The following is a 230,686-nucleotide window of genomic DNA, read 5'->3' on the forward strand; positions in this document are numbered from 1 at the left end:
GGAAAATGGCGGAACGTTCTGGGTGTTGCGCCGCATAATCACGCAATTGATAAAAGCGATCGACGAGGATGTCACTTTCCGTTTGAAATGACCATAAACTGTACATCATCAAACACACGGCAATACCTGCCGCTTCGCAACTGACGTTGGCTTCGTTACCGTTATGTGGGTTGAACAGCGTCAGTGTCTCTTGAGGTAAATCTGGATAAATAAAAGCGCCACCATTGGATAAGGTGCAATATTCCCAATATCCACCTTGATAGTCATCACAAAACTGCCCCATAGTGGTAAAAATGACCACTTCAAAGGTGGTCCAGCCTTTCACGCTCCCGAAGTGGTTGAGCCAAAAATCAAGTCGTTGTTCATTGGGGACGAGTGTCATTGTAATTGCACATTCAGTTGAATTATTCATCAGTTGAGACTCCAAGAAAAAGAAATAAAAAAGCGCCAATCCTGTTAAGGACTGACGCTGAGAGTGATAATTAATGGTTTAATGTAAGAGGTTAAAAGAACATTCTCCACAGGGATTTAGCGACGGAGACGATACTGTTTTTAACGATGCTAACCGTACTTCTTATCAATGGCGGCAAGGGAATGATATTGATTAAGGTATCCACAATATCACTGACACATTGACCAAAATCGTTACGTGCAGCGTTCTCCACCGATTGCGTCCGGTAAGGGATGTTCAGTTGCCTAGCTACTCCGCTACTGGCTTGCGCCGGTAACGCCTGTATGAGTTGCTCTGCTAATTCAGTTAGTTGATAGTTTTCGACCGCAGAAACTGTTATCACAGGATGATGCGGCTTAAAGGCGGTTATGACGGCTTGTTGCTTTAATTTTAAGTTATAGGTCTGCTCTGAGGATGGCTGATGCTTGTATTCATCCCACTGGCGACAAGGCTCTATTTTATCGGCTTGGTTCAAGACAAATAGAAATTGATTAGGTTGGTAACCGCATTTCTTCGTGAGAAAGCGATAACACTGTTCATCAGAAGACCATGCTCGGTCATCGGCCTTGAGTACCCAAATGATTAAATCGAATTCTGGTAATAAGTTGCGATAGAGCTGGTGGTACTTTTTATCCCGCTCAAGGCTTTCCCCCACGCCGGGTAAATCTACAAAAGTGAGAGTATGGTTGTTCATCGTCATGCTGAAGCGTTGGGCTTGGCGTGTGCAGCCTGAAACATCACTCACAGGTGATAATGACGATTGGAATAGTGCGTTGATAAGACTGGATTTTCCCGCTCCCGTTTTACCCATCAAACCGATGGTGGGGGAGTAATTGATGAGCTGACTGAGTTGGTTAAAAAATGATGTTTTAAATGAAAAGGGAAAGACTGCGAGAGCCTTCTCCAGTTCAATATGTTGATTCATACAAACTCCTTGAAAATAAAATTATCATTATTCAAGGTGATAATATGTATTTGAAATTATTTTAAATTTTTCTTTTTAACTAGCAGTATGAGTTCTTCAATGGAATCCCGTGGTAGAACAATTTGATCAATCATCGCCTCGATAATTTCGTTAATATTTTTATTATGATTTTTGGCTATTTTTTTTAATTTTACCATTGATGATTTGGAAATATACGTATTCAGTACAGCCTTATCTTTAACACCATCACGATATTTTTTTTGGCTCCAAGCTTTTCTTGTTTGAGATAGAAAAAGCTTGACTGCTTCTACACTTGAAATAATAGCCCAATAATCAAAACAGGAAATAATCAATTTCCATTTTTCATTTTGAATAAGAACATTAACATCATCATCAACAGCAATATTTGCGCGGATCATCCTCTCGGCTATCCATTTTAATGCTTCATTTTTTCTGGGTAAAAATAAAAAAGGATCGGGGTACTCTTTAGAAACAGACGAAGCTTTATCTTTCATGCAAAAGACTGAATCATTAAAATCTTTAGGGTTTATAAACAAAACTAAAAAGTCTAAAAAACAAACAATATAATGAAAAGAGATATTCCTGCCCATGATAGGGTTCAAGTTCAAGGGAGAGTAATTATACACGCCCCCCATAATTGATGGGTAATCATTTTCTATAAGATGTTTATTATACGACTTCATGAGAAAGTTTAAGATAACAAATGATATTCTTTCATCCGTTAAAAAAGATAATTGTTCTATTGGGATAATCTTTTGCTCTATCGTTCTGAGATAATAATCAACATTTTTAAATCTACTCCCGACATGCTGATTTAACTCACTAAGTAATGTACACACATTCTTATTCTTTGCTTCGGATATCATTTTATAAAGCTCATTAGGCGACAGTGTTTTTTCTGAAAACATATAGAACAAAACAGCATAATATTGTCTGCACTCCAAATAATTATCATTGACATTTATATTTATCATTTATTCTCCACGTAGTATTTTTTGCATATGTTTACATAGTATTTTACGTAGTGTTTAAGGTGTCATTGTACTACATAAAAACCCCTATTTATGTGCTAAAACTCACGATAACTGCACTAATTATTATTAGAGTAAAGGCTAATCTTTAGATAAGTTAATATCAGAGTTGACTCTCCTCAAAAAGAAGCGGCTCATTGTGGTTCAAAAACGCGCTGTCACGGGCATTGATGATAAGATAAAAAAAGGCTTTATCGTGTTGGTATAGTATTATTTTAATAAAGATAACCAGCATCATAACCACACCTAAAAGATTAAACATTACCCTGTCACTGACTCACCTATCCATATATTCATCATCTTGGTTAAATGATGAATGCCTGTTTTTAACAACATCCATTCTAGATATGAAATAAAACCAACCACAGGTATTAATCATGTCTAGTTACACCTACAATGAGCATTACATTCAAAAGATAAACCACACTATCCGTAAAGCACTTTTAATTCACAATCGTGTTACTGCTATTCGGGTTGACTTGCGTTTCCCATCTGAAAATATATTTCACTTTAACGATTCGAGGGTCATCACTCGATTCTTTGAATCGTTAAAAGCCAAAATAAATGCTGACCTAAAACGTAAGAATAAAATATGGAAGCGTAACCACATATGCCCGTTATCTTATGTCTGGGTCAGAGAGTTCGGTGAGATAAATAATAAAAAACACTATCATGTTCTTTTGCTGTTAAATAAAGATGTTTATTGGGGGTTAGGTGACTTTGTTAAAACTGAAGGGACGCTCTATGCATTAATACAGCAAGCATGGTGTAGTGCTATTGGTGTGAACTACCCTGCGGAGCGTTATTTAATTCATATTCCAGATAATGCCATAACGTGGCTAGATAATAATAAACCTAATAATGAAAGCACGATATTCGAATTAAACCAGCGCTGTCGTTACTTAGCCAAAGAACATACAAAATATTATGGTGATGGTGAGCGTTCTTTTGGGTGCAGCCGTTAATCTACCAATAAAAAACATGAGGGGGATATCTTTTGGAAGAGAGATATCCCTAAACACTTATCGATATCCCTTCTGCCTTTTAACTTTAAAGACAGGAGTTCAATAATGAGTTCTCAAGCTATTCCCTTACTAGATGACCAATTCGTTGATATGAAATTTATAACTCGCCTAACCGGTTTGACGGATAAATGGTTTTACAAATTAATCCAAGAGGGGGAGTTTCCTAAACCCATCAAACTGGGGCGTAGCTCTCGCTGGTTAAAGAGTGAAGTAGAGCAATGGCTGCAAGCGCGTCTTGTGGCTTCTCGGGGTTAATCCTTTCAAAGTCAACGTATTCAATTTAACCCAATTAGTTCTACGAATTAATGTATGGAGTACCGAGAGTATGAAAAAGCTGCCCGCTCGTTATGAAGAGTTATTGAGTTATTATCAACGTTGGTTAAATGGGTATACGAAGTTGTCCATTTGCCAGGGGATGTGTCATTCACTCATTCAAAACAGTCACTATTTGATGATGTCGTACATTCGTTTTTCGAGTCATGAAGCCTGCCAGGTGGCGGTTATTCCAGCTTGTCTCTATCGACTGATGTATGGCAAAGCCTGCCCTGATAAACTCACCGAAGAAGAGGATTTAAACCTGAGTTTTCATATCGATGAACGGTTATTACGCTATCACCCGATGTTGGAAGGTATACTGCTCAGTGAATGTGTGCGTCTTAACCAGCATGCCTTTGCGAACAAATTAATCAGTTTATTTCAGCAATTTAATGATCCGGAAATACGCCCGAAATTGGTCTGGTTATGTTGGTATGATTTGCTGTTGGGGTCACCGTTAGACGATTGGAACCATACACTTAAGTTGAAATCCAAAGAACAACTCGTAGAATGGGTGATTGATAGGCAAGCCGAAAATTGGGGATTAACAGCTATCATGGATGAATATGTATTGTTCAGCCGGTCGAGTATTCAATGAGTTGATAATGGGGTAAACTGAGCTTTTCTGTTGAGGCTTAGTATGGCTACCATTTCAGTAAAATGCCGATTCTGTGGATTAACCGACCCTGTTAAAAAACATGGCACCGGCAATGGAGGTCATCCCCGTTATCGCTGTCAGGCCTGTTGCCGCACTTTTCAACTCGATTATACCTACAACGCTTGTCAGCCCGGCATCAAAGAGCAAGTGGTTGAGCTTGCCATGAATAATGCGGGTATTCGTGACACCGCTAGGGCATTACATATTAGTATCAATGCCGTCGTCCGCACTTTAAAAAACTCTCGCCACGGAATGTAACAACACTGCCCCTAGATAACCTACAAATTCAGCTCATTTGTGAGGTCGATGAGATGTGGTCATTTATCGGTAACAAAAAACGTCAGCGTTGGTTGTGGTATGCATGGGAGCCTCGCTTAAAGCGGATTATCGCTCATGTATTTGGTTCCCGAAGCAAGAAAACACTGGGGAAATTGTTAAAACTGCTGTCTGGGTTCCGTATCGCTTTTTGGTGTACGGATGGTTACAGGGCGTACAAAGAGACACTCCCTAGCGAAAAACCTATTTTAGGAAAGCTATACACACAGCGAATTGAGCGTGAAAATCTGACGTTGCGTAACCGATTGAAACGACTTAATCGCAAGACGTTAGGGTATTCAAAATCATCCAGCATGCATGACAAGATCATTGGGACTTTCATTGAGCGAGAGTATTACGTTTGAAATGCCATCAGCCCTTTGGATACGTGACCTGTTCAGCCGATAAAATACGGATGCACAATATGGAGAGCAACATGAACTGATCTGCTTTAATCAAACAGGACACTTTAATAATGGAATATAATCCAATTATTGAGGTGTTAAATGAAAAAACGAACAAATAGATTTTATACCACTGAGTTTAAGCAAGAAGCTGTTACTGGCAGTGTAAAAATGACCCCATATTGGCAATTGAATCCTGACCCCTGACGTAATATAGCGGTTTTACTTGTGAGGCCGCTTTCAATGTTAACTCAGGAGTGGATTGTGACGATAAAAGTTCTCAAACAACAGGGCAAATCGATCAAAAGGATTGCCCGTGAAACAGGTCTAGCACGCAATACAGTTAAAAAGTATTTGCAACGTACCGATACAAAACCTGTTTATCAGCGTAAAGCACCCCGGGCAAGTAAATTGGATCCATTTAAAGACTACATACAGTCTCGGATTGATACTGCTCATCCTGATTGGATACCTGCATCCGTTCTTTATGAAGAACTTCTTGCTTTGGGGTATCAAGGAAAACGTCGAATATTGAGTGGGTATCTTGCGCTTTGAAACAGAGCCAGGAAAGCAATTACAGGTGGACTTTGCCATCATTCGACGAGGTAAACAGGCATTAAAAGCGTTTGTTACAACGCTGGGCTATTCTCAGGTCAGTTATGTTCATTTTTATGACAATGAACGAACCGATGCATGGGTTGATGGATTAGTCCGTAGCTTCGAGTTTTTTGGCGGTGTTCCTCATGAGATTCTTTTTGATAACGCAAAGGCGATCATCCTTGAGCGTGATGCTTACCGAGTAGGAGAGCATCGTTGGAATCCTAAGCTTTTATCTCTTGCTCAGGATTATGGTTTTAACCTGACCGTTTGTCGCCCCTATCGAGCCAAAACAAAGGGGAAAGTTGAACGTTTTAACCGTTACCTAAAATCAAGCTTTGTTGTGCCATTACAAGCAACATTAAGGATGTCAGAGTTACAACTGGGTGTCCAAACTGCAAATGGTTATGTCGGTTACTGGTTAACTCAAGTTGCCAATGCAAGAGTCCACGGTACGACAGGTGAAATACCGAACCAACGCTTAATCACAGAGCAGAATGCCTTACTGCCATTGCCGATAAAGTTTGGCAATATTGATAGCTATCAGAAGATAAATATGACACCGATGCCATTTGAAAGCCTACAGCATCCGCTTAGCGTCTATGATCAACTTTTGCAGGGAACATTATGAATTTACAATCTGAACGTATTGCTGATGCTTGTCGCCAACTAGGACTCTACGCATTAACTGAAAGCTGGCCTAGGATTGCTGAAAAACACCTTGAACAAGAAGGGTCGTATGCTGACTTTATTGAAAAACTTCTGATTGAGGAAATCAATGCTAAGATGCAGCGTACTAAGGCGACACTCTTGCAGTTTGCAGGGTTACCTAACATCAAAACGCTTGAGGAATATGACTTTAACTTTGCTAGCGGTGTTCCTAAATCCCAACTAATTGAATTATCGGGTCTCAGTTTTATTGAACGTCATGAGAACGTTGTTATGCTGGGTCCGAGCGGTGTTGGAAAAACCCATTTAGCGATAGCTCTCGGCTATAAAGCGATTATGTCGAATATAAAAACGCGATTTATTACCGCAGCAGATTTAATATTACAACTGGGAACCTCACATAATCAAGGTAAATTAAAATCCTACTTACAACGGGTTGTGATAAGTCCCAAGCTCCTAATTATTGATGAAATTGGTTATTTACCTTTTGGGCGAGAAGAAGCTAACCTCTTTTTCAATGTAATAGCAAAACGGTATGAGAAAGGGAGTACATTATTAACCAGTAATTTGCCCTTTAGTCAATGGGCTGGAGCGTTTGCCAATGATACAACATTAACAGCCGCGATGTTAGATAGGTTATTACACCATTGTCATGTTATTCAAATTAGCGGTGAAAGTTATCGTTTAAAAGATAAGCGTAAAATAGGTATTGCGCCAATAGTGTCTGAAATGTAATCAATGGGGTCAATTTTAAATTGCCAATCGGATCCTTAAAGGGGTCATAATTAAACTGCCATTGACAAAGCGGTCGCATTAGTCACCGAGCAAAGTTATAGCGTGCCAAAAGCGGCAGCTTCTTTAGGGATCACCGATAAATTACTTTATAACTGGAAAGCAAAATTCGACGCTGAGCAATCTGGTAGCAGCTTGAATTCCGATGAGAGAGCTGAGCTATTAAGACTTCGAAAGGAAAATAAAGAACTTAGGATGGAGAAAGAGATTTTAAAAAACTGCCTACATTTCGCGATATCCCCCATCTGACTAGAAACATAGAAAGATCTATACTCTAAATTAACCGGATAGTGGTCGTACGCCTTTTGGAGACATAAATCCCCGTCAAAAAACCTGACCCAGGGAAATCTGCGGACCCGATATTGGTGGCATAGACCCCGTTTAGGAAAGTGATTAATCCGAGTTCCCCATCCGGTATTCACAATTGAGCCGAGGTTACTATGTCAAAATTAAAACCAAAATCCCAATCACTTCCTGTCATCAATCCTAATACTGCGGGTATAGATATAGGTGGCCGTTTTCATGTTGTCGCCGTTCCTCCTGATCGCAGTGACAAATCCGTCCAAACGTTTAAAGCTTTTACTGGCGATATCCATAACATGGCACGTTGGTTAACTAAATGTAGAATAACGAATGTCGCTATGGAGTCGACCGGTGTATACTGGGTACCTGTGTATGAAATTTTGGAAGAACATGGTTTTGAGGTTGTCCTTTCCAACGCACGTGATACCCGAGCAGTACCAGGTAGGAAAACTGATGTGGGAGATGCACAATGGATCCAGCGGCTTCATGCATGTGGTTTGCTAAAAGCCAGTTTTAGACCCGATGCTACAATAGCTGAACTTCGGACATATATGCGAGTCAGAGAACGTATGTTGGATTATGCAGCAGCGCATATTCAACATATGCAAAAAGCACTCACATTCATGAACGTTCAATTGCATATAGTCGTTTCTGATATCACAGGCGTAACGGGGATGAAGATTGTAAGAGCCATCGTTGCTGGCGAGCACGACCCAGCTATATTAGCAAAATTCAGAGATCCACGTTGTAAAGCGGATGAACAAACAATTTGTGCGGCCCTAAAAGGTAACTATCAGCCAGAACATCTATTTGCTCTACGTCAAGCTATTATTTTGTATGATGTGTACCAGCGACAAGTAAATGAATGTGATGTACAAATTGAAGCTGCACTCGATAGGCTTTGCATAAATTCGAGCGAACCCGATGAGCCTATCCCCAAACCAAAGCACAGAGCAAAGCAGGCAAACGCAATGACATTTGATGTGCGAGAAAAGCTTTATCGTTTAATAGGGGCTGATCTCACGCAAATTCATGGCATAGGCCCTTTTCTTGCGTTACGACTGATATCTGAGTGTGGTACAGATATGAATAAATGGCCGACTGAAAAGCATTTTACATCGTGGTTAACATTATGCCCAGGGTCAAAAATTAGTGGTGGTAAAGTCATGTCTTCTCACTCCCGAAAGAGTAATAATCGAGTTGTCGCTCATCTCAGGCTAGCAGCAACGACCGTTGGTCGTTCAGATACAGCCCTTGGTGCATTTTATCGAAGGCTCTCATCTAGGATTGGTAAAGCAAAAGCGGTAACTGCCACTGCAAGAAAGATAGCTATACTGTTTTACAATGCAATGAAATATGGCACAAAGTATAAAGATCCTGGCGCTGAATATTACGAAGAGCGGTACAAAGAAAGGGTACTAAAAAATCTCAAACGCCAAGCCGAGAGAATGGGTATGACTTTACAGGCAAAAGAAGAATGTGTTTCTTAGGAAAGCCAGCGCCCTCCTGCTAAAGGAAACCAAGTAGCGTTTAAAACGATTCAGCAATTATCTTACAGTTTCCCGTGCTGAAGCTCTGCAACTTAATGAAAATAAGCCGTTCTGCCTACTATGCGTGGCTTAAACGCCCAGCAAAATTGATCACCGCTGAACAACTTAGTCTGTACCGTAGAGCCAAAGCCATCTTTGAACAGAGGCGAAATAGCTTAGGTTACAGAACGTTACGTAAACGGTTATGCAAAGAGGGCTTTAGCGTAAGTGCTTATGGCGTTCAGAAGCTAATGGTTCAGCTTGGCCTAGTTGTCACTCAGCGCATTGCTTACAAAGTCACCACAAAACGCAAACACAGTGATGCCGTAGCCGATAATTTGCTCAATCAAAATTTTAATCCTCACGCACCTAACGAAGTGTGGGCGGGTGATGTGACCTATTTAAAAACAGGGGAAGGCTGGATGTATTTAGCCATCGTGATGGACTTATATTCACGCCGTATTGTGGGGTGGCACATCAATAAACGAATGACGGCAGATTTAGTCAGTAAAGCCTTGATGAAAGCGTATAACTTACGCCAGCCAGAAAAAGGCCTAGTCTTTCATAGTGATAGAGGCTCTCAATATACAAGTAAGCACTATCGTAACTTACTGACAAGCTATGGTATTAGGGCAAGCATAGGCGATGTAGGAGCCTGTTGGGATAACGCCGTTGTTGAACGATTTTTTGGTAGCTTAAAGCACGATTGGGTACTGAAAATCCCACAGCCGACTCGGAAACAGACGAAAGAAGATGTTACCGCGTATATGCGCTATTACAACCAAGAAAGACTTCATACTGCCAACGGTGATCGATCCCCATTGAGTATGAACAAAATTCTTTAAGAAAAATGTCCTGATTTAGTTGTGCAGAACACCATACTCTGAGTCGTTGTTCAAAACAATAAAGTATTGTCCTTCATGGTCAATGGATGGGTTTTCTTCTATTGAAGACGATCGGTGTTGGATTGGTAATTTTGTTGATTGGTATAACAATGAGTATAAACACAGTGGCATAAAGTATGTAACACCTCAGCAGAGGCAATGCGGCTTAGTTATAGAAGCGTCTGTGATGCATCCCCTGAGGATGGTGAGTTTTATGCTCTGGAATTAGCGGAGCCATTTTATTCCAGAGTTCACCGCTAATCTGCTATTTGCTACCTTCCATACGTCACCCCAAGAAATTATCGTAATTCTTTATATCATACGATAATTTCTTTTGGGATAGTATCTAATAGTATGATATATGGTCATTTTATTATGTAAAAATTGGTGAGTGTAAGATAAAAAATCACATATAAAATATGTTAGGGGGCTGTCCTAGATAAGGTTTAAATTTTACCTTTAACTATCTGTTTTAGCATAGTTAATTGTTGTTTTGCACTAGGTGTGTTAAATCGCCATTCACACTCTTTTAAATACAGCTCAAAATGAGCCTTCGGAATACCGTTAAATTTACGCATGTGACGCTTCGCTTGGTTCCAAAAATTCTCTATGCCATTGATGTGATTTTGCCGGTCTTTTTTGTCGACAAACTGGGTGCTGTGATTGATCCTGTAATGCTTAAAATCGCTCACATCCAGTACGTCATAACTGGCAAAATTATCTGTGTAGACGATGCTGTCAGGGTAAATTTTTGACTCAATTATTGGCAGTAATGTCCGCGATTTAGCATCGGGTATGACCTTGGTATAAACCTTGCCACCACGCTTGAGAAGCCCGAAAACAGGCACTTTTCCGGCAGCACCTCTGCCACGTTGACCTTTACGACGACCACCAAAATAACTTTCGTCCAATTCAATCTCGCCATCAAACCAAGTGTGCTTATCAACGTGCTCAGCTATCAGCACTCTGAGGCGATGAAAATAGTAAGCGGCTGTATTTCTGTGGACACCAACTAACTCTGCGGCAATACGGGCTGTGGAGCCAGCAATAAACAGCTCAAGTAACCGTGCTCATTTATACTGACTGAGTCTACTTTTTCTCATAGAACTATCCTAGATGATCTTAGTTATCTAGGACAGCCCCTATGTTAGATAATATTTCATTTTAACTCGTTTTGTGGGTTGTTAATAATGGCTTGATAATTAATGATTATTTTTTTATTTTTCAGATTTTTGCTTTTTTTTAAACGCTTAAGAGGCGTAAACAATGGTTGTTTTTCATTTGTTTGTTACAAATTAATATAAAGTATTAATAAGTATTAATTTCAGGTTAAAAAAATTTTTTTTGTTTATGTATTGAATTATAACACTATGGTCATGTTATCAAATTGTGATTAATTGAAATTTAAACAAATAAGTTTTATTTTTTAATTGCATGATATTTAAGTGAATTTATTAATTATTAAAACTGTAACATTTAAATATTTAAGTAAATGTGCGAGGAGAGGGGAGTTGCTTTTAAAAGCTTACTCTATATAATTGTATTCATTCGGCTAAGTCTCGGCTAAGTCCGTTTCGGAAATTATATTTAATTACTAATTTTAAATTGGTAATTATTTTCATTTATTGGAAAGATTACTAATATGCACTTTAAAGAGAGTAAAATTAATAGCCAGTGCGACAATCAAAATAATCAAGTTTCAACTTACTGTGGAGCTGTTATTAAACAGATAAGAAGAGAGTGCGGAATGACTGGCGCTGAATTGGCAAAGAAACTAAATGTTTCACAGCAACAGATGTCTCGATATGAACGAGGTATTAATAAAATTTCAGTAGATATGTTATTTAATTTATCAATAGCATTAAATGTTCCATTTGAGAAAGTAATTAAACATGTTTTACTTGAGATGGAAAAATCAAATTCTGATGACGCATTAATGTTGAAAAAATCAATAGCGGCTTCTGATACTGTCTACTTTTATTAATTATAGTAGACAAATATTCTATAGAAATAAGTTAAGTTGTTTATTTGTAATTCATTGAGGAATATATGAAAAAGTTATTTTTATTAGCATTAGTTTCTAGCGCTATGAGCACTTCTGTACTTGCTGCAGATATGGGGCACGGAAAAGTGAATTTTAAAGGCTCTATTATTGATGCACCATGCTCTATTTCACCAGATTCAATTGATCAAACTGTTGAGCTGGGTCAAATATCAAATGTAGCGTTAGTTGGTGGCGGTAAATCTAGTCCACGTACTTTTGATATTGCTTTAGAAAATTGTGATATGACTGGGTTTGATAAAGGTGTTCAATTAACATTTAGTGGCGCAGCGGCTTCATTTGATGATAAGAATCAAACGTTAGGTATCGTTGGTACTGGTGCAGGAGCAGGCGTACAAATTACTAATGGTAGCGGGAATATTATTACGTTAGGTACACCAACACCATTCCAAAATATTCAAGATGGCAAGAATACTCTGCGTTTTTCTGCGTATTTAGTTGGTAATGGTGGTGATATTAAAACTATTACCCCAGGTGAATTTAGCTCTGTAGCTGACTTTACACTGTCATACGAATAATTGTTGTTTAGTAGCCAGCAAAAAAGGACATTTTGCTGGTTTATTTCAAAGGGAAGCCTGTGTAGAAGAGGAAGCAATGAAATATTTAACGCTCAGTAAACTGCTTTCATTGAGTCTCAGTATCTGTGCCCTCATCGATATTTCCCCTGCCAATGCGTTAGGCTCAGTAAAGATGAGTGGCAGTATCATTGAAACGGCCTGCGCTATTGATGTAGGGAGCCGTGATCAGACTATTAATATGGGCAGCCTCTCTCTCAGTGATATCCGTCGAGATGGACAAGGACCTGCACATCCGTTTGTTATTAAGTTAGTTAATTGTGTTCTTGAACGTCAAAACCCAAATAAACCCAATTGGCAATACTTTCGAGTCACCTTTGATGGTGCACATCAACGCGGATTATTTAGTGTAAATGGACAAGCAAATGGTGTCGGATTGCAAATTAAGCGCAATGACGACGGAGCAATTATTGTTCCAGGGCAGGCTCTGTCTGCTCAAACATTGACACAGGGCTCCCATGATTTAGCTTACGAATTAAGATTAGTGGCTAATCATGCTCCATTAGTTTCAGGACAGTATTACAGCCAATTACGTTTTAAATTGGATTATGAATAATTCATTAATTGATTTTAGATGCAAAAATTCACACTTGGTTTTGCATGAAAATTAAAAGCTTAATGATTTTATTAATAAAAAAAGAAATAAGAAGGTCGAGATGATGGCCCTAGGTTATATTCATATGCCGTTGTTACGGATAAGCCGTCCTCGGTTGATGGGAGTGCTTGTTGCTCTGTCCCTAAGTTGTAATAGCTACGCTGAGCAGATTGAATTTAATACGGATATTCTGGATGTCAATGACCGCGCCAATATTGATTTAGCCCAGTTTTCACGTCCGGGCTATTTAATGCCGGGTGAATATCGTTTTTCTATTTTTATAAATAAACATCAATTACCGGAACAAACCGTATTTTATTACGTACCCGACGGCCAGCCAGATGAGAGCGTTGCCTGTTTAAGCCCTGCGTTAGTTGAGCAACTAGCGCTTAAACCTGATTTATTGCCAACATTAAAATGGTGGCATGATGGTCAGTGTTTATCTCTCGATAGCTTACCGGGTACGGAAGTCAAAGGGGATTTAGCCGCTTCTGCTTTATATATCAGTTTACCCCAAGCCTATTTGGAGTATACAGCCGAAAACTGGGATCCACCTGCTCGCTGGGAGGATGGATTACCCGGCGCTCTTTTTGATTATAACCTCAATGCTCAGGTTGGTCAGCAAACTCGGGGCGGACAACGAACAAATGCTAATGTTAGCGGCAATGGTGTTGCGGGTGTGAACTTAGGTGTGTGGCGTATGCGTGCAGATTGGCAACTACGTTTAGACAAGCAGCAAGGTCAAGGTACTTCCCGTTCATTAGATTGGACGCGGTATTATGTCTATCGTGCAATTAAATCTCTCGGAGCAAAACTCACCTTAGGTGAAGATTATTTAGTTTCCGATATTTTTGACAGCTTTCGATTTACGGGGCTGAGTTTGATCACTGACATCAATATGTTACCGCCCAATCTACGGGGATATGCTCCCGAAATAACGGGGGTAGCCAAAAGTAATGCTACTGTTATCGTGAGTCAGCAAGGCCGTATTATTTATCAAACGCAAGTTGCTGCAGGTCCTTTTCGTATTCAAGACTTAAATGATGCGCTATCCGGTGAGATTAATGTTGAAGTTAAAGAACAAGATGGAACGATTCAAACGTTTACGGTGAATACAGCCAGTGTTCCTTACCTTACTCGCCCGGGACAATTGCGTTATAAGCTTGCCGCTGGACGCCCAACTGATTGGCGCCACCACGTTAGTGGTGAAACATTTGCGAGCGGCGAGTTTTCATGGGGAGTCAATAACGGCTGGTCATTGTATGGTGGCGGTGTTGCTGCGGAGAATTACGCTTCTGCAGCGGTCGGTATCGGTCGAGATCTAATGATGTTTGGCGCGCTGTCTTTTGATATCACCCATGCGCGTTCACGGTTAAAAGGGTTAACTGAAATCGGCGATAAAACGTATCACGGTAATTCATATCGCTTGAGCTATTCAAAACGATTTGATGCCTACAATAGCCAAGTGACATTTGCGGGATATCGCTTTGCTGAACAAGGTTTTATGAGTATGTCTGAGTACTTAAATGCACAGTCTACGGGGGTCCGCCAGTATAGCAGTAAGGAAATGTATACGGTTTCCTATAACCAACAATTTCCGGAGTTGGGGCTCAGTGCTTATATAAATTATTACCATCAAACCTACTGGGATCAGCCTGATAATGACCGTTATAGTCTGTCTTTAGCGCGCTATTTTGATATCGGTAAATGGAAAAATTTAAGTGTTAACTTGACGGCTTATCGAAATCGGTATCGGCAGACTAATGATGATGGCGCCTACCTTTCCCTTTCATTGCCTTGGGGGGAGAGTGGTTCGCTTAGCATGAACAGCAGTTGGGATGAGCGTGATAATTCTCAACGAGTTAGTTATTACGACCGATTAGATGAACGGACTAATTACCAATTAAGTACCGGATGGTCTCGTTCTGGTGGGTTAGTGAGTGGTTATTACACGCATCAAGCGGATTTAGCTCAAATCAATGCAAATGCCACTTATCAGCAAGATAGATATCGTTCTGCTGGCTTATCACTTCAAGGTGGTTTTACGGCGATTAAGCAAGGTGTGGTGATGCATCGTGGTAATCAGCTTGGGGGGACTCGAATTTTTGTTGATACGGATGGGGTTCCTGATATCCCATTACGAGGTTATGGCTCAACCATCCGAACAAACTATTTTGGTCAGGCGGTATTAACAGACGTGAACAGTTATTACCGTAATCAAGTCAGTGTCGATTTAAATACATTACCTGAAGATGCTCAGGTATCACAATCGATTAAGCAAGGTACTTTTACAGAAGGTGCTATTGGCTACCGCCAGTTCGATGTTGTGGCTGGGCACAGTGCAATGGCCTTATTGCGTTTATCTGATAATAGTGTTCCCCCATTTGGGGCACAAGTTTTCAATGTGAAAGGCCAACAAGTGGGAATGGTAGGGGATGATGGGAGTACGTATTTAACGGGGCTCAACCCTAACGATAAGTTACAAGTTCGTTGGGATGATAAAGCACAATGTGAAATCACCTTACCTAAAATATTGCCGAAGAGCGACACATTGTTAACGAATTGGTTATTACCGTGCCATGCGACTGACATCTTACCTCTTGAGCAGACTGAGACGGTTGTTGAATCGGATGCGGTAAGTTTACCGTCATTCTCTACGCCTCATTTATTAACTTCTGGGGCATCGAATAAGCCAGATTTGGTCAGCTCAAAGAGCTGGTTAAGAAAATAAAAATGACATGATTGAAGAGGTCTATCTCTTCTTCATACTAAGGTAAAAGAATATGTTACAGAGCAATAAAATCAATAAAAGAAATCATCATCCTATTGCCACTTTTTTGGTTGGAGCGATGTTGATATCTACGACACTGTCTTCCGCACAAGCTGCAATCGCTTTAGATCGCACTCGTGCAATTATGACGGGTGAAGATAAATCCATTAGCTTAAATATCAGTAATGAAAATAAGCAATTACCTTATTTAGCACAAGGTTGGATTGAAAATGCCCAAGGTGAAAAAATCACGGAGCCCTTTACAGTATTACCTCCCGTTCAGCGTGTTGAGCCTGGCGCTAAAAGCCAAGTAAAAATTCAAGCACTGCCGAGTGTCGCGTCACTGCCGCAAGACAGGGAGTCCGTTTATTATTTCAATTTACGTGAAATCCCACCTAAGAGTGATAAACCCAACACACTTCAGTTGGCGTTACAAACGCGAATTAAGTTGTTTTATCGCCCAAAAGCGATTATTCCAACTCGCCAACAGATGGAAAATCCATGGCAAGAAAAAATCACACTTACTCGTCAAGGTGATCAATACAGTGTAGAGAATCCAACGCCATATTTTGTAACGCTTGTTGATGCCGCTTCAGTGAAAGACGGAAAAACAGTTGCGGGATTTGAACCGTTGATGGTTGCTCCTAAAAGCAGTTTGCTCATGGGCGGAAGTGCAAAAGCTTTAGGCAGTAAGCCTGTACTCACATATATCAATGACTACGGTGGGCGACCAACGTTGACATTTACTTGTCAAGATAATCGCTGTCATGTGGTATCAGATAAACAGTAACTTCAAACAAGATGACGTTAAAGCAGATTTCAACGCAGGAGAGCATCATGAAAGAAGCCAATAAGATACCTCATTATATGATGGCGTACGGTTTAGGATTGTGCTTATTCAGTAGCACAGCCCTCAGTACTGAACTTGACAAAGTGGATAACTGGGATGTCGATGGGGCTAATGGCACATTGTATGTACACGGGGCTTTAACGGAAAGTGCTTGCCGATTAGCGATGTCCTCCGCATATCAAACGATTGAACTGGGGACATTAGGCACGGGGCAATTACAGAAAGTCGGTCAAACAGGTACTCCTGTCGCGGTACAACTGCGTTTAGAAGATTGTTTAAGTGGTGAAAGTCGTAATCGTAATAAACTCGGCAACTTATTGTGGAGTCCTGATATGCCTGCGATGAAAATTCGTTTTTTGGCTGCGGCAGACAATCAAAACCCACAATTAGCGGCCGTTACGGGGGCGAAAGGAATTGCATTACAATTGAGTAATGCTTCTTATCATCCTCTTGCAATAGGGCAATACAGTACTCCTGAGCTTGTTTCTCCGGGACAGAATCAATTGACTTATTATGTTACCCCGATCCGCACTACAGCAGGTTTAAGTTCGGGAGCTTATCAGGCAATTATTCGCTTTCAGGTAAGTTATGATTAGGAGTCAACGATGTTATTGATACAGCATGTGACCGTAGGAATTAAAGGCCTTATTGTGTTCAGCGTTCTTTTTTTTAGCACGCTATTGTTTGGAAGTTTATTCTATGTCGTACATGCCGATACTGCAAATCTGAATTTAACGTTGACCATTACGATGCCCCCACAGTGTACGTTTAGTAATAACAGTTCAATACAAATTGTGCGTTTTGGAGAAGTGCAACAAGGATTAATTGATGGGGTGAGTTATAAGCGAACACCGATTGATACCGGATTATCTTGCAGTGCATTAGAAAAAAATGCGTTGAAGATGGGGGTATCATGGGATAATGAGGTAACCTTTAATGGTATTTCTGCTGTCAGTACAAGCCGAACAAATTTAGGTATTGCCATTTATCGGGATTCAACTCCATTAAGAAATGGAGCATCAATTAACTTTACTTACGGTAATCCGCCGAACTTGTATGCGGTACCGATAAAACCTAGCGGTATGATGCTCAGTGATGCGGGATCTTTCACTGGCACAATGACCGTGACGTTAAATTATCAATAAACGCGGGACTATTTCATGAATAATACTCTCTTTGTTAGGTATTTTATCGGCCTACTTTGTTTATTGAGTCCGGTATTATCACGAGCATTGGATGTCTATTTTACAGGAACGCTGGTTGTCACGCCGCCAGAATGTACCGTGAATAGTGGTACGGTGGCAGATGTCAATTTTGGCGATATCCATGAAACACTGATTGACAATAGCAGCTATAAACGTACTCGGATTGATTACACCTTAAATTGTACGAATGTCTATAGCAATGCATTAAAAATGACGGTCAGTTGGATCCCGATTACGCTCAATGGACAAAATGTTATTCGTACTGATCGGACGAATCTCGGGATAGCGGTTTATCAGGATTCGACTCGATTAAGTAATGGTGATGTTGTGAATTTCACTTATGGTAGCAATCAGCCCGCGCTTTATGCGGTGCCAGTAAAACCCTCGGGAACGGTATTAACTGATGGTGGAAATTTTAATGGGACATTAACTTTTGTGGTGGATTACCGTTAAGGAGAACAAGATGAAATTTATTCACCGACAACAAGTGGCGCTCTGCTTTTTTTGTGTCATAAGCTCTCCATTTGCATGGGGGTTAGGGGCAAATCTTTACGGTAATTTAATCGTGACGCCACCTGAATGCATTCTAAATAACAATAATCAAGCGGCGATCCATTTTGGTGATATTTTATTAACGCGCATTGACGGTAATAACTACTTACAAACATTGCCATTGAGTCTATCGTGTACCGGATTAGCAAAAAATAATCTGACATTGACCTTAGAAGGCGACCCTACATTGTTTAATAGCAATGGCGCATTAAAAACAAGCAATGATAAATTAGGCGTTATTTTTTATGTGAACAATATCCAACAACCAATTAATCAGCCGGTGAATATTAATTATACCTCTTTGCCTTCTTTAAAAGCTGCGCCGATTAAAAATATGACGGCAGGCTTTAATGATACAGATGGCGGTAGCTTTACTGCGTTGGCGACATTAAAGGTGAACTATCAATGAAAAAGTTACTGATAAGCGCAAGTCAACGTTATTGCTATTTATGCAGTTTAGGGGGGCTCCTTATGATGATGCCCTTAGCGGTAGAAGCTAATTGGCATTTTGATGGCACGCTAGTACTGCCCCCTGTTTGTGAGTTAGGACAAACTAACCCTATACGTGTTTCTTTTGGAAAGGTGGGGGTGCGTAAAGTGGATGGGAATCTATTTAAACAAGACATTCCGTATCAATTGAATTGTCAAGGTGACTTAAATCAACCATGGAATGTGACATTGACGTTCAGTGGAACTCTGGCGGGTACGGGATTTGATAATGCGACATTACTAACAAGTAGCCCGATGAATAACGGAAAATTAGGCATTCAAATTCAAAAGGACGGGATACCGTTAGAGCTGAATAAGGCGTTTGCCATTGATAGTTCAAATCCACCGAGATTATCGGCGGTTCCGGTTAAGCGTGCTGGAACGGAACTGGTTGGTGATAATTTTTCTGCGACCGGGACATTGACCATCGATTTTCAATGACACGATAAAAAGGAAATGAAAAAAATGCAAATACCATTACATCAATTATGGCCTTTAGTCTTGTCACTGAGTTTAGTGGTTGTGCCGCTTTGTGCGCAGTCGGAAACCGTACAATTTGATGGAACGTTGGTTGAGGACGCTTGCGAAGTATATCCTGGTGATGAAAATATCGAATTAGATTTTGGCACTATTGTAGATAAATATTTGTATTTGAATACTCGAACACACAGTCAGCCATTTACAATTCGGTTAATTAATTGTGATTTAGTGTTGGGGAAAGAAGTTCAAGTGACCTTCAAGGGAACTGAAAGCTTGGCATTACCGGGATTGTTAGCGCTTAATGGTGGGAGTCAAGCGAGTGGCATTGCCATAGGATTAGAAGCTGAAAATGGGACACCAATTTTATTGAATAAAGCTAAAAACTATACTCAGAAATTGCATTCTGGCAACGGTAATAATCTTAATCTGAAAGCTTATGTACAAGGTGAGCCGAATGCCTTATATACTAAAACAGTAGGGCGAGGCGCCTTTGAGGCAACAACAACCTTTATGTTGGAATATGAATAAAACGAATAGGTATGAAACCAAAATTATTTATAGTTTCTTATCCATTTTTTATATTGCTAATGAATTAATGTTTCTTTGGTATATATTTTTAATTTTCTAAGTTAGATAAATAATCTTAACAATGTGAAATGAAAAATTTAATAATGATTTTTAATCATATAAGGAAAAAATCACTAAAACTTATGAAGTTTAAACTTTTGAATCAATATTTTGACTGTTATGAATTAATTGGAATTGCTAGATAAATTGCTATCTATAAAAAATTACATTTAATATGGAGGCTGTAATATGAAGAATGTTTATATTAAATTATTATATGGACTTTTGTTGTTTGCTTGGGGGGGGGGGGCAATGAGTACAAGCCTATATTATCAAAATGGCGGAGGAGGAGGTAGTCGGCCTTATATTATCCCCCATGGCTCTATTTCTTACTCTGATATTGATTGGGGAAGAACTTTACTCAATAGCTCAACATATCAGGGAGGATATACAATATCAGCAGCGGCCCTAGCTAATGGGAACTTTTTTTGGTATTACTCAACTTCTATGAGAAATCAATGGTGTCCTGTAGGAACAAATTTTTCATGTGTGGGAACATCTTCATCTTGTTCTGCAGGTGAGCGCTTAACAGCACAAAATCAAGCTATTGATTGGATAAACTCTATTATGTCACAACAACCAAAACTCGAACAGGATATATATTACGACCATCCTGCGGAGGAAGTAACAAAGACTAGTTGGGAGTGTCGTGATCGTACAAGTCCTAATAATTGGGTCTTTATTGAAATGCCAATATCTGTTGAGGTTTTACCTGAAACACCTGTAGATAAATCTGTCTGTAGTTTAAATAGTCAAAATTTAAATTTAAATTATTCATCAACGAATTTAAATATTGATGGATTAACACAAAATACGAATTTAAATATCTCGTGTACTGCAGGTAATGCCCAAAATTACCAATTAAAATTAACAGGAAGTAATGTTGTAAATGGACTGTTAAATTTTGGTAATAACGTTTCAGCACAAGTTTCTTTGAATGGAACTCCAGTTCTAGCTAATGGCCAGGGAATTCAATTAAATAGCTTAACTAGCCAAACTATTTCCGTAAGTGCTACGTTAAGTGGTAATGCATCAGTATCTGGTGTTAGTAAAGCGACAGGAATATTAGTATTAGAAGCGTTATAAGAACCTATCCCAAAAGGAATTGTCAGATAATACATAATGATAATTTCTGAGGGCGAAGTGTGGTGGGCAACAAGTGGCAGATCAGTGATGGACTCTGGGAGAAAATGGCTCCTCTCATCCCGGAGCATAGAACTCAACACCCGCTGGGTACGCATCGCAAGTGGGTTGATAATCGCGCTGCAGTGGATGCCATTTTCTTCGTACTCAGGACGGGTTGCCAGTGGAATGCGCTAAATGCCACCGGTATATGCTCGTCAAGCTCTGCTCATCGCCGATTTCAGGAGTGGCGGGATGCTGGGTTGTAGAGAGAACATACAGTTGGATGAATCGCTATCGTCGTGTCCTGACTTGTTGGGAGAAGAAGGTCGAGAATTGGCTACGCCGTGATAAAGAAGGGCAGGACAAAGATAAGTCAACAGTAGACTGGGGCTATGTCGTTTTTGAAGTTGATTTGCTTAAATCTCAAGAAATAAATCTCGATTACATTCTTGAACTGATTTTTGAACATAATAAGAAGAACAAGAGTAAAGAAGGTTTGATTGAAGATGTCCGCCGTATGATCCGCGGTAGCCTGGGCAATAGAGCGAAAGAGAGCTTAGTGGTTGATTTTATTCATCAGACAAATCTAGATGAGTTCAATGACAAAGCTAGCATTATTGATGCCTTCTTTAAGTTCGCTCAGGCGGAGCAGAAGCGCGAAGCCGATGCCATTATTGTCTCTGAAAAGCTCAATGAAGAAGCAGCCAAACGTTATATGACCTCATCACTCAAGCGAGAGTATGCCTCTGAAAATGGCACTGCGCTTAATGAAGCATTACCTAAGCTCATCCCTTTGAATCCACAGTACCGAACGCAGAAGCAAACAGTTTTTCAGAAAATCGCCGCTTTTGTTGAAAAATTCAAAGGTGTGGGTGGTCAATTATAAGCTGAACTCCATGGTATAATTAGTGCCAATTATCTGTAAGCGTTGATGATTTTAATGTGATTGTTTGTGGATAATCAACGTCGTGGTTGACAACATATTGCGTTATTCAATGTACAACGCTGATTATAAGGTCATCTAATTTAGAGAGCTTTCTTTTTTAAAAAATCAGTTATACTAAAACGGATACTTGAGAGATTCTACTATAGATGAGGTGACATTTATGAATAAAGCTCTATTTGCCGGTATTATTACAATGTCTTTAATGGCAACTTCCGCTTTCGCAACAACGGACACTAAACCTGTATCGCAATGGAAGTGTGAAGACTTTTTGGTCATCGATGACAACTTTTATCCAACCGCCATTGGTGCTGCAGAGATTGTGACACAAAAAGGAAAAGTAGAAGACTCCACTTTAAATATTAGTGGTATCGAAACGGCAACTCCCCTGATTGTCGATGCGTGTAAAAAAGCCCCTAAAGAGTCATTTATTCAAAAAGTCGAAGAATATTTGAAAAAATGGTGAGGTAAAAAGCGCTGGGGTAATCAGACAGTAAAAATAAATAATTAGATGATATAAGTGAATTATTTTTCAAGGATTGAGCTTTGTTTTAGGCTTAATCCTTTTATTTTATAGCAATAAGAGTCCAATAAGGGCAAAAAACGATTATCCTATCGATTAAAAAATCTGTCAATTATCCTAAAATAATGCTAACAGACAATTACCAATCAGTAATAAATCTTGAAATAAGCAAAATGAACTCATAAAGGAAGTGATATATGGAAAAACAGCGTGAGCTAGATATACAATTTATGGCACAGGCACTTGAGTTAGCCGCTGAGGCAACAAAGAAAGGTAATGAGCCCTTTGGTGCCGTACTCGTTAAAGACAATCAAGTCGTAATGACAGGTGAAAATCACATACACACTGAAAGTGACCCAACCTATCATGCAGAGCTAGGCCTTATTCGCCAGTATTGTTCTGAGCATAAAATCATGAATTTATCTGAGTACACGCTGTATACCAGTTGTGAGCCCTGTTGTATGTGCTCCGGTGCGATGGTATGGAGTCAATTAGGTCGGATGGTTTATAGCCTTTCTCATGATGAGCTAGCTGAGATTGCGGGGTTTAACATCATGTTAGGCAGTGGTGAGATTTTCGCTAAAAGCCCTTTTAAGCCAGAGGTGACTCACGGTGTTTTAAAAGAGAAGGCAATGTTAATTTATACGCAATATTTTCAACCGACGACTTAACATCAAACGTCGTTCAACAATGAAAATATCGGTTAAGTTGACTAATAAGATAACGAGTCACGATGACATGGTTAGCAGGTAACTAATGACATTAATTAAATTACCTGAAAAAACGGGCTTTGCTCTGCGTCATGCGCCGCCGGAACAATAAGCCCCTATAAAAGAGTTGGTGACCAACCAAAAGGTTTCCGGGTCTAAATCTAGTTTTTGGTTAGGTATAAGTGTTGCGTTATCTACCGTATTAGTTGGAGTTATCTTTCTGTGGACAAAATCTGAAGTGCCAGATTTCAATGAATTGAAGCAGCCCATAGATGACCGTTGAGCTGCTATAAGCATTATGAATGCTTCCGGTGAGTCAATGATAGAAATTGACAACTTAACAGGCTCTAATGGTAATGATGCCAAAACCGATGATAAAAAAAGTATTCATGAATGGGTAGAAGTTAACGTTGATGAAGCGGTACCAACTCGGGCGGGGGGTTACACAAGCAAGGGGCTATTGCAACCAGCCAAGCAAAAAGCTTGGTTGGGACATATCAGGTCGTGTGCGGAGTTGTCAAAGAGGTTAAAGCCTTTTCTAAAGGGACTTACCTTAATTTTGAATACCCATCCCCGAACACAACGTTTAGGGCTGTTGTTTGAGACTCAGACGCAGACAATGTATTAAGATACGGTGAGCAGTTCCAACACTTTTTAAATCAAAGACTCTGTATCTCAGGTGATATCACTTCATTTAATGGCCAGCCTCAGATAATCGTAAAATACAATAATCAAATTGAGATATTCTAAAATGAAAAACTTAGCATTAGTCGGAACCTTATGTCTTTCTTTAATGGCACTACCAACTCAAGTCAGGGCCAATGAACAAAGGATTGAATCATACCGTGCCGCTTTGCATGTTGGTGAGACAGTAATGGCTTGTGGAGTCGTGGCCCAAGTGCACAAGGGTAGAAAGGCGACTTACCTAAATCTAGATAAGCCATACCCGAACCAATCGTTAGCAATTTTAATTTGGGATGATAACCTGAAAGGCTTTGAGAACCGCTTTGGTCAACTGACTAGATTTAATGAGCAAAAAGTCTGTGTGCGAGGAAAAATCACGGAATACAAAAATAGCTTGCAGATGCAGGTTTCTAATCCTCAATTTCTTCGTTTAATGAAGTAACATGTAAAAATACACACTCCAGTCAGAATGCCGTTTCAAACTGGCAGCGAATGTTGCCAGTCTCTTTCTACTTGTCGACTAAGTGGATCACAATTCGAGTTTAAAACTAAGGCGCTTTTATCCCAAGAATAGTCGGCGCTCCTTGTTATATTACTCAAGGTGCATTAACTCAGCAACGGTCTTTATCAGTAACAAGTAGTGTTACCATAATCGTCCGTATATGACGAGATACCATCACTGTAAGTAGTGTTTCCATAATCGTCGTTATATGCTGACAATCCATTTGAGCATGATGTATTACCGTAATCATCACTGTAACAGGAAGTCGCATTGACCTGCATAGACGCTGCTAGAAATGAGAGTACAATTATTTTCTTCATTGTTGATGCCTTTCTGACTGATTAGTTAATGTACTTATACTAAGAACCTATCTCAATAGGAATTTATTCCAGACAATGGTACCAATATTGCAACGCCCAGGAAAAACTAATTGGTATTGGCCTATAAATACAACAATCTTAAAATGATAATTGTAATTAACTTGTAGATGTGAACTGTATTTCATCTAAAATATTCTACAGTTAGGGCTTAAAGCCATAACTAAGTGAGTTATAAGCAATTAAACTGTATTCGTGTGAATAATCATAAAAAGGGTGAAGCATTGTGGGCATATTTAAATCGATTTGGGATTTTTTTGGTCTTTATCAGACTAAAAGAATAAGAATTTTACATATGTTAATTCTACTCTTAGTGATATCGCAAATCATTGTTAGTAATTGGATGACGGGTACTAAGTCAGCAGTTATTCCATTTTTTGAAGAGACTTATTTATTTACTTGGATTCATATCGTTTCAGGCTTTGTGCTTTTTTTCTTAACGTTATTTTTAGTCGTGTTATGTTTTCACCAGAGAGGGTTTAGATATTTTTATCCCTATCTCTGGGGGGATTTTAAGCAAATCAAAGAAGATATAAACTCTCTTTTAGCTAAAAAGCTACCAGACAGCTCACCTAAAGGGCTTGCCGCGACAGTTCAAGGGCTAGGGTTAGGTGCTTTATCAATTGTTATTTTGTCTGGTATTGCATGGTTTTTTCTATGGTTACAGCAGTCTCCATTTGCTTTAGAGGCTAGAAGTATTCATAAATCACTCACAATTTTAATTGAGATTTATATTTATGGTCACGGTGGTTTAGGGATTATTCATTTTATAATTTGGAAAAAAAGTAAAAATAAATAGGTTTGCTTGATACCTCATTGGCAATATGGGTGATTAGAACCTATCCCAAAAGGAATTGTCAGATAATACATAATGATAATTTATGAGGGCAAAGCATGGTGGGGAACAAGTGGCAAATCAGTGATGAACTCTGGGAGAAAATGGCTCCACTGATTCCGGAGCATAAAACTCAACACCCGCTGGGTACGCACCGCAAGCGGGTTGATAATCGCGCTGCAATGAACGCCATTTTCTTCGTACTCAGGACGGGTTGCCAGTGGAATGCGCTAAATGCCACCGGTATATGCTCGTCAAGCTCTGCTCATCGCCGATTTCAGGAGTGGCGGGATGCTGGCGTATTTGAACGCTTCTGGCAAAACGGGTTGCTTACTTGCGATAGATAATTTCGGCAACTACATTTGCTTTAACAAGGAAAATGATACGGTCGTCTTTCTGGATTTTGAGACAGGAGAAACAGAGCTGATCGACAATACGTTTTCTGATTTCTTACTCAAAATCAATAGGTAATATAAAAGAAACTTAAAGCGAGAATATTAGTAGAAATAAAGGGCCAAACTGGTCACTTAATTGGCTTATTAAAGCGACCAGTTTGCAATATTTTTCTACTTCTTATAGGAGCAATCAGTTATTCCCCGAAATTTCTTCCGTCGCCTCCTGACGCAGTTTCTGGGCATCCATTCCGTTTAGCCGTTCAATGGCTCTGTCTGCGGCACTTTGACGGTTTCCATCCACGTTTAGCGTACTTCCTGAGCCAGTGACGGTACTTCGGGTAGGTTGCCCGTGATCGACAAAATAGGTATCCATTCATCCAGATTGACTTGGCTCCAATCTACCTGATTTAACTGACTCGCGGTCAAACCTTCACAGTTTGGTGACTTCACACTGCCCCAACCAAGACCCAATTGCGGACGCACTTGAATGATCCGTGAAAGTGGCGAAGTAAAGCAGCAATATGACTGCCGTTTTTCAACACAGGCACCTAAGAACTTAGACTTGCGGTTAGAGCCTACATAATGGCAACTCTTCAATACCCGCTTAGCGTTCATTTCAAACTCACTCAGCTCACATTTCCAGATAAGTTGAATGAGGATCATGGTGACTGAATAAATCATGTAGGCCGTCAGATAAGTATCCATTTAATAGTTTGAATTAAATAAAAAAAGAATACCATAATAGCCATCTTTACGGATATCCGTAAAGATGGCTTAAAATAGAGTTTAGTTTGATTAATGTTCTAGCTTATGGATGTCATTGGGGTACCACGACATTCTTTATTTCCCGCCTTAAGGGATGAAAGCGGTTTGACTCTCATGTTGTTGTCCTATCTATCCCCCCGTATGATAAACATATCCTCCACTGTGAAAAATCCCCCCTTGTTCAAGACAAACATCACGTCCATAGCGTTCATAGTCAAAGTAATGGGATAAATGCCCCAGTTGTGCTAAATCATAACAACCACTTTCTTCTATCCAGTAATAACCTAAATCATATTCATTATTGACCCCCGCTAATTGCTGGAAAGAATCTAAATTATCCGCTAAATGAATTAAATCATGGATTGAACTCGTTGAAGAACCGATTTCAATAGCTGCCTGATAAAGGTCAACTTCATCAGGCGATAACATGGCTAATTGCGTGGCTAACTCGTTCAACTCATCTAAAAGACTGTATTCTGAAATGTAAGAAGAAAGGCCATCAATTGAAGATTCATAGTCCGTCAAGAAATACTCTTCATACTGAATACCATCAATGCCAATCCGCATTAAACAGTGTTCGATCTCTTTTGAGGTTGCTGGAAGCTCAAGCCACTCACCAATCAGCTCTCCTTCGTTATATTTACCTAAATTTGTAATAAAAACAGAAATCATCCCCGATTTTCGGCATGGGGAAGCCGTCGCAGTTATATGCATATTCGTGTCCTATTATTGATGTATTGTGATTTAATTAATGGCGATATTTTGATAAAGGGAGCTATTTCCCTTTAGAAGATGATATTGATATAAAAAGCCAATCAGCTGAAAAACAGGCAACTCGCTTTAAAAATGATTAATGACGGTTTAGAGCAGGATAATGAGTTGCCTTACAATCCCGATAACATGTTATGCTTTCTATCATGATCTCAATTTGCGCGGGTTAAAACGAAAAAAGCCCCTGTCCAATAAACTAGGGGCAGTTCAGACTCACAGACTCCTAAGAGATGAAACCCCATCAGGGGTTTCCGTTAACTTATGGCTATCAATCAAACGTGTATTCACACTCGATACATTCATAACGATCAAATACCACGCCATCTAAAGCTGAACCACTCACAGCCCCAGCAGTAGCTCCAGCTACTAAACGTCCAAATAGAGCGCCTACCGCAGCACCAGCAATCGTCCCTACAACAGGAACAGCAGAGCCGATAGACGCTCCAGCTAGTACGCCTGATACGCCACCAGCAACAGCTCCGGTCTTTTTCCCGATATGACGTTCACGAATGCGAGTTGAATCGCAGGCCGGGCAACGAATGTAATTTTCCATGATAATTTCCTTTTATTTTGATTAAAAAGCAAAAAAGCCCCTGTCCGCGAGGACAGAGGCTTTCAGTGATAAAGCTTCTTTATTGAATGAGATGTATTACGATAAATCGTGGTGAGTTATCATGCGTTTTGACGATGAAAATTCCCATGAAGAATATTTCCCCCATTTCTCAATGAATCGATATAGTCGGCATACTACCGTAGTATTCGACTCCTCGTATTGAAAATGGATCTCCTATATGACATGGCTAAAGTTTTAGTGATTCATTGGATTATTCAACTTTGCAAAGTCGAATGGCGAAATAGTTTGTTCCAGATTAGCATCCAAATAATCCGCCCACCATTGCACCATTAATCGGCGTTCATCAATATGTTCTGCCTTATGAATATAAGCAGCCCTCACTGAGTTACGCTCTTGGTGGCTCATTTGCCTTTCTACTGCATCTTTCGACCACAGCCCTGACTCAATCAACGAACTACATGCCATCGTTCTGAAACCATGACCACACACTTCTGTCTTAGTATCATAACCCATCACACGTAATGCGTTGTTAACCGTGTTTTCACTCATTGGCTTTCTTGGATTATGATCACCGATAAAGATCAGTTCATTGTTACCGCTGAATTGGTAGATCTGTTTTAAGATCTCAATGGCTTGTCGGCTTAAAGGGACTAAATGAGTAGTACGCATTTTTGATCCACGATGAGAGTATTTAACCCCTTCGATCGCTTCTCGTTCAGCAGGGATCGTCCACATGGCATTGTCAAAATCGATTTCATCCCAACGGGCGAAACGCAATTCACTGGAACGAATAAAAACTAACAAGGTGAGTTTGACTGCAAGTTTAGTTAAAGGTCTTCCCTTATAATCATCGATACGTTGTAATAACTCGGGTAGACGTTTGAGCTCTAAAGCGGCTCTATGGACTCGTTTACCAGTGGCAACTGCACCTGCCATATCTTGAGCTGGGTTATAGTCGATTAAACCGCTTTGTACTGCGTAACGCATTATCGCCGTCACACGTTGTTGTAAACGAGCTGCCACCTCAAGACGTCCAGACACCTCTACGGCTTTAATCGGTTCGAGGAGATCGCGAGTTTTCAGTTCGACAATATTGCGTTTACCAAGAGTTGCAAAGATATTGTCCTCAAGGCTTTTGAGGACTCGGTTACTATGACCTTCTGACCATTTCTTATTGGTCGCGTGCCAATCACGAGCAACCTTTTCGAAGGTATTAAATTCTTTTTGTTGCTCTTCTTTAACTTCCTTACGCTTTTCACTGGGATCAAAACCATTAGCAATTAACTTTCTGGCGGCATCTCTTTTCTCTCTGGCTTCTGCGAGTGAAATATCAGGATAAACACCCAGCGCTAACATTTTTTGCTTACCGCCAAAGCGATACTGTAAACGCCAATATTTTGAGCCGTTGGTATGTACCATCAAGTGCATACCATCACCATCGGTCAATTTATACGATTTATCCAAAGGCTTGGCAGCCCTGACTTTAGCATCAGTAAGAGCCATGATTTATCTCCTTCTGTTGGTACAAACTATTATCGAATCGAGAGATACCAACACATATACCAACAGCTGGTACTTGATGTGGGTTGACCTTAGTATACTTGAGAAGACTGAAAAGTGGGGAAAAGCCTTGTAAAACTGGGATTTCAGATACAAAAAAAGACGTCAGTTGACGTCCATTGATGTTCTTATGGTGCCGAAGGCCGGACTCGAACCGGCACACCCGAAGGCGGTTGATTTTGAATCAACTGCGTCTACCAATTCCGCCACTCCGGCACGAAGTGATGTGTTTCTTGGAAAACGTGGCTATTATACTTGCCTTGTCTCGACTAGCAACATTTATCTTGATTATTCAGTTTGTTCGATTAAAAAAAAAGCATGTTGCTTAATATCTCCCTGATTGATATACCGTCCTGCTTTCTAAAATTGAATAACTACTCTCTCTATTAGCCATTTAATGCTTTTTGCTTAATGATCAGCCTAGACATATGTTACTTTAGTCAAATATTTGATTTAATCATTTGCTTCATCAAGGCTGCTGGCGACTTCATACGATTTTTGCTAGCGTATGCACATTGTTGAATTAGTAAAGGTATTTATACATGGGTTTTATAGGCTGGATAGCGACTGGCGTAGTTATTGGCATCCTAATAGGTGCATTAATGAAGGTCTTCGCTAAGAAAAAATAACCTTGGTCTGCTCGACCATCTGCAAAATTACCTATCGGCTGGCTCCTAAACATGAAGAGATCGTTTCTAAAAATTCTGTCAGTGTCTGCATTGTCTCTCGCATTAGCAGCTTGCTCAACGACGACAGAAAAACAACCTAAGTTTTTACAAGGCAATAATGACGCTGAGTCGAATGACTGGCGAGTGTTTGAAGGCGATAGAAGAACCTATGAGCGGGTTGCGAAGATTGTCGATCTGTATGCAAATCGCATTTTTAACGAAAGCGATGCTCGGGGCATGGCAATCATTGTTATTGATAATAACCAAACACTATCACGCTATTATGGGGAAACCGCCCCCGGAAATGGTAAAAAACCGGGCCCTCATTCGCTAGTTAGGATTGCCTCTATCACTAAGTTAATGACCAGTGAAATCTTAATTAAGCTGGAGCAGGATAAAAAATTACTGATAACGGATCCTCTACAACAATACAGTTATCATGGCGTCACTGTACCTGATAATAGTAGTGGCCACCCTATCCGTTTATACCATTTAGCAAGCCATACCAGCGGATTACCACGTGAGCAGCCGGGGGGGAAATGGGGTAGACCTGTTTTTATTTGGCCAACGCAGGATAATCGTTGGAACTGGCTAAAAAATGGTAAACTCGATGCGACACCGGGAACCGAAGCTGCTTACTCAAACCTTGCTTATGATCTGCTTGCTGATGCAATGGTTAAAGCATCGGGGCAGTCCTATCCACAGTTGTTCAGTCGTTATGTAACTTCTCCAGCCAAAATGACCGAAACAACCTATACGCCTAACGCCTCTCAATGCGCAAGGTTGATGGAAGGCACTAAGCCAAGCCCATGCCATAACACGTTAGCGGCGGCAGGAAGCGGTGGTGTCTATTCTACGCCTGCGGATATGCAAAAGTGGATGCAGCAATTTTTATCGACGGATAAAAACCTAAGAAAAGCCACAGCAGCACGTGAGCAAGGTATTTACTTCCCAAGAGAAAAATTACTTGATGTCAAAGGCATGGATGTTGCAGGTCATGCGGATGGTATTGGCCTTGGCTGGGTTTATATGAAGCCACAAAATGGTCGGCCGGGGATTTATCAGAAAACGGGTGGTGGAGGTGGGTTTAATAGCTATATGGCGATGATCCCACAACAAAATATCGGCGTTTTTGTGGTGATGACCCGCAAAGACAGCAGTAAGTTTAGTAAGTTAACCGAGGGGGTTAATGATATGGTGGCCGCTCTATCGGCTAACCATGCGTATGGAAAACATTGAAAGCGTACCGCCGACGCAATGAATGCACTGGCGAGTTATGCCCCAACCCTAAGACACTATTTTATTCAACTTGTTGCCCTTAAATTAGCAATGGGTTGATAAATAACCATTTGTTGTCATTGCTAAACAGCAAATTTTCTCAACTGTTACCGAGCGATTTTGGTCGGTAACAGTCCTTGCAGCGCTAAAAAAGCCAGATGCGCTTAACTTTTATCCTTTGTTATCGCCAACCATAATGTATTGAATGCACGGCGAGTGATACTAACTCTAAATGCCCTTAAATTAGCAATAGGTTGATAAATAACTGCGTGTTGTCATTGCCAAACAGCAAATTTTCTCGACTATTACCGAGCGATTTTGGTCGGTAACAGTGCTTACCCGCTTAATTTTTATCCTTTGTGATCACGATAATAACCAGTAAGAACCTATTTAATAGAGTGACAGCACGCATCACGGCACAAATCTTTTTATATTATATTGATGGCTTATTAATACTGTTCTTACTGTATAACTATCAATCATTGGTTTTTGCAAGCACCAAGACATATTCATCGCAATACTAGTGACATAAACAATTCAAGGAGAGAATTTTATGTCATCAATTATTATTAAAACGCATGGTGAGAAAGGGTTGCTGCAAATGCGAGATGGCACTTTTGCGAAAGTGACTAACGCCAATTGCCATGCGCTGCTAGCGGATAAAATTAAAGGCATAAAACAGAGCCCTTCGCTTATAAAACTATGTAGTTGTCATAGTGCTGAAGGGGGGCGATTCTCAAATGCACAAGTCATGGCCAATCAATTAAAACTCCCTGTAATGGGGTTTTATGGCATCACGCACGAGAATATCGTGAAAGCAGCTACTGGCAATAAAAAAGCACACCCTATTTTCCATCCTCAAGAAAATAAATTAAATGCCAAAATAAGTGAGCTAGGTAATCGATTTATTGGTAACTTACTCAAAATTAGAATTTTTATTACTCATCCAACTCTCCCTGAGCCTTTCAAGTATTGATTGGTTTAATACAAATAAATAAGCCACCGCATTATTCAATACGATGGCTTATTGGAATATTATCGATTTTAAAATTGGCTTACTTACGTTTCACCAGCAAGACAATACTGACCCCAAGGAATAGGACGCTTGGTAGTAACGCCGCAATAATAGGCGGTATGGAGTAGACCAAACTCCACTTACCAAACCCTTCATTTAGGACATAAAACAGGAAGCCACCAACAATCCCAGAGACGACACGTACCCCCATCGGTACAGTACGTAATGGACCGAAGATAAATGAAACGGCCATAAACATCATCACTGCTGCGGATAGAGGCGCTAAGATCTTTTTCCACATACTCAATTCATAGACTGCGGCTACCTGCCCACTCTCTTTTAAGTAAGCGATATATTGATAAAGCCCGCGAATCGAAAGGGAGTCTGCACTCAAGGAAACGATACCGAGTTTTTCGGGTGTCAGGTTCGTTTTCCACTCATAAGTTAAGCGCTGGGAGCCCGTAATTTTTTTCTCACTACTTAAAATAGACTCATCAACTTGAGACAACACCCACAATTGATTGTCTTTGTCATAAGCGCCGCTTGAAGCAAACATCACCGATGTTAACTTATGCTGCTCATTAAAGCGGTAGATAGACACTTCTTGAATCGATGTGGTATCAGAGACGCGTTGAATATGAATAAAATCAGGGCCATCTTTCGCCCACATCCCTTCATCTGTCACAACTAATGAGTTACCCACAATTTTTTCTGCGCGATAATTTCTCGCCCATTGATCTGCGCTTGGGGCAACCCATTCGCCAATCAACATCGCCACAATAACCAGAGGGATCGCTGTTTTCATCACGGACAGTGCAATTTGCAAGCGTGTAAAGCCAGAAGCTTGCATAACCACCAGCTCACTACGTGATGCTAAAGCACCTAACCCTAGTAACGCTCCGAGCAGCGCCGCCATCGGAAAGAAAATATCGATATCTTTTGGGATCGTTAATAACGTAAATACCCCAGCGCCTAGGGTCGTATATTCACCATCACCAACTTTACGTAGTTGCTCGACAAATTTGATGATCCCTGAAAGGGACACCAACATAAACAAGGTCATTAAAATAGAGTTGAGGATGGTTCGTCCAATGTACCTGTCTAAAACACCAAACATCAGGCAGCCCCTCTATTAAATTTGACGCGTAAACGGCGCATTGGCACGGTATTCCATACGTTTAGGATAATCGCTAAAGCCAGATACCCTAAGTTAACTGCCCACATTGCATATTTCGGATCGACATCCCCTTTTTCTGCGCTATTACGCAATGTACTTTGTAATAGGAAGAAAATAAGATACAGCAACATGGCTGGCAGCATGCTCAATACCCGCCCTTGACGAGGGTTCACTTCACTCAGCGGCACTACCATTAATGCCATCACCACCACCGAGAAGACAATCGTCAAACGCCAATGGAATTCTGCATTGGAATCAAAGTCATTCGCCTTCCATAACTGAAGCATATTTTTTTGTTCGACTCTATCATTGCGGGCATCACTTGGTTTGTGATCAATAACCGCCTGATAATTTTTAAAGTCGGTGATGCGGAAATCACGTAATAATGCCGTTCCTTCGTAGCGAGTTCCTTCATCCAATACCACAATTTGTCGGCCATCGGCATCTTCTCGCATATAGCCACTATCGGCGACCACTACCGATGGGCGCTGTTCATTAGTGGCGCGCAATTGTGCTAAGAAGACATTTTTAAAGTCATTACCTTTGACGTCGCCAATATACAATACGATGTTTCTATCTTTGGTGGTTTTGAATTGCCCTTCCACCATGGCAGCTAGCCCAGGGTTAGCTTTAGCGTCTGCCAGCACCTGTTCTTGATATTGCGACGACCAAGGAAGCATCCACGCAATATTGCCTATTGCGACCAATGCGGTCAACGTTGCAAGCACCAGAGCGGCCTTAACCAGAACGCTTTTCCCGAGTCCGCATGCATGCATCACCGTAATTTCACTTTCGGTGTACAGTTTGCTGTATGTCATCAGTAGCCCAAGAAATAGGCTTAAAGGGAGGATCAATTGCGCCATTTCAGGCACGCCCAATCCCAGTAACGGTAATACTAAATCTGAAGGAATATTTCCCTGAACAGCAGCCCCGAGAATATCGATGGACTTCTGACTAAAAAAAATCAACATTAGCACAAAAAGGATAGCTAGCTGACTTTTCAGGGTCTCCCGTACCAAATATCTAATAATGATCACGCTTATACGCCTGTGAAAACTTGTCTTTTGGGTGGAAAATGGCTAAGTTCGTTCAATATCTACCATTTGTTAACATATACTCTGGCTCATTGTATGACTAGAATGATATAAAAGCATTCTCTATACTGATTACCCAATCAGAACATGCTTAATATTATTGAAATACCAGATATCTGCTCAGTTTAACATAAAGAGTTCATTCTCTATGAGGTAGATTATGCTGTAACGCTAATTTTAGCGGGAGCATGGGCCTTTGTCTTTAAGATTCAGGAGAACGCATGGAGTTTAGTGTAAAAAGTGGTAGCCCGGAAAAACAACGTAGCGCATGTATCGTTGTCGGAGTCTTTGAACCACGCCGTCTGTCCCCTATAGCTGAACAGCTGGACAAAATAAGTGACGGATATATCAGCGCCCTGCTGCGCCGCGGGGAACTTGAAGGTAAAGTAGGGCAATCCCTACTACTCCATCATGTACCAAATATCCTGTCTGAACGTATTCTACTCATCGGCTGTGGTAAAGAACGTGAGCTAGATGAGCGTCAATTCAAACAGATTATTCAGAAAACAATCAGCACATTGAATGAAACTGGTTCAATGGAAGCCGTCTGTTTTTTAACTGAGTTACACGTTAAAGGCCGTAATAATTATTGGAAAGTACGTCAAGCTGTTGAAACGGCAAAAGAGTCGCTCTACGTCTTTGATCAATTGAAAAGCAATAAAACGGAACATCGCCGTCCACTGCGTAAGTTGGTTTTCAATGTGCCAACACGCCGTGAATTAACGAGCGGTGAGCGTGCTATCGCCCATGGACTCGCCATTGCGTCCGGTGTTAAGGCAGCGAAAGATCTCAGCAACATGCCACCAAACATTTGTAATGCGGCATATTTAGCATCACAAGCACGTCAATTAGCTGACATTTCTGAAAATAGGCTGACAACACGTGTTATCGGTGAAGAGCAGATGAAAGAGCTAGGCATGAATGCTTACCTCGCTGTTGGTCAAGGCTCACAAAATGAATCGCTGATGTCTATCATGGAGTACAAAGGTAACCCTGATCCTGAAGCGAAACCTATTGTATTAGTCGGTAAAGGCCTCACATTTGACTCAGGTGGTATTTCTATCAAGCCAGCAGATAGCATGGATGAAATGAAATATGACATGTGCGGTGCTGCAACGGTTTACGGTGTGATGCGTTTTATCACCGAATTGCAGTTGCCAATCAACGTGGTCGGTGTGCTGGCTGGCTGTGAAAATATGCCAGGAGGACGAGCCTATCGTCCAGGTGATATCCTCACCACGATGTCAGGGCAAACGGTTGAAGTACTTAATACTGACGCCGAAGGTCGTTTAGTGCTATGTGATACCCTCACCTATGTCGAGCGTTTTGAGCCGGAATTGGTTATCGATATCGCCACATTGACAGGGGCTTGTGTAATTGCGTTAGGTAGCCATTACACTGGCTTAATGTCAAACCACAACCCTCTGGCTCATGAGTTATTAAACGCTTCTGAGCAAGCGGGTGACCGTGCATGGCGCTTACCGTTAGCTGATGAATACTATGAGCAAATCAGCTCTAATTTTGCTGACTTAGCCAATACAGGTGGTCGTCCTGCGGGTGCAATTACTGCGGGCTGCTTCCTCGCTCGTTTTGCGACCAAATACAATTGGGCGCACTTGGATATTGCTGGTACAGCATGGCGTTCAGGTAAAGCAAAAGGCGCAACAGGCCGTCCTGTGTCATTGTTGTCACAGTTCTTACTGAACCGCGCTGGCCTGAACGGCGACGATTAGTCTTAATTGATGTCCTATAATGACGCGAGTTACAGACCATTGCGTTGTAACTCGTGTCATGGGTCTAGACGCTAAATAGCTCAAGGTGTAGCGAGTCAAATTGGCGTTGCAACTTGAACTATGACGAGTATATAGCACTCAAGAGTGCGATACGCTAAAATAGCCCCATCTTCATTTCAGGGTATTGCCTGTCGCAATACCCTTTTTGCATAACATTTTTCTATTCCATAAAGAAAGAGATGAAAAACGCCACCTTTTATTTGCTTGAACAACCATCGCCGCAAGTAGAGTTAGAAGCCCATGAATGGCTTGCTTGCGAACTTGCGGCGCAAATGTGGCGTGATGGTAAGCGTGTTTTAGTCGCGTGTGAAACCGCTGAGCAAGCAGAAAAACTGGATGAGTCACTTTGGCAAAGAGATCCTCATCAGTTCGTGCCTCATAACCTTGCTGGTGAAGGGCCTCGTTATGGCGCACCGATTGAAATTTGCTGGCCGGGGAAACGTGGAAATGCCCAACGCGATATTCTGATCAATCTTCAGAGCCAGTTTGCAGACTTTGCCACTGCATTCCATGAAGTGATAGACTTTGTGCCTATTGATGAAACTTTAAAACAGTTGGCGCGTGAACGGTATAAAATTTACCGCAGCGTCGGCTTCAATTTGACTATGGCGACGCCGCCAACTAACTGAATACGATATAAAAATGGATAAGAAACCAGATAATGCGATTGCCGAGCCTTCGCTCGATAAAACTTATAATCCCGCTGAAATAGAGCAAGCACGCTATGCTCACTGGGAAAAAAGCGGTTATTTCAAACCAAACGGGGATACTAGCAAAGAGAGTTTCTGTGTCGTTATTCCACCACCAAACGTCACAGGTAGCCTGCATATGGGGCATGCTTTCCAGCAAACGATTATGGATACCATGATCCGTTACCAACGCATGCAAGGTAAAAATACGCTGTGGCAAACAGGTACTGACCATGCTGGTATCGCAACCCAAATGGTTGTTGAACGTAAGATCGCGGCTGAAGAGAACAAAACTCGTCACGATTACGGCCGCGATGCGTTTATTGACAAAATTTGGCAATGGAAAGCAGAGTCTGGTGGCACCATTTCACAACAAATGCGCCGTTTAGGTGACTCTGTTGATTGGGAGCGCGAGCGCTTCACAATGGATGAAGGCCTATCAAAAGCCGTTAAAGAAGCCTTCGTTCGTCTTTATAAAGATAACTTAATTTATCGTGGTAAACGCCTCGTTAACTGGGATCCTAAACTCCACACTGCGATTTCTGATTTGGAAGTCGAAAACCGTGAAATCAAAGGCTCCATGTGGCATTTACGCTATCCACTTGCAGATGGTGCAAAAACAGCCGAAGGTAAAGATTATCTGGTTGTCGCAACCACACGCCCAGAAACTATGCTGGGTGATACTGGTGTGGCGGTTAACCCAGAAGATCCCCGTTATAAAGATTTAATTGGTAAAGAAATTATTCTTCCAATCGTCAATCGCCGTATTCCAATTGTCGGTGACGAACACGCCGACATGGAAAAAGGCACTGGCTGCGTGAAAATTACCCCTGCTCATGACTTTAATGACTATGAAGTCGGTAAACGTCATCAGCTCATTATGATCAACATGATGGATTTAGATGGTAATGTCCGTAGTGAAGCAGAAGTCTTTGATACTCACGGTAACCCATCAACCGCATATAGCAGTGAAATCCCAGAAGCTTACCGTGGTATGGAGCGTTTTGCCGCACGTAAAGCGATTGTCGCGGAATTTGAGCAGTTAGGTTTATTGGTTGAAGTTAAGCCGCATGACTTAACAGTGCCTTATGGTGACCGCGGTGGCGTCGTTATCGAGCCAATGCTAACTGACCAATGGTATGTTCGTACTAAGCCGCTAGCAGAAGATGCCATTAAAGCGGTTGAAGATGGTCGTATTCAATTCGTACCTCGCCAATACGAAAATATGTATTACTCTTGGATGCGTGATATCCAAGATTGGTGTATCTCTCGCCAATTGTGGTGGGGTCATCGTATTCCTGCATGGTATGACGACAAAGGTAATGTCTATGTGGGTCGCGATGAAGATGAAGTTCGTCGTGAAAACAACTTGGGGGCAGAGATTGCACTGCGCCAAGACGAAGACGTATTGGATACTTGGTTCTCTTCCGGTTTATGGACCTTCTCAACATTAGGCTGGCCTGAAAATACCGAAGCACTGAAAACGTTCCATCCTACCGATGTGTTGGTCAGTGGTTTCGACATTATTTTCTTCTGGATAGCCCGCATGATCATGATGACCATGCACTTCATTAAAGATGAGAACGGCGTACCGCAAGTACCGTTCAAAACCGTTTATATGACGGGTTTGATCCGTGATGAAGAAGGCCAAAAAATGTCTAAATCCAAAGGGAACGTTATCGACCCTCTGGACATGATCGACGGTATTTCGTTAGAAGATCTGCTTGAGAAACGTACTGGCAATATGATGCAGCCACAATTGGCTGAAAAAATTGCCAAGCGTACTCGCAAAGAGTATCCAAACGGTATTGAAGCACATGGTACTGACGCACTACGCTTTACCTTAGCGGCGCTTGCCTCAACAGGCCGAGATATCAACTGGGATATGAAACGTCTGTCTGGCTACCGCAACTTCTGTAATAAATTATGGAACGCAAGCCGCTTTGTCCTAATGAACACAGAAAATCAAGACTGTGGTCAGAACGGTGGTGAAATGAGCTTCTCTTTGGCTGATCGCTGGATCATGGCTCAGTTCAACCAAACCATCAAAGCGTACCGTGAAGCCCTCGATACCCATCGTTATGATATTGCCGCGGGTATTTTGTATGATTTCACTTGGAACGAATTCTGTGACTGGTACTTGGAGCTATCAAAACCTGCTGTTCACAAAGGTAATGAAGCGCAAGCTCGTGCAGCACGTTTCACGCTGATCGAAGTATTAGAAGCGCTATTACGTTTAGCACACCCTATTATTCCATTTATCACGGAAACTATCTGGCAACGTGTGAAAGTCGTCAAAGGGATTGATGCAGATACCATCATGCTACAACCATTCCCTGAATTTGATGCAGCTAAAGTGGACGAGCAAGCACTAAGTGATTTGGAATGGATCAAAGAAGCTATCATTGCTGTCCGTAATATTCGTGCCGAAATGAATATTTCGCCGGGTAAACCACTAGATGTATTACTGCGTGGTGCTTCTGAAGATGCGAAACGTCGCGTTGCAGAAAACCAAAACTTTATTAAATCCATGGCACGCCTTGCAAGTATCACGGTACTGGCAGACGGTGAAGAAGCGCCAGTTTCTGTGACAAAACTGGTTAGCGGTACTGAGCTATTGATCCCAATGGCAGGCCTGATTGATAAAGATGCCGAGTTAGCGCGTTTGGATAAAGAGTTAGAGAAAGTACTCAAAGAGATTGAGTCTATTGAAAGCAAACTCGCTAATGAAGGTTTTGTCAGCCGTGCACCTGCTGCCGTTGTTGAGAAAGAGCGCGAGCGCCTAGCGGCTAACATTGAAGCTAAAGGTAAGTTAGAAGCACAAAAAGTGACCATTGCGTCGCTATAATCTGCCTCTTTCACACTGACTTAAAACCCTTATTGGTTCGCCAATAGGGGTTTTTTATTAGAACACCTATCTAAATAAGTAAATAAATCCCGAACCCTATACCCACGTTAATTAATCGATTATTATGATACGACTGCGTTCGCAGATCTCAGATTGAAGTTCCCTTCTGGTTCTCTCTCACTGAGTAGTACAAAACAATAAATAAAGAGAGTTTCTCATGACAACAAATACAACAACCCACACTATTCGTTTAATCGAACAAAAAGATAATGCGGGGATTGCCGCGGTTATCCGTGAAGTTTCAGCAGAACATGGCTTAACGGCTGATAAAGGTTTTGCGGTAGCCGATCCTATTTTAGATACGCTCTATGAAGTCTATAGCAAGCCTCGTAGTGCTTACTGGGTCGTTGAAATGGACGGTAAAATTGTCGGTGGTGGTGGCATATCACAATTAGCTGGCGGTGATAATGAAACAGCCGAGCTACAAAAAATGTATCTCTCTTCGGTATTAAGAGGTAAAGGGGTCGCTAAGCAGATTGTACTAATGTCATTAGAGTTTGCTAAAGCACAAGGTTATACACGCTGCTACCTAGAAACAACCGCAGATTTACAAGCAGCCATTAAACTGTATGAGAAATTAGGCTTTGAATTTATCGATGAGCCACTCGGCAATACAGGCCACAGCGATTGTGAAATCCGTATGCTAAAAGCACTGTAATCACAGTCTCCATAAGGATAGCCAAGCTGCTATCCTTATTACCTATATAGATAGAAAATCGTATAACGTTAAAGATCAAATCTCTTTAGATAATAAGTTTTTTATTATCCCACACTTATGATTGCTATTCATTTCATTGCTATGATCTTGTAAGATAATCAATTCTCTTTCGAGCTTTTTCAGCTTTTCGATATTTTCTCTAATATTAAATAGATGTGAGTTAATCACGCCCTCAACGAGCTCACAATCATCACTATTATTATCCACCAGATCTAATAGTTTTTTTATTTCACGATGAGACATATTAAGACTACGGCAATTTTTTATAAAACGGAGTCGTTCAATATGGTTTTCACTGTAACTGCGATAGTTATTATCATTTCTATTCGGAGGAACGATTAGGCCCTCTTTTTCATAAAACCGTATTGTCTCTCTTGGAATATTGAATAATTTTGATACTTCACCTATTTTCATATTCTTCCACCTAAAAACAGAGATAGGTTATTTTAAATTTTCAATAATGCTAATCCTTACCATTATTGTAAGGTCAAGAAAAACGATGATTTGATTATTTTTCTTATTTAATTTTTTTATTTCAACAAATTAAAAGTAAAACCATCAAAGGTTAACCTATTCAGCTAGCCGCTAGACCAACAATTTTTAGTTTATTGCATTATCTAGCTGGCTAGCTAGGCTTAATACTTTATGACACGATTGTTATCAAAATACGCTATACTACGCATGGTACCTGAGTGCGGTTTCTCTCCTATATTTAGCAGGGGTTACTTTCAATTTACGCTTAAAAGCTCTTGTTAACCCTTGCTGTCCATCAAAACCGTATCTAAAAGCAATATCAATAATCTTGTCATTTGTCTGTTTCAAATCAGATGACACCTTTAATAGCCTATTAATTAAAAGATATTGCCCTAAGCTGACGCCCACGGTATTTTTAAAAATACGTTGAAAATACCATTTTGAATAGCCAGCCCTATGAGAGATTTCCGCAATATTCAGTGGCTTATCCACATTCATATCAATCCATAAAAGAATATCTTGTATCACATTTTCTCTAATGGTGTGATGACTCATCGCTCATCTCCTTATAAAATCAAAGGATTTTATTGATAAAATATAACATGTCCTCGGAGTTTAGTTTCGCCACTTGCTCCAACAATTTTATAACTACTCGCCCCTATCTTTTTTGCCGTTTCCTGAGCTTGCGTTTCTATTGATGATAAACTCGCATCACCAATAAATGTGGCTGAGCTGAGTATTTTTTTATGCGTATCTACAGATAAATAATTCTCAGTAACCTTACTTGATGCCTGTTGAGAATATGTTTGATTATTTGCAGCGACGCCTTGATAACTAACTAGGCTTAATACAAATAAAGCGATAATCTTTTTCATCATTAATCCTTATTTATGTCCGTGTTTTAATTAATGATGAATATTAAAAACCTTAAAGTAGATACAAGGTCAATAACTTATTTGGCTTTTGCAAACTTATTTTTATATCTATCTCTAAGATAACCTTATTGAGAGTATTCAATTTATTTAATTAAAAATAAACGTAAACACTGTCCTTCAATATATTCCCACACCTGCTTGCATTAAAACTGTTGACCTTACAACTACTGTAACCTTTACCCTTACACAACATTGGTTATTCAACATTAAAGCTAACAATGAAATCAATTAATTAGGTAAAGTTTATTATGAAGATGAAAATCGGAATATATGCGACATTTGTTGTGGCTATGGGGATAAGCGGCCTCGCTATCGCACAAGATGCTAATAATGATAATAAACCCGAAACGACAAGTTCTACGATACTCCCTAAAGTGCCTGTCGCGGAAGTGATCCAACGGGAAATGACTCCTTTTTCTGAATTTACAGGCTACTTAGCTTCACCCAAAACGGTTGATTTACGCTCTCGCGTGGGTGGACGGATTAATTCTGTAGACGTTCCTGAAGGGCAACTGGTTAAAAAAGGCGATTTACTCTTCCAAATCGACCCTCATCCATTTCAAATCGCCTTGCTTGAGGCTGAGGGAAAATTAAGCCAAGCAGAAGCCTTAGCGGCTCAAGCTAGTAGAAATTACCAACGCCTCAAAGGATTAGTAAATAAAGGTGCCGTTTCGCGGAAAGATTATGATGATGCCTTATCCACGCTGACCGCAAATAATGCACAAGTAAAATCAGCAAAAGCCGCGGTAGAATCCGCCAAACTCAATTTATCTTATACGCAAATTCGTTCCCCTATTGCAGGCCGAGTCGATAGAGCCTTTATTACTGAAGGGAACCTAGTGACTGGTGGAGACACCAGTAGTGCAACACGTTTAACTACGATTGTTTCAATTGACCCAATATATGCTTATTTTGATATTGATGAAGCCACTTTTCATCAATTAGCGGGGTTACAATCATCAACAATAAGCAATACTAAGGCCACATTACCGCCCGTTACCATACAATTACCGAATGAAAAAAGTACCCACTATTTAGGAAGCCTGAATTTTGTTGGTAACCAAATAGAGCGGACAACAGGCACAGTAAAAGTGCGCGCCGTCGTTGCTAACAAAGAGGGGAAACTGATTCCCGGCGCTTTTATTCGTGCACAACTTCCTACCGGCCCTAAAAAAACCACCATTTTAATTGATGACCAAGCAATCGGCTCTAATCAAGGGCAAAACTATGTCTTGGTTCTTGATAACAATAACCAAGCTGAATATCGCCCTGTCCAGTTAGGTGCCCTAGTTGATGGCCTTAGAGTGATCAATGAGGGTTTAACTGCGGGTGAAAAGGTCATTATTAAAGGCCTTGTTAGACCGGGTATGGCGGTGATGCCTGAATACACCTCAATGGATCCTTCATCAACAAAAGAGCCTCACCAAACTCAACATCAACCTTCAGATGAAATAGAGGAAAACAGATAATGAATTTTCCCCGTTTCTTTATACAGCGCCCTATCTTTGCCATGGTCTTATCAATATTTATATTGATAGCAGGGATTTTGAGCTTTTATAAATTGCCCCTAAGCGAATATCCATCCGTGACTCCCCCTACGGTTCAGGTTATCGCCAGTTATCCAGGTGCAACACCCAAGGTGATCGCTGATACGGTGGCCTCCCCCATCGAACAAGCGGTTAATGGGGTAGAAGGCATGCTCTATATGAGCTCGCAAATGTCGACCGATGGAAAAATGGTACTGACCATCTCTTTTAGGCAAGATGTCGACCCCGATATTGCACAAATTCAAGTGCAAAACTTAGTTTCGCGCGTCATTCCTCGCTTGCCTCAAGAAGTTCAACAAATTGGCGTCACAACGGAAAAAACGTCACCGGATGTCCTAATGGTCGTCCATATGTACTCACCCAATAATGTCTATGACCCACTGTTTGTCTCTAATTACGCTTTACTCAATGTGCGTGATGAAATTGCTAGATTACCCGGTGTTGCCAGCGCATTAGTTTGGGGGGAAGGTGAATATGCGATGCGAGCATGGATTGATCCCACAAAAGTCGCATCATTAGGCTTAACGGCAAATGATATCGTTACGGCTATTCGCGAACAAAATATTCAAGTCGCTACAGGTTCGATTGGGCAGCAGCCGAACTCAACGTCCTCATTTCAAATCAGCGTCAATGCACTTGGTCGACTCACAACCGAAGAGCAATTTGGCAATATTATTATTCAAACAGGCGAAGATGGGCAGTCGACCTATTTAAAAGATGTCGCTCGATTAGAGCTAGGTGCCGATAATTATTCACTTCGCAGCTTACTGAATGGGCAAAACGCGGTTGGCTTACAGATTGTCATGAGCCCCGGAGCAAATGCGTTGGAAGTGGCAGAGTCGGTACGAGAAACCATGGCTCGTTTACAGGCTAACTTTATCGAAGGGATCGACTATAAAATTGCCTACGATCCAACCATTTTTGTCAGCGCCTCACTAAAATCGGTCGCTATCACCTTACTTGAAGCCACCATATTAGTGGTTATTGTCGTGGTGCTCTTTTTACAAAGTTGGCGAGCATCAATCATTCCGTTAGTAGCTGTTCCCGTATCACTCGTGGGAACATTTGCCTTTATGTACCTATTCGGCTTTTCTCTCAATACACTATCGCTATTCGGTTTAGTTATCTCAATAGGGATAGTGGTGGATGACGCGATAGTCGTCGTTGAAAACGTTGAAAGGCATATCACGGAAGGATTAACACCAAAAGAAGCCGCCTTTAAAGCGATGGAAGAGGTCACAGGCCCTATTATTGCTATTACATCAGTATTAGCGGCTGTTTTTATTCCAACCGCATTTTTATCCGGTTTACAAGGTGAGTTTTATCGACAATTTTCATTAACGATCGTGATTTCAACGATTATTTCTGCGATTAACTCATTGACCTTATCTCCTGCTCTCAGTGCTATCTTACTGAAGCCCCATGATAAAAATAGCAAACCAGACTGGTTGACTCGCATTATCAATGCGATATTTAGTCGCTTTTTCGCTAAATTTAATCTCTTTTTCAATGCATTATCCAACAAATACGTTCAGATTGTACGCCGCTGCATACGAGGAAGTTTAATTATTCTTGTGCTATATCTTGGCTTTGTTGGGCTAACCGCACTCGGGTTTAAAGTGGTTCCTAATGGCTTTGTTCCTGCACAGGATAAATATTACTTAATTGGCGTCGCGCAATTGCCTTCGGGTGCTTCTCTCGATAGAACAGAAGCGGTTGTGAAAGAGATGTCACGCCTCGCACTGATGGAGCCTGGTGTTGAAAACGTGGTAGCGTTCCCTGGCCTCTCTGTAAATGGCCCTGTTAACTTACCGAATTCAGCACTCATGTTTGCAATGCTCAAACCGTTTGATGAGCGTACTGATCCTTCACTATCAGCAAATGCCATCGCCGAACGCCTAATGGGTAAATTTAGTCAAATACCGGATGGTTTTGTTGGCATATTCCCTCCACCTCCGGTTCCCGGCTTGGGTTCGATGGGGGGCTTTAAGGTACAAATAGAAGATAGGGCTGATCTTGGCTTTGATGCGTTAGCGCAAGTGCAAGAGCAAGTGTTGATGAAAGCAATGCAAGCTCCCGAATTAACTGGCATGATGGCAAGTTTCCAGACCAATTCGCCACAAATCGATGTGGATATTGATCGCGAAAAAGCCAAAGCGCAAGGTGTTACGCTCACCGATATCTTTGATGCATTACAGATTAATTTGGGATCACTCTACGTCAATGATTTCAATCGTTTTGGTCGAACCTATCGCGTCATTGTGCAAGCAGATACACCTTTTAGAATGGATCCTAAAGATATTGAACTCATCAAGGTACGTAATAAGCATGGGGAGATGATCCCTCTGAGTAGCTTAGTGACGATTACCCGTACAAATGGCCCTGATCGCGTGATCCACTATAACGGTTACCCTTCTGTCGATATCACCGGCAACGCGGCTCCTGGCTTTACTTCAGGACAAGCCACTGATGCGATGGAGAAGATCTTACGTGAAACATTGCCCGAAGGCATGAGCTTTGAATGGACAGATCTAACCTATCAAGAGCAGTTAGCGGGTAATTCAGCACTCTATATTTTCCCATTAGCAGTGCTATTTGCTTTCTTGATCTTGGCTGCTCAATATAACAGTTGGTCATTACCATTCTCTGTACTATTAATCGCGCCAATGGCTCTACTTTCTGCTATTGCCGGCGTATGGTTGCTCAATGGAGATAATAATATCTTCACACAAATCGCTTTCATTGTACTGGTCGGCCTTGCTGCAAAAAATGCGATTTTGATTGTTGAATTTGCGATCGCCCAAGAGAAACAAGGAAAAGATCCTTTAGCCGCCGTATCAGAAGCCGCTCATCTACGATTACGCCCTATTTTGATGACATCCTTTGCCTTTATTGCTGGCGTGATCCCGCTTGTTTTAGCGACGGGAGCGGGTTCAGAGATGAGACAAGCCGTGGGGGTTGCGGTGTTCTTCGGCATGCTAGGTGTAACGCTATTTGGTTTACTATTAACCCCTGTTTTCTACATGATGATACGTAAATTAGCGGGTAAAAAATCCCCATAATCGACCTCAAAAACAGTTCGCTAAACAACGATAGTTTAGCGAACTCATAATACAAACCTATTATATTGCATATAAAACAAAGAGATAGTTACATTTGACTGTGGCTATCTCTTTTTTGAACATAATAATAAAAAAAATGCTTGACCTTCCCCTTAAGGTAAACGTTAGGCTTTACGCATGATGATACTTAAGAGGGTAAATCAATGACTACGAATCTATCTCAATCTTCAGCCAATAGGCTGAGTTTACCAGTCGAAGGAATGACCTGTGCATCCTGTGTAGGCCGTGTCGAACGTGCCTTAAAAGCGGTCGATAATATTGATACCGCCGTCGTGAACTTAGCAACTGAACGTGCAGACATTACATTTAAAGAGCATGTTGATGTAGACGCCGCGATCCGTGCGATTGAAAGTTCAGGCTATAAAGTCAGAGAAGAAATCACAGAATTAGCCATTGAAGAGATGACGTGTGCATCTTGTGTTGGTCGTGTTGAAAAAGCACTTACTCAAATACCCGGTGTTATTGAAGCGAGTGTCAATTTAGCCACCGAGCGCGCTCGCATTCGCCATTTGTCTGGAGCCGTCACTGTCGCTGACTTAGAAGCTGCCGTTGTTCAAGCCGGTTATAAGCCTCGTCGCTTATCCGATGCCAGCACCAATGTGAATGAGCAAGCGGATGAACGTCGTGAACAAGAGGAGCGTTCACTGCGCCGTTCACTATTTACTGCCGCAATATTTACGCTACCAGTATTTATTATTGAAATGGGCTCTCACTTTATTCCGGGTATTCATCATTGGGTTGCAAATACTCTCGGTCAGCAACTCAATTGGTATATCCAATTTGTGTTAGCCACTCTCGTTTTATTCGGCCCAGGCTTGCGCTTTTTCCAAAAAGGGGTTCCCGCGTTGCTGCGTGCTGCACCGGATATGAACTCACTGGTTGCAGTCGGTACGGCAGCCGCTTACGGCTATTCAGTTGTTGCCACCTTTATGCCACAAATTCTGCCCGTTGGCACTGCGAATGTGTATTTCGAAGCCGCGGTCGTTATCGTGACATTAATTCTGCTTGGTCGCACATTGGAGGCGCGAGCAAAAGGGAAGACGTCTCAAGCCATTAAACGCCTTGTTGGCTTACAAGCCAAAACAGCACGAGTGGAACGTGATGGCAAAATGATCGAAATTCCACTCGATGAAGTCGCCACCGACGACATTGTTTTCGTTCGTCCGGGTGAAAAAATTCCTGTTGATGGTGTTGTTATCGAAGGGGCTTCTTATGTCGATGAAAGCATGATCACCGGTGAACCGGTTCCTGTCTCAAAAGAAATAGGCTCTGAGGTTGTCGGCGGTACTATCAATAAAACAGGGGCATTCAGTTTCCGTGTGACCCAAATTGGTTCAAACACCGTATTAGCACAAATTATTCGCTTAGTTGAAGAAGCGCAAGGATCCAAACTACCAATCCAAGCATTAGTGGATAAAGTCACGATGTGGTTTGTGCCAGCGGTCATGGCAGGTGCAGTTATCACTTTCTTTATTTGGTTGATTTTTGGCCCAGATCCTGCGCTCACCTTTGCTCTGATCAACGCCGTTGCGGTATTGATTATTGCATGTCCGTGTGCGATGGGCCTTGCGACACCAACATCTATTATGGTCGGTACTGGTCGTGCAGCGGAATTAGGTGTTCTTTTCCGTAAAGGTGAAGCCTTACAAGCTCTGCGTGATGTCAGTGTCGTCGCTCTGGATAAAACCGGTACGTTAACAAAAGGTCGCCCTGAATTAACCGATCTCGTTCCAGCAGAAGGATTTGAATATGATGAAGTTTTAGCCTTAGTTGCTGCGATTGAAACCCGCTCCGAGCATCCGATAGCCGAAGCCATTGTGGCTGCCGCAAAAGAAAAAGGGATTTCATTTGCCGCAATCGAAGAGTTTGAAGCCGTACCTGGGTTTGGTGTTTCAGCGAAAGTAGGAGGCCGTTCAATTTCTGTCGGGGCTGATCGCTTTATGAAACAACTCGGCTTAGAAGTGAGCCATTTCCAACCAACCGCATTACGTTTAGGCGAACAAGGCAAAAGCCCGCTGTATGCGGCAATTGATGGGCGTTTAGCAGCAATTATTGCCGTTGCTGACCCAATAAAAGAGACCACCCCAGAAGCGATTAAAGCCTTACATTCATTAGGCTTAAAAGTGGCGATGATCACCGGTGATAATGCGGCAACGGCTGCTGCAATCGCTAAGCAACTCGGTATTGATGAAGTGGCTGCCGAAGTACTGCCTGACGGTAAAGTCGCAGCACTAAAACAGTTCCGTAGTAATGGCAATAAAGTCGCCTTTGTGGGGGATGGTATTAACGATGCTCCTGCACTTGCCGAAGCCGATGTTGGGTTGGCTATCGGTACGGGAACAGACGTCGCCATTGAAGCGGCAGATGTGGTCTTGATGTCAGGTGACTTGCGTGGTGTTGTCGATGCAATTGCCTTAAGCCAAGCGACTATCCGTAATATAAAACAAAACCTATTTTGGGCGTTCGCTTATAACGCGCTCTTGATCCCAGTAGCAGCAGGCTTACTGTACCCAATTAATGGCACTTTGCTTTCACCGATTTTAGCGGCGGCGGCAATGGCTCTTTCTAGCGTCTTTGTATTAGGTAACGCCTTACGTCTTAAACGCTTCCAAGCACCGATGAAAGAAGGCATCACTCAATAAACAATCGACAAGCCAGGCCTTGCTCAGGTCTGGCTATACCAATCGAAAGGAGAACATGATGGCGCTGACATCTCAACCTAAAATTACAATTTACACCACCCCCACCTGCCCCGATTGCCAATTGCTCAAAGAGTGGTTGGTTAAAGAACAACTTACATTTGACGAGCGGGATCTGACCGACCCACAAATTATGGCCGAGGCGAAGGCGCGTACTGGTGTACGCGTCGCGCCAATTACCCTAATTGGAAAACATCTATTTTACGGCACTTTTGCCTCACAAAAACCAAACATTATTGCCGCTCTTAAACGGGCAAAAGAGAAGTCATAAGCACCTTGTTTCAAGGGGTATCATACTGTTGGAGAGGTAAAATTATGAATATTGGTCAAGCAGCCAAACTTTCTGGTATCTCAGCAAAAATGATCCGTTATTATGAACAAACAGGTTTGCTCCCCAAGGCTAAGCGTACCGATGCAGGATACCGTTATTACAATCAATCCGATGTCGATAGCTTTAATCTTATCCGCCGCGCTCGAGCACTCGGTTTTTCCACTGAACAAATTTCTGTTTTACTGTACTTATGGCGGGATAGAGAACGCACTAGCGCCGATGTTAAGGCGATGGCACTCACCCATCTTTCCGAGCTAAAAAGAAAAATCAATGAACTACAAGCTATCGCTAAAACATTAGAAACACTGACTCAACATTGCCATGGCGACAGTAAACCTGATTGTCCGATCATTGAAAATTTAGTGAACCCAACAAAGCGCGATGAGACGCCGCCAGCTAAAAATCGTCGATTCGATAATTTCTCAATGCGTATGGTAAAAAATTGATTGACCTTCCAATAGGGGGAAGCTTTATATTGATTAACGTATTGATAATAGGAGTGTAAAAATGATTAATTTAACTATCCCAAAAATGGCTTGTGATGGCTGCGCGAAATCAATCAAAAAAGTGGTATTAGATATTGATGCGCAAGCACAGGTTGAAGCAGACCCTGCGACGAAAAAAGTGCAGATCAACAGCCGTATTGATGAAAGTATTTTCCGTACCGCACTCAGTACAGCAGGGTACCCAACAGATCCAGCTTAAGAAAGGTTTATTGATAGCTGGCTGACTAAGATAGATATGCCATGTTAGCCAGTTATTTAGGATATGGATTGAATCGTTAACTATTTTTCGGTCATCATGTGCCTGCTTTGTTGTTAGGATCAACATATCAAAAGCAGGCAATTACACGGTTTAAATTACAGCCTTTGCCGAATTAATGGAAACGTTCTCCATCTTCTTCGCCGTCTTCGTCTTCGTCATCATATTCAGCATCAGGGTCTTCAAAGTAAGTTCCCCAACCATCATAGTTGATACCTAATTTTTCAGCTAACTTCATCAACTGTTCAACTTGCGCATCGATCAACTCTGCATTAAGTGCACTTTCGCTGATCACATCACAACACATTAGCGTCACACCATTTTCGACTTCCAGCTCTTCCGCATCAGTGACTTCATAACCTAATTTAAAGGCTTCTACTGCTGCTTTTTCTAGTAGTTCAAAATTGTCTGCTGAGAAATGGTGTTCAATTGCATACAATGCATCAGGATCACTGCCATCTTCCAGTAACTCTTCAATAATTAGACGCGTTTCTTCGTATTGTGCCTCTAACTCAGCTTTATCCACCATATCCACACCTCTTTTTTCATTATCGCTAGTCTCTAGGCCATTCTCCCATAGGGCTGCCAGTGACACCATACCTGAATGAATAATTTCTTTTCTATTGGGGGTTGATTTTGAATTTTTATGAATATAAATTGAATATTAATTCAAATAAAAAAGGCTGAATTTTATGAACCCCTTCTATAAAAAGCATTTTCTTAGGTTACTTGATTTTACACCTAACGAAATTCATTCATTATTGAAACTGTCAGCATGGCTAAAAGCACAGAAGAAAGCTGGCCTCGAAAAACCGCTACTCGCGGGTAAAAATATTGCCCTTATCTTTGAAAAAGACTCTACACGCACACGCTGCGCCTTTGAAGTTGGAGCGTTTGATCAAGGAGCTAGAGTGACTTACCTTGGCCCTTCCGGTAGTCAAATCGGGCATAAAGAGACCATGAAAGATACCGCGAGAGTGCTTGGTCGGATGTATGATGGTATTCAATATCGGGGGTTTAGTCAGTCAACGGTTGAAACCTTAGCAACACATTCGGGAGTGCCTGTATGGAATGGATTAACGAATGAATTCCATCCCACACAGTTATTAGCCGACTTACTCACTATCCGAGAACATCAACCGAACAAGCCTCTATCCGAAATTAAATTTGCTTATTTAGGCGATGCGCGTAACAACATGGGGAACTCCATGCTAGAAGCCGCCGCACTGACGGGGATGGACGTACGTTTAGTTGCACCAAAAAGTTGCTGGCCGGAAGCTGAATTAGTTGAAATTTGCCAAAAAGCGGCACTGAAAACGGGAGGGAAAATCACGCTCACTGAGGATGTCGCTGAAGGGGTCAAAGGTGCAGATTTCCTGTATACCGACGTTTGGGTGTCAATGGGTGAAGCAAAAGCAGTCTGGGCTGAACGAATTCATTTACTTAAGCCATATCAAGTGAATATGGATGTCATTAAGCTCACTGGTAACCCAGATGTCAAATTCCTACATTGTTTACCTGCATTTCATAATGAAGATACTACCCTTGGCGCACAACTCGCTAAAGAGTTTGATATGTGGGGAGGTTTGGAAGTCACGGAAGAGGTTTTTGAATCCCCTTACAGCATTGTGTTCGATGAAGCAGAAAACCGTTTACACACAATCAAAGCGGTAATGGTTGCAACATTAGCACCTGAATTACCTCGTGGTGTTATTTAATTGAGTGGCTTAGGTCGGTGGTGCCTACTCATAAAAGTTGAGGTAATAGGCACCACAATATCGCACAGACTCGAACTCAGCCTAATTGAAATCGGCGATACGGTGACTTAAGGTCTTTCGCCATTAGCCAGTCGAATATTTATCTTCTCTATAAGATCAGGTAACTCAGCTAATGTCCCTATCACATAATGCGCCCCCGCAGTAAATAATTTATTAGCTGCTTGCTGGCGTAATTGTGTGGTGTCATCGGCTGACATGCTTTGATATTCATCCCATGTTTTACCAAACTCATTACCTGATAAAGCAAGACCAACACTCCACATACCCGCATTACGCCCTTCTTCAATACCCGGTGCCGCATCATCAACCTTAATGCAATGGGCAACTGAATCGATACCCAATTCAATGACATTTTGTAGCGCCATCCATAAGCCAAGGCGACCACCCGCCGCTAAATCATCACTCGCAATCCAATAGTATCCGACCGAACGGCAACCAAAAACTTTAAATACAGGTAAGCTGTAACGGTCAACTAAAAATGGAGACTACCTTAGCCATTCTCAACGACCTAAAATAGTCTCCAAATGTCACTTGCTTATTTTTATTTGGTAAGTCATCCACTTTTTATCTTGGCTATTCAACTTCAGTTCATATTGATTATTCCATAAGAACGTCGCTGACTTGTCTGTGTAATGCGGTAATACTAAATGCATTTGTACTGGTAAGTCAGAAATTATGCGATAATTATTTTTAGGTTTAGAATATTCATGGTGTGAGGAAATATATTTACTGAAAATATCAATATTTCTTTCATTTCCAATATCTAAATAAGGGCTATCTTTATTATTTTGAAAAAAAGGCGCATATTTACTAGCAACAATAATAAAGGAATCTTCGTCCGTTATTTCTATACCATTATAACGAATATTAGATATCCTTCCTTTTTTCACCTGTTCATTCCGCTTACCAGACAAGTCGTATAACGGCTGATTGCTAATATTTACATCATATGTCAACCCTATTATTGGGTAAAATAGAAAACTATGAAACTGATTATTTATCAAAGGAGTAGAGTCACCATCAGGGGAGTTGTATATATTCGAGCTCATTTCTAACCATTCAATTATCTGCTGTTTATTTACTCTTAGGGCGGATAAATAAGCAGGGTAGAAAATTTGATTTAAGTCTCTATTCGTAAGCTTTCTATCCTGTATATCAATGATATAATTATCGTCATTTAATGAAAAAGAAGGTGAAATAGAAACAAGCAGCTTATCATTTTCATTTGTGTAATTTTTCATATAATCATGAATTGAATCAACAAGGAGTGTTGTTAAACTTTCATTTCCTATTAAATTAAAATTATTATCAATTTTAAATTGATCAAGACTGACCTCCTTATCTAAATCTTTTTTTAAGTCTATTTCTGTATCATTTATACATGATAATACACTTTTAATAGTATTTTCCGCAGCAGGCACATCACTTTTTTCTAATTGATAACCTTTACTACTTTTTATAAGCCATTGCCCATTCTTTTTTTCAAGGTTAAAGGTTATTGCAGATACTGACTCCCCCCATTTCCCTGGTTGTGCAGCTGGCTTATCAAATATTTTTCCTGATTCAATATTAATATTTTCATGCGCTATCGTTTTTTTAGAAGGAAATATTTCATGAGTATGACCAAATAAAACACCATCAATATTTGGATTTCTTGCAAGATAATATGCTACATTCTCCATTCCATATTCAATTGGTGATACATCAATCCCTGAATGGGATAAAGCAATTACAAGATCTGCACCATCCTTTCTAGCCTTATCTGCTGCGCTATTGGCAGATTCTAGCATATCAAAAAATATAATTTTATTTTCCAGTTTACTTTTATTAAAAAGCATTGTTTGCGGAGGAACCAAGCCTATGTAAGCAATTTTCAATAAGTGATTTTTACCTACGTCATCGATTACATTTTTTTCTTTTATAATATACTCAGGATAAAGGCTTTCCTGTTTTTCTTTATCAATAACATTACTTAAAACCACAGGAAAGTTTGCACCTGAATAAGACTTCTTTAAAAAATCAACGCCATTATCAAAATCATGATTACCTGGAGTTGCGACATCATAATTTAGGGCATTCAAGCTGCATATAATAGGAGAAATATTATAATAGGCATCATTCTGATTATAACGTTTAATGACATGATTACCGATTGGGTTTCCTGATAAAAGATCGCCAGTATCAACTAAATAAGTATTTTTATGGTCACGTCTAAACTTTTCAATAGTGCCTATCCATGATATCAAACCATAATTTTCGCTTTTAGTATTACTGTAATAGTTATCATCACTAATAAAAGAATGGATATCTGATGTACTGAGTATATTAACCTCAACTAAATTATCAGCATACGATGATGAGATTAAAACGCTTATTAATAATGAACCAAGAAATATTCTCTTCATATTATTATCTCAAAATTAATTTATTATAATAATTGTTTTGCACTAAACATTAATGTTTATTAAGTCATTACGCCTTGACTCAAATTAATGCGTGATCCAATTATCACAGGCGAGTTGCGCCACTTTCATTTCTATATCAAAAGGAACTGGTTGTGGGATATTTTTTAATGTTTTACTACTGAGTGCTATTTTTTCTAAGCTTAATGTTTGTAGCGCCAGCCCTAAATCCATAACTTCAATAGGATTACCATTACCTGCGGATAAATTGACTAAATTTGCATCAGACATTAAAAATATATTTTTACCTGTTTTCAGTTGGTATCTGTTGATATTAGGCGTGACGTCTTCGCAACTAGATGTGATGGAATTCAGCGCTTTTATATCAACTTCACGTTGAAAGTGCCCTGCATTTGCCACAATGACATTATCTTTCATTGCCGTAAAATGCTTCGAGGTCAGTATGTTATCTCGTCCCACTACACTGACAACAAAATCAGCATCACACAAAGTATCCAAAAGTTCCGCGGTCTGAAAACCTTCTAAATGTGCCTCCAACCGAGTCAGTGGATTTGTGTCAACAACAGTAACATGAGCCCCCATTCCTCTGAAGCGCTGCGCTACACCAGAACCACAATATCCATATCCGATAACGACAACCTTTTTACCGTGTATCATCACATTAGTCGCATGAGCAATACTTTCAACAACTGATGAACCGACGCCATATCTGTTTTCTATAATTCGCTTAGACTGAGTATCATTAATAATGAGTGTTGGCCAAAGTTGAGAAACAAAGTTTTCTCGTAAACGATTTGCCCCTGTTGTTGTCTCTTCAGTTGCACCAATAATTGTCTTTTGTAACGACTTAAATTTAGGATCAGTCAGGACTAGTTCATGCAAATCAGCGCCATTATCAGCAATGATGCAAGGGTTCATTTCTAATACCTTTTTACAATAGGTAATATGATCCTCAAATGACTCGTTTCTTCTCGCAAAAACACTGACATTCATATACTTAACCAATGCTGCGGCTGTTTCATCCTGTGTCGAACCAGGAGAGCCTGTAATGGCAATTCTTGCGCCACCTTTTGTTAAAGCTTCAAGCCATACTCCTGTTTTCGCTTCAACATGCAAACAAATGCCAATAGTCATTCCTTTAAAAGGCTGTTCCTGTTCAAGTCTTTTTATTAAATGCTTCATAATAGGCATATGTGTTTTTGCCCAATTGATACGCTTCATCCCAAGTTCTGCCAAACTCATATCTTGAATAGAGTACTGATCGATATCTAACATAATATATACCTCAAAAATTTTACATTTTTATTAAACATGAATTTTTTTAACATTGTTTTTTGTAAAAATCAGATAGACCACATAAGCTAGTGTAAATACAAGCGTATAACTAGTGAATATAATCCAGAACATTTTCCAATCAACAACACCATTCGTTGTATTAAGGTCTAATACCCAACCACTCAGTATTGCCCCTAAAAAAGTACCAAAACCATTAACCAATGTAGTAAATACACCTTGCGCGGTAGATCGAAATTCCGGGGTTATTTCTTTTTCCAAAAATAAAGAACCAGATATATTAAAAAAATCAAATGCACAACCATAAATTATCATAGAAAGAAATAACACCATGGTTCCTATATATGTAAAATCGCCATAAGCAAATAATCCAAAACGTAATATCCACGCAATCATACTTAGTAATAAAATTTTCTCTATTTTTATGTACCTTAATAACAATGGGAGTAGCAATATAAACAAGACCTCAGAAAATTGCGATATTGATAAGAATATTGTCGGATGCGCTGAAAAAATTGAATTTTTGGCTTCAGGTAATTCAGAAAGGTCTTGTAAAAAAGGTACGCCTAATGTATTTGTGATCTGTAAAACAGATCCTAAGAGCATAGAAAAAAACAAAAAAACAACCACTTGAGGCTTTCCAAATAGAATTTTTAAGTCGCTAAATTCAAAAGCATGAGGAGCATCTATTACAGATTTACTGTGATTATTTATTGAGATAAAAACAATAGAATAAATACTCAAAATAACAGAAGCAATTGCAGCAATGTACAGTTGATAATAGCTAGTTTCTAATTCCAATAAACTAATTATCCACATTGCGGATATAAACCCAACCGTCCCATACACTCTAATTTTAGGAAAATATTCTTCTGAATTTAATTTTTCCTTACCAATAGTTTCAAAAATTATGCTATTGCATATCGACATTGTTGGCATATAAAAAAGAAGATGAAACAATGTCATTAAAAAAAGTAAGCTAAATGAAGAACTATGCGCCATTAGAATTAGAAAAAATGCTGATATCAAATGAGTTGTGACATAAACTAATTTTCTATTGTTGATTTTATCTGCTATTAGACCGATTAAAATAGGTGAGCATAATGATGCTATTCCTAGTGTGCTAAATATTAACCCTACATCCCCACCTTTAAAATGAAGGGTATTGAGCATATATGATGCAAAGGTAACTAACCAAGAGCCCCATATGAAAAACTGTAAAAATGAAACTATTTTTAATCGAGTGATTATACTCATGATAGTCTTTTTACCTCACGAAATAATATATAAATACACTTATTTATTATGGGAGCCGAGGCATTGCACTTAAAAATATTTTTTAACTTAAATTAATCACAGTCTATCCCATAAACGCTTATCATGTTCAATTAATATACTCACTAAGAACCTATCCCAAAAGGAATTGTCAGATAATACATAATGATAATTTCTGAGGGCGAAGCGTGACGGGCAACAAGTGGCAGATCAGTGATGGACTCTGGGAGAAAATGGCTCCACTGATTCCGGAGCATAAAACTCACCATCCTCTGGGTACTCACCGCAAGCGGGTTGATAATCGCGCTGCAATGAACGCCATCTTCTTCGTACTCAGGACGGGTTGCCAGTGGAATGCGCTGAATGCCACCGGTATATGCTCGTCAAGCTCTGCTCACCGCCGATTTCAGGAGTGGCGGGATGCTGGCGTATTTGAACGCTTCTGGCAAAACGGGTTGCTTGCCAGCGAACAGTTGGACGCTATTGACTGGTCGTGGCTGTCGATTGATGGTTGTATGACAAAATCCCCCCTGGCAGGCTCAAAAAAACAGGCCGGAACCCTACAGACCGTGGGAAACAGGGCGTAAAGCGCAGTCTGATGACTGACGCGAATGGGCTTCCGCTTGCACTGGTTGTAGCCGGAGCAAATACGCACGACATAAAGCTGGTTGCGGATACGCTCGATGCCCTCCAGACGGGCAGACCATGCAAGAGGCTCCGGTTGTGCATGGACAAAGGGTATGAAGCGGAATGGTTGGGATCGTATCTGAAAAGTCGTCGCTATGAACCTCATATCCAGTCACGGAAGGATGAGTCAGAAGCCATCAAAAACACGGATTTTAAGGCTCACCGCTGGGTTGTAGAGAGAACACACAGTTGGATGAATCGCTACCGTCGTGTCCTGACTCGTTGGGAGAAGAAAGTCGAGAATTATGAGGCGATGCTGCATTTTGCCTGTGGTGTCATTGTCTGGAATAAAAACCTATTGGGATAGGCTCTAACTAGTAAGAATAAAGTGATGTACTTCACAATAGGTTATACGTATGACTTGATGGTGATCATATCATTGAAGAATACTGATAAATTAGTAGGCTCAAATAGGTTTTATCCCTTAGTATTAATACATGCGGTCATTACCTATTTGATATAAGAATATATTATTATTTATCTATTGATTATGTTTTTTATTGTTGGAGAGGAAATGTCTACGGTTAATAGCAAAGATGTCGCCCGTTTAGCGAATGTATCACAATCAACAGTATCTCTCGTATTCAGTGGTCGTTATCATGGCAGAGTATCTGATAAAACGCGCGAAAAAATTCTCAGCGTTGCAAAAGAACTTGGTTATCATCCCAATATTAATGCGCAAGTTTTACGCAGTGGGAATTCTAAGACTATCGCCTTTATTGTCCCAGATATTCAGCAACCTTATTTTGCAAAAGTTGTTCACGCAGCAGAAATTTTCGCAACCAAATCTGGTTATTCTTTAATTCTTTTAGATAGTTATGCTAACAAACAATGGCATGAGCATCTAATATCATTATTTCAAAGTAAGCTTATCAGTGGCGGTATAATTTACTCATGTGACAAGAAAAACATCGAATTATTAAGATATTACCGAGAAAAACTGATATTTATTGAGTCTGATGACGAAAAAAACAACGATATTTGCTTAGAGGTAAAAAAAGCGATCGAATCTATATTTTACATTGCAAGTAAAATGAAACGATTCAGAGTTGGTTCTTTTAGAATTGATCTTCCAAGGCAACACTTCTTAACGCGGCATGAACTTTTTGATCAGCAATTCAATTCATTAGAAAATCCAGAAAAATCTAAACATATCGTGTATTCATCATTCAATCTCGCGCAATCAACTGAGAATGCAGAGATATTACTGCAGCAAAAACCCAATATTGTTTTTTGTGATGACGATATTTTAGCAGGCGCTATCTATCGGGCAGCAAAACACCTGAACATTCATATTCCTAACGATGTGGCAGTAATAGGATTCAATGACACAGATCTTTGCAGCTATTTGAACCCAGAATTATCTACCGTACAAATTCCGACTCAATACATAGGGGAAATCGCTATCAAAATGCTATTGGAAAAAATATCAAATAATCCACAAATCATAGAAAAACAGTTCGTTACGTTAAAAGTTGTTACTAGAGGGTCGACACAAGCTTAATCCTCGAATAAATATCAAGAAACTTGATTTTAAGTGAAAGGAGACGGTCGAGTATTTGATGCGTTGATTATAGGATAAACCGCACTTTTTGTGGGCTTGTTGCAAAAATTGTCGAAGTGAACGACATTAAGGTCATTGCTCGCTTCTTTAGGAAAAGTCATGTCACTAAAGTCAGTGATATGCTGGCCAAACACGGTATGTCGGTTCATCGCTCGACAAATTATCGTTGGTTTATTGAATATGCACCGATACTCCATAAAAACTCAAAAAATATCAATTTATTCGAGCTGTCTCTTCTTGGCAGCTCTTGGGGAGCATTCGATGCCGATGGAATTAGTGCTGGGCATGAGTGCTATGCGCATAATGTCGGTGTTAGCGCAATCTCCAGCACCTCTGCAACTCTTACCTTCTCCGAAATATAATCATGGTCAGCCGTGATTGCGGATAGAAAAAGGCAGTCCTAATGGAGTGACGGATTTATTGCTACCCCAACAGGGTGATCCGTTTAACGAAATTTACCTCAAAGAAAAAGCATGGTGGCAGATGTATGAGCCTGATATTTTAGATAAAGGTCAGGGTGTTATTGATGGTTAAATTAGAACGACTCGCTAAGCGACTCAGTCAATGACAAATATCTCTCTGATTTGACTGTTTTTATACAAAATAACTGGAAACGTAAGTGGACTTAGACGCAAAAAAATCTATTTTTCTGTATGCAAACGCTTGCGTCATGAAAAGACACGCGTATAATGCGCCACAATTTGCCGGGAGAAAACATGAACGCTGTTGCTCTATTTGTTTCAAAGAACACCTCCACTGCACTGCCTTCTGGCGGTCTGGACAGCCTGTTTTTCCCCTCCGTATTTCAAGAAAAGCCCCTCATTGAGGGGCTTTTTTTTGGCCTTTCACCTTATACGTCTTGCTGACACAGGAGAACAACGATGCCGAACCCTCTATACCTACGCGACATAATCTCAATTAATGATTTAGATCGCACCGACCTTGAACTTGTGCTCAAAGTGGCTGCCTCCCTAAAACAGCAACCTCAGCCAGAATTTTTAAAACATAAAGTCATCGCCAGTTGTTTCTTCGAAGCGTCGACTCGCACACGTTTATCCTTTGAGACCGCAATTCACCGCCTAGGAGCATCTGTTGTGGGGTTTTCTGACAGCACCAACACGTCACTGGGGAAAAAAGGTGAAACACTCGCAGATACCATTTCGGTGATCAGCCAATATGTCGATGCTATCGTGATGCGCCACCCACAAGAAGGTGCTGCACGCTTAGCCAGCCAATTTGCGGGGGAAATTCCCATTATCAATGCTGGTGATGGTTCAAACCAACATCCAACACAAACACTACTCGACCTCTTTACTATCCAAGAAACCCAAGGTCGTCTTGAAAACCTACAAGTCGCAATGGTGGGTGATTTAAAATACGGCAGAACAGTCCATTCACTGACACAAGCCCTCTCTAAATTTGAAGGCAATCACTTTTATTTTATTGCGCCAGAAGCGCTATCTATGCCAATCCATATCCTGCATCTTCTTGAAGAAAAAGGCTCCACATACAGCTTACATAACAATATTGATGAAGTGCTGCCTGAGTTGGATATCCTTTATATGACACGAGTACAGAAAGAACGTTTAGACCCGTCTGAATATGCCAATGTCAAAGCGCAATTTGTACTCCGTGCCACAGATTTACAAGATGCCAAACCCAATCTTAAAGTTTTACATCCATTACCGCGCGTTGATGAAATCACTGTTGATGTTGATAAGACCCCTTACGCCTACTATTTCCAACAAGCGGGTAACGGCATTTTCGCAAGGCAAGCTTTGTTGTCTCTGGTTTTAAATAAAGAATTGGCCATCTGAGGAGAAACACATCATGACACACGATCATAAATTACAAGTTGAAGCAATTAGTTGTGGCACTGTCATCGACCATATTCCTGCTCAAATTGGTTTTAAGCTATTGAGTCTATTTAAACTCACCTTAACAGATGAGCGCATTACCATCGGTTTAAATTTACCCTCGAATAACTTGGGGAAAAAAGATTTAATCAAAATCGAAAATACTTTTTTGACACCAGAGCAAGCCAACCAATTAGCGATGTATGCACCAGAAGCAACCGTTAATCGTATCGAAGACTACCAAGTGGTTGAAAAATTAGAGTTACGATTACCTGAATATATCGACAATGTATTGATTTGCCCAAATAGTAACTGTATTAGCCATAATGAGCCGGTGTCTAGTAGCTTTAAGGTGAAAAAAATGGGCAAAGAAGTGGCGCTAACCTGTAAATTTTGTGAAAAAGAGTTCGACAGAGACGCCGTTATTAATAACCAATAAATGAGATTCGTGTGACCACGGCTTTGTATGTGAGCTTCAAAGCTTTATACTGAACTTCTATAAGCGAAAGTTACCACTTTTTTACCTGATTAAACGGAGTATTTATGTCATACGAAATCAGTACAGAAAACGCACCGGCAGCTATTGGCCCTTATGTTCAAGGTGTTGACTTAGGCAGTATGGTCATTACATCTGGCCAGATCCCTGTTGATCCAAAAACAGGTGAAGTGCCTGAAGATATCGCGGCACAAACTCGTCAATCACTCGCAAACGTGGCAGCTATCTTAGAAAAAGCAGGCCTTAGCGCTGCCAATATCGTGAAAACCACGGTATTTGTGAAAGATTTGAACGATTTCGCAACCGTAAATGCAACTTATGAAGAGTTTTTCAAGCAGCATAATGCACCATTCCCAGCACGCTCTTGCGTTGAAGTTGCCCGTTTACCGAAAGATGTAAAAATCGAGATCGAAGCGATCGCTGTTCGTAAATAATTTACCTATCATTGGAAAACCTGCTAAATAAAATTGGCAGGTTTTTTTATCAATGCCCCAATGTATTTCCTACCGACACAATAAAATATTTTGTGCGCTATCTTGTTATTTCACCGCCATTCCGGCATATTTGAGCCGCATTTTAAATTGCCAATTCGGCTATGCCATCAATTTCACTAAGGGGGTTACCATGCGTAAAAACAATCTAAATAAATTCACTGCATATTCTATTCATTCATAATTTAGAGAAGGTTTGCTTCTCTAAAAAGGAGAAGTTAATGGTAACACTTGTTGAGCTGAATCAAGATAACTGGGAAGATTGTGCTGATTTGCAAGTATCAGAGGAACAATCACAATTTATTGCTTCCAATTTATATTCAATTGCTGAAGTCCAATTCTTACCACGGTTTATCGTTAAAGGGATCCAGCATCAAGAAACACTCGTTGGGTTAGTCATGTATGGCATTGACCCTGACGATGGGAATTATTGGATTTATCGCTTTATGATAGATGAATCTCATCAGCGTCAAGGCTATGGTTTGCAGGCCATGCTTTTATTAATTGATGAGATAAGGTCATCAAATAAGGATAATATTCCTGCCATTATGATTGGCTATCACACCGATAACGTGGGTGCACACCACTTTTATCAGAGTGTCGGGTTTGAATTTCAAGGCCTAGCTGATTGGGGGGAGTATTTAGCTAAGTTTGATTTAATCAAACAATAACCCTTTTGATTTAAAGGCGTGACTTGAAGTGGCCTCCAATAACTGGGCAACCAATTATTGGGGGTCTTTTTGTATTCAATGGGATTGGCAATTAAAGCCATCACAAAGGATAATAAGTATTGCTCAAATAATATGCTATTGAGGTTTATCTTTAGAGTCACCCTTGATTATCCCAAAACAATTCAATTATATATCAATGCATTAAAATATAGTCGAGCATTAGAAAATATCTATTAGCGATATTAATTACAATGCTAACAACAACCCCTTTGACTTTTCCTTCGGACCACTTATTGGTTTAGGATTATGAATTGATATTATTAATGTTGTTTTCACTCGTACAGAAACTAGAGAAAAATGGCGTAAGTTCTGTCTGCATATGGAAGAAAAAGAGGAATCACGCAATAAGCCAGACTTGAATGGCTATACAAGGCCTTTTCATTGAAGCTCGGCTCTTAGGCAGCGGATTAAAACTAACTTTTGATAATGAAATGAAGCTCACTTCTAAATTAGAAGGGGAATTTAGTGGCAGTATTAACTTTAGGTTAGTGGTGGATAAAAATAGGATCGGTTTAACCGTAACTTAAATTCAATTATAAATTTGAGGTTAAAGCTGGTATAGTGGGAAATGAACAAGTCAATTAACAGGTTCTACTACCAATAAATTTAAATGAGAATTTCTCCCAGAAGATATAGTTCTCGCTCCTAAGGCTGAAGGTACGATACCTATTTATCATTTTAACGGGTAAATTATGATTAAGAAAATACTATTATTAATGTTGATCTTCATTTCATCTAATGTTGCTGCCACAAAAATGCATGATAATGAACTAAAAAAATATGACTATAAAATAGGCATTGATTTAAATCAATGTGGGATGGAACTATATGTTAATGATGTAATGCTGATATATAATTCTGATATGAATAAATTCAATACTACATTTGGTATTGGCTCCTTTCTTAAAGAAAAAAACAACAAAATCAGAATCGTATTACTTTCACTAAATAAAAATTCCGAAATTTTCACTACAGGTACCGAGTGTAATTTTGAGTTTCTAGCTAGAGATAGATTTGAAAGTGATAAGTTAAACCATATTTCACTTATTAGTTACAGACCAAACGAAGATATTGATTTTAACATAAAAAAAGCATCTCACTATAAAAATTCGAACATTAACTGGGGAGAACTAGCGGATGATTTAAAGGTTGAATTCGTTGATAAGAATAATAAGTACTATAGAATGACTCAACAATTTAATATCAGAGAAGACTTTCCAGCTTGGAAGTGGACTACATCATACCAATTTAATGATAACATTAAATTTTTTAATGACCTCCCTCTTGAACAGCAAGCTAAATTAAAAGAGATTTATACCGAAATATGGGATGCTTTTAACCGACAAGATGAGAAAAAAATAAAACTATTGTTTAATGAGATGTTAGAAGAATCAAGTTCCGCAGATGGAGGGAGCGTTGAATCATATTATAACTCCCTTGGTTTTTCTATGCTTTTCGACAAAGAGCAGTATCAGTTAAAACCACTCAATATTTCTAGTAATAGTGAGATCTCTAAATACCTTGATAATCGTGTTATTTCAGTTTTTAAGTCACCAATCGCTTTTAAAGATTTAGAGTCTGGTCAGTCTATTGGTATTAATCCGAAATTACGCTTTGATGGTGAAAAATTTATTATTTCTAGATAATAATACTTTAAACATCAATAATCCTCATTAGTAATTCAAACTCGGGCCATGTTAAACATGGCCCTACACAAATGATGATAGACCCATGTCCACTCCCTCCCCATTAATGAAGAATAGACATTATTAGCAGAGCAAGAGACAACTGTTAAAGAGGGTTAGTTTAAATCCAATGCTAAAAATAGCAAAATTCAAAAAGAATTAATCAGTAATACACAGTTGTAGGAAGCTATTAATTATTGATAACCCATTGTTCTTTCTAGACTAAAACTATCACCAAGTTAAATATTGCATTTTATAATTATAAAAATATGCAGATGGTGAAATCTTTACAACAACGCCTTATCTATCCATTATTGATGGTAAAGTTACAATAGTTAAATAGTACTCTTGATGAATTGGCAATTAACAGTCAGTGATGACTGGCTATTAATTAGCGCTGAAAAAAAACAGTTATCCCCTTAGGGGGCTGATATTGATAAAATATTCAAAATTAACTAAGGAAGATTTTCTCATTTTCTGCCCCTGTCAATAAACGGCTTTGATATTTTATCAAGGCCGTTTATTAACTTACTTTTATCTTATCGAGAAAAAACATAAACAATTAATCAAATGTCGCTATCAACCAAGCCGAACCTTTATAATCCCCCGCGGCGGCATTTGTTCCTTGGATATGACTCGTAATTTTAATTGTTCTTAGGTCTTTAATCTCAATTTTAAAATCTTTACCCGTTTGACCCGTTGTTTCATCGGTCATGGTCAAGTTACTGTAGATTTTATGATTACTATTTTGGCTACTCGTCATTGGTAAACGTTTCTGTGGGTCATTGTCTGTTGCATAATCAAGGCGTAACCTGACATTTGTTGGAATAGCGAACTTGCAGTTATAAGTCACTTGTTCAGTGACAACACTATCGTAATTTAATGTGTTTAAGTGTCCATGCCGTAAGTTTACTGTCCCCGCTTGCCCAGTGGTCGTGGTGGTATTACACGATGAGCCCACATTTAATGTTGAAGAGAGTAAGCGCATTGGAACCGTTGTTTCCTCTAATGGCCAAGATGTATAGATTGGCGGTACTTTAGGGTTCATAAATGCACGTACATACCCCCCAAGAGGCATAGCAGCAATCATCACCTGACCATCAATAATGCGCTCATTAATATAAAATGTTACGGTGATGGGAAACTGTACTCCAAAATTAGATGCCGACGCTATCATCGCTGTACTCGAAGCATTCGCACAAACTCCAGCTCCCGTAATATTGATCCAATTAAGCATTCTACTCTCAACGGTCATCACGACGTTACTATTGATGCGATAACCTGGTTTGCCTTCTATCGTAGCGGCTTCAGGGACATACATGAATAGCCTGTGGTAAGCACTATCACTACCAATAATCCTCGTACTTGTTCCCCCCCAAGTTCTACCAATACATTTTGCCGCTCCCGTTGCTTTAACCGCTGAGTCAATGCTACTAATCACTATCGGCTCCCCCACACGATAATAATTTTTACCATCAGAGCCGGTGACAGGCGTCGAAACGATTGCGCTATTACTCGCCAGTGTGATCAAATAGCCATCATTTGGGTTTTGGATCATCGGTGCATAGTTTGCTAGGGCAATCGAGGGAAGTAATAAACCGCCTGATGCAATGCCCCCCCAGCCGATTTTCTTTTTTTTAAAAGACTGCAACCCGTGTGTAAGAATAATGCCTTTTAAGTTCAACATAATCATGATCCTACTAATGATAAGTCACAGAAAGGGTGACGGTTGACGTAAATTTCCCCAGAGCCAATTGATTGATCGGCACCGTACTCACTAATTGCGCTTGTAAATCCATGCGATACAATGTCGCGTCCACCCGTTCGGGGTAAATTCGTTGCTTTTTACTCACTTCCAATGCACGCACCGTGCCGCCCGTCACCTCTTTAAAATCAATACCCAGCCCATTGATACTGGTCGCTAAAATATTTTTCCCGTTATATAACACGCTGCTGTCCCCTTTGGGGCTCAACACGATAGCTAACGTATTGTTGAAATTACACCCCGTGATATAGAGTGAAAAATCGTTCACTGCCGCCGATGTATTCAGTGAGTTTGGGTTAAGTGTGCCGAAACCAATTTTCAGCGGTGAGCTGCTGTTTTCACTGCGAATATTACAAGCGGGATCTACCATGGTAGCGGTCACATCCACCAAAACGTCAGCGTGGCTCTCTAATACGGTCAATAACAGGAGTAACCCGAGAGGCTGTTTGAGCTTATTCAGTCTTATCACTATTCGTACTCCACCTGAAAGGTCACGATCCCGGAAAAATCGCCCACATTAGCTTCGCCAGTGGCGGGTTTACGGACAAAAACACCAAAATCAAATTGTTGTAAGCCGTCAACCACACTGACATCACCCATCGTCATCGGCTTATTCCACACAAGGGGTTTTTCATCATGATCGACCAGCCCCAAGACGACCCCACTGTCGCCTTTGGTGGTTAAAAAACTCTCACCGCCAATCGTGACTAATTCGCTGCTTTTCCACGTTAATTGAATACTTTTTTGTAAATCCGTTGCACTACACTTATCGATGGCAATGGTAAAGGGCGTCACCGCGCTGGTGCCATTTTCATTAATCAATTGCCAACGCAAGTTATACAGTGTGATTTTCTGATGGAGAGAGCCGGCTGCCACTTGGCATGCCGTGTTGACCAGCTCACCACTCAACTCAATATCTAAGCTATTGGCCGCGCGTACCTGAGAAGCTCCCCCGAAAAGCGCCACCGAAAACAGCCAAATATACTTTGCTGCCCTATTCATAGCTCACCTCTAAACGCACCGTGTGCCCATCTTTCATCCATGTCGGTAGGTCGATTGGATTATCCCCATTTAGCAAAGACAGCGGGTAACGCACTGAAAACACCCCGCGTTGTACATCGTAAAGCCGCACACTCGCTGGGGTATTGGCTGCTGCATTAAACACCGCCATTTCTTGGTACTTGTTTCCCGCGCCACACCCAATCAAACGCAGCGTGTTATCTAACGACAAATTGCAGGGGGCATTAAATAGCGTGGCACTCACCTGTATTTGGCCTTGATGCTGCGGTTCGTAGTCCGATTGATTAACCGGTGTATTCGCCACAGGGCTATTAGCCATCGCCCATTGGCTCAAGACACTGCCAAGAACAAACAGTACCGCGTTGTACCCGGCTGTTTTGATGAACATGTTGTGTTTACGCATCGTCCTTTCCCGTTCGCTCATACGCTGAAAATTACGGCTCACCCGTTACCGTGCAAGTCTCACCTTGGCAACGAAATGCCAGCGTGGGCTTACCACCATAATCATTGATGTACGTCAGATACGGTGTGGACAGTGCGGGGGATACCACATCCTGTGTTGACTTAGGCGGCACCATAACCACATCAAATGAATTGTGCTCAGCCGCGGCTTGACTGTTCCCTAGCCCAATCACCGTTAAGTGAAATGGCGTGGTATTATTGATGCGATAACCTTTCGCTATCTTTGTTAATGTGACTTGATGCGCCCACTTAGTGTCCGATTCAGGCAAAATACTGGCCGGTCGATAAAACAGTTTGACCCGTGATTGCAAGGCAATTTGTAAGGTATTGCCATCGGTGGATTTAGGGGGCACTTCACGCAAATTGAAGTAAAACACCGACTCACGATCTTGTGGCAATTGGCTCAGTGCCGGCGTCGTGCTTAAACGCACTAAACTGTTGCTCATGGGCTCAATGCGTTGCAACGGCGGCGTCGCCAAAATAGCCCCTTTGGTGAGCTTATTTCCCTGTAAATCTTCAATCCAACTTTGGGCTAAGTAAGCTTCTTCAGGGTTATCGTTCGAAATGGTGACGTTAATCGATTTTTCCGTTCCCGGAAAAATGATGCGTGTTCTATCTAATGTGACTGCGCTGTAGGCACTCATTGAGACAAATACCGCGATACCCACCCACATATGGCATAATCTTTGACCTAAATTCAACATCATTGACCTCATAAAACGAATAAAAGACTTATTTTGCTGGCGTTACATTTGCCGTTGACAGCGCGGGCGCAGCGCAAGGCAGCAATAACATGCTGGATAATGACGTGACATTGTCAGGCATGCGTAATTCACACTGCTTCTTTCCGGCCCAATAAACAGACAGGATTTCTTGAGGGGAAATACCGACCAACCACGTCACCCCCTCTTCACCCACAATGCCCAATTCACGGTTGTCAGCATTGCGCACACTGGCCCCAAACGGGGGATTTTTGCCATCACTCAACGATACGATGGCGAACAGTTTTTCCCCTTTCATCACCGATAAACGGCGGTAACCTATCGCGCCTTTGGTTAAGGTAATGTCGGTCGTTGACTGTAACGTTTCTAAATTCTCTGGCAGCTGACTGGTGTTAATCGACGCCGTCGATTTACGGTAACTGTTCACGTTAGGAATAACCGCAATCCCAAAACGGTTGGTTTTGATGACGCCACTGTCCAGTGGCACATCCCCCACCCCCGGTGTTTCAATCATTAAGCGGGTATCGCCATTTGCTGAACGGTGCAGTGCTACCCCGTGAGCCGTCGCCGTGATCCCACTGTTAATCGAGGCGCCAAAACTGCGATATTGTTGTGGCACATAACTGACGTTTGTGGATAAGTTAGCCTGCGACAGATCGCGTGAATAATAGCCACTGAAACTCGACTGACTCTGCATATGCTGTCCGTGGTTATACCCCACATTCAGGCTGTAATTATCACGATCGCTATAGCCGCTATACCCGACACTGTGGCTATATTGGTTATACTCACCGGCACGTGAATAGCGTTCGGAGAAGGTGATATTGTGCCCGCGATACAGAGGAACCGTTAAATACAGGTTGATAGCATCATCTTTATAGCCGTTATCACGCTCGGTACGCGTCGCCGATAATGAAATATTGGCATCTTGCTGCGATAGCCTAGGTATGCTGATATTGGTACTGGCGTATAAACCATATTGCGTTTGCGGTTTATCTTGCCAATAAGTACTGTATTGATAATTCAACGATAAACTGAAATTATCAAAATACTTGTTCAGATAGATTTGGTAGTTTTCTTTTGCCACACGCGCCACATGACCGCTACGGCTTTGATCTATAAATTGGCTTAATGTGCGGTAATCTCTATCGGCAAATCGATACCCTGCAAAGGTAATATCCGTGCGTAACTCATCAAATGACTTTGCATAGTTGAGGCGATAGGAGCGGCCTTGCAGCGTGTGATGGGTAAAGCGGGCAAAAGACTGCGTCATATCGAGTGACAATGCCCCAAATGCAAACAAGTCTCGTCCAATCCCTATCGCTGCGGTTTGGTAATCCCCATTCAGTTGCGTCCCCCCATACAGTGACCACGCATTAGATAACCCATAAGACAACTCGCCGCTGATCACCGGCTTACCAGTTAGGCGATGACCGTCATAGCGCGTTTTACCCGCCACTAACTTATAAATAATGCGCCCCGGGCGGGTTAAATAAGGCAGTGAGGCGGTGTTGAGACTAAATGTTTTCTCTTCGCCATTTTCTTCACGCACAGTGACATCGAGCACCCCTCGTACGCCGCTGTCCAAGGTCTGAATGCGAAACGGCCCCGGGGGCACCGTGGTTTCTAAGATCACGCGGTCTTGGCTACGCACAATCACCGTGGCATTCGTGTTCGCCACGCCAATAATTTCCGGCGCGTACCCCACCAATTTAGGCGGTAACATGCGGTCGTCACTTTCGAGGGCGATACCACTGTATTGCCATGACTCAAACACATCAGAATAGAAGTAGTTTTCCCCAATGGTCAAAATAGAGGCTAATTTCTTCAAGGAGGTAAACGCATACAGCCGGCTAAAATCAAAACGGAGGGTTTCTTGGGGGTTGCTGCCACCGTGCTGTTTTTGGTAGTTCGCGTTATAGTCACCACGAAAACGCCAAGCACCGAGGTTAAGACCTGTTGTACCATTGGTGGATAAATAGACCCGTTTGCTCCCGCGACTTTCTTCGATGACAGACGCATTGGCGCTATAATCCACAAAGGCACCATTCACCCCCTCTTCCCATAACGCCGGGGGGGTCCAGTTTGGATCACGGTATTCCATCCATAACTGGGGAATAGTGATTTTCAGTGAGAGTGTGGACAATTCAACCGTCGATTTCACCCCAGTTAACGCGGAAAAATCAAGGCACTGCCCCGCCTCGGAAAGGGTGACTTTTTGTTTTGCCGAATCTTTCAGGCCAATCAGATCCAGTAAGTTCGCCGGTATGCAAATGGCATGTTGTGCTAAGACCGTGATATCACGAGGCGCCCCTAAGCGCTGGCCGTTAACAAACACGGTTAACACATAGTCTCCGGGAGGCACATAACCCGCAACGGAAAATTGGCTCATATCGACGTTTTGCATATCTTCCGCATCCAATACGTCAGTATTGAACTCTGTTGCAGACACCGTGCATGCACTGACGCTCACCGCCAATAAAACGGCCTGCCTGACTTTGCTAAGTTTGAACATCATGCTCTGTACCATCCCAAAGACAGCAAGAATGCCTCCTCAATGTCATCATTGAAGACGTGCTTCTGTGCTTTATTGATAATCGATAAAAAAACGAACCAGCCCGTGATAACGTCCTGCTTGTAGCGGCTTTCCTGTCAGCTCGAGCCGTAAAAAATAGCGCAAAAAGAGGGTTTGCCCCGATTGACCTTGCCGTAACACACTGTCAAACAAAGGATAGGTCTCCCCAGGGATCACGATATTTTTCGTGTTATCCAGCACGGATACGCCCAACCCCTGAGAAGGCCCTTGCAAGGCAAATGCGTCGATATTATCGGCCCCTTGCCCGTCAAAACGTATTGTCCATGTTTTACTATCAAGGGTGCTGTACACACTGCCACAGTCACGAAGCTCAATGTCAAAAGGGCGTGTTTGTTGTTCACGCGCCACGGCGGTTGAGAGCATCGTCAACGTTAACGACGAAAAATCGACCGTTTGGTCGCGATTTGACATCACAATCGAGCATGGTGTTGAGATCACACTGCCAACCAGTTGAGTGACACCTTCATGGCGCATGCCCACCTCGTTGGCGCCAAAAGCCGATGTGCCCCCCAAAATCAGCGAAAAGAGGATCCCTGTTGTTTGCAAACTCACGCGTTGATAAACAGCCACCCGTTTCTCCCTTGCAGACAGTAAAAAAATCCACCTGTGTTATGACTGTTAACAAACAAATACTGTTTGACGGCAGTCGTTAGAGGTTGTTAACTCCATGAAGAAAATCAATTTATTGACTTTCGATTGAGAAGACGAAGAGGGCGAGATTGCACTTTACCCCTCTTCGTGAGCCCCTTGGCCGCCAGCGTTCACTGACGGTCAATGTATCGACTTACTGGTACGTGATACGGAAGTTAGAGATGGCGCTGAATCGCCCTTCCGCAACATCTTTAGTGGTATCAACCGCTTTCGCCAATGCTTTAAAAATTAAAGTATTTTCACCATTTGTGTTGGCAATACGAGGGAGAACGTCTGTGGCTTTACCGAACTCAAAACCATCAATCAAAATACCGAGGTTGTTCGAATTCCCCGCGGAAGTTGCCAGCAGCGTGTTGCCTTTATCTGCATAGCTTTGGCCAGTAAACACGAGTTCCATTGATTTCACCGCAACAGGGTTACCTTCAGTATCTTTACCAAAGTTAGCAAAGTCACAGCCAGTGAATTTGATCTCGAACTCTGCTTCCGCAGGCTTACCACTTTCCAACGCTTTACGAGACAGCTGACCGAAATCAACGGTTTGTTTCAGAGAAGACTGCTCGATATTACAAGGCGTGTTCACAACTGTACCCACAAAGTTAATCGTTCCGGTGTTATCCGCCATTGCGCTAAATGACACAACAGACGCCGCAAATACAGTTGCAACTGCTAATTTTGTTAATTTCATTTATTTTTCCTTTCTAGTAAAAAGACAATAGAAACCAGTCACCACACATAAATTGAAGAGTGTTAATTTCATTTTTTGTTGATAAAGCAAAGGTTACATCATTAATAAAAACATCGTCCCTGCTGCTACCTATCCCTTATCCATATCTAAGAGACAAATAGTTCCTTATAGGCTAAGGCTAACCCATATAATTTATTTATATATAATCTTAAAATAGAATTAATTAATTTGACATTTTGCCGTCATAGTTAACCATGACTGAACAGAATAAATTCTGTCAGATTTCCCCGAAAATGTTGAGCATAGTATCCGGAATTAAAATATTAATTACTGATTTCATCGACTTAAAATAGGAGAAACATCTAACATTTAATTATTAACATTCCGTGAAATAATTACACTAACTTATTTTATTTAAACAATCTCAATATTTATATTTGATGAATTTTCATTGCCATATTAAATTTAGTTTCTCAAATAAAAATTCATAAAATAAAACTATTATTTTGATATTTTTGAAATAATAAATTGATGGCGAATATAGAACCAACCCCATTTAGAGTAAATACGTTTTTAACGATAAGTCTCCATATTTCGATAGGTGATAACTATTAAATGTTTGTTATTAATGGCATCGACATAACCAAATATTAATTTGGTTACTATATATCAATGGATTACAATAAATCATGATAATCAAAATCATATAAATCTCCAAACAATGTCTTATTCTTAATGAGAGTATGTTGATTTTATTTAACGCTATTTTCATTTTGTTACATATTTAATTATTTTGATATTTTTATAAGAGATATAGCTTTATTTTTTTCAATAATAAAACAAAAAACCTCAATATTGCTTATTTTTTGGCGCCATTAAAAAATAGAAAAAATGCTCATAAACTTAGACACACTCTAAGAACACCCATAATAAACATAGGTGTAACCCATTAAATACAATATAACCCACCTTAATTACTCATTAAATGCGTTATCGCTTTTCGCTATTAAATTTATTTAATGATAATTTATTGTTTTTTAACAGTGAAATAAAAATATTACTCATCATCGCATATCAGCGCTCTTTAAATGCCAACAATACCCTTATCAAAGCCCTATCCTCAAAATCTTCACCGACTCAAATCCTCCATCGACAATACGACTAATCGATTATCAACTGGATATTAATATCCAGAGCCACGCCTATGCTCTGATAATGGTCAACAAAATAATTTGGCCCGCAGTTTTGGTGGCCACTTTGCCTGTATAACCCGCCAAATCTTGTCAGAAATGCGCTAGCTCTTGAACGGCAAAAAGTGGGAAATATGGCTTCTTCCGCGGGAAAGAGCATAAGCCAGTTCAGGGGGAGCGTGATATTCCATGCATCCAATGATGATGGCATAGGAGAGTCTCATTTAAGTTGCCAATTGCAGTAATGACACAACTTAGGTCACCGTTCGATATATCGCGCTGTTGGAAAAAACCATTTGTTCGAAAACCTATCACGTGCTCAAGGTTGCCATCATCCTAAATAATTAGGGGCGTTTTTATTTTTCATCTCCTCCGCTTTTGATATTCATACAATTTATTTTTTTCCTTGTTGTGGATCAAATTATCGATAGCTAAAAAAGAGCAATAAACTATATATTGTGCTTTAATTATATAACTAAACACTACATATAGTATTTATTCACAGTTTTATCCACATTCCCTTCGCACATGCAGCGGAAACTTATCGCTAGGTTTAAGGTTGTGGATAACTCAACAAGGAGCATTTCAGTGAAAACGGTTGTGATTAAACGAGATGGTTGCCAAGTGAACTTTGACTTCCAAAGAATTCAAGAGGCAATAAAACGTGCATCAGCGGCTGTGAATATTCAGGATGATGACTATTGCCTTCAAGTTGCTACAACGGTCACAGAGCAACTTGGCAACCGTGAAAAAGTCGATATTCGAGAGATCCAAGACGCCGTTGAAAATCAACTAATGTCAGGCCCTTATAAAGACCTCGCTCGAGCCTATATTGAATATCGCCATGATAGGGATAGTGCTCGCGAAAAACGCAGCCAGCTTACCCATGATATTCGCGGCCTTATCGAACAAAGCAACGTTTCACTGCTTAATGAAAATGCCAATAAAGACAGTAAAGTGATCCCGACTCAGCGTGATTTACTTGCTGGTATTGTGGCTAAGCACTATGCCAAACAGCATATTTTGCCTCGTGATGTCGTTATCGCTCATGAACGAGGAGAAATACACTATCACGACCTTGATTATGCCCCCTTTTTCCCGATGTTTAACTGTATGTTGATCGATCTTGAAGGCATGCTTACGCAAGGGTTTAAAATGGGCAATGCAGAGATCGAACCGCCAAAATCAATTTCAACAGCAACCGCCGTGACTGCACAAATCATTGCGCAAGTTGCTAGCCATATTTATGGTGGTACGACGATTAATCGCATCGATGAAATTCTGGCTCCTTATGTACGCATCAGCTATGAAAAACATCTTAAAACGGCTGAAACGTGGGGGATCAATGATGCTCAAGGTTATGCTGACTGCCAAACAGAAAAAGAGTGCTATGATGCTTTCCAATCCCTAGAATATGAAGTCAATACATTGCATACCGCGAATGGGCAAACCCCCTTTGTCACCTTTGGTTTTGGTCTTGGCACCTCGAAAGAAGCGCGCTTAATCCAACAATCCATCTTGAAAAATCGTATTGCAGGTTTAGGCAAAAATCGTAAAACAGCCGTATTCCCTAAATTGGTCTTTGCCATTAAAAAAGGGTTAAACCACCAATTTGGTGATCCTAACTATGATATCAAACAGTTAGCCCTTGAATGTGCTAGCAAGCGCATGTACCCCGATATCCTTAATTATGACCAAGTTGTTAAAGTGACCGGATCGTTTAAAACCCCCATGGGCTGCCGTAGCTTCTTAGGGGTCTACGAAGAAGCGGGGCAACAAATTCATGATGGTCGCAATAATTTAGGGGTGATCAGCCTTAATTTGCCTCGCATTGCCATTGAAGCACAAGGCAATGAAGACGCATTTTGGCAACTGTTAGAAGCACGTTTATCTATTGCTAAAAAAGCCCTTATGACACGGATCGCACGCCTTGAAAACGTCAAAGCACGTGTCGCGCCAATTCTCTATATGGAGGGGGCTTGCGGTGTAAGATTAGCCGCTGATGATAGCGTTGCAGAAATCTTTAAAAAGGGTCGAGCCTCAATTTCGCTCGGCTATATCGGACTACATGAGACCATCAATGCACTATTTGGTACGCAAAACCATGTTTACGACAGTGAGCACTTAAGGGAAAAAGCCATCGCGATTGTTAACCGCCTACGCCAAGCAACAGATGAGTGGAAAGCAGAAACTGGCTATGGTTTTAGCCTGTACAGTACACCTAGTGAAAACTTATGTGATCGTTTTTGCCGCCTTGATACTGCTGAATTTGGCGTAATAGCTGGTGTGACAGACAAAGGCTACTACACAAATAGCTTCCATCTTGATGTTGAAAAACGCGTGAACCCATACGACAAAATAGACTTTGAACAGCCTTACCCTGCCATCGCAAATGGGGGCTTTATCTGCTATGGCGAGTATCCTAATTTGCAGCATAACCTCAAAGCGCTTGAAGATGTTTGGGATTACAGTTATGAGCATGTTCCATATTATGGAACAAATACGCCCATAGACGAATGTTATGAGTGTGGATTTACGGGTGAGTTTAACTGTACCAGTAAAGGCTTTGTTTGCCCTCGTTGTGGTAACCATGATACTAACCGTGTCTCAGTGATCCGCCGAGTATGTGGTTACCTTGGCAGCCCTGATGCACGCCCATTTAATGCAGGCAAGCAAGAAGAAGTGAAGCGACGTATCAAACACCTAGGTAATGGGCAGTTAGGTTAATAGTATGAATTATCATCAATATTACCCTGTTGATGTCGTGAATGGTCCAGGCACGCGTTGCACACTGTTCGTCTCAGGATGTGTTCATCAGTGCCGAGGATGTTATAACCAAAGCACATGGCGCCTCGATTCCGGTATTCCATTCACTCAGGAAATGGAAGATAGGATCATTCAAGACTTACAAGATACCCGTATCCGTCGGCAAGGTTTATCCCTTTCCGGCGGGGATCCACTACATCCCGCTAACTTATCAGCGATCTTTCAGTTGGTTAAACGTGTAAAAACCGTTTGTCCAGATAAAGACATTTGGCTATGGACAGGCTATCAATTTGCCGAACTGACCGCCGAGCAACATAAGGTGGTGAGTTTGATCAATGTACTGGTTGATGGGAAATTTGTAAAAGCGCTGCATGACCCCGCGTTACTTTGGCGAGGAAGCAGTAATCAAGTGATCCATAAATTACGCTAGCGATTTCTAGACCAATAGAGCTTGCTGCCAAAACCCAATTTATTATTGACCATTTTGACTTCTTGTAACTCCAAACGCCATACAGGCAGTTTTGCCGTCAATGCCACAGGGAAGCGACGACAATAAAATTGATGGGCTTGCTGTCGTAAGCTCCCATCCAGCGCTATCACTTGCCCAATAAATTGTAGCCCTTGGATTTGGCTAACCACTTTCGTTTGGGCAGAGACAGTCCCTGCGACGTGAGGATTTTCAGTCATCAGTTGACCATGGCGTGAAGCAGGATCGGTCATAAAGAATAAACTCATCGACTTAGCATCAAATGCATAATAACAACTGGCAGGCCAGATATCATTGCCGTGGCAAGTAAATAGAGAAAAGACGTGTTGGCGAGAAAAGTAACGTTGGATATGTTGTAAGGCGTGTTCATCATTCATAGCAAAAGCCCATATTGACCGTTCAGAACACGCTCTTTGAATATGTACATCCTATCGCTGAGCGTGCTTAAGCTGTTCTGAACGTTTGGTATTACATTTGCTAGGTACTATAAATTATTTATAGATTGCAGCAACACCATTCATTGAGTTTTCACCGCCAGCTGAGATAACACGGAATGAAGTTGCACCAGCTTCATCAGCTTTTTTGGCTAACTTTTCAGTCAGGTCATTAACACTAACAGCACCTGATACAGAAACATAACCCGCAGCTGGTTGGCTAGAATGTTGAACTTCTTCAGCAGCCATTGAACCAAATGAAATAGCACTTAAAGCCAAAGTTGCAGCGACTAATGTTGATTTTTTCATAATGTTTTCCTCATTGTATATTCATTTTTATCAGGGATTTTTGTTCTCCCCCTGTGATATGGATCATATTATGCTCTTTTAGTTACGATGAAAATTAGCTAATTTTGCTGTTATAGTTCAAATATTTTGAATCAAAACCACGCTTTAGGTTACAAATTTATGACTTTAATGTGTCATTTTTTATTTATAATTTAATAAGTTATGGCTATCCTTGTTCGCGAGATTTTTAGTCTATTTATGAATTATTTCCCCTTAAATTTCAGCACAGAAAGTCAAAAATAGGGCAACAAAATAAAATGTCTACGCAGAAAAACTGGTACATTTACCTAATTAGAGAGAAAAATAACAGGTTATATTGTGGGATCACCACAGATGTCTCGCGCCGCTTTACCCAACATAAAGAGGGAAAAGGCGCAAAAGCGTTGAAGGGGAAAATGCCGCTCACGCTAGTATTTGATTGTTTAGCTGGGGATCGCGCTACCGCGTCAAGATTGGAATATCAGATAAAACAACTGAGTAAAGCCGCCAAAGAAAGGCTGGTTATTGACCAGCCCATTAATATCCTTGATTACTTAACGCATCAGAATACATCAAAGTGTGAAGAGTAAGTCACCCGCCCTTTGTGATCACTCAAGCTGCCATTTTCTAGCCCACAAATCATAAAATGCTCTTGCAATTCAGGCCACTGGCTGAAAACTTCATATTTTGAGGCAGGTTCAAAGCCAAAACGGCGGTAATAGTTGCTATCTCCTAATACCACAACCGCACCATAGCCAAACTCATTAAGACTATCTAGTCCTTCATAAATAAGTTGCCCACCAATGCCTTGTTTTTGGTGCGCTTTACTCACTGCAAGCGGTGCAAGGCCAACCCATTGAACGTCTTCATTGTTGACATCAACAGGTGTAAAGCCGACATAACCGATCACTTCGCCGTTGTCATTCGTGGCAACAACACCCAGAGTCAATAAGCCGTCTTCTCGTAGCTTTTGTACCAGATCGGCTTCTGCTTCCGTCGGGAAAGTGTCACGCAGTAACTTATCGATCCCCATAGCATCGACAGGAATTTCAACACGAATTAGCATGAGGCAACCACGGAGCCTTTATGCTCTGTGTCCTCATTTTGTTGAGTCGTTTTAATCAAGTCGGCCAATTGTAGTAATGCAAAACGCAGGGGTGTCGGCATATTGTCTAGCTCAAAAGCATCCATAAGGTTTTTTACATACAGCCCTAATTCGGTGTCACCTTCAATGACCAAACGGCGCTGAAAAAACAGCGTATCAGGATCTTCTTTACGCGCCGCGATAAGGATCAGGTCATTGGCTGTAGCACAGACACTGACATCGGCTTGCTCTTGATTACGCACAATTAACATGCCATTTTGCAAACTAATGAACCAGACTAAATCAAGGTCACTGACTTCAACTTTCAGCCATTTCCCTTCGAGAAAATCCAATTCCCCTTCTTTGACCGATTCACGAAACTGCCAGCTCAGTAATTGCTCAAGTACTTGACGCTGCACTGCAAATGGGGTCACTTTTAAAGGTAACTTCAATAATGAAGGCCCTTTTGAAATAAGTTGAGAACGAATTTTAGCTAACACAGCACTGACTCCCGTATCAATTGCCTGCCCGTTAAATACACACCCCAGCATCAGCTACGGCCTCTCGGTAGCAAATCAGTATTAGAACAGGCATTTATATCGACATACTCAATAATAGAATAGTCATATCATGCCAGAGAAAATAAATACTCACTTGATCCTATATCAAGGTTTACACTTCTCGCCAGCATTTATTTTTTATTATGCCAAAAAGCTCATGGAGTCATGACCTCATAAGCCACAAAAACAGATAGCCAACAGCCAATTCAATGCCTTAAATCAAAATTTACATCGCATGAGTTGACTAGAATGCTAAGTTGTCGAAAATTTAAACTGGAACAGATACCATGGAATTACTCTGCCCAGCAGGCAACTTACCGGCCCTTAAAGCCGCTGTCGATAACGGTGCCGATGCGGTTTATATTGGCTTGAAAAATGATACTAACGCACGCCATTTTGCTGGACTCAACTTTACTGAAAAAAAATTGCAAGAAGCAGAGCGCTACATACATCAACATCAGCGTAAACTTCATATTGCTATCAATACATTTGCTCACCCAGATGGCTTTCAACGTTGGAAAGATTCGGTCGATCTTGCGGCTTCGCTAGGGGCTGATGCCCTGATCCTTGCCGATCTCGCGATGCTTGAGTATGCTGCACACCGATACCCTCATATTGAACGTCATGTCTCCGTTCAAGCTTCAGCAACCAACACCGAAGCGATTCGCTTTTATGCCCGCAATTTTAATGTTCATCGGATTGTACTGCCTCGGGTTCTATCTATTCATCAAGTCAAACAACTCGCTAAAAGTAGCCCTGTCCCCTTAGAAGTCTTTGCTTTTGGTAGCCTATGTATTATGGCGGAAGGACGCTGCTATCTCTCTTCCTATTTAACGGGTGAATCCCCCAATACTGTTGGGGCATGCTCGCCCGCGCGTTTCGTTCGTTGGCAACAAACGCCTCATGGCATGGAGTCACGCTTAAATGAAGTGCTTATTGATCGCTACCAAAGTCATGAAAATGCAGGCTACCCCACTCTCTGTAAAGGGCGTTATTTGGTGGATGACCATCGATATCATGTACTCGAAGAGCCAACTAGCCTCAATACCATCGAATTACTACCAGACCTAATGGCGGCGAATATCGCCTCGGTCAAAATTGAAGGCCGCCAGCGCAGCCCTGCTTACGTCACCGAAGTGACACGCATCTGGCGAAAAGCTATCGATACATATCATGCAAACCCAGAGCAATTTATTGCAGATCCACAATGGATAAAAGTACTGGGTGGGCTTTCTGAAGGCAGCCAAACCACATTAGGCGCTTACCATCGTAAATGGCAATAATAAGGAATAGATGATGAAGTATGCATTAGGGTCAGTTCTTTATTACTGGCCTAAACAAGAGCTATATGATTTTTATCAGCAAGCAGCACAAAGTGAAGCCGATATTATTTATCTTGGTGAGACGGTTTGTAGCAAGCGCCGTGAAATGAAACCGGCTGATTGGATTGAATTAGCAAAAACGCTAGCGCTAAGTGGCAAGCAGATTATCTTAAGTACATTAGCGCTATTGCAGGCACCTTCCGAACTTAAAGAAATAAGTAAACTCGTTGATAATGGCGATTTTTTGGTTGAAGCCCATGACTTTGGTGTCGTCAATATGCTCTCTGAGCGCCATCTTCCTTTTATTGCTGGCCATGGTTTGAATTGTTATAACGCACAGACCCTCAATATATTATTACGCCAAGGCATGCAGCGTTGGTGTATGCCTGTAGAGCTTTCTCGTGACTGGTTGATCAATTTACTCAATCAATGCGATGAATTGGGGATACGTGGCAAATTTGAAGTAGAAGTGATGAGTTATGGTCATTTACCGCTGGCCTACTCTGCTCGCTGTTTTACTGCCCGTTCAGAAAATCGTGCCAAAGATGATTGTGAAACTTGCTGCATTCACTATCCTCAGGGGCGAAAGGTGTTCTCTCAAGAACAACAGCAAGTGTTTACTCTCAACGGGTTACAGACACAAAGTGGCTATTGCTACAACCTAGGTAATGAGCAAACATCTATGATTGATTTGGTTGATATTGTACGTATTTCGCCGGAGAACATTGAGTCTCTAGACATATTGGCGCAATTTAAAGCGAATCAAACCGGAGAAGCGCCACTGGTCATCAATGACAAGAGTTGTAATGGTTATTGGAGGCAAGTGGCAGGATTAGAAATGCTGCCTTAGCCGCAATATCAATCAGCGCCATTGGATAAAAAGCGGGAGCAAACACCAGCTTCCCGCTGTGTATTCATCCTAAAGCATCTCATTGATTTTATTTTTGAAAAATGAATAAATTGCACGGTTCACAGCATTACCTCACACTCACTCTCTCTCACTCATTCATAATATAGTGAGGAACAAACCTAGAAGTATCTTTTGTGATTAAAGAGTTATCTTCACGTATGCCGATCCCTGCTGGGGCATCCCCCACCACCCAGCTCCCAATTAAAGTGTAGTCATTACCGAATTTAGGCAAAAAAGCACTCGCCTGATAAATTCTAGGCTCATGAGCATACATCCCTAATTCTTGCGTGATCACTTCTTGCTCATTATTAAAAAATAATGAAACATTAGCGCCTTCACGTGAAAATAATGGCTTTGTCGTAAACCCTTGCCACGCTTTCCCCATATCCTGTTTTAATTTTCCCACAATATCGCTCTGCTCATCCGCAAAATAGGCAGGAAGTAAGTTAGGGTGATTAGGAAAAAAACGCCATAATAACGGTAATAGCCCTTTATTACTTAAAATGGATTTCCATAAAGGTTCTACCCATTCTGTTCGTTCACTACGTAGTACCGGACCATAATCATCTTGGAACATCCATTCATATGGATATAATTTAAAGCCTTGGTGAATAATTTGATCTTGTAAATCCGTAAAAACACCACCTAAGCCTAATCCGATGTCTTCCACATAAATAAATTGTGTCTGTAGCCCTGCTTGACGCGCACAATCTTCCAAATATAAAACAGTTCCTCTATCTTCAATGGAGCCTTCACAGCAACAAAAATAAAAAGGGTGCTCATTGCGCCACAATAAAAAACGCTGGATAAGCTTTTCCTGTATCGAATTAAATTGATCGGCATTTGCAGGAAGCATACCTCTATCTGTCATGTCAGATAACCATTGCCATTGAAAAAATGCCGATTCATAAAGTGATGTCGGGGTATCTGCATTATATTCCAGCAACTTTGCAGGCTGATATCCATTCCATGAAAAATCCATTCGCCCATACAGTGATGATTTATTATTTCGCCAACTATTTGCAATCGCATCCCAATATAATTCAGGTATGGCTAATGCTTCTAAAATACGTTCATCATTGATAGCAGAATTGACTACTTCTAAGCACATTTGGTGCAACTCTTCGGTTGGGTCTTCGATGCCAGATTCAATTTGCGCTAATGTAAAACAATAAGCATGCGATTCATCCCAATAAATTTCATTGTCGATAATATGGAAGTCAAAACCATAATCTTGCGTAATTCGCACTAAATCTTCGCGTGGCTTTACAGGTATTCGTAACATAATTAACCACCTCTACTCCCCGATTTATGCCCAAAGCCCCCTCTTGATGTTGTTTTAGTCGAATTATTACTATATTTCGCAGGCTTTAGCCTATTCGAACCATCAGCAACCCATTTATCGGATGAACCTAGCTCATGATAAATATTCGGTTCATTTTTAGCGCGATAAAATGGACGAACTCGTGAAAAATAGTAATGAGAGCCTGAGTAAGAGCTGGTTGTATGACTACTACTTGCTGGCTGCGGAAATTCATTAAGCGCAAAACCAGCCAATTTGGGGCCATAAACATCACGCTGTATGCTATCGCAATATTCTGGCTTTGATTGTAATAAGCATTGCTGATATTCTCTTATATTAAGGGCACGATGAACTAAAACACAGTTATCTTTCCCATAATGATATTCACAATCAACTAATCGATTGTAAATCGCCATGCTTCTATTCAATTCTTGTTGTGCTTCTTCTTGTTTTTGTTTACAAAAAGAGTTGGTATAACCTGCAAGCTCACAATCATTAAGCCCCTTGAAAATCGTTATTTTGGGTGTTGGTGATTCGTCACTGCAACTGCGTAACCCCAAAAAAACGGCTCCTCCCATAATTGCCAACGTAAGTATATTAGCGCCTTTGCGTGGTTCATCTTTTACATCAAGGCCAATACGCTTTAATTCAGGCCCCTCTTGAGCCTTATTATACTTACGCTGTTTTCTTTTGATTTTATTTTTATTTTTCATAGAACATCATTATTCATTAATAGCTCATGCTTACTGCATTCAAAATACCAAATCCAAGTGATGTTCCACCTAAAAAGAGGCCTGCGGATATATTATTTTGCTCTATTTTTTCACTGATTTTTGGCATATAGATTTTTGTTGCGCCAAGAACAAGCAATTGAACTAATAATGCAATAACACCCCATATTATACAGTCAAGAATACTAATAGAATGAGAAATCGCACTCGATAACGGAGTGATATAACCTAGCATCGCACCAATAAATGCAAGGCCAGCGGCGGTATTATTCTGTTTAATTAATACCCATTCATTATGACGCGATATACGTGTATAAATAAAGAGGAATGCAAGTACCATAACAGCACCAATTGCAAAATAACTAATAAAGGAGAGTAGAGCAGAAAGTATAGCTGTAAAATCCATGAAATTATATTTCCGTGAAAAAGGAATAAATGTAGCTTAACCTTTTTCAAAAATAAAGAGATTATAAATAATTCAGTGCATTTTACTTTTATCTAGAGACTATGATCTAATGATTCATTTTTTGCTGAGCATGATAGAGTAGTAGTATCAAATAAGTCGCTTTATTAATAATAGAATAACTGCATGAGGTCTAAACGATTAATTGATGATGACAATCCTGTCACGAATAAACCAATAATGGATTTTTCTTATCTAATGTTAAAAATACTTATATTTAAGTAAGAATACCAAACAGATAAAGATAATAATATTGAGAGCAAAATGATTAGTGGTGTTGCAGCTGGCTACCACCAACTGCAATCGTTTTTTATTTTCTGACAATCAAACACGCCAGAAGAATAATATTAATTATGATGTTGTTTACGCCAACGATGAATAATATGAGAAATCTGACGTAATTCACCATCACGCAACATGCCAATTAAGACACCAATTACGGTATAAATCACACCGAGCACTAACATCATCACAATATCCATCAAGACGCCACTAAAAGGTAGCCCCATTTGATTGATACCCGCCATGGCACTCGTTGCCCATGTTGATGGTAAAGCCGAAGCAATCATTCGTACCCATTCAGGCATGGCTTGTAAGGGCCATATCGTACCGGACATGTAAAAGACAGGTGTTGTAATAAACGCTAATGTCAGATAAATCATCTCGACACTACGCAAACACTCAGTGACCAACTTCCCTAACCCAATTACGGCAAGCAAGAAGGGAAAAGTGAGCATCCACAATTGATACAATGGCGCCTCTTGACGATAGCCTAAGATCCACGGCCATAATGCAAAAAAGACGGTCGATAAAAATAGCCAGATCGGGATCAAGGCCGATAGCGCCCCCAAATACACCGCTAATGGTGGTTTACCTTTCGGTGTACCGCGGATAGCAATACTCACGCGAACACAAGCAATCAGCAAGGAGTGTTGTAACAACATCACTAACAACCCAGGAAACACAATCGCGGCAAAGCTTACACCCGGGTTATATAACGGCTCTGTTAAACTACGTATTGGCGTAATAATGACGTTCGCTTGCTCTTGACTAAATCCTGAGTTGATGAGTAATTGGGTGTTATAGCTATTTAATAACGTTTGATACGCACTCATTAGCTCTTGCTGGATCTGACCACTTGCTAAACGGTTTGTCGCATCACCATAAACGGGGATAGTGATATTTTTCCCATTTAGCAGGAATTTTTCAAAGTCTATCGGGATAATAATAATGGCAAAAAGCTGCCGATTAATCATATCCTTACGAGCTTGTTCCAAATTGTCATAGCTGTGTAATTTAACTTTAGGCGCCGCATCCAAATCGCGGATAAGTGCCCGACTTGCCACACTATGATCCTGATCGATGACTGCAACAGGCAGATCCCACAAGACGGGTTTCGCATACACCAAACTCATCACACACAGTGAAACGATCAATAATAACCACATTGGCTTATCTAACATGCCAATCAGCACCTTACGGAAAGTCGCAAAATACATTTGCATTACAGCTCCCCTCCTTGTGCCGCAATACGTTTCGGCAAGCGCTTACGGATCAAAAATGCCGTCACTATTGGATAAATCAGCAAAAATAGACACACTTCCACAATACGTTTAAATGAGATCTCACGTAGGAAAATATCAAACATCGCATTGAGTGTATGAGTTAATGGCTCGATATTGGAAATAATCTGCGCAGGTAAAATCATGGATAATTCCGGTACAGCCATACCGGAGAAAGCGAGTGCAATACTCACTAGCATCCCTATCAAGCTGTAAGCCATAATCGCACTTGAAGTAAAGCTAAATAGCAGTAGCCCAATACTTTGCGCCGCTATTACATAGAAAAAGCCCACCATTATCATATAGAGGGGATTCCCCACAACCTTAGCATCAAAAATACTGACCAAAGCCGCAAGTTCAACCACTAACAGTGTCGTAAAAAATAGCGTATAAGGAGCCATTTTCCCTAAGACCGCCATACCGAAAGGCTTCACGCTTTGTAAGATAGAACTACGTGATAATGTGTAAATCGTACAGGTCACCACAAACAGTTGTAGCATATGAATGGTAGCCGCAAATTGCTGATAATAAATATAACTACCACTAGGGTTAAATAAACTGTCATAAGAGAGGGTCACTTGAGCGAGCGGTGGTAATGCTTTCCCCATCGAACCTGCCAACTGCGTTCGATATTTGGCATTTAGCTCAGCCACCAGCCCACTAAAGTCTTGGATTGCATAGCTCCCTGACGCATAAAACAGCGCGTTATAGTACATGCGTAGCTCAGGTTGACGCCCCCGTAATGCATCGGCCTCAAAATTAGTCGGCACGTACAGCAGCGCATAATCCTGTGCACTGGCTAATCGTTTTAACGATGTATTAAGATTATTATCAATCGCTTTAACGTCAGCATGGGGTCCAGCATTGAGATCCCGGATAATTTGTCGGGAAACGGGGCTTCTGTCATTATCCACCACCGAAACAGGCAAATCCATCAACGTTCCTTCTGAGAAGTTAGCACTAACTAACGTGAATAACATTAATGGAAACAACCAGCTTAACCAGTGAAAAACCGGACTACGAATAGCGGCTTGTGTTTCTCGACTGAATGCATGCTCAAAACCATGCCAAGCGAATTTTAATCTCATACTCGCGCCTTTTATTTATCCCAGCGCCATAGCACGCTCATTCCAGGCCTTAAGCCGTCAACAGGCTCTACTGGATACAAACGAACCTCAAAGGTTTTCAAGTCAAAATCCCCTGTTGCACGTGTTGCCCTTTTTGTTGCGTAATCCCCTTTTGGCGCAATATAACGCACCTCAGCTTCGATTTTTTTATCGCCTAATGCAGGCACATCAAGCTGAACTCTATCGCCTTTTTTCACATCGACAAGAATGTCTTCACGTAAGTTATAGATAAAGTAAGACTGCGGTATACGCACCATGGTCAAAAGCGGGCTGCCCGCATTGAAAATTTCCCCTACTTCTGCGGGAATAGGACCGATTTCCCCATCCACTGGCGCTTTCACTTGTAAATCATCTAATTGGACTTGAAGCTCCGCGAGTTTTTGTTCAGCTTCATTCAGCGCCGCCTCATATTTTTGACGCAGTTCAATGCGATCACCATTCTTAGCTTCTTCAAGCTGCGCTTTTGCCCCTTGAACTTGCTGAAAAGCAACTTCTTTCGCTTTACGCGCATTATCAAGCTCATTGGCTGAAACATAGCCTTTAGCCGATAAATTACTTAAGCGTTGGTATTCACGAGACGCATTTTGGTATTGTGAATTGGCTTGTGCCAATGAGGCTTGCAGGTGACGGATCGTCTCTTCGCGAGTGCCATGGAGCGATTGTGCTAACTGTGCCTTTGCTTGATCTCTTGCGGCTTTCAAGGCAGCGTATTGCGCTGTTAGCTCAGGGCTTTCTAAGGTCAATAATAACTGCCCCTTTTTAACATCATCCCCACGCTCAACATGACGCTCAATAACACGACCTTTAGCCTTAGATGTAACCATGACTTCGGGTGCATCAACTTCACCTTGTAATAGCAAAAATTGATTGTGAGAATGGAAAAGTGCCGCCGCCGCTATCAAAATCAGCATCAACAAAATCAGTGCTATTGTTCTTTTTTTCATTATTAGTAAAACCCTAAATAATCACGGAGGAAACTATGGCTATAAAATTATCGCAGCAATTGCCGATACAGCGTTAATAAATTTGTGCGCAAGGTCACAAATAGAAGGGGGATATATAATATTGAAGTGACTTGCCCCTTATGTCAAATAAAGAAAAGTTAACTTTGACCAAATCGCTATTATCAAATCAGCCGCTTACGTTACAATTGCCCTGTTAAGACGCCACCAACTGGAAACCTTTATGTACGAGTTTGATCTCATTCTGCTACTACTACAGCAGATGTGCGTTTATTTGGTCATTGCATGGGCGCTCAGTAAAACCCCCCTTGTTATTCCATTATTAAAAGTGACCATTCGCTTACCCCATAAAGTGATGTGCTATCTCATTTTCTCGGTTTTCTGCATCATGGGAACCTATTTTGGGTTACACATTAACGACTCAATAGCAAATACACGCGCCATTGGCTCTGTCCTTGGTGGATTACTTGGTGGCCCCGCGGTTGGGTTTGCTGTTGGCTTCACGGGAGGATTGCACCGTTACTCACTCGGCGGCATGACCGCCTTCAGTTGTATGGTCTCCACCATCGTGGAAGGGCTAATTGGTGGCTTAGTCCACCGCTACTATATGAAACGCGGTCAGATCAATAAAATATTTAATCCTCTCACCGCCAGTTGCGTTACCTTTGTGACCGAAATTATTCAGATGCTGATCATCCTATTACTTGCCCGCCCTTTCGGCGAAGCACTGGAACTGGTCAAAAGTATTGCCGCCCCGATGGTCATTGCCAACACGATTGGTGCCGCGATGTTTATTCGGATTTTACTCGATCGCCGCGCTATCGTAGAAAAATACACAACCGCATTCTCCGCACAGGCCCTAAAAATAGCCCTCTGCACAGATGGTATTTTACGTAAAGGTTTCAATACCGATAACAGTATGAAAGTGGCTAAAATTATCTATCAAGAGCTAGAAATTGGTGCGGTCGCCATCACCGATAGAGAAAAAATATTAGCTTTTATTGGGATAGGAGCCGATCACCATTGCCCCGGAACCCCCATAGCTTCAGAACAATCGCGCCGAGCAATTGATAATAACGAGGTGGTGTATGCCGATGGTAATGAAACCCCCTATAAATGTTCGTTAAGCCCAACATGTAAGCTCGGCTCTGCACTGGTGATCCCACTTAGGGGAGAGAACGAACGCGTTATTGGTACAATTAAACTGTATGAGGCCAAAAACCGTTTATTTAGCTCTATCAACCGTACATTGGGTGAAGGCATTGCGAGTCTATTTTCGGCACAAATCCTTGCTGGGCAATATGAACGCAATAAACAATCATTACTACAATCCGAAGTGAAGCTACTTCACGCGCAAGTAAACCCTCACTTCTTATTTAATGTCCTCAATACGCTACAAGCCGTTATTCGCAGAGACAGCCAACAAGCGGGTCAGCTAGTGCAATATATTTCCACCTTCTTTCGTAATAACCTTAAGCGTCCGGAACAAAATGCAACGCTTGGCGAAGAGTTAGAGCATGTAAATGCTTACTTACAAATTGAGAAAGCACGCTTTTGTGAGAAATTGCAAATAGAGCTGGATATCCCTGAAGCATTAAGACAAGTAGAGTTACCTGCCTTTTCCCTACAACCGATCGTTGAAAATGCAATTAAACACGGCACCTCACAGTTATTAGACACTGGATATATTACAATTAGAAGTTATATACGCTGTGAACAGGTTTATATCGAGATAGAAGATAATGCAGGTCTTTATCAACCCACAGCTCAGAACGATGGATTAGGCATGAGCCTAGTTGATAAGCGTCTACGCCTAAAATATGGCGAACAATATGGCGTTAGCGTGGAATATGAACCTGAACAGTTTACGCGAGTGCAATTACGTCTGCCTTATAGGCTAACAGAATAAAATGATTAAATTTCTATGAATGTATTGATTGTTGATGATGAACCACTTGCGCGGGAAAATGTACGCTGTTTGTTGGAAGAGCATGATGATATTGAAATTATGGATGAGTGTGCCAATGCCATTGAGGCGATCAGTGTTATCCATAAAAAGAAGCCCGATGTCGTGTTTCTTGATATTCAGATGCCACGTATTACGGGCCTTGAAATGGTACGCATGCTCGACCCTGAAGATAGGCCTTATATTGTCTTTCTAACTGCATTTAATGAATTTGCCATACAAGCCTTTGAAGAACATGCTTTTGATTACTTATTAAAACCATTAGAGAGTGAAAGGCTAAATAAAACACTAACCCGTCTACGCCAAGGCAAGCAAAAACAAGATCTCGAGATCCTAAGTGACCATGAACCACTCAAATTTATTCCTTGTACTGGTCACAGTCGTATTTGGCTGATGAAGTTGGAGGAAGTGCAGTATGTGACCTCGCGGATGAGTGGTGTTTATGTGATGAGCACGCAAGGTCAAGAGGGCTTCACCGAACTGACACTGAGAACGCTAGAGTTACGCACACCTTTGGTCCGTTGCCATCGCCAGTATTTGGTGAACATGACAGAATTAAGTGAGATTTTGTTTGGTGACAATGGGCAAGCAGAGCTCGTTTTAAGGTCGGGCGAACATATTCCTGTCAGCCGTCGTTACTTAAAACCACTAAAAGAAGCGCTGGGGATCATTTAATGTGCCATACTGACTCTAAATAATTTGCGTTGTCGCTAGGCGACAAGTCAACATACTGCAACTTGGCGGATAACGAGTTTATAAGGAGATCACACATGGCGGACTTCTATTTACAACTTCGCACTAACTCAATGACTTTAAAAAACCTAAAGACCCATGAGGAGTACACCGCCGAAGGGGAGTTCTCATCTTCTCGGTTAATTGTCGGAGATTTCTACGTCGCCCAAAGCCTCCTAATACAGCTTATTGATGCAATGAAACTCAGTATTCGCCTTCCTTTAACCCCTCATCACCGCATTGTTATACAAGCCTTAGAAAAAAATGAAGGTGGACTAAGCCCCGTTGAAGTCAGGTTATTAGAAGAAATTACCGTTACGGCGTTTAATCATAAACTGAAAAAAGTGATTGTCAGCCATGACGAATTACCCATGCCACAAAGGCAAGCGGAAGAATTATTAGATAATAAATAGTGTTATTACCTGTCGTGTTAGAACAACATAAAAAAACCGCTCCATTAATTTGAAGCGGTTTTTTCACAATTTAAGTCGTGCTTCCTAAATAGAAACACTCGGTAAATGTATGTAATTAAGCATTATGGCTGGTGCTACGGCGGCGCGGAGCTGCCGAGTTGTGATCTTCATTACGACCACGTCCGTTACCACGATGGCCACCACGACGATTGCCACCCTCACGGTCGTTGCGACGCTCACCATTAAAGCCACCGTCACGGCGTGAACCACCACGACGCTCACGACGTTCAAACGGCTGTGCATCACCAATTAATTGCATTTGCATTGGTTTATTCAAAATGCGTGCACGGCTTAAGTGAGTTAACACTTCGGTTGGCATGCCTTTTGGTAGCTCAATCGTTGAGTGAGAGCCAAACAGCTTGATATTACCAATATAACGGCTGCTAATATCCGCTTCATTGGCAATCGCCCCTACAATGTGACGCACTTCTACGCCATCATCACGGCCGACTTCGATGCGATACATTTCCATATCGCCAACATCACGGCGCTCACGACGACCACTACGATCACCACGCTCTGCACGGTCAAAGCCATTGCCATTACGATCACGACGGCGATCATCACGGTCATTGAATTCACGACGTGGGCGACGCGGTGCATCTGGTGGCAGAATAAGTGCACGCTCACCTTGAGCCATTTTTAGCAACGCGGCGGCCAATGTTTCCATATCAACATCTTCTGACGGTGACAGTTTCTTTAACAGCGCGCGGTATTGGTCTAAGTCACTGCTTTCAAATTGCTGTTGGATTTTTTCAGCAAATTTCGCCTGACGACGTTCACTTAGCAATTGTGAATCTGGCAGTTCAACTTCAGGGATCGTTAGCTTCATGGTGCGTTCAACGTTACGCAGCAAACGACGCTCACGGTTCTCTACGAACAAGAGTGCACGGCCAGCACGCCCTGCACGGCCAGTACGACCGATACGGTGAACATAAGACTCTGCATCCATTGGGATGTCATAGTTAACGACTAAGCTAATACGGTCAACATCAAGACCACGAGCAGCAACGTCAGTGGCGATCAAAATATCCAAACGACCGTCTTTTAAACGTTCTAGCGTTTGTTCACGTAACGCTTGGTTCATATCACCGTTCAATGCAGCGCTGTTATAACCGTTGCGCTCAAGCGCTTCTGCCACTTCCAGCGTTGCATTCTTTGTACGAACAAAAATAATTGCTGCGTCAAAATCTTCGGCTTCTAAGAAACGAACCAGAGCCTCATTTTTGCGCATGCCGTAAACAGTCCAATAGCTTTGAGCAATATCTGGACGTGTTGTAATGCTAGCCTGAATACGAATTTCTTTAGGCTCTTTCATGAAACGGCGTGTTATACGACGAATTGGTTCTGGCATCGTCGCTGAAAACAGCGCTGTTTGATGCTCTGCTGGGATTTGGCTCATGATGTTTTCAACATCTTCAATAAAGCCCATACGCAGCATTTCATCAGCTTCATCCAGTACTAAGCCTTTCAATTTAGACAGGTCTAATGTACCGCGTTTCAGATGATCAAGCAGACGCCCAGGCGTTCCTACAACAACTTGTGGCCCTTGGCGCAAAGCACGCAATTGCACGTCGTAACGCTGGCCACCATATAGGGCTACCACGTTAACACGGCTCATGTGTTTAGAAAAATCGCCCATCGCTTCAGCAACCTGAACCGCCAACTCACGTGTTGGGGCTAGGACTAGAATTTGCGGAGCTTTTAAATCTGGATCAATGTTGTGCAGTAGCGGCAAACTAAAGGCTGCGGTTTTACCGCTCCCCGTCTGTGCCATACCCAACACATCATTACCGTCCATTAACAATGGAATACATTGTTTTTGGATCGGAGAAGGTTTTTCATATCCCAGGTCGTTTAGTGCAGTCAAAATAGACGCTGATAAACCTAAATCAGCGAAAGAGATATCAGTCTCGGTGGTCATGTAAAGGTGCCTCATACTTAATGGCGGCCAGTTTACATAACCGTGCGAAAATCATTTCGGTCATTTTCATTTAAAATGTGAACTGGCTCAAATTGTGTTATTAAACGAACAAATAGGCCGTCACCCCGAAGGATGATGACTCAAAAAATAGTGATGAAATGTTCGTCAGCTATTGCTGGCCCGATTCTAAAAGGTCGTCTTGTTCTTGGCCTAACAGCGCCAATTCCAACAATGCATAGCGGTGTTCAACAAAGCTATGAGCGTTGTTAGCCACCGTCAGTTTGAATAACGCAGTTGCGCTATCCTTATCCCCCAGACTTAGGTAATGCTTACCTAAATAGAAGTTAGTTTCACTGAGATGCTCAGCGAGCGAAGTGTTATCCGTAGAAGTTTCTTTCAAGCGCTCCATCAATGTGTTTTCACTGATTTTGCCAAGGTAAAACTCTACGATATTCCAGCCCCATAGCCCTTTCTCCGCACGGTCATAACGAGCTGCAAGATTATCTTGCGCCACTCGCGGGTCTATGTCTTTCTCAACGAGATAAAGCCATAGCGTGCGAAAAGGATCATTTGGATCTATCTGATAATACGCCAGCAGATCATCTTGCGCTAGTTTGTACCGACCACCGTAATATAATGCGATGCCGCGGTTCATACGCGCGAAAGTGTAAGTTGGATCAAGCTCTAATACAGAATCAAACGCTTCATAGGCGGCATCATAGTTGCCAGCCTGCGTAAAATATATTCCTAAAAAGTTAAAAATTTCAGGAATATCAGGGCGAATCGCTAACGCCGTTGAAAAATCATTGCGCGCTAACGCCCTCAAACCGAGACTATCATACAACACTCCGCGCTCATATAAAAGCTGAGCGTATTCGTCATCGGTTAAAGATCGGCTCGCAAGGATTTGTTCCATACGAGCCAATATTACTTCTTGTTGTAATGAAGGTTGCAGAGGAACAGCAAATACCTCGTTTTTACGCCAATCTTTACTGCTGCATCCAATGAGCACAAAAAAGATAAGCGCAGAGACCACACGAGTAAACGTGCTTAAGCCCCTAAACCGAAGACAGATACTATTCAGCATACTCCGCCCTTACATTACCACTATTTCAGCAAATTACGGCTATGCGCCCTAACTTATAGGGCGCTGCTTAGATTCAGCCTATTCTGCTGAGTCCTGCTGCTGTGCTGGAGTTTCTTCAGTCGCAACAGCTTCTTTCATGCTCAGGCGGATACGGCCTTGACGGTCGATTTCCAACACCTTAACAGGAACTTCTTGACCCATTTGCAGATAGTCAGTCACTTTCTCAACACGCTTATCGGCGATTTGAGAAATATGCACTAAGCCTTCTTTACCACCACCGATAGCAACGAACGCACCAAAGTCAACGATACGAGTAACTTTACCTTGGTAAACACGGCCGACTTCGACTTCAGCAGTAATTTCTTCGATACGACGGATAGCTTCTTTTGCTTTCAAGCCATCAGTTGCAGCAATTTTCACTGTACCATCATCTTCAATTTCGATTGTAGTGCCAGTTTCTTCTGTCAGCGCACGGATAACCGAACCACCTTTACCGATAACATCTTTAATCTTATCTGGATTAATGCGGATAGTGTGAATACGTGGTGCAAATTCAGAAATATCATCACGAGGGCTGTTAATCGCTTGTTCCATTGTACCTAGGATGTGCAGACGAGCACCTTTTGCTTGGTTCAATGCAACTTGCATGATTTCGCGAGTAATACCTTCGATTTTAATATCCATTTGCAGTGCGCTGATACCATCACGGCTACCTGCGACTTTAAAGTCCATATCGCCTAAATGGTCTTCATCACCAAGGATGTCAGAAAGTACGACGAAATCATCGCCTTCTTTAACCAGACCCATAGCAATACCAGCAACCGCTGCTTTAATTGGCACACCTGCATCCATCAGTGCTAAAGAAGCACCACAAACCGACGCCATTGATGATGAACCGTTTGATTCAGTGATTTCAGATACAACACGAACAGTGTATGGGAAATCAGCATGATCAGGCATGACCGCCATCACACCGCGTTTCGCTAAACGACCATGACCAATTTCACGACGCTTAGGCGAACCAACCATACCTGTTTCACCAACAGAGTATGGAGGGAAGTTATAGTGGAACAAGAAGCGATCAGTATATTCGCCCATTAACTGGTCAATAACCTGTGCATCACGTTCAGTACCCAGTGTTGCAGTGACTAATGCCTGAGTTTCACCACGGGTAAATAGCGCAGAACCGTGAGTACGTGGCAGAACGCTAGTGCGTACATCCAGCGCACGAACCATGTCTTTTTCACGACCATCAATACGTGGCTCACCACGAATGACACGGCTACGAACAACTTGTTTTTCTAGGTTCGCTAGAATGTCAGCAACTTCAGCTACGTCGACATTTTCATCTTCAGCCACGATTGCTGCTGTGACTTCTTCTTTGATCAGGTCAACTTGCTCATAACGCTCTTGTTTTTCAGTGATACGATAAGCATCACCCATACGGCTTTCAGCCAGCGCTGCAACTTTATCACGTAAAGCTTGGTTAACTGGCTCTGGTTGCCAATCCCATTTTTCTTTACCTGCTTCTTTAACTAGCTCATTGATTTCTTGAATCACGATTTGTTGTTGATCATGACCAAAAACAACGGCACCCAGCATTTGCTCTTCGCTTAACAGATCCGCTTCTGACTCAACCATCAGAACTGCGCTTTCTGTTCCTGCTACCACTAAATCAAGGCGGCTTAATTTTAGCTCATCTGCTGTTGGGTTCAGAACATATTGGTCATTGATAAAACCAACACGTGCCGCACCAATTGGGCCATTAAAAGGAACACCAGACAACGCCAATGCAGCCGATGCACCGATCATAGCAACAATATCCGGGTTAACTTGTGGGTTAACAGAAACAACGGTTGCGATGATTTGGATTTCGTTCAGGAAACCTTCTGGGAACAGAGGGCGTAATGGGCGGTCAATAAGACGCGCGATCAGCGTTTCACCTTCACCAGGGCGGCCTTCACGACGGAAGAAACTGCCTGGAATACGACCAGCAGCATAAGAGCGCTCTTGGTAGTTAACGGTCAGAGGGAAGAAGTCTTGGCCTTCTTTAACTTTTTTCTGAGCAACCGCGGTCACGAAAACGGCTGTATCATCCATGTTTACCATAACAGCGGCAGTCGCTTGACGCGCTATCATGCCGGTTTCAATGGATACGGTATGTTGACCGTATTGAAATTTGCGTACGATAGGATTTAACAAAATAGTACCCTTTATTTTAGGCCACTCGACTCTCTCTCGTGGCATTGGCTTTCTCTTCCTAACTACAGCCTCGCGACTAATGAGAAGACAGATATTCAAATGATCAATTTTCTCATTAGCCGCGCGAATCGGTGTAGCTGAAGAGGCGTTAATAAAACAATTAATTACGAATCATAGCTTAGCATTTAAGTTAAGTATAATTCGAGTCTTACTTCAACTTTAAATATAACTTTTAGAAGAAAAGGGGCCATTAGGCCCCTTTCCACTGAAACTGACTCGATTAACGACGCAGACCCAGACGCTCGATAAGAGCGGTGTAACGCGCGATATCTTTGCTTTTCAGATAAGCTTGCAATCTACGACGCTGAGCAACCATACGCAGCAGACCACGACGGCTGTGGTGATCTTTTTTGTGCTCTGCAAAGTGGCTTTGCAGATGGTTGATTTGAGCGGTCAACAAAGCGATTTGCACTTCGCTTGAACCAGTGTCGTTAGCATCGCGGCCGAATTCAGCAACGATTTTTGCTTTAGCTTCAGTACTTAGAGACATATTAAACTCCAAATGTATAAATGTATGTAATGAGAGCCAATCTCTAATTTAGCATCTCACAGATTAAGCGCCGCTATTCTACGCTGCTTATAGTCGCAAAGCAATAAGTGCCGCCATGCGGATTATTCATTTTCAACAACTAAACGCCGAGGAGCAACCCGCATATCTTCACTGATCAACGCAATGCCAATAAAACGTTCAGCAGTACCACAAGTCACGCGAACCATGGTGCCTTCCGCTAATTGACCAATATTCGCCCTAACAGGCTGGCCCTGCTTAAAGTATGCCGCCGTTTCTTCTGTCAAATTAACGGCAGGAAAATGCACCACCGCAGTATCCATCGGCAACAATAAAGGGTCGAGCAGCGATTCAAAAGTGCCATTGCCTTCATCAACTTGCGCTCTTAATGCGGCGAGCTGCTCTAATGTCACCATCCGCGCATAAGGGTAGTTTGCTACCTGCAAGCGTCGTAGGTAAATGACATGTGCACCACAACCTAACATCTCACCTAAATCGTCAATAATGGTACGAATATAAGTACCTTTAGAGCAGTGAATTTCCAGTTCCAGTTCATTATTTTCTAAACGAATAAACTGTAACTCATACACTGTGATAGGCCGTGCTTCCCGCTCAACGGTGATCCCTTTACGCGCATACTCATACAAAGGTTTCCCTTGATGTTTTAGTGCCGAATACATTGATGGCACTTGCAATGTATCACCACGAAAATGCGCTAATGCCCCATCAAGCTGAGCTTGTGTAAACTCAACGTTACGCTCACTGATGATTTGACCATGGGAATCCGAAGTGTCAGTACGTTGTCCTAGACGGGCAATCACACGATAACGCTTGTCTGAGTCGAGTAAAAATTGAGAAAACTTGGTTGCTTCACCGAGACAAACAGGGAGCATCCCTGTTGCAAGTGGATCTAACGCTCCCGTGTGACCCGCTTTATTTGCATTGAAGAAGCGCCGCACTTTTTGCAGCGCATCGTTTGAAGAAATATCAGTGGGTTTATCCAGCAGCAAAACGCCATGTATGTCACGGCCGCTACGACGACGCCCCATTATTTTTCCTCTTTATCATCCGCGTTCGCACGACGCATTTCATCATTACGAATAACATTGGAAACTAAGTTAGACATACGCATACCGTCAACCAATGAGCTATCGTAAGAGAACGTTAACTCTGGAATAACGCGTAAACGCATCGCTTTTCCTAGCAAAGAACGAATAAAGCCAGAAGCTTCATTGAGCGCTTTAATGCCATCTTGAACCATTTGAGACTCATGTTCTTCATGAGAAATGTTAAGGAAAGTCACGAAAACTTTACCATAAGCCAAGTCTCTTGATAGCTCGACACCTGAAACAGTTGCCATGCCAATGCGGGGATCTTTAACTTCACGCTGCAAGATAATCGCAATTTCTTTTTGCATTTCTTGGGCTACGCGCTGAGAACGACTAAATTCTCTTGCCATCGTTATATCTCCTGACATTTTGGGGGGCTATTGCCCCCCAATAAATACAAAGCTATGGATACCCGCGATAAGCGATATGCTCCCTTCGCGGGTATAAAAGAAATTAACCGTCAATCGAACGTTTAACTTCAATCACTTCAAAGACTTCAATCATATCGCCAACACGGACATCGTTGTAGTTCTTAACACCGATACCACACTCCATACCATTACGGACTTCGTTGACGTCATCTTTAAAGCGACGTAGTGACTCCAGCTCACCTTCGTAAATAACCACGTTATCACGCAGAACACGGATTGGGTTATTACGCTTGATAGTACCTTCTGTCACCATACAACCAGCGATAGCACCAAACTTCGGTGATTTAAAGACGTCACGGACTTCTGCAAGACCCATGATTTGCTGTTTGTATTCAGGTGCTAACATACCGCTCATCGCTTGTTTGATTTCATCAATCAAGCTATAGATGACGGAGTAGTAACGTAAGTCAACACTTTCACTCTCAATAACGCGGCGAGCAGATGCGTCAGCACGAACGTTAAAGCCAAGAATGATCGCATTCGATGCCGCAGCCAGAGTTGCGTCAGTTTCGGTAATACCACCCACACCAGAACCGATGATTTTGATTTTAACTTCATCAGTCGATAGTTTTAACAGTGAGTCAGTAATCGCTTCACAAGTACCTTGAACGTCGGTTTTTAGAACAATGTTCAGTTCAGAAACTTTACCTTCTTCCATGTTAGCAAACATGTTTTCCAGTTTAGATTTCTGTTGGCGAGCCAATTTCACATCGCGGAATTTACCTTGGCGATACAATGCAACTTCACGTGCTTTTTTCTCGTCACGAACAACGGTTGCTTCATCACCTGCGGATGGAACATTGGATAGACCTAAAATCTCAACAGGCATTGATGGGCCAGCAGATTGAACTTCTTTACCGAGTTCGTTACGCATTGCACGAATACGGCCGTATTCAAAACCACAAAGAACAATATCGCCTTTGTTGAGCGTACCTTCTTGAACAAGAATCGTTGCAACTGGACCACGACCTTTATCAAGGTAAGATTCAACAACAACACCGCTTGCCATACCTGCGTAAACTGCTTTCAGCTCGAGGACTTCTGCTTGTAGCAAGATAGCATCAAGCAGCTCATCGATACCGGTACCTTTTTTCGCCGATACGCTAATAAACTGAGTATCACCACCCCAATCTTCAGAAATAACACCGTATTGTGACAGCTCATTTCTTACACGATCTGGATCCGCTTCTGGTTTATCAATTTTGTTCACAGCAACAACGATAGGCACACCCGCCGCTTTTGCGTGTTGGATGGCTTCGATAGTTTGTGGCATCACACCATCGTCTGCTGCAACAACCAGAACAACGATATCCGTCGCCTGAGCACCACGAGCACGCATTGACGTAAACGCGGCGTGACCCGGAGTATCTAAGAAGGTGATCATCCCTTTATCAGTTTTCACATGGTAAGCACCGATGTGCTGAGTGATACCACCTGCTTCGCCTGAAGCGACTTTCGTTGAACGAATATAGTCAAGCAGTGATGTTTTACCATGGTCAACGTGACCCATGATGGTAACAACCGGTGCACGTGGCTCTTCAACTGCTGAACCCGTATCACGGTCATTCATTACCGCTTCTTCTAGCTCATTTTCGCGACGAAGGATAACTTTGTGACCCATCTCTTCTGCAACAAGCTGCGCAGTTTCTTGGTCAATGACTTGGTTGATAGTCGCCATCGCGCCCATCTTCATCATTGTTTTAATCACTTGTGAACCTTTCACCGCCATTTTGTTAGCGAGTTCACCAACAGTGATCGTTTCACCGATAACCACGTCACGGTTTACTGCTGCCGCAGGCTTGTTAAAGCTTTGTTGCAGTGAACTACCTTTACGTTGTTTACCTTTGACGCGATTAGAGCGGCCAGCAGCGCGTTCTTCTTCACGATCGGCTTTTTCAGAAAGCTTATTGCCTTTCTTTTGGCGAGGCGCTTTCGCACTACGGTTACGAGAACGACGACCTTCTTCTTTTTCGTCGCTTTCATCTTCCGCTGCACGAGCATGGCGAGAAGTCGTCGTGTGATAGTCACTATCGTCGTCGATTCTGGAATCATTGTTCCATTTTTCGTTGTTTTCTTCTGCCATTTTGCGAGCCTCTTCTGCGACACGTCTCGCTTCTGCTTCAACTTTACGTTGAGTTTCTTCTTCAACTTTACGCTTCAGAGCTGCTGCTTCAGCTTCACGGCGCTGTTTTTCAGAGTTGGTCTCACCGGCTTTGCCAGCTTTTTGATGATTTTCGCTTGATTTCACTTTTTCTCTTTCCGCTACTTCGCGCGTAGCTTTCTCAGCTGCTTCACGTTTTGCTTTCTCTTCGGCTGCACGCTTTGCTTCCGCTTCACGCTTCGCATTTTCTTCTGCGATACGTTTTGCTTCTGCTTCACGTTTAGCCAGTTCTTCAGCTTCGCGCCGTGCTTGCTCTTCCGCTTCACGCTTCGCCTGCTCTTCCGCTTGCGCTTGCTCAGCGTCGCGGTTCACATAAGTGCGTTTTTTGCGGACTTCTACATTTACCGATTTGCTCTTACCACCGGTGACTGGAACACTCAACGTACTACGCGTTTTACGTTGCAATGTTAACTTACTTGGCTGGCTCGCTGAACCGCCTTGCTCACGATTCAAGTGCCCCAGCAATGTTTCTTTTTCTGCCTGACTAACAGAGTCATTCTCACCTTTTTTGATCCCTGCTTCAGCAAATTGCTGTACCAGGCGTTCAACTGTGGTTTGAATTTCTGCTGCCAATGATTTTACAGTTTCTGTCATGCCGTTCCTTCCTGCTACAGTGTTTACGCATCGTTACCGAACCAGCAAATATTACGTGCGGCCATGATGAGTGCACCTGCCTTCTCACCATCCAGACCCTCGATATCAATCAGGTCGTCGATGCCCTGCTCAGCAAGATCTTCCAGTGTACAGATACCGCGAATAGCCAAATTATAGGCCAGAGTATTATCCATACCATCCAGATTCAATAAATCTTCTGCCGGCTGGTTATCACCTAGACTCTCTTTTTGAGCCAATTCAATCGTAGTGAGGGCCGCTTTCGCTCTTTCACGTAGAACTTCAACAGTTTCTTCATCTAAACCGTCAATTTCCAGAAGCTCTTTGATAGGCACGTAGGCCAGTTCTTCTAACGTCGAGAAGCCTTCTTCAACAAGTGCAGTGGCGAACTCTTCATCAATGTCAAGATGCTTAGTGAATGTGTCAATAGAAGCATGCGCTTCTGCCTGATGTTTTGCATTCAGCTCTTCTGCAGTCATGACATTCAATTCCCATTTGTCATCACCACGGTGTTTTTTCAGTAACTGTGCTGCTAAGCGCACATTTTGGCCGTTACGACCAATCGCCTGAGCTAAGTTACTGCTTTCTACGGCAACATCCATTGTACATTTGTCTTCATCAACCACAATAGATGCCACATCAGCCGGAGCCATTGCATTAATCACGAATTGAGCTGGGTTATCATCCCATAACACAATATCAATTCGCTCGCCGCCTAGCTCACTAGAAACAGCTTGAACTCGCGCGCCACGCATACCAACGCACGCACCGACCGGGTCAATACGCTTATCGTTAGTTTTTACTGCGATCTTAGCGCGAGAACCCGGATCACGAGCAGCGGCTTTGATTTCAATAATTTCTTCACCAATTTCTGGCACTTCAATGCGGAATAATTCAACCAACATTTCTGGGCGAGAACGGGTAACAAAAAGTTGTGCGCCACGTGCTTCCGGACGAACATCATACAGGACTCCACGGATGCGGTCACCTGGACGGAAGTTTTCACGCGGTAACATATCTTCTCGTAAGATCACCGCTTCAGCATTGTTACCAAGATCTAACGTGATATTTTCACGGTTTACTTTCTTAACTTGAGCGGTGATGATCTCACCTTGTTGCTCACGGAATTGATCAACCACCATCGCACGTTCCGCTTCACGTACTTTCTGTACGATCACTTGTTTTGCAGTTTGGGTTGTAATACGGTCGAAAGCAACGGACTCGATTTGGTCTTCAACGTATTCGCCCAGTTTTAGCTCTGGGTTTTCAAATTGTGCTGCTTCTAACGTAATTTCACGTGTTGGCATCGTTACATCTTCAACGATCAGCCAACGACGGAAGGTATCAAAATCACCGGATTTGCGATCGATTTCGACACGAACGTCAATTTCTTGCTCATATTTCTTTTTGGTTGCTGTCGCTAGTGCCGTTTCCAGTGCCTCGAAGATTTTTTCACGAGGGAGGGATTTTTCGTTAGAAACCGCTTCTACAACAGCCAGAATTTCTTTGTTCATCCTAGTTGCCTCATTGAACTTAATTAAAAGTGGGGTACCAAGTTAGCTTTCTGGATGTTGCCAAGGGCGAACACTTCATCCTTACCATCCACAGTAACCGTTATCATTTCACCTTCGACAGCTTTTATAATGCCTTGCCATCTACGGCGGTTCTGCATCGCAATGCGTAAAGTCAGTGCCACCTCTTCACCGACAAAACGCTCATAATGTGCGACAGTGAACAGTGGGCGTTCTAGCCCTGGTGACGATATTTCTAGGTTATAGACCACAGAGATTGGATCTTCGACATCCAATACTGCACTCACCTGATGGCTGACATCAGCACAATCATCAACAGTGATGCCTTCTTCACTATCAATGAAAACACGCAATGTCGATGTACGAGCACGGACAAACTCTAAGCCTACAAATTCAAAGCCAAGTGCTTCCACCGGTGCTGAAATCATCTCTGTCAATTTTTGTTCTAATGTGGACAAGCCCACCCCCAGACATAAAAAAAGGGCTATAAAAGCCCAGTTAATTCGATTGTCAAATAACAAAAAACCCCGAAATTTCGGGGCTTTATGAAACTGGACCCTGTAGTGCCAACGGGTTCACCATGTTCTTAGTATATCTTTAAAACCGTGATAAATCGATGAGAATTTCCGATAAATACATCTGATAAGATATGCTGACTAAGAATTGGTTGCGGGAGCCGGATTTGAACCGACGACCTTCGGGTTATGAGCCCGACGAGCTACCAAGCTGCTCCATCCCGCGTTCGAAAACGTGACATATTCTACACAAATAACCTGTAGAGCACAAGTTATCTTAAATAATGGTGCCGAGGACGGGACTTGAACCCGTACGCCCGTTTTGTAGGCACTACCACCTCAAGGTAGCGTGTATACCAATTTCACCACCTCGGCACTGAGGCGAGGTTATTGATGAATAACTTAACAATAACCTCAAATTCTTTTTTACTTTATTGATGATGGCTTAAATGCCTTCATCCGGAATCTTTAACACTTAACGAGGGATATCGCTCGTTGGTGTTGCTGGTGCTGCCGGAACGTCTGTTGGTTGCTCGACTTTTGCCGGTTCACTAATATTTTCCCATTTGCTACCAGTTCCATATTTATTGGCAGTCATATTGCCAAGGATCAAACTGATAATGAAAAATACAGCAGCCAAGATTCCAGTCATACGAGTCATGAAGTTACCAGAACCCGATGAACCAAACAGTGTTGCAGAGGCACCCGCACCGAATGACGCACCCATGTCAGCACCTTTACCTTGTTGTAACATGATCAGACCAATCAGGCCGATAGCTACCAACAAGAAAACAATTAAAAGAGCTATGTACATTTGAGTTACCTATTCAGTTTGCGGAACATAGTGTAACCACTATGACCTATAATACTGCACACCCGCTTATTTGCCGCTTAAGTATGACCTTTACGGGATTAAGCAGGTGCGAATACTAACCAAAGCTGAGCCGACAAGCAAGCCAAATTTCATTTCCTGAGTTCATTTGCGGAAAAAAACAGCAAATGAACTCGGGATGGGCAATTTTGTCAGGCTCTCAGTTAGTGCCTTATTTTTAAACGATCCTATCGTTAAAATGATTAACCTGCCGCTTTTACTGCATCAGCAATGCGGTTAGCCATCGCCAAAACGTCAGCTTCATTTTCACCTTCGACCATGACTCGAATCAAAGGTTCTGTACCTGATTTTCTCAGCAGAACACGACCTTTGCCTGCCAACTCTTTCTCGACTTGCTCACTCGCGGCCAATACAGCTTCACTTTGTAATGGGTCATGTGAGCCAGAAAAGCGTACGTTAACCAATACTTGCGGTAACAGTTTCATGCCACTGCATAAGTCATGCAAACTCATTTGGTTACGAACCATCGCACTGAGTACTTGCAGACCAGCCACAATACCGTCACCCGTCGTCGTTTTATCTAATAAGATAATATGACCTGAGTTTTCAGCCCCCATTCTCCAACCTTTTTCTTGGAGCTTCTCAAGTACATAGCGGTCACCCACTTTTGCGCGCTCAAAAGGAATGCCAAGTTGTTTCAGAGCGATTTCTAACCCCATATTGCTCATCAGCGTGCCGATAACACCACCTTTTAATTGGCCTTGACGTAATGCTTCACGCGCAATGATATAGAGAATTTGGTCACCATCGACTTTATTACCTTCATGGTCAACCATAATCAAACGGTCACCATCACCATCAAAGGCTAGCCCCACATCCGCTTTTTCTGCAAGCACACGCTCTTGTAGCATGCGAACATCCGTAGCGCCACACTTCTCATTAATGTTGATCCCATTAGGTTCACAGCCAATCGCGATGACTTCAGCCCCTAACTCACGAAATACATTCGGTGCAATATGGTAAGTTGCGCCATTAGCACAGTCGATAACGACTTTTAGGCTAGAGAGGCTTTGTTCACTAGGGAAAGTGCCCTTACAAAATTCAATATAACGACCCGCAGCATCAACAATACGGTTTGCGCGACCTAGCTCTGCGGATTCAACACATGTGATTGGTTTTTCCATCTCCGCTTCTATCGCTTCTTCGACTTCATCAGGCAATTTAGTCCCATCAATCGAGAAGAATTTAATCCCATTATCATCATAAGGGTTATGAGACGCAGAAATTACAATCCCCGCCTCAGCGCGGAAAGTACGTGTCAGATAAGCTACGGCAGGTGTTGGCATTGGGCCAGTAAATGACGCAGATAAACCCGCAGCCGCTAGACCCGCTTCTAAAGATGACTCCAACATATAACCGGAGATACGCGTATCTTTACCAATAATAATTTTTCGTGAGCCATGGCGAGCAAGAACTTTCCCTGCTGCCCAGCCTAATTTTAATACGAAATCAGGCGTGATTGGGCTGTCACCCACTTTGCCACGAATACCATCAGTACCAAAATATTTACGGTTACTCATACGCTAACTTTTCCTTTTCTGACAGAGTCATCTGAACGATCTGCATTGCTTGTACGGTCTCTTTGACATCATGTACACGAATAATCTGTGCGCCTTGCATCGCTGCGATAGTTGCGCAAGCAATACTTCCCACAAGCCTTTCTTGTGGTGGAACATTCAATAAGTTTCCAATCATAGATTTACGAGACATTCCTGCCAATAGCGGTAGTCCGAAATCATGAAACTGATCCAAATTTGCCAACAGTTGATAATTATGTGACAGGTTTTTACCAAAACCAAAACCGGGATCGAGTATTATCTGCTGTTTATCGATACCTGCCGCGACACAACGCGCAATTTCAGCATCAAAATAAGCTTTAATATCTGCTACAACATTTTCATAATTAGGCGCATCTTGCATGGTTCTTGGCTGACCTTGCATATGCATAATACAAACGGGTAAGCCACTTTGTGCCGCAACTTCAATGGCTCCTGGCTCATGTAATGAGCGAATATCATTGATTAAGTGCATACCTGCTTTTGCGGCTTCTGACATCACTTCCGCTTTTGAAGTATCAACAGAAATCCACACATCAAAACGCTGTGCAATGGCTTCCACAATTGGAATAACTCTATCGAGTTCTTCATTGACAGAAACCTCTGCCGCTCCCGGACGCGTCGATTCACCGCCAATATCAATAATCGATGCCCCTTCATTCACCATCTTAACGGCATGTTCCAATGCGTCATGATAACGATTATGAGTGCCACCATCTGAAAATGAATCAGGAGTAACATTCAAAATCCCCATCACTTTTGGTGTGGATAGATCGAGTTCACAAGCCCTTGCTCTAATTTTCATCGTTATTTCACCTTAACGTAAAAAACCCCAGAGAACTGGGGTTTTTCCATATCACTTAACGATAGCTTATTGTGGTTTGTTATCGTTTGTATTGTCTGATGAATGAGATTCATCATTACTGTTTTTTGGCTCTTCAGATTGAGGTTTTTCAGTCGTTGTTTCAGGTTTTGATGTATTAACCGCAGCACCAAAAGAACCCGTTACATTGTTGACTTTTTTGTCTTCATCCCAGCCCGCCGGTTCGCGTACAGGACGACGATTCATCAAATCATCAATCATTGGCATATCAATGGTTTCATATTTCAATAATGCATCTTTCATAGCATGCAGAATATCCATATTGTCTGTCAGCGTTTTATAGGCGACTTGGTAAGCGCGCTCAATAATTGCTTTAATCTCTTCATCAATAATGCGAGCAGTTTCATCCGAATAAGTCGAGCTGTGCCCCGAGCGACCTAAAAATGCAGGCCCTTCCTCGTCAGCATACAGTACTGGCCCTAACTTCTCAGAGAAGCCCCACTGAGTCACCATTTTTCTAGCGGTGTTGGTTGCTTGCTGAATATCGCCTGACGCCCCTGTAGAGACTTTGTCATGACCATAAATTAACTCTTCTGCAATACGACCACCGTATGTGCTAGCGATATTCCCTTCTAATTTCTGACGGCTTGCACTGACTTGGTCGCCTTCAGGTAGATAGAAAGTAACGCCCAATGCACCCCCACGAGGGATAATCGTCACTTTATGCACAGGGTCATGCTCAGGCATCAGATAACCAACAATTGCATGGCCTGCTTCGTGATACGCGGTAGCTTCTTTTTGTTCTTCTGTCATCATCAAAGAACGATGTTCAGCCCCCAGCCATACTTTATCCCTAGCTTTTTCAAACTCAACCATTGAAACAACGCGTTTGTTGGCACGAGCCGCAAACAGGGCTGCCTCATTCACTAGGTTTGCCAATTCAGCACCGGAGAACCCAGGCGTTGCTCTAGCAAGGATGGCTGTATCAACAGCAGGATCAATAGGAACACGACGCATGTGAACTTTTAATATTTGTTCACGACCGCGTACATCTGGTAAGCCTACCATAACCTGACGGTCAAAACGGCCTGGACGTAATAATGCAGGGTCCAAAACATCAGCACGGTTTGTTGCCGCAATAACAATAATACCCTCATTGCCTTCAAAACCGTCCATCTCAACCAGCATTTGGTTCAGAGTCTGTTCACGCTCATCGTGACCACCACCTAAACCAGCGCCACGTTGACGACCAACCGCATCGATTTCATCGATAAAGATAATACAAGGTGCTGCTTTTTTCGCTTGTTCGAACATATCACGAACACGCGATGCACCAACACCGACAAACATTTCAACAAAGTCAGAACCTGAAATCGTAAAAAATGGTACTTTGGCTTCACCGGCAATTGCTTTAGCAAGCAAAGTTTTACCTGTACCTGGAGGACCTACCATCAGGACGCCTTTTGGTATTTTACCTCCCAACTTCTGGAAACGAGCTGGTTCACGTAGAAAATCAACAATTTCACCAACTTCTTCTTTTGCTTCATCACAGCCAGCAACATCGGCAAAAGTCGTTTTGATTTGATCTTCCGTTAGCATTCGAGCTTTGCTTTTGCCGAATGACATTGCTCCTTTACCGCCACCGCCTTGCATTTGGCGCATAAAGAAGATCCAGACACCGATCAGCAGAAGCATTGGGAACCAGGAAATAAAGATAGTTTGCAGAAAGCTAGGTTCTTCTGGTGGCTCACCAACGACAGTTACGTGCTTATTTAGCAACGTGTCTAACAGCTTCTCATCCTGCATAGGAAGATAAGTTGTATAACGGCTATTATCAGCCTTTCTGACGTTTAATTCACGACCTGTGATACGAACTTCACGTACCTGATCCTGGGCTAACTCATTGATAAACGTAGAATAATCAACTCTGCGATTATTCGAATCGCTTGGGCCAAAACTCTGGAACAAGGACATCAGAACAACTGCGATGACTAACCAGAGAATCAGGTTTTTCGCCATGTCACTCAAGGGATTAACCTCATATTACAACTGTGTTAACAAATAACGTTCAGGGTACTACAGTTTTAGCCCTGTCGCTACAATGTATACTTCACGCGATCGTGCCCGCGAAGATTCGGGTTTACGAACTTTTACTTTCGTAAATAGGGAACGGATATCCCTGAGGTACTCGTCAAAGCCTTCCCCCTGAAACACTTTAACAATAAAACTGCCCCCAGGAGCCAGCACAGCACGGCACATATCCAATGCTAACTCAACCAAATACATCGACCGAGGTATATCGACCGCGGGAGTCCCACTCATATTGGGAGCCATGTCAGACATGACTACCTGGACTTTTTTATCTCCAACCCGCTCTAACAGTGCAGCTAGCACTGCTTCTTCACGAAAATCTCCTTGAAGGAAATCAACGCCAACAATCGGGTCCATCGGTAAAATATCACAAGCAATCACCCGGCCATTATGGCCTATTTGACTAACCACATACTGTGACCAGCCTCCGGGTGCTGCCCCCAAATCAACAACGGTCATACCTGGTTTAAAAATTTTATCACTTTGCTGGATTTCATCCAGTTTAAACCATGCACGTGAGCGAAGCCCTTTTTTTTGTGCTTGTTGAACATATTTATCACTAAAATGTTCTTGCAACCAGCGACTAGAGCTTGCCGAACGTTTTTTATTGGCCATTGCATTTTCCAACTATACTAAATAGAGCACATCTATCCCCATCATTTTTCGGCCTACATGAACGTTGATGATACCACTGCATGTAATTCGAATTATTTTGGGTGTTCATTGTTACTTCTTTACCATCCGATAAATATAATTGATGGTGATAGATATCAGATGGCGGTAGAATAAGCCATTTTCAATACTAACGAAGCAAAAAATCGATGAATCTTAATAAAAAACAAATCCAACACCTGAAAAGCCTCGCTCATCACCTCAACCCAGTTGTTATGATTGGTAACAATGGGTTAACTGAGGGTGTTTTAGCTGAGATTGAACTTTCATTAGCACATCATGAGCTTATCAAAGTCAAAATCGCAGGCGAAGATCGCGAAACTAAAAATTTGATCGCCGCAGCGATCGTTCGCGAAACAGGTGCTGTTAATGTACAAATTATAGGCAAGATACTTGTTCTCTACCGTCCATCGGATGAGCGCAAAATTATTTTACCTAAATAATCACCCTTAATTTATATAAAAATGCCATTGAAGGCAGCTTTTATATGAAGAAAAAGGCCGCCAGCGGCCTTTTTCGCTAATACAGTAAAATAATATAACCAATTCAGGCAAATAGGAATCAGATATACTCAACTTTAAGAATTTCGAACTCAACGTCGCCACCGGGCGTTTTGATAGTGACAACATCATCCTGTTCTTTACCGATCAAGCCGCGTGCAATCGGTGAGTTAACGGAAATCAGATTGATTTTAATATCTGCTTCATCATCACCCACAATGCGATAAGTCAGCTCTTCATCCGTATCAACATTCAACACAGTAACTGTCGCACCAAAAATCACACGACCATTGTTTGTCATTTTCGTGACGTCAATAACCTGAGCATGGGAAAGCTTGGATTCAATTTCTTGAATTCGGCCTTCACAAAAGCCCTGTTGTTCGCGAGCGGCATGATATTCTGCGTTCTCTTTCAAGTCACCGTGTTCGCGGGCTTCCGCAATCGCTGCAATAATTTCCGGGCGGCGGACAGATTTAAGATAATCGAGCTCTTCTCGTAACTTATCTGCACCCAATACCGTCATTGGAATCTGTTTCATTGATAAATACCTCTGTTTCAATCCTATCTAAAAATAAGTATCTTCCTGATTTTTGTAACAACAGTACACTGAACCGCCCCATGGTTAATGGGGAGGCTCAAACAATACACAGGCTGTGAATGTGTCTTTAAAACCCATTCACACACTTATCTTATCACAATGCTAACCATTCTAACGTAGAGTTAATAGCGGGTCATCGTTTACTTTTTCAGGCATTACACTTTAGTATGTACAGTATGTCTACCCTAATGCGTGAAATTTATGCCGTTATTAACACTTACCAGAAAATGGATCATCACTTTAGGACTTGTCTTCACCACAGGACAAGCATTTGCCATTCCAATTGATGATTATAAGCAATATTTACCCGATGGTACTAACCTCGCTCTGGTTGCGCAAAAAGTCGGTAGTGACACCCCCATTATTGATTACAATGCGCAGCAAATGGCACTGCCTGCAAGTACCCAAAAAGTCGTCACTGCCCTCGCGGCTTTGCTACAGCTTGGTCCTGATTACCGTTTTGTGACGAATTTCGAAACCAATGCAAAATTAAACAACAATACGCTAACGGGCGACCTCGTTATCCGCTTTAGTGGCGACCCAACACTCACACGCCAGCAAATCCGCAATATGGTCAATGCGCTGAAACAGATTGGTATCCACAAAGTTGAAGGTGATTTAATTGTCGATATTTCGGCATTTACTAGCCATGATAAAGCGCCGGGCTGGGTATGGAACGATATGACGCAATGCTTTAGTGCGCCGCCTGCCGCAGCCATTATCGATAGAAACTGTTTTTCTGTTTCACTCTATCCCGCTCAAAAAATAGGGGATATGGCTTATATCAAGGCAGCCAGTTTCTACCCCGTCAATATGTTCAGTGAGGTTAAAACATTAGCCAAGGGAGACCCTGAAGGGCGTTATTGTGAACTGGATGTGGTTCCTGGCGAGCTAAATCGCTACACGTTAACAGGCTGTCTATCACAACGTAGTGAACCTCTCCCCCTTGCCTTTGCGGTACAAAATGGCGCAAGCTATTCCGGCGCTATTGTTAAAAATGAACTGCAAAATGCGGGCATAGCGCTAACAGGGCATGTCAAAAAGCGTACCCAACCAACGGCACAATCGCAGGTCCTCGTCAAAACCGAATCTCAGCCGCTGCATGACCTATTGAAGGTGATGTTGAAAAAATCAGACAATATGATTGCTGATACTGTCTTTCGTACTATTGGTCGAGACTATTACGGTGTTCCCGGTACGTGGCGCTCGGGGTCGGATGCTGTTAGGCAGGTTTTAAAGCAAAAAGCGGGCATCGATTTAGGTAATACCGTTATGGTCGATGGCTCTGGTTTATCCCGCCATAACCTGATCACGCCGACGACAATGATGGAAATTCTACAATTTATCGCTAAAAACGATCAGCAACTTGATTTTATCTCTATGCTGCCTCTTGCAGGACATGACGGTACATTACGTTACCGTGGCGGCTTAGATGAAGCCGGTGTGAATGGCAAAGTTTCAGCTAAAACAGGGGCTTTACAAGGCGTCTATAACTTAGCAGGCTTTATCACGACGGCTAGTGGGCAACGCGTTGCTTTCGTACAGTTTATCTCTGCCTATGCGGTACCACAAAACCAACAACGGAGCCGACGCGTTCCTCTCGTGCGTTTTGAGAGTCGGTTGTATAAAGATCTTTACCAGAAAAATTGATCCTTCGATCAATTCCCCGTAAATAAAACAATCTTTATATTTGAAAAAACCCCCAATCATTGGGGGTTTTTCTGAGATTGATTATTTCTGATAGATGATTTCGACACCTTCGTCGTCATCTTCGTCCCAATCATCATCCCAGTCATCCAGATCTTCAGCACCTTCGAGTTGCTCTTTATGGTAGTCATCCCACATAAATTCAACTTTTTCAGGCTGTTTTTCATCTTCCGATGCTGCCATATCACGCGGCTGAGTTTCCATAAACTCCATAATATCCCAGCACAGTGCCTTCACACCTTCGTGATTCACCGCGGAGATCATATAGTATTTATCTTCCCAGCCCATCGCTTTAGCGATTTCAGCAGCACGTTTTGCGGACTCTTCAGGGCCTAAAATATCCACTTTGTTAAACACTAACCAACGTGGTTTTTCTGCCAGTTTTTCGCTGTATTTTTCGAGTTCGCTAATAATGATCTTGGCATTTTCCACAGGATCCGATTCATCGATCGGGCAGATGTCGATCAGATGCAATAGCACGCGACAGCGTTCTAAGTGTTTAAGGAAACGGATCCCTAAACCTGCGCCTTCCGCAGCACCTTCGATTAACCCTGGAATATCCGCAACCACAAAGCTTTTTTCGTTATCCATACGCACGACACCTAAGCTCGGTACTAGCGTAGTAAATGGATAATCAGCGACTTTTGGTTTCGCTGCCGATACCGAACGAATAAAGGTCGATTTACCCGCATTCGGCATCCCTAGCATACCCACATCAGCGAGCAGCATCAGCTCTAACATCAGCTCACGAGTTTCACCAGGCGTCCCCATCGTACGTTGACGTGGAGCGCGGTTAACTGAAGATTTAAAGCGTGTATTACCTAAACCGTGGAAACCGCCCTTCGCGACCATTTGGCGCTGCTCATGGCGAGTCATATCACCCAGTATTTCTCCAGTACCGAGATCGCGTATACGCGTTCCGACAGGCACCTTGATCGTGATATCTTGACCACGTTTCCCTGTACAGTCACGACTTTGACCATTTTGCCCACGCTCTGCGCGGAAAGATTTTTCAAAACGGTAGTCGATGAGTGTATTCAGGTTTTCGTCGGCTTGCAGATAGACATCACCACCATCGCCGCCGTCACCACCGTCAGGACCGCCTTTTGGAATGTATTTTTCGCGGCGGAAGCTGACACAACCATTGCCACCATCCCCCGCCACAACCAATATTTTGGCTTCATCTACAAATTTCATAATTCTTTCTCCGTATGATAGCCATTATAGTGCTGGATGGCCGTGTTACCCAGAGATGGCGTATTCTAAATATAAAAAGCCCCGCAAAAAGTTTTTGCAGGGCTTTAATTCGAATTAAAAGTCAGAAAACTTATTCAGCTTCGATGCTGATAAATTTACGGTTTTGTGGACCTTTAACTTCAAATTTAACTTTTCCGTCCGCTAAAGCGTACAGAGTGTGGTCACGGCCACAACCTACGTTGTTACCTGCGTGGAACTTAGTACCACGTTGACGAACGATGATGCTACCTGCTAATACAGCTTCGCCACCGAAACGTTTTACACCCAGACGTTTTGCTTCTGAATCGCGACCGTTACGAGTCGAGCCGCCAGCCTTTTTGTGTGCCATTAATCTGCTCTCCTAAATCTTAAGCGATGCCAGTGATCTTAACATCAGTGAACCACTGACGGTGACCCTGTTGTTTACGGCTGTGTTTACGACGACGGAATTTGACAATCTTAACTTTATCGCCACGACCGTGTGCAACCACTTCCGCTTTCACTTTAACGCCTTCAACGACAGGAGCGCCAATTTTGATATCGTCGCCATTAGCAACCATCAGAACGTGATCAAATTCAACAGTTTCACCTGTTGCGATGTCCAGCTTTTCTAGGCGGACAGTTTGACCTTCGCTAACTCGGTGTTGTTTACCACCACTTTGGAAAACCGCGTACATATTAACTCCGCTTTCCGCGTACCCGCTAAAAAATTTAATTCCTGAGCACGCTATAAAATATTCACAATAGGGCGCGAATTCTACGCAAAAAAGCGTCAGAACACAAGCCAATAATGCATTTAGATCACAAAAAAACCGACTTTTTTATTCCATACTCCGGTCAGCCTTTGATTTATGATGAATAACTCGAATTGTTACTTATTTAAACATTTTTTGCATTACAACTAATTATCTTAGAAATATTAATGTTATGCTTAGGCTATAACTGTTCTATTGGCGACACCTTTTTGACTAAAGGGTGGCGGCTAAAATCCTATAATATGAATAAATTACGATGAATTTAGAATCTATTGTTGAACTGACTAGCGAGGATATGTCAGCAGTAAACGAAGCAATCCTCAGTCAATTGAATTCAGACGTTGCGCTAATTAACCAACTTGGTTATTACATTGTTAGCGGTGGTGGGAAAAGGATCCGTCCAATGATCGCGGTATTGGCAGGACGATCCCTTGGTTATTCAGGGCAAAAACATATTCAAGTTGCTGCGCTAATCGAGTTTATCCATACTGCAACTTTATTGCATGATGATGTTGTCGACGAATCCGACATGCGCCGCGGTAAACAAACAGCGAACGCCGTATTTGGTAATGCTGCGAGTGTCCTCGTTGGGGACTTTATTTATACACGATCCTTCCAAATGATGACGGATCTTGACTCGATGCGTGTCCTTAAACTCATGTCGGAAGCGACGAACGTTATCGCTGAAGGTGAAGTCTTACAGTTGATGAACTGTAACGATCCTAACATTACTGAAGAAAACTACATGCAAGTGATCTACAGTAAAACCGCTCGTTTGTTTGAAGCTGCCGCGCATGCATCGGCAATTTTAGCATCAGCAACCCCCGAGCAAGAGAAAGCCTTGCAAGATTACGGTCGCTATCTCGGCACTGCCTTTCAATTGATTGATGATTTGTTGGATTATGACGCAGATAATAAGCAATTAGGCAAAAATACCGGGGATGACCTTGATGAAGGGAAGCCTACGCTGCCCCTACTTCATGCAATGAACCATGGAACCGAGGAAGAAGCCGCCTTGATCCGCCAAGCGATCGAGCAGGGCAATGGCCGTCACCTACTGGACACTGTGCTGGCAACTATGAAACGTTGCGGCTCACTGGAGTACACCTACGCTCGCGCAAAAGAGGAATCGCAAAAAGCCATTGATGCTTTGAGTACTCTTGATGATTCAGTTTATAAAGACGCGTTAATCAGCCTCGCAGAGGTGGCTATTTCACGTCACTCATAGCGTTAAACGTATCGTTTTGAATGCGATGAGGGGGAAAGAGACTACTCTTCCCCTTTTTCTTCTTTTTCGATCCTAGCGAGCAATGATGAAAGGCCATAACGCAAAATATATTTCACCACTTTATCACGCTCCGCTTCAGTGAGTTGGTAATAGGCTTCCATCCAAATTTGTGAAGCATCCATTCTTTGGCTTTGATAGCCCACTGAAGGCTCAGAAAGACTCAATTGACTCTGTATTTCTCCAGGTAAGCTCTCTAGATGATACTCGACGGCTTTACCTTGAACGCCACGCTTACGACGATTTTTCCATCCTTCTCTTCTAGCCATCAAATTAATACCTTGAGGAGAAGTTGGTAAGCCTTCTAAACCTGCTAATTCTTTCGCAGTGAACCACATTTTTTTCATATTATCTCTTTCGAACTTATATTATGAAATCTGCCGTTGAGGCTCTATCTAAATATTGTTACTAAAGAATATGTTGAGTACCAATATGCCTATTCTTCATTATTGAATTACCCAAACCGATTTTTTAGGTAAATTATTTTTTATTTATTAAATCTACCAATGCTATTACACCTTCACGCATAATAAATGCCAATATAAGGTTACGCTCTTCCGGGGAAAGCTGGTGATAAACTTCCTGCCAAATAAATGCATTATCATGATGTTTTGCTTGATATAATGCAGGGGCTTCATAAACAGAAAGGGGCTCAAATAAACCTTCAGGCAAACTATTAATATGATATTCCAACGCCTTTCCTTGAATCCCCCGCCGCTTGCGGCATAACCAGTTTTCACGACGAGCCATCGCATTGATACCTTGAGTAGTCATTGGGAGTCCTTTTAAGCCAACTAACTCTTTCGCCGTTAACCATTCTTTTTGCATGCCTGACCCTCCTAGTCACGATTTACAATTTAATAATAATTGCTGAAAAACGTGTTTATTTTCTCAATAACCTTTTTCTTTTTTGTTTTATTAATATTTATTATTAATTAATTTATGAGTTATACATGTAAAGTATATTTTAATTTCTTTTAATAACAATAGATTGGATATACACGAGGTCACAGTTATCTTTTTTCATGAGATCGTCTTTATATATTAGCTGTACTTATAACATCTATCATTAATATGTGATTTTTACAGATAACCCAAACTAGTTAGTTTTTACTTTCAATATGTTAGATAAAATCACAAATATATATGCCAAATCTTTCTTATATTTCATAAAAATAAAACTCCTTTCATAAAACTGAATTTTTAGAAAAAATTAGAAATAATTTTGGAAAATTTCTGTTATTTTATTTCCAATAACAGGGCTATTGCAGTGAATGTATCACAATCTCCTGTTAGATGTACTACTAACTCTACATGATTCTGAGTAAAAAAAGGACTAAAAAATGATCTTACGGAAATCGGATTGGCATCCAGCAGATATAATTGCCGCTTTACGTAAACGCGGAACGACTTTAGCAGCAATATCTCGACAAGCAGGTTTAAGCTCCTCCACACTGGCGAATGCCTTATCTCGTCCTTGGCCTAAAGGTGAATGGATTATTGCGAATTATCTCGGAATTCATCCTTCAGAGATATGGCCAAGCCGCTATTTCAATCCAATTACAGGTGAATTATTAGAAAGAAAAGTAAGAGAAAAAAGCCCAACCTCAAGCTGAAAGAATATAAAAAAAACCGCTGCCCCAACAATATCAGGACAGCGGTTTTCTTAAGAAATAAGTGAAAATTAATAGCAATTAGCCATTAATGAATTTTTCACCTAGTTCGATATCTTTTCTCAGTACATCAAGCATGTCTTTCAGTGCTTTTTGTTCAAACTCACTCAGTTTGCCGTAAGAGATATGCTCTTCGATACCATTTTTACCTAAACGGACTGGCTGAGCAAAGAAGCGAGCGTGTTCACCTTCACCTTCGGTGTAAACACATTCGATAACATTTGGCTCACCTTGTAGGCCACGGATCAGAGACAGGCCTAGACGTGCTGCTGCTTGACCCATTGACAGTGTTGCAGATCCGCCACCTGCTTTTGCTTCAACAACTTCAGTACCTGCGTTTTGGATACGTTTAGTCAGAGCAACAACTTCTTCATCGGTGAAGCTAACACCTGGGATCTGAGACAATAGAGGCAGGATAGTAACACCTGAGTGGCCACCGATGACAGGCACTTCGATTTCGTGTGGTTTCTTACCTTTCAGTTCAGCAACGAAAGTATTAGAACGGATGATATCCAGAGTCGTTACACCGAATAGACGGTTTTTGTCGTAAACGCCTGCTTTTTTCAGCACTTCAGCCGCAATAGCCACTGTTGTGTTAACTGGGTTAGTAATGATACCGATTAATGCTTTTGGACAAGTATCAGCGATTTGTTGAGTCAAATTGCGAATAATACCCGCGTTAACATTAAATAGGTCTGAACGATCCATACCTGGTTTACGAGCAACACCTGCTGAGATCAGGACAACATCAGCGCCTTTCAGTGCAGGAGTCGCATCTTCACCTGAGAAACCAACTACTTTAACGTCAGTTGGGATATGGCTAAGGTCCGCAGCAACACCCGGAGTTACTGGTGCGATGTCATATAGTGAGAGTTCTGAACCTGCTGGAAGCTGGTTTTTAAGAAGAAGGGCCAGAGCCTGACCAATACCACCTGCTGCGCCTAGGACTGCAACTTTCATTCTGAAACTCCTTTATTTGTACTTAAAAAAGTATATTGATTCATCTTGTTATGTAGTAAACACATTACTGATAAAAAACAATTCATTAACAGATGTTGAAGCATATTAATGTGTATAGGCTTACGCACTGATTTCATCTATTCTAAACAAAATCCTTATCTGTTAATGAGATAAGGGGCACTTTTTTAACAAATAGTTTTTATCACTATTGATTTTTGCATAATAAATTGTTTTTACTGCTGATAATCCCGTTATTCACAAAGTGATTAACAAAAAATTTACACCTTTTGGCAACAAATTGCATTACCTCTCTATGCTACTGGGTCTATTTTCTTCTTATATAGGCATAAACCATTAAGATTATTGATTATTTTTATTTATCAACTTTTGCTAAACTAAACTTTCATCAATGTTCTCTTTTTATGCATAAAAAAGACAATAACCTTCATTTTTCATCGTATACAAAACCATCATAACGCAATTTTGTTGCATAAAAATTCACATTTACAGATAATACAGACCAATTTATTGTCATAGGATGGGTTAATTATGCGTACACCGTCTAAACAAGAAGACTTGGTTAAAGCGTTCAAAGCGCTGCTTAAAGAAGAAAAATTTAGCTCTCAGGCTGAAATTGTTATCGCACTGCAAGAGCAAGGCTTTGAAAATATCAACCAATCAAAAATTTCCAGAATGCTGACTAAGTTCGGTGCTGTGCGCACTCGCAACGCAAAAATGGAAATGGTCTACTGCTTACCCACAGAGCCTGGCGTTCCCACGGCGACTAGCCCATTAAAAAACCTAGTACTGGATATCGATTACAACCATTCTGTTGTGGTGATCAGAACAAGCCCCGGCGCCGCACAATTGATTGCACGCTTGCTAGATTCTTTAGGGAAAGCGGAAGGGATCTTAGGCAGTATCGCAGGGGATGATACCATTTTCTCTACACCAGCGAATAATTTTACAACTAAAGAGCTTTACGAAGCGATCCTTTCACTCTTTGATCAAGAGCTTTAAATCCATTTTTATTTTTTAATTTCTATTCCATTCGCGCATTCGTGCGCGATTGAATATAAAAACGATGGGCTATCAAAGTGATATTTGAGATATTCAGAAACGTTGTGCACTATGGATTTCACTTTTTAGTTCCCATTCTCTTCGGTTATCTATTTTGGCGCAAAAATTGGAAATTAGCGTCACTGCTTATGATAGCCACGATGGCGATTGATTTAGACCATCTTCTTGCGGATCCAATTTTTGATCCTAATCGCTGTGGCATTGGTTTTCACCCATTACATACTCTCTGGGCGGCAATCGCTTATTGTATCCTCTTTTTGATGCCATCGTGGAAATTAAAGGCTATCGCTGTTGGTTGTCTTTTCCATCTCTGCACAGATTCTTTAGATTGCTACATGGGCAGCCTAAAACAAGAGCTACAGTATAGTTATTGTTATAGTCGCCAATTTATTGAGGCGAGTTAACATTTAGCCTCGGCACACCTCGCCAAGAGCGCGATTTTACAGCGCTAACCCAATGCATTTCACCAATATCATTCACTGGGTTTAGTCGTATAACATACGAGACGTTTTCTACTATCCAAAAACAAAAAATGCCACTGTCCTGTTAAGGGAAGTGGCATTTTGCGTCAGCCATTATATTTAGTCGTCTAACTCTGTCTCTGCTTTATTTTTTAAGCCGGCGAGTAACTTACCGTGGATATCACCAAAACCCCCATTACTCATAACAAGAATATGATCGCCAGGCTGAGCGGTTTCAATGACCATTTGTGCCAACGCATCAATATCACCACTCCAACGGGCAGGTTGAACACATTTTTCCGCAATTTCAGTGACCATCCACGGAATATTGCTTGGCTGGAATAAGAAAACTTCATCAGCACGACCTAACGCCGGAGCAATATCACTTTTATTAACCCCTAACTTCATAGTATTAGAGCGTGGCTCTAATACCGCCAGTATGCGGGAAGTACCCCCAACTTTACTGCGCAGCGCTTCCAGTGTTGCGAGGATCGCCGTTGGATGATGAGCAAAATCATCATAAACACTGACACCATACTCAACCCCCCGTAATTCAAGGCGGCGACGAGCATTAATAAATTTACCTAAAGCAAAGCACGCTTCTTTGGCGGGCACGCCTACGTGATGTGCTGCGGCAATTGCCATCAACGCATTTTGGATATTGTGATTACCCACTTGTGACCAATTCACTTCACCCACACGTTGTTGTTGATAATAGACTTCGAACTGGCTGCCATCGTGGTTCAGCTTTTTCGCTTGCCATTCACCATGTTCACCGACGAACTCTTGCTCACTCCAGCAGCCCATCGTCATAACCTGTTTAAGGTTATTATCGCTATCTGGCATGAAAATTTTACCGCTAGCAGGCACAATACGAACAAGATGGTGGAACTGTTTTTGGATGGCTTCTAAATTTTCAAAAATATCGGCATGGTCGAACTCAAGGTTATTGAGCACCAGCGTTCTTGGACTGTAGTGTACAAATTTCGAACGCTTATCGAAAAACGCGCAATCATACTCATCAGCTTCAATCACAAAAAAGGGACTTTCCCCTAATTGGGCTGATACTTCAAAGTTCCCTGGCACGCCTCCAATTAAAAACCCTGGTTTATAACCGCAATCTTCTAAGATCCAAGCAAGCATCCCCGCCGTGGTTGTTTTACCATGGGTGCCCGCGACAGCGAGTACCCAGCGTTCAGGAAGTACATGATCATGTAGCCATTGTGGACCAGATGTATAAGTGAGGCCTTTTTCCAATACCGCTTCAACACAAGGGTTACCACGCGTCATCGCATTACCAATAACGACCATATCAGGTGCTGGTTCTAGCTGACTAGGGTCATAGCCCTGAATGAGTTCAATACCTTGCTTTTCTAGTAAGGTACTCATCGGAGGGTACACGTTTGCATCGGAGCCTGTTACTTTATGCCCGAGGGAGCGAGCCAGTATTGCCAAGCTCCCCATAAACGTACCGCAGATACCCAAAATATGTATGTGCATTATTTTCCATCCAATAGCATGAGGTTTGTCACTATTCTACCCATCAACGTTAGGTTTATATAGACAAAAAATTCGAATTAAATACAGGGAAAAATAGGCAGAGTATTCCCAAAATGATCCAAACGCGGCAACAAGAGCCAGTTACTGTTATCCCAAGAGTACATGCTCAAGTATGTGACTTAGGTAACAAAATACGGCCCACATCGCGGCGGTACAACGTATCAAGGGTATAGATTAACTCCACGCGCAAGGGTACAATTCCCCCCTGCAAACCTCTGTCAATTATATTCAGGACCTTCGTCATGAAAACATTAGGCGAATTCATCGTCGATAAGCAACAAGATTTTCCTCATGCAACAGGAGAACTGACCGCATTACTGTCAGCAATCAAACTGGGCGCTAAAATTATCCATCGTGATATTAACAAAGCTGGACTTGTAGACATTCTTGGCACAAGCGGTGTGTCGAATGTCCAAGGTGAAGTCCAGATGAAGCTTGACCTGTATGCAAACGAAAAATTAAAAGCCGCTTTGAAAGCTCGCGGGGAAGTAGCTGGTATTGCCTCCGAAGAAGAAGATGAAATCGTCATTTTCGAAGGCGATCGTGCAGAAAACGCGAAATATGTCGTATTAATGGATCCACTGGATGGTTCTTCGAATATCGATGTAAACGTTTCCGTCGGAACAATCTTCTCTATCTACCATCGTATTACCCCAATTGGCCAACCGGTGACTGAAGCTGACTTCTTGCAACCGGGTCATCGTCAAGTCGCGGCAGGTTACGTCGTTTACGGTTCATCCACCATGTTGGTGTATACCACAGGATGTGGCGTACATGCCTTTACCTATGATCCATCACTTGGTGTCTTCTGCCTCTCTCACGAAAAAGTGATGTTCCCAACAGAAGGAAAAATGTATTCAATCAACGAAGGTAACTACATCAAGTTCCCTATGGGCGTGAAAAAATACATTAAATACTGCCAAGAACAAGATGAAGCGACAGGTCGCCCTTATACGACTCGCTACATTGGCTCGCTGGTTGCGGATTTCCACCGTAACTTGCTTAAAGGCGGCATCTATATCTACCCAAGCACGGCAAGCCATCCAAATGGTAAGCTCCGCTTACTGTACGAATGCAACCCAATTGCGTTCCTTGCAGAACAAGCAGGCGGTAAAGCAAGTAACGGACGTGACCGTATTTTAGATATCAACCCAACTGAACTTCACCAACGCGTTCCTTTCTTTGTTGGTACAGCTTCTATGGTTGAAAAAGCAGAATCCTTTATGCGTGAGTTCCCTGACGCTGAATAATGTTATTCATCGCGCTAAGGCGGGCTAATCCCGCCTTTTTTGTGGCCTTTTCTCAGCTTTTTTTTATGAATGCCCTACCAACTAGTGAGTTTTACCCCTCTTTACGGCTATAATACCTTTCACGTTATGTACCCAAAATCGTTTTAAGTTGCTTAGATAGGGCTTAACTTATTGATGGGCATATTAGTTTTTAACATAAAGGATACTTTTTCATGGGCCTGAACAATGTACCGGCAGGTAAAGATCTGCCAGAAGATATCTACGTTATCATCGAAATCCCTGCTAATGCAGATCCTATCAAATATGAAGTTGATAAAGACTCTGGCGCTCTATTTGTAGACCGTTTTATGTCTACAGCGATGTTCTATCCATGTAACTATGGTTACATCAACAACACACTATCTTTAGATGGTGACCCTGTTGATGTACTGGTACCAACACCTTACCCATTACAACCAGGCTCAGTTATTCGTTGCCGTCCAGTCGGCGTATTAAAAATGACTGATGAATCAGGTGAAGATGCCAAATTAGTTGCAGTACCACACACTAAACTGAGCAAAGAATACGATCACATTAAAGATGTGAACGACCTGCCAGAGCTGCTACGCGCACAAATCACACACTTCTTTGAACACTACAAAGATTTAGAAAAAGGTAAGTGGGTGAAAGTAGACGGTTGGGATAACGTTGAAGCGGCTAAAGCTGAAATTATCTCTTCTTTCGAACGCGCTGCTAAAAAATAATTTCCCCTAACTCGGGAAGGGAAGGCTCTGGTGGTAACACGAGAGCCTTTTTTATAGAAAAAGCGCCGATAACCCATTGGCTACCGGCGCTTTATTACTCTTCTTCGTGACGTTTTAACCAGTCACCTGATTTGATACGACGCAAGCCTTCAACGGAATGCCGATAAAGATAAATCCAAGCATTGCCATATGGCGTAGGGATTAATTCACGAACATAGTCCTGTGAATTTTTCTTTAACTCATCTAACTCAGTCAAAATAGAGGGATTGATGCGATACACTTCGCACTCAATCACACCTTCACCTTTGATAACCGCTGGATAATACCCCAAGTCATAAAGCTCATAGCCTTCTAAGCTATGTTCGCCTAACAACTGAGCGTAAGTCATCCAGTGATGATTTCCTTGCTTGCGCCTTAAACTGCCATAAACAATTACACGCATATATTAAAACTCAAATTGATAAAGAAGATCCAGCGCCTGATTCACACCAGACACCGCTTCCAAATATAATTTAGGCATTAATCGATAACGCAATGTTAGCGTTGCCAGTGAGTCAAATATACCAACACCGTACTTAATTTGAAGGTCATTGGTAATTTTACCGCTCACCACGACTTGTGATTTATCACCAACCCCTTGCGTATCGAGGGCTAAATCAGATACTCCAAATGTTTCACCAATCTTACCTACGAGTTGCCCACTTTGAGCCACCCCGAGTCCAATTAGCATTGATGTCATTTGTGAACCATTAGCATCTCCGCTTTCTAATCCTTCTCCGCGTAGCAAATAGGATAAAGCTTCTTGTTGCGTTTTGGCTGGCTCAGAGAATATCTCGACTTTCGGTTTGTCTGCAAGCCCTGTCACCTTAACACCAGCAATCACATTATCAGCTGTGTTTTCAGGATTACGAATCGCTTCTAAGTTCAAGAAAGGCTGTTCCGGAGGACCTGAGAACTGGATTTGCCCTTTACGCACGATCAAATCTTGCCCATAAGCACGGAAACGCCCTGATGGAATATCGATTTGCCCATTTAAGCTCAGACCTTGTTTATTTTGCAGTACCTTCAACATGCCTGTTAAGCGAGCTTTCAGACCAAACGCATCCAACATCACATCGTTGCCGATCTTAATATCCAGATTGGTTTGAATTGGAATTGGTGTGCTTGTCTTCTCAATAGGTTTCAGGTCACTGTCTAACATCACCACATCGGAAGAAGCCCCTACCGCTGATTCAGGAATTTCTTGAACCGTAATTCTTGCCCACGGAATATTCACACTTCCGTTTAACGTCAGTAAGGTCGGTGAAGCTTCAAACACAATATCAGGCTGCACATCCACTTTGATCATTGGCGGCATGGATACACGTAAATTGTTACCCACGGCCATGACTTTAGCGTGCCATGCCTCTGCCTTACGCCAATCCGCATCACCATTAATATTCAGATAACCTTCTGGCGTATTAATTTGCCCCGTCATGACTGAGCTGGCGCCATTAAAGGCAATACCTAATTGACCACTTTTGATATCAAATGGGATCAATGACGATTTAAGCTCTAAGCCTGAAAGGGATAAATTACCATTTAGCAATGGGTTATTCGCCGTTCCGCCAAGACGTAAATTGGCATTTAGGTTACCATTGGCAACTTCTTTCTCGCCTAATAACGGCTTAATTAACGCTAAGGTAATCGCATTGATTTCGACATTACCTGAAAGCTGCCGTCTCTTTTCCAAATCAGCAATATGAACATTGCCTTTTAACTGCCCATTGTTGGCAATTTTAAACAACCAATTCAGGTCTGCTTTGCCATTTTTCAATGCGGCATTCAAGGTCAGAGTCTCAAACTCTAACGGTAATAGTGTACCTTGAACCAATTGAACAGCTTTAACACCATCACCTTTAAGATCGACTTTAGCTTGTGGCAAGCTGCCATCATCCTTCCATACCACATTGGCTTTACCGCTAAATACGCCTTTGACGCGTGTCTCATCTGTCAGGAACGGTTTTAACATCGCAAGGTCAAAGCGTTCTAACACAACATCGGCGCTACCGCTTTTCCCTGCTTTAATCGGTTTGGGAACACAAAGGCGTGCATTGGTATTCACCCAACAGTGAGTACCAATAGTCACTTCTTGCGTTTGGTTTGCATAGTCCAGCGCCATGACCTTACTTAATTGCCATTCACCCACTGGCGTTTCAAATAAGGTATTGCTGAGATTACCTTTCCATGTTTCAGTTTGGCGATCGAAACCACCTGCTAACGTTAAGCGCCCCGAAACTGGCTCACCTTTCACATCCAATTTTACGGTATGTTTTTTCTCGCTCCCATTCGCATCTAATGTTAGCTGGCTGATCACCAAGTCAGCCTGTTTGAGTTGGCGAACAACGACGGATAAATCCCCTTTGATTTGCTCACCCGATGTGACTTTTCCTTTAATAACCGCATTATCAATGGATAGGTCTTTTTGCCATCTCACCCCACGAGCGGCAAGATCCGCTTGTACCTCTGGCGCGTCGAGGTCACCGCGTAGTTTTACATCACCGATGATCACACCACCTAGCCCCGGCAATATGCCATCAAGGCCCGGTGCATTGATTTTAGTATCTAGGTTCCATTTGTCCGCAAGGCTTCCTTTAACATCAAGGTGGTTTTTACCCAATGACAGTTTCAGATCAGGTATATTCCATTGCCCTGCCGCATTACCTGAAGCCTGACCGCGTGCTTTTAGCGGATTATTCTTGACGTTACCGTCTAAGCTAATCTCAGGGACTTGTAACTGCCAGCTACCGCCATAAAGACTACCGCGAGTGGCAATCTTACCATCGACTTTTGCTGGCCATTCAGGCCACTGTTTTGCGGTATTGATACCTGATAACGTCAGTACTGCATTCCAACTGATCGCTTTGCTCCAGTCAGCCACCCCCGTAATATCCGCATTACCTTGCAACGCCGCTAAACGTAGGCGCGTAAGGTTAATTTGCTCTTCATTACCTTTCGCATCCAACATTAGCGTTGAAGGTGGAATATCTTGTCCGGTAATCGCAGAGCGAAGGGACAAATCATAAGCCGAAGGACGCCCATTTAAGCGTAAACGAGTGCCATCAAGCTGATATTGAGCCTCTCCCACCAGCGGCCAGCTCAATTTTTGGCTCTCTAGCGTTAATTGAATAGGTAAGTCTGCCTGACCAAGATCGGTCTGAGCATTCAACGTCGCATTCACTGGCCCACTGAGATTCAGTGCCAGTTTTAACTCTTCGAGCAATCCACCTTTAAGGGATAAATCAATCTTTTGTCCATTAAGATCTTCAAGGCGGCTTTCCCCTGTTATCGACAAAGAAACCGGCCACTTATCCTGTAATGTTGCGGTGCCTGATAAGGCGACATTACCTTGCGGTGAATCAATCGTAAATTTCTTAAGTAAAACGTTTTGCCCATCGTTTGAAAGCGTTAAATTCAAACTATTAATAACCGCTTCGGTTGCTCCCGTCAGTTGCAAGTTTGAACCATTAATACCTTCAACATTTAGATCAACAGGCAAAATCACTTCCGGCAATTCCGCTAATAACGGTTTGGCGAATAATGTTTTTAGCGTTTCACCAATAGATTTTTCTTCGCCAGTCGCGACTTCTTTGACGGGCTCTTCTGGTGGTGCCTCTTTGTTTTCAGGTAAATTAATCGCCAAATCAATAATATCGGTTGGCGTTACCGTTAACGCTTTTTTCTGCCAGTAAATACCCGTTTTAAACTTCCCTAAATCAATCGCCATTCCATCCACATTGACTTGCGTTGAAGTCAGTTGTAGTTGATTTAGGTTGATGGTCAGTGGCGCATTTAACTCTGTTAATGGCTCAGAAGGTGGTGTCTCTTCTGAAGGTGGCATTTTGGATGTATCAACATTAACGACCACATTTTCGGTCGAAAGATCATCAATACATAATTCCCGATTAGTCAAACAGCCTAAACGTAACGCCAGATGTAATTTTCCAGCATTCACATCAACACCTGGCATTTGGTATTTTACGTCGGTCAAGGTGAGATTATTGATATCCCCTTCAATCGAACGGATTTCTAACCCCGATACAAAACGGGTGGCGCTGTTCAAGGCAAAATGCAGGCCCGATTGTGTGCCAAGTACCCAGCCTAGCGCGGCAAAAACGAAGATCAAGACTAATAAAATGGTGAGACCTGTCCATTTTAACCACTTCATCCATTTCATAGTTCTGTCCCCAAGCCGATGTAAAATTGAATTTTATTGTTATCCGAATCTCCAATTGGGGTGGCCAAATCGAATTTAATTGGCCCTACAGGAGAAACCCAACGGACGCCAACACCGGCCCCTGTTTTAAAATCGCTTTTCTTAATATCGTTAACTGCTTCACCGGTATCAACGAACGCGGCGCCCCACCAATTACCCGTGAAGTTGTAATCATACTCGATAGAGCCGACAACCAGTTTAGATGCCCCGGTTAGCTTGCCTTTACTATCCTCTGGAGAGATTTTTTGGTAACCGTAACCACGTACACTGCCATCACCCCCTGCGAAGAAACGCAAGTCTGGCGGTACTTTGTCAAAGTTATTAGTTTCAATCCAACCTAAGTTGCCTCTAAACACAAAACGGTGCCCTTCCCAAGGAGAACGGATCCAGACCTGTTTTGTTTGTAACACGAGAAAATCAATATCTGATCCCCAAATTTCATTTGAGTAATCAACAGAATAACGTTGGCTATCACCCCAACTTGGCATCACCCCTCCGCGTTGACGAATGCGACTCGCATTTGCCCCTGGATAGAGCAGCATCGTGGTATTTGTGACATCTGCCTGAGTAAAGTGACTGAGCATCCAACGCATATTGACGCCATACTGCCAACCGCTGGAGTAATCCCAGTTACGAGACAGATTTAACGTTGTGGTATCAGACTCCGTATCGTTTAAATCAGTACGTTTATACCCCCCTTGAACGGCATAATATTGTTCAAGTGGATTGGCTTTAAGGGGGATCTTATAGCTTGCATCAATAATTTGTTCTGGCTGTGATAGGCTAATATTGGATGTAATACTTTGCCCACGAGAGTTGACCCATGGCTTATTCCATGTTGCTTTGACACGCGGCCCCACGTCTGTCGCATAACCGCCCCCCAATTCAACAAAGTTTTTTGCCCGAGGCACCATCACCCCTTCCATCGGCAATATGTCAGTATCATCTTCTCGCGCTTTAGCGATGTTTGGAGTGACAATAGCCGAAGTAAACCAGCCAGTTTCGACTAATCGGCGGTTAAATTCAGCTAATTGCTCTGACGTGTAATATTCCCCCTCTTTAAAGGGAGCAAGGTTATTTAGGTAATCCGTGCGAATTTGAGAACCTTCATAGGAAATAGCACCAAATCGATAACGCTCACCACTATTAAAATTAAAATCCCAATAAGACGCGTGGTGGTCTAGCGATATCCCTAACTGACTTTTTTCCATTATCGCATCGAAATAACCTTTACGGATCGCTAGGCTACTAAACTTCCCTTTAAAGCTTTCATATTCACCATCATTTTGGATCGTACCAATTTTGGGTGTATTACTTTTAATCATTTTGGCATAGTCAGGGTCGTTTTTGGCTCCCCCTTCTAATTCAATATTTACACCCTGTACTCGAATGGGTTCACCCAAAGTCACTTTCGCTGTCAGCACAGAACGCGCTGGTGGCTTATTTTCTTGATAGCTGAATTCAATTTTTGGTTGGTAGTAGCCTAACGGCTTTAAACCATCCTCAATCGCTTTTGTTACCCGAGCGCGGAAGCGGCCATTAGGCACAACTTCATCTTGAGAAATCGTAGATAATTGAACTCGGACGTTCTGATTCGGTTGCCCCTCAAGCCCTTCAATATTAAGGCGAAGATTTGCAGCATATGCCGTAGAAACCGCCGCCGTTAAGCTGAGAAAACAAATGATAGGGTATTTTGACACGCCCGCTCCTAAGTTCATTGATAGTTTGACTAAAGACTCCATATCAATTTATTTTGAGTAAAATAAATTTTAGATACAAGTTTTTATCCTAATTTTTACCTAACGTGCACAACATTACTCATAGGAATAGTTATGTCATCTAATCAGTCACAACCCATAAATATTTCCCAAGCGCTACCCGGTAGGCAAAGTGCTATTCCCCATTCACCATACCATGCGGTTAACCATCATTCGATTGACAATATTCCGAAGAACGCTGAAATTGCCTATTTTGCGATGGGCTGTTTTTGGGGAGTTGAGCGTTTATTTTGGCAGCAACCGGGCGTTTACTCAACATCCGCTGGCTATAGTGGCGGGATTACGCCAAATCCAACTTACGAAGAAGTGTGTACGGGTCTCACCGGCCATACTGAAATCGTGAGAGTCGTCTTTGACCCACAAACTATTAGTTATGCAGACTTACTGACCCTGTTTTGGGAAAACCACGATCCAGCACAAGGTATGCGCCAAGGGGGTGACATTGGCACCCAATACCGTTCGGCTATCTACACCGTCTCTGATTCGCAATTACAGCAAGCCACAAAGACGCGGGACGCTTATCAACAAGCGATGGCAGCACAGGGTGATCCACGCCAAATCACCACAGAAATCATGCCATTTGAAGTGTTTTATTTTGCGGAAGATTACCATCAACAGTATCTTCACAAAAACCCAGCAGGCTATTGTGGTTTAGGTGGAATCGGCATTTGTTTACCACCACAGAACATAAACTAGGCAGAAAATTTAACCTAATGCTATAATAACGCCACTAACCGAATTTTTGCGCACTCCGCGTTATTTTTACCTATGTAGTAGAACGAGTTACCTTCAGGTGATCTCAAATCAAGATCCGTTATACCTGAAGGTAATGTCTGGATAATTTATGCTTAACAGTTTACTAATCGTACTTTTATTATGTGCTATCAGCGCATTTTTTTCGCTGTCAGAAATATCATTGGCAGCATCTCGCCGCATTAAATTGAAACTCATGGCTGATGAGGGCAATGTTAATGCCGCTCGTGTTCTAAAATTACAAGAAATGCCGGGTATGTTTTTTACCGTAGTGCAAATTGGCCTTAACGCCGTCGCCATCTTAGCAGGTATTGTCGGCGAATCTGCTTTTGCGCCATCACTACAAGAGGTATTTATTCATTTCTTATCACCAACTTGGGCACAGCAAACCGCATCCATTCTTTCATTTACGATTGTCACCAGCCTATTTATTTTAGTGGCGGATCTAACGCCTAAGCGTATTGGAATGGTGAAACCTGAAGCCATCGCAGTGCGAATTGTCAATCCAATGCGTTTTTGTTTGACCGTATTAAGCCCTTTAGTTTGGTTTTTTAATGGTCTTGCAAACCTGATCTTCAAAATTTTCAAGTTACCAACGGCACGTAATGAAGATATTACCTCCGATGATATTTTTGCTGTGGTCGAAGCGGGGGCGGTTGCAGGTGTGCTGCGTAAGCAAGAGCACGAACTGATTGAAAACGTATTTGAACTTGAATCACGCACCGTTCCCTCTGCAATGACGCCACGTGAAAGTATTATCTTCTTTGATAAAGAAGAGTCAGAGGAGAGTATTAAACATAAAATTTCAACCGAGCCGCATTCTAAGTTTTTAGTTTGCAGTGGTGATATTGACCATGTCATTGGCTTTGTTGATTCAAAAGTCTTGCTAAATCGTGTTTTGAATGGTCAAAGCCTTAACTTACAAGATGGCGTTCATATTCAAAATGCGCTGATGATCCCCGATACCCTCTCGCTTTCCGATACACTCGAAGCTTTTAAAACAAATGGGGTCGATTTTGCCGTCATTCTCAACGAGTACGCTCTTGTGATGGGACTTATTACGATCAACGACGTTATGACAACATTAATGGGTGATCTGATTGGGCCAGGCCAAGAAGAGCAGATTATCACGCGGGATGAAAACTCATGGCTGGTTGAAGGCGGTACTCCGATTGAAGATGTACAGCGTATTTTAGATATCGATGAATTCCCTGATGTGAGTAATTACGAGACCATCGCAGGCTTTATGATGTACCGTTTAAGGAAAATGCCGAAACGTACTGATTATGTGAAATATGCAGGCTATAAATTTGAAGTTGTCGATATCGATAACTATAAGATTGATCAGTTGCTTGTCACCCGAATTACAACGCCACCCGCACCTGTCGTGGTTCAAGCGGGTAAAAACAACACAGAAACGGCTAACGCAGAACAACCAACACAAAAAGTCAAAGAGTAATACTTTACAGCGAAGCCGTTTCATTTGATGCGCCACTTTGTGTGGCGCTGCTTTTAATTAAATAGCGAACAACTATTTAATTAAATCAACAGCATTTACCCCAACTCAGATTGTAGAACCAGAACTTGTTTATTCACCTCACTCATTACATTGTAGTGGCGCTTATCACCCACTTTAGGTGGTAAGATTTTGCCGTAATTGAATTCAAATGCACCAAAGCCTTTGATGTAAATACGACCACGGAATAGCGTTTTAACGTAGAGTGCAATTTTGGATGGGTTATAACGGTTAAATATTTTCATTAGAACTTTTCCTTTCCTTTTGTCATACGATACTCGTTCACTCATACCGCTCGTTAATAATAGACCAGTAATATTTACTTTGGTTCTATTATTGCAGTTTTATTCAATTCATTTACAGAAAATGACACTACGAACATTCTGTCAATAACCTCAAAAACTTTGTAGTTATGCTAAATTTTGCAAAAATGTTAATTTCAGTTTCACAACTCATCGGATGAGCTATGCTATAACTGTAAGCGCAAAACATGACTGCCATGTTTCAGTCATTGCATGACACTCTCAAACCAAGTAATAATGAGGTAATATAATGATTAAAAAGAATTTTTTACTTGCTTGCCTACTCACCTTATCATCCACAGCTTTCGCAAGCCAAATCCAACTAAATCAACCTGTACCGGCAGTTTCTGTTACAGACAAAGGAGAGATGCTATTAAGTCAAGAGGGGAAATTTTCCTATCAAGAGTGGAAAAGCCAACAATTACCAGGAAAAGTCCGTACAGTTCAACATATTGCGGGGCGCTCTTCCGCTAAAGAGCTGAATGCACCATTGATTGAAGCGATCAAAAAAGCGAATTTTCCCCATGATGCTTATCAAACAACCTCAATTATCAATGCGGATGATGCCATTTTTGGCACAGGTGTTTTCGTCAGTAACAGTGTTGAAGACAGCAAAAAAGAGTTTCCTTATTCGCAATTTATCGTTGATAGCGATGGTGTCGTTAAAAAAGCATGGCATCTCGCACCAGAAAGTTCAGCGATTATCATCTTGAATAAACAAGGAAAAGTGCTTTACTTCAAAGACGGTGCGCTCACTGCCCCTGAAGTGGATAAAGTGATCACATTAATTAAATCTGAACTTGCTCAATAGCGCTCATCACCTCTTGTGCACGGAAACATCGCTGTCGTGCACATATTAAAAGAGAGGTGTGAGTTTATCTATCACTAGTGAGTTATTCTAAAAAGGCTTATTAGCCACTAAATTTATATGGTGAATAATTATTTGGAATTTATTAATAACCAAGCATTATTACCAAGTGATTTTGACGCAAAAACCGCCATTTTCGCCATTTGCAAAAGCCAATCTGAAATGGTGTAGCTCAGCAATCTGTTTCGCAATAGATAACCCTAAACCACTACCTGTTTTCTCTTGCCCCGGTGGACGATAAAAGCGTTCACCTAACCGTTTAAGAACATCCTGAGTTACCCCTTGCCCATCATCATGGATCGTGAGGTGATCCTTATTCAGTACAATATCTACTTTTCCACCAGCCTTACCATAGCGAATGGCATTATGTAGCAAATTCCTTAAAAGGATAGCTAATAACAGACGCTGCCCAGTCAATAATGGTGGCTCATTAACCACTACAACATCCATTGTCGTCTGTGCAGCTTTCGCCTCTAATGAGATATCTTGCAGTGCAGACTCAATTAAGGCTAACCATGAAAGTTGCTCCACATCATCAAGCTGTGACAATGACTCTAAACGAGAAAGCGTTAATAGCTGATCGACAAGACGTGTGGCTCTATCGATCCCTTCGGATAAGTTAGCAACCGCATGTTCTCGAATGGTAGGATCATGCCCTGCTATCTGCACAACTTCGGCCTGCACTTTCAGTGCTGCCAACGGACTACGTAGCTCATGGGCCGCATCCGAGGTAAATTGGCGTTCACGAGCAAACATCGCTTGAATACGCGTAAATAAGCTATTGAGTGCATCTAACATTGGCTTGACTTCTGAGGGGAGCCGCTCAACATGCACTGAACTCAGCTCATCGGGCCGCCGTTGATAGAGTTGGGTTGTGACTTGATGTAATGGCCTCAATGCACGCGTTAATAACCATAAAAACAGGATTAGCATGATAGGCAGCGCAATTAGCCAAGGTAAAAACTGCGCAACCATAATCTCCATCGCCATATCTTGCCGATATTCCCACTCTTGCCCCACGACAATAATATATTGCCCTTCCGATGATCTTAGCCAAACAAAGCGCCATTCATCATCACTTCCTTTAATTTTGCCTTCGGTAAACCCTTCTCGGCTAAAGTTAAACGGGATTTTGCGCCCATTATCACCGTCATTCAGTACCATCTCCCCTTGAGGTGTGAAAATGGCGAATGCCAGCGCATCATCATCTTGATTACCACGGTTTTTACGTAAGATTTTCTTCGTTTTTGCTAATGAAACATCATTAAAATCGAGATCAGAAGGTAATACAGACAAACGTTTAGCAAATACCATTTGCTGAGTATCAAACAGTTCATTGATCGTTTTATATGTTTGATGCCACGCAAGTAAACTCGCCACTCCCCACGTCATTAGCGCGAGTAGCAACAGCATGAGTGTCAATTTTAAGCGTAAGCTAAAGGTTTTCATGCTTCCTCACCTAAACGGTAGCCGACACCATGAACTGTTCGAATAAAACGTGTACCTAACTTACGCCGTAAATGGTGAATATGCACCTCGACGGCATTGCTGGATACCTCTTCATCCCAGTTATACAATTTTTCCTCAATGAAGGCACGAGACAGCACCTTGTTTGGATTATGTAAAAACAAGGATAATAGAGATAACTCCTTACTTTTTAATTCGATACGTTCACCGTGACAGGTGACAGTCATTGCAACAGGATCCATTTCAATATGACCATGCTTTAATATTGGCGACAATTGCCCGCTACGCCGACGAATTAATGCCTGCAAACGCGCAGCAACTTCTGCAAGCGCAAAGGGCTTACAAAGGTAGTCATCGGCACCTTGTTGTAGCCCTTGCACTCGCTGATCCAAGGCATCTCTTGCGGTTAATATTAAAACAGGCTCATCACGCCCTTCTTTGCGCCAAAACTTCAAAATCTCCATACCATCTACACTCGGCAGAGAAAGGTCGAGTATCACGGCATCATAAGGCGCATCGAATAAGGCGACTTGCCCTTGCTTACCATCGGCAAACCAATCAATGGTAAAGCCAAGTTGGCTTAATCCTACTTTTAAACCATCGCCAATTAACCGGTCATCTTCGATCAGCAAAATACGCATGATTTTCTCCTTTATTAGAATATTGTTATATTTATCCGATTAATTTGGATATGACCAGTTGTTATGAACTAAATTTAAAATATATTTTTTTTCTGTGGGTTCTTAAGATCCTGTTAAGAATTTCTTGTTTTAATAGCTCCCGTAAACAAATTTTGGTAACAAATGGAGAGGACCACTATGAAAAAATTACCCTTAATCGCGTTAATTGCTGCATTAGCTTCTGCACCTGTACTCGCTGCAAATGGTGGCTTTGATGGACCAGGCGCGGCTCAGACGACCACCAATCAAACAAACCAAGCTGGTGGCTTTTCTGGCCCAAATAGCGGCGAAACTACGGTCGCTAAAGCTCTCGATTTATCCGATGATAGCTGGGTGATCTTGCGTGGTAATATTGTTAAGCAGTTAGATCAAAAACATTATGAGTTTACCGATGGGACAGGCACCATCAATCTCGAAATTAGCCCAAAACGCTGGAATGGCATTAATGTCACGCCAAAAGATAAAGTAGAGATCCGCGGTAAAATCGACAAAGACTGGAATACACGCGAAGTGGAAGTCAAACAGATCCAAATTATAAAATAATCTTTTGGTAAAAATTAAGGTAGCCGCTACGGCTGCCTTATTTATATTGATAGAGATTGATGTGATAAAACTGGCATAAACTCTTATTTAAGGATGGTGACCACAGTGCTAAATTAACCGTTACCCCTATTACTAAGGTAACATCATGTCTGCTAAAACGCCCCAAATCCGTCATATTCGTGAAACTTTACTCTCTGATAATTGGTATACCTTAAAAAAATACACTTACGAAATTCAACGCCGCGATGGTCGTTGGCAGCAGCAAACCCGTGAGTCATATGACAGAGGAGACGGGGCTGTTATCCTACTTTACAACCAAGCGAAAAATACCATTATACTGATCCGCCAATTCCGCCTTCCTTTGTATATCAACGGCTATCCTCATTTTCTTATCGAAGCTGCGGCTGGGTTGCTTGATAATGCATCGCCCGAAGAACGCATTATTGCCGAAACAGAAGAAGAAACAGGTTTTCGTATCGAAAAAATAGAAAAAGTCTATGAAGCCTATATGAGCCCAGGCTCCGTCACCGAAAAACTCTATTTTTATATTGCCGAATATCACGATGGCGACCGCATCAATTCGGGAGGTGGGCTTACCGAGGAAGGTGAAGATATTGAAGTATTAGAGTGGGAATTCCCAAAAGCATTAGCCGCGATAAAAAGTGGTGAGATTGTTGATGGAAAAACGATTATGCTTATACAACACATTGCCCTAAATAATATTTTAAAGAGTCATTAAAAGTACTATTTATATTATTCTATTTTCCTTCTTGATAAGAACCAAGAAGGAAAATTAAATAGGGTTTATTTCTTCTTATATTTTTACATTAATACGTTTTATTTCCTCTATACTAGAAATATTGACATTTCTTATCCCAGCTCAAAAAATAAATAAAAATACCAAATTACAATCAATAGGTTACGATAATTTTTTATTCACAAATATACTATCAGGAACTATTAATCTAATAACTACAGTGTTTATTTTAAATAAAACACGATACAATCAAATAATGTGATATTTTATATTTACAACAATAACGAGTAGGTTAATTATTAATTTTCAGTTTAGTCTTTTTTAGAAAGTCCTTTATTGAAAGTCTCACTCTTTTACCAATTAAGTTGTTTGTTCAGCCATATAAAATGTAAGAGGTTAATAATATGATACGTTGTGTTCGTATGTGGACCGGTGAAGATGGCAATTCTCTTTTTGAAGAAGGTACGATTGAATTAAGTGGTGAAGCTAGAGGCGATAAAGAAACGCCTGCTATTGCCGTCAGTGAACTTTCATTTCGTGAAACAACCTCTGGTGGGTCTTGGGATTGGCATAAAGATCCTGTACCACGTTATGTCATCACACTTTCAGGCACTTTAGAATTCGAAACCAAAGACGGCTCAACTTTTATTATCAAGCCTGGTGATATTTTACTCGCACAAGACAACACAGGTACTGGCCATAAATGGCGTTTAATTGGTGATGAACCATGGCGCCGTGCTTATGTTGTTTATCAAGAAGGCACTGAACTGTGTTTTAAACCCTCTAAGTCTTAGGAGTTTTTTGAATGAGTAAGCCTATTTCAGAACAAGTTGATATTGCGCTCATTGGCGCAGGTATCATGAGCACCACACTCGCAACTTTTTTAAAAGAGCTTGAGCCATCGCTAAATATTGCGATATTTGAAAGACTCAATGACTGTGCTCAAGAAAGTTCCCACCCATGGAATAATGCGGGAACAGGTCACGCAGCAAACTGTGAAATGAACTACACGCCACCGAACCCAGATGGTACAGTGGATATCAGCAAAGCGCTTGAAGTTAATACTGAATTTGACCTATCACGTCAACTTTGGTCCTATCTTGTCACCAAAGGTAAAATCAAAGATCCCCGTGACTTCATTCACCCTTGCCCACATATGAGCTTTGTTTGGGGTGATGATAACGTAAAATTCCTCCAGCAACGCTATCGCCAAATGTCTGCTCACCACTGCTACCAAAACATGGAATACAGTGATGATCCTAAGCAGATCAATGAGTGGGCACCGTTGATTATGGAAGGCCGTGATCCAAAAGAAGCCATTGCAGTCACACGCGTGGTAACGGGGGCTGACGTAGATTATGGTGCATTGACCCATTTATTGATGGAGCAATTAACACAGCAATCGGGTTTCACTGTTCATTACAAGCATGAAGTGGTTGATGTTAAGAAAACCGCAGAGGGTCGATGGAATATTGAGGTTAAAAACCTACTCACTCACGAAAAAACCATCACATCAGCGAAATTTGTGTTTGTGGGCGCGGGTGGACGTGCAATAGAGCTACTACAAAAATCAGGCATCCCAGAAGGTAAAGGCTTCGGTGGCTTCCCTGTAAGTGGTATCTGGCTACGTTGCGACAACGAAGAGATTGCTAATCGCCATCATGCAAAAGTTTATGGTAAAGCAAGCAAAGGCTCCCCTCCGATGTCAGTGCCTCACTTAGATACACGTATCATTGGCGGCAAACGTTCACTTCTATTCGGACCTTACGCGGGTTTTTCCAGTAAGTTCCTTAAACATGGCTCTTATTTAGACTTGTTTGAATCTGTGCGCTTAAATAACATCGAACCGATGCTGGCAGTTGCTAAAGATAACTGGTCGCTGGCGGAATACTTAGTTGGACAAGTATTACAAACATCAGCACATCAGTTTGCGATGCTACAAGAGTTCTACCCTGAAGCACAACATGAAGACTGGAAAGAAGTTGTCGCGGGTCAACGTGTACAAATCATTAAGCCAGATCATGATAAGAAAGGGGTCTTGGAATTCGGCACGGAGCTAATTACCAGTGCAGATAAGTCCTTCACCGTATTAATGGGAGCATCACCGGGCGCTTCTACTGCGGCCTTTATCGCGCTAAACGTTTTGAAAACTTGTTTTGCCGAGCAGCTTAGTGCAGATGGCTGGGAAGCACGCTTAAAAGAGATCATTCCAACTTATGGTATTGACTTAAAAGTCGATGCAAAAGCTTGCTCTGATATCCGTGCGGCAACGGCAAAAGTGCTCAAACTGGATAATTAATTCAGCGCTGTCGGGTAAATAAAGTTATTTACCCGACATTATTTCACCATAGTTTAAAATAACGTTACGCGAAAACCTGGGTTTAAAAAGGATTCACGTGGTGTGTAATCTAATGTTTTGCCATTCCAATCAAGCACCTTAGCCCCAGCTGCCATTGCGATTGCATGCCCTGCTGCTGTATCCCAAATGTTAGTTGGCCCAAAGCGAGGATAGAGCTGCGCTTTCCCTTCCGCTACCAAGCAAAATTTTAATGATGAGCCAATTTCTACCGTGTCATGGTTCCCCAATTGTGCAAGGTAATCACGTAATTCAGCGTCTTGATGAGAGCGGCTAATCGCTATGATTGGAGGTGTTATATCTTTAACATGGATTGACTGTTTATGCCCACCCTCTTCTTTCCACGCTTGATTACCCTCCGCATAATAGAGCAAGCCTTTGGCGGGCGCATAAATAACCCCCATAACGGGCATACCCTTTTCAATCAAGGCAATGTTAACGGTAAAATCCCCATTACGATGAATAAATTCTTTTGTGCCATCAAGTGGATCAACCAACCAATACCGTTGCCAACCTTTGCGTTCATTCCATGAAGGGGGGTCTTCTTCAGATAACTGAGGAATATCCGGTGCAATGCGAGTCAAACCCGCTGTAATAATTTGATGAGCGGCAATATCCGCAGCCGTCACCGGAGATTTATCGCTTTTTTGCTCAACTTGTAGCGGTTCTTGAGCATGATAGATCTCCATAATGGCAGAGCCTGCATCGATAGCCAGTTCACAAATTTGTTTTAGCATGATTCACCTCTTTTCCATCACTCTTTACCTTAAGATTAACAGCCATAGATAGTAAGTGCACGCTAATTGAAGCCACAGAAACCGTTCACACTTACCTTATCAATCTACATTATTTTCTTTCTAAGTAGTTTCAATTAATGAAAAGAATAGTGTTCTTGGGGAAATGTTGCGTTATATCAGAATAGTGCTTTATATTTTGCTTTGAGTTTGATTTATTACTCGACATTTGCAATAGTGATATTGCTTAATCCGTTGTTTTGTATGCGTAAGAAACAAATAAGCGAGAGCCGTGAGCTTCTTTTAAATAAAAGCAATTATAGATTGTGAATATATATCCGAAGTTAGTTTAGGTTTTTAGCTCTCACGCTACTAAGAAAAATTCCTATATTTATGCCCGATGGCAACATTAAGATAGCAAACGTTATGATCCATTCTCGAGTAGCAACAACGCATTATGATTTAATGCCATACAGAACAATAAGTAAAAATGACAGTAAGCTTGATAGCATTTTTGAACGGGAATGTAATCTTCTATTTATATATCACCGCTATCAATTATGTGATTCTCTAAAATTTAGGAATAAAAATGAGTCAATCAAATGCAGCCAAACTCTCTTTTTTTAGATTACCCGCCATATTTGTGAGTGTTTGGATCCTCACTGAATATTTGTGGTTTTATAGCGTGACAATCCAACCATTATTATACGCGCCACCGCATTATTTAAATTCGATTATATATGGCCTAAGGGTAGAGTGGTTCATTAAGATTTTTATCTTCCTACTTTCCACTTGCCTTATCTTTTACTACACCAAATTGAACCAAGCTAACCTTAAAAATATCCTTATTGTTGCGGGTATTGCCATTGTCTACTTTTTTATTCTCAAATTTACGCAACACTTAAGTGGCATAGTCATGAACAAGACATTTGGAGGGATAGGATTATATCATCGCCCCAGCTTAGTGTATGCCTACAGGTTTTCCATTATAGTTAGCATTATCAACGTCTTGATACTTATTTTGCTATTTATACCAAGAATATTTTTTTGTAAAAAAGCGCGTCATGATTTCGTATTAACAAAAAAAAATCATGGGTTAATTTACAATGCACTCTATACCATAACCATGTTATGTTTTACGCTTGTTATCACCTTTATCACAGTATATAGCATTGCATTATTCAAGGAGAATCAACTGATATTAAAAGGTTTCTTGCTTCTGAGTTACCAAGCGTCTGACATGTTATTTCCTGCAACAGCAGCTGCTATCGTTATCTTCCTTTTAAGTATATATAGATCAATTCCTTTCCAAGGAAGTCAACTCAAGGTAAAACGTTTAATGCTTCTTTCGTTCATTAATACCATTATACTACTGGCGATAATGAGCCTGTTAGCATTCTTACTCTATTTATCAATAAAGGCCAATCAACAAATCGCCACTTTAGATAAGTTCTTCGTCATCGTTGGTATTGTGATTTTTATTATCATTGCACGTCTTATAAATAAACGGGTGTTTAGAACGAAAAAAGATTCACCCACAATTACGCCTACCGCTTAAAACATAAAAAGGGCTTTGCGGCCTCGCCTTCATAATAAAAAGGCTGACCTGCAAAGCCCTGATAGTAGCTTAGTCAGTTATACTGACCGCCAAGATTACAGAATTTCGAGTAACTCAACTTCAAAGACTAGCGTGCTGAATGGCGGAATAGATGCGCCTGCACCACGTTCGCCATAAGCAAGCTCGGAAGGGATATAAAGTTCCCATTTAGAACCGACAGGCATCAGTGTTAATGCTTCAATCCAACCTTGAATAACGCCGCTAACAGGGAACTCTGCGGGTTGACCGCGCTGCACTGAGCTGTCAAATACAGTACCATCAATCAAGCGACCGGTATAATGTACGCGAACACGGTCTGTACGTGTAGGAATTGCGCCTTCGCCTTGGTTAATGACAGAAAATTGCAAACCAGACTCAGTGGTTGAGACACCTTCACGTTTTTGGTTTTCTTCAAGGAATGCACGGCCTTCTGCGGCCATCGCTTCTTGGCGAGCTACACGAACAGCATCTGCACGCTCATGGATTTCACGTAACGCTTTATGTAGCGCTTCGACGGGAACTGAAGGCATATTACCTTCTAATGCGTCAGTAAGACCCGCTAAGATAGCTGCCGGCTCTAGGCCTTCTAAGCCAGACTCTAATAGTTGTTGACCAACTTGCAGGCCAATACCGTAGCTTGCTTGAGCTTCTACTGAATCAAAATTTTGGTTTGCCATGAAAATACCTGTATGGTTTTTGATAAAAAACCAAGGATAACAGCCCCTCTCTTATGGGTAAACCTAAACAATGCCTATCAAGAATAAAAGCCTTTCGGACAGCCTGATCCCGCTCAGTGTTCTCTGAAAAATAACTTAGGGTAATCAAATTACTACAAATCAGTGCTAGTATTCTTGTTATCACAAGTTATTTTGCCTGTTGTTAGGGTTTCCTCAATCAAGGAGGAGTCATGTTTAAACTTTCAATATTTCATCGTATTGGTATTGCTGTTTTAACGATCATTATCATCGCGGCGTTTTTTATACCTGTCGATGACAAAAACAGCGATCAGCAAATAGCACAAAATCAGCCACAACCTATTGTAGTTCCACCACCCACAGCACCGGAAATTGTGACCCAAGCCCCTTCGGAGGAGCCAACCATCAGTAGTGGAACAGACGACACACAAACGCGTTTACCTAATGAGCCTGAAATTATTCAAGAGCCTCCCGTTGAAACCGTTCCACCTACCACTGTCGAGCAACCTAAGCAACCGGTCACACCATCAGAGCCAAAACAGACCACACCAACAGAGCAAGAGAAGCGTCCAGCTACGCGTCCTTCCACTAATAATTGGCAAAATTATCAAGTCCAAAAAGGAAAAACACTGGCTCAGTTATTTCGTGACAATCATCTGCAAGCCAACGATGCATTTATCATGGCACGCGTTGAAGGCCCAGAAAAACCATTGAGTAACTTGCGCCAAGGGCAGAAAATTCGTTTGAAAGCGAATGCCAAAGGTGAGGTACAGCTTTTAGAAGTGACAACTGCGGAAGGTAAAACGGTTAGTTTTGCCCGTTTAAGTGATGGTAGTTACTACCGTACACCTTAGTTATTCGTTAAAACATTAACGCTCCACTATCAGGCAATAGCTGGGGCATTAATGTTTATACAAAAAATCCCATTTCGCTTTATGCCACATACTGTCAATCAACCTTACGCGGTAAATTTGCTATTACGCAATCGCATTTAGCTCGATTGCTCCAACTCTAACTCACACTTGAAAAAATTAGGCTATTGCCATTTTCTATCAAAGTCGCAAATCAGTGGTATCACTGTACTCGATATAGGATGGAGTGGTGTGAATAAGGTTATTTCGTGGAAAGCAGCAGGATAGGTAAAACGCTTACGACTTTTAAGTAAAAATAACGGTTTTTAGGCAATAAAAAACACCGGACAAGCCGGTGTTTTTTTGTACCATCGAATAAGTCCGATAGTACTACCATCATTTTTGATTACTCAGCAACGATGATAACGTTCAGCTCAGCAAAAACATCGCTGTGTAACTGGAAGTGAACTTCGTGGTCACCAGTAGTACGCAGAACGCCGTTTGGTAGGCGAACTTCGCTTTTCGCGATTGCAACGCCTGCTGCAGTGACTGCATCAGCGATATCACGAGTACCGATAGAACCAAACAGTTTACCTTCGTCACCTGCTTTAGAAGCAATAGTCACAGAGCCCAGTGCATTAACAGCTTCTGCACGAGCTTGAGCTGCTGCCAGAACTTCAGCCAATTTAGCTTCTAGTTCAGCACGGCGAGCTTCGAAGAATTCGATGTTTTTCTTAGTTGCAGGAACAGCTTTGCCCTGTGGAACTAAGTAGTTACGAGCATAGCCCGATTTAACGTTAACCTGATCACCCAGGCTACCTAGGTTAGCTACTTTATCAAGCAGAATAACTTGCATTACCTTATCCTCTTAAAGTCGTTAATGGACTGTACCAATTACTGATGACGATCAGTATATGGCAACAGAGACAGGTAGCGAGCGCGCTTGATAGCACGAGCGAGCTGACGCTGATATTTTGCACGAGTACCGGTGATACGGCTTGGTACAATTTTACCACTTTCAGTGATATAGTTTTTCAGCGTTGCGATATCTTTATAGTCGATCTCTTGAACGCCTTCCGCTGTGAAACGGCAGAACTTGCGACGACGGAAATAACGTGCCATATGGCTAGTCTCCAGAATCTATCAAATCAATCTGCTCGGCATGAAGAACCAGTTTACTCAGTCCATTGCGCCCTTGATGGGTACTAATAAAACCTGTCACTGTAATTCGACTGCCGACCGTTATACTGTGAGTATGGGCTTGTAAGGCTTGTCCGCTAACAATGATGGGCATTCTGCACCATGCTTGCCGAGTCAATCCCGCTTCCTGTTGTTGTGAACGATGTTCTAAAACAAACTGGCAGTGAGGAATACCCGACGGACTCACTTTTCGAATTAATGCTTTACAGACCGTGCCTGTGAGCACCAAACGATTAGTGAACACCTGCGCAATTACTCTTCAGAATCCCCAGCTTCTTCAGCTTCTTCATCCTGATATTCATCAGCCAGGTCACGGCTACGACGTTCGTCTTTAGCTTTAACCATTGGAGAAGCTTCTGTCACCGCGTGTTTAACGCGCATAACCATGCTGCGGATAACGGCATCGTTGAAGCGGAAGTTAGTTTCCAGCTCATCAATCGCTTCCTGTGGAGCTTCTACGTTCATCAGAACATAGTGAGCTTTGTGCAGTTTATTGATTGGGTAAGCCAGTTGACGACGGCCCCAGTCTTCCAGACGGTGGATCTGACCTTGTGCGTTAGTGATTGTCGCACTGTAACGCTCGATCATGCCCGGAACCTGTTCGCTTTGGTCAGGATGGACCATAAAAACGATTTCGTAATGACGCATTAGTAGTTGCTCCTTACGGATTATTCAGCCTCCTGTCAGGGTTAACCGCGGCCCGCGGAGGCAAGGAACTTGTTGAGTGCGGCTAAAAAATTGACGCGTAACTATACCCATCCCTGAGAAAAAACTCAAGGGATGGAGACAAATATCAGAGAATATTTATTCTACGGCTGACTTCTCGGCACGTTGACGAACCGCTTCAAACAAACAAATCCCTGTTGCAACAGAGACATTCAGTGACGAAACAGTACCCGCCATAGGAATGCTGATCAACTCATCACAATGTTCACGAGTCAAACGGCGCATACCTTCACCTTCCGCTCCCATCACCAATGCCATTGGCCCTGTGAGCTTACTTTGATAAAGCGTATGATCGGCTTCACCAGCAGTACCAACAATCCACACATTGTACTCTTTTAACAGACGCAATGTTCTGGCTAAGTTTGTCACACGGAATAGCGGAACACTTTCAGCCGCACCGCATGCCACTTTTTTTGCTGTCGCATTTAACTGTGCAGACTTATCTTTTGGCACAATCACCGCATGAACACCGGCGGCATCAGCACTACGCAAGCATGCCCCTAAGTTATGAGGATCAGTAACACCATCTAAAACTAATAAAAAAGGCGTGTCTGTACTTTCAAGAAAATCAGGTAAATCACCCTCTTGGTACTGTTTACCCGGCAACACTTTCGCAATGATCCCTTGATGAACCGCGCCTTCTGTTTGTGCATCCATCCATTGACGATTCGCCACTTGTACAACAATACCCAGTGACTCGATTTCCTGGATAATCGGCATTAGACGGCGATCTTCACGCCCTTTTAAAATATAGACTTCTTTGAACCGTGATGCGTCACGATCAAGTAAGGCTTTCACCGCATGAATGCCGTAAATAATTTCGCTCATAAATATCTTTTTTGTTGATAGAATTCAAGGTGGCATTACGCCACCTTATTTGATTCAGCAGGGTCAATTACCCTTCTTGCTTCTGGGCTTTTTTCGCTGCACGTTTTGCTTTTAATTTTGCACTGATTTTCTTCGTTTTGTCAGAGGCTTTTTTACCTTTCGCCTTTGTCTCTGCCTTCTTACCCGCTTTTTTATCCGTTTTCTTGCCATTTTTGTCTGAGCGACGGAATGCTGAATCAGGCTCGAAGTTTTTATCTCGGCTTACATCGCGTTTACCACGCGCGGATTTAGTAGCATTTTTGACTTCTTTTTTCATTTTATCGCGGGCTGTTTTACCCGGATTTTTAGCTTTACGTGTCGTTGAAATCAACGCGAAATCAATCGTACGCTCATCCATATGCACGGCTTCAACACGAATTTCAACTTCATCACCAAGTCGATATGTGGTTCCCGATGATTCACCAATCAAACGTTGACCCACAGCATCATAGCGATAGTAATCGTTATCCAGCGTCGAAACATGCACTAAGCCATCAATGAACAAATCATTAAGGCGTACAAAGAAGCCAAAGCCTGTCACACTGGTAATCAACCCAGTAAACACTTGACCAACTTGGTCTTGCATAAAGTCACATTTTAACCAATCCGCCACATCGCGAGTCGCCTCATCGGCACGGCGCTCAGTCATTGAGCAATGTTCACCTAACTGCAACATGCTATCCATATCGTAGTGCCAGCCACCTGTTGGCGTCCAACGATGATCGGTATGCCCCTGCTCTTTAGCCAGTAAGTACTTGATACCTCTATGCAACGTTAGATCGGGATAACGACGAATTGGCGATGTAAAGTGAGCGTAGGATTTTAAAGCAAGCCCAAAGTGACCTCGGTTTTCTGGATCATAAATGGCTTGCTTCATTGACCGCAAGATCATGGTTTGCAGCAACTCATGGTCAGGACGGTCAGCCACTTCATTCATGACCTGTGCATAATCTTTCGGCTCCGGTTTCATTCCCCCCGGCAAGGTTAACCCTAACTCACTAAATACAGAACGTAAATTCATCACACTCTCTTCTTTCGGGCGATCATGCACACGATACAATGCAGGCTCTTCATGTTTTTCAACAAAACGAGCCGCCGCAATGTTGGCTAAGATCATACACTCTTCAATCAGTTTATGAGCATCATTACGCTCTACAGGCTCAATACGCTCAATACGACGTTCAGCATTAAAGATAAACTTCGCTTCTTCAGATTCAAAAGAGATAGCCCCGCGGTCAATACGTGCATTATCTAACGTTTTATACAGAGCATGAAGCTGTTCAATATGAGGCACTAATGCTTTGTAGTGTTCGCGTAACTCTTCATCACCTTGCAAGATTTTCCATACTTTAGTGTAGGTTAATCTTGCGTGAGAGTTCATCACCGCTTCATAGAATTTATATGATGATAAGCGACCAGATGCCGACACGGTCATTTCGCATACCATACACAAGCGATCGACACCTGGATTCAGTGAACACAGGCCGTTCGATAACACTTCCGGTAACATCGGAACAACTTGTGATGGGAAATAGACCGAGTTACCGCGGCTACGCGCCTCATCATCAAGGGCGGTTTGTTGACGAACATAATAGCTAACATCAGCTATCGCAACCCACAAGCGCCAGCCACCGCCTTTTTTCGGCGCACAGTGTACTGCATCATCAAAGTCACGAGCATCTTCACCATCGATAGTCACGAGTGGCAAATCACGTAAATCGACGCGGCCTTTTTTAGCAGACTCTGGTACTTGTTCATTTAAGTCAGCGACCTGCTTTTCCACTTGAGGGGGCCATGTATGTGGGATTTCATGGGTACGCAAGGCAATTTCGACTGCCATTCCCGTTCCCATACTTTCCCCTAATACTTCAATAATATGACCTACCGCCTGAGAGCGACGCTGTGGTCTCGTGATTAATTCAACCACCACCACGTTCCCCATTCGCGCACCATTAATTTGGTCTTTAGGGATCAAAATATCGAAGCTTAAGCGGCTATCATCAGGCACAACAAACCCCATACCTGACTCAATAAAATAGCGACCAACAATTTGGTTATTACGAGGCTCAAGGACACGGACCACACGTACTTCTGTACGCCCTTTACGGTCCTGACCATAAGCTTGTGCTAAAATAACATCACCGTGCAATGCACGTTTCATTTCGTCTTGTGACAAATAGTAATCTTCTTTTTTACCTTCAACTCGCAAGAAGCCATAACCATCACGGTGACCTATTACTTTTCCTTTGAGGAGGTCTAAACGCTCAGGTAGTGCGTAACATTGGCGGCGGGTAAACACCAATTGCCCATCACGCTCCATTGCACGCAGGCGACGGCGTAATGCTTCTAACTCTTCTTCAGAAGAGAGGTTTAATAATTGTGCAATTTCTTCACGTTTTGCTGGAGCCGAGCGCTTAGTGAGGAGTTCGAGAATGAATTCTCTGCTAGGAATTGGGGAGTCGTATTTTTCTGCTTCTCTTTCCTGAAAAGGATCGCGTGACATCGTTACCTCCGTTGTCATCAGAATTTGTAATTACCGCATCATTTAATCAAGCAGTAATTGATAAAGCGGGCTGTTGTCTTTCACCATATCAGCCAGCGTATGTTTATCGAGTTCTTTTAAAAATTGTTGTATTGCCTGATGAAGCACACCCTTCAAACGGCAGGCTGGCGTAATATGACAAAATTCACCACTACAGTTCACCAGTGTCAGAGGTTCCAGAGCTCTTACTACATCCCCAACACGGATCGTTTCCGCGGGTTGGCCTAGGGTGATCCCGCCATTTTTACCTCGCGTTGCTTTAACATAACCAAGATGACTGAGCTGATTAATAATCTTAACCATATGATTGCGGGAGACTCCATAAACTTCAGTAACTTCTGTGATACTGGTCATTTTCCCTTCAGGAAGGGATGCCAAGTAAATCAGAGCACGTAACCCATAATCTGTAAAACTCGTTAGTTGCACAATCACCTCAAAATTTCGGCTTTGCCAATGGTTATCTGACTTTACCTACTTATTAATTTCAAATTGTAGCGACATCACACCCCGTTACTGTTTTATACCCAATAACTACGACGAATAACGCTTTAATTTGCAACCATAAGCGACCTTTTCATTCTAGTTTAGCTTACCACAAAGAGGTAATATCCCCTCAATAACAATACATATCTATGATTATTTGCCATTATGCGGTGTTTTATTGACATAATTTGACTAATAATATGTCAATAGCGAGTAATGCCATAACGCTAATCATACCTATAATAACATAGATTGCTAAGGCCACTCGTGGATTTGCACTATCTAAAAGGATATTAGAGTGAACCGAAAACCTATATATCACTTTTATCATCAATTCTTTTTAGTTTGCTCATTTTATAATAAGCCATCAGCACATTGAGGATATGATGTAGGATACTATGGAACAACTTGCTGAAATTTATAATGTTATCTCGAACAACACCCTATTAATGACCTCGCTTTTAGTCGTGATCCTGCTGCTCACTTGGTTTGTGGGAAAAGTGATTTTTTTGCGGTTTGCCCGACAGTTGCTACCGTTACTGACTAACTTAACCGATGATGACTTGATTGATGGTGTTGCGAAGAAAATAGCCTCAATTGTCGCTGTAACCTTGGTACTTTACCTTAATCAGTTGCTGCCCTCATTCTCCGATGAAGTCAATATAACCTTCAAAACCATTTGTTGGTCGCTCATTGTGATCAATGGTGCAGGGCTAGTCAATGATGGCCTTGATGTCTTTATTTTACGGCAAACGACCCGAACTTTGCATCGAAATAACTCCATCAAAGGGTATATTGAAATCGCCAAAATTATTGTTTGGATTATTTCATTTATCCTTATTATCGCATTAATGACGGACCAGTCACCTGTCATTATTATTTCCAGTTTTGGTGCAATCGCAGCGGTATTAATGTTTGTATTCCAACATACCTTACTGTCGTTTGTAGCAAATATTTTAGTTTCTAATGGGAAAGTCTTAAAACTTTATGATTGGATAGAGCTACCAAGTAGTAATATTAGCGGTGAAGTCATCGATATCGCACTGCACACCATCACCATTCGTAATTGGGATAACACGATTTCACGTATTCCGACTAAAGATTTTCTCACGGAGAAATACACAAACTGGCAACCCATGTTCTCTTCGGGTGGCCGTAGGATTAAGCGTAGTTTTTATATCGACCAATCATCAATTGAATTTGCAACCGAAGCGTTATTGAATGAATTAAAGAATACGGCACCACTGCGTAAAAGCCTAGAAACGATGCTCGAAGAGAAAGGCGAACTCGGTAATATCAATGAATGGATGATTGACAATGGCGTGACCAATCTCCAATTGTTTAGAAAATATATTTTAAATTGGATAAAAATGCGCGGGGATGTCAGAGCTGATATGTATTTAGTGATCAGAACCATGCCACCAACACCTAATGGTCTTCCTGTCGAAATATACTGTTTTACTCGTTCCACAACTTGGGTGGATTATGAAGAAGTGCAGTCGGAAATATTCGAGTACGTCAACGCATCCGCTAAATATTTCAAATTACGGATCTATCAACACCCATCCGGTAGCGATTTAGCCCATTTAAAACGTGATTAATTGATAAAAAAAACACCGAAATATTCGGTGTTTTTTCTCTAAACCTAAAGATTAGGCTCGATATTATTCAGCGTCAAACGGGTCGCGTAAGATCATCGTTTCAGAACGATCAGGACCTGTTGAGATGATATCAACCGGAACACCAGTCAACTCTTCAACACGCTTGATATAGTCTAACGCAGCTTGTGGTAACAGCGCTCTGTCTTTCACACCGAACGTTGTTTCGCTCCAGCCTGGTAATACTTCATAGACAGGCTCTAAACCTTCCCACTCATCAGCAGCTAATGGTGTTGTTTCAAGAACAGTACCATCTGGACGACGATAGCCTACACAAATTTTTACTTCTTTCAGGCCATCTAAAACGTCTAGTTTCGTCATACAGAAGCCAGACAGTGAGTTGATCTGAACAGCACGGTTAATCGCCACGATATCTAACCAACCCGTGCGGCGCTTACGACCTGTTGTTGCACCGAACTCTTGGCCTTTTTCACGTAGGAAATCACCCGTTTCGTCAAATAACTCAGTTGGGAATGGACCAGCCCCTACACGAGTAGAGTAAGCTTTAATGATACCCAAAACATAGCTTACATAACGTGGGCCTAAGCCTGAACCTGTCGCAACACCACCCGCGGTTGTGTTGGAAGAGGTCACGTACGGATAAGTACCGTGGTCAATATCCAATAAAGTGCCTTGTGCACCTTCGAACATGACTAATTCATTCTTCTGATGTGCTTTATAGAGCAGATCAGAAACATCAACTACCATGCCAGTCAGAATATCAGCGACTGCCATGATATCATCAAGGGTTTTCTGATAATCAACAGCGGGTTCTTTATAGTAATTCACCAACTGGAAGTTGTGGTATTCAACAATTTCTTTTAGTTTTTCAGCAAAGGTTGCTTTGTCAAACAGATCGCCAACGCGCAGGCCACGGCGAGCAACTTTGTCTTCATAAGCAGGACCAATACCACGACCCGTAGTACCAATCGCTTTCGCGCCACGCGCTTTTTCGCGCGCATTGTCTAATGCGATATGATAAGGCAGGATCAGTGGGCATGCTTCAGAAATACGTAAGCGTTCGCGAACAGGAACACCGCGATCTTCTAATTGCTTCATCTCTTTCATCAATGCGTCAGGTGCGAGTACGACACCATTAGCAATAATGCTGATGACATTTTCACGAAGAATACCGGATGGAATTAAGTGGAGAACGGTTTTTTCACCGTTTACAACAAGAGTATGGCCAGCATTATGGCCGCCCTGATAGCGAACTACATATTTAGCACGCTCTGTCAGCAAGTCGACGATCTTGCCCTTTCCTTCGTCACCCCATTGGGTGCCCAGTACGACAACGTTCTTACCCATTTCAAAATACACTCGGTTGCTTAAAAATGAATTCTACCATCTAAAATAATCTGTTCCAGTGATTTTTTGCACAGCAAAAAATTTTTTTCTGGAAAGCAAGAAAAAATGGCCTTTTTTATTTCTGTCATCAATCCAACTGATAGCGACCAGATTAAACAGTATTAGTTTTCCCTGAAAAATCTAATACTTAAAGAGACAGACGTAAAAAAAGCCCGCGAAGCGGGCTTTTCTTTATTAGCTTAACAGTTATTTTAATCCGTTGCACGCAACTTGGTTGGTGCTTTCATAAAGCGGAAGAAGTCTGTGTCTGGGCTTAATACCATCACGTCCTCACCGCTATTAAAGCTGTGCTCATAGGCACGTAAGCTACGGATAAAGGCATAAAACTCTGGGTCTTGGTTGAATGCGTCAGCAAACAGTTTTGTTGCCATCGCATCCCCTTCACCGCGTAGAGTCAATGCTGTACGTTCAGCTTCTGCTAACGTTTCAGTCACAGTTTTATCAGCCACCGCACGGATCTTCGTGGCTTCTTCTTGGCCTTGTGAACGATGCTGACGTGCAACCGCTTCACGCTCTGCACGCATACGCGCATAGATAGCCTCAGAAACTTCGTTCGGTAACTCAATACGTTTGATACGAACGTCAACAACTTCAATCCCTAAAGCAGCCATACTGTTTGCGTTAGCGACTAACGGCGTTAAGTTAGTCTCTTCTTCAACGCGCGCTGCCGCAGAAGCAATCTCTGCATCGACTTCCTTAGTCGATTCATCAGATGCTGAACCTACGTTCAGAGCTTCGCGTACATCAACAGTCAAACGACCACGTGAGTCTGTAATAATATCTTTAACACTCAGACGACCAAACTCAGAGCGCAAACGGTCACTAAACTTACGTTTTAAGAATGTTTCAGCTTGATCTGAGCTACCACCACCCGTTGCCACATAATAACGGCTAAAGTCAGTAATGCGCCATTTCAGGTAGGAGTCTACCATCAAGTCTTTGTTTTCACTTGTCAAATAGCGGTCAGCTTGGATTTCCAATGTCTGAATACGCGCATCAAGCATTTTCACCGTTTCGATGAAAGGCACTTTAAAATGCAAACCTGGCTCATAAATGATAGGTTTATTGTCAGCGTCACGCACAACCTTACCAAAACGCAGCACAATACCGCGATCGGCTTGAGGGACAATAAAAATGGATGCGTAAGCGACTGCCAAAATAGCAATAATAATAACAATTAGCGAATTACGCATGATTATTGTCTCCCTACTCGAACAGTATCACCGCGCACATTACTGCTTTGCTGTGCAGGCTGAGTACCCGAAGATGATGAATTGTTAGTCGTATTTGGATTCATCACTTTTGGTTCTAAGCCCGTTTTTGGTGCTGCTGTATTGTTGTTATTACCACGCATTAATTGCTCTAATGGCAGTACTAACATGCTATTACTCTTATCATTAGCGATAACTTTACGTGTATTACTTAAAACACGCTCCATGGTATCAATGTAGAGTCGTTCACGGGTAATTTCAGGTGCTGCACGATATTCAGGCAACATTTTTGCAAAACTTGCAACCTCACCCTCTGCTTTAAAGACCACACTCGCCTTATAAGCTTCAGCTTCTTCGATCAGTTTTTGCGCATTACCTTTTGCCATTGGTAGCACTTCGTTACGATAAGCATGTGCTTCACGAATCGTTTTTTGCTCTTCTTCCCGTGCTGCAATTACGTCATCAAAGGCAGCCTTAACATCTTCAGGCGGACGAGCAGCTTGGAAGTTAACATCGAGTACCGTAATCCCCATTTTGTATGGCTCTATCGTCGCTTCCAGATCCCTTTGTGTTACATCACGAATAAATGCTCGATTCGTTGTAAGCACTTGTTCCATCGCTGACTGACCGATTACGCCACGGACTGCACTATCAAGTGCCTGACGTAAGCTGTTATCAGGGTTAGTGACGCTGAATAGATATTCTTTAGGATTAGTCACACGATACTGCACGTTCATCTCAACGCGGATCACGTTTTCGTCTGAGGTTAACATCATACCATTCGTCGCTTGTTCACGAACGGTTTCAACGTTAACTGGAATCACTTTATCAATAAAAGTTGGTTTCCAGTTCAAACCAGGTCCGACAATACCACTGTATTCACCAAAGCGTAGTATCACACCTCGGTCACTTTCCTTGATGGTATAAAAACCTGAACCCGCCCATACAACGACGACTGCCGCGAGAGCCAATACACCAAAGCGACCGCTGATTTGGAATGGCTGTTTATTATCACCATCACCACCACCGCTGCCGCCTTTTTTACCGCCAAGCTTGTTGCTCAGCTTACGAAAGAGATCGTCGAGATCAGAAGCCCCACGTTTTCGACCACCTTTATTCCCGCCAGAGTTGCCGCCTTTATTGCCGCTTCCCCACGGATCGCGGTCTTGTCCGTCATTACCGGGCTGATTCCACGCCATGTTTTAGCTCCATATCTTTATGATTGATTTTTCGGGTTAAGAGCAACAAATAACTCTTAATATCAATTCCATTTCCTAGCGATATGTTAAATCACATAGCTAGGCAATTGTTGTTCCTGTTTGCACAAACGCTGCCAATCAACCATCGGCATACGCACCTCAAGGCCAATTGAACCATCTTCTTCCTGCCACTCGCGTTCAATGGCTTGGAGTTGATAAAAACGGCTACGTAAGCGGCCTTCACTCGGTGGCAAACGCATTTCAACGTGTGCGATTTCACCTGAAAGGCGTTCCGTCAATGCTTGTAGCAACAAGGGGATACCGTCACCCGTTTGTGCTGATACCCAGACACGAACAGGCTTGTTATCCTCATTTTTGTCGATACGCGGGATGAAGTCTTCCAGCATATCCACTTTGTTCATGACTAAAAGTGTTGGGATCTCATCTGCTTCAATTTCTTCCAATACACTTTCGACCGCGTGAATATTTTCATCCAAACGGCTATCTGCTGCATCAATAACATGGAGCAATAACGTTGCTTCACGCGTTTCCTGCAGTGTTGCTTTAAAGGCAGCAACCAAATCATGTGGCAAGTGACGAATAAAACCAACAGTATCCGCAAGTACTACTGGCCCAACATCTTCCACGTTAATACGTCTTAATGTTGGATCAAGTGTTGCAAATAGTTGGTCAGCAGCGTAAACATCGGAAGCCGTCATCCGGTTAAATAAACTTGATTTACCGGCGTTGGTATAACCCACCAGCGAAATTGTCGGAATATCCGCTTTATTTCGTGCTTGGCGCCCTTGCTCACGTTGTTTTTCTACTCGGCTGAGACGGGATAAAATTTGGCTAATTTTGCCCCTTAATAACCGACGGTCTGTCTCTAACTGAGTTTCACCAGGACCACGTAAACCAATCCCACCTTTTTGCCGCTCAAGGTGCGTCCATCCTCTTACCAAACGGGTCGATAAATGGCGTAACTGCGCTAATTCAACTTGAAGTTTACCTTCATGTGTCCGCGCCCTTTGAGCGAAAATATCTAAAATCACCCCTGTACGGTCAACGACCTTACATTGGCATAACCTTTCGAGATTACGTTCCTGTGCTGGACTCAGCGTATGGTTAAATAGCACCACATCTGCGCCACTTTCCTTCACAGCTTCAGCGATTTCTTCCGCTTTCCCTTCTCCAACATAATATTTAGGATGGGGAGACTTACGACTGCCTGTTACTATCTGTACAGGTTTCACACCCGCCGATGTCACGAGTGACTCAAATTCTGCCAGATTTTCAGTGTCCTTTTCTTGGGAGAAAAAGACATGCACCAATACAGCCAGTTCACCGCCTTCATACCTATCAAACAAGGGCTATAACCTCTTAGGCTTAATCACTAGAAATACAAAGGAAAAACACAGGTAAAGTCTCCCTACCCATGTTTTCCTTGAATTTTAACGCACAACTGGTATTACTCAGCAGCTTCGCCATCCTGTTGAGTTGAAGCACCAGAGTTGTAGTTACCATTACCCGCACCGCCAGTAGCACTGCCACTATGGTGAGAAACAGGGCGAGCAGGGACAACGGTAGAGATAGCATGCTTATAAACCATCTGACTAACCGTGTTTTTTAGTAAAATGACAAACTGGTCAAAAGATTCAATCTGACCCTGCAATTTGATGCCGTTAACCAAATAAATTGAGACCGGAACCCTTTCACGACGTAATGCGTTCAGGAACGGATCTTGCAAAGATTGCCCCTTAGCCATTCTATGTTTTCCTTATTTTGTTGTTTTTAAATGAGAACCTTTCGATTCCAAAAATTAACTACTCAAAAATTGCGCTTAGCGTTCTAATTGTACACAAACCATAGCTCTATGCACATACAACCTGCATAACAGCCTTAAGCGCTTGCTGTGGTTGTTCACTATCTAACCAATGAACATTTTCCCAGCTTCTCAACCAGGTAATTTGACGTTTTGCCAATTGGCGTGTTGCACAAATTCCCCGATAAACCATTTCATCATAATCTGTTTCGCCTTCTAGGTACGACCACATTTGCCGATACCCCACACAACGAATAGAGGGTAAATCAACATGGAGGTCACCCCGTTCATAAAGAGCACGAACTTCCTCTTCAAAACCGGCGTCTAACATCTGATGAAAACGTTGTTCAATGCGCTGATGTAAAATTTTACGATCTTGGGGCGCAATAGCAAATTGAAACACATTATAAGGTAATTCTTCACCTGCTGTTTGTGTCATTTCAGTCAAAGTTTGCCCTGAAATGAGATATACCTCTAAAGCTCGGGATAATCTTTGTGGATCATTAGGATGAATCCTCGCTGCCGCAACCGGATCGACCTCCGCTAAACGACGATGGATTTCACCCCACCCTTGCTGCTGTGCAATTTTTTCAATCTCAGCACGAGTAGCGGGATCTGCAGAAGGCAAAGGCGAAAGCCCCTCTAGTAATGCCTTAAAATAAAGCATTGTGCCCCCCACAAGTAATGGAATTTTACCTTGAGAAGTTATTTCCTCCATTACATTTAATGCGTCTCGCCGGAAATCAGCAGCGGAGTATGGTAAAGAGGGATCGAGTATATCGATCAGACGATGAGGCGCTTGACTAAGCTCCTCTGCATTTGGCTTCGCTGTGCCGATGTCCATACCACGGTAGATCAACGCCGAATCGACACTGATTATCTCAACAGGCAAGTGTTGGCGTAGAGCAATAGCTAACGCTGTCTTGCCTGAGGCCGTTGGCCCCATCAGGAATATTGCATTCGGTTTTTTCTGAGTTACAAGTTCACTCATTTGTTAGTGTAGCTACCACGGATTGTAAATTAATTAATTGTAATAATGTTGGTGACGGCTTTTTAACATACTGCGGACAAAGCCGCTCAACATCAGCGAGTAACTGAACTGCTTGTGCTAAGCTCCAGCTTTCTTGTGTTTTTTCTTGTGAAACTGTTTTTGCAAGCCATTGAGCAATATCTTGACGAGATGCCTGCTCTTTTGTCGACAAAAAATTCAGTAAACCCGAAAAAAGCTGAGATAAATTTTGCGTTCTTAACGGTAACGATACCGCATGAATAGTTACTTTTCCATGAGATATCGTGGCTTCAATACCAAATAATGTCAATTGTTCCTTGTTACGCTGAAAAACCGCAATTTCATCAGAATTAAGTGATAATTTTAGCGGGATCAACAACGGTTGAGGTTTTAACGCTTCGCCATCAGGTGATAACTGAGCCAACTTCAGTAAATAATTTGCTTCTGATAAGGATAACAGGATTAGCCCTAATGAAGACTCAATTAATGCAAAGTTTTTTGCGTAAATTGTCAATACTTTGCCAAATGTGAAGTTATTGGTATTTTCTTCCACTGATTGCGAAGAAACTGCTGGAACATCTAATGGTTGCCGACTAGGAAATAGTGGCTTTTTATCTTCTTCAGCAACAGGAACAGACATCAATGCTTGGTACAGTTGCCCCGCTTTTCGGTCATAATGCGTATTAGAAGGCGTAAACGCGCTTTTTTCTCGACTAAAATGATTTGTTGATGTCGGCGATGTAGCCGCTACGGAAGGGGCTGAATGCGAACGACTACTGCCCGTGCTGTCATGTTGCTGTTGCGCCGTGCGACTCGTCTCATTTTCATCGTTTTCATTGAGCGTGGATGATGACGAAAAGTAGTTGTCTCCCGCGGATGAACGATTAGTTAATTCATGGGTAACAGGTTCAATACCGGGCAACTCATCTGGCTCATGCGCATTTAATAAGGCCGTTCTCACACCTTGATAGATAAAATCATGCACTAGCCGAGCTTGGTGAAAACGCACTTCATGCTTAGCAGGATGGACGTTAACATCCACTTGTTGGGGGTCAATGGTCAAATAAAGGACATAGGCTGGCTGTTGATTATCATCAAGATGCCCTTCATACGCTTGGCGGATCGCATGGTTAATTAACCTATCGCGCATCATTCGACCATTTACATAACAGTACTGAATATCACTCACTGGCGTCGAAGACGGTGAAACCACCCAGCCTTTAATGCCAAGGTCACCATGCTCCCAAGACATCGCTAGCGCCCCCTGCATAAAGCCTGTGCCACAGATGTTTGCCAACCGCCGCTCTTGTTGAGCTTCCCCTTTTGCAGCGCGGTACTGTTTCACCAGCTTCCCATTATGGTTCAAATTGATTGTCACATCAGGGCGAGAAAGTGCGATACGCCGGACGACCTCATCAATATGGCCAAACTCGGTTTTTTCGGTACGCATAAATTTGCGACGCGCTGGCGTATTGTAGAATAGATCAAGCACTTCTACGGTGGTGCCATTTGGGTGAGCGGCGGGTTTGACGGTCACCGCCATATCTCGCCCTTCCGCATAAGCTTGCCACGCCTCTGATTGCTCAGCCGGTTTTGATGTGAGCGTCAAACGAGAGACGGAGCTAATACTCGCCAGTGCTTCACCACGGAACCCCATACTCATGATGGCTTCTAGGTCATCTAACGTGGCAATTTTGCTGGTCGCATGGCGCGCTAACGCTAAGACCAGTTCATCTTTGCTGATCCCACTACCATTATCGCGAATACGGATCAGCTTCTCTCCTCCACGTTCAATATCGATGTCGATGCGTGTTGCACCTGCATCGAGACTGTTTTCAACCAACTCTTTAACCACTGAGGCAGGGCGTTCGACAACCTCGCCGGCAGCGATTTGGTTAGCAAGTTGGGGAGAGAGGATCTGTATTGCCATCACCATCCCCCTTAATTAGGTGCCGCTTGCAACGGATTTGCAAGGAAGTATTGCCGCAAACCTTGGTGGATAGCTTCGGCGACCTTCTCTTGATAGTCATTGGATTTAAGCAACTGCTCTTCAGCGCTATTACTAATAAACCCTGTTTCTACCAGAATTGAAGGAATATCAGGCGAACGCAAAACCCCAAGGCTGGCATGCTCTGGGCTACGTTTATGAATATTACCCACTTTTCTTAATTGATGGAGTACTTGTACCGCCACATCATAGCCAACCCGCTGTGAATGACCGAATTGTAAATCGAGTACCGCTTGGCTCAAGTAAGGGTCTGCACCACTTAATGCATCGCCTGCTCCACCTAATAGCTCGGATTGTTTCTCACGTTGTTCCAACCAGTTACCTAATTCACTATTCGCACGTCGATTTGACAATACCCAAACAGAAGCGCCTCGCGCACTACTATTTGGTGCAGAGTCAGCGTGAATAGAAACTAACATGTTAGCCCCTTTCTTACGTGCAACATCTGAACGCCCACTGACAGAAATAAAATAATCACCATCTCGGGTCATCGCTGGCTTGAACATAGGGTCAGCCTCAAGTTTTGCATACAGTTTACGTGCAACACTTAACGTAACATCTTTTTCTCGATAGCCGTTTTTACCAATCGCCCCGGGGTCTTTGCCACCATGCCCAGCATCAATAGCAATCACGACCTGTTTTGCCCCCTTGGGCATTGTTTTATTGGTTTTAACTGGTGCAGGTGCAACAGCTGGTCGCTGTGCCTGCGAATTCATTTTTAACGGTTTATCTTGCACCGCATTATTAGGCACTTGCATCGGTTGAGTCGTATTATTGAAAGACGTTGGTGCACGACTTTGCCCCGAGGAAAGCGTAAATACCACTTGATACTGCCCAGCGACTTGTTTCAGCGACGTTTGTACTTTTGCCGCTTTTGACAGTTCCAATACGATACGTTTGTGTCGGCTATCCGGTGGCTGGCTGGTACGAACCACTTTAACCAAATCACCAGCAGGCACTCTCATTGGTAGGCCGATAATTTCGCCATTTTGCTTAACATCAATAACTAGCCGCTCTGGCGAATGCAGGGGAAAATATTTGTAATCAGGCTTACCATCCATGAAGGATAGTGTCACCTGTGCATTTGATGGGCTATTATCAACCTGTATGTTCGATAAGGTCGCCGCCTGTACAGGTCGTGCAACTAACCATAATGCAACAATCATCAACAGCAATAAGAAGGAGAAAAAACTTCTTTTTGTTATTTTTCTCGGCAATGCATTCGTCATGAGCAATATATCCCTTAGAGTGCTTGTAATTCTTCTAACAACGACTCCCCATTTGCAGAAAAAGCAATAAAGTGAGCCTGACGCCCTTCATCCTGATAAGTCAAATGGAGTTCAAGATCCGCTTCTGGCAGAAAACCTTTGCCTTGTTGAGGCCATTCCACTAAACAGATCGACTCAGGGGAAAAATAGTCTCGGATCCCCATAAATTCCAATTCTTCTGGATCAGCTAAACGATAAAGATCAAAATGAAAAACCTGCCCATCAGGAAGATCATAAGGCTCCACAAGCGTATACGTCGGGCTTTTTACGTGACCTTGGTGCCCGAGTGCCTGTAAGAAACCGCGACTAAATGTCGTTTTGCCAGCGCCCAAATCGCCATACAAGTTAATCACGACGCCTCGTTGACAGGCATTTGCGACAGCGCGCCCTAGCGCCACTGTTTGCTCTTCGTTGGCAAGTTGTAAAATACGTTCTTTCATGGAAAGTTCAATCAGCTATAGTAAGGAAAAATAGATCAATATAGATATAATGACTATATTAACCTAAGCCGATCCATTTTTCTTAAATAACATTACAGAAATATTTAGATAGTGGATATCAGATAAGCGACCAATCCTGTTACATCACACAACAGGGCATCAGTGATGATTTTGTGAAATCACGGGATCATGGTAAAGTGCCCCTGCAATTTCACTCAGCTTAGCATCAATATAAAATCTAATGGCAACACATCTCGATCTCAACCTTCTTGCACAAAATATCAAACAATGGGGGAGTGAAGTTGGCTTCCAGCAAGTCGGTATTTGTGACACTGACCTTTCCCTTGAAGAGCCAAAATTACAGGCATGGCTCGATAAGCAATACCACGGTGAGATGGCGTGGATGGCACGCCATGGGATGATGCGAGCAAGACCTCACGAATTACATCCCGGCACATTGCGCGTGATCAGCGTGCGTATGAACTACCTGCCTGCAAAAGCAGCTTTTGCCAGCACATTAAGTAACCCTGAATTAGGTTATATTAGCCGCTATGCACTAGGTAGAGATTACCATAAGCTATTAAAAAAGCGCTTGAAAATGCTCAGTGATCGCATCTTGGCATACTGCCGAGAACATATCTGCTCTGACGATCTCAATTTTCGCCCATTTGTCGACTCTGCCCCTATTTTAGAACGCCCTCTCGCCGTCAAGGCAGGCTTAGGCTGGACAGGCAAGCATTCGTTGATCCTTAATCGTGAAGCTGGATCGTGGTTTTTTCTCGGTGAACTTTTAGTTAATTTACCTCTTCCTATCGATCAACCTGTTGAAGAGCAGTGTGGTCGCTGTGTGGCCTGTATGACCACTTGCCCTACCGGCGCGATCGTTGAACCTTATGTCGTCGATGCTCGCCGCTGCATTTCTTATCTAACCATTGAGCTTGATGGCCCGATCCCGGAAGAGTTTCGCCCACTGATGGGGAATCGGATCTACGGCTGTGATGACTGCCAATTGATCTGCCCTTGGAACCGTTTTTCACAATTAACCGATGAACAAGATTTTAGCCCAAGACGCGTATTACACACGCCCGAACTTCTTGAACTATTTAGCTGGGATGAAGAGACTTTCCTAAAAGTGACTGAAGGTTCAGCAATTCGCCGCATTGGTTACTTAAAATGGCTCAGAAATATCAGTGTCGCGTTAGGCAATGCCCCCTATCAGGACACGATTGTCAACGCATTGCACTCACGGTTAGGCATGGGGGAGATGTTGGATGAGCATATCCAATGGGCAATACAACAACAATTACAGCGCCGAGAAGAAAACCAAGTAACTATTCAAACTTCACAGCAGAAACGCCTTGTACGCGCCATATCTAAAGGTTTACCTAGGGATGCTTAAAAATAATACACCCCTATACTGCAAACGAATAAAAATCAACTCCGTGTGAATAAAATAAAAAATTGCTTAGCTGACAATAGGTAAAGAATTTGCAAGCTAGGTTAGCCACATTTTAAACAAAAATATTTACTATTAAATTCAGTAAGATATCTATCACCACGAAGCAATAGCTTTTTGGAATATGTGCGATTACCTATCATGCTATCCTGTGGATAACTCGGTGCATTAAAGTATTACAGACGCGTAAAAGCACCACAGCATTGATGATAGGTTGTGGATAACTTATTAATGATAGGAAATTAAATAAGTCCTCTTTTTTACTACTCTCAGCAAAATTAAAGCGCTTAAAACACAAGGTTGGTACAAAAAAGTCACTGAAACTGCAAAAATCGGCTTTTTTGTTTATTATTACAACTGAAATTATAACAATTTGGATACTTATTGATCGCCCCTATTGGTCAGGGGGTGGCTATTCTATGGCGACAAGTTAATGAATGCAAGCAGAAAAAACCGCAAGATCTGAAAAAGATCCCAAAGAGTGTGATGAACATCACTCTCTGCCGATCATCACTAAAAGAAAAGCATTTGTTGATGAATAAACCGATTCGAACGCAATTCACCTAGTGCATCAAATAGGTGTCATTTCTTAATGAAAGCAGTTGGATTTTTAACAATAAGAGGTAAGAGACTAAGGATTTTGGAGCGGGAAACGAGACTCGAACTCGCGACCCCGACCTTGGCAAGGTCGTGCTCTACCAACTGAGCTATTCCCGCATTTGGATAGGTAACTACAACTAAAACACTAAGAGAGATTGGAGCGGGAAACGAGACTCGAACTCGCGACCCCGACCTTGGCAAGGTCGTGCTCTACCAACTGAGCTATTCCCGCATACCGAAAATAGTGTTCTAGCTAAAACATTAAGAGAGTTTGGAGCGGGAAACGAGACTCGAACTCGCGACCCCGACCTTGGCAAGGTCGTGCTCTACCAACTGAGCTATTCCCGCAAAATACTTTCTTTTTGCTTTACCGTACTCATGAAAATCTTCATCGGTACGGGGAGCGCATTATACGAGAAATTGCACGGCAGGCAAGCCCCTTGGCTCAATTTTTTCACTTTTTTATTTGTTTGCTGATAAATTGGGCATTGTGATGATTTTATCAGCGTTGCAAGTAAACTTCTGATTTCAATCAGTTAACATTTTTTACTTTTTTCTAAAAACGCATCGCCCAATGACGTCCATGCCATGAAAACCCGAATGCCTGTTACTTATACTTTTAACGCGCTGTGATAAATTAACCGCTAAAAAAATTGGCCACCTTTTGGTCGCCAATTTCAGTTTTCTGCTTTGATTATTTGATAAAGGTCTCACGGTAATAAGCCAATTCTGCAATAGACTCGCGAATATCATCTAAAGCTTGGTGTGTGCCTTTTTTAGTGAAGCCCGCGAGAATTTCAGGTTTCCAGCGACGAGCTAACTCTTTTAGGGTGCTAACATCAAGGTAACGATAGTGGAAATAGCTTTCTAACTCAGGCATGTAGCGGAATAGAAAACGACGGTCTTGACCAACGCTATTCCCACAGATTGGTGATGCCCCTTTTGGTACCCACTGCTCTAGAAACTCAATCGTCGCTAATTCAGCTTCACGCTCACTGAAAGTACTGCTTTTAACGCGTTCAACCAAGCCACTTGCTGTATGGGTATTCACATTCCATTCATCCATCAAATCCAATTGTGCTTGTGTTTGATGAACCGCAATGACAGGACCTTGTGCTAAAATATTAAGCTGACTGTCGGTAACGATAGTGGCAATTTCGATAATACGGTCACGCTCAGGATCGAGACCCGTCATTTCTAAATCGATCCAGATTAAATTATTCTCATTCTTTTGCATCATATACCCTAACTTGATCCAATGGAGTTCGTGTATGATAACGCGTTTGAGGTATCGACGCGATCCACTCAAGTTAGTAAACAAGAAAACTCAGCCAACAATATCAAGAGAGGTCAGGTGGCTAAGCAGAAACTGTCAAAAGGCCAACAGCGCCGAGTACAGGCAAATCATCAAAAAAGACTTAAAAAACAAAAAGTCACTGAGATTGATGACAGCCTATTAGGAGAAGCGCAAGAAGGGCTAGTGATCAGCCGATTTGGGCAACATGCTGACATCGAAGCAAGCGATGGCACATTACAGCGTTGTAACTTACGCCGAACTATTTCATCTCTCGTCACAGGAGATCGCGTAGTTTGGCGCCCTGCGTTGAATACACAAGCCGATATCAAAGTTAATGGCATTGTTGAAGCCGTTCACGAACGCCACTCCGTCCTAACACGCCCTGACTATTATGATGGGCTAAAGCCTATTGCTGCAAATATTGACCAAATCGTGGTCGTTTCCTCGATTTTACCCGAGTTATCTCTGAATATTATCGATCGCTATTTAGTGGCTTGCGAAACTTTAGGCATCCAACCCATTATTGTCCTAAACAAAATTGACCTATTAGACCAAGAAAACCGTGAATGGGTCAGCGAATTAATGACTATTTACAGTGATATTGGTTACCAAGTACTGGAAGTTTCTAGCCATACCAACGAAGGAATGGAAGCACTTACTAACGCACTGATCGGCAAAATATCAGTGTTTGTAGGTCAATCTGGCGTTGGCAAGTCCAGTTTACTGAACGCTCTTTTGCCTCATAATGAAGAAACCATTTTAGTCAATGACGTTTCAGATACTTCAGGGCTAGGCCAACACACCACAACGACAGCGCGGTTATATCATTTTCCGTTAGGTGGCGATGTCATTGACTCCCCGGGAGTACGTGAATTCGGCCTATGGCACCTTTCTACGGAACAAGTAACAAAAGGTTTTGTCGAATTTAAAGACTATTTAGGTGGCTGTAAGTTCCGCGATTGTAAGCATTTGGATGATCCCGGTTGTCTACTGCGTGAAGCTACGGAAGAAGGGAAAATCGCCGAATCACGGTTTGAAAATTATCATCGTATTTTGGAGAGCATGGAACAGATTAAGCCTCGTGGGAATTTTACGGGTAAAGATAAGTAGTTTTGACTTAACGACTCACTAACCAAGTGAGCGAGTACTTACATTTATTTTGGTAGGTGATTCATCAATGGTAAAGATTTTTAAGCCTATCGAAACAAAATAGCCTATTTAAAAAAGCAAAGGTACAATGACTGCCTTTTTGCTAACTGGCCTTTACGAATTTGAGGTTAACGTGCTAGATAAGATTAAAATACGTTTGCAATATATGCTACCAAAACAGGGTCTTACAAGACTTGCCGGCTGGTTCGCCGATAAGAATGCAGGCTTTGTCACTCAATGGGCAATTAAGCTGTTTGCAAAAGCCTATAAAGTGGATATGAGTGAAGCACAAAAAAGCGAGTTCACCGCTTATGCAACGTTTAATGATTTCTTTATTCGGCCGCTAAAAGAAGAAGCGCGCCCATTAGTGACAGGAAAACACCAATTAGCGCAACCGGCTGATGGTGCGGTGAGCCAATTAGGTTCAATTCAAGATGACCAAATCTTTCAAGCCAAAGGTCACCATTATACGGTCGAAGCCTTGCTCGCGGGTAATTATCAGCTAGCTGATAAATTCCGTGGCGGTGAGTTTATCACAACCTATTTATCCCCTAGCGATTATCATCGTGTACATATGCCATGCGATGGGTTATTAACCGAGATGATTTATGTACCGGGTGATTTATTCTCTGTCAACCCATTGACCGCCGCCAATGTTCCCAACCTCTTTGCCCGTAATGAGCGCCTAATTTGTGTGTTTAAAACCGATGTGGGTCTGATGGTGCAAATCTTAGTCGGTGCCACTATCGTTGGTAGCATTGAAACTGTCTGGGGTGGTTGTGTTAACCAACAGCGTGAAGGGGTTATTAAGCGCTGGACCTACCCAGATCAACTGACTGAAGGTGCCGTATTCTTGAAAAAAGGCGAAGAAATGGGTCTCTTTAAGCTAGGTTCAACCGTCATTAACCTGTTTGAACCGAACGCTATTCGTTTTAATGCCTCACTGATCCCCGGCTATGCGACTCGTATGGGAGAGCTACTGGCGGAAACCGTGGCAAATGATACCTCAGTGGATACCGCCGCTGAGCAAATTGAAACCCAGTAATACCTTATATTGTTAATTGCTTGAAGGAGCTCCTGACTGTGCGTTTGATTATCGGTTTTTTTTTCAGCCTGCTAATCGCCTTCTCTGCGGCAGGGGCTTCCAATAGTACGCCAAATGAAGCACTGATTAAGCAAGAGCTTGCTCAGCTCGACCCCAGTAAAAACCCTAAAGATGCGGAAATAGCGCAAGCATTTCAAGGCGCACTTAACTGGATCAGTGAAGCCAATCAGTCGGAAGCTAAAGCCAAGTCTTATCAAGACGCCATCGATAATTTCCCTAAAATTATCAAGGGGCTAAGACAAGAACTACTCAATGAAAGCGATGAGCCAACCAATATTCCAACCAATATCAGCTTGTCTGAGCTTGAACAACAAATCATTCAAGTGAGTAGTCAGCTTCTCGATCAGGGAAGAAAGACACAGCAGGAGCAAGATAAAGGCCGAGAAATCAGTGAATCGCTAAGTGCATTACCAAAACAATTATCAGAAGCACGCCGCCTCCTTTCTGAAGCGTCATTTCGCTTACAATCACTAAGCTCTCCTACTACACCATTAGCAGAAGCCCAAACAACCTTAGCTCAAGCCGAAGTGAGTGCTCGCAAAGCTGAGGTTAATGAGCTTGAAATGGCGCAATTATCCGCGAATAACCGCCAAGAAATTTCACGCGTCGCTTTAGAACTGAATAAAAAGCGCTATAACCGGCTGGAGCTTGAATTACAAAAATTACGTGAAGTGCAAAATACGTTGCGCCAGCAAAAAGCGGTATTAGCACTCGAACACACCGAAATGCTTGCAGAACAAGGTGAGTTGACCCCTTTCCTTAAAGATCAAATTGATATTAACCGCAAGCTATCCCAAGAACTGACTGAGCAAGCGGTTCGTATGAACACTATCAGTACGAGCCAAGCAGAAATCTCCTCGGGAATACAAGATGCACGCCAAGCATTGACAACTATCCGCGAGCAAGCGCAGTGGCTTGATGGTTCAAGTACGTTAGGTGAGGCACTTCGTACCCAATTATCACGTTTACCGGAAATTCCTAAAAGCCAGCAGCTTAACCGTGATATGGCAGATTTACGGGTACAACGCCTAAATTATGAAGATATGCTAGACCGGTTATCCAAACTGGATACCGCCACACAAGAGACCGAAAATAATTTAAGCCCAGCACAAGCGCAAGTCTACTCATCATTAATTAAGACGCGTAAAGAGCTGCTAACCGCGCTCATTTCTGGCTTTGATACCGAAATGTTAGAGCTGACAAAATTAAATGTCGCCACTAGCCAGCTAACAGACGCATTAAAAGATGTTAAAGATGCGTCACACCGTTATCTGTTTTGGGTTGCCGATGCTCCACCGGTAACACTCCACTATCCTGTTTTATTGATAACAGATATTACTCAGTTGCTCTCTTTAGACACCTTATCGCAGCTCACTGGTGCCTTTAAAGTGATGTTAACAACTCAAGACACCTTCCTATATCTGTTTGGCTCGATCATTTTAGTGATTTTTAGTATTAGCACGCGTAAGCATTATCAAGACTTTCTAGATAGAGCAAGCTTACGCATTGGTAAAGTGACTCAAGACCACTTTTACCTCACCATACGCACGATTTTTTGGTCCATTATTGTGGCGCTACCACTCCCAATGATGTGGTCTGCCATTGGTTATGGCCTACAAAGTGCTTGGCAATACCCGATGGCGGCGGCAATAGGTTATGGTGTCAGTGCCACAACTCCCGTGCTATGGCTATTTATGATCAGTGAAACATTTTCACGCCCAACGGGTCTATTTATTGCGCACTTTGGGTGGGATAAAGATGCGGTAAAACGTGCGATGCGTTATTACCGGCTCGCGATTTTTGTCATCGTACCTCTGATGATGGCGCTGATCACTTTTGAGCACTACAGTGATAGGGAATTTTCTGCCTCCATCGGTCGCTTCTGCTTCTTGCTACTGTGCTTTGCATTGAGCTTAATGACAAACAATTTGCGCCGCACCCATGTGCCTCTCTACCTTGATAGACATGGTTCAGGGGATAACCTAATCAATAAAGCACTGTGGTGGATGCTGCTGGTTGCACCGATTATCGCTGCATTCTTCTCACTATTAGGCTACTTCTCAACGTCTCAAGCCCTGCTTGGCCGTTTAGAGACCTCTGTCGCGATATGGTTTGTATTATTGATTGTCTACCATGCTATCCGCCGTTGGATGTCAATACAGCGCCGTAAATTAGCCTTTGAACGAGCCAAACAACGTCGTGCAGAAATTTTAGCGCAAAGGGCCAAAGGGGAAGAAGATATTCACCAACCCAATGCGAGTGGCGAAGGGAACATTGATATTGATGAGCAAGTGATTGACCTTGATGCAATCAGCGCGCAATCCGTCGGGTTAGTCCGCTCAATCCTCACGATGATAGCGTTGGTTTCTCTCATTTGGCTCTGGTCTGAACTCCACACTGCATTTTCGTTCCTTGAAAATATTCGTCTGTGGGATGTAACCTCGACAATTAATGGGGTTGATACTGTTCAGCCGATCACTATGGGGTCTATCTTTATCGCCATACTGATCATTATCGTCACGACTCAGTTGGTGCGTAACTTACCTGCACTCCTTGAATTGGCAGTATTGCAGCACTTAGATTTAACCCCTGGTACAGGGTATGCCATCACGACATTAACCAAATACTCATTGACCATCATTGGTACCATCGTTGGTTTCTCAATGCTCGGGATTGATTGGTCAAAATTACAATGGCTGATAGCCGCCATGGGGGTTGGTTTAGGTTTCGGCTTACAAGAGATTTTTGCCAATATTATTTCTGGGTTGATGATCTTATTTGAAAAACCAATTCGAATTGGCGATACCGTGACGATCCGTAATCTGACAGGGAGTATTACAAAGATTAATACTCGAGCCACAACCTTAACAGATTGGGATAGAAAAGAGATTATTGTGCCTAATAAGGCCTTTATTACTGAGCAATTTATTAACTGGTCCTTATCTGACACGATCACGCGTATCGTGATGACGATCCCTGCTCCTGCCGATGCAGATAGCCAGCAAGTGACCTCTATCATACTCAGTGCGGCCGAGCGTTCCACGATGATACTTGATAACCCGAACCCAGAGGTTTATTTAGTTGATTTACAACAAGGCATTCAAATCTTTGAATTGCGTGTTTATGCTGCTGAGATGGGGCATCGGTTACCTGCACGTCATGAAATCCATCAAAACATACTGGCAGCATTTGCAGAGCAAGGCATTACCTTGCCATTCCCACCATTCCAAGCTCGAGTGGACATACGGGAGAATGCACTGCAAAGCGCAACAAACAACCTCTCTGGTCGCAACCCTCCGCGTAAATCCGGGGAGTTATAATGGTGATATTCAAGGTCAGCGGCCATCAAGCCGTTGGCCTTAATACTCAATCGATGAATTAAGGTAGAAAAATGAAAGCGCCCATTGAACCACAAGATGAACTGACTTTATTGCGAGTCTCTCAACTTGAGAAGATCGGCTCCATTCTGTTTTTTCTTATTCCACTCATCATCTTACTGGTGGTAGGTAAATCATTTGCAGTCAACATCCTGTATTTATGGCAAGTGCTGACCCTGCTATATATTGTGGCGTTTCGTATTTTGGTGAGTAAAGTATCAGATAAGCAACTACAGTTGGATGTGCGTCGGGGATGGGGATATAACCGTTTTTACCGTATGAGCTGGGCCTATCTTGTATTATCCGTGATCATTATGGTGGGATATCGGATCATATCCCACGAATGATCAGATCATTCAACCTGCTTTAAATCCATAGGATTGAATATAGTTCTCTGCTAATTTTTGCGCTTGCTTTAATTCGCTTTCGCTTAATTGCTCTGCGACTTTACTTTGCAGCCGATGGCTCTCTTTATTACCGCTATACACCGCGGTGGTTAGCCAAGCATAAGATTGCTGAAGGTTTTTCTTTACACCTTTCCCTTCAGAGTACATGACCCCTAAACGATCTTGTGCTTTTGCATCGCGCTGCTTCGCAGCTTTGCGGAACCAAAACACCGCTTTTTCATTATCGAGATCAACACCACTGCCGATAGAATACATTTGGCCAATATGGAATTGGGCAATCACGTTGCCCCCTTGAGCGGCCTTTCTGAACCAATAAGCTGCCTTTTCGAGATCTTGAGCGACACCAAGGCCTTGAGCATACATCATCGCCATATTGGTTTCTGCCCGTGTATCATTCTGTTTAGCCGCTTGTTGATACCAAAGCATCGCTTTATCGTAGTCTCGGCGAACGCCAAAGCCGTTCACATACATTGTTCCTAATTGGAATTGAGCGTCTGCATTGCCTTGATCACCCGCCTTGATAAACCATTCAGCAGCGACTTTAGAATCTTGAGAAACGCCATTACCTTTAAAATAGCGTTGACCGAGAAGATATTGTGCGGTTGGATCACCTTTTTGTGCTAATTGCGTAATTTGCTCTATTGTCTGTTGTGAAGGTGCCGATTTTATCGGGGGAGTAGCCAGTAATAATGAACTATAGCAAACAGAACCCAACAATAGCGCTAACGCAATTTTTTTCATCCTAAACAACCCTCAACAGTGCAAATTACCGACTGCGAAAACAGTGTGATCCATTATTATCGGCAAACTGCTGCTAAGCTATAGCCTAAACACACTGCCGACTCGTTGATAGTTTAATGCCACTTGCATACAGAAAGAATAGGAAAATTGACTTTATTGCAAATTCAGCATCTTTTTTTAAGTTTGTTGTATAAAATGAGATATTTCCTGATCCAAGTAAGGTGTCGGCAACACCTTACTTTCGTTATGGTAAGACACACGCTTACGGTTTAGCATGGCACAATTGATTGGGTAAAAAAGCATCGAGAGAGTTGTCTCGAAATACCGGTATTTCGCTTTCTGCTGGAGGGAGCGCACTAATATGGCTTGATAGCAATAACTCATCGGCTCTCTCTTGTATTCTCCGGTATAACACAATGTCTCGAGGTAGCTCCCCAGTTAACCGAAATACATTCAATGTTTCTTTAATCGGCTCAAGGTCACTATTAATCCCTTGTAGGTCATATTGAAGATAACCTCTCACTTCAATTAACTGCTGCATTTCCTCAATAATTTGACGGTATGAACCATAATAAGAATGACTAATGCGGCTTAATTCATCGTTAACTTTATCGAAAAATTCCTGTGATACTATAAAGCTATTTAGCATTTCAATATCATTATCAAATTGAGTGGCTTGATATAACGCTGGCCCAACATTAATTTTGCTAATCTCATCGAGTATATTTTTATATATTATTTGTTTTTCTAAAATCAATCCAAATAATTCCTTGTTATTTTCCAAATCAGATTTTAGATTATTTAATATACTGAAAATAAATTGAAAATCACCTTCGTTAACCTCATTATCTATTGAGTTAAAACTCATTTTAGCTGATTGATTTAATTGCAATATCCTCTCTTCATACAGCTTTATTGAACGATGGGCGAGACTTATTTTTTCTAGGAGCTTTTCCACTCTGACGTCGATATCCATACACATTCCCTCTATTTTCAAGCCTAGATAAACAATATTATTTTAATATTAATAGCATAGCTTAAACTAACTTAATTTAGAGTTAAAATTTATATTTCACATATAAACGCTGTTTTTATTTAATATTTAAATAGCTAAGCAGTAGGTGAATGAATAGATTTGCGATAATAAAATAGAGGTCGTTTTATCGACCTCTATTTTCGGATAACATTTAATTTTTACATTATGCTAAATAGAGCTTTCTTAAATAACGCGCTACCGCATCATCGGCATTAGAGCCAATGACCTCAAGTTGAGGTAATTCATCTTTAAGCATCTGGTGAGCATTTTCCATAATGCAACCTTTCCCTGACAAGGTCAGCATTTCTTTATCGTTCATACCATCACCAAAGGCGATACAGTCATGCACTTGATAACCTTGAAGTGCCGCAACTTGTTGCAGGGCTTCCCCTTTAGAAACCACACCAGCCATGACCTCTAAGCAACTACGTAGTGAAAAAGTCACATTAACACGATCTTGCCAACGTTCACGGATGCGATTTTGTAAATCTACCAACATATCGTGATCTTCACTGGTGTAATAGACTTTACAAACATCTGAAGTATCAAAGTTATGGCGATCAAATAGCGTGTACTGAAATACCGATTCTTTAAAGAACTCTTTCTGTTCGGGGCTTTCACGGTTAATAAACCAGTCATCTCCCCCGTAATAGTTGGTCACCAAATCAGGGTGATCAAACTCCATCAAGCACAACTCATGAGCAATTTCAGGATCAACATTATGCTTAAAGATCAATTCACCTTTTGTATTGTGTACCCGTGCACCATTCGACGTGATCATATAGGCATCAATACCTAAACCATCTCTAATTTGTGCAACATCCACATGGTGACGACCCGTCGCAAACACAAAATGGATATCTTGTGTTTCTACTAATTGTTTCAGTGTTTCCTTGGTGAAAGCGGTTAAATCATGATTAGGAGATAAAAGAGTACCGTCCAAATCAGAAGCAACAACAGGATATTTCATAAATCATTCCTAGCTAATACTGCTCAAAAAAATCACAGATAGCATTAAGCGCCATCGCTCTTAATGCATCCACTTCAAACAGGATTTCGTGGTGTGCCCCTTCAATCACGAGGGGTAATTTTTCTTCTCTTCCTGTCTGTGCTTTTTGCCGACTTTGACAAAAAGCCTGTAGCTCTCGATTGCTGACCACTTTATCTTCACTTGCTTCTAACACCAACAGTGGTACATCAATTTCTCCCGCCCGGGCAATTAGCTCATCGCCAATTGCAAAACTTTCTTTTAACCAATGATAGGTAGGGCCACCTAGCCGCAATTCGGGATAATCCGCATAATAGCGGAGATAACGCCGGTAACGTTCCTGACTGTGAGTCAACACATTGATCAAATAAGGCAACGGCTGCCATTTCCCCGTTGAAATCGCATAGTCATTACGCACACTGCGGTGTAGCTCCGCCCGATCAACAATAAAGCTCGCTAACCAGTGTGGGATCGGTAAATTAATCCCAATCATAGGGGCGCAAAACGCCGCTGCATCAAAGGTGACATTATCCCGTAATAAATAGCCGCCGAGGATCGCACTCCCCATTGAGTGGGCTAATGCATAACATTTGAGATAATGCCGACATTGCACTTCAAGTTCAACAAACTTTGCAAAATCATCAATATAGTCAGTAAACTTTTCAACGTGGCCTTTTTGTGGATCATCCAACATACGTCCGGAGCGCCCCTGCCCTCGATGGTCAATAATAAAGACATCGAAACCGAGGTGATAAAAGTCATAGGCAACTTCTGGGTATTTCATATAGCTTTCGCTACGACCAGGGGAGATAACAACGGCTTTATTATTTAGGGAATGGGTAAAACGAACATAGCGAATAGGAACATCATCGACCCCTAGAAATTCAGCTTCTTCTCTGCGCAACCAAAAGTCTAAAAGTGGACCGTTAGCAAATGCAGAAAATTGAGTTTCTCGGTTTAACCAATTTTCTTTCAGCTTTTCTGGGGTCATATGTATATCCTTTCGTCATTCGTAACCTTCAAGATGGTCCCTAATCAATGTCATAAAAGCATCACCAAAGCGTTCAAGCTTTTTCTCCCCCACACCATTAATTAACAACAATTCTGAAGGGGAAGCCGGACAATGCTCAGCCATCTCAATCAGGGTTGCATCATTAAACACAACGAATGGAGGAATATTCTCTTCGTCTGCTATAGATTTACGCAATTTGCGCAACTTAGCAAATAACTTCTTATCATAGTTTCCTCGATAAACTTTGCTTTGCTGATTACGGCTTTTTGCCACCAAAACACGAGGAACAGCAAGTTGCAAAGCGGATTCGCCGCGTAATATCGGCCTAGCTGCTTCCGTTAATTGCAACGCTGAAAAATGCGTAATATTTTGTGTGATCATCCCAAGATGGATCAACTGGCGGATAACGCTGACCCAATGCTCATGGGATTGATCTTTACCGATGCCATATACCGGTAATTTATCATGACCTAGTTCGCGGATGCGCTGATTGTTTGCCCCGCGCAAGACCTCAACAATATAACCAATACCAAAACGCTGACCAACACGGTAAATACAAGATAGCGCTTTTTGGGCATCCACTAGCCCATCATACTGTTTTGGCGGGTCTAAACAGATATCACAATTGCCACACGGCGCTTGCCTATTTTCACCAAAATAATTGAGCAGCACTAATCGGCGGCAAGTTTGAGCCTCCGCAAATGCAGCTATCGCATTCAACTTATGGCGCTCAATATCCTGCTGCAAGCCAGCGGGTTTCTCTTCAAGACAGCGGCGTAGCCATGCCATATCCGCAGGGTCATAAAATAGTACGGCTTCCGCTTCAACCCCATCGCGACCTGCTCGCCCTGTTTCTTGATAATAGGCCTCGATATTGCGAGGGATATCAAAATGCGCCACAAAGCGCACATTGGACTTGTTGATCCCCATACCAAAAGCCACTGTTGCCACAACAATTTGTAGGTTATCTTTTAAAAAAGCATCTTGTACCCACTCTCGTTGTTGGTTATCTAACCCTGCATGATAAGCTGCAACGCTTAACCCACGTTTTTGCAGACGCTCTGCCGTTTCTTCCACTTTGCTGCGGCTATTGCAATAGACAATACCCGCTTTACCTTTTTGTGCTTTGATAAAGAACCAAAGCTGATCAAGCGGTTTATATTTTTCGACTAAGGTATAGCGGATATTGGGTCTATCAAAACTGCTGATTTGTATCAAAGGGTCATGTAAGGCCAATAAACGTACGATATCGGCTCGTGTCGTTTCATCTGCTGTTGCCGTTAATGCCATGATAGGAACATCAGGGAAGTGCTGCCGTAACTGACCAATGGCGCGATACTCAGGACGAAAATCATGCCCCCATTGCGAAACACAGTGTGCTTCATCCACCGCCAATAAACTGATATTCCAACTACTCAGCTGGCTAAGAAAATAGTCAGTTAATAACCTTTCGGGCGCAACATACAGCAACTTGATGGCGCCTTGGGCGCATAAGGCCATCACGTCTCGCTGCTCTTGAGCGGTTTGAGAGGAGTTTAAACAAGCTGCTTTGATACCATGAAGGCGTAATTGGTCGACCTGATCTTTCATTAGGGAGATCAAAGGCGATACCACCAGCGTTACCCCCTCTTTAACCAGAGCAGGAACTTGATAACATAGCGATTTACCGCCCCCAGTTGGCATAAGCACCAAACAATCGCGGTTATCGAGTATGGCACGAATAACAGCTTCCTGCCCAGGGCGGAAAGACTGATAACCAAAAGTATTATTGAGTATACTTTCAGCCAGTGAAAACTGGGAGATCACTTCAGCTGTAGACACGCGGATCCTCAAATGACAAACTGATAGCTGCTCAATAGAGCAGCATCTAAATAGCGGGTTAGCACTCGGTGTTTTTCAAGGTATCACTTGAAATAGAGTTGCAGTATGCTAGCAAATAAGCGCTAATGACTAAAGCATATCATTTAGCATCACACCGATACCAAAACGTGTTTGTCGGTAATCATAATCAATCATCGATTCGCCATAGCCACTAAACAACTGGGTATATAATCGCACATGTTTGGTAATGGGATAGCTCCAACCCAATTCCGCGGCACCATAACCACTGTTCCAGTTGTAACGCCCTGTCGCGGTAATCACACTATCACCTAGAGCATAACCCACTTTTAGTCGATAGTAGCCCATGTATTTGGTGATATCTTTATTATCATCGCTGCCTTCACTCTCATGAATGCGATACCACGGTTTTAAATCAACTTGCCAATTGCCATTTTGTGCCATGGCCCGCGCATAAATGCGGTTCCAGCTGCGAGAGGTTGGCTCTGAGCGACCGTTCGACTCGTGGTTAAAGCCTGTTTCCAGCTCTCGTAATGTCCAACCTCCCCATTGATAATCTGTTGCCCAACCAATAAATAGCTGAGGTTCATAATTGGTTTCGCGAAATGGTGAAGACTCTTTTTTATTACTTAATTGCCACCAAGAACGCTGAGTATATGACGCCGCTAATACGGAGTTTTCCCCCGCAATCCCGCGCCATAAAGGGAAACCTAGACTAATCTGAAACTTTACTTCATCGCGCAATGCATCTTTACCCCAATCATAGCTTTTTATCGCCTCTTTATTCATAGATGAGGTATAGGTATAAATAATGTAATTGGATTCATAAGGGTAAAGTACAAAAGGACTCTCGTAATTTTGTAATAACCCAGAAATAATGCTGCCTCTAATTGGCGTTTTCTCTGTTGTATCTACGGAAGTTAATGTATCTGTATTTTCTGCGGCGAATAATGATACAGACCAAAAACAGAGCACAGTACCAACTAATTTGTGAAAAACGCGCATTCTGTTATTCCTATTCTGAAAAAATCCCAAAAAAGTTTATCTCATTTTACACACAAAATCTGACAACTGCTGAAAGATTATTCGTTCATTTCATAGAGACATATTTTATACATAGTGATAACTTATTATTCACATATTTTTTAAAGGATGAATAAGATGAATGACCGTACTTATACATTAGAAGAAGCAAGTAAGCTCATGAGTGATGCGTTTATCTATAAAATGCCTTTTAATCAGCTTTTGGGAATACAATTGGCTCAGATAAATGATGATTTTGTCCAACTAACAATTAAGAATCGTCCAGAATTGATTGGTAATTTTACACAAAACATTCTTCACGGTGGTGTCATTGCATCAATATTAGATGTCGCTGGTGGCATGGTATGTATTAACCGTATTCTCCAACGGATCACACCATTAGTGCATCAAGATATTGTCGATAAAATGTCAAAAATGGGCACCATTGATCTACGAGTTGATTATTTACGTCCTGGTCGAGGTGAAGTGTTTACTGCAAGCGCCAGTTTATTACGCGATGGCAATAAAATTGCAGTGACGCGTTGCGAACTACATAACGAACGTAATCAGCATATCGCAACAGCCACGGCCACTTATCTCATTGGATGAAACGAGAAAGTAAAAAATTAGTTACTTACTCAACTAATAACTTGTAAAAAAACTCGAGCAATGTCACATTAATAAGGTCATAAATCGAGCCGATATTTTCTAAGGCTCGATATCTCAATCGACTTACTTTTAGCCGTTTATTCAAATTCAGAGCCAATAATGAGCCAACAAAATACCATCAAAGGCGTGTTATGTGCCTTGGGCGCTTATTTAATTTGGGGCGTCGCACCTATTTATTTTAAAACCATCCAAGAGGTGCCGGCAGAAGAGATACTGACTCATCGTATTATCTGGTCATTTTTCTTTATGTTGGTTTTATTAACTGCAACAAAACACTGGAGCTATATGCGCCAAGTGTTAAAGCAGCCTAAAAAAATCCTTATATTAGGCGTCACCGCGGTGACTATCGCTTCCAACTGGCTAATTTATATTTGGGCCGTTAACCATGGATATATGTTGCAAGCTAGCCTAGGCTACTTTATTAACCCTCTGGTGAACGTTTTATTTGGAATGCTATTTCTGCAAGAGCGCTTTCGCCGCATGCAGTGGGTCGCGGTTATTTTAGCCTTAACGGGTGTTCTTATTCAGTTATGGCAATTTGGCTCCGTTCCGGTTATCGGACTTAGCCTCGCCGTGACTTTTGCAACCTACGGTTTATTACGGAAAAAACTTGGAGTTGATGCCCAAACGGGAATGACATTTGAAACCCTGTGGTTACTCCCAGTGGGCGTTATTTTCTTGCTGTTCTTTGCCGATAGCCCAACCAGCAACATGGCAATGAATGATTGGCACTTAAATGTGTTATTAATCCTTGCTGGTGTTATCACAACCGTGCCATTGTTGCTATTTACTGAAGCAGCTAACCACCTTCGCTTGTCGACACTGGGCTTTTTCCAATATTTAGGGCCAACTATTATGTTTTTACTCGCGGTATTTATCTACGGCGAAAAAATGACATCAGAGCTACTCGTGACATTTGGCTTTATTTGGGTCGCATTAATTTTATTTACCTTGGATGCACTTTACACACAACAAAGGTTAAGAAAGTAATTCCTGCAAATTGCCTATATAAAGGCAAAGTCCAAAACACTGACCTTTATTTATTTATGAATAAAAGGTCAGTGTTTCATTTTATGGAACTGAATGAGTTAATTTATTTTAAGCATAATAGACAATATGCTAATTCATCGCGTTTATCTAAATGTTAACTCAACCTAAATATATTAAAAAAAGCCCATTTATTATTAAAATAAGCCATAACTCTCGACAATATAAAACACTCACCTTTCAGTAGAACCCACTTTTACGCACAAAAGAAAAACCCATAAAATCAAAGTGTTGAATGATAATCCAATAGGGTTGCGTTACGCTTAAAACAGGCTATTATTAAATTTATCTAAAATTAAATTCCGGTTTATCTCTAAATTAAAACCAACTCTTTGAAAAAAAGTCATTTTTTATTTTTTAATAATTAATCATTGCGTTAAAGGAACATCGACTCTATATTGTACGCCGCTTGTATTCACCCCAGCGGATGGTGATGGTCCGATTCATCACTGACGTTTCATTAAAGTGCGCACGATGACATGTAATTTATTTATGTCCTGGTGCGAGGTTTTCTGAAATTGAATACAGGTCCGCTCTAAAAAATTTTTTAAATACAATAGTGTAGTCAGTTTATATGGCTGCATTTTAGGTTCACTCCGCCTGTGTATTCAGAAAGAGTTGATAGTTGTTAAGGGCTTTTGGGAAGGGCTTAAAAATGCAACAGAATACCGTTCAAATGAAACGTGTACTGACCACGCCTGCGCTCATTTTCTTTGGGCTGGCTTATATGGTGCCACTCGGGATTTTCACTACCTATGGACAAGTGACAGTATTAAGTGAAGGCCATTTGCCTATCGCTTATCTTGTGACATTGGCTGCCGTTCTCTTTACTGCCATGAGCTATTGCCGTATGACGAGTGCGCTACCTCTTTCGGGTTCTGCATACTCTTATGTGCAAAAAACATTTGGCGGAACATTGGGTTTCCTAGTCGGTTGGGCGCAATTACTCGATTATTTATTTTTGCCGATTATTAACTATATTGCGATTGGGATCTTCGTGCATGAAGCTTTCCCTAATATTCCAATGCCAGTCATTATCTGCACCACGATTGCCGTTGTCAGCATCATGAATATTTTAGGGATCAAACTCGTCTCTTCAATGAATATGCTGATTATTAGCATGCAAATTGTCTTTATCGCCGTATTCTTGTTCTTGAGCTTTAAGACTAATTTTGTGCTAGATACAGACGCACTACTCGCACCGATTACGCTAACGGCAGATCAAATGCCTGGATTATTCGCGGGTGCTGCCGTGCTATGTTTGGCCTTCTTAGGTTTCGATGCCATTTCAACCATGGCAGAAGAAACAAAAGATGCGCGTAGCACATTACCAAAAGCGATTATTTATACCGTCTTTATTGCGGGTGCGCTGTTTATCATCATCTCTTACAGCGCCCATTTGAGTTATCCATTATGGCAAGACTTTATTCCAAATACCGATATTGCTAGCCTCGCGGTCATGGAAAAAGTCGGCGGCGCAATGATGGCATCTAGCTTTATTACCGCTTATGTCATTGGTGTCTTTGCCTCAGCCATGACATCACAAGCCAGCATTGTGCGTATTTTCTATGCGATGGGGCGTGATGGCGTCTTGCCACGCTCAGTTTTTGCGTACCTGCATCCCAAACTGAATACCCCTGTGTATTCAATCATTTTTGTTGCCATCGCATCACTGCTTTCGCTGGTGCTTTCGCTCAGCATGGTAGCTTCAATGATTAGCTTCGGTGCACTGATTGCATTTACCTTTGTGAACTTGTCCGTGATTAAACACTTCTATATCGATCGCAAAGAAGCGCTTGATGGTAAAAAATTTATCACTTGCCTGATTATGCCGTCGATTGGTGTCATACTCACCCTATGGTTATGGACAAGCCTAGATAAAGAGGCCTTTACTGTGGGCCTGTGCTGGCTAGCGGCTGGTGCATTTTATCTCACATTGCTCACACATGGTTTCAGACGTCGTCCACCCGCAATTTCAGACGATGAGACCAATATGATCATCAATTAGTACCTATACTTTAGTACACGTATGATAATAATGGGGATGCATAATTTCCCCATTATTTTTGTTCCTGCCCATACCGATAGGGCCCTGATAAAGACTGGTTAGAAATGAATAATAAAGTTGCAGATGTCATTTATTTCAACGGTTATATCTACACCGCAGACAAGCAAAACAGTGTTGTAGATGCCATTGCCGTACAAGATGGCTACATTATCGCAAGTGGTACTTCAGAGGAATTACACCAATACGTTGGGCCGGAAACTGAGAGTATCGATTTAGAAGGCAAAATGATGATGCCCGGCATCATCGATGGCCATATGCACCCATTTTGGGGTGGGATCCAGCTATTTGGCTGCCACCTCAACTACGAGTCGCTAACGATTGAGCAGATACTACAACGTGTCCAAGATCATTTAGATAAAGACCCGCGTACCGGGGAAAATGATTGGCTAAAAGTCACAGCTTGGCTACGCCAAGGTATGCTACCGGCAGGTATTGATATGTACCGCGAGGACATGGACAAACTGAAAACCAATCGCCCTGTGGTGCTGTTTTCCAATGACTGCCATACACTGCTAGCAAATAGCCGTGCTTTAGCATTGTTTGGTATCACCAAAGACACCCCTGAGCCACCCGATGGTAAAATTGGTAAACATGCTAACGGCGAACTAAATGGGATTTTAGAAGATGCACCGGCGATGCGTGCAGCAGACAGCATCCCATCAATTCGCGATGACCAAGCCATTGAAGTTGCTGAACTGGTACAAAAAGTGTTAAACCAGCAAGGTGTAACCACCGTAATGGATGCCCGTGTTTCTGAGCAGCAATTAGAAGCCTTTGCTGAACTACAACGTCGCGAAGAGCTGACCGTTCGCTTTCAAGCTGCTCGCGAGATCACGCCAGATGAAACTCCGGATGTCGCCTCAGTTGCAGCCGCTGTCGATAAAGCTGTCGCTTTCGCTAAAAAATGGCACCAAGCTGATTGGACGCCAGCGCCGGGGATCGGCCTGCGAAATATCAAAATGTTTGTCGATGGTGTGATGCAGTTCCCAACAATGACGGCTTCACTATTGCAGCCTTATCGCATCAATATCGGCACCGATGAAGTTCCAAATTGGGTTGAAACAGATAACTATGGCGATTTGTATTTTACTGCTGAAATTCTTGATGAATTGATGGAAAAGATTGCGGCGGCAGGTTATGACCCACATCTACATACAGTCGGTGAAGGTGCCGTTTCTATTGTGCTTGATGCCATCGAAAAAATGCGTGCAGCCCATCCAGAAAAAGATATTCGCCCAGGCCTTGCTCACAATGAATTGGTTCATCCAAAAGATTATGAGCGATTTGCACGCCTCAAAACGATCGCTTGTCTTTCATTCCAGTGGGCTGCGCCAACCCCTGAATTAGCCGCTTTTGAGCGTAACATGCTCGGTGAAGAGCGTTTTGAACAATTAGAGCCTATCGCGAAGTTTATCGATGCGGGTGCTGTGGTCGCCTTTGGTAGTGACTGGCCGATTGATGATTTTGACGAATGGTATGATTTAAAAGTCGCAGCCACTCGCCGTGGACGTGATATCAATGGTAAACCAGCCCCTCGCTTGGATAATGACCGTGATATGACGGTCATTGAAGTCCTTCGTTCAGCCACGATTGACTCTGCCTATGCTCAACACAGAGAAGATGTGATTGGCTCACTTGAAGTGGGTAAATTTGCAGACATGATCGTGCTCGATCGTAACGTATTTCAGATCCCAGCTGATGATATTGAAAATGTGAAGGTATTACGTACGATTATTGGCGGTAAGACCGTCCATATCGCGCAGTAACTTGATATCTAAGCTCAATAATTAAACGGCTTACCGTCTTTCTGTAAGCCGTTCTACAAAGCGTAAACAATTCTTAATCAGCAACACTCTTGTGAAAACCGCTTGCAATCCCCCATCCCTGTCGTTATTATCCGCTCGTTTTTAACCATCTCACACACTGCAAGGAGGAACATCATGACAACAATTCATCACACTCTTTGCGGGCGTACTCAGAAATAGTCTCTCTATCTCTCCAGTTCTTGCCTGCTAAATCACCTTATTTTTTCCTTAAAAATGAGTTAATGACTTATGGGCAATATTATTCATTCTGTCAGCGAACACGTCAGTTATATCGCGACAGAAAATACTTGGATTGAAAGTAAAGCAATCCAACAGTTACAAACAACCGCAGCGCTCCCTAATATGGTTTCCGTGGTAGGCATGCCAGATCTACATCCTGGTCGTGGTTACCCAATTGGTGCGGCATTTTTCTCAACACAACGTTTCTATCCTGCATTGGTCGGTAATGATATTGGCTGTGGAATGAGTTTATTTCAGACCGATATCAAGACCACGAAGTTAAACTTGGATAAGTTTGAAAAACAGTTATCCACAATGCCGGATAGCGCCCCCTTAGAATGGCTCGATGAGCATGTTCCTCATGAAATGAAATCCCATCATTTTATGTCCTCACTCGGCTCGATTGGCGGCGGTAATCACTTTGCTGAATTTCAAATCATCGACAAAATATTTAACGATGAGTCGATTGCACAAAGCGGTTTAAATAAAAAGTGTGCATTACTGCTTGTGCACAGTGGATCCCGAGGATTAGGGCAATCCATATTACGTCAACATGTTGAAAATCATAGCCATAATGGCCTTGAAGAGCATTCAAATGACGCGAAAGCCTATTTAGAAGCTCACCAACATGCATTATCTTTTGCCGAACTAAACCGCCAATTAATTGGCTTACGCATGTTGCAGCAGGTCAAGGCAAAGGGGGAAATGGCCCTTGATGTTAATCATAACTTGGTTGAACCTTGCACGATTAACGGCATACAAGGTTGGCTCCATCGCAAGGGGGCAACCCCTTCTGACAAAGGCATGGTCATTATTCCTGGGTCACGTGGCGATTTCAGTTATTTAGTTCTGCCTCATGCAAGTGAGGTGAGCTTAAATTCACTCGCTCACGGTGCTGGCCGCAAATGGATGCGTACTGAGTGTAAGGGGCGGTTGTCTCACCGCTATACTCCATTGCAGCTATCGCGTACTGCATTAGGTAGCCGAGTCATCTGTGCTAATAAACAATTGATCTATGAGGAAGCTCCACAATCCTATAAGTCGATTGAAACCGTGATTGAAAGTATGGTGGGAGCAGGGTTAATTGAGGTTATCGCACGTTTACGCCCCTTACTCACCTACAAAACCAGTGGGGAGTGTGCATAATGTTATTACAATTTTCTTCTGCACAAGGCCCCGAGGAGTGCTGTATCGCTGTTGAAAAAGCACTGGCTTGCTTTTTTATTGAGGCTAAAAAACGTGAAGTCATGGTCAATACGCTCGAAACGGTTGCATCAAAACATGGCTTAAAATCTGCTTTGGTCGCTTTAGAAGGGCATGGTGCTGAGGAGCTAGCTCAGTTATGGTCTGGGACAATACAGTGGCAGTGTCAAAGCCCCTTAAGGCCAAAACATAAACGGAAAAATTGGTTTATTAATGTGATCCGCTTTTCGCCGATTCAAACCATTGAAGAGAGTGATATCGAGTTTGAATTTATAAAAGCTCAAGGTCCTGGCGGGCAGCATGTTAATAAAACCTGCTCCGCGGTAAGAGCAAAACATCTTGCAACAGGGATCAGTGTCAAAGTGCAATCTGAGCGTAGTCAGCATGCCAATAAAAAATTAGCTAAGCAGCTTATTTATTGGCGCTTAAATGAATACCAAGATCAGCAAGCATCGGCATTAAATAAACAACGACATAATGCGCATTATCAAATAGAAAGAGGAAATGCGAACATTATCTTTTCTGGACAAGCATTTAAACAAATTAATTAATTCATTTACAGCCCACCTCCGTAAGGAGGTGGCATTCATTGGATAGATAAAGCTTAAAGTATTTTTTCCGTCAAAAACCATCCGGCAATACTTTCACGCTTTTGTTGGGTAGGTAACACTTCATGAGGGAACTCTTCAGACATAAATACAATCATCCGACCGGCTAAAGGGTCAAGCTGAAATAGCTTATTATCCTGCTGATCATACACGACCAATTCACCCCCATCCCCAGATTTCCATGCTTCGTTCATATAAAGCACAGTCGTCACCTTACGCCGCCCTTGCCCTTGGAAATTATCCACATGTTTTTTATAAAATGCCCCATTAGGATAACGGCAAAAATGGGTTTCAAAATCACGCAATCCCATATAGCACGAGCGATTTAGCGCTTGGCGGATTTCATCCATCTTCGCCATATAACTGGCGATAGGCTCGCCCATTTCAGACTCTAGCCAAATTGTCTGATCACCGCGAATGGCTTTATTGCCATGCAGTGACTCACCGTTACCTATGCGCGCATCATGCAGATTATCAGGAATACAGCCCTTAATAGCCTCTATTTCTGACAGGTTCAAAAAATCATCCCACACATACCAACCCTGTGTAGAAAGAGAATCAATTAGATTATTCAATGACATGATAAATATTAGAAAGGTTATTCGGTATGATTTTATACTTCACTGTGTGGAAAATTTAAAATTAAAAACTTAAATCTTAAAGATTAAACTCTCGAATCAAAGTAACCTACCACAAGATAACAATTTTAAATTAGTGAACCATTTGAAAAACAACGATATTACAAACAAACCCCAAGAGTGCTCACCACTAGGATGAGCACGCCCTAATGAAACCAATGACAATTAATCTATTTTACGCCCTAGTCGAACGCTAAGGCCTCAACCATCAACACGTTCCATGCCCACAAAATGCGGTTTTCCCCATACAAAATTTTAGTGCGGCTGATGCACCCTCTCTATTGTCCTTCGTTGCATACGTAAAACAACTCACAGCTTCTGGGGCTTTTTCAAAACTTGAGATTTGCTCACTCAATAGTTGAGAGGACGATGAAATAAGTTTTGACTCCACCATTTTCTGGTCATCGCGATAGGCGGTAAGCAGTGCAATACGGGAAGATAAATATTGTTCGCTAATATTTGCTAACTGCTCTTGCTGAGCTTTTAATAACGAGTACACCGAATTCACTTCTCGATGAAACTTCTTAATATAAGCCTTAGTTGCATTATCCATAAAATCATGGATGGCAACATTAGTCTCTTTGAGTTCATTTAATTTATTCGAAATATAATTATTATTTTTTAACTCATTTAGACTATCAATATAGTTTTGTAGCTCGGTAGGATCCATTGTTAAATACGCATTGTCATCACGGCTTATATTAAGCGCATTTATAACGTTACTGTAGTGATTATTGAGTATTTCGATATTATTTTTCTGTGTCTGAATCGCAATTTTCGTTGCATTACCTACAGAGAGAAGTAACTCTTTATTTAAACCCGTCTGTTTTGATGCGCCTCTCGCAGACCATGCTGTTAATTTACGCGATAGCGCTTCTATTTTGTTAATTTTTGAATTCGCCCCTTTAAAAGCATGTTTAATATCTGAAAGCGCCTTATCACACAATTTGGTTTGCCTTCTATAAGCATCAAGGTAATCCAACGTCGTCACCTTTAGTGCAACCTGTACGCTCTCTAAGAACGGGCTATTTACTGGCGTCTTCTCTAATGATGATGGACTGTTGCTGCTTAACGATGAAACGCGTTTATCCAATTCAGTGAATCTATCCATTGTTTGCCCGATTGCATGACGTGCCGTAAAGCGCAATTCACTCATTACCGACTCAGGAAACTCAAGATCAAATTTGATCACGCCATGACTAAAAGCCCCAGGGAAAGGCTGTTTACCCCGTTCAAAAGCACGTAATGATGAGCTGTAATTGGATAACTGTTTTAATATTATTTTATTGGCTTTTTCAATATGATAAATAGCGCTATTAATCCATTGTATTAGTTGTTGGTTTCTTTTATATTGCGCTACATATGGGCTCGTAGTTAGATGATTTATTTCTGTTTCTAATACTCTTAATACAGATTGATTATCACCGATAAATTGATCATAATCCTTTTTAATTGCATTAAACTTATTTTTATAATTAGTTATATCATCTCTATTTACAAAATCCATTTTATTTTCCCTTAGTTTTAAATAAACGTACTAGCTGATAGCAATACGGAGCGTTAAAAATATATAACTGAGAGGAGAACAAAACAAATTTTAATTTTATATACGTTAATTAAAACCACATAAAGCTATTAATTAATTCGTTTATAATAAAAGTGAAAACTATAAAAATGCCAATTCTAATAGCGAAATTAGAATTGGCATTTATCAATAAACTATAAATTTTCTAACCGTGCATACGATGCAACCAGCCATTTGATCCCTTGCCCTTGAAAAGCAATTTGCAGTCGACAATGCTCACCACTGCCTTCCAAGTTAATAATTGTGCCTTCACCAAATTTCGGATGGCGAACACGTTGCCCCAACGCATACCCTGAATCATTTCGAGTAACGGGTGTGCCAAGGCGTTGGTGATTAACAGGGCGTGATACGGTTGCACGTAAACGCACTTCTTCAACACATTCCGTCGGTAATTCCGCAATAAAACGTGACGGACGGTGATAGACCTCTTTCCCATATAAACGGCGGCTTTCTGCATAAGTTATCGTCAACTTTTGCATAGCTCGAGTGATCCCCACATAAGCCAAACGCCGCTCTTCTTCCAAACGCCCACTTTCATCCATCGACATTTGGCTTGGGAACATTCCTTCTTCCATGCCCACGATAAATACATTCGGGAATTCCAAACCTTTAGCCGAGTGAAGCGTCATCAGTTGGACTGCATCTTGATGAATATCCGCTTGCCCATCTCCCGATTCGAGCGCTGCGTGAGATAAGAAAGCCTGCAGTGGCATCAGATCCTGATCTTCATCTTGATAGCTAAAGTCGCGCGTTGCGTTGACTAACTCTTCCAAGTTTTCGATACGCGCTTGTGCTTTTTCCCCTTTTTCTTGCTCATACATTGCACGTAAGCCAGAGTCATTGATCACTCTATCCGTTTGTACATGCAGTGGCATCTCTTGCGTTTCTTTCGCAAGTGCATCCACTAATTCTAAGAAACGTTCAATCGCTGCCGCCGCTCGCCCACCGAGGACTTGCTCACGCAATAAATATTCACAACTTTCCCAGAGTGTCAGTTGTTGATCACGCGCGGTTTGCCGTACCGTATCCAGCGTCCGCTCACCAATGCCCCGCGTCGGTGTATTCACAACTCGTTCAAACGACGCATCATCATTGCGGTTAGCAATAAGCCTTAAATAAGAGAGGGCATCTTTGATCTCTTGGCGTTCGAAGAAACGCTGACCACCATATATACGATATGGCATCGCGCTTTGAATAAGGGCTTCTTCCAGTACACGCGACTGAGCATTACTACGGTATAGCATGGCACAATCTTGCAAAGCTCCCCCATTTTCTTGCCACTGTTTAATACGACTGACAATATAACGTGCTTCATCTAATTCATTGAAAGCACAATAGAGAGAGATTGGCTCGCCATCACCGCCTTCCGTCCATAAATTTTTCCCTAATCGATCACTATTATGTGCGATCAATGCGTTAGCGGCTTTCAGAATATTATTCGTCGAACGATAATTTTGCTCAAGACGGATAGTTTCGGCACCGGGAAAATCATTCAAAAAACGCTGAATATTTTCCACTTGTGCACCACGCCAGCCATAAATGGACTGATCATCATCGCCGACGATCATCACTTTACCCGTGTCACCCGCTAACACTCGGATCCACGCATATTGGATACTGTTAGTATCTTGGAATTCGTCGACTAAAATATTGGTGAAGCGTTCGCGATAATGTTGTAGCACATGAGGTTTGTTCAGCCACAGTTCATGGGCGCGTAACAGGAGCTCAGCAAAATCCACTAGCCCCGCACGATCACAAGCTTCTTGATAGGCTTGATATACTTTCAGCCAAGTGCTTTCAACCGGATTACCATAGCACTCAATATGTTGAGGCCGTAGCCCCTCATCTTTTTTGCCGTTGATATACCACATGCCCTGACGGGGTGGCCACTGCTTTTCATCAAGGTTCATCGCTTTTAGCAAACGGCGAATTAACCGATACTGGTCATCACTATCTAAAATTTGAAAATCTTGTGGTAGGCCAGCATCCAGATAATGTTGGCGTAGAAGGCGATGTGCTAAACCATGGAACGTTCCTATCCACATGCCACCTTCACTTGAGCCAATCAATTGATTAATACGGTGGCGCATTTCTGCCGCCGCTTTGTTGGTAAAGGTCACCGCCATAATCGAAAATGGCGATGCATGCTCAACCGCCATTAACCAAGCAATCCGATGTACTAACACACGCGTTTTACCACTACCCGCTCCCGCAAGTACTAATAAGTTAGTGCGTGGTGCAGCAACCGCTTCACGCTGTTTGTCGTTAAGGCCTTCGAGCAGATAAGAAACGTCCATAATTACCATCAAAGCAGAACAGTGGCGACGACCACTGTATTTTTATACAGAAAAATGATTATACCAGTGACAATAGAGAAGCCAACTGAGAAATTTCAACATGCGGCAATAAGCGGACATCTTTTTCTTCCATCAGCGTCTTATTGTCGACATTGATCCAACAAGCTTGCATACCACTGCGGATCGCACCTTCGACATCAGTCAGCAAATTATCGCCAACATGCAAAATGGCATGAGGCTCCAGTGCTAACTTTTGAGCGGCTAACCGATACATATCACAATAGGGTTTCGAGCGCCCATCCGGGCCAGCTTTTAATACAAACTGAAAATATTGCCCTAATCCACACGCATCAGGCTCTGCATTACCGTTAGTAATTGCTACCAATGGCAATTTTTTGGCTAACTGAGTGAGTGTTTGGTGAGTGGATTCAGGAACATCGATTTGATTACGCCAATAAGTAAAATGAGCCATGAGGTCATCCGCCCCTTTTTGCGCGTCTTCACGGCTGTACCCATAGTGGCAAAACATCATTTTCGATGATAACCAACGCCAACGCGTGATGTCATGGCAAATATCAGGCTCTTGCTTCGCCACAATATTGCGAAAAGTGTATAAGTCATCATGGGTAAAATGATTAAACTGCGCATCATATTCACGGACAAAACGTAACACTTCTTCTTCCGTTTTATCAATGACCGGATGGTTGTCATACAATGTATCATCTAAGTCAAACGTAATGGCCTGAATAGGTGATAACGGACGGTAAAAATGCATTAAGGTTTCTCCCTTTTTGCTCTGGGATGAGCCACATCATAAACATTAGCCAGATGCTGGAAATCTAGGTGTGTGTAGATTTGTGTCGTCGATAAATTTGCATGACCGAGCAACTCTTGCACACCGCGTAAATTACCACTTGATTCAAGGATATGTGTTGCAAATGAGTGACGCAATTTATGAGGGTTAATGTGGCTATTAACCCCTTGTTTGATCCCCCATTGCTCAAAGCGCTTTTGAACATTACGGTTAGATATGCGTTTACCACTCTTTGTAGAGATAAAAACGGCACCATCTTCCGGCTCGTACAGCTCTCGCATTTCTAACCAACGCTTTAACCAGCTCACTGCGGTTTTGCCTAATGGGATCTTACGCTCTTTACTCCCTTTCCCCATCACTCTGACCTCACCCATCGCGAGGTCTAAATGACGAACATCTAACCCAACCAATTCAGATAAACGTAACCCCGCACCATACATCACTTCTAACATTGTCCTATCACGGACCACCAGCGGGTCGCCGCTTTCCATGCTCAGCAACTTTGAAACTTCATCCACATCCATATTTTTGGGTAAACGTTTTTTGGCCTTTGGTGCATGGACGGCAGTCACTGGATTTGCAGAAAGCTTATCTTGTTGCACCATCCAATCACAGAAACTCCGCAATGCCGATAAACGTAATGCCATACTGGCAGCTTGTAAGCCTTTACGACGACTTTTTGCTGCCACGTTGCGCGCTTTCGTGGCATCTAATTGCCGCCATTCGCTGACGTTCATTTCATTCAGCATCTCTACGACCACCGTGAGTTGACGGCGATAATTGGTGATAGTGACAGGGCTGAGCCTACGCTCAATTTGTAAATAACGTAAAAATGCTTCGACTTGGATCATCAGCCCTTGTGGCTGGGGGGTTATAGGCGCTCTATCCATCGGCAAAGTAACCTCGGTAGAATTTGAGCCACTTTCTCTAACATAACCGTTCCCATACCCTGTTGATAGTGATCTCGGTCGCGACTCGTAAATATCACCATGCCAGATTCCCCATGATGACCAAATAGTGAGATAGCCACTGACGCCACATTCATGGCATCAGGCAGTAAAAGTTGTATTTCAGGGCCGTTTAAATGGCCTAAATAGTGGGTCTTATCACCGAAACGCTGAATACGAATCGACTCAAATGCACGTCGAGACACGACAAGTGCTTGGGCATCAAGCGGAGCAGATAGCCGCCAGCAATCACTAAATAGACGCACAGATGCCCCGGATAGACCTAATTTTTTCGCCCAGCGATTCAAGCTGTTTAACATGTCACTCAGGCTCTGCGCCATTGACATCTCAATCACTAAATACAGCAATTCATCAAATAGTTGACCGTTTTCATGAGCCTGTTCAACCATGAAACAGATATCTTGTTCGAGTTGTTTGATTTTCAAACGTTGACGGTTCATGACGGCTTCAGGGAGCGAAATGGCTCCCTGAATAGCATGTGGGATTGTAAGCTGTTCAATAAGCGAGGCATTACGGATAAAGAAATCTGGCTGTTCCTGTAAGTAACGCACCACTTGGCTATCATCAATTTGATAAGGGCTGTCTAGTGCTACTTCCGGTTTATCCATTATAACCTCTTGATAATTGAATAAAGCTTAGAGCTGGATCACACCATCATAAACATGACTGGCAGGGCCTGTCATATATAACGGAGTGCCTGGACCATTCCAACTTATGTCGAGTGAACCACCCGGTAAATCAACTTTTACCTGATTAGCCAGTAACCCTTGCTGAATGCCAATCGCGACCGCCGCACATGCACCACTGCCACAGGCTTGTGTTTCGCCGGCACCACGTTCAAACACCCGCAAACGGATATGGTGAGCACTGACGATTTCCATAAAACCAACATTGGTTCGCTCAGGGAAACGTTCATGGCTCTCCAATACAGGGCCTAAAATTTCCACTTCCGCCGTTTTGACGCTTTCAACTTGGATCACACAATGGGGATTGCCCATTGAAACAACACCACATAACACTGTACGTTCTAAAGCGCGAATAATATAGGTCTTTTCCGCTTTGATGGCGCGAAACGGTACTTTCTGAGGCTCAAACTCCGGCTCTCCCATGTTCACGCAAACATCGTCATTTTCATTGATTGTCAATACCATACGTCCAGATTGGGTACTGACCTTAATCTTTTGTTTATTTGTTAGCCCTTTCAAACGCACAAAACGAGCAAAACAGCGGGCGCCATTCCCACATTGTGCGACTTCACTGCCATCTGCATTAAAAATGCGGTAATGGAAGTCTAAATCAGGATCATAAGGCGCCTCAACTAACAGTAATTGGTCAAAACCAACCCCAGTATGTCTATCAGCAAGACGGCTAATCAACTCAGGAGAAAAGTAAACATTCTGAGTGACACCATCAACAACCATGAAGTCATTACCTAAGCCATGCATTTTAGAAAATTGCATATTCCGCTCCATCGCAGCAGCTTATTGTTGGTTTGAGGTCGACACTCGCGAATCTGCCGCTGTGCTATTTTGTGTTTCATCAGATGATTGTGATGATGTCGCCTTATCTTCTGGTGGGAAATAAAGAGGGCCTTTTAAGCCACAACCAGAAAGAGTGAACAAAATAATAAGCGCAGAGAGTCCAACTAAACTTTTTTTCATTATATTTCGCCTGTAAAACTAACTTGTGACGTCTGAATAAGGTAACAGATTAACAGGGCTGCCTTTGCAAATCACTATTGTTCATCAATTGAGTCGTGATTTTGTTCCCCATCCACAATAGCATAATGCTTAAAAGGGGAGCCACCAACAAATGTTTTAACTGCCATCATGGAAAATCAGAGGGTACCGGTACATTTCTACCGTCAATTGACCCCCATTGATGTTCACACCTATAATTTCCACTAGCGAATGATTTAAACAAATAGGGAACTAACCGTGAATGATAGTGAATTTCACCAACTTGCCGACCAAATGATGGCTTCAATCGAAGAGCATTTGGATAATTATGACGGCGATGCGGATATCGATTGTGAAACGAATGGTGGCGTAATGACGCTCAGTTTTGAAGATGGCAGCAAAATCATCATCAACCGACAAGAACCTTTCCACCAAATTTGGCTCGCCACGAAACAGGGGGGCTATCACTACGATTATAAAGATAACGACTGGGTATGCGACCGTTCAGGCCAACGTTTTACAGATATGCTTGCACAGGCGATTGCTACACAAAGTGGTGAACCTTTCGCATTTTAAAGGCTCATTAATAGTAGTGTGCGCGATGATGAGGTGATGACTCAAAATGCTCTGAGTGTGTCATCTCATCTTTTTCGATATCGAAGGGCCAAGAGCCTCCCGAAAAGGGGATAACTTGGCTTTTGCCTTGATGGTTTACGATTTGATAAAACTGTGGCAGGTTAAAATTAATAAAGCTTGCACCGTATGTGAAGCGATCATGAGATGACGAGTAGAAGCGGCTCACATCACGCACCAACTCTTCTTTAGAGCCTTCACAATGTGAGTAGATCTCAACACGGTTGGCTTCATCCAACACATAAATATTAAACCCTGTGTTATCCGCTGTATTCTCAAAGAAAAACTGTACGATCCCTTCACTTGCATAACCATCGACAACCGCTGGTAAATGGTTGTTCTCTTTCGCATTGAGTTTTACTGGCCAACCATGGAGTTTGTTATGCGAAATAGCACCATAAAACTCCACCGCATTTTCGAGCTTCTGAACAGAGACGTTTAAGCGTTCAAAGAACAAGCCCCATGTCTGTCCGGCAATGCGCAGGGCTTTGAAACGCCCCGGATCATTACGGTTACTTGATAAACGCAAATCAATACACTCTGACACCAATTGCTGCACACGCGTTCTGACTAGCCCACGCAAATGCTCACTGTAGCAGAACACCTCTACAGCGTCTGGTGGCGCGGCATCTTGGTGCATCTTACCTAAAATGGTTTTAAGTGCTTCTAACATGCACTGCTCGCCACTAAAGTGAAGCGTTCTCACCTCATTCCATGAGTTGCGATACAGCAAATCAATACTGCCGATAAGACAACGCTGCTCTTGACCAAAGCTAAAGACATCTAATTTTCTAAAATCAAAATGCACAACTTGATTCGAATAAACTTGGGTGGGGTCTTGCTCTAAATTGACAATGATAGCCAAATGGCGAATTTCACAGGGGCTATATAATGCTTTGGGCGTCGGTGCTGGTAGGCGTATCGGGAAGTGCCCTGATACGTCATGCATCAATTCCAATAATTTCTTCTCATCACACTGAGATTGCCCATGATGCATATACACCTGAGTATTTTCGGTCAATAACCCATTAAAATAAGCCCATGCGACGAGTTTATTTAAATAACGGTTATATTCGAGCGGCTGATGACCAATAATGGTTTCAATATACGGAGCTTGGTTATATAAGTACCAACCACTACGATTCGCACGACCCGGCGGAACATAAATAAATGTGAGGTGTTGCTCACTAAGATCCGGTGATATTTGTGGGTTCACTAACGTCACTTTACCCGGTAGCGCTTCAAACGCTGCGTATAACTTACGCGTCAATACGCCAATATCTTGTGGGCTAGCACTGACGCTTAAATTATTACGACGCGCAAAACGGATTAAATTACGATAGCTTTGCATCATCGTATCGAGCAATTCATTGTGTGCTTCACGAACTCGTTCAATTTTCCATTGACTACGCGAATCTAACATCGCTAAGCGTTCAGCACCCCATCCCCATGATTCAACTAACTGAGATAGCACATCGCGTCGCCAGCCAGAGCATTCATTTTCTGTATCTTTAGATAATTTTTCACAGACTTTGAGGTAGAAACAGCGGCGGATTAAATCAAGACGGGTGGTATCATTTATTTCAATTAAATAACGGGTGACACGTTCTAACATCAAACAATACGAGTCTAGACCGTAACAAACTATCTCACCCGCATGAAGATGACGTTTAAATTCTAATGCTAATAACTTACCTTTTGGGTAATCCCACGAATAAGACTCGAGAAGTAAACTTTTTAAGACGGCTTTATAAGGGGAATCGACACTCTTATATAATTGCCATAAGCTAGCCCCGAAATATTCGGCCGCTGACAACTCCCCTAACCCACCGAGATCGAGCCATTCATTTGGCGTCAATACACCTTGTGCATAAAGCGCCATAACATATTCATCGTAATGATGCTCTTCTTCAACTGGCACCATAGTCCATAACAATCTTTTACCTGCCATACGTACTGCGGTGCGGTAAAATTCATCCAGCAATAAAATATGTTGTGTTGAACCACAATCTTCCCCACCGATATGCCCGCTAGCATGATGGCGAAAACGGTTTTCATCGATTAAGAAGACTGTCACATCAATGCCTAAAGAAGCTGCCCACTGCTCGATTAAGGTACATTTTTTTTGTAGCAGGCGTTTCTCTTCGTTATCTAACCATGAGGGATGGCAGACCCAGATATCAATATCGGAGCATTGGCTTTGGCCAACTGAGGAGGTGCTACCCATCGAGTAAATTCCCGTTATCGGTAACTCACCATTCGCTTTTTCTGCGTTGGGAAGATACTTGCCAAATTGGGATAACCAAAGTTTTTGGTCATTGTCGGGGGTGAAGAAGCAAACGCCATAAGGGACATTCCCTTCGATATAACCCGGTATCATAGGGTGATGATAATGAAACAAGACAGGCAGCAGGCTGTAAACCTTACAAAAGGTTTCATCCATTGACGCTGTCGCGCGATCTAACCGAAGTTGGTTTATCGCATCAAGTCTCTGCTTTAAAGTTTCAATATAGAGATACAAGGGATACGCCTGGCTGAATGAACTTAACAACAAATCTGGGTAAAACCCAGCACCTAACAGATAGAAATATATTTAAAATTTTTTTCAAATGAATTGTCGGAAACGTGATCAATTTAACACCTTGCAGCAAAAGGGTAAAGTAGATCACATAATTTTATCTGTGTATTTTTGATACAAATTAATTTTCAACATATTGTATAAAAAGGCTTTTTATTTTTTATAACCCCCGAATATCCCTTGTTTATCAATGGAATAATAACAAATTGTTCGTTCGTTCAAAAAACATACATCCAGCGCCTATTTCAAATCTAATTCGCATTGCGCCTATGCTTGAACGCTTCACCACTAGATTGACGTAAATTGAAACTTTTTTACTCCCTGCACAGCACAAATAGCTAAAAAAATAGGGATGGCACTCTCTGTTTACGATGGCTCCCTCTTATTTATCTCAATCATAAAGAGAAGATTTTTATGAATAATGCGCTCTATAAACGGAGGGTTTAGGAGGCCCTAACTGGAAAACCCATCGCTAAAATGTTAAAACTAGGGATAATTGTATAGTTAATCTATGGCAGTTTATGCCTGAGAAAGCAGCGAAATGACATCAACGAATATTGTCCGTATTGCAACACGTAAAAGCCCTTTAGCTCTGTGGCAAGCTTACTTTGTTAAAGAGAAGCTAGAGCAATTTCATCCAGGCTTACAAGTTGAGCTAGTTCCCATGGTCACTAAAGGCGATATCATTCTAGATACGCCACTCGCCAAAGTCGGCGGTAAAGGCCTCTTTGTTAAAGAGCTAGAGCTTGCCCTGCTGGAAAAACGGGCCGATATTGCCGTTCACTCAATGAAAGATGTTCCCGTTGAATTCCCTGAGGGCCTAGGGCTGGTGACAATTTGTGAACGTGAAGATCCCCGCGATGCTTTCGTGTCTAATCAATATGATAGTCTTGATGCACTACCTGCGGGCAGTGTCGTTGGTACATCCAGCCTACGCCGCCAATGCCAATTAAGGGAACTACGCCCTGACCTTGTTATCCGTGACCTACGAGGTAATGTTGGTACGCGTCTCTCAAAGCTGGATAACGGGGAATATGATGCCATCATTTTGGCTGTCGCTGGGCTGAAACGGTTAGGTCTAGAAGCGCGAATTCGTACAGCATTAGCACCAGAGCAATCTCTGCCCGCAGTTGGGCAAGGTGCGGTGGGCATCGAATGCCGCCTAGATGATGAACGCACTCGCCAACTACTTGAAAAGCTTAATGATGATAATACTTCTGTCTGTGTGCTTGCTGAACGTGCAATGAACATGCGCCTTGAAGGAGGCTGCCAAGTGCCTATCGGTAGCTATGCAATTTGGCAAGATGGACAAATTTGGCTACGTGCACTAGTTGGCGCGCCTGATGGCAGTCAAGTTATCCGTGGGGAACGTTTAACCACACCAGAGCAAGCCACTCAAGCAGGTATCTCCCTCGCTGAGGAGCTGCTTGATAAAGGTGCACGTGAAATACTGGCGGAAGTTTACCAAGGAAATCCGCCAGCATGAAGGTATTAGTCACTCGGCCGGAGCCTGCTGGCTCTGAGCTTGTTGCTGCCATCAAAGCAAAAGGGGCAGAAGCATTCGCTTTGCCACTTATTCAGGTGGGGCCGGGGGCTGAATTAGACTTACTCGGATCACGCCTTCAACAGCTCACTCAAAATGATTTAGTTTTTCTTTTATCTAAAAATGCGGTCTGGTATGCAGATTTAACCCTTAAACAAGCAGGACGCAACTGGTCAGATAAGTTATCCTATTATGGGATCGGTCGTTCAACTGGTCAGTATTTTGAGGCGCTAACAAGCAAAATGATCCGCTGGCCTGAGCATGGCGAAACCAGCGAAGCATTGCTAAGCCTTCCTGAATTACAGTTTCTTGAAGGGAAACGTGCGCTGCTCTTACGGGGCAATGGTGGTAGGGAACTCCTCGCCTCTACGTTACGGTCTAGGGGAGCGCAGGTGGAATATTGCGAATGTTATACAAGACACCCTGTTTTGTATGATAAAGCAGAGTTTAATCAACAATGGGTTAATAAGGGCATTACAGATATTGTTATCAGTAGTGGTCAAATGTTAGCCTTATTAAATGAATTGATCGCTGAAAATACAAAAGCATGGTGGTTTAATCGCCGTTTATTGGTTGTCAGCGAACGGATTGCAGACCAAGCTCGCCAAATTGGCTGGCAACAGGTCTGTGTGGCAAATAGCGCAGATAATAATGCTTTATTAGAAGCATTACTCTCAACCGACATGGGATGCTAATTTATGACGGAACACAATAAATCTACCGAAACGGTCAACAACGATACTGTCGCGGATACCCCAAACAACCGCCAAACTAAGCCGTCTTCGGAGCAAAAACGTTCTGGTCTCATCGGTAGTGCCATCGCTATCGCTATTATCATCGCTATCGGCGGTGGTATTTATTATTTTACTCAACAAAGTAATACACAACTCGCTAATGAAAATAGTGAGTTAAAAAAACAGTTGAGTGAATTAATTGAACAACAAAAAGCGGATAGGCAACGTTTAGATTCTCTGGTCGCTTCACAGTCAGCACTAAGCTCACAAGCTCGCGAGTATGAAGATCAACTAAACCGCCGTATGCAAGAGCTACAAGCGCACGTCAATGCATTATCCAGTTCAGACGTAAAAAGCTGGTTACTGGCGCAAGCTGACTTTATGGTCAAAATGGCAGGCAGAAAATTGTGGAATGATCACGACCCAGTTACTGCCGCCGTACTTTTGAAAAGCGCCGATTCCAGCCTTGCAGAGATGAATGATCCTAGCCTTTTGGATATTCGTAAAGCGATTAAAAATGATATTGCTAGCTTAGCGGCTATCAACCAAGTCGATTACGACGGTATTATTCTACGTTTGAACCAGTTAAGTAATGAAGTTGACAACTTGCGCCTAAACGATATCAATAGCGGTGATGCCAAAGTTGATGATGACGAACAGGTCTCCGGTGATATTGCCGACTGGAAACAGAACTTATCACGCAGTTGGAAAAGCTTTACCAGTGATTTTATTACTGTACGTGCTCGTGATGGCTCTGAAGCGCCACTGCTTGCGCCAAATCAGGACATCTATTTACGTGAAAACATTCGTTCTCAATTACTCATTGCTGCACAAGCGGTTCCTCGCTATCAAGAAGAGACCTATAAGCAATCTTTAGAGCAAGTCTCTACTTGGGTACGTGCCTATTTTGATGTGAATGCACCGGCAACCAAAGCTTTCCTTGCTGAAGTTGATGAGTTACTTAATCAATCAATCGACACTGAAATGCCTGATACATTAGAAAGTCAGCCAAAACTTGAAAAAGTTATGCAGGCACGTGTTCGTAACCTACTTGCCCAATCAGAGGAAAGTGCAAAAGCGTCAGCAACCCCCGCAGTAAAGGAGGAAAAACAACCTTCTGAAACTGAGGCTAAACCCGAAAAATCAGAAAGTTCGGTCGTTACAGCACCAACTAATGAGCAGAAGGGGTAATTATGATTAAAGTATTCATCCTCTTTATTGTTCTGATCGCAGGCATTATCTTAGGGCCGCTATTAGCCGGTCACCAAGGCTATGTCTTCATCCGTACAGATAATTATGACATTACGACCAGTGTCACCAGTTTAGTTCTGTCTTTTATATTACTACAATTCGTATTGCTCTTTTTAGGTTGGTGCTATCGTCGTTTTATCAGCACAACCTCTCGGACTAAAGGCTGGGTGAGTGGTCGTAAGTACCATAAAGCGCACTCGCAAACCCAAAAAGCCCTCTTAAAGCTAGCTGAAGGGGATTTCGATCAAGTCGAAAAGTTGATGAGTAAGCATGCTGACTTCTCTCAACAGCCTGTTATCAACTACTTACTGGCTGCTGAAGCCGCGCAACAGCGTGGTGATGAATACCGAACTCACCAATATCTCAATAGAGCCGCAGAAGTGGCTGGCAGTGATCAACTGCCTGTAGATATCAGCCGTGTTCGTATTCAATTAGCGGAAGATGAGGTCTATGCGGCTCGAACTGGCATCGACAAACTTCTTGATCAAGCCCCAAGACACCCTGAGATTTTACGCCTTGCCGAGCAAGCCTATCTACGTTCTGGCGCTTATCAAGCACTGATTGAGCTACTGCCTGTCATGGCAAAAGTCCAGCTGCACAGTGAAGATGAGTTAGAAGCCTTAAAGCTCAAAGCTTATAAGGGGTTAATGAACCAGTGTATGGCAGAAAACGGTAGCGAAGGTCTTAAAGAGTGGTGGAAAGCACAGCCACGTAAAATTCGCCATGAAATCGCATTACAATCTTTCTTAGCTGAACATTTAATTGAATGTAATGATATGGAAAGCGCTGAGAAAATTATTATTGATGGCTTAAAGCAACAATATGATGAGCGCTTATTACTGTTAGCCCCAAGGCTACGTAGTGATAAACCAGAGCAACTGGAAAAAGTGTTAAAACAGTTGGTTAAACAATCTGGAGCTACGCCATTACTCAATAGCACAATGGGGCAAATCGCCTTGCAGCATGCGCAATGGGAACACGCGGAGTCTTATTTCAAAGCAGCATTAGCACAGCGTTTCGATGCACACGACGCCGCTTGGCTAGCCGATGCGCTAGATAAGCTACATAAAGCCGAAGAAGCTGCAAAAATTCGCCAAGAAGCGTTGCTACATTCACTGAAGAAAGATCGAAGTTAATAACCGTAGCAATAAATATTTATAATAAAAAAGCTCCGTTCATATGCGGAGCTTTTTATTTGTTATTATTCCTTCTAAAAAGAATCATAGTTAATTGAATATTTTTTATTAACCATCTTATGATTAATAGTCAACCTACTTATTAAACCCATCTAAAAAAGAACTTAACTGTGCATTATGAAATTAAAAGCGCACAAATAAAGCTGAAAAATAATTGATTTTCGCATAACATCAAACAAAGCAACTGTTGTTCTGTAATATATCATTTACATAGTGTATAAATAATACATTGCCTTTGATTTAACCGGACTCAGGATATCTACATGAATGTAATTAAAACTATTTGGTGCTGGATTATTGCAACCCCAAATCGACTGCAAATATTTTTTGATCTTTTACTTCTCATTTTGTCACCCTTTGTTTTTATCACGATTATCGGTTTCAATACCGTTGATTTAAACAAAGACATCTTCATCATTACATTCATTATTCTTTGCTATACCTACATTACTCGTTGGTTTAGCAAATGGTTCTGTAACAGAAAAAATTAATCTAATGTATGATGTGAACTGATTTCCTCAAGCAACAAAATACGGTTCAAGAGGGGATCAGTTTTGGCTGATGAGTTCGCATGCAAAAAAAAAACACCTGCCAACAATGACAGGTGTAAATATACAATCAGGTCTACAGACGGATGGTGCCTCACTCAACGTTTCGTCCATGGGTTGATGAGAAGAGGATGAGCTCTTGTTCATCTATATTGGACAATAGGCACCGATAATCGGCTTTGCATCATTCCTAGGTTTATGAAGCATTGCTATCATAATGAGTGGAATGAGCATCTACATAATAAGTAATGCAGGATGCGTGCCAACTTTTCCAAAACAGAAATATGGCTATTTTTTATCCCGTTTTTTTAGCAAGCCTGCGAGATGACATCGTTTTTTTCAAATATCCGCTATGTTAGCCAGCGATACTCGCTATCCATCATGACGACAGCCCGACTTCGCTGTCTCAATTCAGAGACACCAAATAACTATTAGTTATTTATTCATATAAATCATGATGTTATATGTCTCCATTTGGAGACAGCAAAATATAGCTTTGTATCTATTTTACGACATCAACTATTATCAATGAAAAATAACCAATAAAAGCAATTAATTAGAGATAGTTTATTCCCCAAAAATAGCACGTCCAGTCTGCATTTAAAAACAGTGAAAAACATAGGGAAGTAAACAACATTTCAGGTCGAGGGATAATGACCACACAACAATCAAGTGCGAAAGATTAGATAAGCTAGAAGAGGAAAAGGATTGATTCCGCCGATAATGGGTATGCGCTAAAAAGCAAAAACCCCGCTTATTCAAAGCGGAGTTTTCTAAATTTGGTCGGCGAGAGAGGATTCGAACCTCCGACCCACTGGTCCCAAACCAGTTGCGCTACCAAGCTGCGCTACTCGCCGATACTATTTGTATTTTCTTCACTCTTTTCGTGGTGCGAAAGGGGGGACTTGAACCCCCACGTCCTGAGGACACTAACACCTGAAGCTAGCGCGTCTACCAATTCCGCCACCCTCGCAATGTCACAAAAGAATGGGGTGGCTAATGGGACTCGAACCCACGACAACTGGAATCACAATCCAGGGCTCTACCAACTGAGCTATAGCCACCATAACTTCACTTTATTCAAAGCGTTGCTATTATACTACATACAACATTGTCTTGCCAACCGTAGCCGCACGCTAATTTAATGGCGCGCCCGACAGGATTCGAACCTGAGACCTCTGCCTCCGGAGGGCAGCGCTCTATCCAGCTGAGCTACGGGCGCTTAACGCCGTTGCGGGTGTGGATAGTACGGATTTAATCACTCCCTGTCTAGTCCTTTTTTCAATAAAAATATCGATTGCTTGCCTTTTGCTCGTTTTGTCGATAAAGAGAGCATTTTTCCTCTCTTTATCACGAAAATGTTAAATAAAAATATCATCAAGAGTGGATTGTACTATCACCTTTACCACGATTGATGATCCGGAGCAAAAAGTACAGGATAGACACTACCGCTAAAAAGATAGCGCCAACAATTAACGATAACCGCGTCTCAGGGTTAATCGCCATCCCTACCAACACACAAACTAAAAACAGTAAGGTGGCATAGTTCACCCAAGGAAATAAAATGGATTTAAATGGGTGTTGAGCTAGCTTATCTTTGTTTTGCTGACGAAAGCGGAGCTGACTAGTCAAAATAACCAACCAAGGCACCATACCGGGTAGAACGCTCGCACTATAGACATAAACAAAGACTTTCTCTGAGTCAGGAATAATATAATTTAAACTTGAGCCGACTAATAGGCACAGTATCGTGAAGCCAACACAGCGCGCTGGCACGCCATTACGTGTGAGTTTCAATAATGAAGGTGGTAGTTGCTTGTTTTGAGCTAACGCATACAGCATTCGCCCTCCACTGTACATGCCACTATTACAACCGGACAACGCGGCAGTTAGTACGACAAAGTTAATGACAGCCGCCGCCGAAACAATACCAACTTTTGCAAAGGTCAGTACAAATGGGCTACCTTGTTGACCAACTTCAGTCCAAGGGAACAAAGTCACGACAATAAAAATGGCGCCGACATAAAAAATTAAAATACGCCATAGAATATTATTGATCGCCTTTTTCAACGTAACCTGTGGATTTTTAGCTTCACCGGCGGTGATCCCCACTAGCTCTACCCCTTGGTAAGAAGCGACAACAATACATAATGCAAACAGGAACCCTTTCCAACCCCCCGCAAAAAAACCGCCATGCTCTGTTAAATTACCAAGGCCTATTGGCTCAAAATGGTTACCGATCCCAAGGAATATTAGCCCTAAGCCGATTAAAATCATGACAACAATAGTTGTCACCTTTATCATCGCAAACCAAAATTCTAGCTCACCATACAACCTAACCGCCGCAAGGTTCGCTAAGGCCACCAAGATAACGGCGGTTAAGGCAAATACCCACTGAGGTGCATCGGGGAACCAATAGGAAGCATAAGAGCCGATGGCGGTGATCTCTGAGATACCTACAGCCACCCACATAAACCAGTAGCCCCACGCCGTTAAACATCCCCAAAATGGGCTTAAATATTTATAACCAAAGGCAGCAAAAGAGCCTGTCACAGGCTCTACAAACAACATTTCCCCCATTGAGCGCATAATAAAAAAGACAAAAATGCCTGCAATAATATAGGCTAACAATACTGAAGGACCTGCCCACTTTAAGGTGCTCGCTGATCCCATAAAAAGGCCAACACCGATTGTTCCACCTAGTGCAATCAGCTCAATATGACGTGCCTCTAAGCCTCGCTGTAGCCCTTGCTGTGAATTCTCCATAAATTCCCCTGTCGTAACAAAAAAGATAAATCATGGCTTATGAGTATTTATAGTAATAAGCACAATCAATATTCATAAAAAGACTGTTTTATCAGTCGAAAAAAATGACATATTCCAGTGTTTGAACCGAAAGCTCGTAACTTACATGTATTTTTGATGAATTATAGAAATAATTGAAGAAAGAGACCAGAAGTAACGTTTATGTTATTAAAGGGAGGTGAAAATTGACAAGATGGTGACATGTCACAGCGCAATAAAGGTAACTTACGCCGTGACATGCTATGCAAAACTACAGCTTGCCGCCATAGTAGTAAGCTAAAAATTTCAACAATTTAAACTGTCTTTTAATGCGGGTCGGCTGAGATAATAAGCGATATAACCACTCTAATCCTAAATTTTGCCAGACTTTAGGGGCGCGTTTTACGTGCCCAGTAAAGACATCGTAAGTGCCACCAACGCCCATATAGAGTGCATCTGGGTAAACTTTTCGACAATCGCGCATTAAGATCTCTTGCTTGGGTGACCCCATCGCGACTGTTACAATTTTTGCGCCGCTGGCTCGAATTCGCTCAAACAGAGCATCTCTATCCTCTGCCGTAAAATAGCCATTTTGTGAGCCAACAATATTCACATTCCACTGCGCTCGTAGCTTATTCTCTGTTTGCTCAAGGATCTCCGGCTTACCACCAACTAAAAAAACAGGCGTGCCTTCTTTCCCTGCGCGTTCCATTAACGCTTCCCAAAGATCAGCTCCCGCTACACGAGAGACTTGCGCTTGAGGGTATTTACGGCGAATAGCGCGCACAATACTGATACCATCTGCATAGAGATATTCCGCTTGCCCAAGCAACGTATTTAATGCCGCATCCTTTTCTGCTGTCATCACTTTTTCAGCATTGATAGCCACCAGCGTACCTGATTTTGTTTCACCGTCTGCAAATAGGTGATCCAGAAAATGCGTCATATCTTTGAAGCCCCATATTTGGTGGCCTCTGATACTATATTGTGGAATAGATTGCTGTTCCATAATGCTCCTTTAGCGGTCTCCGCGACGTTGGCTTCCTAAGTAAGAAGCTGTTTTTGCCCGAATAAGCCCCGCACTTTCAAATAACCAGTACAGTAATTTCGCCAGAATCAAACAAAGTCCGAAAATGAGGCAGAAAAAGACTACGCGTGACACGAAGGAGTCGACCCCTTCACGTGCTAACACAATGATGTTAAAAATAGCCCCAAAGCAAAAAGCTTGCATAATGGCGGCTTTATAGCGATTTGACTCTTTTAGGCTCATGCCGTAGATCCAGTCAAACCATTTAATGATTAACCCAACCACAATCGCACCGAGTAGGATAAATGGCACGCCCCCCATCACCACTAATGAACCAATCAATGTAGGCGAAATTGCCAATCCAGAGTGGTTATTGAGCACTTCCCAAGTAAAGTAGTTTGCTGAGTTCAGTACCGTGTCAGGTCGCTCAGGCCATAACCACGATGGAATGAAGACATAAAAATCACGCACAATAGGCGCCAAACCTTGGAATTCTATCTTGTCATAGTGACTCAACAATAGAGCAAGATTTTCCCATGGTGAGAAGGTATCTCGGGTCAGATATAAGAAGGTATAAAACGCCTCTGCACCACTCACATCAAGGCCATAGCGTTTTAACGCTAGCCAGAACATACCGATAATACTCGCGACACCTGCCGCCACTAGCATCCAAAGTGTGATCCACCTTCTGACGATACCAATAAACAAAAATAGGGCGAATGCAATAATGATATTGGCTCGCGTTCCGCCAACAATCACATACGTCAGAAAACCGAATGCAACGGTACTGACGAGAAAGAAAAGCCAGCGTTTTTGTGATGGTCGCAAGAAGTACACAATCAACATTGCAGGGATAAAGAAGTAGAAAAAGCGCTTTAGCGCGACCCCTGAAACCTGACTGGAGAATATTTGGCTATACGATTTAAGTTTGAACAGTAAAAAACCATTCTGTAAGAAAAAGATCCCTACTGTCACCACCGCAACCGCAATCAACAATAAGCAGGTTAGGTTCGTTTCCACTTTATTCATGGTGAAGAGCGGTCGCTTAGCAGTGGTCGCACTTTTGGTTAGGCGTGTTTTATAAGCAACATAATAAATAGCATAAAAACTGGTTGCCGCCAGTTGAGCGTAGAGCAAGTACTCAGCCGGAACAACTGCCACATCAAATTGGAAAACCAAAGCACAAGTCAGCGGAAAACCAAAATAAAATGTCAGTAAATACAACAGCGAAAAGAAAATATTAAAATTAAAACGTACACGTCGAAACTCTGTGTAGAGCAGTGTTCCGATAAAGATAATGGAGATTAGATAGACAAGCGATAAGCCCCCTAACTCGGCTAAGGTCATGCCTGCTCCTCCGCAACACCTAAAATCGTTTTCCAACCATCCGTAAAGTTAGGGGCAAAAAAATCGATATGTTGTTTATCCAGCAACGTCATTTGCCGCTGAGCCTCATCAACAAGGCCTAACGATAGCTCATCGCCATAGAAAAAGACGGGCACATTCTGTGCCGTTAAATCCTGCCAAAAGGTATTTTGTCGGCTGATCACAAACGGGATACCAAACTGGATCAACAGGCACAGCGTTCCCACCCCTTGCTGGCGATTAAAGATAAAATAGCCTAAATCACATGTCCTCAATAAATCGAGGTAATCCGCAAACGCCATCCGCTCTTTTAAGATACTGACTTGGTCTGCCTTAAATAGCGTTTGAGCCGCCTTCTCGACCTGTTGGATATAAGCTTGGTTATTATCCGGATACCCCATCGGTACGATGACCTTAACTTGCTCACCAAATTGCTGTTTAATCGCGCCCAGAGCCTCTATATGACGATTTGATTGATCACCTGAGTTACCTAATAGGATTGTCAATGTCTCGCCCTGACGCGCTGGACGCTCATTTAACGTCAGAGCAGGATCCATTCGTGTTGGGAAGTATAAAATTGAGGCCGGTACTTTTGGGTTAGATTGCTGGAAATAACATAAATCACCGCGGGTCGCACAAACGTGCCCCACTTTTTTTTGCGCCAAACGACGCAATACATAAAAAAGCTTAAACTTTAATGATTTTGACTCTTCATACAGGTCTGCACCCCAAATATGCCACCAAAACTGGTGAGATTTAATTTTACCAAATAGGAGGGCTAACCAAATCGGCGCGTTAAACTGACCATGAAAGAAAAAACGTTCTCGGCGATCTGCCATTGCACGTTGGATCACCGCATTCGCTATCGCTTTTTTACTTTCAAAAACATCGATATTCAGCTTTGGATATGCAGCCGCAAGCTGAGTATCGCGACTAACCACCATAAAATGGGGTTTTTGTGACGCTGTATTTTCCTTACAGATCACGTCATTAAAAAACGTCAACACCGTTTGATTATGGTGAGGGAGTTCAGATCCCAGTACATGTATTAAGGTTGTCATACTCGCCTACGGTAAATCAAAAATACGCAACAACAGAGGAGAAAATACACGATATATGTCGCCATATAGGCTTGTGTTGCCCCTACAGCCCCGTGCATAGGTATCAGCCAATGGGAAAAGCCCATTAAGAGAATAAACTGGCTCACCTCAGTTAAAATATAAAAACGCAATGCTGCCTTCGCAATCACAAGATAACCAAAGACATATGCACCGACTTTCAGCACATCGCCCACTAATTGCCATGCGAATAAGTCTCGCATTCCATTAAATTTTTCAGAAAACAGCAACCAAATCGCAAAGTCACGTAATAGCCACACCATAAAACTGGCTACGGCGACAGCAGGTAACACAAATTTTAACGTCTTAAGGATCTCAGCAGAAATTTCATTTTTATGTTGTAGCCGAGAGAGTGTAGGCAGCAAATACACAGAAAATGTCGCGGTAATAAACTGCAAGTAAGCATCTGAAATTGTGCTAACCCCTGTCCATAAGCCTACATCATCCCAACTATATTGTGCTGCGAGCAAATTCCGCATCATGATATAGGCAACGGGCAAAGTCACCGACGTAATTAACGCCATAATGGTAAATTTGCCTAGGTTAGTCGCTACGGCTTTATCCCAAGCAGGCTTTAACATCGATAATGCAAACCGCTTACGGCGAATCATCATCAAGGCAGCAGGTAAAACCACTAATGCAGGAACCAATGCCAAGCCTGCTAAAGCGCCATCATAACCACCTAATGTGTAGCATAAATAATAAGCAACTACACCAATTATACTCCCAAAGATAATCGATTGAGCATTACCCGATGCGTCTCGATAACCTTTAAGGATCGCCAAGAAGTAGTTAGCGTAAGCAATGCCCATCTGAATAAAGGCAACCGCCTGAATAACAGATTGATAGTCCTTGCTGTCGAATAGCCCTTCACTTATTGGGCCACTAAAAAACAGGAATATCAGCGCTAATAGTGTCGAAAAACCAAGAATAAGTGTTGATGATGTCCCTAATACCGCACGTAACTTTTCAGGGTCTTGATGGTGTTCTGCGACATATTTAGTCACACCATTAAAAATACCCGCTCCCGATAAAACACCCAACACTGTGATTAACTGGCGGAAGTTCCCCGCCAGACCAACCCCACTCGGGCCAAACGTGACTGCTAATAATTTGACGATAAGTAGGCCTGCCCCGATTTTTATCAGGGTAGACCCAGCAGTCCAAACTGAAGCTTTGGCTAACGACATTAGGCAAAAAACGCCTTAATTTTTGCAATTACCGTTTGTTGTTCATCATCTGTCATATTGTAGAACATAGGCAGACGCACTAAACGGTCACTTTCACTGGTCGTATAACGGTCTTCACCGTGGAAACGTCCAAATTCTTCCCCAGCAGGGCTAGTATGCAACGCAACATAGTGGAACACCGTTAAAACGCCATTTGATTTCATGTATTCATTAAAAGCAGTACGCTCTTCAACATCTTTTAGCTTGATGTAGAACATATGGGCGTTATGCACTAACCCTTCGGGCACGATAGGTAATGCAAGTTTACCTTCCTGCGCTAATGGTGATAACGCCTCATAGTAGCGTTGCCATAGTAGCAATCGGCGATCATTGATTTTTTCAGCTTCTTCAAGCTGAGCCCACAAATAAGCCGCTTGTAAATCTGACAAGAGATAGCTGGAACCAATATCACGCCAAGTGTACTTATCTACCTGACCACGGAAAAACTGACTGCGGTTAGTTCCTTTTTCACGGATCACTTCGGCACGGTTAATCAACGACTTATCATTGACCAGTGTTGCCCCGCCTTCACCTCCTGACGAGTAGTTTTTCGTTTCATGGAAACTATAGCAGCCGATATGACCAATAGTACCTAATGCTCGGCCTTTGTATGTCGACATAACACCTTGTGCCGCATCTTCAATCACAAATAGGTTATGTTTTTTCGCGATAGCCATGATGGTATCCATTTCGCAAGCGACGCCCGCATAATGGACTGGAACGATAGCACGAGTACGTTCGGTGATTGCAGCTTCAATTTTTGTTTCATCCATGTTCATGGTGTCTGGACGTACATCCACGAAAACAATGGTAGCCCCTCTTAATACAAACGCATTTGAGGTAGAAACGAAGGTAAAGCTTGGCATGATCACTTCATCACCAGGCTTGATGTTAATTAGGATCGCCGCCATCTCTAACGAAGCGGTACAAGAAGGTGTTAACTGGACTTTAGGGCAATCAAAGCGCTTTTCCATCCACTCTTCACAACGTTTTGTAAAACCACCATCACCACATAGCTTGCCGCTTTCCATGGCTTGCTTCATATACGTTAATTCAGTTCCTACAACGGGTGGTTTATTAAATGGAATCATGTTGTCCCCTATATAACCAATAAGCAGTGCTAGCAACCGAAGCACCACTACGTGAATAAAGATTTAATGCCGCAATGTTGCTGATTTGGGTAGCCACATTTAACTGTCTTTTTTCGTGTTGCTCACACCAGACAACGGCTGCGGACATCAATTTACGGCCAATTCCTCGCCCAGTAGCGCTAGGCATAACAGCGAGTAGGCCGATACGCGCTGTGTCATCATCAAGGTGTCTCAAACTCACAAAGCCTAAGATATCCCCCGACGCGTCTTTTACTAATAAACAAGTATGGTCAAATGTGCCTAAAACCGCTTTTTCTATCCATAGTGCATAAAAACGCCCACTGTCGCCTTCACGATACCAAGGAGACCGAAAACGGCTTTGGCTAAACACTTGTGCCGCCGCATGGCGTAATACAGGAATATCTTCCGCAACAGCGGGTTCAACCCGATCTGTTGCCACTAATCGACTTTTTAAATAAGCATTTTCTGTGCCAATAGTCAGCGCAAAATCAATTTCACCTTCGACGAGAGAGAAACCAAGCTGCATTAGCCCATCTAAACGCTCAGTATCACTAGCAAGTATCTTGGCTTGAGTAATAGCATAACCGTCTAATTGGCTTGCAAGAACCGTCTCAGCGTGTGGCGCTGCGAAATCTAGTTTCGCCGTAGAGAGTCCGAAAAAATCAGACTCCCATTGTAGACAATCAATACTGGCGCGGACGGACACGGAGGAGATCCTCTAAATATTGGCCATAACCCGTTTTACTCAGTTGTTTTGCCGATGCCTGAACTTGCTCATCAGACAACCAACCATTACGCCATGCAATTTCTTCTAAACAGGCGACTTTGAAACCTTGACGTTTTTCAACCGTTTGTACAAAAGTACCCGCTTCAATTAAGCTATCGTGAGTGCCCGTATCTAGCCATGCAAAGCCACGCCCCAACAGTTCGACGTTTAGCTCACCTTTGTCCAAATACATTTGGTTGATAGAGGTAATTTCCAGCTCCCCTCGCTCTGAAGGTTTCACCTGCTTAGCGAAATCAACGACCTGATTATCGTAGAAATAAAGCCCCGTCACCGCCCAGTTAGAAAGCGGCTTTTTCGGTTTTTCTTCGATGGATAACACTTTGAAGTCATCATCAAACTCCACCACACCAAAACGCTCTGGATCCATAACTTGATAACCAAATACCGTGGCACCTTGTGTTCTTGCCGCAACGGATTTCAGTTTTGGACTAAATGAATGACCAAAGAAGATGTTGTCACCTAGCACCAAGCAGCATGCATCACCATTGATAAACTCTTCACCAATAATAAACGCTTGAGCAAGGCCATCCGGTGAAGGCTGCTCGGCATAACTCAGCTGAATGCCAAACTCATGTCCATCACCAAGTAAGCGTTTAAACATGGGCAGATCATCCGGAGTAGAAATAATCAATATCTCCCGGATCCCTGCCAACATCAGTACTGACAATGGATAATAGATCATCGGTTTATCATAGATAGGTAATAACTGTTTCGAGATGCCCCGTGTAATCGGATGCAAACGCGTTCCCGAACCACCAGCCAATATAATCCCTTTCATGATCCCCCCTTAAGCGCCTAAACCAAGGCGTTCTCCTGCATAAGAACCATCTTGCACACGACGCCACCAAGTTTCGTTATTCAGATACCACTGCACTGTCTTACGGATCCCTGATTCGAATGTTTCTTGAGGCGTCCAACCTAATTCACGTGCGATTTTATCGGCATCAATGGCATAGCGCATGTCATGACCTGGCCTATCCGTCACATAAGTGATAAGGTCACGGTAATGTGCAACCCCTTCTGGCTTCTGCGGATGAAGTTCTTCAAGTAGCTCACAAATAGTCTCGACCACATCAATATTACGACGTTCATTGTGACCACCAATGTTATAAGTGGTACCCGGCTGTGCTGTCGTTGCCACCAAATATAAGGCGCGAGCATGGTCTTCAACAAATAACCAATCGCGGATCTGCTCACCTTTGCCATAAACAGGTAATGGCTTACCTGCTAACGCATTGATGATAATCAGTGGGATCAGTTTTTCTGGAAAATGGTATGGCCCATAATTATTTGAGCAATTGGTGATCATGGTTGGCAGGCCATAAGTACGCTGCCAAGCCCGCACTAAATGGTCACTCGATGCTTTAGAAGCCGAATAAGGGCTGCTTGGCGCATAAGGCGTGGTTTCAGTAAAGAAACCGTCCGGCCCTTCCAAATCGCCATACACTTCGTCAGTTGAGATGTGATGGAAACGGAATTGCGCTTTTTTCGCGGCATCTAAGCCCATCCAGTAATGACGAGCCGCCTCTAATAGCGTGTATGTACCGACAATATTGGTTTCAATAAAGGCGGCAGGGCCATCAATAGAGCGGTCAACATGGCTTTCTGCGGCTAAATGCATCACGGCATCGGGTTGATATTTCGCAAAAACGCGGTCTAACTCAGCGCGATGGCAAATATTCACTTGCTCAAACGCATAGCGGTCGCTATTTGACACCTCACTGAGTGACTCTAAATTGCCCGCATAAGTTAAGCAGTCTACGACAACCGCACTGTCGTTAGTATTTTCAATGATATGACGAACAACCGCAGAGCCGATAAAACCGGCTCCACCTGTGATTAGTATGCGTTTCAACGCCAAACTCCTTTGGTATCCACAACCCATTTTTGCTGAATCAATGAACCTTGAATGGCTTTAAATTGGTTATGATCCACCAGCATTAAAATCACATCAGCATTGGTGATTGCATCTTCAATCGATGCCAGCTCTACAATGCCTTTTAGTGCCGTTGGCAATTCATGGATATGTGGCTCAACCGCATACGTTTTACCTTTATTCCAGCTCGCCACCATTTTCGTGATATGCATCGCTGGGCTTTCACGCAAATCGTCAATATTGGGTTTAAATGATAGACCAAAGCAGGCAATAGTCACTTCGCTCGCCTTTTTACCTGTTTCAGCTAAACAATCTGCCACCGCAGCTTTGACCTGATCAACAACCCAAATTGGTTTGCCATCATTGACTAAACGCGCGGTGTGGATCAAACGAGACTGTTGTGGGTTTTGTGCCACAATGAACCATGGGTCAACGGCAATACAGTGTCCACCAACACCTGGGCCCGGCTGTAGAATATTGACGCGAGGGTGACGATTCGCCAAACGGATCAGTTCCCACACATTGATATCTTGTTCGGCACAAATCAGTGAGAGTTCGTTTGCAAATGCGATGTTCACATCTCGGAAGCTGTTTTCTGTCAGCTTACACATCTCGGCGGTTCTTGCATTCGTGATAACACATTCACCTTCAAGGAAAATGTTATACAGCTCGCTCGCACGTAATGATGATTTTGGCGTCATACCACCAACAACACGGTCATTTTTAATCAATTCAACCATGACTTGACCGGGTAATACACGCTCAGGGCAATAAGCCACATCAATGTCCGCCGCTTCCCCTGCTTGGTGAGGGAAAGTGAGATCAGGACGCGCTTGAGCCATCCATTCAGACATCTGTTCAGTCGTGCCAACAGGAGAAGTAGACTCTAAAATGACTAAATCCCCTTTTTTCAATACCGGAGCGATAGACTCTGCGGCTGCTCTTACATAAGTAAGATCAGGTTCATGTTCACCTTTAAATGGGGTTGGCACTGCTATCAAATAGGCATCGGCAGGCTGTGGTTTAGTAAAAGCTTTCAGATGACCTGCTTCAACCGCGCTTTTTACGACGAGGTCAAGCTCTGGCTCGACAATATGGATTTTCCCCTGATTAATGGTATCAACCGCATGCTGGTTGACATCAACGCCAATCACTTGCTTTTTGCGTGACGCAAAAGCGGCTGCTGTTGGCAAACCAATATAACCAAGGCCGATAACAGAAATAGTTTCAAAACTCATAATTTCACCTGATTGCTTTTTAGTGCTTCAAGAATACGCTGACAAGCATGACCATCCCCATAGGGGTTATGCGCGCGGCTCATTGCATGATATTCCGCTTCATCTGTCAGTAACCGGTTAACTTCTGCAACAATTTTTTGTGTATCTGTACCCACAAGACGCACTGTTCCAGCTTCAACAGCTTCAGGACGTTCTGTGGTATCTCTCATAACTAAAACAGGTTTGCCTAGTGATGGCGCCTCTTCTTGGATCCCGCCTGAATCAGTCAAGATCAGGTAGGCATGGTTCATCAAATAGACAAAGGGTAAATACTCCTGAGGAGTAATCAGAATAATATTATCAATGCCATGTAAAATACGTTTTACGGGTTCACTGACATTCGGGTTTAAATGCACAGGGTAAACCACCTGAACATCAGGATGGCTTTGTGCAATTTCAGCCAAGGCATGACAAATACGTTCAAATCCACCACCAAAGCTTTCACGGCGATGGCCTGTGACTAAAATCATTTTCTTATTGGGATCAATAAACGGGTAATTCGCCGCCAATTTATCAGCCATGTGCTGGTCGCTCATCACTTTGTCGCGAACCCACAGCAAAGCATCAATCACACTATTTCCCGTCACAAAAATATGATTGTCGGGAATAGACTCTTTTAGTAAGTTTTGACGCGAATTTTCAGTTGGCGCGAAATGGTACATTGCAAGGTGCCCCGCAATCTTACGATTCGCTTCCTCTGGCCATGGTGAGTAGAGGTTACCTGTACGTAAGCCTGCCTCCACATGGCCAACAGGAATACGGTGGTAGAAAGCCGCTAAGCTCGTTGCCATTGTCGTCGCAGTATCCCCATGCACTAACACCACATCAGGTTGGAAATCGGCAAATACGTTTTTCAACCCTTCAAGAATACGACACGTAATATCGGTTAAATCTTGCCCTGGCTTCATAATATTGAGATCGTAATCGGGAGTAATCTCAAATAGCTTCAGTACCTGATCGAGCATTTCTCGGTGCTGGGCCGTCACACAGACTTTGGCTTCAAAAGCCGCATCCTTAGCAAGTGCATGAACCAACGGTGCCATCTTAATGGCTTCTGGTCGAGTGCCGAATACAGTCAATACTTTCACAGTGACTCTCTTATATTTATCTAATGCAGTTAGCTGCTTTTATTTATAATGACATTACACAGTGGCTGACATCATCGACAGCCACCTATTCAAAATCAGGACGGGCGACGGCGTGCAAGTACCACACCAGCACCAACCAATGCACCGATAGCTCCCCATAGAACCATCATAAAGGCTCTACGTGGGCTGTCACGTTTGACGGGGTCTTCAGGTGTTCTCAAATAGCGATAAGCCTGAAAACTGTCTTGGAGAGTGGGGCCAACACTCAGTGTAGATAACATTGCGATGTTTTGGTCATAATCAGTGTCGTGATCAGGGCCTGTCGCTTTTAATGTTTCAATCTGAGCTTCAAGTAATGGAACCCCTAATAGGAACATTTTAGAATCAGGAATTTCATCAACTGGTGCCGAGCTTTGATTACGCGAAATTCCCTGCTTTTGCGCAACTTTCAATGCTTGTTCGAGTAAATTTAAGCGTCTTTCATAAGCAGCTTGAGCAACCATATCTTCGCGTTTCACTAACGCTTTCATTGATTGCATTTTCGTTGCCCACGTTCCCTTAATTTCATCATTCAAGTTGGCTGTTGCACGTTGGTTAGCAAACTGTATGTACTCACGTAAAAGCTGATTAGCATCCGTGGACGTTTCCGCAATCAACTTAATGCTATCAGTGAGATTTTTTAGATTATCCGCAGGCGTGAATTCAATATTGTTAATCAATTCATCCAATAACGCCGCATCTGCTTTAGGGTCATTCTCTAAACGCTGCTTATAATAATCCGTCGTTAACCAAAACTGACGACGGGTATCATAAGAACCCACTTGCTTAATAAACTCTTGGTAAGCCTCATTCGCAATCGTTGGCAATTGCCCTTCTTGACCCGTCGAGTTAATACGGGAATCCAGGTTTCGTAAAAACTGTTGTTGCGAATAATAACTACCCAAATTGTTCACGGTTGGCAGGTCTGTGATCGCGGTTGAACTCCATTTTTGCTGCATAAAATAGGATGCACCCAACGCAATAGCGGCGAAAATCACCGCAAATGCCACGATCCAAATTTTACCTTGCCACAAAGAGCGGCATAAACCACGGATATCCAATTCCGGTTCTATCGGCGGCTGATACTGATTAGGTTGCGTTTCTGAGTTTTTCACTGCACAGAACCTCTATTATTTCCGTTTGTCGTTACCGTACTGCACCACCTCTACGCATACGACGTCTGACGCGCTTAATAAAACGAGCTACTTTCCATGCCCGTTTGATGCAGTAACCATACATAAAGAATACAAGCAAAAACAATGCCAACATGACCCATTCAGGCACAAATGTTAAGCGTTCACCAATAATTCCTATACATGCCAAAATGGCTGCTGCCAGTGTAATCAGAACAAAAGCCCCTCTTGGGCTAAAACCTGAACGCATAATCAAGTGATGAATGTGCTGACGGTCAGGTGAAAATGGACTCATACCTTTACGGATACGACGGTACATAATCGCCACCATATCCATCAATGGGATCGCAATAATCCATAATGCTGTCACAGGGTTGATTGGACGCCCTGCTTCCTGAGTTGATTCGACTAGGATCCAAATAATTGTAAAACCAATCAGTGTGCTTCCCGCATCACCCATAAAGACTTTAAAACGACGACCTAGTACACCTAAATTTAGGAAGATATAAGGAAGGATAGCTGCAATAAAGGCAAAACACCAAAATGCTAATCCATAATTGCCATTTTGATATAACAAAAAGCCTAATGCACCGAAAGAGACACAAGATAGCCCACCGAGTAACCCATCAATACCATCAACCATGTTGAACGCATTAATAGCTGCCCAAACAGCAAACAGTGTCACGATATAACCAAATGGCCCAAGCACTAACTCCCATGGCCCAAACGCATGACCTAATGACTCTAGTTTTAAGTCAGCCACGGTCATCATGACGACAGCGACTACGGCTTGTACACCTGCTCTTAGCTTAACACTGATATCAAACCGGTCATCTAACGCACCAATCAATACCAATAAGCCTGCACAGATTAAATATAACCATTTATGGGGTATATATTCTTCTGTAATAACAAACGCGAAGCAGATACCAAAAAAGACCGTTATCCCCCCAACTAAAGGGACCAGACCTACGTGTTTTTTTCTGAAGTTAGGTTTATCAACCAGCCCGATCTTCGTTGCCACAACTCGAGCGATAAAAATAAACACTAACGTGAACAAAAAAACGTAAAAAAGACTAGCAATAAATTGTGCGGTGTCCACGAGTCAACTCTCTTATTTTTTTATCTAACCAACCTAAAACCACAATGCCTTAGCTTATATTGCCTCAATAACAGGCAGCTAAGGTATTATCATCTCAAAAGAGATAAGTTCCATAAGACGAGTCTTCAATAACTATCACAATAACCCTATAAAGGCTTACCTAGTTGTTATTAGTGTAGCTTTTGTTCAATCATGTCTTATTAATGGATTTTATACTTAATGAAAGCAAGATGCATGCCATAAAGAACAATGCTTCTCTATGATTATAATTTTAGGCTGTTTTTCGTTTAATAAATGAACCTTTCCCAACCAATCAGAAAATGCCATTACGTAAATGATATCGTCATTAAATAAATACATGAAATACATGTATTAACTTAAAACAGTCAAACTTTGAATAAAACAATAAATCTATTTCATCCAACAAATTGATTTTCCATTTTGTGGCGACAAAAATCCAATATAAAAAGTACTATTTTTTATATAATTACTATTCTATTACTGTGAATGGCATCTCAATATTATAAATTGTTATCATCCAATGGTGAGTAAGTTGAATTTATATAAAAACATAACTTAAATTTAATTTACATAACAAATAAATAACAGAGCTATATAATAAGAAATAATTTCGATATTCATCAGAAAAATCAGTAAAAAAAATAAAAAAGCGCTGTCAAAAATTGACAGCGCTTTTTAAATTTAACAATTAGGAAGTTAGCAATTATGCTCTTTTCATAAAATCGAAAAATTCTTCGTTCGTTTTCGTCATTGCTAATTTACTAATGAGGAATTCCATTGCATCGATCTCACCCATAGGATGAATGATCTTACGTAAAATCCACATTTTTTGTAATTCATCTTGTGAAGTTAACAGCTCTTCTTTACGTGTACCTGAACGGTTATAGTCAATCGCAGGGAAAACACGTTTTTCAGCGATCTTACGAGACAGGTGTAGTTCCATGTTACCTGTACCTTTAAACTCTTCGTAAATCACTTCGTCCATTTTGGAGCCTGTGTCGACGAGCGCTGTTGCAATAATGGTTAAACTACCACCTTCTTCAACGTTACGTGCTGCACCAAAGAAACGCTTCGGACGGTGTAACGCATTTGCATCCACACCACCTGTTAAGACTTTACCTGATGAAGGAACAACAGTGTTATACGCTCGCGCAAGACGAGTAATAGAATCAAGTAAAATGATAACGTCTTTTTTATGCTCAACTAAACGTTTAGCTTTTTCAATCACCATTTCGGCGACTTGAACGTGACGTGCTGCTGGCTCATCAAACGTTGAAGCGATTACTTCACCTTTAACTAGGCGTTGCATTTCGGTAACTTCTTCTGGACGCTCATCAATAAGCAGAACCATCAAAACACAATCAGGGTAGTTATGTGCAATGTTAGCCGCGATATTTTGCAGCAACATGGTTTTACCTGCTTTTGGTGGAGCAACGATCAAACCACGTTGCCCACGGCCGATAGGCGCAGCTAAATCCAAAACACGCGCGGTTAAATCTTCTGTAGAACCGTTTCCACGTTCCATACGAAGACGATTGTTAGCATGTAATGGGGTTAAGTTTTCAAAGAGAATTTTGCTGCGGGCATTTTCAGGTTTATCAAAGTTAACTTCATTAACTTTCAATAGGGCAAAATAGCGTTCACCTTCTTTAGGAGGACGGATTTTTCCTGAAATTGTATCGCCTGTGCGAAGGTTGAAGCGGCGAATTTGGCTGGGAGAAACGTAGATATCATCGGGGCCTGCGAGGTAGGAACTGTCTGCTGAACGGAGGAAACCAAATCCATCCTGCAATATTTCCAGAACGCCATCGCCGAAGATATCCTCCCCGCTTTTAGCATGCTGCTTCAAAATCGAGAAGATAATATCCTGCTTTCTCATACGGGCTAAGTTTTCTAGCCCCATGTTTTCGCCTAATGTAATCAATTCTGATACTGGCGTATTTTTTAATTCGGTAAGATTCATAATGGTGGGTTCTTTAACTCGGGGTAATTCTCGAACTATGAACGTAAATTGAAGACAACTATATATAAGCTATATAAGTGCCAGTTTAACTTTATAACGCCCTGTTGATAGTTACAAACATCAACGGCTCAACAACGCGTAAAAATTCTTGCGCTTGTTATTGCTAAGACTGCGCTAACATATCGCGGCGATTCATCGGAATGATGTGCGGCTTATTATTAGAAACACAAACAATATTAGCAATAGTTTTTTGTGCATTTAAGGCAACATCTATCCCAATATCGCAAATTTACAGCTTTCAAAGCACTAAAACGCAAAACTCATGCCCTGAAACCCATCCCTAACTAGAACGCCTTCATACGGCTAATCCATATCTATCTTGAATTGATATTGTCAATTTACCACGAATGAAATGATTGAATGCGGCTAGCGCGACAACTCAATTTTCAAATTGATAATTCCAGAAATCAACACATTATCAGCCCTAGATCACAATATATGAACCACAACTGAACTGACAAACCAGATATTTATGATAAGAGCAACGGATTATAAAGTAATTCTTTCGGGTGCAATATGGGGATTGCCGATAACTTACCATGCTTCATTGAGGACGTCTAGCGGTGCGCCCTATAAAATAGATGTACCGCTAAACGTTTTACCTTAAACAACAACTATAACTTACAGATTTTCGTCCAAAAATTCTTTTAACTGAATTTTAGAGAAGATGCCCACTTTTGTTGCTACGACATTGCCATTTTTGAATAATAGGAGCGTAGGGATACCACGGATACCATATTTTGGTGCAGTAGCTGGGTTATCATCAATATTCAGTTTTGCGATGGTCAGTTTGCCTGTATATTCTTCAACAACTTCATCAAGAATAGGCGCAATCATTTTACAAGGACCACACCATGCAGCCCAGAAATCGACGAGAACAGGTGACGAGGCGTTTAAGACTTCGCTCTCAAAGCTTGCATCAGTTATATGAATAATTTTGTCGCTCATGTTGTACTCCAATGGATCATTTTTGCAGTCTTAGTGTAACATTAATTGGCAGCAGTATGCTTTATTTCAAAAGATACACTTTCGTAAACCAACCGTTAACTGATATTCTACCACACTATGAGTAAAGCACACTTGACAGAAAAGAAGTTTTCCGACTTCGCCTTACACCCCAAAGTCATTGAGGCCCTAAATAAAAAAGGCTTCAATTTTTGCACGCCTATACAGGCGTCTACCCTGCCTTTCACTGTCGAAGGCAAAGATGTTGCGGGGCAAGCGCAAACAGGAACGGGTAAAACGTTAGCATTTTTAACGTCTACATTTCATTATTTACTAACTCACCCTTCGATTGAGGGTAAAAAAGTCAATCAGCCCCGAGCGCTGATTATGGCACCCACCCGTGAACTGGCAGTGCAAATCTACTCAGATGCAAAAGAGCTTGCTGAGTATACGGGTCTAAAAATGGGGCTAGCCTATGGCGGTGATGGCTATGATGAGCAATTAAAGGTGCTACAAAATGGTGTTGATATTCTTATCGGCACAACGGGACGTTTAATTGACTATGCAAAACAAGGTCATATTGACTTAAATGCCGTACAAGTGGTTGTTCTAGATGAAGCTGATCGCATGTACGATCTGGGCTTTATTAAAGATATTCGTTGGTTATTCCGTCGCATGCCTGCGGTAACCGAAAGGTTAAACCTACTCTTTTCAGCTACGCTCTCTTACCGTGTCAGAGAACTTGCTTTTGAACAGATGAATAGCCCTGAATATATTGAAGTCGAGCCGTTACAAAAAACGGGTCACCGTATTAAAGAAGAGCTGTTTTATCCTTCAAATGAAGAGAAAATGCGCTTATTGCAAACGTTGCTTGAAGAAGAGTGGCCAGAGCGTTGTATTATTTTTGCCAATACCAAACATCGTTGCGATGAGATTTGGGCACACCTTGCGGCTGACGGTCATCGTGTAGGGCTACTCACCGGAGATGTTGCTCAGAAGAAACGACTGCGTATTTTAGAAGAGTTTACTCAAGGTAATCTCGATATTTTAGTTGCGACCGATGTCGCTGCTCGCGGGTTACATATTCCTTCTGTTACCCATGTCTTTAACTATGACTTACCTGATGATTGTGAAGACTATGTACATCGCATTGGTCGTACTGGTCGTGCAGGTGAAAGTGGTCATTCAATCAGCCTTGCTTGTGAAGAGTACGCTTTGAATCTACCCGCCATCGAAGAGTACATTCAACATTCGATTCCAGTGAGTAAGTACAACAGCGAAGCGTTATTAACTGACCTTCCTGCTCCGAAACGCCGCCATCGTCCGCGTCCAGGAGGGCCTCGTCGCAATTCAAATTCGCCACGTCGCCATAATGGCCCACGTAACAACCATAAACGTTCAGGCTGAGTAATAACGATATGCTGAAATCTTCTTCTCTCTATGCAGCAATTGATTTAGGTTCGAACAGTTTTCATATGCTGATCGTTCGTGAAGTTGCAGGCAGTATTCAAATTATTTCGAGAGTAAAACGCAAAGTGCGCCTAGCCGCTGGTTTAGATGGCAATAATATGCTGTCAGAACAAGCTATGGAGCGCGGTTGGCAATGTTTGAGGCTCTTTTCAGAGCACTTACAAGATATCCCTAGCGCTCAAATCCGTGTCGTCGCGACTGCAACATTGCGGCTGGCTAAAAATGCCGATGTTTTTGTGCAAAAAGCCAGTGAAATTCTAGGTAATACCGTCAAAGTTATTCAAGGAGAAGAAGAGGCGCGCTTAATTTACCAAGGCGTTGCTCACACAACCGGAGGCCCCGATCAGCGTTTAGTCGTTGATATTGGGGGAGGTAGTACCGAGCTGGTTACAGGTATCGGTGCCAAAGCCACTCAGCTATTTAGCCTTGAAATGGGTTGCGTCACTTGGCTAGAAAAATATTTTAGTGATCGCACACTCACCGAGGAGAATTTTACTCAAGCGGAGTTAGCCGCCCACGCGGTGATTGCCCCTATTGCGGATACCTTAAAAAATCATGGTTGGAAAATTTGTGTTGGTGCATCAGGCACCGTTCAAGCCATCCAAGAAATCATGATCGCGCAAGGCATGGATGAGCTGATTACTTTAGATAAGCTACAACAGCTTAAATATAAAGCCATTCAATGCCACAAGCTTGAAGAGTTAGAAATTGAAGGGCTCACCTTTGAGCGAGCGCTGGTATTCCCAAGCGGTCTGTCTATCCTCATCGCTATTTTTAAAGCTTTATCGATTGATAATATGACTTTAGCGGGTGGTGCATTGCGTGAAGGGTTAGTTTACGGCATGCTTGAATTACCCATTGAGCAAGATATTCGCGCTCGTACCTTGCGTAATATTCAGCGTCGCTTTCAAGTCGATATCGAGCAAGCTGCCCGCGTTAGCCAATTAGCAGAGCATTTCTTTTTACAGGTCTCTAAAAATTGGCAGCTAGACCTACGCTGCCGTGATTTATTATCAAGTGCCTGTGCTTTGCATGAAATCGGTTTAAGCGTTGACTTCCGCAAAGGGCCGGAGCATGCCAGTTACCTTATCACTAACCTTGACCTTCCTGGCTTTACTCCTGCACAAAAGCGCTTACTGGCTGCATTACTCCGCAATCAACACGGGCCTGTTGATCTAGCCACACTCAGTCAACAAAATGCTTTACCCATGCAACAAGCTTATCATTTATGCCGCCTGTTGCGATTAGCTATTCTTTTTGCAAGCCGTCGGCGAGATGATACATTGCCAGCATTACGACTTCATGCAGAGACCCATTCTCTGACGATTGTATTGCCTTACCGCTGGCTCGCAGAGCATCCATTACGAGCAGAAAACTTGCAACAAGAAGTTCAGTGGCAAGGTTATGTTAACTGGCCTTTGAAACTTGAAGAGCGTAATAGCTCCAACAATTAATTTTCCTCCTCACATTCGTTACAGTGAATGTGAGGGGTCATTTCTGCTAGCTTTTCTTATTTAATCCTAAACGAGCCTTAATATCAGCGAGTGCAGATTGTCCTTTTTGCATCCGCTCTTCCGCGGTCACCACTTTTCGTTGCTGTTCCCACTCTAAATCATCTTGCGGCAATTCTAATAAAAAGCGACTTAGCTCAGGGCGGATTAATTCACCGTATTGTCGACGTTCACGGCAATGGCTAAAAAATAGCTCTTTTTGTGCCCGTGTTATTCCAACATAAGCTAACCGCCGCTCTTCATCAATGTTATCCTCATCAATACTACTTTGATGCGGTAACAACCCCTCTTCCATCCCTACTAAAAACACATAAGGGAACTCCAGCCCTTTAGATGCGTGTAATGTCATTAATTGCACTTGATCTGATTCTTCATCATCTTCACCGCGCTCCATCATATCGCGCAGCGTAAAACGCGTTACAACCTGATCTAACGACATAGGATCATTCAAGTCGTCACCTTCAATCATTTCACTCATCCATGTAAACAACTGATTGACGTTTTTCATTCGCATCTCAGCAGCTTTCGTACTTGCCGAAGTTTCATAGAGCCAACTTTCATAGTCCATTTCACGCAGTAAATCACGCACGGCCAATAATGGCTCACGCTCAGACTGTTGAACAATTTTCTCCATCCAACGTGTGAACTGCTGTAGCGCGGTTAATCCTTTGCCTGTTAATGTTTGCTCCAGCCCTAAATCAAAACTAGCTTGATATAAACTTTTACCGCGTTGATTAGCCCATTCACCTAATTTTTGGATCGTTTTTGGCCCAATTTCACGGCGTGGCGTATTCACAATGCGCAAAAAAGCACTGTCATCTTCAGGGTTAGTGATGACTCGCAAATACGCTAATAAATCTTTGATTTCTGGGCGAGAAAAGAATGATGTTCCCCCTGAAATACGGTAAGGAATGCGGTTTTGCATCAACATTTTTTCAAAGATACGCGATTGATGGTTACCGCGATACAAAATGGCATAATCTTTATATTGTGTTTTATTAATAAAGTGATGCGCTATCAATTCACCGATAACTCTTTCAGCTTCATGATCTTCATTATTGGCCGTAATAACCTTAAGTGGTGCCCCATAACCTAGTGTCGAAAATAATTTTTTCTCAAATACGTGGGGGTTATTTGCAATCAAAATATTGGCTGCTTTTAGTATGCGCTCCGATGAACGATAGTTTTGCTCCAACTTAATCACATTTAACTTTGGAAAATCCTGACTCAATAGCACTAAGTTTTGTGGGCGAGCACCACGCCAAGAGTAGATAGATTGGTCATCATCGCCAACTACCGTAAACCGTGCACGCTGACCCACCAGCAATTTAACCAATTGATATTGGCTTGTATTGGTATCCTGATACTCATCCACCAGCAAATAGCGAATTTTTTGTTGCCAACGCTCCCGCACCTCTTCGTTATGGGATAAAAGTAAGGTCGGCTTACTGATCAAATCATCGAAATCCAATACGTTACAGCTTTTTAAATGCAATTCGTAACGACGATAACACTCTGCAAAACGATGCTCTTTCTCACTTCTCACTTTCGCCAACACCTGCTCTGGTGCTAACAGATCATTTTTCCAATTCGAGATCGATGAGATCAGTTGCTGCAAAAGATCTTTATCTTCCTCTAGCAGATCAAAAGTGAGCTCTTTGAGCAATGCCATTTGGTCCTGATCATCAAACAGAGAAAAATTAGCCTTAATACCTAACGCCTTATATTCACGTTTAATGATCTCCAAGCCCAAGGTATGAAATGTAGAGATAATTAACCCTCGAGCTTCTTTCCGCCCCAATGTTTGTGCGACACGCTCTTTCATTTCACGAGCGGCTTTATTGGTAAAGGTGACCGCCGCAATTTGACGTGGTTGATAGCCACATTGGCGGATCAGGTGTGCTATTTTATTCGTTATCACTCGGGTTTTTCCCGAGCCGGCACCAGCCAATACAAGGCATGGGCCATCCACAAATTCAACAGCCTGCTGCTGGCTTGGATTTAATCGCATGGTTTCTCTAGATCAGGTTATTTTCAAAAAGACAGATTGTTGTCGATTGTAGCAGAAAGCACTCGGCGCATAAAAACGGCTAAACCATCATGTATCCATTTAACTGCATATTTCTATCTGTGACGGTCGAGTCTGAAAAACAAAAAAACCGTGTCATTCAGAACAACACGGTTTTCAATACGATATTATTTTATATCTAATATATTTTTCTAAACTATTCGCGTTAAAGGAAAACGGCGAATAGTGCTAGTGTGACGAAAAATTAGCCACCCACTGAAATGCGTTTCATATCTGTCATATATCCACGCAGCGTCTTACCGATTTTCTCAATTGGGTGGTTACGGATAGCTTCATTAACATCACGCAGTTGTGCATTATCGGTGCCATTATCAGCAACAGGTTTCGCCAAATCTCCCGCTTGCAGTTTGCTCATAAAGTCTTTCAACATTGGCACAGCCGCGAACGAGAACAGGTAGTTACCATATTCCGCCGTATCTGAAATAACCACGTTCATTTCATACAGGCGTTTACGAGCGATAGTATTGGCTATCAGTGGCAGCTCGTGCAGTGACTCGTAATAAGCGGATTCCTCAAGGATCCCAGCTTCCAGCATAGTATCAAACGCCAATTCAACCCCAGCTTTAACCATCGCAACTAACAAAACACCGTGGTCAAAGTACTCTTGCTCAGCGATTTTTCCTTCATATTCAGGGTAGTTTTCAAATGGTGTTTTACCGGTTTCTTCACGCCAAGCCAGCAAATTCTTATCATCATTTGCCCAGTCAGCCATCATGGTTTCTGAGAATTTACCAGAAATAATGTCATCCATATGTTTTTGGAACAAAGGAGCCATGATTGTTTTCAGTTGCTCAGACAGTGCAAATGCGCGCAATTTCGCAGGGTTTGACAGACGATCCATCATCAGCGTGATACCACCTTGCTTCAATGCTTCGGTAATTGTTTCCCAACCGAATTGGATTAATTTACCGGCATAGCCTGGCTCAACACCATCAGCAACCATCTTGTCATAACAAAGCAGAGCGCCCGCTTGCAACATACCACACAGGATGGTTTGTTCACCCATCAAGTCAGATTTAACTTCTGCAACGAATGATGACTCCAGTACACCAGCACGATGTCCACCAGTTGCCGCAGCCCATGCTTTCGCAATAGCCAGACCTTCACCTTTAGGGTCATTTTCAGGGTGAACAGCAATCAGCGTTGGCACACCGAAACCACGTTTATACTCTTCGCGAACCTCAGTACCTGGACACTTTGGAGCAACCATCACAACAGTAATATCTTTACGGATCTCTTCACCTACTTCAACAATGTTAAAGCCGTGCGAGTAACCTAATGCAGCGCCTTGCTTCATCATTGGCTGAACAGCGCGAACGACCGCTGAGTGCTGCTTGTCTGGCGTTAAGTTAATGACCAAATCCGCTTCAGGGATCAATTCTTCATAAGTACCGACTTTAAAACCGTTTTCTGTCGCTTTACGCCATGATGCACGTTTTTCAGCGATCGCTTCAGCACGTAATGCGTAAGCAATATCCAGACCTGAATCACGCATATTTAGGCCTTGGTTTAAACCTTGAGCACCACAACCGACGATGACGATTTTTTTACCTTTCAGGTATCCTGCTTCATCCGCGAACTCTTCGCGCTTCATGAAACGACATTTGCCTAACTGCTCTAACTGCTGACGCAGATTCAAAGTATTAAAATAATTCGCCATTGTCTTACTCCGTTGTTCTGTTGTGTTCGTTATTTCAGGCATCTGCCTGTCGCTTTTCTATTTAGCGTTTATGGTTTTACTATATGCGATGATTCGCATTGCTTAAATTGATATATTAACAATACAATGTTGCATATTATGCAACGCTCTTTTGACTTAACTTAAGGCTGAAACAAAAATGGATATCCGTGATTTAAAGCTATTTCTTCATTTAGCAGAAAGTTGCCATTTTGGTCGAACCTCTAAGGCGATGTATGTCAGTCCATCCACTTTATCGCGGCAAATTCAACGCTTAGAAGAGCAGCTAGGGCATCCACTTTTTATTCGTGATAATCGGTCGGTAAAACTGACCCAAGCGGGTGAGCATCTTAAACAATTTGCTCAACAAACCTTATTACAATATCAACAACTCCAGCATGTCCTTAACCAGCAAAGCCCTTCTCTTACGGGTGAACTGCGCCTTTTTTGCTCTGTCACTGCCGCGTATAGCCACTTGCCACAAATTCTGGATAAATTCCGCGCACTGCATCCACTGGTAGAAATAAAACTCACCACTGGTGATGCGGCCGATGCTGTCGACAAAGTAGAAACCAAGGAAGCTGACCTTGGGATCGCAGGTAAACCAGAACGCCTTCCTGATAATGTAAGGTTTACTAAAATTGGTGAAATCCCATTGGTACTGATCGCCCCCGCACTACCTTGTGCTGTTCGAACCATGGCTACCGAAGAGCAGCCCGACTGGAATGCGATCCCGTTTATTCTGCCTGAACACGGACCATCACGAAAACGTATCGAACTCTGGTTTCGCCGTCATCACATCAATAATCCCGTGATCTATGCAACTGTCTCAGGCCATGAAGCTATCGTGTCAATGGTCGCACTCGGCTGTGGTATTGCCTTGATACCAAGCGTCGTTGTTGATAACAGCCCTGAGCCAGTTCGCAGCCGTATATTACAACTCGACAATATTTCGCTGGTTGAACCCTTTGAGCTAGGCGTTTGCTCGCTTAGCAAACGCCTAAGTGAACCACTCATCAAATCATTTTGGCAATTGTTGCCCGACCACTCAATCTAATGTTTGCGGTGAGCTTTGGGGGGCTAAAAAGAACCTAAATGACGGGTTCCCTGTTTCATCATGATATTCATAACCTAGCGCATCAAGGTGCCTATCGAAACGCACCTCAGGACCTGATAACTCAAACGCCGCTAACACACGACCATAATCAGTGCCATGGCTACGATAATGGAACAGTGTAATATTCCAATACGTCCCCAGAGTCTCTAAGAATTTTAACAATGCCCCCGGTGATTCTGGGAACTCAAAACTATAAAGGCGCTCCTCCAATGGCTTCGATGGTCGACCACCAATCATATAACGTACATGTAATTTCGCCATTTCATCATCGGATAGGTCGGCAACTTCATAGCCATGTTGTTGCAACTCTTGAATAATTTCACTTCGTTCGTTTTCGCCACCGCTTAACCTCACCCCCACAAAGATACAAGCACGGTCAGGATCTGCATCGGTATAACGATAATTAAACTCAGTGACTGCACGATGGCCTAATAACTGGCAGAAACGCAAAAAGCTGCCTTTTTGTTCAGGGATCGTGACCGCAAGAAGTGCCTCCCGTTGTTCACCAATTTCGCATCGCTCTGAAACATAACGCAGGCCATGGAAATTCATATTTGCACCGGATAAAACATGTGCAAGACGCTCGCCTTTAATGTTGTGCTGTTGCACATATTTTTTTAAGCCTGCTAGTGCTAATGCTCCAGATGGCTCAGCAATCGCACGCACATCCTCAAAAATATCTTTCAACGCCGCACAAATCGCGTCACTGTCTACGGTGATCACATCATCCACATATTTTTGGCAAAGACGGAATGTTTCATCACCAATACGCTTCACCGCAACGCCTTCAGCAAATAAGCCAACTCGAGGCAAGTCAACCGGATGCCCCGCTGCCAATGCGGCTTTCAAACATGCCGCATCTTCGGCTTCAACACCGATAATTTTAATCTCAGGCATCAATTGCTTGATCAGAACCGCTACGCCAGCAATCAGGCCACCACCACCGACGGGGACAAAAATGCGATCAAGATGCGCATCTTGCTGTAACAACTCCAATGCTATTGTGGCTTGCCCTGCAATCACAGAAGGGTGATCAAAAGGGGGAACAAAGGTGTACCCCTCATTTGTCGCCATTTCGATGGCTTTGGCTTTCGCTTCATCAAAATTTGCCCCATGCAAAATGGCTTCACCACCGAAATTACGTACCGCGTCGACCTTAATATCTGCGGTTGCCACAGGCATGACAATCTTTGCTTTCACGCCAACACGACTGGCCGATAATGCAACGCCTTGTGCATGGTTCCCCGCAGAAGCGGTAACCACACCTTTCGCTTTTTGCTCATCGGTCAATCCAGCAATCATGGCGTAAGCACCACGCAACTTAAAGCTATGAACAGGCTGCCTATCTTCACGTTTAACTAAAATCGTATTTCCCATGCGAGCAGACACTTTTCTCATCTCTTGCAATGGGGTGACCTGAGCCACTTCATAAACCGGCGCACTGAGCGCCGCTTTTAAATAATCAGCACCCGTAGGTGCAGAGGGTAATGGTTTTGCAGCAGCCACCGTCATTAGCCTCCCAGCTTAGATTTATCGCGTACAGCGCCCTTATCTGCACTCGTTGCAAGAGATGCGTAGGCACGCAATGCAAAAGAGACCTCACGCTGACGATTACGTGGCGTATACGCTTTATCACCACGCGCCAATTCCGCTTCTCGGCGTTTATTCAGCTCATTATCATCAACATCAAGTGCTATCGTTCTCTTTGGAATATCGATATCAATAATGTCGCCATCTTGTACCAATGCCAACAATCCACCACTAGCGGCTTCAGGTGAAATATGACCAATGGATAACCCGGAGCTTCCTCCTGAGAAGCGGCCATCCGTAATGAGCGCACAGGTTTTCCCTAATCCCATTGATTTAAGGTATGAGGTTGGGTACAACATTTCTTGCATGCCTGGGCCACCTTTCGGGCCTTCATAGCGAATAACGACCACATCCCCTTCAACAACCTTACCGCCTAAAATGGCTTCTACAGCATCATCTTGGCTTTCATAAACCTTCGCAGGCCCACGGAAAGTTAAACTACCTTCATCAACACCTGCGGTTTTCACAATACAGCCATCTTCCGCGATGTTCCCCGCAAGTACCGCTAAGCCCCCATCTAAACTGTAGGCGTGCTCTATATTACGGATACAGCCATTTTCACGGTCAGTGTCGAGAGAAGGCCAGCGACAGTTTTGCGAAAAGGCTTGTGTTGTTCGAATACCCGCAGGCCCCGCCGAAAACATCGACTTAACGGCTTCATCTTGCGTCAACATCACATCATATTGCTCAAGTGTCTGCTTAAGTGTCAGGCCTAAAATATTTTTAACATTATGCTGTAGCAGGCCTGCTCGGCTTAATTCACCTAAAATACCAATAACACCACCAGCACGATGAACATCTTCCATATGATATTTTTGGGTGCTCGGCGCAACTTTACATAAATGCGGAACTTTGCGTGACAAACGGTCAATATCTGCCATTGTGAAATCAACATCGGCTTCTTGAGCCGCTGCTAACAGGTGTAAAACCGTATTGGTTGACCCCCCCATCGCAATATCCAATGTCATCGCATTTTCAAAAGCGGATTTATTAGCGATATTACGCGGCAATGCACTTTCATCATCTTGCTCATAATAGCGCTTAGTTAATTCAACAATACGCTTACCAGCATTGATGAATAACGCTTTACGGTCAGCATGGGTCGCAAGTAATGACCCATTTCCTGGTTGCGATAACCCTAATGCTTCGGTTAAACAGTTCATTGAGTTAGCGGTAAACATACCTGAGCAAGAGCCGCATGTTGGGCAAGCAGAGCGTTCAATTTGTTCGCTGTCCGCATCGCTTACATTAGGGTTCGCGCCTTGGATCATCGCATCCACTAAGTCTAACTTGATAATTTGATCTGAAAGCTTGGTTTTCCCAGCTTCCATAGGACCACCTGAAACAAAAATAACAGGGATATTTAGGCGTAATGATGCCATTAACATACCCGGTGTGATTTTGTCACAGTTAGAGATACATACCATGGCATCTGCACAGTGTGCATTCACCATATATTCGACTGAATCTGCAATTAACTCACGGGAAGGTAAGGAATAAAGCATCCCGCCATGCCCCATTGCAATGCCATCATCGACAGCGATTGTATTAAACTCTT

General features: G+C 42.3%; 208 protein-coding genes, 10 tRNA genes and 10 pseudogenes (2 of these 228 cut by a window edge). 101 read left to right on the top strand and 127 right to left on the bottom strand.

Annotation, left to right across the window (positions count from 1 at the left end; all coding sequences use genetic code 11):
- The 3 genes from I3B46_RS19345 to I3B46_RS19355 form a co-directional block, all read right to left on the bottom strand.
- A protein-coding gene (locus I3B46_RS19345) for an antirestriction protein (RefSeq protein ID WP_109396749.1) crosses the window boundary here: on the bottom strand, nt 1-412 show its 5' portion. 14 nt of this gene lie to the left of the window's left edge; only the first 412 of its 426 coding nucleotides appear in the window; it begins with the start codon at nt 410-412; the stop codon falls past the left edge of the window.
- A gap of 91 nt (nt 413-503) precedes the next feature.
- Nucleotides 504-1,376: a GTPase family protein gene (locus I3B46_RS19350; RefSeq protein WP_121875289.1), complete on the bottom strand. Its 873-nt coding sequence runs from the start codon at nt 1,374-1,376 to the stop codon at nt 504-506.
- A gap of 56 nt (nt 1,377-1,432) precedes the next feature.
- The gene (locus tag I3B46_RS19355) at nt 1,433-2,371 is read right to left on the bottom strand and encodes a hypothetical protein (protein WP_196993119.1); all 939 of its coding nucleotides are present in this window, start codon (nt 2,369-2,371) and stop codon (nt 1,433-1,435) included.
- A gap of 434 nt (nt 2,372-2,805) precedes the next feature.
- Here I3B46_RS19355 and I3B46_RS19360 point away from each other — a divergent pair, with 434 nt between their 5' ends.
- The 10 genes and pseudogenes from I3B46_RS19360 to I3B46_RS19405 form a co-directional block, all read left to right on the top strand.
- A complete protein-coding gene (locus I3B46_RS19360) occupies nt 2,806-3,393 on the top strand; it encodes an inovirus Gp2 family protein (protein WP_121875291.1) in 588 nt (195 codons plus the stop codon).
- A gap of 105 nt (nt 3,394-3,498) precedes the next feature.
- Complete coding sequence (locus I3B46_RS19365) at nt 3,499-3,708, top strand: helix-turn-helix transcriptional regulator (protein ID WP_076914452.1); 210 nt, start codon at nt 3,499-3,501, stop codon at nt 3,706-3,708.
- A 70-nt stretch (nt 3,709-3,778) separates the two neighbouring features.
- Nucleotides 3,779-4,366: a hypothetical protein gene (locus I3B46_RS19370; RefSeq protein ID WP_076914451.1), complete on the top strand. Its 588-nt coding sequence runs from the start codon at nt 3,779-3,781 to the stop codon at nt 4,364-4,366.
- 42 nt (nt 4,367-4,408) lie between these two features.
- Nucleotides 4,409-5,106 (top strand): IS1 family transposase gene (locus I3B46_RS19375; RefSeq protein WP_114143465.1). Its coding sequence is split into 2 segments (ribosomal slippage): nt 4,409-4,658 and nt 4,658-5,106, totalling 699 coding nucleotides; the frame shifts between segments, so codons are not numbered across the junction.
- A gap of 282 nt (nt 5,107-5,388) precedes the next feature.
- A pseudogene (gene istA, locus I3B46_RS19380) lies at nt 5,389-6,373 on the top strand (IS21 family transposase).
- A complete protein-coding gene (istB, locus tag I3B46_RS19385; protein ID WP_076914449.1) occupies nt 6,370-7,146 on the top strand; it encodes an IS21-like element helper ATPase IstB in 777 nt (258 codons plus the stop codon). Before istA ends, istB begins: the two are co-directional and overlap by 4 nt.
- Before the next feature lie 60 nt (nt 7,147-7,206).
- Nucleotides 7,207-7,419: pseudogene (locus I3B46_RS19390) on the top strand (transposase); the annotation flags it as partial.
- A 224-nt stretch (nt 7,420-7,643) separates the two neighbouring features.
- Nucleotides 7,644-8,996, top strand: a complete 1,353-nt coding sequence (locus I3B46_RS19395) for an IS110 family transposase (protein ID WP_014657438.1) — start codon at nt 7,644-7,646, stop codon at nt 8,994-8,996.
- Between the two features lie 27 nt (nt 8,997-9,023).
- Nucleotides 9,024-9,880, top strand: a pseudogene (locus I3B46_RS19400) (IS3 family transposase); the annotation flags it as partial.
- Between the two features lie 31 nt (nt 9,881-9,911).
- Nucleotides 9,912-10,088, top strand: a pseudogene (locus I3B46_RS19405) (integrase core domain-containing protein); the annotation flags it as partial.
- Between the two features lie 277 nt (nt 10,089-10,365).
- Here I3B46_RS19405 and I3B46_RS19410 read toward each other — a convergent pair.
- Nucleotides 10,366-10,974, bottom strand: a complete 609-nt coding sequence (locus I3B46_RS19410; RefSeq protein ID WP_196993226.1) for an IS1595 family transposase — start codon at nt 10,972-10,974, stop codon at nt 10,366-10,368.
- Between the two features lie 587 nt (nt 10,975-11,561).
- Between I3B46_RS19410 and I3B46_RS19415 the strand changes: the two genes are divergently transcribed.
- The 22 genes and pseudogenes from I3B46_RS19415 to I3B46_RS22585 all read left to right on the top strand — a co-directional run bounded on the left by I3B46_RS19415 (nt 11,562) and on the right by I3B46_RS22585 (nt 26,294).
- A complete protein-coding gene (locus I3B46_RS19415; protein WP_076914447.1) occupies nt 11,562-11,903 on the top strand; it encodes a helix-turn-helix domain-containing protein in 342 nt (113 codons plus the stop codon).
- Nucleotides 11,904-11,968: 65 nt separating this feature from the next.
- Complete coding sequence (locus I3B46_RS19420; RefSeq protein ID WP_076914446.1) at nt 11,969-12,499, top strand: fimbrial protein; 531 nt, start codon at nt 11,969-11,971, stop codon at nt 12,497-12,499.
- A gap of 76 nt (nt 12,500-12,575) precedes the next feature.
- On the top strand, nt 12,576-13,112 hold the full coding sequence (locus I3B46_RS19425; RefSeq protein WP_014657443.1) for a fimbrial protein: 537 nt from the start codon (nt 12,576-12,578) through the stop codon (nt 13,110-13,112).
- A 100-nt stretch (nt 13,113-13,212) separates the two neighbouring features.
- The gene (locus tag I3B46_RS19430) at nt 13,213-15,882 is read left to right on the top strand and encodes an outer membrane usher protein (protein WP_076914445.1); all 2,670 of its coding nucleotides are present in this window, start codon (nt 13,213-13,215) and stop codon (nt 15,880-15,882) included.
- Between the two features lie 52 nt (nt 15,883-15,934).
- Complete coding sequence (locus I3B46_RS19435; protein WP_014657445.1) at nt 15,935-16,711, top strand: fimbria/pilus periplasmic chaperone; 777 nt, start codon at nt 15,935-15,937, stop codon at nt 16,709-16,711.
- A gap of 47 nt (nt 16,712-16,758) precedes the next feature.
- Nucleotides 16,759-17,367 carry a fimbrial protein gene (locus I3B46_RS19440; protein WP_014657446.1) on the top strand — a complete coding sequence of 203 codons (609 nt, stop codon included), beginning with the start codon at nt 16,759-16,761 and terminating at the stop codon, nt 17,365-17,367.
- Nucleotides 17,368-17,376: 9 nt separating this feature from the next.
- Nucleotides 17,377-17,916 (top strand): fimbrial protein, encoded by a 540-nt coding sequence (locus I3B46_RS19445; RefSeq protein ID WP_121875308.1) that lies wholly within the window; start codon nt 17,377-17,379, stop codon nt 17,914-17,916.
- A gap of 15 nt (nt 17,917-17,931) precedes the next feature.
- The gene (locus tag I3B46_RS19450; RefSeq protein ID WP_121875307.1) at nt 17,932-18,429 is read left to right on the top strand and encodes a fimbrial protein; all 498 of its coding nucleotides are present in this window, start codon (nt 17,932-17,934) and stop codon (nt 18,427-18,429) included.
- 10 nt (nt 18,430-18,439) lie between these two features.
- Nucleotides 18,440-18,937 (top strand): fimbrial protein, encoded by a 498-nt coding sequence (locus I3B46_RS19455; protein WP_076914444.1) that lies wholly within the window; start codon nt 18,440-18,442, stop codon nt 18,935-18,937.
- A gap of 62 nt (nt 18,938-18,999) precedes the next feature.
- Entirely contained in the window at nt 19,000-19,458 is a 459-nt protein-coding gene (locus I3B46_RS19460; RefSeq protein WP_231405884.1) for a fimbrial protein, read from the top strand.
- 24 nt (nt 19,459-19,482) lie between these two features.
- Complete coding sequence (locus tag I3B46_RS19465; RefSeq protein ID WP_121875306.1) at nt 19,483-20,025, top strand: fimbrial protein; 543 nt, start codon at nt 19,483-19,485, stop codon at nt 20,023-20,025.
- A gap of 288 nt (nt 20,026-20,313) precedes the next feature.
- On the top strand, nt 20,314-21,210 hold the full coding sequence (locus tag I3B46_RS19470; RefSeq protein WP_121875305.1) for a hypothetical protein: 897 nt from the start codon (nt 20,314-20,316) through the stop codon (nt 21,208-21,210).
- Between the two features lie 59 nt (nt 21,211-21,269).
- Nucleotides 21,270-21,512, top strand: a pseudogene (locus I3B46_RS19475) (transposase); the annotation flags it as partial.
- Nucleotides 21,506-21,589 (top strand): annotated as a pseudogene (locus I3B46_RS22795) (IS5/IS1182 family transposase); the annotation flags it as partial. The pseudogenes I3B46_RS19475 and I3B46_RS22795, both read left to right, overlap by 7 nt.
- Nucleotides 21,575-22,135, top strand: a pseudogene (locus tag I3B46_RS19480) (type I restriction endonuclease subunit R, EcoR124 family); the annotation flags it as partial. The pseudogenes I3B46_RS22795 and I3B46_RS19480, both read left to right, overlap by 15 nt.
- Nucleotides 22,136-22,355: 220 nt before the next feature.
- Entirely contained in the window at nt 22,356-22,658 is a 303-nt protein-coding gene (hdeA, locus tag I3B46_RS19485; protein WP_014657455.1) for an acid-activated periplasmic chaperone HdeA, read from the top strand.
- Nucleotides 22,659-22,912: 254 nt separating this feature from the next.
- Complete coding sequence (locus I3B46_RS19490) at nt 22,913-23,386, top strand: nucleoside deaminase (protein ID WP_076914431.1); 474 nt, start codon at nt 22,913-22,915, stop codon at nt 23,384-23,386.
- A 358-nt stretch (nt 23,387-23,744) separates the two neighbouring features.
- Complete coding sequence (locus tag I3B46_RS22580; RefSeq protein ID WP_121875348.1) at nt 23,745-24,053, top strand: hypothetical protein; 309 nt, start codon at nt 23,745-23,747, stop codon at nt 24,051-24,053.
- Nucleotides 24,054-24,176: 123 nt separating this feature from the next.
- Nucleotides 24,177-24,551 (top strand): hypothetical protein, encoded by a 375-nt coding sequence (locus tag I3B46_RS19500; protein ID WP_014657501.1) that lies wholly within the window; start codon nt 24,177-24,179, stop codon nt 24,549-24,551.
- A 663-nt stretch (nt 24,552-25,214) separates the two neighbouring features.
- A complete protein-coding gene (locus I3B46_RS19505; protein ID WP_041705181.1) occupies nt 25,215-25,787 on the top strand; it encodes a cytochrome b/b6 domain-containing protein in 573 nt (190 codons plus the stop codon).
- A gap of 95 nt (nt 25,788-25,882) precedes the next feature.
- Nucleotides 25,883-26,167 (top strand): annotated as a pseudogene (locus I3B46_RS19510) (transposase); the annotation flags it as partial.
- Nucleotides 26,115-26,294, top strand: coding sequence for an SMI1/KNR4 family protein (locus I3B46_RS22585; RefSeq protein WP_163762181.1), 180 nt, complete (start codon nt 26,115-26,117; stop codon nt 26,292-26,294). The pseudogene I3B46_RS19510 and the gene I3B46_RS22585, both read left to right, overlap by 53 nt.
- Nucleotides 26,295-26,521: 227 nt before the next feature.
- Here the strand turns inward: I3B46_RS22585 and traN are convergent, their stop codons facing one another.
- The 5 genes from traN to I3B46_RS19540 all read right to left on the bottom strand — a co-directional run bounded on the left by traN (nt 26,522) and on the right by I3B46_RS19540 (nt 30,104).
- Nucleotides 26,522-26,899 (bottom strand): conjugal transfer protein TraN, encoded by a 378-nt coding sequence (gene traN, locus I3B46_RS19520; protein ID WP_041705183.1) that lies wholly within the window; start codon nt 26,897-26,899, stop codon nt 26,522-26,524.
- Between the two features lie 213 nt (nt 26,900-27,112).
- Nucleotides 27,113-27,697, bottom strand: coding sequence for an antirestriction protein ArdA (locus I3B46_RS19525; RefSeq protein ID WP_121875103.1), 585 nt, complete (start codon nt 27,695-27,697; stop codon nt 27,113-27,115).
- Nucleotides 27,698-28,022: 325 nt separating this feature from the next.
- Nucleotides 28,023-28,307, bottom strand: a complete 285-nt coding sequence (locus I3B46_RS19530; protein WP_121875102.1) for a hypothetical protein — start codon at nt 28,305-28,307, stop codon at nt 28,023-28,025.
- Between the two features lie 255 nt (nt 28,308-28,562).
- Nucleotides 28,563-29,831 carry a tyrosine-type recombinase/integrase gene (locus I3B46_RS19535; RefSeq protein WP_121875101.1) on the bottom strand — a complete coding sequence of 423 codons (1,269 nt, stop codon included), beginning with the start codon at nt 29,829-29,831 and terminating at the stop codon, nt 28,563-28,565.
- A 188-nt stretch (nt 29,832-30,019) separates the two neighbouring features.
- Nucleotides 30,020-30,104: transfer RNA gene (locus tag I3B46_RS19540), tRNA-Leu, on the bottom strand.
- 464 nt (nt 30,105-30,568) lie between these two features.
- On the opposite strand from I3B46_RS19540, the gene ampH reads away from it, so the two are divergent.
- The gene (gene ampH, locus I3B46_RS19545) at nt 30,569-31,795 is read left to right on the top strand and encodes a D-alanyl-D-alanine-carboxypeptidase/endopeptidase AmpH (protein ID WP_163762202.1); all 1,227 of its coding nucleotides are present in this window, start codon (nt 30,569-30,571) and stop codon (nt 31,793-31,795) included.
- Between the two features lie 592 nt (nt 31,796-32,387).
- Nucleotides 32,388-32,810: a hypothetical protein gene (locus tag I3B46_RS19550; RefSeq protein WP_004915963.1), complete on the top strand. Its 423-nt coding sequence runs from the start codon at nt 32,388-32,390 to the stop codon at nt 32,808-32,810.
- A gap of 79 nt (nt 32,811-32,889) precedes the next feature.
- On the opposite strand, the gene lptG is transcribed toward I3B46_RS19550, so the two are convergent.
- Nucleotides 32,890-33,966: an LPS export ABC transporter permease LptG gene (gene lptG, locus I3B46_RS19555; protein WP_004915962.1), complete on the bottom strand. Its 1,077-nt coding sequence runs from the start codon at nt 33,964-33,966 to the stop codon at nt 32,890-32,892.
- A complete protein-coding gene (lptF, locus tag I3B46_RS19560; RefSeq protein WP_004915961.1) occupies nt 33,966-35,063 on the bottom strand; it encodes an LPS export ABC transporter permease LptF in 1,098 nt (365 codons plus the stop codon). The genes lptG and lptF overlap by 1 nt, the downstream gene beginning before the upstream one ends.
- 278 nt (nt 35,064-35,341) lie before the next feature.
- On the opposite strand from lptF, the gene pepA reads away from it, so the two are divergent.
- The 4 genes from pepA (at nt 35,342) to I3B46_RS19580 (ending at nt 41,168) form a co-directional block, all read left to right on the top strand.
- A complete protein-coding gene (gene pepA, locus I3B46_RS19565; protein ID WP_004915960.1) occupies nt 35,342-36,853 on the top strand; it encodes a leucyl aminopeptidase in 1,512 nt (503 codons plus the stop codon).
- Between the two features lie 239 nt (nt 36,854-37,092).
- Nucleotides 37,093-37,542 carry a DNA polymerase III subunit chi gene (locus I3B46_RS19570; protein WP_004915959.1) on the top strand — a complete coding sequence of 150 codons (450 nt, stop codon included), beginning with the start codon at nt 37,093-37,095 and terminating at the stop codon, nt 37,540-37,542.
- 13 nt (nt 37,543-37,555) lie between these two features.
- On the top strand, nt 37,556-40,450 hold the full coding sequence (locus I3B46_RS19575) for a valine--tRNA ligase (RefSeq protein ID WP_004915958.1): 2,895 nt from the start codon (nt 37,556-37,558) through the stop codon (nt 40,448-40,450).
- 217 nt (nt 40,451-40,667) lie between these two features.
- Complete coding sequence (locus I3B46_RS19580; RefSeq protein WP_004915956.1) at nt 40,668-41,168, top strand: GNAT family N-acetyltransferase; 501 nt, start codon at nt 40,668-40,670, stop codon at nt 41,166-41,168.
- Between the two features lie 75 nt (nt 41,169-41,243).
- Here the strand turns inward: I3B46_RS19580 and I3B46_RS19585 are convergent, their stop codons facing one another.
- The 3 genes from I3B46_RS19585 to I3B46_RS19595 form a co-directional block, all read right to left on the bottom strand.
- Nucleotides 41,244-41,642, bottom strand: coding sequence for a MerR family transcriptional regulator (locus tag I3B46_RS19585; protein WP_004915954.1), 399 nt, complete (start codon nt 41,640-41,642; stop codon nt 41,244-41,246).
- Between the two features lie 261 nt (nt 41,643-41,903).
- Nucleotides 41,904-42,257 carry a helix-turn-helix domain-containing protein gene (locus I3B46_RS19590; RefSeq protein ID WP_004915952.1) on the bottom strand — a complete coding sequence of 118 codons (354 nt, stop codon included), beginning with the start codon at nt 42,255-42,257 and terminating at the stop codon, nt 41,904-41,906.
- Nucleotides 42,258-42,286: 29 nt separating this feature from the next.
- Nucleotides 42,287-42,577, bottom strand: a complete 291-nt coding sequence (locus I3B46_RS19595; RefSeq protein WP_223854648.1) for a YdgH/BhsA/McbA-like domain containing protein — start codon at nt 42,575-42,577, stop codon at nt 42,287-42,289.
- A 308-nt stretch (nt 42,578-42,885) separates the two neighbouring features.
- Here I3B46_RS19595 and I3B46_RS19600 point away from each other — a divergent pair, with 308 nt between their 5' ends.
- The 6 genes from I3B46_RS19600 to I3B46_RS19625 all read left to right on the top strand — a co-directional run bounded on the left by I3B46_RS19600 (nt 42,886) and on the right by I3B46_RS19625 (nt 51,041).
- On the top strand, nt 42,886-44,106 hold the full coding sequence (locus I3B46_RS19600; RefSeq protein ID WP_104873184.1) for an efflux RND transporter periplasmic adaptor subunit: 1,221 nt from the start codon (nt 42,886-42,888) through the stop codon (nt 44,104-44,106).
- A complete protein-coding gene (locus tag I3B46_RS19605) occupies nt 44,106-47,246 on the top strand; it encodes an efflux RND transporter permease subunit (RefSeq protein ID WP_004915945.1) in 3,141 nt (1,046 codons plus the stop codon). Before I3B46_RS19600 ends, I3B46_RS19605 begins: the two co-directional genes overlap by 1 nt.
- A gap of 203 nt (nt 47,247-47,449) precedes the next feature.
- On the top strand, nt 47,450-49,948 hold the full coding sequence (locus I3B46_RS19610; protein ID WP_104873183.1) for a heavy metal translocating P-type ATPase: 2,499 nt from the start codon (nt 47,450-47,452) through the stop codon (nt 49,946-49,948).
- Between the two features lie 58 nt (nt 49,949-50,006).
- Nucleotides 50,007-50,276 (top strand): glutaredoxin family protein, encoded by a 270-nt coding sequence (locus I3B46_RS19615; RefSeq protein ID WP_104873182.1) that lies wholly within the window; start codon nt 50,007-50,009, stop codon nt 50,274-50,276.
- Nucleotides 50,277-50,320: 44 nt separating this feature from the next.
- Nucleotides 50,321-50,782, top strand: coding sequence for a Cu(I)-responsive transcriptional regulator (gene cueR / locus I3B46_RS19620; RefSeq protein WP_004915938.1), 462 nt, complete (start codon nt 50,321-50,323; stop codon nt 50,780-50,782).
- Nucleotides 50,783-50,843: 61 nt separating this feature from the next.
- Complete coding sequence (locus tag I3B46_RS19625; RefSeq protein WP_104873181.1) at nt 50,844-51,041, top strand: heavy-metal-associated domain-containing protein; 198 nt, start codon at nt 50,844-50,846, stop codon at nt 51,039-51,041.
- 172 nt (nt 51,042-51,213) lie between these two features.
- Here the strand turns inward: I3B46_RS19625 and rraB are convergent, their stop codons facing one another.
- The gene (gene rraB / locus I3B46_RS19630; protein WP_060561499.1) at nt 51,214-51,627 is read right to left on the bottom strand and encodes a ribonuclease E inhibitor RraB; all 414 of its coding nucleotides are present in this window, start codon (nt 51,625-51,627) and stop codon (nt 51,214-51,216) included.
- A 163-nt stretch (nt 51,628-51,790) separates the two neighbouring features.
- Here rraB and argF point away from each other — a divergent pair, with 163 nt between their 5' ends.
- The gene (gene argF, locus I3B46_RS19635) at nt 51,791-52,816 is read left to right on the top strand and encodes an ornithine carbamoyltransferase (protein ID WP_014657351.1); all 1,026 of its coding nucleotides are present in this window, start codon (nt 51,791-51,793) and stop codon (nt 52,814-52,816) included.
- A gap of 107 nt (nt 52,817-52,923) precedes the next feature.
- On the opposite strand, the pseudogene I3B46_RS19640 reads toward argF, so the two are convergent.
- The 4 genes and pseudogenes from I3B46_RS19640 to I3B46_RS19655 all read right to left on the bottom strand — a co-directional run.
- A pseudogene (locus tag I3B46_RS19640) lies at nt 52,924-53,292 on the bottom strand (HAD-IA family hydrolase); the annotation flags it as partial.
- A gap of 111 nt (nt 53,293-53,403) precedes the next feature.
- Nucleotides 53,404-55,281 carry a metallophosphoesterase gene (locus I3B46_RS19645; protein ID WP_040132524.1) on the bottom strand — a complete coding sequence of 626 codons (1,878 nt, stop codon included), beginning with the start codon at nt 55,279-55,281 and terminating at the stop codon, nt 53,404-53,406.
- An 84-nt stretch (nt 55,282-55,365) separates the two neighbouring features.
- Nucleotides 55,366-56,574 (bottom strand): adenosylhomocysteinase, encoded by a 1,209-nt coding sequence (locus tag I3B46_RS19650; protein ID WP_004915914.1) that lies wholly within the window; start codon nt 56,572-56,574, stop codon nt 55,366-55,368.
- Nucleotides 56,575-56,604: 30 nt separating this feature from the next.
- A complete protein-coding gene (locus I3B46_RS19655) occupies nt 56,605-57,849 on the bottom strand; it encodes an MFS transporter (protein WP_060561471.1) in 1,245 nt (414 codons plus the stop codon).
- Nucleotides 57,850-58,055: 206 nt separating this feature from the next.
- Here I3B46_RS19655 and I3B46_RS19660 point away from each other — a divergent pair.
- From I3B46_RS19660 to I3B46_RS19710, 11 genes and pseudogenes are all read left to right on the top strand, one after another.
- A protein-coding gene (locus I3B46_RS19660) for an IS5 family transposase (protein WP_173914474.1) occupies nt 58,056-58,861 on the top strand; the annotation gives its coding sequence in 2 pieces (ribosomal slippage) (nt 58,056-58,406 and nt 58,409-58,861; 804 coding nt in all).
- Between the two features lie 207 nt (nt 58,862-59,068).
- Nucleotides 59,069-60,058 carry a LacI family DNA-binding transcriptional regulator gene (locus I3B46_RS19665; RefSeq protein ID WP_014657347.1) on the top strand — a complete coding sequence of 330 codons (990 nt, stop codon included), beginning with the start codon at nt 59,069-59,071 and terminating at the stop codon, nt 60,056-60,058.
- A gap of 170 nt (nt 60,059-60,228) precedes the next feature.
- Nucleotides 60,229-60,365: pseudogene (locus I3B46_RS22800) on the top strand (IS6 family transposase); the annotation flags it as partial.
- A 161-nt stretch (nt 60,366-60,526) separates the two neighbouring features.
- Complete coding sequence (locus I3B46_RS22595) at nt 60,527-60,652, top strand: hypothetical protein (RefSeq protein WP_255531810.1); 126 nt, start codon at nt 60,527-60,529, stop codon at nt 60,650-60,652.
- 182 nt (nt 60,653-60,834) lie between these two features.
- Nucleotides 60,835-60,984 carry a hypothetical protein gene (locus tag I3B46_RS22600; RefSeq protein WP_004915905.1) on the top strand — a complete coding sequence of 50 codons (150 nt, stop codon included), beginning with the start codon at nt 60,835-60,837 and terminating at the stop codon, nt 60,982-60,984.
- A gap of 15 nt (nt 60,985-60,999) precedes the next feature.
- The gene (gene pyrB, locus I3B46_RS19685) at nt 61,000-61,935 is read left to right on the top strand and encodes an aspartate carbamoyltransferase (RefSeq protein WP_014657345.1); all 936 of its coding nucleotides are present in this window, start codon (nt 61,000-61,002) and stop codon (nt 61,933-61,935) included.
- A 13-nt stretch (nt 61,936-61,948) separates the two neighbouring features.
- Nucleotides 61,949-62,413: an aspartate carbamoyltransferase regulatory subunit gene (gene pyrI / locus I3B46_RS19690; RefSeq protein WP_004915901.1), complete on the top strand. Its 465-nt coding sequence runs from the start codon at nt 61,949-61,951 to the stop codon at nt 62,411-62,413.
- A gap of 104 nt (nt 62,414-62,517) precedes the next feature.
- A complete protein-coding gene (ridA, locus tag I3B46_RS19695; RefSeq protein ID WP_004915899.1) occupies nt 62,518-62,904 on the top strand; it encodes a 2-iminobutanoate/2-iminopropanoate deaminase in 387 nt (128 codons plus the stop codon).
- A 278-nt stretch (nt 62,905-63,182) separates the two neighbouring features.
- Nucleotides 63,183-63,632, top strand: coding sequence for a GNAT family N-acetyltransferase (locus I3B46_RS19700; RefSeq protein ID WP_053110801.1), 450 nt, complete (start codon nt 63,183-63,185; stop codon nt 63,630-63,632).
- Between the two features lie 419 nt (nt 63,633-64,051).
- On the top strand, nt 64,052-64,219 hold the full coding sequence (locus I3B46_RS19705; protein WP_158660875.1) for a hypothetical protein: 168 nt from the start codon (nt 64,052-64,054) through the stop codon (nt 64,217-64,219).
- A 165-nt stretch (nt 64,220-64,384) separates the two neighbouring features.
- Nucleotides 64,385-65,338 carry a hypothetical protein gene (locus I3B46_RS19710; RefSeq protein ID WP_102957321.1) on the top strand — a complete coding sequence of 318 codons (954 nt, stop codon included), beginning with the start codon at nt 64,385-64,387 and terminating at the stop codon, nt 65,336-65,338.
- Nucleotides 65,339-65,939: 601 nt separating this feature from the next.
- On the opposite strand, the gene I3B46_RS19715 is transcribed toward I3B46_RS19710, so the two are convergent.
- The 8 genes from I3B46_RS19715 to I3B46_RS19750 form a co-directional block, all read right to left on the bottom strand.
- Nucleotides 65,940-67,064, bottom strand: coding sequence for an adhesin (locus I3B46_RS19715; RefSeq protein ID WP_306169839.1), 1,125 nt, complete (start codon nt 67,062-67,064; stop codon nt 65,940-65,942).
- A 13-nt stretch (nt 67,065-67,077) separates the two neighbouring features.
- Nucleotides 67,078-67,611 carry a fimbrial protein gene (locus I3B46_RS19720; RefSeq protein ID WP_036942707.1) on the bottom strand — a complete coding sequence of 178 codons (534 nt, stop codon included), beginning with the start codon at nt 67,609-67,611 and terminating at the stop codon, nt 67,078-67,080.
- On the bottom strand, nt 67,611-68,144 hold the full coding sequence (locus I3B46_RS19725; RefSeq protein WP_004915879.1) for a fimbrial protein: 534 nt from the start codon (nt 68,142-68,144) through the stop codon (nt 67,611-67,613). The genes I3B46_RS19720 and I3B46_RS19725 overlap by 1 nt, the downstream gene beginning before the upstream one ends.
- Nucleotides 68,137-68,565 (bottom strand): hypothetical protein, encoded by a 429-nt coding sequence (locus tag I3B46_RS19730; protein ID WP_014657342.1) that lies wholly within the window; start codon nt 68,563-68,565, stop codon nt 68,137-68,139. The genes I3B46_RS19725 and I3B46_RS19730 overlap by 8 nt, the downstream gene beginning before the upstream one ends.
- A 31-nt stretch (nt 68,566-68,596) precedes the next feature.
- Complete coding sequence (locus I3B46_RS19735) at nt 68,597-69,328, bottom strand: fimbrial biogenesis chaperone (RefSeq protein WP_014657341.1); 732 nt, start codon at nt 69,326-69,328, stop codon at nt 68,597-68,599.
- 28 nt (nt 69,329-69,356) lie between these two features.
- Nucleotides 69,357-71,876: a fimbria/pilus outer membrane usher protein gene (locus I3B46_RS19740; RefSeq protein WP_104873179.1), complete on the bottom strand. Its 2,520-nt coding sequence runs from the start codon at nt 71,874-71,876 to the stop codon at nt 69,357-69,359.
- A 57-nt stretch (nt 71,877-71,933) separates the two neighbouring features.
- The gene (locus I3B46_RS19745) at nt 71,934-72,512 is read right to left on the bottom strand and encodes a fimbrial protein (protein WP_004915870.1); all 579 of its coding nucleotides are present in this window, start codon (nt 72,510-72,512) and stop codon (nt 71,934-71,936) included.
- Nucleotides 72,513-72,726: 214 nt separating this feature from the next.
- Complete coding sequence (locus I3B46_RS19750) at nt 72,727-73,278, bottom strand: fimbrial protein (protein WP_004915868.1); 552 nt, start codon at nt 73,276-73,278, stop codon at nt 72,727-72,729.
- Between the two features lie 1,778 nt (nt 73,279-75,056).
- Between I3B46_RS19750 and nrdD the strand changes: the two genes are divergently transcribed.
- Nucleotides 75,057-77,195 carry an anaerobic ribonucleoside-triphosphate reductase gene (nrdD, locus tag I3B46_RS19755; protein ID WP_014657339.1) on the top strand — a complete coding sequence of 713 codons (2,139 nt, stop codon included), beginning with the start codon at nt 75,057-75,059 and terminating at the stop codon, nt 77,193-77,195.
- Nucleotides 77,196-77,199: 4 nt separating this feature from the next.
- A complete protein-coding gene (nrdG, locus tag I3B46_RS19760) occupies nt 77,200-77,664 on the top strand; it encodes an anaerobic ribonucleoside-triphosphate reductase-activating protein (RefSeq protein WP_014657338.1) in 465 nt (154 codons plus the stop codon).
- On the opposite strand, the gene I3B46_RS19765 is transcribed toward nrdG, so the two are convergent.
- Both I3B46_RS19765 and I3B46_RS19770 read right to left on the bottom strand, forming a co-directional pair.
- Entirely contained in the window at nt 77,661-78,098 is a 438-nt protein-coding gene (locus I3B46_RS19765) for a YhbP family protein (RefSeq protein ID WP_004915855.1), read from the bottom strand. The genes nrdG and I3B46_RS19765 overlap by 4 nt on opposite strands.
- A gap of 114 nt (nt 78,099-78,212) precedes the next feature.
- Nucleotides 78,213-78,464: a DUF1471 domain-containing protein gene (locus tag I3B46_RS19770; RefSeq protein ID WP_004915853.1), complete on the bottom strand. Its 252-nt coding sequence runs from the start codon at nt 78,462-78,464 to the stop codon at nt 78,213-78,215.
- Between the two features lie 296 nt (nt 78,465-78,760).
- Between I3B46_RS19770 and I3B46_RS19775 the strand changes: the two genes are divergently transcribed.
- Entirely contained in the window at nt 78,761-79,072 is a 312-nt protein-coding gene (locus I3B46_RS19775) for a GIY-YIG nuclease family protein (protein ID WP_104873177.1), read from the top strand.
- Here the strand turns inward: I3B46_RS19775 and I3B46_RS19780 are convergent.
- Both I3B46_RS19780 and ubiT read right to left on the bottom strand, forming a co-directional pair.
- A complete protein-coding gene (locus tag I3B46_RS19780) occupies nt 79,045-79,548 on the bottom strand; it encodes a GNAT family N-acetyltransferase (RefSeq protein WP_004915851.1) in 504 nt (167 codons plus the stop codon). The genes I3B46_RS19775 and I3B46_RS19780 overlap by 28 nt on opposite strands.
- Nucleotides 79,542-80,066, bottom strand: coding sequence for a ubiquinone anaerobic biosynthesis accessory factor UbiT (gene ubiT, locus I3B46_RS19785; protein WP_014657334.1), 525 nt, complete (start codon nt 80,064-80,066; stop codon nt 79,542-79,544). The genes I3B46_RS19780 and ubiT overlap by 7 nt, the downstream gene beginning before the upstream one ends.
- 347 nt (nt 80,067-80,413) lie before the next feature.
- Here ubiT and ubiU point away from each other — a divergent pair, with 347 nt between their 5' ends.
- Entirely contained in the window at nt 80,414-81,409 is a 996-nt protein-coding gene (ubiU, locus tag I3B46_RS19790; protein ID WP_004915849.1) for a ubiquinone anaerobic biosynthesis protein UbiU, read from the top strand.
- 13 nt (nt 81,410-81,422) lie between these two features.
- On the top strand, nt 81,423-82,298 hold the full coding sequence (locus I3B46_RS19795) for a U32 family peptidase (protein ID WP_053110804.1): 876 nt from the start codon (nt 81,423-81,425) through the stop codon (nt 82,296-82,298).
- Nucleotides 82,299-82,446: 148 nt separating this feature from the next.
- Here I3B46_RS19795 and I3B46_RS19800 read toward each other — a convergent pair whose 3' ends face one another.
- The 6 genes from I3B46_RS19800 to I3B46_RS19825 all read right to left on the bottom strand — a co-directional run bounded on the left by I3B46_RS19800 (nt 82,447) and on the right by I3B46_RS19825 (nt 88,488).
- On the bottom strand, nt 82,447-83,643 hold the full coding sequence (locus I3B46_RS19800; RefSeq protein ID WP_004915847.1) for a glutathionylspermidine synthase family protein: 1,197 nt from the start codon (nt 83,641-83,643) through the stop codon (nt 82,447-82,449).
- Nucleotides 83,644-83,645: 2 nt separating this feature from the next.
- Nucleotides 83,646-84,374 carry a DUF1190 domain-containing protein gene (locus I3B46_RS19805; RefSeq protein WP_004915846.1) on the bottom strand — a complete coding sequence of 243 codons (729 nt, stop codon included), beginning with the start codon at nt 84,372-84,374 and terminating at the stop codon, nt 83,646-83,648.
- A gap of 16 nt (nt 84,375-84,390) precedes the next feature.
- On the bottom strand, nt 84,391-84,798 hold the full coding sequence (locus tag I3B46_RS19810; protein ID WP_004915844.1) for a DUF350 domain-containing protein: 408 nt from the start codon (nt 84,796-84,798) through the stop codon (nt 84,391-84,393).
- A gap of 404 nt (nt 84,799-85,202) precedes the next feature.
- Nucleotides 85,203-86,360: an ABC transporter permease gene (locus tag I3B46_RS19815; protein WP_104873176.1), complete on the bottom strand. Its 1,158-nt coding sequence runs from the start codon at nt 86,358-86,360 to the stop codon at nt 85,203-85,205.
- Nucleotides 86,360-87,505, bottom strand: coding sequence for an ABC transporter permease (locus I3B46_RS19820; protein WP_004915838.1), 1,146 nt, complete (start codon nt 87,503-87,505; stop codon nt 86,360-86,362). The genes I3B46_RS19815 and I3B46_RS19820 overlap by 1 nt, the downstream gene beginning before the upstream one ends.
- Nucleotides 87,506-87,516: 11 nt before the next feature.
- A complete protein-coding gene (locus tag I3B46_RS19825) occupies nt 87,517-88,488 on the bottom strand; it encodes an HlyD family secretion protein (RefSeq protein ID WP_004915837.1) in 972 nt (323 codons plus the stop codon).
- 241 nt (nt 88,489-88,729) lie between these two features.
- On the opposite strand from I3B46_RS19825, the gene I3B46_RS19830 reads away from it, so the two are divergent.
- The 3 genes from I3B46_RS19830 to I3B46_RS19840 all read left to right on the top strand — a co-directional run bounded on the left by I3B46_RS19830 (nt 88,730) and on the right by I3B46_RS19840 (nt 91,617).
- On the top strand, nt 88,730-90,415 hold the full coding sequence (locus I3B46_RS19830; protein ID WP_163762203.1) for a sensor histidine kinase: 1,686 nt from the start codon (nt 88,730-88,732) through the stop codon (nt 90,413-90,415).
- 15 nt (nt 90,416-90,430) lie between these two features.
- Entirely contained in the window at nt 90,431-91,147 is a 717-nt protein-coding gene (gene btsR / locus I3B46_RS19835) for a two-component system response regulator BtsR (protein WP_104873175.1), read from the top strand.
- 95 nt (nt 91,148-91,242) lie between these two features.
- On the top strand, nt 91,243-91,617 hold the full coding sequence (locus I3B46_RS19840) for a YjaA family stress response protein (protein WP_004915826.1): 375 nt from the start codon (nt 91,243-91,245) through the stop codon (nt 91,615-91,617).
- Between the two features lie 115 nt (nt 91,618-91,732).
- Here I3B46_RS19840 and I3B46_RS19845 read toward each other — a convergent pair whose 3' ends face one another.
- The 16 genes from I3B46_RS19845 to rlmE form a co-directional block, all read right to left on the bottom strand.
- Nucleotides 91,733-93,601, bottom strand: a complete 1,869-nt coding sequence (locus tag I3B46_RS19845; RefSeq protein WP_004915822.1) for a DEAD/DEAH family ATP-dependent RNA helicase — start codon at nt 93,599-93,601, stop codon at nt 91,733-91,735.
- A 169-nt stretch (nt 93,602-93,770) separates the two neighbouring features.
- Complete coding sequence (gene nlpI, locus I3B46_RS19850) at nt 93,771-94,688, bottom strand: lipoprotein NlpI (RefSeq protein ID WP_004915819.1); 918 nt, start codon at nt 94,686-94,688, stop codon at nt 93,771-93,773.
- A 78-nt stretch (nt 94,689-94,766) separates the two neighbouring features.
- Nucleotides 94,767-96,890 (bottom strand): polyribonucleotide nucleotidyltransferase, encoded by a 2,124-nt coding sequence (gene pnp / locus I3B46_RS19855; protein WP_014657328.1) that lies wholly within the window; start codon nt 96,888-96,890, stop codon nt 94,767-94,769.
- 280 nt (nt 96,891-97,170) lie between these two features.
- Nucleotides 97,171-97,440, bottom strand: a complete 270-nt coding sequence (gene rpsO, locus I3B46_RS19860) for a 30S ribosomal protein S15 (protein ID WP_004915813.1) — start codon at nt 97,438-97,440, stop codon at nt 97,171-97,173.
- A 122-nt stretch (nt 97,441-97,562) separates the two neighbouring features.
- Nucleotides 97,563-98,507 (bottom strand): tRNA pseudouridine(55) synthase TruB, encoded by a 945-nt coding sequence (gene truB, locus I3B46_RS19865; RefSeq protein WP_104873174.1) that lies wholly within the window; start codon nt 98,505-98,507, stop codon nt 97,563-97,565.
- Complete coding sequence (gene rbfA / locus I3B46_RS19870; protein WP_014657326.1) at nt 98,507-98,917, bottom strand: 30S ribosome-binding factor RbfA; 411 nt, start codon at nt 98,915-98,917, stop codon at nt 98,507-98,509. The genes truB and rbfA overlap by 1 nt, the downstream gene beginning before the upstream one ends.
- Nucleotides 98,918-99,020: 103 nt before the next feature.
- Nucleotides 99,021-101,753 (bottom strand): translation initiation factor IF-2, encoded by a 2,733-nt coding sequence (gene infB / locus I3B46_RS19875; RefSeq protein ID WP_004915802.1) that lies wholly within the window; start codon nt 101,751-101,753, stop codon nt 99,021-99,023.
- Nucleotides 101,754-101,776: 23 nt separating this feature from the next.
- A complete protein-coding gene (nusA, locus tag I3B46_RS19880) occupies nt 101,777-103,285 on the bottom strand; it encodes a transcription termination factor NusA (RefSeq protein WP_004915799.1) in 1,509 nt (502 codons plus the stop codon).
- A gap of 23 nt (nt 103,286-103,308) precedes the next feature.
- The gene (rimP, locus tag I3B46_RS19885; RefSeq protein WP_014657325.1) at nt 103,309-103,761 is read right to left on the bottom strand and encodes a ribosome maturation factor RimP; all 453 of its coding nucleotides are present in this window, start codon (nt 103,759-103,761) and stop codon (nt 103,309-103,311) included.
- 206 nt (nt 103,762-103,967) lie between these two features.
- Nucleotides 103,968-104,044: transfer RNA gene (locus tag I3B46_RS19890), tRNA-Met, on the bottom strand.
- A 59-nt stretch (nt 104,045-104,103) separates the two neighbouring features.
- Nucleotides 104,104-104,193: transfer RNA gene (locus I3B46_RS19895), tRNA-Leu, on the bottom strand.
- 100 nt (nt 104,194-104,293) lie between these two features.
- Complete coding sequence (gene secG / locus I3B46_RS19900; protein ID WP_004915793.1) at nt 104,294-104,632, bottom strand: preprotein translocase subunit SecG; 339 nt, start codon at nt 104,630-104,632, stop codon at nt 104,294-104,296.
- A gap of 260 nt (nt 104,633-104,892) precedes the next feature.
- Nucleotides 104,893-106,230 (bottom strand): phosphoglucosamine mutase, encoded by a 1,338-nt coding sequence (gene glmM / locus I3B46_RS19905; protein ID WP_004915791.1) that lies wholly within the window; start codon nt 106,228-106,230, stop codon nt 104,893-104,895.
- Nucleotides 106,223-107,071 (bottom strand): dihydropteroate synthase, encoded by an 849-nt coding sequence (gene folP, locus I3B46_RS19910; protein WP_104873173.1) that lies wholly within the window; start codon nt 107,069-107,071, stop codon nt 106,223-106,225. The genes glmM and folP overlap by 8 nt, the downstream gene beginning before the upstream one ends.
- Nucleotides 107,072-107,137: 66 nt before the next feature.
- Nucleotides 107,138-109,117: an ATP-dependent zinc metalloprotease FtsH gene (gene ftsH / locus I3B46_RS19915; protein ID WP_127891335.1), complete on the bottom strand. Its 1,980-nt coding sequence runs from the start codon at nt 109,115-109,117 to the stop codon at nt 107,138-107,140.
- A gap of 48 nt (nt 109,118-109,165) precedes the next feature.
- Nucleotides 109,166-109,795, bottom strand: a complete 630-nt coding sequence (gene rlmE / locus I3B46_RS19920; RefSeq protein WP_004915770.1) for a 23S rRNA (uridine(2552)-2'-O)-methyltransferase RlmE — start codon at nt 109,793-109,795, stop codon at nt 109,166-109,168.
- Between the two features lie 206 nt (nt 109,796-110,001).
- Between rlmE and yhbY the strand changes: the two genes are divergently transcribed.
- The gene (gene yhbY, locus I3B46_RS19925; RefSeq protein ID WP_014657324.1) at nt 110,002-110,295 is read left to right on the top strand and encodes a ribosome assembly RNA-binding protein YhbY; all 294 of its coding nucleotides are present in this window, start codon (nt 110,002-110,004) and stop codon (nt 110,293-110,295) included.
- 118 nt (nt 110,296-110,413) lie between these two features.
- On the opposite strand, the gene greA is transcribed toward yhbY, so the two are convergent.
- The gene (gene greA, locus I3B46_RS19930; RefSeq protein WP_004915763.1) at nt 110,414-110,890 is read right to left on the bottom strand and encodes a transcription elongation factor GreA; all 477 of its coding nucleotides are present in this window, start codon (nt 110,888-110,890) and stop codon (nt 110,414-110,416) included.
- Between the two features lie 261 nt (nt 110,891-111,151).
- Here greA and dacB point away from each other — a divergent pair, with 261 nt between their 5' ends.
- A complete protein-coding gene (gene dacB, locus I3B46_RS19935; protein WP_004915760.1) occupies nt 111,152-112,600 on the top strand; it encodes a serine-type D-Ala-D-Ala carboxypeptidase in 1,449 nt (482 codons plus the stop codon).
- A gap of 81 nt (nt 112,601-112,681) precedes the next feature.
- Here the strand turns inward: dacB and cgtA are convergent, their stop codons facing one another.
- The 3 genes from cgtA to rplU form a co-directional block, all read right to left on the bottom strand.
- A complete protein-coding gene (cgtA, locus tag I3B46_RS19940; RefSeq protein WP_004915758.1) occupies nt 112,682-113,854 on the bottom strand; it encodes an Obg family GTPase CgtA in 1,173 nt (390 codons plus the stop codon).
- A gap of 130 nt (nt 113,855-113,984) precedes the next feature.
- Nucleotides 113,985-114,242 carry a 50S ribosomal protein L27 gene (rpmA, locus tag I3B46_RS19945; protein ID WP_004915755.1) on the bottom strand — a complete coding sequence of 86 codons (258 nt, stop codon included), beginning with the start codon at nt 114,240-114,242 and terminating at the stop codon, nt 113,985-113,987.
- A gap of 19 nt (nt 114,243-114,261) precedes the next feature.
- Complete coding sequence (rplU, locus tag I3B46_RS19950; protein ID WP_004915752.1) at nt 114,262-114,570, bottom strand: 50S ribosomal protein L21; 309 nt, start codon at nt 114,568-114,570, stop codon at nt 114,262-114,264.
- 334 nt (nt 114,571-114,904) lie between these two features.
- Here rplU and ispB point away from each other — a divergent pair, with 334 nt between their 5' ends.
- Entirely contained in the window at nt 114,905-115,876 is a 972-nt protein-coding gene (gene ispB / locus I3B46_RS19955; protein WP_004915749.1) for an octaprenyl diphosphate synthase, read from the top strand.
- A 41-nt stretch (nt 115,877-115,917) separates the two neighbouring features.
- Here ispB and I3B46_RS19960 read toward each other — a convergent pair whose 3' ends face one another.
- The gene (locus I3B46_RS19960) at nt 115,918-116,280 is read right to left on the bottom strand and encodes a DNA-binding protein (protein ID WP_004915746.1); all 363 of its coding nucleotides are present in this window, start codon (nt 116,278-116,280) and stop codon (nt 115,918-115,920) included.
- 133 nt (nt 116,281-116,413) lie between these two features.
- The gene (locus I3B46_RS19965; protein WP_004915743.1) at nt 116,414-116,761 is read right to left on the bottom strand and encodes a DNA-binding protein; all 348 of its coding nucleotides are present in this window, start codon (nt 116,759-116,761) and stop codon (nt 116,414-116,416) included.
- 515 nt (nt 116,762-117,276) lie between these two features.
- Between I3B46_RS19965 and I3B46_RS19970 the strand changes: the two genes are divergently transcribed.
- Nucleotides 117,277-117,549, top strand: a complete 273-nt coding sequence (locus tag I3B46_RS19970; protein WP_104873171.1) for a helix-turn-helix domain-containing protein — start codon at nt 117,277-117,279, stop codon at nt 117,547-117,549.
- Between the two features lie 78 nt (nt 117,550-117,627).
- Here I3B46_RS19970 and mdh read toward each other — a convergent pair whose 3' ends face one another.
- Nucleotides 117,628-118,566 (bottom strand): malate dehydrogenase, encoded by a 939-nt coding sequence (gene mdh / locus I3B46_RS19975; RefSeq protein WP_004915736.1) that lies wholly within the window; start codon nt 118,564-118,566, stop codon nt 117,628-117,630.
- Between the two features lie 549 nt (nt 118,567-119,115).
- Between mdh and argR the strand changes: the two genes are divergently transcribed.
- Together argR and I3B46_RS19985 are read left to right on the top strand one after the other, a co-directional pair.
- On the top strand, nt 119,116-119,586 hold the full coding sequence (gene argR, locus I3B46_RS19980; RefSeq protein ID WP_004915733.1) for a transcriptional regulator ArgR: 471 nt from the start codon (nt 119,116-119,118) through the stop codon (nt 119,584-119,586).
- A 77-nt stretch (nt 119,587-119,663) separates the two neighbouring features.
- Complete coding sequence (locus I3B46_RS19985) at nt 119,664-120,050, top strand: DUF6122 family protein (RefSeq protein ID WP_004915730.1); 387 nt, start codon at nt 119,664-119,666, stop codon at nt 120,048-120,050.
- Between the two features lie 177 nt (nt 120,051-120,227).
- On the opposite strand, the gene mpl is transcribed toward I3B46_RS19985, so the two are convergent.
- Nucleotides 120,228-121,607: a UDP-N-acetylmuramate:L-alanyl-gamma-D-glutamyl-meso-diaminopimelate ligase gene (mpl, locus tag I3B46_RS19990; protein ID WP_040132538.1), complete on the bottom strand. Its 1,380-nt coding sequence runs from the start codon at nt 121,605-121,607 to the stop codon at nt 120,228-120,230.
- A 302-nt stretch (nt 121,608-121,909) separates the two neighbouring features.
- Here mpl and fbp point away from each other — a divergent pair, with 302 nt between their 5' ends.
- Both fbp and ppa read left to right on the top strand, forming a co-directional pair.
- Nucleotides 121,910-122,917 carry a class 1 fructose-bisphosphatase gene (gene fbp / locus I3B46_RS19995; RefSeq protein WP_004915725.1) on the top strand — a complete coding sequence of 336 codons (1,008 nt, stop codon included), beginning with the start codon at nt 121,910-121,912 and terminating at the stop codon, nt 122,915-122,917.
- 212 nt (nt 122,918-123,129) lie between these two features.
- On the top strand, nt 123,130-123,660 hold the full coding sequence (gene ppa, locus I3B46_RS20000) for an inorganic diphosphatase (protein WP_004915724.1): 531 nt from the start codon (nt 123,130-123,132) through the stop codon (nt 123,658-123,660).
- A 94-nt stretch (nt 123,661-123,754) separates the two neighbouring features.
- On the opposite strand, the gene I3B46_RS20005 is transcribed toward ppa, so the two are convergent.
- Genes I3B46_RS20005 through tamA form a run of 3 tightly spaced genes read right to left on the bottom strand, consistent with a single transcriptional unit; the run spans nt 123,755 to nt 129,615 of the window.
- Entirely contained in the window at nt 123,755-124,102 is a 348-nt protein-coding gene (locus I3B46_RS20005) for a gamma-glutamylcyclotransferase family protein (protein WP_004915721.1), read from the bottom strand.
- 3 nt (nt 124,103-124,105) lie between these two features.
- On the bottom strand, nt 124,106-127,876 hold the full coding sequence (tamB, locus tag I3B46_RS20010; protein ID WP_163762204.1) for an autotransporter assembly complex protein TamB: 3,771 nt from the start codon (nt 127,874-127,876) through the stop codon (nt 124,106-124,108).
- Nucleotides 127,873-129,615 (bottom strand): autotransporter assembly complex protein TamA, encoded by a 1,743-nt coding sequence (gene tamA / locus I3B46_RS20015; protein ID WP_036944083.1) that lies wholly within the window; start codon nt 129,613-129,615, stop codon nt 127,873-127,875. Before tamA ends, tamB begins: the two co-directional genes overlap by 4 nt.
- A gap of 132 nt (nt 129,616-129,747) precedes the next feature.
- Here tamA and msrA point away from each other — a divergent pair, with 132 nt between their 5' ends.
- Together msrA and I3B46_RS20025 are read left to right on the top strand one after the other, a co-directional pair.
- Nucleotides 129,748-130,389 (top strand): peptide-methionine (S)-S-oxide reductase MsrA, encoded by a 642-nt coding sequence (gene msrA, locus I3B46_RS20020; RefSeq protein ID WP_036942667.1) that lies wholly within the window; start codon nt 129,748-129,750, stop codon nt 130,387-130,389.
- Nucleotides 130,390-130,537: 148 nt separating this feature from the next.
- A complete protein-coding gene (locus I3B46_RS20025; protein WP_014657316.1) occupies nt 130,538-131,905 on the top strand; it encodes a hemolysin family protein in 1,368 nt (455 codons plus the stop codon).
- Nucleotides 131,906-132,000: 95 nt separating this feature from the next.
- On the opposite strand, the gene I3B46_RS20030 is transcribed toward I3B46_RS20025, so the two are convergent.
- Nucleotides 132,001-132,207: a DUF1107 domain-containing protein gene (locus I3B46_RS20030; RefSeq protein WP_014657315.1), complete on the bottom strand. Its 207-nt coding sequence runs from the start codon at nt 132,205-132,207 to the stop codon at nt 132,001-132,003.
- Between the two features lie 307 nt (nt 132,208-132,514).
- Here I3B46_RS20030 and I3B46_RS20035 point away from each other — a divergent pair, with 307 nt between their 5' ends.
- The gene (locus tag I3B46_RS20035; protein WP_004915703.1) at nt 132,515-133,075 is read left to right on the top strand and encodes a YtfJ family protein; all 561 of its coding nucleotides are present in this window, start codon (nt 132,515-132,517) and stop codon (nt 133,073-133,075) included.
- Nucleotides 133,076-133,234: 159 nt separating this feature from the next.
- Here the strand turns inward: I3B46_RS20035 and qseC are convergent, their stop codons facing one another.
- Nucleotides 133,235-134,581, bottom strand: a complete 1,347-nt coding sequence (qseC, locus tag I3B46_RS20040) for a quorum sensing histidine kinase QseC (protein WP_014657314.1) — start codon at nt 134,579-134,581, stop codon at nt 133,235-133,237.
- A complete protein-coding gene (gene qseB, locus I3B46_RS20045) occupies nt 134,578-135,240 on the bottom strand; it encodes a quorum sensing response regulator transcription factor QseB (RefSeq protein WP_004915700.1) in 663 nt (220 codons plus the stop codon). The genes qseC and qseB overlap by 4 nt, the downstream gene beginning before the upstream one ends.
- Before the next feature lie 177 nt (nt 135,241-135,417).
- Here qseB and I3B46_RS20050 point away from each other — a divergent pair, with 177 nt between their 5' ends.
- The 4 genes from I3B46_RS20050 (at nt 135,418) to mqo (ending at nt 138,878) form a co-directional block, all read left to right on the top strand.
- Nucleotides 135,418-135,822, top strand: coding sequence for a YgiW/YdeI family stress tolerance OB fold protein (locus I3B46_RS20050; protein ID WP_036942658.1), 405 nt, complete (start codon nt 135,418-135,420; stop codon nt 135,820-135,822).
- Nucleotides 135,823-135,967: 145 nt separating this feature from the next.
- Nucleotides 135,968-136,561, top strand: coding sequence for an NUDIX domain-containing protein (locus I3B46_RS20055; RefSeq protein WP_014657312.1), 594 nt, complete (start codon nt 135,968-135,970; stop codon nt 136,559-136,561).
- A 422-nt stretch (nt 136,562-136,983) separates the two neighbouring features.
- On the top strand, nt 136,984-137,373 hold the full coding sequence (locus I3B46_RS20060) for a cupin domain-containing protein (RefSeq protein ID WP_014657311.1): 390 nt from the start codon (nt 136,984-136,986) through the stop codon (nt 137,371-137,373).
- An 11-nt stretch (nt 137,374-137,384) separates the two neighbouring features.
- Nucleotides 137,385-138,878: a malate dehydrogenase (quinone) gene (gene mqo, locus I3B46_RS20065; protein ID WP_004915691.1), complete on the top strand. Its 1,494-nt coding sequence runs from the start codon at nt 137,385-137,387 to the stop codon at nt 138,876-138,878.
- Between the two features lie 53 nt (nt 138,879-138,931).
- Here the strand turns inward: mqo and cysQ are convergent, their stop codons facing one another.
- Nucleotides 138,932-139,672, bottom strand: coding sequence for a 3'(2'),5'-bisphosphate nucleotidase CysQ (cysQ, locus tag I3B46_RS20070; RefSeq protein WP_004915686.1), 741 nt, complete (start codon nt 139,670-139,672; stop codon nt 138,932-138,934).
- Nucleotides 139,673-140,258: 586 nt separating this feature from the next.
- Here cysQ and I3B46_RS20075 point away from each other — a divergent pair.
- Nucleotides 140,259-141,227, top strand: a complete 969-nt coding sequence (locus I3B46_RS20075) for a hypothetical protein (protein ID WP_036942656.1) — start codon at nt 140,259-140,261, stop codon at nt 141,225-141,227.
- A 95-nt stretch (nt 141,228-141,322) separates the two neighbouring features.
- On the opposite strand, the gene fklB is transcribed toward I3B46_RS20075, so the two are convergent.
- Nucleotides 141,323-141,943 (bottom strand): FKBP-type peptidyl-prolyl cis-trans isomerase, encoded by a 621-nt coding sequence (gene fklB, locus I3B46_RS20080; RefSeq protein WP_004915679.1) that lies wholly within the window; start codon nt 141,941-141,943, stop codon nt 141,323-141,325.
- Between the two features lie 230 nt (nt 141,944-142,173).
- Between fklB and I3B46_RS20085 the strand changes: the two genes are divergently transcribed.
- Entirely contained in the window at nt 142,174-142,815 is a 642-nt protein-coding gene (locus I3B46_RS20085; RefSeq protein WP_004915675.1) for a LysM-like peptidoglycan-binding domain-containing protein, read from the top strand.
- A gap of 403 nt (nt 142,816-143,218) precedes the next feature.
- Here I3B46_RS20085 and rplI read toward each other — a convergent pair whose 3' ends face one another.
- The 7 genes from rplI to nsrR form a co-directional block, all read right to left on the bottom strand.
- Nucleotides 143,219-143,668 carry a 50S ribosomal protein L9 gene (rplI, locus tag I3B46_RS20090; RefSeq protein ID WP_004915671.1) on the bottom strand — a complete coding sequence of 150 codons (450 nt, stop codon included), beginning with the start codon at nt 143,666-143,668 and terminating at the stop codon, nt 143,219-143,221.
- Between the two features lie 38 nt (nt 143,669-143,706).
- Nucleotides 143,707-143,934 (bottom strand): 30S ribosomal protein S18, encoded by a 228-nt coding sequence (gene rpsR / locus I3B46_RS20095; protein ID WP_000135199.1) that lies wholly within the window; start codon nt 143,932-143,934, stop codon nt 143,707-143,709.
- 4 nt (nt 143,935-143,938) lie between these two features.
- Nucleotides 143,939-144,256: a primosomal replication protein N gene (gene priB / locus I3B46_RS20100; RefSeq protein WP_071599631.1), complete on the bottom strand. Its 318-nt coding sequence runs from the start codon at nt 144,254-144,256 to the stop codon at nt 143,939-143,941.
- Nucleotides 144,257-144,264: 8 nt separating this feature from the next.
- Complete coding sequence (rpsF, locus tag I3B46_RS20105; protein ID WP_004915670.1) at nt 144,265-144,660, bottom strand: 30S ribosomal protein S6; 396 nt, start codon at nt 144,658-144,660, stop codon at nt 144,265-144,267.
- Nucleotides 144,661-144,816: 156 nt separating this feature from the next.
- Complete coding sequence (gene rlmB / locus I3B46_RS20110; protein ID WP_060561485.1) at nt 144,817-145,566, bottom strand: 23S rRNA (guanosine(2251)-2'-O)-methyltransferase RlmB; 750 nt, start codon at nt 145,564-145,566, stop codon at nt 144,817-144,819.
- A 67-nt stretch (nt 145,567-145,633) separates the two neighbouring features.
- Nucleotides 145,634-148,108, bottom strand: coding sequence for a ribonuclease R (gene rnr / locus I3B46_RS20115; protein ID WP_040132542.1), 2,475 nt, complete (start codon nt 148,106-148,108; stop codon nt 145,634-145,636).
- A 42-nt stretch (nt 148,109-148,150) separates the two neighbouring features.
- Nucleotides 148,151-148,573 (bottom strand): nitric oxide-sensing transcriptional repressor NsrR, encoded by a 423-nt coding sequence (gene nsrR, locus I3B46_RS20120; protein WP_014657306.1) that lies wholly within the window; start codon nt 148,571-148,573, stop codon nt 148,151-148,153.
- A gap of 455 nt (nt 148,574-149,028) precedes the next feature.
- Here nsrR and I3B46_RS20125 point away from each other — a divergent pair, with 455 nt between their 5' ends.
- Nucleotides 149,029-150,231 (top strand): mechanosensitive ion channel family protein, encoded by a 1,203-nt coding sequence (locus tag I3B46_RS20125; RefSeq protein WP_104873168.1) that lies wholly within the window; start codon nt 149,029-149,031, stop codon nt 150,229-150,231.
- Nucleotides 150,232-150,294: 63 nt separating this feature from the next.
- On the opposite strand, the gene I3B46_RS20130 is transcribed toward I3B46_RS20125, so the two are convergent.
- From I3B46_RS20130 to tsaE, 9 genes are all read right to left on the bottom strand, one after another.
- On the bottom strand, nt 150,295-151,596 hold the full coding sequence (locus I3B46_RS20130) for an adenylosuccinate synthase (protein ID WP_014657305.1): 1,302 nt from the start codon (nt 151,594-151,596) through the stop codon (nt 150,295-150,297).
- A gap of 251 nt (nt 151,597-151,847) precedes the next feature.
- On the bottom strand, nt 151,848-152,849 hold the full coding sequence (gene hflC, locus I3B46_RS20135) for a protease modulator HflC (protein ID WP_004915648.1): 1,002 nt from the start codon (nt 152,847-152,849) through the stop codon (nt 151,848-151,850).
- 2 nt (nt 152,850-152,851) lie between these two features.
- The gene (hflK, locus tag I3B46_RS20140; RefSeq protein ID WP_004915644.1) at nt 152,852-154,066 is read right to left on the bottom strand and encodes an FtsH protease activity modulator HflK; all 1,215 of its coding nucleotides are present in this window, start codon (nt 154,064-154,066) and stop codon (nt 152,852-152,854) included.
- Between the two features lie 86 nt (nt 154,067-154,152).
- Nucleotides 154,153-155,433, bottom strand: a complete 1,281-nt coding sequence (gene hflX / locus I3B46_RS20145) for a ribosome rescue GTPase HflX (protein WP_104873167.1) — start codon at nt 155,431-155,433, stop codon at nt 154,153-154,155.
- A 101-nt stretch (nt 155,434-155,534) separates the two neighbouring features.
- A complete protein-coding gene (hfq, locus tag I3B46_RS20150) occupies nt 155,535-155,831 on the bottom strand; it encodes an RNA chaperone Hfq (protein ID WP_004915637.1) in 297 nt (98 codons plus the stop codon).
- A 106-nt stretch (nt 155,832-155,937) separates the two neighbouring features.
- On the bottom strand, nt 155,938-156,879 hold the full coding sequence (gene miaA, locus I3B46_RS20155) for a tRNA (adenosine(37)-N6)-dimethylallyltransferase MiaA (RefSeq protein ID WP_004915633.1): 942 nt from the start codon (nt 156,877-156,879) through the stop codon (nt 155,938-155,940).
- Nucleotides 156,872-158,827, bottom strand: a complete 1,956-nt coding sequence (mutL, locus tag I3B46_RS20160) for a DNA mismatch repair endonuclease MutL (RefSeq protein ID WP_042116057.1) — start codon at nt 158,825-158,827, stop codon at nt 156,872-156,874. The genes miaA and mutL overlap by 8 nt, the downstream gene beginning before the upstream one ends.
- 11 nt (nt 158,828-158,838) lie before the next feature.
- Entirely contained in the window at nt 158,839-160,134 is a 1,296-nt protein-coding gene (gene amiB / locus I3B46_RS20165; RefSeq protein ID WP_036942650.1) for an N-acetylmuramoyl-L-alanine amidase AmiB, read from the bottom strand.
- Between the two features lie 14 nt (nt 160,135-160,148).
- Nucleotides 160,149-160,613 carry a tRNA (adenosine(37)-N6)-threonylcarbamoyltransferase complex ATPase subunit type 1 TsaE gene (gene tsaE, locus I3B46_RS20170; protein ID WP_004915627.1) on the bottom strand — a complete coding sequence of 155 codons (465 nt, stop codon included), beginning with the start codon at nt 160,611-160,613 and terminating at the stop codon, nt 160,149-160,151.
- Nucleotides 160,614-160,854: 241 nt separating this feature from the next.
- On the opposite strand from tsaE, the gene queG reads away from it, so the two are divergent.
- On the top strand, nt 160,855-162,012 hold the full coding sequence (queG, locus tag I3B46_RS20175; RefSeq protein ID WP_104873166.1) for a tRNA epoxyqueuosine(34) reductase QueG: 1,158 nt from the start codon (nt 160,855-160,857) through the stop codon (nt 162,010-162,012).
- Nucleotides 162,013-162,710: 698 nt separating this feature from the next.
- On the opposite strand, the gene I3B46_RS20180 is transcribed toward queG, so the two are convergent.
- The 4 genes from I3B46_RS20180 to orn all read right to left on the bottom strand — a co-directional run bounded on the left by I3B46_RS20180 (nt 162,711) and on the right by orn (nt 163,906).
- Nucleotides 162,711-162,786: transfer RNA gene (locus tag I3B46_RS20180), tRNA-Gly, on the bottom strand.
- A gap of 39 nt (nt 162,787-162,825) precedes the next feature.
- Nucleotides 162,826-162,901, bottom strand: a tRNA-Gly gene (locus I3B46_RS20185).
- A gap of 40 nt (nt 162,902-162,941) precedes the next feature.
- Nucleotides 162,942-163,017: transfer RNA gene (locus I3B46_RS20190), tRNA-Gly, on the bottom strand.
- Nucleotides 163,018-163,363: 346 nt separating this feature from the next.
- The gene (orn, locus tag I3B46_RS20195; RefSeq protein WP_014657301.1) at nt 163,364-163,906 is read right to left on the bottom strand and encodes an oligoribonuclease; all 543 of its coding nucleotides are present in this window, start codon (nt 163,904-163,906) and stop codon (nt 163,364-163,366) included.
- Nucleotides 163,907-164,023: 117 nt separating this feature from the next.
- Here orn and rsgA point away from each other — a divergent pair, with 117 nt between their 5' ends.
- From rsgA to I3B46_RS22605, 4 genes are all read left to right on the top strand, one after another.
- Nucleotides 164,024-165,076: a small ribosomal subunit biogenesis GTPase RsgA gene (gene rsgA / locus I3B46_RS20200; RefSeq protein ID WP_040133385.1), complete on the top strand. Its 1,053-nt coding sequence runs from the start codon at nt 164,024-164,026 to the stop codon at nt 165,074-165,076.
- 127 nt (nt 165,077-165,203) lie between these two features.
- Nucleotides 165,204-166,160, top strand: a complete 957-nt coding sequence (gene asd / locus I3B46_RS20205) for an archaetidylserine decarboxylase (RefSeq protein ID WP_004915608.1) — start codon at nt 165,204-165,206, stop codon at nt 166,158-166,160.
- Nucleotides 166,161-166,198: 38 nt separating this feature from the next.
- Nucleotides 166,199-169,540 (top strand): miniconductance mechanosensitive channel MscM, encoded by a 3,342-nt coding sequence (gene mscM, locus I3B46_RS20210; RefSeq protein ID WP_040132544.1) that lies wholly within the window; start codon nt 166,199-166,201, stop codon nt 169,538-169,540.
- Nucleotides 169,541-169,611: 71 nt separating this feature from the next.
- Nucleotides 169,612-169,944, top strand: coding sequence for a hypothetical protein (locus tag I3B46_RS22605; protein ID WP_076914533.1), 333 nt, complete (start codon nt 169,612-169,614; stop codon nt 169,942-169,944).
- 9 nt (nt 169,945-169,953) lie between these two features.
- Here I3B46_RS22605 and I3B46_RS20220 read toward each other — a convergent pair whose 3' ends face one another.
- From I3B46_RS20220 to pldA, 6 genes are all read right to left on the bottom strand, one after another.
- Nucleotides 169,954-170,745, bottom strand: coding sequence for a tetratricopeptide repeat protein (locus I3B46_RS20220; RefSeq protein ID WP_004915601.1), 792 nt, complete (start codon nt 170,743-170,745; stop codon nt 169,954-169,956).
- 262 nt (nt 170,746-171,007) lie between these two features.
- Nucleotides 171,008-171,721 carry a hypothetical protein gene (locus I3B46_RS20225; RefSeq protein WP_004915599.1) on the bottom strand — a complete coding sequence of 238 codons (714 nt, stop codon included), beginning with the start codon at nt 171,719-171,721 and terminating at the stop codon, nt 171,008-171,010.
- Nucleotides 171,722-171,944: 223 nt separating this feature from the next.
- Entirely contained in the window at nt 171,945-172,751 is an 807-nt protein-coding gene (gene yigL, locus I3B46_RS20230) for a sugar/pyridoxal phosphate phosphatase YigL (protein ID WP_004915597.1), read from the bottom strand.
- A gap of 13 nt (nt 172,752-172,764) precedes the next feature.
- Nucleotides 172,765-173,760, bottom strand: a complete 996-nt coding sequence (gene pldB, locus I3B46_RS20235) for a lysophospholipase L2 (protein ID WP_004915594.1) — start codon at nt 173,758-173,760, stop codon at nt 172,765-172,767.
- A gap of 15 nt (nt 173,761-173,775) precedes the next feature.
- Nucleotides 173,776-175,602, bottom strand: a complete 1,827-nt coding sequence (recQ, locus tag I3B46_RS20240) for an ATP-dependent DNA helicase RecQ (RefSeq protein WP_004915592.1) — start codon at nt 175,600-175,602, stop codon at nt 173,776-173,778.
- A 129-nt stretch (nt 175,603-175,731) separates the two neighbouring features.
- Nucleotides 175,732-176,595 carry a phospholipase A gene (gene pldA / locus I3B46_RS20245; protein ID WP_376738356.1) on the bottom strand — a complete coding sequence of 288 codons (864 nt, stop codon included), beginning with the start codon at nt 176,593-176,595 and terminating at the stop codon, nt 175,732-175,734.
- 186 nt (nt 176,596-176,781) lie between these two features.
- Here pldA and I3B46_RS20250 point away from each other — a divergent pair, with 186 nt between their 5' ends.
- The 6 genes from I3B46_RS20250 (at nt 176,782) to prfH (ending at nt 184,226) form a co-directional block, all read left to right on the top strand.
- The gene (locus I3B46_RS20250; protein WP_014657293.1) at nt 176,782-177,252 is read left to right on the top strand and encodes a thioesterase family protein; all 471 of its coding nucleotides are present in this window, start codon (nt 176,782-176,784) and stop codon (nt 177,250-177,252) included.
- Nucleotides 177,253-177,411: 159 nt separating this feature from the next.
- The gene (gene rarD, locus I3B46_RS20255; RefSeq protein ID WP_004915578.1) at nt 177,412-178,302 is read left to right on the top strand and encodes an EamA family transporter RarD; all 891 of its coding nucleotides are present in this window, start codon (nt 177,412-177,414) and stop codon (nt 178,300-178,302) included.
- Between the two features lie 712 nt (nt 178,303-179,014).
- A complete protein-coding gene (locus I3B46_RS20260) occupies nt 179,015-180,367 on the top strand; it encodes an APC family permease (RefSeq protein WP_004915576.1) in 1,353 nt (450 codons plus the stop codon).
- 104 nt (nt 180,368-180,471) lie between these two features.
- Nucleotides 180,472-182,193 carry an amidohydrolase gene (locus I3B46_RS20265; RefSeq protein ID WP_004915572.1) on the top strand — a complete coding sequence of 574 codons (1,722 nt, stop codon included), beginning with the start codon at nt 180,472-180,474 and terminating at the stop codon, nt 182,191-182,193.
- Between the two features lie 288 nt (nt 182,194-182,481).
- Nucleotides 182,482-183,618 (top strand): RNA ligase RtcB family protein, encoded by a 1,137-nt coding sequence (locus I3B46_RS20270; RefSeq protein WP_072502700.1) that lies wholly within the window; start codon nt 182,482-182,484, stop codon nt 183,616-183,618.
- Nucleotides 183,615-184,226: a peptide chain release factor H gene (gene prfH, locus I3B46_RS20275; protein ID WP_395756072.1), complete on the top strand. Its 612-nt coding sequence runs from the start codon at nt 183,615-183,617 to the stop codon at nt 184,224-184,226. Before I3B46_RS20270 ends, prfH begins: the two co-directional genes overlap by 4 nt.
- Nucleotides 184,227-184,279: 53 nt before the next feature.
- Here the strand turns inward: prfH and I3B46_RS20280 are convergent, their stop codons facing one another.
- From I3B46_RS20280 to lptM, 8 genes are all read right to left on the bottom strand, one after another.
- Nucleotides 184,280-184,864: a 2OG-Fe(II) oxygenase gene (locus tag I3B46_RS20280; protein WP_004915561.1), complete on the bottom strand. Its 585-nt coding sequence runs from the start codon at nt 184,862-184,864 to the stop codon at nt 184,280-184,282.
- Nucleotides 184,865-185,129: 265 nt separating this feature from the next.
- Nucleotides 185,130-186,428: a hypothetical protein gene (locus I3B46_RS20285; RefSeq protein WP_036942624.1), complete on the bottom strand. Its 1,299-nt coding sequence runs from the start codon at nt 186,426-186,428 to the stop codon at nt 185,130-185,132.
- 212 nt (nt 186,429-186,640) lie between these two features.
- The gene (gene uvrD, locus I3B46_RS20290) at nt 186,641-188,812 is read right to left on the bottom strand and encodes a DNA helicase II (RefSeq protein WP_004915554.1); all 2,172 of its coding nucleotides are present in this window, start codon (nt 188,810-188,812) and stop codon (nt 186,641-186,643) included.
- A gap of 49 nt (nt 188,813-188,861) precedes the next feature.
- Complete coding sequence (gene yigB, locus I3B46_RS20295) at nt 188,862-189,578, bottom strand: 5-amino-6-(5-phospho-D-ribitylamino)uracil phosphatase YigB (protein ID WP_004915551.1); 717 nt, start codon at nt 189,576-189,578, stop codon at nt 188,862-188,864.
- On the bottom strand, nt 189,578-190,507 hold the full coding sequence (gene xerC, locus I3B46_RS20300; RefSeq protein ID WP_004915548.1) for a tyrosine recombinase XerC: 930 nt from the start codon (nt 190,505-190,507) through the stop codon (nt 189,578-189,580). Before xerC ends, yigB begins: the two co-directional genes overlap by 1 nt.
- Nucleotides 190,489-191,193 carry a DUF484 domain-containing protein gene (locus I3B46_RS20305; RefSeq protein ID WP_004915546.1) on the bottom strand — a complete coding sequence of 235 codons (705 nt, stop codon included), beginning with the start codon at nt 191,191-191,193 and terminating at the stop codon, nt 190,489-190,491. The genes xerC and I3B46_RS20305 overlap by 19 nt, the downstream gene beginning before the upstream one ends.
- Nucleotides 191,194-191,220: 27 nt before the next feature.
- Nucleotides 191,221-192,045, bottom strand: a complete 825-nt coding sequence (gene dapF, locus I3B46_RS20310) for a diaminopimelate epimerase (protein WP_014657285.1) — start codon at nt 192,043-192,045, stop codon at nt 191,221-191,223.
- A gap of 21 nt (nt 192,046-192,066) precedes the next feature.
- Nucleotides 192,067-192,246, bottom strand: a complete 180-nt coding sequence (lptM, locus tag I3B46_RS20315; RefSeq protein WP_004915541.1) for an LPS translocon maturation chaperone LptM — start codon at nt 192,244-192,246, stop codon at nt 192,067-192,069.
- A gap of 276 nt (nt 192,247-192,522) precedes the next feature.
- On the opposite strand from lptM, the gene cyaY reads away from it, so the two are divergent.
- Nucleotides 192,523-192,840 carry an iron donor protein CyaY gene (gene cyaY, locus I3B46_RS20320; protein WP_004915539.1) on the top strand — a complete coding sequence of 106 codons (318 nt, stop codon included), beginning with the start codon at nt 192,523-192,525 and terminating at the stop codon, nt 192,838-192,840.
- A gap of 7 nt (nt 192,841-192,847) precedes the next feature.
- Here cyaY and I3B46_RS20325 read toward each other — a convergent pair whose 3' ends face one another.
- Nucleotides 192,848-195,418 carry a class I adenylate cyclase gene (locus I3B46_RS20325; RefSeq protein WP_042116052.1) on the bottom strand — a complete coding sequence of 857 codons (2,571 nt, stop codon included), beginning with the start codon at nt 195,416-195,418 and terminating at the stop codon, nt 192,848-192,850.
- Between the two features lie 598 nt (nt 195,419-196,016).
- Between I3B46_RS20325 and hemC the strand changes: the two genes are divergently transcribed.
- The 4 genes from hemC to hemY are packed head-to-tail and all read left to right on the top strand — an operon-like array spanning nt 196,017 to nt 200,139.
- Nucleotides 196,017-196,961 (top strand): hydroxymethylbilane synthase, encoded by a 945-nt coding sequence (hemC, locus tag I3B46_RS20330; protein ID WP_004915533.1) that lies wholly within the window; start codon nt 196,017-196,019, stop codon nt 196,959-196,961.
- The gene (locus I3B46_RS20335; RefSeq protein WP_004915530.1) at nt 196,958-197,713 is read left to right on the top strand and encodes a uroporphyrinogen-III synthase; all 756 of its coding nucleotides are present in this window, start codon (nt 196,958-196,960) and stop codon (nt 197,711-197,713) included. Before hemC ends, I3B46_RS20335 begins: the two co-directional genes overlap by 4 nt.
- A 3-nt stretch (nt 197,714-197,716) precedes the next feature.
- Complete coding sequence (gene hemX / locus I3B46_RS20340) at nt 197,717-198,943, top strand: uroporphyrinogen-III C-methyltransferase (RefSeq protein WP_004915527.1); 1,227 nt, start codon at nt 197,717-197,719, stop codon at nt 198,941-198,943.
- 2 nt (nt 198,944-198,945) lie between these two features.
- A complete protein-coding gene (gene hemY, locus I3B46_RS20345) occupies nt 198,946-200,139 on the top strand; it encodes a protoheme IX biogenesis protein HemY (RefSeq protein ID WP_004915525.1) in 1,194 nt (397 codons plus the stop codon).
- Between the two features lie 1,388 nt (nt 200,140-201,527).
- Here the strand turns inward: hemY and I3B46_RS20350 are convergent.
- From I3B46_RS20350 to trxA, 19 genes are all read right to left on the bottom strand, one after another.
- A tRNA-Pro gene (locus I3B46_RS20350) sits at nt 201,528-201,604 on the bottom strand.
- A 30-nt stretch (nt 201,605-201,634) separates the two neighbouring features.
- Nucleotides 201,635-201,720 (bottom strand) — tRNA-Leu (locus I3B46_RS20355).
- Nucleotides 201,721-201,735: 15 nt separating this feature from the next.
- Nucleotides 201,736-201,811 (bottom strand) — tRNA-His (locus I3B46_RS20360).
- Between the two features lie 81 nt (nt 201,812-201,892).
- Nucleotides 201,893-201,969, bottom strand: a tRNA-Arg gene (locus tag I3B46_RS20365).
- A 155-nt stretch (nt 201,970-202,124) separates the two neighbouring features.
- Entirely contained in the window at nt 202,125-203,513 is a 1,389-nt protein-coding gene (thrP, locus tag I3B46_RS20370) for a bifunctional threonine/serine APC transporter ThrP (RefSeq protein ID WP_004915515.1), read from the bottom strand.
- A gap of 289 nt (nt 203,514-203,802) precedes the next feature.
- Nucleotides 203,803-204,540 carry a lipopolysaccharide N-acetylmannosaminouronosyltransferase gene (gene wecG, locus I3B46_RS20375; protein WP_004915511.1) on the bottom strand — a complete coding sequence of 246 codons (738 nt, stop codon included), beginning with the start codon at nt 204,538-204,540 and terminating at the stop codon, nt 203,803-203,805.
- A gap of 9 nt (nt 204,541-204,549) precedes the next feature.
- Nucleotides 204,550-205,905 carry an ECA oligosaccharide polymerase gene (gene wzyE, locus I3B46_RS20380; RefSeq protein WP_004915508.1) on the bottom strand — a complete coding sequence of 452 codons (1,356 nt, stop codon included), beginning with the start codon at nt 205,903-205,905 and terminating at the stop codon, nt 204,550-204,552.
- The gene (locus I3B46_RS20385) at nt 205,902-206,984 is read right to left on the bottom strand and encodes a TDP-N-acetylfucosamine:lipid II N-acetylfucosaminyltransferase (protein WP_004915504.1); all 1,083 of its coding nucleotides are present in this window, start codon (nt 206,982-206,984) and stop codon (nt 205,902-205,904) included. Before I3B46_RS20385 ends, wzyE begins: the two co-directional genes overlap by 4 nt.
- Complete coding sequence (wzxE, locus tag I3B46_RS20390; RefSeq protein WP_004915501.1) at nt 206,981-208,231, bottom strand: lipid III flippase WzxE; 1,251 nt, start codon at nt 208,229-208,231, stop codon at nt 206,981-206,983. The genes I3B46_RS20385 and wzxE overlap by 4 nt, the downstream gene beginning before the upstream one ends.
- Nucleotides 208,231-209,361, bottom strand: a complete 1,131-nt coding sequence (gene rffA, locus I3B46_RS20395; protein ID WP_004915497.1) for a dTDP-4-amino-4,6-dideoxygalactose transaminase — start codon at nt 209,359-209,361, stop codon at nt 208,231-208,233. Before rffA ends, wzxE begins: the two co-directional genes overlap by 1 nt.
- Nucleotides 209,348-210,088, bottom strand: coding sequence for a dTDP-4-amino-4,6-dideoxy-D-galactose acyltransferase (gene rffC, locus I3B46_RS20400; protein ID WP_040132555.1), 741 nt, complete (start codon nt 210,086-210,088; stop codon nt 209,348-209,350). Before rffC ends, rffA begins: the two co-directional genes overlap by 14 nt.
- Nucleotides 210,066-210,947 carry a glucose-1-phosphate thymidylyltransferase RfbA gene (gene rfbA, locus I3B46_RS20405; protein WP_004915489.1) on the bottom strand — a complete coding sequence of 294 codons (882 nt, stop codon included), beginning with the start codon at nt 210,945-210,947 and terminating at the stop codon, nt 210,066-210,068. The genes rffC and rfbA overlap by 23 nt, the downstream gene beginning before the upstream one ends.
- Before the next feature lie 9 nt (nt 210,948-210,956).
- Nucleotides 210,957-212,024: a dTDP-glucose 4,6-dehydratase gene (gene rffG / locus I3B46_RS20410; protein WP_004915487.1), complete on the bottom strand. Its 1,068-nt coding sequence runs from the start codon at nt 212,022-212,024 to the stop codon at nt 210,957-210,959.
- Nucleotides 212,021-213,283: a UDP-N-acetyl-D-mannosamine dehydrogenase gene (gene wecC / locus I3B46_RS20415; protein ID WP_004915484.1), complete on the bottom strand. Its 1,263-nt coding sequence runs from the start codon at nt 213,281-213,283 to the stop codon at nt 212,021-212,023. The genes rffG and wecC overlap by 4 nt, the downstream gene beginning before the upstream one ends.
- A complete protein-coding gene (gene wecB, locus I3B46_RS20420) occupies nt 213,280-214,410 on the bottom strand; it encodes a non-hydrolyzing UDP-N-acetylglucosamine 2-epimerase (protein ID WP_004915481.1) in 1,131 nt (376 codons plus the stop codon). The genes wecC and wecB overlap by 4 nt, the downstream gene beginning before the upstream one ends.
- A 95-nt stretch (nt 214,411-214,505) precedes the next feature.
- The gene (wzzE, locus tag I3B46_RS20425) at nt 214,506-215,564 is read right to left on the bottom strand and encodes an ECA polysaccharide chain length modulation protein (protein ID WP_014657281.1); all 1,059 of its coding nucleotides are present in this window, start codon (nt 215,562-215,564) and stop codon (nt 214,506-214,508) included.
- Nucleotides 215,565-215,595: 31 nt separating this feature from the next.
- Nucleotides 215,596-216,684, bottom strand: coding sequence for a UDP-N-acetylglucosamine--undecaprenyl-phosphate N-acetylglucosaminephosphotransferase (gene wecA, locus I3B46_RS20430; RefSeq protein WP_004915476.1), 1,089 nt, complete (start codon nt 216,682-216,684; stop codon nt 215,596-215,598).
- Between the two features lie 724 nt (nt 216,685-217,408).
- A complete protein-coding gene (gene rho, locus I3B46_RS20435; protein WP_004915469.1) occupies nt 217,409-218,668 on the bottom strand; it encodes a transcription termination factor Rho in 1,260 nt (419 codons plus the stop codon).
- A gap of 681 nt (nt 218,669-219,349) precedes the next feature.
- Nucleotides 219,350-219,676 carry a thioredoxin TrxA gene (gene trxA, locus I3B46_RS20440; protein WP_004915462.1) on the bottom strand — a complete coding sequence of 109 codons (327 nt, stop codon included), beginning with the start codon at nt 219,674-219,676 and terminating at the stop codon, nt 219,350-219,352.
- A gap of 117 nt (nt 219,677-219,793) precedes the next feature.
- On the opposite strand from trxA, the gene rhlB reads away from it, so the two are divergent.
- A complete protein-coding gene (rhlB, locus tag I3B46_RS20445; RefSeq protein WP_004915459.1) occupies nt 219,794-221,080 on the top strand; it encodes an ATP-dependent RNA helicase RhlB in 1,287 nt (428 codons plus the stop codon).
- A gap of 11 nt (nt 221,081-221,091) precedes the next feature.
- Complete coding sequence (gene gppA, locus I3B46_RS20450) at nt 221,092-222,597, top strand: guanosine-5'-triphosphate,3'-diphosphate diphosphatase (RefSeq protein WP_004915455.1); 1,506 nt, start codon at nt 221,092-221,094, stop codon at nt 222,595-222,597.
- Between the two features lie 46 nt (nt 222,598-222,643).
- On the opposite strand, the gene rep is transcribed toward gppA, so the two are convergent.
- Together rep and ilvC are read right to left on the bottom strand one after the other, a co-directional pair.
- Nucleotides 222,644-224,665: a DNA helicase Rep gene (rep, locus tag I3B46_RS20455; protein WP_004915452.1), complete on the bottom strand. Its 2,022-nt coding sequence runs from the start codon at nt 224,663-224,665 to the stop codon at nt 222,644-222,646.
- 262 nt (nt 224,666-224,927) lie between these two features.
- A complete protein-coding gene (ilvC, locus tag I3B46_RS20460; protein WP_014657279.1) occupies nt 224,928-226,403 on the bottom strand; it encodes a ketol-acid reductoisomerase in 1,476 nt (491 codons plus the stop codon).
- 178 nt (nt 226,404-226,581) lie between these two features.
- On the opposite strand from ilvC, the gene ilvY reads away from it, so the two are divergent.
- On the top strand, nt 226,582-227,478 hold the full coding sequence (gene ilvY, locus I3B46_RS20465) for an HTH-type transcriptional activator IlvY (RefSeq protein ID WP_004915447.1): 897 nt from the start codon (nt 226,582-226,584) through the stop codon (nt 227,476-227,478).
- Here the strand turns inward: ilvY and ilvA are convergent.
- Both ilvA and ilvD read right to left on the bottom strand, forming a co-directional pair.
- On the bottom strand, nt 227,470-229,044 hold the full coding sequence (gene ilvA, locus I3B46_RS20470) for a threonine ammonia-lyase, biosynthetic (RefSeq protein ID WP_172593509.1): 1,575 nt from the start codon (nt 229,042-229,044) through the stop codon (nt 227,470-227,472). The two genes, ilvY and ilvA, sit on opposite strands and share 9 nt — an antisense overlap.
- 5 nt (nt 229,045-229,049) lie before the next feature.
- Nucleotides 229,050-230,686: the 3' portion of a dihydroxy-acid dehydratase gene (gene ilvD, locus I3B46_RS20475; RefSeq protein ID WP_014657278.1), read on the bottom strand. It continues 214 nt past the right edge of the window; 1,637 of the gene's 1,851 nt are visible here — the last part of the coding sequence; its start codon lies beyond the right edge, outside the window; its stop codon occupies nt 229,050-229,052.

Origin of the sequence: Providencia sp. 2.29 (assembly GCF_015832305.1) — a bacterium.
Taxonomy (GTDB): domain Bacteria; phylum Pseudomonadota; class Gammaproteobacteria; order Enterobacterales; family Enterobacteriaceae; genus Providencia; species Providencia stuartii.

Bases quoted from the DNA above. Each gene is read 5' to 3' on its own strand.
- I3B46_RS22600 (WP_004915905.1), top strand. From the start codon at position 60,835: ATGAACGCTGTTGCTCTATTTGTTTCAAAGAACACCTCCACTGCACTG.
- I3B46_RS19615 (WP_104873182.1), top strand. From the start codon at position 50,007: ATGGCGCTGACATCTCAACCTAAAATTACAATTTACACCACCCCCACC.
- I3B46_RS19580 (WP_004915956.1), top strand. From the start codon at position 40,668: ATGACAACAAATACAACAACCCACACTATTCGTTTAATCGAACAAAAA.
- msrA (WP_036942667.1), top strand. From the start codon at position 129,748: ATGTCATCTAATCAGTCACAACCCATAAATATTTCCCAAGCGCTACCC.
- wzxE (WP_004915501.1), bottom strand. From the start codon at position 208,231: ATGTCGTTAGCCAAAGCTTCAGTTTGGACTGCTGGGTCTACCCTGATA.
- I3B46_RS19355 (WP_196993119.1), bottom strand. From the start codon at position 2,371: ATGATAAATATAAATGTCAATGATAATTATTTGGAGTGCAGACAATAT.
- ampH (WP_163762202.1), top strand. From the start codon at position 30,569: ATGAAGAGATCGTTTCTAAAAATTCTGTCAGTGTCTGCATTGTCTCTC.
- I3B46_RS19430 (WP_076914445.1), top strand. From the start codon at position 13,213: ATGATGGCCCTAGGTTATATTCATATGCCGTTGTTACGGATAAGCCGT.
- amiB (WP_036942650.1), bottom strand. From the start codon at position 160,134: ATGACGAATGCATTGCCGAGAAAAATAACAAAAAGAAGTTTTTTCTCC.
- infB (WP_004915802.1), bottom strand. From the start codon at position 101,753: ATGACAGAAACTGTAAAATCATTGGCAGCAGAAATTCAAACCACAGTT.
- I3B46_RS19575 (WP_004915958.1), top strand. From the start codon at position 37,556: ATGGATAAGAAACCAGATAATGCGATTGCCGAGCCTTCGCTCGATAAA.
- wecC (WP_004915484.1), bottom strand. From the start codon at position 213,283: ATGAGTTTTGAAACTATTTCTGTTATCGGCCTTGGTTATATTGGTTTG.
- I3B46_RS19605 (WP_004915945.1), top strand. From the start codon at position 44,106: ATGAATTTTCCCCGTTTCTTTATACAGCGCCCTATCTTTGCCATGGTC.
- I3B46_RS19700 (WP_053110801.1), top strand. From the start codon at position 63,183: ATGGTAACACTTGTTGAGCTGAATCAAGATAACTGGGAAGATTGTGCT.
- gppA (WP_004915455.1), top strand. From the start codon at position 221,092: ATGCTGAAATCTTCTTCTCTCTATGCAGCAATTGATTTAGGTTCGAAC.
- glmM (WP_004915791.1), bottom strand. From the start codon at position 106,230: ATGAGTAACCGTAAATATTTTGGTACTGATGGTATTCGTGGCAAAGTG.
- wzyE (WP_004915508.1), bottom strand. From the start codon at position 205,905: ATGACCTTAGCCGAGTTAGGGGGCTTATCGCTTGTCTATCTAATCTCC.
- istB (WP_076914449.1), top strand. From the start codon at position 6,370: ATGAATTTACAATCTGAACGTATTGCTGATGCTTGTCGCCAACTAGGA.
- I3B46_RS19370 (WP_076914451.1), top strand. From the start codon at position 3,779: ATGAAAAAGCTGCCCGCTCGTTATGAAGAGTTATTGAGTTATTATCAA.
- I3B46_RS19795 (WP_053110804.1), top strand. From the start codon at position 81,423: ATGAAGTATGCATTAGGGTCAGTTCTTTATTACTGGCCTAAACAAGAG.
- I3B46_RS20130 (WP_014657305.1), bottom strand. From the start codon at position 151,596: ATGGGTAAGAACGTTGTCGTACTGGGCACCCAATGGGGTGACGAAGGA.
- I3B46_RS20265 (WP_004915572.1), top strand. From the start codon at position 180,472: ATGAATAATAAAGTTGCAGATGTCATTTATTTCAACGGTTATATCTAC.
- I3B46_RS19970 (WP_104873171.1), top strand. From the start codon at position 117,277: ATGATCTTACGGAAATCGGATTGGCATCCAGCAGATATAATTGCCGCT.
- rho (WP_004915469.1), bottom strand. From the start codon at position 218,668: ATGAATCTTACCGAATTAAAAAATACGCCAGTATCAGAATTGATTACA.
- truB (WP_104873174.1), bottom strand. From the start codon at position 98,507: ATGGGGCGTCGTCGTAGCGGCCGTGACATACATGGCGTTTTGCTGCTG.
- rplU (WP_004915752.1), bottom strand. From the start codon at position 114,570: ATGTACGCGGTTTTCCAAAGTGGTGGTAAACAACACCGAGTTAGCGAA.
- I3B46_RS19500 (WP_014657501.1), top strand. From the start codon at position 24,177: ATGAAAAACTTAGCATTAGTCGGAACCTTATGTCTTTCTTTAATGGCA.
- yigB (WP_004915551.1), bottom strand. From the start codon at position 189,578: ATGCATTTTTACCGTCCGTTATCACCTATTCAGGCCATTACGTTTGAC.
- xerC (WP_004915548.1), bottom strand. From the start codon at position 190,507: ATGGATAGAGCGCCTATAACCCCCCAGCCACAAGGGCTGATGATCCAA.
- I3B46_RS19810 (WP_004915844.1), bottom strand. From the start codon at position 84,798: ATGGATTTTACAGCTATACTTTCTGCTCTACTCTCCTTTATTAGTTAT.
- I3B46_RS19650 (WP_004915914.1), bottom strand. From the start codon at position 56,574: ATGTTAGATATCGATCAGTACTCTATTCAAGATATGAGTTTGGCAGAA.
- I3B46_RS19570 (WP_004915959.1), top strand. From the start codon at position 37,093: ATGAAAAACGCCACCTTTTATTTGCTTGAACAACCATCGCCGCAAGTA.
- asd (WP_004915608.1), top strand. From the start codon at position 165,204: ATGACTGCCTTTTTGCTAACTGGCCTTTACGAATTTGAGGTTAACGTG.
- hemC (WP_004915533.1), top strand. From the start codon at position 196,017: ATGACATCAACGAATATTGTCCGTATTGCAACACGTAAAAGCCCTTTA.
- I3B46_RS19815 (WP_104873176.1), bottom strand. From the start codon at position 86,360: ATGCAAATGTATTTTGCGACTTTCCGTAAGGTGCTGATTGGCATGTTA.
- rplI (WP_004915671.1), bottom strand. From the start codon at position 143,668: ATGCAAGTTATTCTGCTTGATAAAGTAGCTAACCTAGGTAGCCTGGGT.
- I3B46_RS19550 (WP_004915963.1), top strand. From the start codon at position 32,388: ATGTCATCAATTATTATTAAAACGCATGGTGAGAAAGGGTTGCTGCAA.
- I3B46_RS19470 (WP_121875305.1), top strand. From the start codon at position 20,314: ATGAAGAATGTTTATATTAAATTATTATATGGACTTTTGTTGTTTGCT.
- I3B46_RS19840 (WP_004915826.1), top strand. From the start codon at position 91,243: ATGGCGGACTTCTATTTACAACTTCGCACTAACTCAATGACTTTAAAA.
- I3B46_RS19805 (WP_004915846.1), bottom strand. From the start codon at position 84,374: ATGAAAAATAAAAATAAAATCAAAAGAAAACAGCGTAAGTATAATAAG.
- I3B46_RS19775 (WP_104873177.1), top strand. From the start codon at position 78,761: ATGTCTACGCAGAAAAACTGGTACATTTACCTAATTAGAGAGAAAAAT.
- pyrI (WP_004915901.1), top strand. From the start codon at position 61,949: ATGACACACGATCATAAATTACAAGTTGAAGCAATTAGTTGTGGCACT.
- mdh (WP_004915736.1), bottom strand. From the start codon at position 118,566: ATGAAAGTTGCAGTCCTAGGCGCAGCAGGTGGTATTGGTCAGGCTCTG.
- folP (WP_104873173.1), bottom strand. From the start codon at position 107,071: ATGAAAATTAGAGCAAGGGCTTGTGAACTCGATCTATCCACACCAAAA.
- I3B46_RS20025 (WP_014657316.1), top strand. From the start codon at position 130,538: ATGCTTAACAGTTTACTAATCGTACTTTTATTATGTGCTATCAGCGCA.
- I3B46_RS19960 (WP_004915746.1), bottom strand. From the start codon at position 116,280: ATGAAAAAAATGTGGTTCACTGCGAAAGAATTAGCAGGTTTAGAAGGC.
- ubiU (WP_004915849.1), top strand. From the start codon at position 80,414: ATGGAATTACTCTGCCCAGCAGGCAACTTACCGGCCCTTAAAGCCGCT.
- I3B46_RS22605 (WP_076914533.1), top strand. From the start codon at position 169,612: ATGAAAGCGCCCATTGAACCACAAGATGAACTGACTTTATTGCGAGTC.
- tamB (WP_163762204.1), bottom strand. From the start codon at position 127,876: ATGAAATGGATGAAGTGGTTAAAATGGACAGGTCTCACCATTTTATTA.
- dacB (WP_004915760.1), top strand. From the start codon at position 111,152: ATGCCGTTATTAACACTTACCAGAAAATGGATCATCACTTTAGGACTT.
- I3B46_RS19705 (WP_158660875.1), top strand. From the start codon at position 64,052: ATGGCTATACAAGGCCTTTTCATTGAAGCTCGGCTCTTAGGCAGCGGA.
- I3B46_RS19965 (WP_004915743.1), bottom strand. From the start codon at position 116,761: ATGCAAAAAGAATGGTTAACGGCGAAAGAGTTAGTTGGCTTAAAAGGA.
- I3B46_RS19825 (WP_004915837.1), bottom strand. From the start codon at position 88,488: ATGAAAAAAAGAACAATAGCACTGATTTTGTTGATGCTGATTTTGATA.
- rffA (WP_004915497.1), bottom strand. From the start codon at position 209,361: ATGATTCCATTTAATAAACCACCCGTTGTAGGAACTGAATTAACGTAT.
- ppa (WP_004915724.1), top strand. From the start codon at position 123,130: ATGGGCCTGAACAATGTACCGGCAGGTAAAGATCTGCCAGAAGATATC.
- fbp (WP_004915725.1), top strand. From the start codon at position 121,910: ATGAAAACATTAGGCGAATTCATCGTCGATAAGCAACAAGATTTTCCT.
- I3B46_RS19395 (WP_014657438.1), top strand. From the start codon at position 7,644: ATGTCAAAATTAAAACCAAAATCCCAATCACTTCCTGTCATCAATCCT.
- rfbA (WP_004915489.1), bottom strand. From the start codon at position 210,947: ATGAAAGGGATTATATTGGCTGGTGGTTCGGGAACGCGTTTGCATCCG.
- I3B46_RS20260 (WP_004915576.1), top strand. From the start codon at position 179,015: ATGCAACAGAATACCGTTCAAATGAAACGTGTACTGACCACGCCTGCG.
- I3B46_RS19730 (WP_014657342.1), bottom strand. From the start codon at position 68,565: ATGCGTAAACACAACATGTTCATCAAAACAGCCGGGTACAACGCGGTA.
- lptM (WP_004915541.1), bottom strand. From the start codon at position 192,246: ATGAAAAAAAGTTTAGTTGGACTCTCTGCGCTTATTATTTTGTTCACT.
- I3B46_RS20220 (WP_004915601.1), bottom strand. From the start codon at position 170,745: ATGAAAAAAATTGCGTTAGCGCTATTGTTGGGTTCTGTTTGCTATAGT.
- cueR (WP_004915938.1), top strand. From the start codon at position 50,321: ATGAATATTGGTCAAGCAGCCAAACTTTCTGGTATCTCAGCAAAAATG.
- I3B46_RS19820 (WP_004915838.1), bottom strand. From the start codon at position 87,505: ATGAGATTAAAATTCGCTTGGCATGGTTTTGAGCATGCATTCAGTCGA.
- I3B46_RS19585 (WP_004915954.1), bottom strand. From the start codon at position 41,642: ATGAAAATAGGTGAAGTATCAAAATTATTCAATATTCCAAGAGAGACA.
- I3B46_RS19460 (WP_231405884.1), top strand. From the start codon at position 19,000: ATGATGATGCCCTTAGCGGTAGAAGCTAATTGGCATTTTGATGGCACG.
- I3B46_RS20305 (WP_004915546.1), bottom strand. From the start codon at position 191,193: ATGGATAAACCGGAAGTAGCACTAGACAGCCCTTATCAAATTGATGAT.
- rlmE (WP_004915770.1), bottom strand. From the start codon at position 109,795: ATGGCCAATAAAAAACGTTCGGCAAGCTCTAGTCGCTGGTTGCAAGAA.
- I3B46_RS19765 (WP_004915855.1), bottom strand. From the start codon at position 78,098: ATGAATGATGAACACGCCTTACAACATATCCAACGTTACTTTTCTCGC.
- orn (WP_014657301.1), bottom strand. From the start codon at position 163,906: ATGCAAAAGAATGAGAATAATTTAATCTGGATCGATTTAGAAATGACG.
- I3B46_RS19645 (WP_040132524.1), bottom strand. From the start codon at position 55,281: ATGAAGAGAATATTTCTTGGTTCATTATTAATAAGCGTTTTAATCTCA.
- fklB (WP_004915679.1), bottom strand. From the start codon at position 141,943: ATGGCAAACCAAAATTTTGATTCAGTAGAAGCTCAAGCAAGCTACGGT.
- I3B46_RS19455 (WP_076914444.1), top strand. From the start codon at position 18,440: ATGAAATTTATTCACCGACAACAAGTGGCGCTCTGCTTTTTTTGTGTC.
- I3B46_RS19450 (WP_121875307.1), top strand. From the start codon at position 17,932: ATGAATAATACTCTCTTTGTTAGGTATTTTATCGGCCTACTTTGTTTA.
- I3B46_RS19535 (WP_121875101.1), bottom strand. From the start codon at position 29,831: ATGGCTCTTACTGATGCTAAAGTCAGGGCTGCCAAGCCTTTGGATAAA.
- thrP (WP_004915515.1), bottom strand. From the start codon at position 203,513: ATGGAGAATTCACAGCAAGGGCTACAGCGAGGCTTAGAGGCACGTCAT.
- I3B46_RS19440 (WP_014657446.1), top strand. From the start codon at position 16,759: ATGAAAGAAGCCAATAAGATACCTCATTATATGATGGCGTACGGTTTA.
- queG (WP_104873166.1), top strand. From the start codon at position 160,855: ATGGCAACACATCTCGATCTCAACCTTCTTGCACAAAATATCAAACAA.
- I3B46_RS20250 (WP_014657293.1), top strand. From the start codon at position 176,782: ATGAATGACCGTACTTATACATTAGAAGAAGCAAGTAAGCTCATGAGT.
- I3B46_RS19780 (WP_004915851.1), bottom strand. From the start codon at position 79,548: ATGCTAATTCGTGTTGAAATTCCTGTCGATGCTATGGGGATCGATAAG.
- I3B46_RS19445 (WP_121875308.1), top strand. From the start codon at position 17,377: ATGTTATTGATACAGCATGTGACCGTAGGAATTAAAGGCCTTATTGTG.
- rpsR (WP_000135199.1), bottom strand. From the start codon at position 143,934: ATGGCACGTTATTTCCGTCGTCGCAAGTTCTGCCGTTTCACAGCGGAA.
- secG (WP_004915793.1), bottom strand. From the start codon at position 104,632: ATGTACATAGCTCTTTTAATTGTTTTCTTGTTGGTAGCTATCGGCCTG.
- I3B46_RS19610 (WP_104873183.1), top strand. From the start codon at position 47,450: ATGACTACGAATCTATCTCAATCTTCAGCCAATAGGCTGAGTTTACCA.
- cysQ (WP_004915686.1), bottom strand. From the start codon at position 139,672: ATGCTAAAACAAATTTGTGAACTGGCTATCGATGCAGGCTCTGCCATT.
- I3B46_RS19525 (WP_121875103.1), bottom strand. From the start codon at position 27,697: ATGCATATAACTGCGACGGCTTCCCCATGCCGAAAATCGGGGATGATT.
- argR (WP_004915733.1), top strand. From the start codon at position 119,116: ATGCGTACACCGTCTAAACAAGAAGACTTGGTTAAAGCGTTCAAAGCG.
- I3B46_RS20050 (WP_036942658.1), top strand. From the start codon at position 135,418: ATGAAAAAATTACCCTTAATCGCGTTAATTGCTGCATTAGCTTCTGCA.
- nlpI (WP_004915819.1), bottom strand. From the start codon at position 94,688: ATGCTGAATAGTATCTGTCTTCGGTTTAGGGGCTTAAGCACGTTTACT.
- rnr (WP_040132542.1), bottom strand. From the start codon at position 148,108: ATGTCACGCGATCCTTTTCAGGAAAGAGAAGCAGAAAAATACGACTCC.
- I3B46_RS19740 (WP_104873179.1), bottom strand. From the start codon at position 71,876: ATGGTACAGAGCATGATGTTCAAACTTAGCAAAGTCAGGCAGGCCGTT.
- ridA (WP_004915899.1), top strand. From the start codon at position 62,518: ATGTCATACGAAATCAGTACAGAAAACGCACCGGCAGCTATTGGCCCT.
- pyrB (WP_014657345.1), top strand. From the start codon at position 61,000: ATGCCGAACCCTCTATACCTACGCGACATAATCTCAATTAATGATTTA.
- mqo (WP_004915691.1), top strand. From the start codon at position 137,385: ATGAGTAAGCCTATTTCAGAACAAGTTGATATTGCGCTCATTGGCGCA.
- I3B46_RS19590 (WP_004915952.1), bottom strand. From the start codon at position 42,257: ATGAGTCATCACACCATTAGAGAAAATGTGATACAAGATATTCTTTTA.
- argF (WP_014657351.1), top strand. From the start codon at position 51,791: ATGAACCCCTTCTATAAAAAGCATTTTCTTAGGTTACTTGATTTTACA.
- I3B46_RS20225 (WP_004915599.1), bottom strand. From the start codon at position 171,721: ATGGATATCGACGTCAGAGTGGAAAAGCTCCTAGAAAAAATAAGTCTC.
- hflC (WP_004915648.1), bottom strand. From the start codon at position 152,849: ATGCGTAATTCGCTAATTGTTATTATTATTGCTATTTTGGCAGTCGCT.
- dapF (WP_014657285.1), bottom strand. From the start codon at position 192,045: ATGCAATTTTCTAAAATGCATGGCTTAGGTAATGACTTCATGGTTGTT.
- pepA (WP_004915960.1), top strand. From the start codon at position 35,342: ATGGAGTTTAGTGTAAAAAGTGGTAGCCCGGAAAAACAACGTAGCGCA.
- I3B46_RS20280 (WP_004915561.1), bottom strand. From the start codon at position 184,864: ATGTCATTGAATAATCTAATTGATTCTCTTTCTACACAGGGTTGGTAT.
- I3B46_RS19365 (WP_076914452.1), top strand. From the start codon at position 3,499: ATGAGTTCTCAAGCTATTCCCTTACTAGATGACCAATTCGTTGATATG.
- I3B46_RS22580 (WP_121875348.1), top strand. From the start codon at position 23,745: ATGATAGAAATTGACAACTTAACAGGCTCTAATGGTAATGATGCCAAA.
- cgtA (WP_004915758.1), bottom strand. From the start codon at position 113,854: ATGAAATTTGTAGATGAAGCCAAAATATTGGTTGTGGCGGGGGATGGT.
- I3B46_RS19360 (WP_121875291.1), top strand. From the start codon at position 2,806: ATGTCTAGTTACACCTACAATGAGCATTACATTCAAAAGATAAACCAC.
- I3B46_RS20270 (WP_072502700.1), top strand. From the start codon at position 182,482: ATGGGCAATATTATTCATTCTGTCAGCGAACACGTCAGTTATATCGCG.
- I3B46_RS20060 (WP_014657311.1), top strand. From the start codon at position 136,984: ATGATACGTTGTGTTCGTATGTGGACCGGTGAAGATGGCAATTCTCTT.
- lptG (WP_004915962.1), bottom strand. From the start codon at position 33,966: ATGTTTGGTGTTTTAGACAGGTACATTGGACGAACCATCCTCAACTCT.
- I3B46_RS20335 (WP_004915530.1), top strand. From the start codon at position 196,958: ATGAAGGTATTAGTCACTCGGCCGGAGCCTGCTGGCTCTGAGCTTGTT.
- I3B46_RS19655 (WP_060561471.1), bottom strand. From the start codon at position 57,849: ATGAGTATAATCACTCGATTAAAAATAGTTTCATTTTTACAGTTTTTC.
- rarD (WP_004915578.1), top strand. From the start codon at position 177,412: ATGAGCCAACAAAATACCATCAAAGGCGTGTTATGTGCCTTGGGCGCT.
- hdeA (WP_014657455.1), top strand. From the start codon at position 22,356: ATGAATAAAGCTCTATTTGCCGGTATTATTACAATGTCTTTAATGGCA.
- trxA (WP_004915462.1), bottom strand. From the start codon at position 219,676: ATGAGCGACAAAATTATTCATATAACTGATGCAAGCTTTGAGAGCGAA.
- nusA (WP_004915799.1), bottom strand. From the start codon at position 103,285: ATGAACAAAGAAATTCTGGCTGTTGTAGAAGCGGTTTCTAACGAAAAA.
- I3B46_RS19420 (WP_076914446.1), top strand. From the start codon at position 11,969: ATGAAAAAGTTATTTTTATTAGCATTAGTTTCTAGCGCTATGAGCACT.
- I3B46_RS19750 (WP_004915868.1), bottom strand. From the start codon at position 73,278: ATGAAATTAACAAAATTAGCAGTTGCAACTGTATTTGCGGCGTCTGTT.
- rbfA (WP_014657326.1), bottom strand. From the start codon at position 98,917: ATGGCAAGAGAATTTAGTCGTTCTCAGCGCGTAGCCCAAGAAATGCAA.
- I3B46_RS22585 (WP_163762181.1), top strand. From the start codon at position 26,115: ATGCTGGCGTATTTGAACGCTTCTGGCAAAACGGGTTGCTTACTTGCG.
- I3B46_RS19845 (WP_004915822.1), bottom strand. From the start codon at position 93,601: ATGACCACCGAGACTGATATCTCTTTCGCTGATTTAGGTTTATCAGCG.
- I3B46_RS19830 (WP_163762203.1), top strand. From the start codon at position 88,730: ATGTACGAGTTTGATCTCATTCTGCTACTACTACAGCAGATGTGCGTT.
- I3B46_RS19800 (WP_004915847.1), bottom strand. From the start codon at position 83,643: ATGTTACGAATACCTGTAAAGCCACGCGAAGATTTAGTGCGAATTACG.
- I3B46_RS19425 (WP_014657443.1), top strand. From the start codon at position 12,576: ATGAAATATTTAACGCTCAGTAAACTGCTTTCATTGAGTCTCAGTATC.
- I3B46_RS20075 (WP_036942656.1), top strand. From the start codon at position 140,259: ATGAGTCAATCAAATGCAGCCAAACTCTCTTTTTTTAGATTACCCGCC.
- I3B46_RS19490 (WP_076914431.1), top strand. From the start codon at position 22,913: ATGGAAAAACAGCGTGAGCTAGATATACAATTTATGGCACAGGCACTT.
- traN (WP_041705183.1), bottom strand. From the start codon at position 26,899: ATGATTTATTCAGTCACCATGATCCTCATTCAACTTATCTGGAAATGT.
- I3B46_RS19715 (WP_306169839.1), bottom strand. From the start codon at position 67,064: ATGTTGAACTTAAAAGGCATTATTCTTACACACGGGTTGCAGTCTTTT.
- I3B46_RS19725 (WP_004915879.1), bottom strand. From the start codon at position 68,144: ATGAATAGGGCAGCAAAGTATATTTGGCTGTTTTCGGTGGCGCTTTTC.
- ilvC (WP_014657279.1), bottom strand. From the start codon at position 226,403: ATGGCGAATTATTTTAATACTTTGAATCTGCGTCAGCAGTTAGAGCAG.
- I3B46_RS19350 (WP_121875289.1), bottom strand. From the start codon at position 1,376: ATGAATCAACATATTGAACTGGAGAAGGCTCTCGCAGTCTTTCCCTTT.
- I3B46_RS19465 (WP_121875306.1), top strand. From the start codon at position 19,483: ATGCAAATACCATTACATCAATTATGGCCTTTAGTCTTGTCACTGAGT.
- hemX (WP_004915527.1), top strand. From the start codon at position 197,717: ATGACGGAACACAATAAATCTACCGAAACGGTCAACAACGATACTGTC.
- I3B46_RS19435 (WP_014657445.1), top strand. From the start codon at position 15,935: ATGTTACAGAGCAATAAAATCAATAAAAGAAATCATCATCCTATTGCC.
- pldB (WP_004915594.1), bottom strand. From the start codon at position 173,760: ATGACCCCAGAAAAGCTGAAAGAAAATTGGTTAAACCGAGAAACTCAA.
- btsR (WP_104873175.1), top strand. From the start codon at position 90,431: ATGAATGTATTGATTGTTGATGATGAACCACTTGCGCGGGAAAATGTA.
- wecG (WP_004915511.1), bottom strand. From the start codon at position 204,540: ATGGAACAGCAATCTATTCCACAATATAGTATCAGAGGCCACCAAATA.
- greA (WP_004915763.1), bottom strand. From the start codon at position 110,890: ATGAAACAGATTCCAATGACGGTATTGGGTGCAGATAAGTTACGAGAA.
- miaA (WP_004915633.1), bottom strand. From the start codon at position 156,879: ATGAGTGAACTTGTAACTCAGAAAAAACCGAATGCAATATTCCTGATG.
- I3B46_RS19665 (WP_014657347.1), top strand. From the start codon at position 59,069: ATGTCTACGGTTAATAGCAAAGATGTCGCCCGTTTAGCGAATGTATCA.
- rep (WP_004915452.1), bottom strand. From the start codon at position 224,665: ATGCGATTAAATCCAAGCCAGCAGCAGGCTGTTGAATTTGTGGATGGC.
- mutL (WP_042116057.1), bottom strand. From the start codon at position 158,827: ATGGCAATACAGATCCTCTCTCCCCAACTTGCTAACCAAATCGCTGCC.
- yhbY (WP_014657324.1), top strand. From the start codon at position 110,002: ATGAATCTTAATAAAAAACAAATCCAACACCTGAAAAGCCTCGCTCAT.
- I3B46_RS20055 (WP_014657312.1), top strand. From the start codon at position 135,968: ATGTCTGCTAAAACGCCCCAAATCCGTCATATTCGTGAAACTTTACTC.
- I3B46_RS20125 (WP_104873168.1), top strand. From the start codon at position 149,029: ATGGAACAACTTGCTGAAATTTATAATGTTATCTCGAACAACACCCTA.
- hflK (WP_004915644.1), bottom strand. From the start codon at position 154,066: ATGGCGTGGAATCAGCCCGGTAATGACGGACAAGACCGCGATCCGTGG.
- rlmB (WP_060561485.1), bottom strand. From the start codon at position 145,566: ATGAGCGAAATTATTTACGGCATTCATGCGGTGAAAGCCTTACTTGAT.
- I3B46_RS20005 (WP_004915721.1), bottom strand. From the start codon at position 124,102: ATGCGTGTAATTGTTTATGGCAGTTTAAGGCGCAAGCAAGGAAATCAT.
- I3B46_RS19625 (WP_104873181.1), top strand. From the start codon at position 50,844: ATGATTAATTTAACTATCCCAAAAATGGCTTGTGATGGCTGCGCGAAA.
- I3B46_RS20385 (WP_004915504.1), bottom strand. From the start codon at position 206,984: ATGACAACCTTAATACATGTACTGGGATCTGAACTCCCTCACCATAAT.
- I3B46_RS19770 (WP_004915853.1), bottom strand. From the start codon at position 78,464: ATGAAAAAATCAACATTAGTCGCTGCAACTTTGGCTTTAAGTGCTATT.
- I3B46_RS19415 (WP_076914447.1), top strand. From the start codon at position 11,562: ATGCACTTTAAAGAGAGTAAAATTAATAGCCAGTGCGACAATCAAAAT.
- ispB (WP_004915749.1), top strand. From the start codon at position 114,905: ATGAATTTAGAATCTATTGTTGAACTGACTAGCGAGGATATGTCAGCA.
- I3B46_RS20030 (WP_014657315.1), bottom strand. From the start codon at position 132,207: ATGAAAATATTTAACCGTTATAACCCATCCAAAATTGCACTCTACGTT.
- nrdG (WP_014657338.1), top strand. From the start codon at position 77,200: ATGAATTATCATCAATATTACCCTGTTGATGTCGTGAATGGTCCAGGC.
- yigL (WP_004915597.1), bottom strand. From the start codon at position 172,751: ATGAAATATCCTGTTGTTGCTTCTGATTTGGACGGTACTCTTTTATCT.
- qseB (WP_004915700.1), bottom strand. From the start codon at position 135,240: ATGCGTATTTTGCTGATCGAAGATGACCGGTTAATTGGCGATGGTTTA.
- I3B46_RS20035 (WP_004915703.1), top strand. From the start codon at position 132,515: ATGATTAAAAAGAATTTTTTACTTGCTTGCCTACTCACCTTATCATCC.
- hemY (WP_004915525.1), top strand. From the start codon at position 198,946: ATGATTAAAGTATTCATCCTCTTTATTGTTCTGATCGCAGGCATTATC.
- ilvY (WP_004915447.1), top strand. From the start codon at position 226,582: ATGGATATCCGTGATTTAAAGCTATTTCTTCATTTAGCAGAAAGTTGC.
- rraB (WP_060561499.1), bottom strand. From the start codon at position 51,627: ATGGTGGATAAAGCTGAGTTAGAGGCACAATACGAAGAAACGCGTCTA.
- rhlB (WP_004915459.1), top strand. From the start codon at position 219,794: ATGAGTAAAGCACACTTGACAGAAAAGAAGTTTTCCGACTTCGCCTTA.
- rpsF (WP_004915670.1), bottom strand. From the start codon at position 144,660: ATGCGTCATTACGAAATCGTTTTTATGGTCCATCCTGACCAAAGCGAA.
- mpl (WP_040132538.1), bottom strand. From the start codon at position 121,607: ATGCACATACATATTTTGGGTATCTGCGGTACGTTTATGGGGAGCTTG.
- I3B46_RS20285 (WP_036942624.1), bottom strand. From the start codon at position 186,428: ATGGATTTTGTAAATAGAGATGATATAACTAATTATAAAAATAAGTTT.
- hfq (WP_004915637.1), bottom strand. From the start codon at position 155,831: ATGGCTAAGGGGCAATCTTTGCAAGATCCGTTCCTGAACGCATTACGT.
- I3B46_RS19530 (WP_121875102.1), bottom strand. From the start codon at position 28,307: ATGGAAAATTACATTCGTTGCCCGGCCTGCGATTCAACTCGCATTCGT.
- qseC (WP_014657314.1), bottom strand. From the start codon at position 134,581: ATGAAAACCTTTAGCTTACGCTTAAAATTGACACTCATGCTGTTGCTA.
- I3B46_RS20085 (WP_004915675.1), top strand. From the start codon at position 142,174: ATGTTTAAACTTTCAATATTTCATCGTATTGGTATTGCTGTTTTAACG.
- I3B46_RS19595 (WP_223854648.1), bottom strand. From the start codon at position 42,577: ATGAAAAAGATTATCGCTTTATTTGTATTAAGCCTAGTTAGTTATCAA.
- uvrD (WP_004915554.1), bottom strand. From the start codon at position 188,812: ATGGTAATTATGGACGTTTCTTATCTGCTCGAAGGCCTTAACGACAAA.
- I3B46_RS19600 (WP_104873184.1), top strand. From the start codon at position 42,886: ATGAAGATGAAAATCGGAATATATGCGACATTTGTTGTGGCTATGGGG.
- tsaE (WP_004915627.1), bottom strand. From the start codon at position 160,613: ATGAAAGAACGTATTTTACAACTTGCCAACGAAGAGCAAACAGTGGCG.
- I3B46_RS19735 (WP_014657341.1), bottom strand. From the start codon at position 69,328: ATGTTGAATTTAGGTCAAAGATTATGCCATATGTGGGTGGGTATCGCG.
- rpmA (WP_004915755.1), bottom strand. From the start codon at position 114,242: ATGGCACACAAAAAGGCTGGCGGCTCGACTCGTAACGGTCGCGATTCA.
- I3B46_RS19710 (WP_102957321.1), top strand. From the start codon at position 64,385: ATGATTAAGAAAATACTATTATTAATGTTGATCTTCATTTCATCTAAT.
- rpsO (WP_004915813.1), bottom strand. From the start codon at position 97,440: ATGTCTCTAAGTACTGAAGCTAAAGCAAAAATCGTTGCTGAATTCGGC.